Annotated in this window: 206 protein-coding genes and 1 riboswitch (1 of these 207 only partly in view); of the genes, 122 read left to right on the top strand and 84 right to left on the bottom strand. The window is 63.9% G+C overall.

Annotated elements, in window-relative coordinates; translation table 11 throughout:
• The 4 genes in view from AC1DEK_RS22830 to AC1DEK_RS22815 are tightly spaced (each overlapping or abutting the next) and all read left to right on the top strand, a layout consistent with a single transcriptional unit that may run on beyond the window.
• Positions 1–19, top strand: partial view of a KpsF/GutQ family sugar-phosphate isomerase gene (locus tag AC1DEK_RS22830; protein WP_478127575.1) — the 3' end only. Its footprint begins 983 nt before the window's first position; only the last 19 of its 1,002 coding nucleotides appear in the window; the start codon falls outside the window, past its left edge; the stop codon is at positions 17–19.
• Positions 19–567 carry a KdsC family phosphatase gene (locus tag AC1DEK_RS22825; RefSeq protein ID WP_478127574.1) on the top strand — a complete coding sequence of 183 codons (549 nt, stop codon included), beginning with the start codon at positions 19–21 and terminating at the stop codon, positions 565–567. The genes AC1DEK_RS22830 and AC1DEK_RS22825 overlap by 1 nt, the downstream gene beginning before the upstream one ends.
• A complete protein-coding gene (lptC, locus tag AC1DEK_RS22820) occupies positions 564–1,217 on the top strand; it encodes an LPS export ABC transporter periplasmic protein LptC (RefSeq protein ID WP_478127573.1) in 654 nt (217 codons plus the stop codon). The genes AC1DEK_RS22825 and lptC overlap by 4 nt, the downstream gene beginning before the upstream one ends.
• A complete protein-coding gene (locus AC1DEK_RS22815; protein WP_478127572.1) occupies positions 1,214–1,984 on the top strand; it encodes an SDR family oxidoreductase in 771 nt (256 codons plus the stop codon). The genes lptC and AC1DEK_RS22815 overlap by 4 nt, the downstream gene beginning before the upstream one ends.
• 59 nt (positions 1,985–2,043) lie before the next feature.
• Here the strand turns inward: AC1DEK_RS22815 and AC1DEK_RS22810 are convergent, their stop codons facing one another.
• Positions 2,044–2,571: an RNA recognition motif domain-containing protein gene (locus tag AC1DEK_RS22810; protein WP_478127571.1), complete on the bottom strand. Its 528-nt coding sequence runs from the start codon at positions 2,569–2,571 to the stop codon at positions 2,044–2,046.
• A 249-nt stretch (positions 2,572–2,820) separates the two neighbouring features.
• A riboswitch (yybP-ykoY riboswitch) is annotated at positions 2,821–2,993 on the top strand.
• 12 nt (positions 2,994–3,005) lie between these two features.
• On the opposite strand from AC1DEK_RS22810, the gene AC1DEK_RS22805 reads away from it, so the two are divergent.
• From AC1DEK_RS22805 to AC1DEK_RS22785, 5 genes are all read left to right on the top strand, one after another.
• Positions 3,006–3,572, top strand: coding sequence for a TMEM165/GDT1 family protein (locus AC1DEK_RS22805; RefSeq protein WP_478127570.1), 567 nt, complete (start codon positions 3,006–3,008; stop codon positions 3,570–3,572).
• Positions 3,573–3,696: 124 nt separating this feature from the next.
• A complete protein-coding gene (metX, locus tag AC1DEK_RS22800) occupies positions 3,697–4,878 on the top strand; it encodes a homoserine O-succinyltransferase MetX (RefSeq protein WP_478127569.1) in 1,182 nt (393 codons plus the stop codon).
• A complete protein-coding gene (metW, locus tag AC1DEK_RS22795; RefSeq protein ID WP_478127568.1) occupies positions 4,875–5,462 on the top strand; it encodes a methionine biosynthesis protein MetW in 588 nt (195 codons plus the stop codon). Before metX ends, metW begins: the two co-directional genes overlap by 4 nt.
• Before the next feature lie 55 nt (positions 5,463–5,517).
• Positions 5,518–6,105 carry an IMPACT family protein gene (locus AC1DEK_RS22790; protein ID WP_478127567.1) on the top strand — a complete coding sequence of 196 codons (588 nt, stop codon included), beginning with the start codon at positions 5,518–5,520 and terminating at the stop codon, positions 6,103–6,105.
• A gap of 141 nt (positions 6,106–6,246) precedes the next feature.
• The gene (locus AC1DEK_RS22785; RefSeq protein WP_478127566.1) at positions 6,247–6,789 is read left to right on the top strand and encodes a bactofilin family protein; all 543 of its coding nucleotides are present in this window, start codon (positions 6,247–6,249) and stop codon (positions 6,787–6,789) included.
• A gap of 13 nt (positions 6,790–6,802) precedes the next feature.
• Here the strand turns inward: AC1DEK_RS22785 and AC1DEK_RS22780 are convergent, their stop codons facing one another.
• Positions 6,803–7,609 (bottom strand): DUF72 domain-containing protein, encoded by an 807-nt coding sequence (locus AC1DEK_RS22780; protein ID WP_478127565.1) that lies wholly within the window; start codon positions 7,607–7,609, stop codon positions 6,803–6,805.
• Between the two features lie 183 nt (positions 7,610–7,792).
• Between AC1DEK_RS22780 and AC1DEK_RS22775 the strand changes: the two genes are divergently transcribed.
• Positions 7,793–9,286: a M20 family metallopeptidase gene (locus tag AC1DEK_RS22775; RefSeq protein ID WP_478127564.1), complete on the top strand. Its 1,494-nt coding sequence runs from the start codon at positions 7,793–7,795 to the stop codon at positions 9,284–9,286.
• Positions 9,283–10,146 carry a lysophospholipase gene (locus AC1DEK_RS22770; protein ID WP_478127563.1) on the top strand — a complete coding sequence of 288 codons (864 nt, stop codon included), beginning with the start codon at positions 9,283–9,285 and terminating at the stop codon, positions 10,144–10,146. The genes AC1DEK_RS22775 and AC1DEK_RS22770 overlap by 4 nt, the downstream gene beginning before the upstream one ends.
• Here AC1DEK_RS22770 and AC1DEK_RS22765 read toward each other — a convergent pair.
• From AC1DEK_RS22765 to AC1DEK_RS22745, 5 genes are read right to left on the bottom strand one after another with little or no spacing between them, the layout of a single operon-like run.
• Positions 10,143–11,318: an MFS transporter gene (locus AC1DEK_RS22765; RefSeq protein WP_478127562.1), complete on the bottom strand. Its 1,176-nt coding sequence runs from the start codon at positions 11,316–11,318 to the stop codon at positions 10,143–10,145. The genes AC1DEK_RS22770 and AC1DEK_RS22765 overlap by 4 nt on opposite strands.
• A gap of 24 nt (positions 11,319–11,342) precedes the next feature.
• Positions 11,343–11,810, bottom strand: a complete 468-nt coding sequence (locus AC1DEK_RS22760; protein WP_478127561.1) for a YidB family protein — start codon at positions 11,808–11,810, stop codon at positions 11,343–11,345.
• Between the two features lie 39 nt (positions 11,811–11,849).
• Entirely contained in the window at positions 11,850–13,229 is a 1,380-nt protein-coding gene (locus tag AC1DEK_RS22755; protein WP_478127639.1) for a M20/M25/M40 family metallo-hydrolase, read from the bottom strand.
• A gap of 14 nt (positions 13,230–13,243) precedes the next feature.
• Positions 13,244–13,966 carry a 16S rRNA (uracil(1498)-N(3))-methyltransferase gene (locus AC1DEK_RS22750; protein ID WP_478127560.1) on the bottom strand — a complete coding sequence of 241 codons (723 nt, stop codon included), beginning with the start codon at positions 13,964–13,966 and terminating at the stop codon, positions 13,244–13,246.
• Positions 13,963–15,057, bottom strand: a complete 1,095-nt coding sequence (locus AC1DEK_RS22745) for an aminoglycoside phosphotransferase family protein (RefSeq protein WP_478127559.1) — start codon at positions 15,055–15,057, stop codon at positions 13,963–13,965. Before AC1DEK_RS22745 ends, AC1DEK_RS22750 begins: the two co-directional genes overlap by 4 nt.
• A 97-nt stretch (positions 15,058–15,154) precedes the next feature.
• Here AC1DEK_RS22745 and AC1DEK_RS22740 point away from each other — a divergent pair, with 97 nt between their 5' ends.
• Genes AC1DEK_RS22740 through rsmA form a run of 3 tightly spaced genes read left to right on the top strand, consistent with a single transcriptional unit; the run spans position 15,155 to position 19,774 of the window.
• Positions 15,155–17,569, top strand: coding sequence for an LPS-assembly protein LptD (locus tag AC1DEK_RS22740; protein WP_478127558.1), 2,415 nt, complete (start codon positions 15,155–15,157; stop codon positions 17,567–17,569).
• 14 nt (positions 17,570–17,583) lie between these two features.
• Positions 17,584–18,963 carry a peptidylprolyl isomerase gene (locus tag AC1DEK_RS22735; RefSeq protein ID WP_478127557.1) on the top strand — a complete coding sequence of 460 codons (1,380 nt, stop codon included), beginning with the start codon at positions 17,584–17,586 and terminating at the stop codon, positions 18,961–18,963.
• A 31-nt stretch (positions 18,964–18,994) separates the two neighbouring features.
• On the top strand, positions 18,995–19,774 hold the full coding sequence (rsmA, locus tag AC1DEK_RS22730; RefSeq protein WP_478127556.1) for a 16S rRNA (adenine(1518)-N(6)/adenine(1519)-N(6))-dimethyltransferase RsmA: 780 nt from the start codon (positions 18,995–18,997) through the stop codon (positions 19,772–19,774).
• 327 nt (positions 19,775–20,101) lie between these two features.
• Here rsmA and AC1DEK_RS22725 read toward each other — a convergent pair whose 3' ends face one another.
• The 3 genes from AC1DEK_RS22725 to AC1DEK_RS22715 all read right to left on the bottom strand — a co-directional run bounded on the left by AC1DEK_RS22725 (position 20,102) and on the right by AC1DEK_RS22715 (position 23,517).
• The gene (locus tag AC1DEK_RS22725; RefSeq protein WP_478127555.1) at positions 20,102–20,521 is read right to left on the bottom strand and encodes a barstar family protein; all 420 of its coding nucleotides are present in this window, start codon (positions 20,519–20,521) and stop codon (positions 20,102–20,104) included.
• Between the two features lie 59 nt (positions 20,522–20,580).
• Complete coding sequence (locus tag AC1DEK_RS22720; protein WP_478127554.1) at positions 20,581–20,994, bottom strand: guanyl-specific ribonuclease; 414 nt, start codon at positions 20,992–20,994, stop codon at positions 20,581–20,583.
• A 183-nt stretch (positions 20,995–21,177) separates the two neighbouring features.
• Entirely contained in the window at positions 21,178–23,517 is a 2,340-nt protein-coding gene (locus tag AC1DEK_RS22715; RefSeq protein ID WP_478127553.1) for an NADP-dependent malic enzyme, read from the bottom strand.
• Positions 23,518–23,906: 389 nt separating this feature from the next.
• Between AC1DEK_RS22715 and AC1DEK_RS22710 the strand changes: the two genes are divergently transcribed.
• Genes AC1DEK_RS22710 through AC1DEK_RS22690 form a run of 5 tightly spaced genes read left to right on the top strand, consistent with a single transcriptional unit; the run spans position 23,907 to position 29,825 of the window.
• The gene (locus AC1DEK_RS22710; RefSeq protein WP_478127552.1) at positions 23,907–24,962 is read left to right on the top strand and encodes an SPFH domain-containing protein; all 1,056 of its coding nucleotides are present in this window, start codon (positions 23,907–23,909) and stop codon (positions 24,960–24,962) included.
• 10 nt (positions 24,963–24,972) lie between these two features.
• Complete coding sequence (locus AC1DEK_RS22705) at positions 24,973–26,457, top strand: DUF4178 domain-containing protein (protein ID WP_478127551.1); 1,485 nt, start codon at positions 24,973–24,975, stop codon at positions 26,455–26,457.
• Between the two features lie 25 nt (positions 26,458–26,482).
• The gene (locus tag AC1DEK_RS22700) at positions 26,483–26,701 is read left to right on the top strand and encodes a DUF350 domain-containing protein (protein ID WP_478127550.1); all 219 of its coding nucleotides are present in this window, start codon (positions 26,483–26,485) and stop codon (positions 26,699–26,701) included.
• A 17-nt stretch (positions 26,702–26,718) separates the two neighbouring features.
• On the top strand, positions 26,719–28,251 hold the full coding sequence (locus tag AC1DEK_RS22695) for a polyamine aminopropyltransferase (RefSeq protein ID WP_478127638.1): 1,533 nt from the start codon (positions 26,719–26,721) through the stop codon (positions 28,249–28,251).
• Positions 28,236–29,825, top strand: a complete 1,590-nt coding sequence (locus tag AC1DEK_RS22690) for an FAD-dependent oxidoreductase (RefSeq protein ID WP_478127549.1) — start codon at positions 28,236–28,238, stop codon at positions 29,823–29,825. Before AC1DEK_RS22695 ends, AC1DEK_RS22690 begins: the two co-directional genes overlap by 16 nt.
• A gap of 10 nt (positions 29,826–29,835) precedes the next feature.
• On the opposite strand, the gene AC1DEK_RS22685 is transcribed toward AC1DEK_RS22690, so the two are convergent.
• Entirely contained in the window at positions 29,836–31,221 is a 1,386-nt protein-coding gene (locus AC1DEK_RS22685) for an aminopeptidase P N-terminal domain-containing protein (RefSeq protein ID WP_478127548.1), read from the bottom strand.
• Between the two features lie 183 nt (positions 31,222–31,404).
• Here AC1DEK_RS22685 and AC1DEK_RS22680 point away from each other — a divergent pair, with 183 nt between their 5' ends.
• Entirely contained in the window at positions 31,405–33,390 is a 1,986-nt protein-coding gene (locus AC1DEK_RS22680) for a hypothetical protein (protein WP_478127547.1), read from the top strand.
• Positions 33,391–33,426: 36 nt separating this feature from the next.
• Here AC1DEK_RS22680 and AC1DEK_RS22675 read toward each other — a convergent pair whose 3' ends face one another.
• Positions 33,427–34,131 carry a nucleotidyltransferase family protein gene (locus tag AC1DEK_RS22675; protein ID WP_478127637.1) on the bottom strand — a complete coding sequence of 235 codons (705 nt, stop codon included), beginning with the start codon at positions 34,129–34,131 and terminating at the stop codon, positions 33,427–33,429.
• Positions 34,132–34,169: 38 nt separating this feature from the next.
• Positions 34,170–34,559: an S-adenosylmethionine decarboxylase family protein gene (locus AC1DEK_RS22670; protein ID WP_478127546.1), complete on the bottom strand. Its 390-nt coding sequence runs from the start codon at positions 34,557–34,559 to the stop codon at positions 34,170–34,172.
• Positions 34,560–34,658: 99 nt separating this feature from the next.
• On the opposite strand from AC1DEK_RS22670, the gene tkt reads away from it, so the two are divergent.
• Together tkt and gap are read left to right on the top strand one after the other, a co-directional pair.
• Positions 34,659–36,710, top strand: a complete 2,052-nt coding sequence (tkt, locus tag AC1DEK_RS22665; protein WP_478127545.1) for a transketolase — start codon at positions 34,659–34,661, stop codon at positions 36,708–36,710.
• A 43-nt stretch (positions 36,711–36,753) separates the two neighbouring features.
• Positions 36,754–37,755, top strand: coding sequence for a type I glyceraldehyde-3-phosphate dehydrogenase (gap, locus tag AC1DEK_RS22660; RefSeq protein WP_478127544.1), 1,002 nt, complete (start codon positions 36,754–36,756; stop codon positions 37,753–37,755).
• A 46-nt stretch (positions 37,756–37,801) separates the two neighbouring features.
• Here gap and AC1DEK_RS22655 read toward each other — a convergent pair whose 3' ends face one another.
• The 4 genes from AC1DEK_RS22655 to AC1DEK_RS22640 form a co-directional block, all read right to left on the bottom strand.
• On the bottom strand, positions 37,802–39,061 hold the full coding sequence (locus tag AC1DEK_RS22655; protein WP_478127543.1) for a HipA domain-containing protein: 1,260 nt from the start codon (positions 39,059–39,061) through the stop codon (positions 37,802–37,804).
• Positions 39,061–39,336, bottom strand: a complete 276-nt coding sequence (locus tag AC1DEK_RS22650) for a helix-turn-helix domain-containing protein (protein ID WP_478127542.1) — start codon at positions 39,334–39,336, stop codon at positions 39,061–39,063. Before AC1DEK_RS22650 ends, AC1DEK_RS22655 begins: the two co-directional genes overlap by 1 nt.
• Positions 39,337–39,430: 94 nt before the next feature.
• Positions 39,431–39,739: a putative quinol monooxygenase gene (locus AC1DEK_RS22645; protein WP_478127541.1), complete on the bottom strand. Its 309-nt coding sequence runs from the start codon at positions 39,737–39,739 to the stop codon at positions 39,431–39,433.
• Positions 39,740–39,841: 102 nt separating this feature from the next.
• The gene (locus tag AC1DEK_RS22640; RefSeq protein WP_478127540.1) at positions 39,842–40,855 is read right to left on the bottom strand and encodes a ComEC/Rec2 family competence protein; all 1,014 of its coding nucleotides are present in this window, start codon (positions 40,853–40,855) and stop codon (positions 39,842–39,844) included.
• A gap of 107 nt (positions 40,856–40,962) precedes the next feature.
• Here AC1DEK_RS22640 and AC1DEK_RS22635 point away from each other — a divergent pair, with 107 nt between their 5' ends.
• The 3 genes from AC1DEK_RS22635 to AC1DEK_RS22625 are packed head-to-tail and all read left to right on the top strand — an operon-like array spanning position 40,963 to position 46,289.
• A complete protein-coding gene (locus AC1DEK_RS22635) occupies positions 40,963–41,556 on the top strand; it encodes a restriction endonuclease subunit S (protein ID WP_478127539.1) in 594 nt (197 codons plus the stop codon).
• A 19-nt stretch (positions 41,557–41,575) separates the two neighbouring features.
• Positions 41,576–43,090: a type I restriction-modification system subunit M gene (locus AC1DEK_RS22630; RefSeq protein WP_478127538.1), complete on the top strand. Its 1,515-nt coding sequence runs from the start codon at positions 41,576–41,578 to the stop codon at positions 43,088–43,090.
• Positions 43,083–46,289, top strand: a complete 3,207-nt coding sequence (locus AC1DEK_RS22625; protein ID WP_478127537.1) for a type I restriction endonuclease subunit R — start codon at positions 43,083–43,085, stop codon at positions 46,287–46,289. Before AC1DEK_RS22630 ends, AC1DEK_RS22625 begins: the two co-directional genes overlap by 8 nt.
• Before the next feature lie 15 nt (positions 46,290–46,304).
• On the opposite strand, the gene AC1DEK_RS22620 is transcribed toward AC1DEK_RS22625, so the two are convergent.
• Positions 46,305–46,724 carry a VOC family protein gene (locus AC1DEK_RS22620; protein ID WP_478127536.1) on the bottom strand — a complete coding sequence of 140 codons (420 nt, stop codon included), beginning with the start codon at positions 46,722–46,724 and terminating at the stop codon, positions 46,305–46,307.
• A gap of 140 nt (positions 46,725–46,864) precedes the next feature.
• Between AC1DEK_RS22620 and AC1DEK_RS22615 the strand changes: the two genes are divergently transcribed.
• On the top strand, positions 46,865–47,512 hold the full coding sequence (locus tag AC1DEK_RS22615; protein ID WP_478127535.1) for a TetR/AcrR family transcriptional regulator: 648 nt from the start codon (positions 46,865–46,867) through the stop codon (positions 47,510–47,512).
• Positions 47,513–47,575: 63 nt separating this feature from the next.
• On the opposite strand, the gene AC1DEK_RS22610 is transcribed toward AC1DEK_RS22615, so the two are convergent.
• Positions 47,576–48,817 (bottom strand): MFS transporter, encoded by a 1,242-nt coding sequence (locus tag AC1DEK_RS22610; protein WP_478127534.1) that lies wholly within the window; start codon positions 48,815–48,817, stop codon positions 47,576–47,578.
• Positions 48,818–49,113: 296 nt separating this feature from the next.
• Here AC1DEK_RS22610 and AC1DEK_RS22605 point away from each other — a divergent pair, with 296 nt between their 5' ends.
• Positions 49,114–49,461: an FHA domain-containing protein gene (locus tag AC1DEK_RS22605; protein WP_478127533.1), complete on the top strand. Its 348-nt coding sequence runs from the start codon at positions 49,114–49,116 to the stop codon at positions 49,459–49,461.
• A 121-nt stretch (positions 49,462–49,582) separates the two neighbouring features.
• Here the strand turns inward: AC1DEK_RS22605 and AC1DEK_RS22600 are convergent, their stop codons facing one another.
• Positions 49,583–51,385: an NAD(P)/FAD-dependent oxidoreductase gene (locus AC1DEK_RS22600; protein WP_478127532.1), complete on the bottom strand. Its 1,803-nt coding sequence runs from the start codon at positions 51,383–51,385 to the stop codon at positions 49,583–49,585.
• A gap of 175 nt (positions 51,386–51,560) precedes the next feature.
• On the opposite strand from AC1DEK_RS22600, the gene AC1DEK_RS22595 reads away from it, so the two are divergent.
• Positions 51,561–55,919 carry a DEAD/DEAH box helicase gene (locus AC1DEK_RS22595; protein WP_478127531.1) on the top strand — a complete coding sequence of 1,453 codons (4,359 nt, stop codon included), beginning with the start codon at positions 51,561–51,563 and terminating at the stop codon, positions 55,917–55,919.
• A 36-nt stretch (positions 55,920–55,955) separates the two neighbouring features.
• Positions 55,956–56,966, top strand: coding sequence for an aldo/keto reductase (locus AC1DEK_RS22590; RefSeq protein ID WP_478127530.1), 1,011 nt, complete (start codon positions 55,956–55,958; stop codon positions 56,964–56,966).
• 23 nt (positions 56,967–56,989) lie between these two features.
• Here the strand turns inward: AC1DEK_RS22590 and AC1DEK_RS22585 are convergent, their stop codons facing one another.
• Positions 56,990–57,985, bottom strand: a complete 996-nt coding sequence (locus tag AC1DEK_RS22585; RefSeq protein WP_478127529.1) for a bile acid:sodium symporter family protein — start codon at positions 57,983–57,985, stop codon at positions 56,990–56,992.
• A 71-nt stretch (positions 57,986–58,056) separates the two neighbouring features.
• Between AC1DEK_RS22585 and AC1DEK_RS22580 the strand changes: the two genes are divergently transcribed.
• Positions 58,057–58,953: a LysR family transcriptional regulator gene (locus tag AC1DEK_RS22580; protein WP_478127528.1), complete on the top strand. Its 897-nt coding sequence runs from the start codon at positions 58,057–58,059 to the stop codon at positions 58,951–58,953.
• Between the two features lie 15 nt (positions 58,954–58,968).
• On the opposite strand, the gene AC1DEK_RS22575 is transcribed toward AC1DEK_RS22580, so the two are convergent.
• The 4 genes from AC1DEK_RS22575 to AC1DEK_RS22560 form a co-directional block, all read right to left on the bottom strand.
• A complete protein-coding gene (locus tag AC1DEK_RS22575; RefSeq protein WP_478127527.1) occupies positions 58,969–60,030 on the bottom strand; it encodes a pirin family protein in 1,062 nt (353 codons plus the stop codon).
• A 137-nt stretch (positions 60,031–60,167) separates the two neighbouring features.
• On the bottom strand, positions 60,168–60,323 hold the full coding sequence (locus AC1DEK_RS22570; protein WP_478127526.1) for a hypothetical protein: 156 nt from the start codon (positions 60,321–60,323) through the stop codon (positions 60,168–60,170).
• A 41-nt stretch (positions 60,324–60,364) separates the two neighbouring features.
• Positions 60,365–60,844 (bottom strand): FKBP-type peptidyl-prolyl cis-trans isomerase, encoded by a 480-nt coding sequence (locus AC1DEK_RS22565; protein WP_478127525.1) that lies wholly within the window; start codon positions 60,842–60,844, stop codon positions 60,365–60,367.
• A 79-nt stretch (positions 60,845–60,923) separates the two neighbouring features.
• The gene (locus AC1DEK_RS22560; protein ID WP_478127524.1) at positions 60,924–61,931 is read right to left on the bottom strand and encodes an SDR family oxidoreductase; all 1,008 of its coding nucleotides are present in this window, start codon (positions 61,929–61,931) and stop codon (positions 60,924–60,926) included.
• A 187-nt stretch (positions 61,932–62,118) separates the two neighbouring features.
• On the opposite strand from AC1DEK_RS22560, the gene AC1DEK_RS22555 reads away from it, so the two are divergent.
• Positions 62,119–63,414, top strand: coding sequence for an Nramp family divalent metal transporter (locus AC1DEK_RS22555; protein ID WP_478127523.1), 1,296 nt, complete (start codon positions 62,119–62,121; stop codon positions 63,412–63,414).
• 27 nt (positions 63,415–63,441) lie between these two features.
• Here AC1DEK_RS22555 and AC1DEK_RS22550 read toward each other — a convergent pair whose 3' ends face one another.
• The gene (locus tag AC1DEK_RS22550; protein WP_478127522.1) at positions 63,442–63,864 is read right to left on the bottom strand and encodes a hypothetical protein; all 423 of its coding nucleotides are present in this window, start codon (positions 63,862–63,864) and stop codon (positions 63,442–63,444) included.
• Between the two features lie 115 nt (positions 63,865–63,979).
• Here AC1DEK_RS22550 and AC1DEK_RS22545 point away from each other — a divergent pair, with 115 nt between their 5' ends.
• A complete protein-coding gene (locus AC1DEK_RS22545; protein WP_478127521.1) occupies positions 63,980–66,262 on the top strand; it encodes an ATP-dependent DNA helicase in 2,283 nt (760 codons plus the stop codon).
• Between the two features lie 20 nt (positions 66,263–66,282).
• Here AC1DEK_RS22545 and AC1DEK_RS22540 read toward each other — a convergent pair whose 3' ends face one another.
• The gene (locus AC1DEK_RS22540; RefSeq protein ID WP_478127520.1) at positions 66,283–67,053 is read right to left on the bottom strand and encodes an SGNH/GDSL hydrolase family protein; all 771 of its coding nucleotides are present in this window, start codon (positions 67,051–67,053) and stop codon (positions 66,283–66,285) included.
• A 218-nt stretch (positions 67,054–67,271) separates the two neighbouring features.
• Between AC1DEK_RS22540 and AC1DEK_RS22535 the strand changes: the two genes are divergently transcribed.
• On the top strand, positions 67,272–67,583 hold the full coding sequence (locus AC1DEK_RS22535) for a plasmid stabilization protein (protein ID WP_478127519.1): 312 nt from the start codon (positions 67,272–67,274) through the stop codon (positions 67,581–67,583).
• A gap of 30 nt (positions 67,584–67,613) precedes the next feature.
• Here the strand turns inward: AC1DEK_RS22535 and AC1DEK_RS22530 are convergent, their stop codons facing one another.
• Positions 67,614–67,793 (bottom strand): hypothetical protein, encoded by a 180-nt coding sequence (locus AC1DEK_RS22530; RefSeq protein WP_478127518.1) that lies wholly within the window; start codon positions 67,791–67,793, stop codon positions 67,614–67,616.
• 55 nt (positions 67,794–67,848) lie between these two features.
• Complete coding sequence (locus AC1DEK_RS22525; protein WP_478127517.1) at positions 67,849–68,769, bottom strand: c-type cytochrome; 921 nt, start codon at positions 68,767–68,769, stop codon at positions 67,849–67,851.
• Positions 68,770–68,965: 196 nt separating this feature from the next.
• Here AC1DEK_RS22525 and AC1DEK_RS22520 point away from each other — a divergent pair, with 196 nt between their 5' ends.
• Positions 68,966–69,646 carry a TetR/AcrR family transcriptional regulator gene (locus tag AC1DEK_RS22520; RefSeq protein WP_478127516.1) on the top strand — a complete coding sequence of 227 codons (681 nt, stop codon included), beginning with the start codon at positions 68,966–68,968 and terminating at the stop codon, positions 69,644–69,646.
• Between the two features lie 11 nt (positions 69,647–69,657).
• Here the strand turns inward: AC1DEK_RS22520 and AC1DEK_RS22515 are convergent, their stop codons facing one another.
• From AC1DEK_RS22515 to AC1DEK_RS22495, 5 genes are all read right to left on the bottom strand, one after another.
• Positions 69,658–69,987, bottom strand: coding sequence for a hypothetical protein (locus tag AC1DEK_RS22515; protein ID WP_478127515.1), 330 nt, complete (start codon positions 69,985–69,987; stop codon positions 69,658–69,660).
• 103 nt (positions 69,988–70,090) lie between these two features.
• The gene (locus tag AC1DEK_RS22510) at positions 70,091–70,261 is read right to left on the bottom strand and encodes a hypothetical protein (RefSeq protein WP_478127514.1); all 171 of its coding nucleotides are present in this window, start codon (positions 70,259–70,261) and stop codon (positions 70,091–70,093) included.
• A gap of 34 nt (positions 70,262–70,295) precedes the next feature.
• Complete coding sequence (dbpA, locus tag AC1DEK_RS22505; protein WP_478127513.1) at positions 70,296–71,702, bottom strand: ATP-dependent RNA helicase DbpA; 1,407 nt, start codon at positions 71,700–71,702, stop codon at positions 70,296–70,298.
• An 8-nt stretch (positions 71,703–71,710) separates the two neighbouring features.
• Positions 71,711–71,980, bottom strand: a complete 270-nt coding sequence (infA, locus tag AC1DEK_RS22500; protein ID WP_028249914.1) for a translation initiation factor IF-1 — start codon at positions 71,978–71,980, stop codon at positions 71,711–71,713.
• Between the two features lie 57 nt (positions 71,981–72,037).
• Positions 72,038–72,286, bottom strand: a complete 249-nt coding sequence (locus AC1DEK_RS22495) for a hypothetical protein (RefSeq protein WP_478127512.1) — start codon at positions 72,284–72,286, stop codon at positions 72,038–72,040.
• Positions 72,287–72,711: 425 nt separating this feature from the next.
• Between AC1DEK_RS22495 and AC1DEK_RS22490 the strand changes: the two genes are divergently transcribed.
• Positions 72,712–73,719 carry a S1C family serine protease gene (locus tag AC1DEK_RS22490; RefSeq protein WP_478127511.1) on the top strand — a complete coding sequence of 336 codons (1,008 nt, stop codon included), beginning with the start codon at positions 72,712–72,714 and terminating at the stop codon, positions 73,717–73,719.
• A gap of 17 nt (positions 73,720–73,736) precedes the next feature.
• On the opposite strand, the gene AC1DEK_RS22485 is transcribed toward AC1DEK_RS22490, so the two are convergent.
• On the bottom strand, positions 73,737–74,792 hold the full coding sequence (locus AC1DEK_RS22485; protein WP_478127510.1) for a sugar phosphate isomerase/epimerase family protein: 1,056 nt from the start codon (positions 74,790–74,792) through the stop codon (positions 73,737–73,739).
• A 179-nt stretch (positions 74,793–74,971) separates the two neighbouring features.
• Between AC1DEK_RS22485 and AC1DEK_RS22480 the strand changes: the two genes are divergently transcribed.
• Positions 74,972–75,853 carry a gamma-glutamyl-gamma-aminobutyrate hydrolase family protein gene (locus AC1DEK_RS22480; protein WP_478127509.1) on the top strand — a complete coding sequence of 294 codons (882 nt, stop codon included), beginning with the start codon at positions 74,972–74,974 and terminating at the stop codon, positions 75,851–75,853.
• On the opposite strand, the gene AC1DEK_RS22475 is transcribed toward AC1DEK_RS22480, so the two are convergent.
• Both AC1DEK_RS22475 and AC1DEK_RS22470 read right to left on the bottom strand, forming a co-directional pair.
• Positions 75,850–76,014: a hypothetical protein gene (locus AC1DEK_RS22475; protein WP_478127508.1), complete on the bottom strand. Its 165-nt coding sequence runs from the start codon at positions 76,012–76,014 to the stop codon at positions 75,850–75,852. The genes AC1DEK_RS22480 and AC1DEK_RS22475 overlap by 4 nt on opposite strands.
• 14 nt (positions 76,015–76,028) lie before the next feature.
• The gene (locus AC1DEK_RS22470; protein WP_478127507.1) at positions 76,029–78,956 is read right to left on the bottom strand and encodes a DNA topoisomerase III; all 2,928 of its coding nucleotides are present in this window, start codon (positions 78,954–78,956) and stop codon (positions 76,029–76,031) included.
• Between the two features lie 85 nt (positions 78,957–79,041).
• Between AC1DEK_RS22470 and AC1DEK_RS22465 the strand changes: the two genes are divergently transcribed.
• From AC1DEK_RS22465 to AC1DEK_RS22455, 3 genes are read left to right on the top strand one after another with little or no spacing between them, the layout of a single operon-like run.
• Positions 79,042–79,695: an SET domain-containing protein gene (locus tag AC1DEK_RS22465; RefSeq protein WP_478127506.1), complete on the top strand. Its 654-nt coding sequence runs from the start codon at positions 79,042–79,044 to the stop codon at positions 79,693–79,695.
• A 2-nt stretch (positions 79,696–79,697) separates the two neighbouring features.
• Complete coding sequence (locus AC1DEK_RS22460) at positions 79,698–80,495, top strand: biotin--[acetyl-CoA-carboxylase] ligase (protein WP_478127505.1); 798 nt, start codon at positions 79,698–79,700, stop codon at positions 80,493–80,495.
• Positions 80,492–80,683 (top strand): sporulation protein, encoded by a 192-nt coding sequence (locus tag AC1DEK_RS22455; protein WP_478127504.1) that lies wholly within the window; start codon positions 80,492–80,494, stop codon positions 80,681–80,683. The genes AC1DEK_RS22460 and AC1DEK_RS22455 overlap by 4 nt, the downstream gene beginning before the upstream one ends.
• On the opposite strand, the gene AC1DEK_RS22450 is transcribed toward AC1DEK_RS22455, so the two are convergent.
• The 3 genes from AC1DEK_RS22450 to AC1DEK_RS22440 all read right to left on the bottom strand — a co-directional run bounded on the left by AC1DEK_RS22450 (position 80,680) and on the right by AC1DEK_RS22440 (position 83,500).
• Positions 80,680–82,146: a sensor histidine kinase N-terminal domain-containing protein gene (locus AC1DEK_RS22450; RefSeq protein ID WP_478127503.1), complete on the bottom strand. Its 1,467-nt coding sequence runs from the start codon at positions 82,144–82,146 to the stop codon at positions 80,680–80,682. The genes AC1DEK_RS22455 and AC1DEK_RS22450 overlap by 4 nt on opposite strands.
• A gap of 142 nt (positions 82,147–82,288) precedes the next feature.
• Positions 82,289–82,963, bottom strand: a complete 675-nt coding sequence (locus AC1DEK_RS22445) for a response regulator (RefSeq protein WP_093165483.1) — start codon at positions 82,961–82,963, stop codon at positions 82,289–82,291.
• A gap of 51 nt (positions 82,964–83,014) precedes the next feature.
• Entirely contained in the window at positions 83,015–83,500 is a 486-nt protein-coding gene (locus AC1DEK_RS22440) for a MarR family winged helix-turn-helix transcriptional regulator (RefSeq protein ID WP_478127502.1), read from the bottom strand.
• A 145-nt stretch (positions 83,501–83,645) separates the two neighbouring features.
• On the opposite strand from AC1DEK_RS22440, the gene recA reads away from it, so the two are divergent.
• Entirely contained in the window at positions 83,646–84,776 is a 1,131-nt protein-coding gene (recA, locus tag AC1DEK_RS22435) for a recombinase RecA (protein WP_478127501.1), read from the top strand.
• 71 nt (positions 84,777–84,847) lie between these two features.
• Entirely contained in the window at positions 84,848–85,297 is a 450-nt protein-coding gene (gene recX, locus AC1DEK_RS22430) for a recombination regulator RecX (RefSeq protein ID WP_478127500.1), read from the top strand.
• Between the two features lie 36 nt (positions 85,298–85,333).
• On the opposite strand, the gene argC is transcribed toward recX, so the two are convergent.
• A complete protein-coding gene (gene argC, locus AC1DEK_RS22425; RefSeq protein WP_478127499.1) occupies positions 85,334–86,257 on the bottom strand; it encodes an N-acetyl-gamma-glutamyl-phosphate reductase in 924 nt (307 codons plus the stop codon).
• Positions 86,258–86,450: 193 nt separating this feature from the next.
• On the opposite strand from argC, the gene sucC reads away from it, so the two are divergent.
• From sucC to AC1DEK_RS22375, 10 genes are all read left to right on the top strand, one after another.
• Positions 86,451–87,617 (top strand): ADP-forming succinate--CoA ligase subunit beta, encoded by a 1,167-nt coding sequence (sucC, locus tag AC1DEK_RS22420; protein ID WP_478127498.1) that lies wholly within the window; start codon positions 86,451–86,453, stop codon positions 87,615–87,617.
• Between the two features lie 9 nt (positions 87,618–87,626).
• The gene (sucD, locus tag AC1DEK_RS22415; RefSeq protein WP_478127497.1) at positions 87,627–88,520 is read left to right on the top strand and encodes a succinate--CoA ligase subunit alpha; all 894 of its coding nucleotides are present in this window, start codon (positions 87,627–87,629) and stop codon (positions 88,518–88,520) included.
• A 92-nt stretch (positions 88,521–88,612) separates the two neighbouring features.
• Positions 88,613–89,302 carry a TerC family protein gene (locus AC1DEK_RS22410; protein ID WP_478127496.1) on the top strand — a complete coding sequence of 230 codons (690 nt, stop codon included), beginning with the start codon at positions 88,613–88,615 and terminating at the stop codon, positions 89,300–89,302.
• A 16-nt stretch (positions 89,303–89,318) separates the two neighbouring features.
• Positions 89,319–90,128 (top strand): Stp1/IreP family PP2C-type Ser/Thr phosphatase, encoded by an 810-nt coding sequence (locus tag AC1DEK_RS22405; RefSeq protein WP_478127495.1) that lies wholly within the window; start codon positions 89,319–89,321, stop codon positions 90,126–90,128.
• Between the two features lie 67 nt (positions 90,129–90,195).
• A complete protein-coding gene (locus tag AC1DEK_RS22400; protein ID WP_478127494.1) occupies positions 90,196–90,849 on the top strand; it encodes an FHA domain-containing protein in 654 nt (217 codons plus the stop codon).
• A gap of 42 nt (positions 90,850–90,891) precedes the next feature.
• Entirely contained in the window at positions 90,892–93,159 is a 2,268-nt protein-coding gene (locus tag AC1DEK_RS22395) for a CHASE2 domain-containing protein (RefSeq protein WP_478127493.1), read from the top strand.
• Positions 93,160–93,194: 35 nt separating this feature from the next.
• Positions 93,195–94,001: a 3',5'-cyclic-nucleotide phosphodiesterase gene (locus tag AC1DEK_RS22390; RefSeq protein WP_478127492.1), complete on the top strand. Its 807-nt coding sequence runs from the start codon at positions 93,195–93,197 to the stop codon at positions 93,999–94,001.
• A gap of 203 nt (positions 94,002–94,204) precedes the next feature.
• Positions 94,205–94,702 carry a pilin gene (locus AC1DEK_RS22385; protein ID WP_478127491.1) on the top strand — a complete coding sequence of 166 codons (498 nt, stop codon included), beginning with the start codon at positions 94,205–94,207 and terminating at the stop codon, positions 94,700–94,702.
• 59 nt (positions 94,703–94,761) lie between these two features.
• Positions 94,762–94,998: a hypothetical protein gene (locus tag AC1DEK_RS22380; protein ID WP_478127490.1), complete on the top strand. Its 237-nt coding sequence runs from the start codon at positions 94,762–94,764 to the stop codon at positions 94,996–94,998.
• Entirely contained in the window at positions 94,958–95,281 is a 324-nt protein-coding gene (locus AC1DEK_RS22375; RefSeq protein ID WP_478127489.1) for a GNAT family N-acetyltransferase, read from the top strand. Before AC1DEK_RS22380 ends, AC1DEK_RS22375 begins: the two co-directional genes overlap by 41 nt.
• Before the next feature lie 351 nt (positions 95,282–95,632).
• On the opposite strand, the gene AC1DEK_RS22370 is transcribed toward AC1DEK_RS22375, so the two are convergent.
• The 7 genes from AC1DEK_RS22370 to moaC all read right to left on the bottom strand — a co-directional run bounded on the left by AC1DEK_RS22370 (position 95,633) and on the right by moaC (position 103,027).
• Complete coding sequence (locus AC1DEK_RS22370; protein WP_478127488.1) at positions 95,633–96,082, bottom strand: type IV pilin protein; 450 nt, start codon at positions 96,080–96,082, stop codon at positions 95,633–95,635.
• A 2-nt stretch (positions 96,083–96,084) separates the two neighbouring features.
• Positions 96,085–99,954, bottom strand: a complete 3,870-nt coding sequence (locus AC1DEK_RS22365; RefSeq protein WP_478127487.1) for a PilC/PilY family type IV pilus protein — start codon at positions 99,952–99,954, stop codon at positions 96,085–96,087.
• An 11-nt stretch (positions 99,955–99,965) separates the two neighbouring features.
• A complete protein-coding gene (locus tag AC1DEK_RS22360) occupies positions 99,966–100,550 on the bottom strand; it encodes a pilus assembly PilX family protein (protein ID WP_478127486.1) in 585 nt (194 codons plus the stop codon).
• The gene (locus AC1DEK_RS22355) at positions 100,547–101,287 is read right to left on the bottom strand and encodes a PilW family protein (RefSeq protein ID WP_478127485.1); all 741 of its coding nucleotides are present in this window, start codon (positions 101,285–101,287) and stop codon (positions 100,547–100,549) included. Before AC1DEK_RS22355 ends, AC1DEK_RS22360 begins: the two co-directional genes overlap by 4 nt.
• Complete coding sequence (gene pilV / locus AC1DEK_RS22350) at positions 101,284–101,835, bottom strand: type IV pilus modification protein PilV (RefSeq protein ID WP_478127484.1); 552 nt, start codon at positions 101,833–101,835, stop codon at positions 101,284–101,286. The genes AC1DEK_RS22355 and pilV overlap by 4 nt, the downstream gene beginning before the upstream one ends.
• Entirely contained in the window at positions 101,832–102,398 is a 567-nt protein-coding gene (locus AC1DEK_RS22345; protein WP_478127483.1) for a GspH/FimT family pseudopilin, read from the bottom strand. The genes pilV and AC1DEK_RS22345 overlap by 4 nt, the downstream gene beginning before the upstream one ends.
• 146 nt (positions 102,399–102,544) lie before the next feature.
• Complete coding sequence (gene moaC / locus AC1DEK_RS22340; protein WP_478127482.1) at positions 102,545–103,027, bottom strand: cyclic pyranopterin monophosphate synthase MoaC; 483 nt, start codon at positions 103,025–103,027, stop codon at positions 102,545–102,547.
• A gap of 51 nt (positions 103,028–103,078) precedes the next feature.
• Between moaC and AC1DEK_RS22335 the strand changes: the two genes are divergently transcribed.
• Positions 103,079–104,665, top strand: a complete 1,587-nt coding sequence (locus AC1DEK_RS22335; RefSeq protein ID WP_478127481.1) for a M48 family metalloprotease — start codon at positions 103,079–103,081, stop codon at positions 104,663–104,665.
• Positions 104,666–104,680: 15 nt separating this feature from the next.
• On the opposite strand, the gene AC1DEK_RS22330 is transcribed toward AC1DEK_RS22335, so the two are convergent.
• The 3 genes from AC1DEK_RS22330 to AC1DEK_RS22320 are packed head-to-tail and all read right to left on the bottom strand — an operon-like array spanning position 104,681 to position 106,305.
• On the bottom strand, positions 104,681–105,034 hold the full coding sequence (locus AC1DEK_RS22330; protein ID WP_478127480.1) for a phage holin family protein: 354 nt from the start codon (positions 105,032–105,034) through the stop codon (positions 104,681–104,683).
• Between the two features lie 15 nt (positions 105,035–105,049).
• Positions 105,050–105,517, bottom strand: coding sequence for a hypothetical protein (locus tag AC1DEK_RS22325; RefSeq protein WP_478127479.1), 468 nt, complete (start codon positions 105,515–105,517; stop codon positions 105,050–105,052).
• A gap of 50 nt (positions 105,518–105,567) precedes the next feature.
• On the bottom strand, positions 105,568–106,305 hold the full coding sequence (locus AC1DEK_RS22320) for a TerC family protein (protein ID WP_478127478.1): 738 nt from the start codon (positions 106,303–106,305) through the stop codon (positions 105,568–105,570).
• A 409-nt stretch (positions 106,306–106,714) separates the two neighbouring features.
• Here AC1DEK_RS22320 and AC1DEK_RS22315 point away from each other — a divergent pair, with 409 nt between their 5' ends.
• Both AC1DEK_RS22315 and AC1DEK_RS22310 read left to right on the top strand, forming a co-directional pair.
• Positions 106,715–107,146 carry a DUF3717 domain-containing protein gene (locus AC1DEK_RS22315; RefSeq protein WP_478127477.1) on the top strand — a complete coding sequence of 144 codons (432 nt, stop codon included), beginning with the start codon at positions 106,715–106,717 and terminating at the stop codon, positions 107,144–107,146.
• A 14-nt stretch (positions 107,147–107,160) separates the two neighbouring features.
• Positions 107,161–107,463 (top strand): DUF2007 domain-containing protein, encoded by a 303-nt coding sequence (locus tag AC1DEK_RS22310; RefSeq protein WP_478127476.1) that lies wholly within the window; start codon positions 107,161–107,163, stop codon positions 107,461–107,463.
• 27 nt (positions 107,464–107,490) lie between these two features.
• Here AC1DEK_RS22310 and AC1DEK_RS22305 read toward each other — a convergent pair whose 3' ends face one another.
• Together AC1DEK_RS22305 and purB are read right to left on the bottom strand one after the other, a co-directional pair.
• Positions 107,491–108,051, bottom strand: coding sequence for a YaeQ family protein (locus AC1DEK_RS22305; protein ID WP_478127475.1), 561 nt, complete (start codon positions 108,049–108,051; stop codon positions 107,491–107,493).
• 139 nt (positions 108,052–108,190) lie between these two features.
• Positions 108,191–109,570 carry an adenylosuccinate lyase gene (purB, locus tag AC1DEK_RS22300; protein WP_478127474.1) on the bottom strand — a complete coding sequence of 460 codons (1,380 nt, stop codon included), beginning with the start codon at positions 109,568–109,570 and terminating at the stop codon, positions 108,191–108,193.
• 158 nt (positions 109,571–109,728) lie between these two features.
• Between purB and AC1DEK_RS22295 the strand changes: the two genes are divergently transcribed.
• Positions 109,729–110,340, top strand: a complete 612-nt coding sequence (locus tag AC1DEK_RS22295; RefSeq protein WP_478127473.1) for a glutathione S-transferase N-terminal domain-containing protein — start codon at positions 109,729–109,731, stop codon at positions 110,338–110,340.
• 257 nt (positions 110,341–110,597) lie between these two features.
• Here AC1DEK_RS22295 and AC1DEK_RS22290 read toward each other — a convergent pair whose 3' ends face one another.
• Positions 110,598–111,209, bottom strand: a complete 612-nt coding sequence (locus tag AC1DEK_RS22290; RefSeq protein ID WP_478127636.1) for a glutathione peroxidase — start codon at positions 111,207–111,209, stop codon at positions 110,598–110,600.
• A 115-nt stretch (positions 111,210–111,324) separates the two neighbouring features.
• Between AC1DEK_RS22290 and AC1DEK_RS22285 the strand changes: the two genes are divergently transcribed.
• Positions 111,325–112,182, top strand: a complete 858-nt coding sequence (locus tag AC1DEK_RS22285) for a ferritin family protein (protein ID WP_478127472.1) — start codon at positions 111,325–111,327, stop codon at positions 112,180–112,182.
• 116 nt (positions 112,183–112,298) lie between these two features.
• On the opposite strand, the gene AC1DEK_RS22280 is transcribed toward AC1DEK_RS22285, so the two are convergent.
• Together AC1DEK_RS22280 and glnE are read right to left on the bottom strand one after the other, a co-directional pair.
• Entirely contained in the window at positions 112,299–113,363 is a 1,065-nt protein-coding gene (locus tag AC1DEK_RS22280; protein ID WP_478127471.1) for a septal ring lytic transglycosylase RlpA family protein, read from the bottom strand.
• A gap of 31 nt (positions 113,364–113,394) precedes the next feature.
• The gene (gene glnE, locus AC1DEK_RS22275) at positions 113,395–116,178 is read right to left on the bottom strand and encodes a bifunctional [glutamate--ammonia ligase]-adenylyl-L-tyrosine phosphorylase/[glutamate--ammonia-ligase] adenylyltransferase (protein ID WP_478127470.1); all 2,784 of its coding nucleotides are present in this window, start codon (positions 116,176–116,178) and stop codon (positions 113,395–113,397) included.
• Positions 116,179–116,203: 25 nt separating this feature from the next.
• Here glnE and AC1DEK_RS22270 point away from each other — a divergent pair, with 25 nt between their 5' ends.
• From AC1DEK_RS22270 to AC1DEK_RS22255, 4 genes are read left to right on the top strand one after another with little or no spacing between them, the layout of a single operon-like run.
• Positions 116,204–120,301, top strand: a complete 4,098-nt coding sequence (locus tag AC1DEK_RS22270) for a YhdP family protein (protein ID WP_478127469.1) — start codon at positions 116,204–116,206, stop codon at positions 120,299–120,301.
• Positions 120,302–120,327: 26 nt separating this feature from the next.
• Complete coding sequence (locus AC1DEK_RS22265) at positions 120,328–121,143, top strand: carbon-nitrogen hydrolase family protein (RefSeq protein ID WP_478127468.1); 816 nt, start codon at positions 120,328–120,330, stop codon at positions 121,141–121,143.
• On the top strand, positions 121,131–123,221 hold the full coding sequence (locus tag AC1DEK_RS22260) for a two-component system sensor histidine kinase NtrB (protein WP_478127467.1): 2,091 nt from the start codon (positions 121,131–121,133) through the stop codon (positions 123,219–123,221). The genes AC1DEK_RS22265 and AC1DEK_RS22260 overlap by 13 nt, the downstream gene beginning before the upstream one ends.
• Before the next feature lie 20 nt (positions 123,222–123,241).
• On the top strand, positions 123,242–123,868 hold the full coding sequence (locus AC1DEK_RS22255; RefSeq protein WP_478127466.1) for a response regulator transcription factor: 627 nt from the start codon (positions 123,242–123,244) through the stop codon (positions 123,866–123,868).
• Between the two features lie 129 nt (positions 123,869–123,997).
• Here AC1DEK_RS22255 and AC1DEK_RS22250 read toward each other — a convergent pair whose 3' ends face one another.
• Positions 123,998–124,642, bottom strand: coding sequence for a YiaD family glycine zipper/OmpA-like lipoprotein (locus AC1DEK_RS22250; RefSeq protein WP_478127465.1), 645 nt, complete (start codon positions 124,640–124,642; stop codon positions 123,998–124,000).
• Positions 124,643–124,743: 101 nt separating this feature from the next.
• Complete coding sequence (locus tag AC1DEK_RS22245) at positions 124,744–124,899, bottom strand: hypothetical protein (RefSeq protein WP_478127464.1); 156 nt, start codon at positions 124,897–124,899, stop codon at positions 124,744–124,746.
• Between AC1DEK_RS22245 and mltA the strand changes: the two genes are divergently transcribed.
• Complete coding sequence (gene mltA / locus AC1DEK_RS22240) at positions 124,898–126,037, top strand: murein transglycosylase A (protein ID WP_478127463.1); 1,140 nt, start codon at positions 124,898–124,900, stop codon at positions 126,035–126,037. The two genes, AC1DEK_RS22245 and mltA, sit on opposite strands and share 2 nt — an antisense overlap.
• 328 nt (positions 126,038–126,365) lie before the next feature.
• On the opposite strand, the gene AC1DEK_RS22235 is transcribed toward mltA, so the two are convergent.
• Both AC1DEK_RS22235 and AC1DEK_RS22230 read right to left on the bottom strand, forming a co-directional pair.
• A complete protein-coding gene (locus AC1DEK_RS22235; RefSeq protein WP_478127462.1) occupies positions 126,366–128,780 on the bottom strand; it encodes a PhoX family protein in 2,415 nt (804 codons plus the stop codon).
• Between the two features lie 83 nt (positions 128,781–128,863).
• On the bottom strand, positions 128,864–129,325 hold the full coding sequence (locus AC1DEK_RS22230; RefSeq protein WP_478127461.1) for an Lrp/AsnC family transcriptional regulator: 462 nt from the start codon (positions 129,323–129,325) through the stop codon (positions 128,864–128,866).
• Between the two features lie 106 nt (positions 129,326–129,431).
• Here AC1DEK_RS22230 and mdeB point away from each other — a divergent pair, with 106 nt between their 5' ends.
• The 9 genes from mdeB (at position 129,432) to AC1DEK_RS22185 (ending at position 139,318) form a co-directional block, all read left to right on the top strand.
• Positions 129,432–132,095 (top strand): alpha-ketoglutarate dehydrogenase, encoded by a 2,664-nt coding sequence (mdeB, locus tag AC1DEK_RS22225; protein WP_478127460.1) that lies wholly within the window; start codon positions 129,432–129,434, stop codon positions 132,093–132,095.
• Positions 132,096–132,202: 107 nt separating this feature from the next.
• Complete coding sequence (gene ltnD, locus AC1DEK_RS22220; RefSeq protein ID WP_478127635.1) at positions 132,203–133,114, top strand: L-threonate dehydrogenase; 912 nt, start codon at positions 132,203–132,205, stop codon at positions 133,112–133,114.
• The gene (gene otnK / locus AC1DEK_RS22215; RefSeq protein WP_478127459.1) at positions 133,111–134,379 is read left to right on the top strand and encodes a 3-oxo-tetronate kinase; all 1,269 of its coding nucleotides are present in this window, start codon (positions 133,111–133,113) and stop codon (positions 134,377–134,379) included. The genes ltnD and otnK overlap by 4 nt, the downstream gene beginning before the upstream one ends.
• Complete coding sequence (locus AC1DEK_RS22210; protein WP_478127458.1) at positions 134,376–135,050, top strand: class II aldolase/adducin family protein; 675 nt, start codon at positions 134,376–134,378, stop codon at positions 135,048–135,050. The genes otnK and AC1DEK_RS22210 overlap by 4 nt, the downstream gene beginning before the upstream one ends.
• A 137-nt stretch (positions 135,051–135,187) precedes the next feature.
• Complete coding sequence (gene otnI / locus AC1DEK_RS22205) at positions 135,188–136,012, top strand: 2-oxo-tetronate isomerase (RefSeq protein ID WP_478127457.1); 825 nt, start codon at positions 135,188–135,190, stop codon at positions 136,010–136,012.
• The gene (locus AC1DEK_RS22200; RefSeq protein WP_478127456.1) at positions 136,009–137,199 is read left to right on the top strand and encodes an amidohydrolase family protein; all 1,191 of its coding nucleotides are present in this window, start codon (positions 136,009–136,011) and stop codon (positions 137,197–137,199) included. Before otnI ends, AC1DEK_RS22200 begins: the two co-directional genes overlap by 4 nt.
• The gene (locus tag AC1DEK_RS22195; RefSeq protein ID WP_478127455.1) at positions 137,196–137,654 is read left to right on the top strand and encodes a RidA family protein; all 459 of its coding nucleotides are present in this window, start codon (positions 137,196–137,198) and stop codon (positions 137,652–137,654) included. The genes AC1DEK_RS22200 and AC1DEK_RS22195 overlap by 4 nt, the downstream gene beginning before the upstream one ends.
• A 58-nt stretch (positions 137,655–137,712) precedes the next feature.
• Positions 137,713–138,108 (top strand): VOC family protein, encoded by a 396-nt coding sequence (locus tag AC1DEK_RS22190; protein ID WP_478127454.1) that lies wholly within the window; start codon positions 137,713–137,715, stop codon positions 138,106–138,108.
• Positions 138,080–139,318, top strand: a complete 1,239-nt coding sequence (locus tag AC1DEK_RS22185; protein ID WP_478127453.1) for an NAD(P)/FAD-dependent oxidoreductase — start codon at positions 138,080–138,082, stop codon at positions 139,316–139,318. Before AC1DEK_RS22190 ends, AC1DEK_RS22185 begins: the two co-directional genes overlap by 29 nt.
• Before the next feature lie 30 nt (positions 139,319–139,348).
• Here the strand turns inward: AC1DEK_RS22185 and AC1DEK_RS22180 are convergent, their stop codons facing one another.
• Positions 139,349–139,837: an Lrp/AsnC family transcriptional regulator gene (locus AC1DEK_RS22180; protein ID WP_478127452.1), complete on the bottom strand. Its 489-nt coding sequence runs from the start codon at positions 139,835–139,837 to the stop codon at positions 139,349–139,351.
• 178 nt (positions 139,838–140,015) lie between these two features.
• On the opposite strand from AC1DEK_RS22180, the gene AC1DEK_RS22175 reads away from it, so the two are divergent.
• From AC1DEK_RS22175 to AC1DEK_RS22155, 5 genes are all read left to right on the top strand, one after another.
• Positions 140,016–143,633 carry an indolepyruvate ferredoxin oxidoreductase family protein gene (locus AC1DEK_RS22175; RefSeq protein ID WP_478127451.1) on the top strand — a complete coding sequence of 1,206 codons (3,618 nt, stop codon included), beginning with the start codon at positions 140,016–140,018 and terminating at the stop codon, positions 143,631–143,633.
• A 226-nt stretch (positions 143,634–143,859) separates the two neighbouring features.
• A complete protein-coding gene (yajC, locus tag AC1DEK_RS22170) occupies positions 143,860–144,189 on the top strand; it encodes a preprotein translocase subunit YajC (protein ID WP_478127450.1) in 330 nt (109 codons plus the stop codon).
• A gap of 284 nt (positions 144,190–144,473) precedes the next feature.
• Positions 144,474–146,351 carry a protein translocase subunit SecD gene (gene secD / locus AC1DEK_RS22165; RefSeq protein ID WP_478127449.1) on the top strand — a complete coding sequence of 626 codons (1,878 nt, stop codon included), beginning with the start codon at positions 144,474–144,476 and terminating at the stop codon, positions 146,349–146,351.
• A gap of 12 nt (positions 146,352–146,363) precedes the next feature.
• A complete protein-coding gene (gene secF / locus AC1DEK_RS22160; RefSeq protein ID WP_478127448.1) occupies positions 146,364–147,317 on the top strand; it encodes a protein translocase subunit SecF in 954 nt (317 codons plus the stop codon).
• A gap of 129 nt (positions 147,318–147,446) precedes the next feature.
• The gene (locus AC1DEK_RS22155) at positions 147,447–149,867 is read left to right on the top strand and encodes a DUF1631 family protein (protein ID WP_478127447.1); all 2,421 of its coding nucleotides are present in this window, start codon (positions 147,447–147,449) and stop codon (positions 149,865–149,867) included.
• A gap of 168 nt (positions 149,868–150,035) precedes the next feature.
• On the opposite strand, the gene AC1DEK_RS22150 is transcribed toward AC1DEK_RS22155, so the two are convergent.
• The 3 genes from AC1DEK_RS22150 to AC1DEK_RS22140 all read right to left on the bottom strand — a co-directional run bounded on the left by AC1DEK_RS22150 (position 150,036) and on the right by AC1DEK_RS22140 (position 153,025).
• Positions 150,036–150,551: a Smg family protein gene (locus AC1DEK_RS22150; RefSeq protein WP_478127634.1), complete on the bottom strand. Its 516-nt coding sequence runs from the start codon at positions 150,549–150,551 to the stop codon at positions 150,036–150,038.
• A gap of 86 nt (positions 150,552–150,637) precedes the next feature.
• Entirely contained in the window at positions 150,638–151,786 is a 1,149-nt protein-coding gene (gene dprA, locus AC1DEK_RS22145) for a DNA-processing protein DprA (RefSeq protein ID WP_478127446.1), read from the bottom strand.
• 18 nt (positions 151,787–151,804) lie between these two features.
• Positions 151,805–153,025: a LysM peptidoglycan-binding domain-containing protein gene (locus tag AC1DEK_RS22140; RefSeq protein ID WP_478127445.1), complete on the bottom strand. Its 1,221-nt coding sequence runs from the start codon at positions 153,023–153,025 to the stop codon at positions 151,805–151,807.
• Positions 153,026–153,185: 160 nt separating this feature from the next.
• Here AC1DEK_RS22140 and def point away from each other — a divergent pair, with 160 nt between their 5' ends.
• Genes def through AC1DEK_RS22115 form a run of 5 tightly spaced genes read left to right on the top strand, consistent with a single transcriptional unit; the run spans position 153,186 to position 156,255 of the window.
• A complete protein-coding gene (gene def, locus AC1DEK_RS22135; RefSeq protein WP_478127444.1) occupies positions 153,186–153,719 on the top strand; it encodes a peptide deformylase in 534 nt (177 codons plus the stop codon).
• Positions 153,719–154,210 (top strand): hypothetical protein, encoded by a 492-nt coding sequence (locus AC1DEK_RS22130; RefSeq protein ID WP_478127443.1) that lies wholly within the window; start codon positions 153,719–153,721, stop codon positions 154,208–154,210. Before def ends, AC1DEK_RS22130 begins: the two co-directional genes overlap by 1 nt.
• Positions 154,211–154,217: 7 nt before the next feature.
• On the top strand, positions 154,218–155,171 hold the full coding sequence (gene fmt, locus AC1DEK_RS22125) for a methionyl-tRNA formyltransferase (protein WP_478127442.1): 954 nt from the start codon (positions 154,218–154,220) through the stop codon (positions 155,169–155,171).
• Positions 155,171–155,911: an AzlC family ABC transporter permease gene (locus AC1DEK_RS22120; RefSeq protein WP_478127441.1), complete on the top strand. Its 741-nt coding sequence runs from the start codon at positions 155,171–155,173 to the stop codon at positions 155,909–155,911. Before fmt ends, AC1DEK_RS22120 begins: the two co-directional genes overlap by 1 nt.
• Positions 155,908–156,255, top strand: a complete 348-nt coding sequence (locus AC1DEK_RS22115; RefSeq protein ID WP_478127440.1) for an AzlD domain-containing protein — start codon at positions 155,908–155,910, stop codon at positions 156,253–156,255. Before AC1DEK_RS22120 ends, AC1DEK_RS22115 begins: the two co-directional genes overlap by 4 nt.
• Positions 156,256–156,286: 31 nt before the next feature.
• Here AC1DEK_RS22115 and AC1DEK_RS22110 read toward each other — a convergent pair whose 3' ends face one another.
• Genes AC1DEK_RS22110 through AC1DEK_RS22100 form a run of 3 tightly spaced genes read right to left on the bottom strand, consistent with a single transcriptional unit; the run spans position 156,287 to position 159,580 of the window.
• The gene (locus AC1DEK_RS22110; protein WP_478127439.1) at positions 156,287–157,930 is read right to left on the bottom strand and encodes an FAD-dependent oxidoreductase; all 1,644 of its coding nucleotides are present in this window, start codon (positions 157,928–157,930) and stop codon (positions 156,287–156,289) included.
• The gene (locus tag AC1DEK_RS22105; protein WP_478127438.1) at positions 157,912–159,033 is read right to left on the bottom strand and encodes an alpha/beta fold hydrolase; all 1,122 of its coding nucleotides are present in this window, start codon (positions 159,031–159,033) and stop codon (positions 157,912–157,914) included. The genes AC1DEK_RS22110 and AC1DEK_RS22105 overlap by 19 nt, the downstream gene beginning before the upstream one ends.
• A complete protein-coding gene (locus tag AC1DEK_RS22100; RefSeq protein WP_478127437.1) occupies positions 159,026–159,580 on the bottom strand; it encodes a VOC family protein in 555 nt (184 codons plus the stop codon). The genes AC1DEK_RS22105 and AC1DEK_RS22100 overlap by 8 nt, the downstream gene beginning before the upstream one ends.
• A gap of 221 nt (positions 159,581–159,801) precedes the next feature.
• Between AC1DEK_RS22100 and AC1DEK_RS22095 the strand changes: the two genes are divergently transcribed.
• The 5 genes from AC1DEK_RS22095 to AC1DEK_RS22075 all read left to right on the top strand — a co-directional run bounded on the left by AC1DEK_RS22095 (position 159,802) and on the right by AC1DEK_RS22075 (position 165,708).
• The gene (locus tag AC1DEK_RS22095; protein ID WP_478127436.1) at positions 159,802–160,992 is read left to right on the top strand and encodes a phosphoglycerate kinase; all 1,191 of its coding nucleotides are present in this window, start codon (positions 159,802–159,804) and stop codon (positions 160,990–160,992) included.
• A 171-nt stretch (positions 160,993–161,163) separates the two neighbouring features.
• Entirely contained in the window at positions 161,164–162,612 is a 1,449-nt protein-coding gene (pyk, locus tag AC1DEK_RS22090; RefSeq protein WP_478127435.1) for a pyruvate kinase, read from the top strand.
• A 202-nt stretch (positions 162,613–162,814) separates the two neighbouring features.
• Positions 162,815–163,879 (top strand): class II fructose-bisphosphate aldolase, encoded by a 1,065-nt coding sequence (gene fba / locus AC1DEK_RS22085; protein WP_478127434.1) that lies wholly within the window; start codon positions 162,815–162,817, stop codon positions 163,877–163,879.
• Positions 163,880–164,015: 136 nt separating this feature from the next.
• On the top strand, positions 164,016–164,921 hold the full coding sequence (locus AC1DEK_RS22080; RefSeq protein ID WP_478127433.1) for a phosphoribosylaminoimidazolesuccinocarboxamide synthase: 906 nt from the start codon (positions 164,016–164,018) through the stop codon (positions 164,919–164,921).
• 115 nt (positions 164,922–165,036) lie between these two features.
• On the top strand, positions 165,037–165,708 hold the full coding sequence (locus AC1DEK_RS22075) for a helix-turn-helix transcriptional regulator (protein WP_478127432.1): 672 nt from the start codon (positions 165,037–165,039) through the stop codon (positions 165,706–165,708).
• Between the two features lie 24 nt (positions 165,709–165,732).
• Here AC1DEK_RS22075 and AC1DEK_RS22070 read toward each other — a convergent pair whose 3' ends face one another.
• Together AC1DEK_RS22070 and AC1DEK_RS22065 are read right to left on the bottom strand one after the other, a co-directional pair.
• Positions 165,733–166,200 carry an META domain-containing protein gene (locus tag AC1DEK_RS22070; RefSeq protein ID WP_478127431.1) on the bottom strand — a complete coding sequence of 156 codons (468 nt, stop codon included), beginning with the start codon at positions 166,198–166,200 and terminating at the stop codon, positions 165,733–165,735.
• A gap of 59 nt (positions 166,201–166,259) precedes the next feature.
• The gene (locus tag AC1DEK_RS22065; protein WP_478127430.1) at positions 166,260–167,180 is read right to left on the bottom strand and encodes a tetratricopeptide repeat protein; all 921 of its coding nucleotides are present in this window, start codon (positions 167,178–167,180) and stop codon (positions 166,260–166,262) included.
• Positions 167,181–167,216: 36 nt separating this feature from the next.
• Between AC1DEK_RS22065 and purE the strand changes: the two genes are divergently transcribed.
• The 3 genes from purE to AC1DEK_RS22050 are packed head-to-tail and all read left to right on the top strand — an operon-like array spanning position 167,217 to position 169,930.
• A complete protein-coding gene (gene purE, locus AC1DEK_RS22060) occupies positions 167,217–167,759 on the top strand; it encodes a 5-(carboxyamino)imidazole ribonucleotide mutase (RefSeq protein ID WP_478127429.1) in 543 nt (180 codons plus the stop codon).
• Positions 167,756–168,922, top strand: a complete 1,167-nt coding sequence (locus tag AC1DEK_RS22055) for a 5-(carboxyamino)imidazole ribonucleotide synthase (RefSeq protein ID WP_478127428.1) — start codon at positions 167,756–167,758, stop codon at positions 168,920–168,922. Before purE ends, AC1DEK_RS22055 begins: the two co-directional genes overlap by 4 nt.
• A gap of 6 nt (positions 168,923–168,928) precedes the next feature.
• The gene (locus AC1DEK_RS22050; protein ID WP_478127427.1) at positions 168,929–169,930 is read left to right on the top strand and encodes an L-threonylcarbamoyladenylate synthase; all 1,002 of its coding nucleotides are present in this window, start codon (positions 168,929–168,931) and stop codon (positions 169,928–169,930) included.
• Between the two features lie 16 nt (positions 169,931–169,946).
• Here the strand turns inward: AC1DEK_RS22050 and AC1DEK_RS22045 are convergent, their stop codons facing one another.
• Both AC1DEK_RS22045 and dacB read right to left on the bottom strand, forming a co-directional pair.
• Positions 169,947–171,497, bottom strand: a complete 1,551-nt coding sequence (locus AC1DEK_RS22045; RefSeq protein ID WP_478127426.1) for an alpha/beta hydrolase family protein — start codon at positions 171,495–171,497, stop codon at positions 169,947–169,949.
• A gap of 105 nt (positions 171,498–171,602) precedes the next feature.
• Entirely contained in the window at positions 171,603–173,048 is a 1,446-nt protein-coding gene (gene dacB, locus AC1DEK_RS22040) for a D-alanyl-D-alanine carboxypeptidase/D-alanyl-D-alanine endopeptidase (RefSeq protein ID WP_478127425.1), read from the bottom strand.
• Between the two features lie 105 nt (positions 173,049–173,153).
• Here dacB and AC1DEK_RS22035 point away from each other — a divergent pair, with 105 nt between their 5' ends.
• The 9 genes from AC1DEK_RS22035 to AC1DEK_RS21995 all read left to right on the top strand — a co-directional run bounded on the left by AC1DEK_RS22035 (position 173,154) and on the right by AC1DEK_RS21995 (position 181,809).
• Positions 173,154–174,161: a DMT family transporter gene (locus AC1DEK_RS22035; protein WP_478127424.1), complete on the top strand. Its 1,008-nt coding sequence runs from the start codon at positions 173,154–173,156 to the stop codon at positions 174,159–174,161.
• Positions 174,154–174,846, top strand: a complete 693-nt coding sequence (tsaB, locus tag AC1DEK_RS22030; RefSeq protein ID WP_478127423.1) for a tRNA (adenosine(37)-N6)-threonylcarbamoyltransferase complex dimerization subunit type 1 TsaB — start codon at positions 174,154–174,156, stop codon at positions 174,844–174,846. The genes AC1DEK_RS22035 and tsaB overlap by 8 nt, the downstream gene beginning before the upstream one ends.
• A complete protein-coding gene (locus AC1DEK_RS22025) occupies positions 174,843–175,424 on the top strand; it encodes a GNAT family N-acetyltransferase (protein WP_478127422.1) in 582 nt (193 codons plus the stop codon). The genes tsaB and AC1DEK_RS22025 overlap by 4 nt, the downstream gene beginning before the upstream one ends.
• Positions 175,421–176,200, top strand: coding sequence for a uracil-DNA glycosylase family protein (locus tag AC1DEK_RS22020; RefSeq protein WP_478127421.1), 780 nt, complete (start codon positions 175,421–175,423; stop codon positions 176,198–176,200). The genes AC1DEK_RS22025 and AC1DEK_RS22020 overlap by 4 nt, the downstream gene beginning before the upstream one ends.
• A 28-nt stretch (positions 176,201–176,228) precedes the next feature.
• Positions 176,229–177,053 carry an orotidine-5'-phosphate decarboxylase gene (gene pyrF, locus AC1DEK_RS22015; RefSeq protein ID WP_478127420.1) on the top strand — a complete coding sequence of 275 codons (825 nt, stop codon included), beginning with the start codon at positions 176,229–176,231 and terminating at the stop codon, positions 177,051–177,053.
• A gap of 198 nt (positions 177,054–177,251) precedes the next feature.
• A complete protein-coding gene (locus AC1DEK_RS22010; protein WP_478127419.1) occupies positions 177,252–179,111 on the top strand; it encodes a DUF1800 domain-containing protein in 1,860 nt (619 codons plus the stop codon).
• Positions 179,112–179,122: 11 nt separating this feature from the next.
• Positions 179,123–180,592 (top strand): DUF1501 domain-containing protein, encoded by a 1,470-nt coding sequence (locus AC1DEK_RS22005; RefSeq protein ID WP_478127418.1) that lies wholly within the window; start codon positions 179,123–179,125, stop codon positions 180,590–180,592.
• A 46-nt stretch (positions 180,593–180,638) separates the two neighbouring features.
• Entirely contained in the window at positions 180,639–181,280 is a 642-nt protein-coding gene (locus AC1DEK_RS22000; RefSeq protein ID WP_478127417.1) for a LysE family translocator, read from the top strand.
• Between the two features lie 10 nt (positions 181,281–181,290).
• Positions 181,291–181,809 (top strand): GFA family protein, encoded by a 519-nt coding sequence (locus tag AC1DEK_RS21995; protein ID WP_478127416.1) that lies wholly within the window; start codon positions 181,291–181,293, stop codon positions 181,807–181,809.
• Here the strand turns inward: AC1DEK_RS21995 and AC1DEK_RS21990 are convergent.
• Complete coding sequence (locus AC1DEK_RS21990; RefSeq protein ID WP_478127415.1) at positions 181,751–182,584, bottom strand: IclR family transcriptional regulator; 834 nt, start codon at positions 182,582–182,584, stop codon at positions 181,751–181,753. The two genes, AC1DEK_RS21995 and AC1DEK_RS21990, sit on opposite strands and share 59 nt — an antisense overlap.
• Positions 182,585–182,709: 125 nt before the next feature.
• Between AC1DEK_RS21990 and AC1DEK_RS21985 the strand changes: the two genes are divergently transcribed.
• Genes AC1DEK_RS21985 through fahA form a run of 5 tightly spaced genes read left to right on the top strand, consistent with a single transcriptional unit; the run spans position 182,710 to position 188,146 of the window.
• Positions 182,710–183,669 (top strand): MBL fold metallo-hydrolase, encoded by a 960-nt coding sequence (locus AC1DEK_RS21985; protein WP_478127414.1) that lies wholly within the window; start codon positions 182,710–182,712, stop codon positions 183,667–183,669.
• 3 nt (positions 183,670–183,672) lie between these two features.
• The gene (locus tag AC1DEK_RS21980) at positions 183,673–185,331 is read left to right on the top strand and encodes an FAD-dependent oxidoreductase (protein ID WP_478127413.1); all 1,659 of its coding nucleotides are present in this window, start codon (positions 183,673–183,675) and stop codon (positions 185,329–185,331) included.
• Between the two features lie 6 nt (positions 185,332–185,337).
• Positions 185,338–185,556, top strand: coding sequence for a DUF2783 domain-containing protein (locus AC1DEK_RS21975; RefSeq protein WP_478127412.1), 219 nt, complete (start codon positions 185,338–185,340; stop codon positions 185,554–185,556).
• Positions 185,553–186,872, top strand: a complete 1,320-nt coding sequence (gene hmgA, locus AC1DEK_RS21970) for a homogentisate 1,2-dioxygenase (RefSeq protein ID WP_478127411.1) — start codon at positions 185,553–185,555, stop codon at positions 186,870–186,872. The genes AC1DEK_RS21975 and hmgA overlap by 4 nt, the downstream gene beginning before the upstream one ends.
• On the top strand, positions 186,869–188,146 hold the full coding sequence (gene fahA / locus AC1DEK_RS21965; protein ID WP_478127410.1) for a fumarylacetoacetase: 1,278 nt from the start codon (positions 186,869–186,871) through the stop codon (positions 188,144–188,146). Before hmgA ends, fahA begins: the two co-directional genes overlap by 4 nt.
• A gap of 29 nt (positions 188,147–188,175) precedes the next feature.
• Here fahA and AC1DEK_RS21960 read toward each other — a convergent pair whose 3' ends face one another.
• Positions 188,176–188,622, bottom strand: a complete 447-nt coding sequence (locus AC1DEK_RS21960) for an acyl-CoA thioesterase (protein ID WP_478127409.1) — start codon at positions 188,620–188,622, stop codon at positions 188,176–188,178.
• 43 nt (positions 188,623–188,665) lie between these two features.
• Entirely contained in the window at positions 188,666–189,580 is a 915-nt protein-coding gene (locus AC1DEK_RS21955) for a LysR family transcriptional regulator (RefSeq protein WP_478127408.1), read from the bottom strand.
• Positions 189,581–189,720: 140 nt separating this feature from the next.
• On the opposite strand from AC1DEK_RS21955, the gene gtdA reads away from it, so the two are divergent.
• From gtdA to AC1DEK_RS21925, 6 genes are all read left to right on the top strand, one after another.
• On the top strand, positions 189,721–190,791 hold the full coding sequence (gene gtdA, locus AC1DEK_RS21950) for a gentisate 1,2-dioxygenase (protein WP_478127407.1): 1,071 nt from the start codon (positions 189,721–189,723) through the stop codon (positions 190,789–190,791).
• Positions 190,792–190,868: 77 nt separating this feature from the next.
• The gene (locus AC1DEK_RS21945; protein ID WP_478127406.1) at positions 190,869–191,573 is read left to right on the top strand and encodes a fumarylacetoacetate hydrolase family protein; all 705 of its coding nucleotides are present in this window, start codon (positions 190,869–190,871) and stop codon (positions 191,571–191,573) included.
• A gap of 87 nt (positions 191,574–191,660) precedes the next feature.
• Positions 191,661–192,638 carry a Bug family tripartite tricarboxylate transporter substrate binding protein gene (locus tag AC1DEK_RS21940; protein WP_478127405.1) on the top strand — a complete coding sequence of 326 codons (978 nt, stop codon included), beginning with the start codon at positions 191,661–191,663 and terminating at the stop codon, positions 192,636–192,638.
• Positions 192,635–193,984 (top strand): FAD-dependent oxidoreductase, encoded by a 1,350-nt coding sequence (locus AC1DEK_RS21935; protein ID WP_478127404.1) that lies wholly within the window; start codon positions 192,635–192,637, stop codon positions 193,982–193,984. The genes AC1DEK_RS21940 and AC1DEK_RS21935 overlap by 4 nt, the downstream gene beginning before the upstream one ends.
• A 78-nt stretch (positions 193,985–194,062) precedes the next feature.
• Positions 194,063–194,980: an acyl-CoA thioesterase gene (locus AC1DEK_RS21930; RefSeq protein ID WP_478127403.1), complete on the top strand. Its 918-nt coding sequence runs from the start codon at positions 194,063–194,065 to the stop codon at positions 194,978–194,980.
• Positions 194,981–194,988: 8 nt separating this feature from the next.
• Positions 194,989–196,101, top strand: coding sequence for an NADH:flavin oxidoreductase/NADH oxidase (locus AC1DEK_RS21925; protein WP_478127402.1), 1,113 nt, complete (start codon positions 194,989–194,991; stop codon positions 196,099–196,101).
• 27 nt (positions 196,102–196,128) lie between these two features.
• On the opposite strand, the gene atpE is transcribed toward AC1DEK_RS21925, so the two are convergent.
• From atpE to AC1DEK_RS21910, 3 genes are all read right to left on the bottom strand, one after another.
• Entirely contained in the window at positions 196,129–196,371 is a 243-nt protein-coding gene (atpE, locus tag AC1DEK_RS21920) for a F0F1 ATP synthase subunit C (protein ID WP_478127401.1), read from the bottom strand.
• A 152-nt stretch (positions 196,372–196,523) separates the two neighbouring features.
• On the bottom strand, positions 196,524–199,571 hold the full coding sequence (gene uvrA / locus AC1DEK_RS21915; protein ID WP_478127400.1) for an excinuclease ABC subunit UvrA: 3,048 nt from the start codon (positions 199,569–199,571) through the stop codon (positions 196,524–196,526).
• 47 nt (positions 199,572–199,618) lie between these two features.
• Positions 199,619–200,989, bottom strand: a complete 1,371-nt coding sequence (locus AC1DEK_RS21910; protein ID WP_478127399.1) for a chloride channel protein — start codon at positions 200,987–200,989, stop codon at positions 199,619–199,621.
• A gap of 300 nt (positions 200,990–201,289) precedes the next feature.
• On the opposite strand from AC1DEK_RS21910, the gene AC1DEK_RS21905 reads away from it, so the two are divergent.
• A complete protein-coding gene (locus AC1DEK_RS21905; protein ID WP_478127398.1) occupies positions 201,290–201,922 on the top strand; it encodes a response regulator in 633 nt (210 codons plus the stop codon).
• A gap of 16 nt (positions 201,923–201,938) precedes the next feature.
• Here AC1DEK_RS21905 and AC1DEK_RS21900 read toward each other — a convergent pair whose 3' ends face one another.
• On the bottom strand, positions 201,939–204,977 hold the full coding sequence (locus tag AC1DEK_RS21900; protein ID WP_478127397.1) for a PAS domain-containing hybrid sensor histidine kinase/response regulator: 3,039 nt from the start codon (positions 204,975–204,977) through the stop codon (positions 201,939–201,941).
• 233 nt (positions 204,978–205,210) lie between these two features.
• Here AC1DEK_RS21900 and ssb point away from each other — a divergent pair, with 233 nt between their 5' ends.
• Positions 205,211–205,726 carry a single-stranded DNA-binding protein gene (ssb, locus tag AC1DEK_RS21895; protein WP_478127396.1) on the top strand — a complete coding sequence of 172 codons (516 nt, stop codon included), beginning with the start codon at positions 205,211–205,213 and terminating at the stop codon, positions 205,724–205,726.
• Positions 205,727–205,828: 102 nt separating this feature from the next.
• Here ssb and AC1DEK_RS21890 read toward each other — a convergent pair whose 3' ends face one another.
• On the bottom strand, positions 205,829–206,275 hold the full coding sequence (locus AC1DEK_RS21890) for an outer membrane lipoprotein (protein WP_478127395.1): 447 nt from the start codon (positions 206,273–206,275) through the stop codon (positions 205,829–205,831).
• Between the two features lie 260 nt (positions 206,276–206,535).
• On the opposite strand from AC1DEK_RS21890, the gene AC1DEK_RS21885 reads away from it, so the two are divergent.
• The 5 genes from AC1DEK_RS21885 to AC1DEK_RS21865 are packed head-to-tail and all read left to right on the top strand — an operon-like array spanning position 206,536 to position 211,374.
• On the top strand, positions 206,536–207,954 hold the full coding sequence (locus AC1DEK_RS21885) for a basic amino acid/polyamine antiporter (protein WP_478127394.1): 1,419 nt from the start codon (positions 206,536–206,538) through the stop codon (positions 207,952–207,954).
• A 13-nt stretch (positions 207,955–207,967) separates the two neighbouring features.
• The gene (gene arcA, locus AC1DEK_RS21880) at positions 207,968–209,236 is read left to right on the top strand and encodes an arginine deiminase (protein WP_478127393.1); all 1,269 of its coding nucleotides are present in this window, start codon (positions 207,968–207,970) and stop codon (positions 209,234–209,236) included.
• 30 nt (positions 209,237–209,266) lie between these two features.
• Complete coding sequence (locus AC1DEK_RS21875; RefSeq protein WP_478127392.1) at positions 209,267–210,709, top strand: basic amino acid/polyamine antiporter; 1,443 nt, start codon at positions 209,267–209,269, stop codon at positions 210,707–210,709.
• A gap of 27 nt (positions 210,710–210,736) precedes the next feature.
• Entirely contained in the window at positions 210,737–210,964 is a 228-nt protein-coding gene (locus AC1DEK_RS21870; protein WP_478127391.1) for a LapA family protein, read from the top strand.
• Between the two features lie 32 nt (positions 210,965–210,996).
• Positions 210,997–211,374, top strand: a complete 378-nt coding sequence (locus tag AC1DEK_RS21865) for an SHOCT domain-containing protein (protein ID WP_478127390.1) — start codon at positions 210,997–210,999, stop codon at positions 211,372–211,374.
• Between the two features lie 22 nt (positions 211,375–211,396).
• Here the strand turns inward: AC1DEK_RS21865 and AC1DEK_RS21860 are convergent, their stop codons facing one another.
• On the bottom strand, positions 211,397–212,956 hold the full coding sequence (locus AC1DEK_RS21860) for a phospholipase D family protein (RefSeq protein ID WP_478127389.1): 1,560 nt from the start codon (positions 212,954–212,956) through the stop codon (positions 211,397–211,399).
• Between the two features lie 75 nt (positions 212,957–213,031).
• Between AC1DEK_RS21860 and AC1DEK_RS21855 the strand changes: the two genes are divergently transcribed.
• Positions 213,032–214,030 carry an LLM class flavin-dependent oxidoreductase gene (locus AC1DEK_RS21855; protein WP_478127388.1) on the top strand — a complete coding sequence of 333 codons (999 nt, stop codon included), beginning with the start codon at positions 213,032–213,034 and terminating at the stop codon, positions 214,028–214,030.
• Between the two features lie 41 nt (positions 214,031–214,071).
• Here the strand turns inward: AC1DEK_RS21855 and AC1DEK_RS21850 are convergent, their stop codons facing one another.
• The gene (locus AC1DEK_RS21850) at positions 214,072–215,781 is read right to left on the bottom strand and encodes a long-chain-fatty-acid--CoA ligase (RefSeq protein WP_478127387.1); all 1,710 of its coding nucleotides are present in this window, start codon (positions 215,779–215,781) and stop codon (positions 214,072–214,074) included.
• 118 nt (positions 215,782–215,899) lie between these two features.
• Between AC1DEK_RS21850 and mnmA the strand changes: the two genes are divergently transcribed.
• From mnmA to AC1DEK_RS21825, 5 genes are all read left to right on the top strand, one after another.
• A complete protein-coding gene (gene mnmA / locus AC1DEK_RS21845) occupies positions 215,900–217,069 on the top strand; it encodes a tRNA 2-thiouridine(34) synthase MnmA (protein WP_478127386.1) in 1,170 nt (389 codons plus the stop codon).
• An 813-nt stretch (positions 217,070–217,882) separates the two neighbouring features.
• Positions 217,883–219,142 carry an HlyD family secretion protein gene (locus AC1DEK_RS21840; protein WP_478127385.1) on the top strand — a complete coding sequence of 420 codons (1,260 nt, stop codon included), beginning with the start codon at positions 217,883–217,885 and terminating at the stop codon, positions 219,140–219,142.
• Positions 219,143–219,165: 23 nt separating this feature from the next.
• Positions 219,166–220,350, top strand: a complete 1,185-nt coding sequence (locus AC1DEK_RS21835) for a cupin domain-containing protein (RefSeq protein WP_478127384.1) — start codon at positions 219,166–219,168, stop codon at positions 220,348–220,350.
• Positions 220,351–220,446: 96 nt separating this feature from the next.
• Positions 220,447–220,869 carry a hypothetical protein gene (locus AC1DEK_RS21830; RefSeq protein WP_478127383.1) on the top strand — a complete coding sequence of 141 codons (423 nt, stop codon included), beginning with the start codon at positions 220,447–220,449 and terminating at the stop codon, positions 220,867–220,869.
• A 203-nt stretch (positions 220,870–221,072) separates the two neighbouring features.
• A complete protein-coding gene (locus tag AC1DEK_RS21825; RefSeq protein ID WP_478127382.1) occupies positions 221,073–223,226 on the top strand; it encodes a peptidase domain-containing ABC transporter in 2,154 nt (717 codons plus the stop codon).
• An 8-nt stretch (positions 223,227–223,234) separates the two neighbouring features.
• On the opposite strand, the gene AC1DEK_RS21820 is transcribed toward AC1DEK_RS21825, so the two are convergent.
• From AC1DEK_RS21820 to AC1DEK_RS21810, 3 genes are read right to left on the bottom strand one after another with little or no spacing between them, the layout of a single operon-like run.
• On the bottom strand, positions 223,235–223,735 hold the full coding sequence (locus AC1DEK_RS21820) for an NUDIX hydrolase (protein ID WP_478127381.1): 501 nt from the start codon (positions 223,733–223,735) through the stop codon (positions 223,235–223,237).
• 2 nt (positions 223,736–223,737) lie between these two features.
• Complete coding sequence (locus AC1DEK_RS21815) at positions 223,738–226,080, bottom strand: CHASE2 domain-containing protein (protein ID WP_478127380.1); 2,343 nt, start codon at positions 226,078–226,080, stop codon at positions 223,738–223,740.
• Positions 226,081–226,090: 10 nt separating this feature from the next.
• Positions 226,091–226,801: a response regulator transcription factor gene (locus AC1DEK_RS21810; protein WP_478127379.1), complete on the bottom strand. Its 711-nt coding sequence runs from the start codon at positions 226,799–226,801 to the stop codon at positions 226,091–226,093.
• 237 nt (positions 226,802–227,038) lie between these two features.
• Here AC1DEK_RS21810 and AC1DEK_RS21805 point away from each other — a divergent pair.
• Positions 227,039–227,907, top strand: an 869-nt coding sequence (locus tag AC1DEK_RS21805; RefSeq protein ID WP_478127378.1) for an NAD(P) transhydrogenase subunit alpha, incomplete at its 3' end; no start/stop codon positions are given.

Raw genomic sequence — 227,907 nt, 5'->3', positions numbered from 1 at the left:
GCGCGCGAAAGTCATTTGATGGCCATTGAATTCCGGCCGGAAACGCTTTTGGCAGCTCAGGACATTCGCGTCGCGTTTTTTGACGTCGATGGCGTGCTGACCGACGGCGGCGTCTACTTCAGCGAGCACGGCGAAACGCTCAAGCGTTTCAGCATCCTCGACGGATACGGCCTCAAGCTGCTGCGCATGGCGGGCATTACGCCAGCGGTCATCACCGGGCGTGATTCGAAACCGCTCCGCGTGCGTCTCGAGGCGTTGGGAATCCAGCATGTGCGCTACGGCACCGAGGACAAGCTGCCAGCCGCCGAGGCGATGCTCGCGCTCCTCGGAACCGACTGGCAACATGCCGCCGCAATAGGCGACGACTGGCCCGACTTGCCTGTGCTTGCGCGCGCAGCCTTCGCGGCCGCACCCGCGAACGCCCATACGGAGGTGCGAGCGATTGCCCATCACGTGACGAACGCACGCGGCGGCGAAGGCGCGGCTCGAGAGTTCTGCGACTTGCTCCTGACGGCTGGCGGACATTACCGCCGGCTGCTGGACGGTGCGCGGGGCCTGCCCGCATGAAGTCGGCCTGGAGTTTCCTGCGCGACGGATTCGATCGCGTCACGATTTATCTGCCGCTCATCCTGACTGCCACCCTCGCGCTGGGAACCTATTGGCTCGTTCGCAATGCGCCGAGGCTGCTCGAACCCACCGCCAAGGAAGCGCCGGCGCACGACCCCGACTTCTTCATGCGCGACTTCGTGGTCAAGAGCTTTCAACCGAACGGCGATTTGCGCACGGAGCTTTTCGGTAAGGAAGGACGCCACTATCCGGACACTGACACGCTCGAGGTCGACGAGGTGCGCTTTCGTTCCATCTCGGACCAGGGCCTGGTCATGCACGGGTCGGCGAACCGCGGTTTGTCGAATGGCGACGGCACGGAGATCCAGCTTTTCGACAATGCCATCGTGATTCGCGATGCCGCGACGACGCCGAAAGGCGCTCCGCTGCCGCGGCTGGAGTTTCGCGGCGATTTCCTGCATGCCTTCACCGACACCGAGCGCGTCAAATCGGACAAGCCGGTCATCCTGACCCGCGGGGCGGACACGTTCACCGCCGATTCGATGGACTACGACAACCTGACGGGTATTGCCAATCTCAAGGGTCGCGTTCATGGCCTTCTGGTGCCGTCGGCAGCGATGGCTGCGCCGGCTCCGAAGCGAAAGCCATGACCCTTGCTTTCATCACCGGCGCGTCCAGCGGCATCGGACAGGCACTCGCAGCCCGCTTCTATGCGGCGGGCTACGATCTCGCGCTCGTGGCCCGCCGCACGGCGGAGATCGAAGCCTGGGCGGTGGAACGGCAGATGGATCCTGCTCGCTGCCAGATCTACAACGCCGACGTGGCGGACATCGACAGCGTTGTCGCGGCCGGAAACGCATGCCTGGAACGCCAGGGCGTTCCCGACGCGGTGATCGCCAACGCAGGCATCAGCGTGGGCATGGACACTGCCGAGCGCGACGATCTTGACGTGCTCGCCCGAACGTTGGCGATCAACAACATCGGGCTCGCTGCGACTTTTCATCCCTTCCTCCGCGCCATGCAGGCAAGGGGGAGCGGTCGTCTCGTCGGCATCGGCAGCGTCGCCGCGATACGTGGGCTGCCGGGGCATGGGGCCTACTGCGCGAGCAAGGCCGGTGTCGTGGCGTATTGCGAAAGTCTCAGGGGAGAAATGCGGGCCAGTGGCGTCAAGGTAGTGACCGTGTTGCCTGGGTACGTCGACACGCCGCTGACGCAGGGCAATCGCTACGGCATGCCATTCCTGATGCAGCCGAACGACTTCGCCGAGAAGGCATTCCGTGTCATCGAGTCGGGCAGCAGCTATCGGGTGATCCCTTGGCAAATGGGCGTGGTCGCGAAGGTCTTGCGCCTGCTTCCGAATGCGTTGTTCGACCGCGCACTGCAAGGTCGCGGACGCAAGAAGCGCGCTGGCGAATAGCCATCAAAAAAGGCTCCCTGAAAGGAGCCCTTTTGCTGTTCGACGTCGGTCGGAATGAATCAGTAGCCGCTGTTGCCGCCGTTGCCGCCGCCGTAGCCGCCGCGACCACCACCGCCGCCGCCACGAGGGCCAGCACCGTAAGGGCTGCGGAAACCGCCGTCGCCGCCGCCACCGCCGCTGCGGCTGCCACCACCACCGTAGCCGCCACCGCCGCCGCCGTAACCACCACCGCCGCCGCTGCGACCACCGCCGCCGCCACCACCGTAGCCGCCGCCACCGCCGCCATAACCACCACCGCCGCCGCCGTAGCCGCCACCACCGCTGCGAGGCGGACGAGCTTCCATCGGGCGAGCTTCGTTGACCACAACGCTGCGGCCGCCCAAGGGCTGGCCGTTCATGCCGTTGATTGCCGCTTGCGCTTCAGCATCACTGCCCATCTCTACAAAGCCGAAGCCCTTGGAGCGCCCGGTATCGCGCTCCATCATGACTTTGGCGCTGGTGACGGCACCGAATTGGCCGAAAGCCTGCTCGAGATCGCCGTCACGCACCGAGTAAGGCAGATTACCGACGTACAGTTTGTTGCCCATCAAGGGACTCCTAATAAACACGTAAAAAAAGCGATGGAGTCCCGAGAGCACCGCAAGGCGGAATCCGCCAATGTTGCGCGAAACTGACCGATCACCCAATCACCTCCACCTGAAATTCAGAGGGAGGCTCGCGCATTATGTGGGAAATAAAAGTTGCGCAAGTAGGAATTTGCCCGGACCGATGTCGCCCGCAAAATATATTTGATGTTAGTGCAAACTTACATGAAAGAGGTAAGCCACGCTACAATCCCCGCAGTCATCGGGGAGTAGCCGCCTTCCATTGCGAGAAGGGTTTGCGTCAACAGACTTGTCCTACATCGAGTGGGATATGGCGCAAGCAGCGGACAGCCTGGCGAGACCTTTGACCGTGCGACTTCGGGTTCGGCCGAGTTGTCGTGCGGTCAATTGCGTCTTCGGCCGAGGGATCCTTATTCATGGAAGCTTTTTTCGTTGCCACCGGCGTGGTCGCTCTCGCCGAGATGGGCGACAAGACCCAACTCCTCTCGCTCGTGCTTGCCGCGAGATTCCGCAGGCCTTGGCCGATCGTTCTCGGAATCCTCACCGCCACAGTCCTCAACCACGCATTAGCGGGCGCCGTCGGAAATTGGGTGACGCACTTCCTGGGCCCGGTCGTCCTGCGCTGGATCCTCGGTGGCTCGTTCATCGCAATGGCGCTGTGGATACTCGTCCCCGACAAGCTCGAGGACGACGAGGTTCCCAAGTCTTCTCGCTTCGGCGTTTTGGGGACGACCGTCATCGCCTTCTTTCTCGCCGAAATGGGCGACAAGACGCAGATTGCAACGGTGATGCTCGCGGCGCGTTATGTGGATGCCTATGCGTGGGTCGTTCTGGGCACGACGCTCGGGATGATGCTGGCGAATGCGCCGGTCGTGTGGCTTGGGGAGCGCATCGTCAAGCGCGTGCCGATCAAGCTTGTTCATGGCATCTCCGCCGTCATCTTTCTGGCGCTGGGCGTGGTCGCTTTGATCGACTGGGGTTGAAAGACAGAACGTCATATACTTTCGCGACGCGCCGATTTGCTCCAGCTTGCGGGCGCTTAACAAATGCAGCTAAAGACGGATGCCGACCCGGCTCGTTTTTGGCGAGGCCGGGTCTTTTTCATTCATGTCGTTCGTCGTTACTCCGCAATCCATGCAGTTCGCCGGCCCGCTGGCCCTGACCAGCGGCGCTTCGATCTCCGACTACACACTTGCTTTCGAAACCTACGGCGAACTCAACGCCGACCGCAGCAACGCGGTGCTGGTGTGTCATGCGCTCAATGCGTCGCACCATGTCGCCGGCATGTACGCGGGCCAAGCCAAGTCCGAAGGCTGGTGGGACAACATGATCGGGCCCGGAAAGCCGGTCGATACCGACCGGTTTTTCGTCATCGGCATCAACAATCTCGGCTCGTGTTTCGGCTCGACAGGGCCGATGCACATCAATCCGGCAACCGGCCGCGCCTACGGAGCCGACTTTCCGGTGGTCACGGTCGAAGACTGGGTCAATGCGCAGGCCGCGTTGCTCGATGCGCTCGGCATTCACACGCTTGCTGCAGTGATGGGAGGCAGCCTCGGCGGGATGCAGGCGCTCTCATGGGCTCTGCAATTCCCGGAGCGCGTGCGAAATGCCGTGGTGGTGGCGAGCGCTCCGAGTCTCACCGCACAGAACATTGCATTCAATGAAGTGGCGCGCCGGGCGATCGTGACCGATCCCGACTTCAACGGCGGCCACTTCTACGAGCACGGTGTCATCCCCAAACGAGGCCTGCGTATCGCGCGAATGGTCGGCCATATCACCTACCAGAGCGACGACCTCATGAACGAGAAATTCGGTCGGGCCCTGCGCAGTGCGGTCGAAGGGAGCGCCGTCAACACCGACTTCCTCTATTCGACGCAAGAGGTCGAGTTCCAGATCGAAAGCTATCTGCGCTACAACGGCGACAAGTTCAGCGAGTACTTCGACGCCAACACCTATCTGCTGATCACGCGCGCGCTCGACTACTTCGACCCCGCGCGAACCCACGGCGGCGACCTTCGCGCCGCGCTGGCCAAAGCATCGGCCAAGTTTCTGTTGGTCAGCTTCACGACCGACTGGCGCTTCGCTCCGGCGCGCAGCCGGGAGATCGTCAAGGCGCTGCTCGACAACCGCCGCAACGTGAGCTATGCGGAGATCGACGCGCCGCATGGGCACGATGCCTTTCTCCTCGACGACGTGCGCTACATGAGCGTCGTGCGCTCGTACTTCGAGCGCATCGCTGGCGAGCAGACCCTGTCACCCAAGCGCGTGGAAGTCGCACCGGCATGAGTGATCTCGATACGCAACGCCTCATTGCGCGACTCGTGCCGGAGGGCTCTCGCGTGCTCGATCTGGGCTGCGGCGATGGATCGTTGCTCGACCTTCTTCAGCGCGAGCGCGGATGCAGCGGCTACGGCGTCGAGATTGCCGATGGCAACGTGCTGCAATGCGTGCGACGCGGCGTCGACGTGATCCAGCTGAACCTCGACGAAGGCTTGGCCATGTTCGACGACGCGTCTTTCGATGTTGTGCTGCAGATCGACACGCTGCAGCACTTGCGCAACGCCGAGGTGATGCTGCGCGAAACCGCCCGCGTCGGGCGCATCGGCATCGTCGCGTTCCCGAATTTCGCGCATTGGCCCAACCGCATCAGCATCGCGCGTGGCCGCATGCCCGTGACGCGCCGGTTGCCCTACCAGTGGTACGACACGCCCAACATCCGTGTCGGGACATTCAAGGACTTCGGAGTGCTCGCGCGCAAGAACCGCTTGCGGGTGCTCGACTGTTTCGGCCTCGAAGCGGGACACGAAGTGCGCTGGCTTCCGAATGCGCGCGCCAGCACGGCAGTGTTCAAGTTCGAGCGCGGCGAATAGCCAATACCCAATACCAATATACCCGGCGAAGATGGGCGGCGAGCGCCCGACCCCCATGTCCTTCACACTTGCTGCTCCGACGCACAGCGAGCTGATCATCAAGAAAAGCCGATTCATCGGCTGCGTCCAGCCGGTCGCCAATCGCGAAGCGGCGCAAGCCGTGGTGGCCGCGCTTCGCGCCGAACATCCCGGAGCCGCTCATGTCTGCTGGGCATTGATGGCCGGAGGCCAATCGGCGGCGAACGACGACGGCGAGCCAAGCGGCACTGCTGGACGGCCCATGCTCGAAGTGCTCCGCCATCACGATCTCGAAAGCGTGCTGGCCACGGTTGTGCGCTACTTCGGCGGCGTAAAGCTCGGTGCGGGCGGCCTGGTGCGCGCCTACACCGACAGCGTTGCGCAAGCGCTCGTTGGCGCGACGCTCATTCCATTGGTGCGTTTGCGCACTCTGAATTGCGCAGTCGCCTATGCGTTCGAAGGACTGCTGCGCCGCGAGATCGCCGCAATGGGCGCGACGCTCGACGAGGTGCATCACGACAGCCAAGTGCGTTTCTCGTTCACCCTCCCGCAATCGGCCGCGGATGCGTTCATCGCACGACTGGACGACGTGACGCAAGGGCGAGTTGCGTGGCTTAGCGCGTGATTGGCCGAACATGCTCGGCCGCGCGAGCACAAAAGTTCGCAGGCATCACGCTTTGGACTTATTCAGTTACGCCTATTGCGCAATGAAGTGCCGCCTTCGGTGACGGCGTTCTTACGATAGGCGATTTTGAGGAGCTACCCATTGGCCACACAGTCCCCCTTCTTCGGCAAGCGTGATCGCGACGCTGCCGACAATGTCACCTCCCGCCCCGCGCCGCTGATGGGTTCCGGTACCAATCTTTCCGGTACGCCCGTCAGTCCCTCGACGCTCACCACGCAGGCCGCCAACGCAGTTGCCAGCGTCGCCGCCCCCAAGGAGGGCGGCAGCAAGCTGACCGTGGGTCCCAACATCAAACTGAAGGGTGTCGAGATCACCGATTGCGACACGCTCGTCGTCGAAGGCCTTGTTGAAGCCACGATGGATTCGCGCGTGATGCAGATCGCCGAACAAGGAGCGTTCAAAGGCTCGGCGGAAATCGACATCGCCGAAATCCGCGGTCTCTTCGACGGCAATCTGACGGTTCGCGAAAAGCTCGTGATTCACTCCACGGGCAAGGTCACCGGCAAGATCCGCTACGGAAAGATCATCATCGAAGAAGGCGGCCAGCTTTCAGGCGAGATCACCTTCGGCGCCGCGGCGGCCGGCAGCAGCAAGCCCGCGGCGGCTCTTCACGCCGCTGCCTGACGCGCATCACGGGTCAGCTCAGTCGCTCGATCAAGGCACCGGCGGCCGCCGGTGCCTTTTCTTTTGCGCCGTTGATGAAGTAGACAAACACGTCACGCGCTTTCGAGGCGCCTGACTTGTCTTCTTCAACATGGGGCAATGACGAGGGTGTTCCGCCCGCGGCCCAGGTTTTCGCGGCCTCGGCCCATTCGTCCAACGCCTTCGGCGCGTATCCGGACGCAAGCTTCGCGTCGCTGTTCATCAGGCGCGCGTAGACGAAGTCGCCCGTCAGGTCGGCAAACGACGGAAACTTCGGCGAATCCGTGAAGACGGTCGCCACCTTGTGCTTGCGGACGAGCGCAAGGTACTCGGGCGTTCGAAAGCTGTCATGGCGCACGTCCAGCACATGACGCAGCGCACGGCTGCCTTCCTTCTTCGGCAGCAGTTCCAAAAACGCTGCGAGATCTTCCGGGTCGAACTGTTTAGTCGGCATGAATTGCCACACGATCGGCCCCAACTTGCTGCCGAGTTCGCCGATGCCGCTGTCCACGAAACGCTTGATCGATTCACCTGCCGTGGCGAGTTGCTTGCGATTGGTCGAGAAGCGCGAAGCCTTCATCGAAAACACGAAATCGTCCGGCGTCTCGTCGTGCCACTTCTTGAAAGTCGTCGGCTTGAAGGTGCTGTAGTAGGTGCCGTTGACCTCGATGGCGGTGACGTGGCGACTCGCGTAGTTCAGTTCCTGCGCGTGCGGAAGACCCGCCGGATAGAAGTTGTTGCGCCAGGGCTCGAAGGTCCACCCTCCAATGCCGACACGGATTCGCTCAGCAGCGGCGTTCATTTCGGGCCCTTTCCCGCGGTGGCGGGCAGGTGACAAAGGCGAAGCTGGATGCGCGCAGGCATGGCATTCCTCGGAAGCAATGGCGAAGCACGCCTTTTTATCCCATCCAGCGGGTGCTTGCCATCTGCGCACGACCGGCCAAGACCCACTAACATCGTTCTCCTCACCCCGCGGAGTACTTTCATGAACGCCCCTCTCCACCGCGAAATGCCCGCCGGCCTGCTCGACGCCGGGCGCGCACTGTCCGACGTCTCGTCCCAATGGGACAACGACATCGTCAAGCAACTCACCAACTACATCGCGATCCCAGCCAAGTCCCCGGGCTTCGACAAGGAGTGGGCACAGAACGGCTACCTCGAAACCGTGATGCGCAATGCCGCTGCCTGGGTCGAAGCTCAGAAGGTCGATGGCCTGAAGCTGGAGATCGTGCGGCTCGAAGGCCGCACGCCGGTGCTCTTCTTCGAGCTGGCGGCGACCGGTACGGACATGACCGAAACCGTGCTGATGTACGGCCACCTCGACAAGCAGCCTGAATTCACCGGCTGGCGCAACGACCTCGGCCCCTGGACACCCAAATACGAAGACGGCCTGCTGTACGGACGCGGAGGCGCGGACGACGGTTACGCCGTCTATGCGAGCGTGGCAGCAATCCAGGCGCTGAAAGCCCAAGGCGCGGCACATCCGCGCATCGTGGGTCTGATCGAAACGTGCGAGGAATCCGGCTCATACGATCTGCTCCCCTATGTCGACGCATTGCGGCCGAGACTGGGCGACGTGTCGCTCGTCATCTGTCTCGATTCGGGCGCGGGCAACTACGATCAGCTTTGGCTCACCACTTCATTGCGCGGCATGGCGAGCGGTACGCTGAAGGTCGAGATCCTGACCGAAGGCGTGCACTCGGGCGACGCTTCGGGATTGGTGCCGTCGAGCTTCCGCATCGTGCGGCAGGTCCTTGACCGACTCGAAGACAGCAAGACCGGCCGTCTACTGCCCGAGAGTTTTCATTGCGCGGTCCCGGCTGAACGGTTGTCGCAGGCCAAGGCGACGGCCGCGATCCTTGGCGAAGAAGTCTACAAACGCTTTCCGTGGGCGCACTACGATTGCGGCGGCGCATCGGCGTTTGCGCTGCCGACCACGACGGACCCGGTGGAGGCGCTGCTGAATCGCACTTGGAAGCCCACGCTCTCCGTCACCGGCGCCGAAGGGTTCCCGGCGTTGAAGGACGCCGGGAACGTACTGCGCCCCTACACCGCATTCAAGCTGTCACTGCGTCTGCCGCCGCTGGTCGATGCGGGTCAGGCAGTGCAACAGCTCAAGTCTTTGCTCGAGGACAACGCACCCTACCAGGCCAAGGTCACCTTCGAGAGCCATGGCGGCGCGACCGGATGGAACGCCCCCGACACCGCGCCATGGTTCGAGCATGCGCTGAATGCCGCGTCACAGGCGCACTTCGGCGCGAGCTGCGGCTACATCGGGCAAGGCGGCACCATCCCGCTCATGAACATGTTGAGTGTCGGCTTCCCGAAGGCGCAAATGATGGTCTGCGGTGTGCTGGGCCCCAAGAGCAATGCGCACGGGCCCAACGAGTTCCTGCATGTCCCTTATGCCAAGAAACTGACGGCGGCGGTGGCGGAGGTCATCGCGGCCTTGCCGGCGGCGAACGCCGTCGCTGCTTGAGCGCTCGTCCGACGCAAGCGGCGCCGCAGGTGCATCAAGCGCTGCGAACGCCCGACGGCGAAACATTGGCGCTGCACGTCTGGCCACCAGGACGTACCGTTGCAAGAGCCGTCGTCGTCATCGTTCATGGCTTGGGCGAACACGCCGGCCGCCATGCGCATGTCGCACAGCGACTCAATGGGTGGGGCTTCGAAGTGCTCGCCCTCGATCAGTATGGCCATGGCGCTTCCACCGGCGCGCGCGGCGGTTTGCCGACGTCCAACCGCCTTACCGAAGATCTCGCGCTCGTGGTCGACGATGCCAGGCGCCGGCACCCGGGGCTCCCGGTGGTTCTGCTTGGCCACAGCCTGGGTGGGCTGGTGGCTGCAAGCTTCGTCGCGCGCGATGTGCGCACGGTAGATGCACTGGTGCTTTCGTCGCCAGCACTCGATCCCGGTCTCAGCCGATTCCAGAAGCTCCTGATCGCAATGCTGTCGCGGCTCGCGCCCGAATTGCGCGTGAGCAATGGACTCGACCTCAAGTATCTGTCGCACGATCCCGCGGTGGCAGAAGCGTATCGAGCCGACCCGCTGTGTCACGATCGCATCGGCGCGCGGCTGGCGAGCTTTTTGGCGGATGAGGGCACCACGGTGCAGTCGGCTGCTGCCGCTTGGCGCGTGCCGACGCTGCTCATCTACGCCGGGGATGATCGCCTTGTTTCTCCCGCGGGCAGCCGCGCATTCGAAAGTGCGGCGCCGCCTGAGACTGTGAGCACCACGTGCTACACGAGCCACTTCCACGAAATCTTCAATGAACGCGACGCTGAGCCCGTCTTCGACAGGCTCGAGCACTGGTTGGCCGAACGCTTTCCGAATCCCTAGGCGGCTGCCGGGGCGGACGCGGCGCGCCGCCGCGCAAGCCACAAGAGCGCAAGGCCGGTCAGCACCACTGGCACCAACGAGCCGAAGTTAAGCAAGCGCCATCCCTGTGTCGTGACCAGTACGCCTGACGCGAAAGAGCTGATCGCCAGGGTCCCGAAGACACAGAAGTTCAGCGCGCCTTGCGCCCGGTCCCTTTCCTCGGCCGTGTACGCGGTCAGCGACAAGGTCGTGCTGCCGGTGAAGAGAAAGTTCCAGCCCACTCCCAGCATGAACAACGCAATCACGAACCGATGCAAGTCCACGCCAGACAGCGCGACGGCGATGCACCCCAGGTTGAGCAGCAATCCGACACCCATGACCGGCAGCGCGCCGAACCGGCGGATCAGGTGACCGGTGAAGAAGCCCGGCGCAAACATCCCGATCACGTGCCATTCAAGGACGAGCGCTACATCTTCAAATGGAAGACTGCACACCTGCATGGCGATCGGCGTCGCGGCCATCAGCAGATTCATGACACCGAATCCCAGCGCGCCCGAGACAGCGGCAACGATGAATACCGGCTGACGTGCGATCTCGGAAAGCGATCGCCCGCCTGCGGATGCGTTCTTGGCCGGTGGCGCGGGAAAGTCGATGAATTGCATCATCGCCATCGACGCCAGCGCGATCACCGCCAGGGCGAGGTACGCACCAGCGAACGGCACTTCGAACCAATTGCGCGTGACCGCGGCGAGATTCGGCCCCGCGACAGCACCGATCAGACCACCAGCCATCACCAGCGACACCGCCTTCTCGCGCCATTCGGGAGCGGCGAGTTCCGCGGCGGCAAATCGGTAAAGGCTGGCGTTGGCGTTGTAGTAGCCAGCGACCAGCGTCGCAAAGCAGAGGAGCCAGAAGTCCTTCCAGACAGCAGCTTGCGCGCACAGCAGCGCCGAGAACAGCGCCACTGCAATGCCGATCTGGAATGAACGTCGACGACCGAGACGGCGCTGGGTGCGCGCCACCAAGCCGGTCGCGAGCGCGCCGCCCACCACGTAGCCCATCACGGGCAGCGTTGCCATCCAGCCATGCGGCGCGAGTGCCAATCCGACGAGACCATTGATTGCGATGAACGTGACGTTGTTCGTCAGGAACAAGCCTTGGCAAATGGTCAGCAGCCAGAGATTGCGATTCATGGCATGAACGAAGGACTGCGGTCGTCAGCCCTTTTGAAGCAAGCCGCTCAGGGATGACAGCAGATCATCGTGATTGCCGAGGCCTTCGGCAGGCACCTGCCCCTTCGGCGTCAGGTGATCGATCAAGGTGGGCAGCAGCGTTGCGAGCAATGGCAGCAAGGTTGCGCTGTTCATCCCGAGCTTTTGCGCGATGCCGGAGATCGCGTCGCTGCCCAGCACGTCCTGCAACTGGCCTCCAGAGATGGGCGCGTTCTCGCCCTTGCCTATCCACGAGCCGATGACGTCGCCCATCCCGGCCTGATCGAACTTGGACACCAACCCGCCGAGGCCACCAGTTTCACTGTTGTTAGCGAGCAGCCCGCCAAGGGCGCCGGCAATGCCGCCCAGATTGCCGAGCCCCTCGAGGCCGCTGAGCCCGCCGGGACCGCCTTCCTGAGGTTGCGCCTGCGCGCCGCCGAGCACCTGACCGAGTACCGAATCGAGCAATCCCATGATGGGCTCCTGAAGCAATGAAGGATGTGGAACGCGGCGTTACTTGGGGCGCGGTGTCCGCTTGGCCAGCAGCGGCTCGCTCACACCCTGCACGCCGACCAGCCCAAGCACGGTCGCGAGCGCATTCTGCGCGCCCTGCCAACCATCTGTCACGTCGATCCATTCAGACAGCGCATGAAAGCCGCCGGTCTTGCCTCCGCTACCGATGATGATCGCCGGGATCCCCAGCGACATCGGCACGTTGGCATCCGTGCTGGCGCCGGTGAGGAGCGTCTTATGGCCGAAAGCGGCGTTGGAGCGGACCGCCGCCTCGACGACCACAGAATCCGACCCTGTGCGTCCGCCTGGCCGATCGCCGATAAGCTTGGTCGATGCACTGAGGGTCGTGACATTCCAGCGCTTGTTTTCTTCCGCTACGGCCTCGTCGATTGCGGACAGCACCTTCTTTTCAGTGTCCAGCAAGGCGCCCATTTCGTCCGAGCGGATGTCCACCGCCATTCGCGCATCCGGCGCGATGGTGTTGACGGAGGTTCCACCGCCGACGGTGCCGACGGTGAACGTCGTCTTGGGAAAGCTCGGCGTCTTGATGTCGGCGATCTTTGCGATGGCGCGACCCATCCCGTGGATCGCGCTCGGAACCTGACCAAACGCCGCGTAGCTGTGGCCACCCGGGCCCTTGAAGTTCACTTCGTAGCGATGGCTGGCGGTACCGAGCACGAGAACGGTTCCGTCCGGCGCCGGCTCCAGGCCAACCATGCCGTCGATCTCCGGGTGATCGCGAAAAATGGCCTTCATGCCGCGCAAGTTGCCGAGTTCTTCTTCGCCCACATTGCCCACAAACATCAGGTCGCCGACCGTCTGCACCTTGTGATCGTTCAGCACCTTGAGCCAGGAGAGCAACACGGAAAGGCCCCGTGTGTCGTCCGAGATGCCAGGCGCATGGAGCTTTCCATCCCGCTCCTTGACCTTGACGTCCGTGCCTGCGGGAAAGACCGTATCGAGATGCGCCGAGATCAGCAGTGTCGGCCCGTTGCCGGTACCTTTGCGCACGCCGATCACGTTGCCCTCGGCGTCGATCCTGGCGTCCGCAAGGCCGAGTGCCTTGAGTCGCGCAAGAAACGCTTCGGCGCGCTTCTGCTCCTTGAACGGCGGCGCCTCGATCTCGGTGAGCGCCTTCAGATCCTCGACCGAACGCTCATGGTCAGCCTTGACGGCATCAAGCAACTGCTTGACGGCCGGTGCGGCCAGGAGCTGCGTATACGCCTCGTCGACTGCGGGCCGAACCTGCGACGGCGTCGGCGCCACAGCGGAGACTTGTGCGTGCGCGCCGCCGCCGATGCATGCTGCGGCAAGCACGATGGGCGCCATGCGCGACGGCAGCAAAGCCCGCGAGGGCAAGGAAATGAGGCGAGATGACATCATTCTTTGATCTTTCATTGCGAATCGGTGAGCAACACCAGCGCAGCGAGCGCGGCTGTTTCAGCGCGCAAGACACGCGGTCCCAGCGTCAGCGGGGCAAAGCCGCGGACCAGCGCTTCTTTTTCTTCTGAAGCACTGAGGCCGCCTTCCGGGCCGCTCAGGACCCAAACCGAACGCTGAATGCTGGCCGCCGCTTCGTGCGCCGACCAAGCTCCTTCGGTGAGGCTCAAGATGAACCGTTCCGAATCGTCCGCCGATGCCGCGAGCCACCCTGCCAGCGGCCGAACCGGATGAATCACCGGAACACGGTTGCGTCCGCATTGCTCGCAGGCCGAAATTGCGATGGCTTCCCAATGCAGGCGCTTCTTGTCGGCCCTTTCGCCTGACAACCGGAGCACCCCATGTGCCGTCACGAGCGGCTGAATGCTCGCGACGCCGAGTTCGGTCGCTTTCTCGACCAGCCAATCCATCCGTTCGTTGGCCGGCATACCGACGGCCAGGTGCACCGCTCGCGCAGCCTCGCGCTCGATGGGCTTGCGCGCGCCGACTGTGACATCGACGTCGCTCCGCCCCATGCGGTCGACGGTCGCCGCGAATTCGCCGCCGCTGCCATCGAAGAGGGTCAGCGCATCGCCGGGTTGCATCCGAAGCACCTGCACGTGGCGCGCAGCACCGGGCGGCAGCGTGAGCGAGCTGTTCTCGACCAGCGCCACAGCGCAGTGAAATCGCGCCGTCACATGCGTCCGTAGGCGAAGCCGCTCAACGGCTGAGTGCCTTCGACTTCGTCGATCACGCGCAGCAACGGTGTGAGTTCGCGATAGCGACTGGCGGTCGCGCGGATATAGGCGATGAACCGCGGCGTATCGGCCAGGTACTTGGGCTTGCCGTCACGAACCGTGAGCCGCGCGAAGATGCCCGCGACTTTCAGGTGGCGCTGCAGACCCATCCATTCGACGCCCCTATAGAACGCACCGAAATCGTCGTCGACAGGCAGACCAGCCTTGCGGGCCCGCTCCCAATAGCGCACGGTGACGTCGATCACGAACTCTTCGTCCCAACTCAGAAACGCATCGCGCATGAGGCTTGCGATGTCATAGGTGATCGGGCCATGAACCGCGTCCTGGAAGTCCAGCACGCCCAGCGCCTGTCCCTCCTTGACCATCAGGTTGCGAGGCATGAAGTCGCGATGCACGTACACGCACGGCGCGGCGAGATTGTTCTCGACGATCAATGCAAAACTGCGGTCGAGACGCTCCTTGAGCTGCCCCTCCACCGAAATTCCTCGGTGCCTGGCGATGTACCACTGCGGAAACAGCGCAAGCTCGCGCTCCAGCAGCGCGCGATCGTAAGGAGGCAGGACATTCGGCTTCGATGCCAGTTGCCAGCGGATCAGTGCATCGATCGCCTGCTCGTAGAGAGGCCGCGCCGCGCCAGAGTCGGCGGGATCGATCACGTCGAGCATCGTGTGCGCACCCAGGTCATCGAGTAGCAGGAATCCGTCGGTCTGATCCCACTCGAGCACCGTGGGCCCAGTGACGCCTGCGTCGCTCATCAGCTTGGCGATCTGAACGAAAGGGGCGCTGTTCTCCTGGGCGGGCGGTGCATCCATGATGATGCGGGTCTTGGCGCCGTCGCTCGTGTCGACCCGGAAGTAGCGTCTGAAACTGGCGTCTGCCGAGGCGAGCCGCACGGTCTGCGGCTGCAATTGGCGCGCTGGTGCAACGCGATCCATCCAGCGGTTGAACGCCTGGGCACGGGCCGGATCGGTCCACGCTGGGGAATGAAGGGGAGATGCGGCGCGGTCGACCGGGGACGAAGAGGCTGTCATGGATAATTGATTCTACAAATCCGCCTTGCGCGGGCTCTCCCAACTCGACGGCCGTCGGCGCCGCCCTTCCCCTTCAGAAGATATTTGTTCCGTACCGATGCCTGACCTGAACCGAGCTGCCTGGCGCCGGTGCCGCCCGCCCTTGCCGCTGGCGGTGCTGACGCTCGCACTGTTGCATGCGCACGCCGTGCGGGCGCAGGATACGGAACTGGATGCTCCGCTCGTGCTCAAGCGCACACCGCAGCTTGCCGAAGTGATCACGCCCGCGCAGCGCGGCGACCGGCCCAGCTTCGTGGATGGAGATCGCATCTCCGGCAGGCCCGATCTCGAGACGGTGGTCGAAGGCAACGCCACGCTGCGTCGTGGCGACACCTTCATTCGCGCCGACCGGCTGGAGTACTACCAGCCCGAAGATCGCGCCCGCGCGACCGGCAACGTCCATGTGAACCAGGCCGGCAATGTCTACGAAGGCCCCGAACTGGAGCTCAAGCTCGAATCCTTCGAAGGGTTTTTCAACAAGGTCCGCTACTCCTTCCTCGCCAATGGCGGGCGGGGAGACGCGGAGCGAATCGACTTCATCGACAGCAATGTCTCCGTCGCACGCATCGCGACCTACACCACCTGTCGTCCCGAGGACTATCCGGGCTGGATGCCCGCCTGGCTCCTGCGCGCCAAGACCATCACCACCGACTCGGAAGAAAACATCGGGGTGGCGACAAGCGCGCAGGTCACCTTCATGGGCATCAGCACTCCGCCGTTCCCCTCGCTCAGCTTTCCTCTGAGCAACGCGCGCAAGTCCGGTCTGCTGCCGCCGGTGATCGGCATCGACAGTGTCAACGGCATCGAAGTGACCACGCCCTACTACTGGAACATTGCCCCGAATCGCGATGCAACGTTCTATCCGACGCTGATGAGCAAGCGCGGCATCAATCTCGGAAACGAGTTCCGATATCTTGAGAACACGTACCAGGGCGAGATTCGCGCGGACTACATGCCGTACGACCGCCTTCGCGATCAAGACCGCTGGGGCGTCTGGACCCAACACAACCAGACTTTCGACCCCAAACCGCTCGGCCTCGACTATCTGACCGGCTCCCTCAGCATCAATCGCGTGAGCGACGACAACTACTGGCGCGACTTCACGCGGACTCCGTCCCTGACGACGCGGCTGCTTGCCAATGATGGCGCGCTGCGATGGGGTTCAGGGGACTGGAGCGGCATGGCCCGCGCGCTGAGTTATCAGACGCTGCAATACGCGCCTTCGCCGATCATTCCGCCATACGACCGCATGCCGCAGATCACGGCCAACTACAACAAGTACGACGGCCCGGCCGGGTTGGACTTTTCGTTCAACAACGACTACACGCGTTTCCAGGGCGACCCAATCTTGCAGGGGCAGCCCGACGGGGAGCGCGCTTTCACGCAGCTTTCGCTGAGCCGGCCTTTCCTGACCCCGGGCACGTTCGTCATTCCAAAGGTGATGGTGAATGCCCGCGCCTATCAGTTCGACGCGCCGATCAACGGGCTGACTTCAACCAACGTGACGGTGCCGACCTTCAGTCTCGACAGCGGGATGATCTTCGAGCGCGACGCGAACTATTTCGGTCGTGCGTTCCGGCAGACGCTCGAGCCTCGCGCCTTCTACGTCTATACGCCCTTTCGCAACCAGAACGAGTTGCCCAACTACGATTCAGCGGCCAACGACTTCAACTTTGCGACGGTCTACACCGAGAACGCCTTCTCCGGCAATGACCGGATATCCGACAGCAACCTGCTCACGCTGGGCGTGACTTCGAGATTGATCGATCCGGACACGGGCGCCGAGGCTGCCCGCTTCGGTATCGCGCAGCGGCTGCGTTTTGCCGATGAACTCGTCACGCTGCCGGGCGGAGTTCCTGTGACAGACCGTTTCAGCGACCTCTTGCTCGGCGCGCAGATCAACTGGACGCCCAAGTGGACCTTCGACGGCACTGTTCAATACAACCCGGACCAGCACAACTCCGAGCGCACCGCGCTGACCGCCCGCTATAGTCCCGGACCTTATCGCACGATCAGCGCCGCCTATCGCTACCAGGCAAGCAGCTACGCCGCAGCCGCGGACGGGACCAGAGTCTCCAACAATGACGGCAACCAATCGATCGATGTCGGCTGGCAGTGGCCCATCAACGATCTCTGGGGCGACAAAGGCAAGGACCTCGGCTCGGGGCGGGGTCAGGGGGGTGGGCGCTGGTACGCTGTAGGCCGTCTGAATTACAGTCTGCAAGACAGCAAACTCACCGACGGCGTACTCGGCTTTGAATACGACGGCTGCTGCTGGATCGGCCGCGTGGTTGTTGAACGTATCACCACCGGGCAAGTCACAGCCAGTACGCGAATCATGTTCCAGCTCGAGCTGGTCGGCTTCGCCAGCATCGGTACGAGCCCGCTTCGCACGTTGACGCAAAACATCCAGCGCTACACCCCTCTACGCCAACCCGGCGCCGCGCCGAGCCGCTACACCAATTACGACTGAGATAGAGCTTCGCCATGAAACACATTCGCTCCATCCTTACGCTTGCCTGCATGGCGACCCTGGCCACCGCTTCTGGCGCGCAAGGCATCACCGACATCATGCGCTCGGGGCCGCGCATCGCGCCTCCGGTCCCGGCCGACACGAGGGTCGCGCCGCCCAACGTGCAGCGCTCGGCCGAGTACATCGTCGCACTGGTCAACTCCGAACCCGTCACGAACACAGAGGTGCAGGCGCGCGTTCAGCGCATCCTGAGAGAGAACCCCGAAGCCGACCGCATGCCCCGGCCTGAGCTGACGCGTCTGGTGCTGGAGCGGCTCATCAACGAGCACGCCCAGCTGCAGATGGCCCAGGAAAACGGCATCAAGGTGGACGACCTTGCAATCGACCAGGCCGAACAGGCGGTGGCCCGGCAGAACCAGATCAGCCTTGCCGAGCTGCGCCGCCGGGTGGCGGCCGAGGGACTCTCGCAGGAGCAGTTCCGGCGCGAGCTTCGTGATCAGCTCATGCTGACCCGCCTGCGCGATCGCGAGATCGAAGCCAAGGTCAAGATCAGCGACGTCGAAGTCGACCAGTTCATTCGTGAACAGCGTGCCGGCGGCAACGCGGCAATCGCGCCGAACATCAACATCGCGCAGCTGCTGGTCGCCGTGCCCGAGAACGCGAGCGAGACAGACATCGCAAAGCTGCAGCAGCGCGCGCAGAGCCTCGCCCAGCGCGCGCGGGCCGGCGAGGATTTCGCAAAGCTCGTTCAGGAAAATTCCGACGCGGACCGCGCTGCGGGTGGCGCGCTCGGGGTGCGCAGTGCCGAGCGTTATCCGCCACTCTTCGTCGAAGCTACACAGTCGACCCCGGTCAACGGAATCGCCGGCCCGGTTCGGTCGCCAGCAGGCTTTCATGTGCTCAAGCTGCTGTCCAAATCGCAGCCTGGCGCGACCGACGCGGTCGTCACGCAGACGCACGTGCGTCATATCCTGCTGCGCAACGATCCCAAGCGCACCACTGCTCAATCGGTCGCGCAACTCGCCGAGTTCAAGGATCGCGTGCAAAAGGGTTCGGCGGACTTCGCGAGCCTTGCCAAGGACAACTCGGAAGACGCAAGCGCCAAGGAAGGCGGCGACCTCGGCTGGGCGCGCCCGGGCCAGTTCGTGCCCGAGTTCGAAGATGCAATGAACGGCCTCGCTCCCGGTCAGATCAGCGATCCGGTGGTGTCTCGCTTCGGGGTCCACCTGATCTTGGTGGAAGGTCGCCGAGAAGCCAAGCTCACCCAGACCGAGCAGCGTGAGGCAGCGCGCGCGGTGCTGCGCGAGAAAAAGATCCAGCAAGCCACCGAGACTTGGGCCCAGGAAGTGCGCGCGCGGGCCTACGTCGAATACCGCGACCCTCCGCAGACCTGATGCGCCGCCCCAAGGTTTCGCGCGCTTCCTCGTGAGCCGCGTTCATGTCCCTCGCAAGCGCTTCGGGCAGCATTTCCTTGCTGACCAAGGCATCATCGACGCGATTGTTCGTGAGATTGCCCCGAAGCCCGGCGATGCAATGGTCGAAATCGGCCCAGGGCTCGCGGCGCTCACGCAACCACTCGTCGAGCGCCTTGGCCGATTGACCGTAATTGAACTCGATCGCGATCTGGCGCAGCGTCTGCGCAGCCACGGTCAATTGGATGTGGTTGAGTCGGACGTCCTGAAGGTTGATTTCGCCGTGCTTGCCGACAGGCTCGTGGCGCTGCCTTCCACCGGCCTGCGCGTCGTAGGCAACCTGCCCTACAACATCTCCACACCGATCCTCTTTCACTTGCTCGGCTTCGCACCGTTGATCTCCGACCAGCACTTCATGCTGCAGAAAGAGGTGATCGATCGCATGGTTGCGCGACCGGCAACCTCGGACTATGGCCGTCTGAGCGTCATGCTGCAGTGGCGGTACGAGATGGAGAACGTTCTTTTCGTGCCGCCGGAAAGCTTCGATCCCCCTCCCCGTGTCGATAGCGCCGTGGTCCGCATGGTGCCGCTGGCGGAGCCGCCGAAGGTTGACGCGGAACTGCTCGGCGAGATCGTCCAGGTCGCTTTCAGCCAACGCCGCAAACTGCTGCGCCACAGCTTGGGCAAGTGGCTGGATCAAAAGGCTTTCGCCGGCACCTTCGACACCCAGCGCCGCGCCGAAGAAGTCCCGGTCCACGAATACCTAACCCTGGCCCAGCAGTTCCCAAAATGAAAAAAAGCCCGTCACTGACGGGCCTTTGTTAGTGAAACACCGCGGAACCGGCTCTGCCGGGCCGCTGGTGTTGCCCCCGGTAGGGGGTAGGTGGCCACACGAAGTGGGCAAGCCTGGGGGCGAGCAACACCTACGCTGCAGCGAGCCAATATCCCGCGTTGAACGGGCTGCTCATGCGCAACGCCAACGGGGAAACATCGACCAATTTGTCTGTCGGCATTTTTTCTGCCGCTGGGTCGGAATTCTGAACTTCGATATCGGCGGCCGGTGCGGTGCCGATTTGAGCCTCGTTCGCCCGTTCTGCTTGGCTGGTTTGTGCAGAACGGGCTACAGAAAAGAATAGAAGCACCGGAAGGGTATCTTTCGGTCTCCCCAGTAATCGGCAGCGTCACGGAAGATGTCCAGCAGTTGCTCCCGCGCTTCCTTGTCGAACTTGGCGTTCGCAGGGATCTGCTCGAGCACGATCACAAAACCGGGCTGCGGGCCCGATTTGTGCAACGGGTCCGTCATGCAGTCATACAGCGCATCGAAGTTCTTGCCGAAGTGCTGCGGAAAGGTGAATTGCTGAGCGATCAGATCCAGCACATCCTGCTTGGTCTGGGCGTTGCCGAGGTTGGCATATAGAAAGTGCTGACCGGCCGCATGTGCTGCCTCTTGCAGGTCGTTCACGCGAAATGCGCGAATCGACTGCACGATGTTCGGTCGCACGCCACGAAGGGATAGGGTCATCTCCGCTGGTCTTTCCATGGTTGTATTCATCATTTCGTCAGGACGCTCGTTCGCGCCTTTCCAATTCTGTTTGTCGCTCAAGGTTCGATCCGCCGAAAACTCGCATAGTGATCTGCCGTGTACCAGCAGGCCGATGGCGTCGTACGCTCGCCTCCGCAGACGATGCGCCGTGCACCACGATCGCGCGAGCCGGGCGTATCGACCGTGTACTCTCGGTAGTGGCCTCGGCGCTCCTGCGGCAGCAGGCGTTCGCGATTGCCGAACACCACGCCGTCTTTTTCATGCCGGAAAGGGCCACCGTTCAAAATGGCCTCATATGTACGCTGGCCTTGCACAGGCAATTCGGCCAACGCAATCGATTCCTGCACGGGCCGACCGGCTTCAGTACCGAACCATTCACGTGCCTGAACTCCAGTTGCAAAAGCCACCAACAACAAGCTGGTAAGCGCAAACTTGGAAACCGGAGACGTGATCGAGGCGTAAGCCGCCATGGGGCACCAGAAAGAAAAGAGCGAGAGCCGAATTGGGGGGTCAACCGGTTGGGGTTAACCCGCAAATTCAAGGCCGCAAGTGTGCACCAGAGGCGCGCAAATAGCAAGCGCCTGCCCAATCTTTGAGCAGGCGCAAGGGTTTGAGCGCGGGTTTGAAGTTAGCGACCGCTGTCGCCACACTGCCTAGCGCTCTGCGTTGGCGTCCGCGACTGTCAGTGCCGTCATATTCACGATGCGACGAACAGTGGCGCTCGCCGTGAGAATATGGACGGGCTTCGCTGCGCCCAGCAGAACCGGGCCGATCGCGATATTGCCGCCTGCTGCCGTTTTGAGCAGGTTGTACGAAATGTTGGCCGAATCGATGTTGGGAAACACGAGCAAATTGGCATCGCCAGCCAATGCGCTATGGGGCATTACCGCCGCACGCTGCTTGCCGTCCAACGCCACGTCGCCATGCATTTCCCCGTCGACCTCGAGCCACGGCGCTTGGGTGCGGAGCAAATCGAGCGTTTGACGCATCTTGAGGGCCGTTGGCAGATTGCTGCTGCCGAAATTGGAATGCGACAGCAAGGCGGCCTTTGGCTTGAGGCCGAACCGCATCATTTCTTCCGCGGCCATCGTCGTGATCTCGGCGAGTTCCTCAGGCGTCGGATCGTAGTTGACGTGCGTGTCGACCAGGAACACCTGCCGGTCGGGAAGCAGAAGGCCGTTCATGCAGGCATAGATCGGCACGTTCTGACTGGTACTCGCGCAACCGCCCGGGCGCTTTCCGATCACCTGGTCGATGTAATGCAGGTGAATGGTCGTGGTACCCCAGGTACCGCAGATCATTCCGTCGACATCTCCCTTGTGGAGCAACATCGCGCCGATCAGGGTCAGGCGGCGACGCATCTCGATCTTTGCTGTCTGGACGGTCGTGCCCTTGCGTTCGGTCATCCGGTGATAGGTCTGCCAGAAGTCGCGATAGCGATGGTCCTGTTCGACGTTCACGATGTCGTAGTCGAGATCTTCCTTCAGGCGAAGGCCGAATTTTTCGATGCGTTGGGCAATGATTGCGGGACGGCCGATGAGCGTGGGCCGCGCGATTCCTTCGTCGACCACGATCTGCGCAGCGCGCAGCACGCGTTCTTCCTCGCCTTCGCAGTAGGCCACGCGCTTCTTCGGCGCGCGCTTGGCGGCATCGAAGATCGGTTTCATCATCGACCCTGAGGTGTAGACGAAGGTCTGCAGCTTGTCCCGATAGCCATCGAGGTCAGAGATGGGCCGCAGCGCCACCCCGCTCTCGGCAGCCGCCTGGGCGACGGCGGGTGCGATCTTCATCATCAACCGCGGATCGAAAGGCTTCGGAATCAGGTATTCGGGGCCAAAGCTGAGTTTCTCACCCGCGTATGCGGCCGCCACCCGCTCGCTCTGTTCTGCTTGCGCGAGTTCAGCGATGGCATGGACCGCCGCCACTTCCATTTCGTCCGTGATGGTGGTCGCGCCGCAGTCCAGGGCGCCGCGGAAGATGTATGGAAAGCAAAGGACGTTGTTGACCTGGTTCGGGTAGTCGGTCCGGCCGGTGGCCATCACGACGTCGTCGCGAACGGCGTGAGCATCCTCGGGCGTGATTTCCGGATTCGGATTCGCCAGCGCGAAGATCACGGGCTTCGCCGCCATCTTTGCCACCATGGCGGGCTTGAGCACGCCACCGGCGGACAAGCCAAGGAAAACATCCGCGCCTTCGATGACCTCGGTCAACGTCCGCGCCTTTGTCTTCTGCATGTATTGGCGCTTGTCGTCGTCCATCAATTCGGTGCGGCCTTCATAGACGACGCCCGCGAGATCGGTGACATAGACGTTCTCGCGCTTGAGGCCGACTTTCAGCAGCAGGTTCAGGCAGGCCAAGGCTGCAGCGCCTGCGCCCGAGGTCACGAGCTTGACCTGGGAGATGTCCTTGCCGACCACCTTGAGGCCGTTCAGCATGGCTGCCGCAACCGTGATGGCGGTGCCGTGCTGGTCGTCGTGGAAGACCGGAATCTTCATGCGCTTGCGCAGTTCGCGTTCGACGTAGAAGCAATCCGGCGCTTTGATGTCCTCGAGATTGATGGCCCCGAATGTGGGCTCGAGGGCGGCAATGACTTCGACCAGCTTTGCCGGGTCCTTCTCGTCGATTTCGATGTCGAACACGTCGACGCCGGCAAACTTCTTGAACAGAACGCCCTTGCCCTCCATGACGGGCTTGGAAGCCAGAGGGCCGATGTCGCCGAGACCGAGAACGGCCGTTCCATTGGTGATCACCGCAACGAGGTTGCCACGCGCGGTGTACTTGAATGCGTTGACGGGGTCCTTGACGATTTCCTCACACGGGGCCGCAACGCCGGGCGAATAGGCGAGCGCCAAATCGCGCTGATTGACCATCTGCTTGGTCGCGGCGATCGAGATCTTTCCGGGGACGGGATGCTCGTGATATTCGAGGGCTGCGCGGCGCAGTTCGGCACGTTTGTCCTCGGGCGTGGGGATCGGTGAAGTCGGATCGGACATTGGGCCGTGCCTCCAGTGACGCTTCTTGCAAAAGGGCGCCGATTGTAGACCTCGACTTTGGCGCGGCCGACGCGGATCGGGGGCCTCTGCGGCCCGGCGCCGTCTGTTCCTACTTCTTCTACTTATTCTTCCTATTTAGATTAGTAGTAGTAGTAAGGGACCGGCTCCGCTGTGGACAGTGGCACTTTCCCGTTGCGCAGCAAGTACTTGCCGAAGCCGGCCAGCTGTGGGCAGCTGCGCTTTCGTGCTGTCGCGCGAAGGCGAACAACTTTGACGAGAGCCTCTTGCCTGTGGATAACTGATGGGTTGTGCCGGAACTGTCCCCAGGGTTGTTCGACGGGCGCTGTGGCAATATGCCCGGCACAGCAACCCCGTAGCGAGGAACGACCATGGCGCTGATGGATTTCATCAAGAAGCAGTTCATCGACATCATTCAGTGGACCGAGACCAGCGATGGAACGCTGGCCTGGCGCTTTCCGATGCAGGACCTGGAAATCCAGAACGGCGCATCGCTGACGGTGCGGGAGTCGCAGGTGGCGGTGTTCGTGAACGAGGGCCAGGTGGCCGATGTCTTCGGGCCAGGCATGTACAAGCTCACGACGCAGACGCTGCCCGTGCTCACATACCTCCGGAACTGGGACAAGCTGTTCGAGTCGCCCTTCAAGAGCGATGTCTACTTCTTCAGCACGCGACAGCAGGTCGATCAGAAGTGGGGCACGCCGCAGCCGATCACCGTTCGTGACAAGGATTTCGGTGCGGTTCGCTTGCGGGCATTCGGCAACTTCAGCTTTCGCATTGGCGACGCCAAGCTGTTCCACACAGAGATCTCGGGCACCCGCGACCTCTACACGGTGGCGGAGCTCGACGGTCAGTTGCGCGGGCTGGTGCTTCAGAACATCAGCAACGCCATCGCTTCGAGCGGCGTGCCATTTCTCGATCTTGCAGCCAACCAGATCCAGTTCGCCCAAGCGCTCGCGACCCAGCTCGTGCCGGAGTTCGCAAAAATCGGCATCAAGCTCGAGACCATCACGGTGCAGAACGTCTCGTTGCCCGAAGAACTCCAAAAGATACTCGACCAGAAGATCGGCATGGGCATGGTCGGCAACGACATGGGCAAGTTCATGCAGTACCAGACGGCGCAGGCCATTCCGAAGTTTGCCGAAGGGGCCGGCACTGGCGGTGGCATTGCGGGCGATGCCATGGGATTGGGCGCCGGCGTTGCGCTGGGCCAGGTGCTCGCGCAGAACCTTGCGCAGGGGCTGGGTCAGCAAAACCCTGCTGCTCCCGCGGCGGCCGGTCAGCAGCAGTCGCCCGTCGTCGCCGTTGTCAATCCAGCCGACGTGATGGCGACCCTTGAAAAGCTTGGTGAACTCAAGGCCAAGGGAATCCTCACCCAGGAAGAATTCGACGCCAAGAAGGCGGAGCTTCTGAAGAAGCTGGTCTGATCCGCGCGCGTTGGCCACCGATTCGTTTCAGCAGCGGCTCTATCGCGCGCCGTGCCCGGGCTGCGGCGCGCCGGTCGAATTTCGATCGGCGCAGTCGACCCATGCTGTGTGCCCCTACTGCCAGAGCACCGTGGTGCGGCAGGGCGAGACGCTCGCGCGCATCGGCAAGATGGCGGAGCTGTTCGATGACTTCAGCCCACTGCAACTCTTTGCGGCCGGCCGCTTCGCGGATCGACCGTTCACGCTGGTCGGTCGCCTTCAGTACAGTTATGACAGCGCACGTTGGACCGAATGGATTGCCGCGCTCGATGCCGACCGCACCGGCATCCTGAGCGAGGACAACGGCGCTTACGTCTTCACGCTGCCGATCGCCCTGCAACGCCCTGCTCCGCCTGCGGAGGACTTGCGAGTCGGCGCAACGACAGCGTTCAACGGACAGAGCTACACGGTCACGTCGAACGAACAGGTTGCGCTGATCTCCGCGCAGGGCGAGTTGCCGAGGTTGCCCGAACTCGGCCGCCGATTTCCGGCCGTCGAACTGCGCAACGACCAGGGAGAGGTGCTCAGCCTCGACTACGACACGAATCCGCCTGGCGCGTATCTCGGGCGTGCGGTGCGTCTGGAGGACCTCCAGCTCACGGGATTGCGTGATGAATCGGCCAAGGAGGAGAGGGGCCGCAGCTTCAACTGCCCGAACTGCGGCTCGCCGGTCACACTCAACCTGGCCGACAGCAAGAGCGTCACCTGCCCTTCGTGCAACAGCATCATCGATCTGTCGCAAGGCATTGGCGGGGAGTTGCGGCACGCGTCGCAAGACGAACCCATCCAGCCGCTGATTCCGCTGGGTGCCGTCGGGCAATTGCAGGGCGTGAATTGGCAGGTGGTCGGCTTCCAGCATCGCATGGGCGTGGCGCCGGGCGATGACGAGCACTTCGGCTGGAGCGAATACCTGTTGTTCAACCAGAAGCGCGGCTTCAGCTTTCTCGTCGACGCGGAGGATGGCTGGAGCATTGTCAAGCCGACCACCGGCGCACCGACCATGGCGGAAAGCGGGTCGCGGGCCACCTACCTCGGCAAGGTCTACCTGCAGCAATATGCCTACAACGCCGAGACGGGCTACGTCGCCGGCGAGTTCTATTGGCAGGTCCAGCGCGGGCAGAAGACCTTCAACCGCGACTTCGCCGCCGGCACCTCGCTGCTGTCGATGGAGCGTTCCGCCAACGAGCTGACGTGGTCGGCCGGCAGCAGGATTGACAGCGCCATAGTGGCGGCGGCCTTCAAGCTCGACCGCCGCAAGGACATGTTCAAGCGCAACGATGCGTTGCCCGTGAGCGCTGCATCGAGCCTCGGATGCGGCACCATCATTCTGGTCATCGTGGTGATCATCATCCTGCTGATCATCCTGAGCACGTGCAGCGGTTCGGGCGGAACGGGCGGCACGCGCAGCGCAGGCGGCTCGTACGGCGGCTATTCGAGTGGCGGCGGCCACAAGTAATCAAATTTTTTCCGGAGGTCCTCTCATGACACTTGAATGGTTGAAGCCCGACGTCATCCTCGGATCGCTCGTCTATGCGGTGATCGGCATATTGGTCTTCTGGTTTTTCTTTCTGCTCATCGACAAGATGACGCCTTACGACCTCTGGCTCGAGATTGTCGAGAAGCAGAACGTGGCGCTGGGTCTCGTGGTTGCGGCGATGAGCCTCGGGATTTGCATCATCGTCGCAGCGGCGATCCATTGAGACCGAGCGAGGTCGCTGTGCCGGCGCATGCGGCCGCGAAGAGCGGCCCGCAGCCTGTCGAGGTCGCGCTGCTCGCCAGCGTGTTCGTGGTCGCGGCCTGCGGGCTGGTCTATGAACTCAGTGCGGCGGCGTTGAGCTCTTACCTGCTGGGAGATTCCGTGCTGCAGTTCAGCACGGTGATCGGCACCTACCTGTTCGCGATGGGTCTTGGCTCATGGCTCTCGCGCTATTTCGATCGGCAGCTGCCTGCGCATTTCCTGCGCATCGAACTGCTCGTGGCCTTGATCGGCGGCACCTTGCCCGCCGTTCTCTTCGTGGCCAACGCGTACATGCCAGGCGCTTTCCGGCTGCTGTTGTATGGGCTCGTGCTGGCCGTGGGCATGCTCGTTGGGCTCGAGATTCCGCTGGTCATGCGGATCCTGCGGCGCAATATCTTGCTGAAGGAACTGGTCTCGCAGGTCCTGACCTTCGACTACCTTGGCGCGCTTGCGGTGTCGATCGCGTTTCCGCTTTTGCTGGTGCCGCAATTGGGAATGATCCGCACCGGCTTGTTGTTCGGGCTGATGAACGCGGCCGTGGCGGTGTGGGCGCTCTGGCTATTTAGAGGCGAACTGCGACGGGTCAGGGCACATGCAATGGCCTGCCTGCTGGTGCTGCTGGCGCTCATGGCTGCCTTCATCTTCGCAGAGCGCATCACGACGCTCGCGGAGGACAAGTTCTATCAAGACCGGGTGGTGTTCAGCGCGACCTCGCCCTACCAGCACATCGTGGTCACACGGGGTGCTTCGGGGCACCGTCTGTTCCTCAACGGAAACCTGCAGTTCGCGGAGCGAGACGAGTACCGATACCACGAGGCCTTGGTCCATCCGGTGATGGCCGCGCACGGGGCGCCCCGGAAGGTCGCGGTGCTTGGCGGCGGCGACGGAATGGCGGTGCGCGAGATCCTCAAATATCCCTCCGTCGAAGGCGTCACGCTCGTCGAACTCGATCCGAACATGACGCGGCTCTTCACGGAGCACGAGACCCTGGCGGCGCTGAACGGCGGCTCGCTGAAATCGCCGAAAGTACGAATCGTCAATACCGACGCCTTCCAATGGCTCCAGGAGCAGGGCGAGACCTTTGACGTGATCGTGGTCGATTTTCCGGACCCGACGAATTTCGCCATCGGCAAGCTCTACACGAGCTCGTTCTATGCGTTGCTCGACAAGCGCCTGTCGGCCAGCGGCTACGCAGTGATCCAGACCACGTCGCCGTTGATTGCACGCAAGAGTTTCTGGACGGTCGCCACGACCATCGAATCGGTCGGGCTTCATGCGACGCCCTATCACGCGCACGTGCCCAGCTTCGGCGAATGGGGCTACATCATCGCCAGTCGGCGGCCCTATCGCTTCCCCGAAACCTTGCCCGCGGGCTTGCGATTTCTGTCGACGGAAAGCTTGCCGTTGCTGTTCGACTTTCCGCTGGACATGGCGAGCGTGCCAACGCAGGTGAACCGCCTTTCGAACCAAGTCCTGGTCACGACCTACGAGCAGGAATGGGGGAAGCGGTGAGGCGCCGCGGGTTTCTGGGCGCGGTTGCAGGCGCGGCCATGCTGCCGGGGTGCAAGCCGTCAGGCGAAATCCAGGGCGGCTTCGCAGGCATCGAAGTCGCACGAGGGCACGCACTTCGCGATGGTGCATTGAAAAGTGGTGACGCTCCGGACATCGTGCGTCGCACCCGGGTCGTGATCGCGGGCGGCGGTGTCGCAGGCCTGGCCGCCGCGCGTGCGCTGCGGCTCCACGGCATTGATGACTTCGTGCTGCTCGAACTCGAAGACACAGCGGGTGGCAACAGCCGGGGTGGCGCGGTGGATGGCATCGCTTGTCCGCTCGGCGCGCACTATTTGCCCATACCCGGCGAAGGCGCGCACGAGGTTCAGGACTTGCTCCAAGAACTCGGCTTGCGGCGCCGCATGGCGGGCCGCTGGGGTTACGACGAGCGCAATTTGTGCAGCGCGCCTCAGGAGCGACTCTTCTTTCGCGGCGCTTGGCAGGACGGGTTGCTGCCGATGGATGGCGTCGCCGCGAGCACGCTGGCGCAGTACCGCCGTTTTGCCGGTCGGGTCGATGCGTTGCGTCGAGAAGCGCGGTTCGTGATCCCGACCCTGAGGGCAGAAAGCGCGCCCCTGCTGCTCGAGTTGGACGGGCAAACTTTTCAGGCTTGGCTCGACCGCGAAGGCTTCACTGACCCGAACCTCCGCTGGTATCTGGACTACTGCTGTCGAGACGACTACGGCGCAGGCATGGCTTTCGTGTCGGCCTGGGCCGGGATTCATTACTTTGCCAGCCGCCACGGCTTTCACGCGCCGGGCAACGACAGCGCGGAGCCCGATGCTGTGCTGACGTGGCCGGAGGGCAATGGCTGGCTGACGCGGCGACTTGCCAAGCCTTTGGGCGAGCGGCTGAAGACTGGGCATGCGGTGAGCCGCATCGCGGAGCTCCGCGGGAGTGTCGAGGTCGACGCCTTCGATATCACGACCCGATCTCAGGTGCGCTGGCACGCAGAGCGTTGCATCGTTGCGCTCCCCGCATTCATCGCTGTGCGCGTTGTCGAGAACCCGCCCGAGGTACTGCGTCGAGCTGCGTCGGCGCTGGGCTACGCGCCATGGCTGGTTGCCAATGTCCATGTGCGTGAGCCGCTGGCAGACAGGCCGGGCGCGGCACCCAGTTGGGACAACGTGATCTTCGGAACGCGCGGGCTCGGCTACGTGGACGCGCGCCATCAGACTCTGGACCCAACGCCGCGCGCCACGGTGCTGAGCTGGTATCGGCCGCTGGGGCCGAGCGGTTTCGATGGGCCTGACGGTCGGCGCCTGTTGCTGGACCGCGCGTGGTCCGATTGGCGCGACGAACTGCTGGCGGAGCTATCGGTCTCTCATCCCGACCTCGCGGGACTGGCAGCGCGAATCGACATCACCCGATACGGCCACGCCATGGCGATTCCCGCTCCGGGCATGCTGAAGCAACTGGGCGCGCGCGACCGAATCGTGGCGGGACGCCTGGCCTTTGCGCACAGCGATTGGTCCGGCTACTCGATCTTCGAGGAAGCATTCACGCGCGGCCACCTGGCGGCTGCGGCGACCTGAGGTCCGTCCTTCAGCCCCGCATCAGCGCTTCGATCTCGTCGCCATCTACGGGCACGCCGCGAGAGATGAGTTCGCAGCCGGTCTCGGTGACGATCGCGTCGTCCTCGATGCGGATTCCAATGTTGTGGAATTGCTCCGGCACGCCTTCCGCAGGGCGCACGTAGATGCCGGGTTCGATCGTCAGGACCATGCCGGGGTGCAGGATTCGACTCGGCCGGTTCTTGATGATCTCGTTCGACAGCGGATCCCGGCGCTCGCTCACCTCACCGATCTGCGTGGGTTCGACATAGCTGCCGCAATCGTGCACGTCCATGCCAAGCCAGTGGCCTGTGCGATGCATGTAGAAGGGAAAGTAGGCGCGGTTTTCGATCACGTCATCCAGGCTGCCCACCTTGTTGGCGTCGAGCAACCCGAGGTCGAGCATGCCTTGCGAAAGCACCTTGACGGTGGCTTCGTGTGGATCGTTGAACCGTTGGGCCGCGCGGGTTGCCGCAACGGCGGCGTCCTGGCTCGCGAGGACGAGGTCGTACAGCGCGCGCTGCGGGCCGGTGAACTTGCCGTTTGCCGGAAATGTACGCGTGATGTCGCTCGCATAGCCGTCGAGCTCACAGCCCGCGTCGATGAGAACCAGTTCCCCGTCCCGCACCGGCGCGGTGTCGGCCCGGTAGTGCAGGACGCAAGCGTTCGCGCCCGCCGCCACGATCGAGCTGTACGCCGGGTATTGCGATCCGCCCAAGCGGAATTCGTGCAGCAACTCCGCGTCCAGGTGGTATTCGCGGACGTCCTTGCCTTCACGCAGCATTCGCGCCGATAACTGCATCGCACGGACATGCGCCCTGGCGCTGATTTGCGCCGCCCGGCGCATCGTGTCCTGCTCATGCGCGTCCTTGACGAGCCGCATTTCATCCAGCGGGCCACACAGGTCGCGCTGTTCCTCAGGACAGAGCGCGCCGAAGCGCACGCGGGCGCGTACTGCAGAAAGCCATCCGTCGACCCGCGTCTCCAGCCCCTTGTGGGTGGCGAAGGGATACCAGACGACTGATTTGTTCTCCAGCAGCCGCGGCATCCGGGTGTCCAGTTCATCGATGGAGTAAGCCTCGTCGACGCCCAGTGCGGCCGGCGCGGCTTCGGGGCCGAGCCGGTAGCCGTCCCAGATTTCCCGCTCCAGATCCTTCGGTGCGCAGAACAAGGTGGACCGGCCATCACCCGACAGCACCAGCCATGCGTTCGGCTCCGTGAAGCCCGTCAGGTAATAGAAATAGCTGTCGTGCCGAAACAGAAAGTCACTGTCTCGGTTGCGCTGCCGCTCCGGCGCGGTGGGGATGATGGCGATGCTTTCGGCACCTATATAAGCAGAAAGATGTACACGTCGGGGGGCTTGATGAATTGCGGTCATAAGGTCACTATCTGATACGTTTGTAAGCAGTCCCTGGGGTAGGGAAAACACGAAGAAAGCAATTGCAAGAAGAATTGCCGTGTAGGACTACTCCCACTAAAAACCACCACTTCTTATTTCGGAGGTGTTTTTTTGTTCAATGTTTTAAATAAGAGCGCGATTCTGCTCGCGATAGGCGCTGGCGTGCTCACAGGTTGTGGTGGAGGAGGAAGCGGCGGCGGGGGCGGTATTGCCGCGACTGCCGTCAATGCGGCAGTGACACCCGACGCGGCCAATGCGTCGGCCCCCACAGTCTCGCCTGGCGGCACGGCACTCGGCGCCAGCGCGGCTTCGACCACGTTCTGTTCGACCGAAAGTAAAGACATCGTGGACGCATCTTCCAACATCGTGGCTGCGCAGTACACGGCGATGGCCAAGCAACTGAGCAAGGATGCCGGCATCGCGTACCGCTACGGTCCCGACGCGGCGTCTTGCGGAACCGCCAACACCGGTCCCGCCCTGGCCAAGCGCACGGACACCAAGCTTACCGACCCCGCGCAGAACGTCCCGTTCTACTGGTCGGTGGGCGGGCCTGTTTCCGGCGATCCGGGGCTTTTTTCCACCAACCAGGCCAACATGCTCTTTGCGGCCGACGATCCGAGCGAACGCGTCGGCGTGGCCCTGTTCCAGGCTTCGGCGTACGTCTACAACGTCTTCGCCCAACTGCCGCAACTCCCATGGCAGATCTATCAGAAAGGCCAAGGCATCGACACCCCGAACGTCATGAACTACAAGGCGGCGGGCATCACGAGCGGCGATCCGGTGGCAATGGGCCGCTGCTATGGCCGCACGGGCTTCTGCGCGGAAGCCGTGGTCGCCTTCCAGAACGGCGTCATCGGCAGTGTCGGCACCAACACGGCGAGCAACAACGCGACGACCACGCTGGGGCCTAACAAGGTGCCGACGGGTGTCGCGGTGACCAATAACAACGAGTTCGCCCTGATCACGGTGTGGGACACCGTGGCGCTGAAGGGCCAGGTTGCCGTGGTGGCGCTGGCGGGCCTTTGCGATGGCTGCGATGCCATGAATGGAGCGGCGCACACCGTCAACGGCGTCTCATACGCGGCTTGGCATGACTGGTGGGGCGAATGGACGAGTCCCTACCCTGGCTTGCCCAACATGGGCAACACCGCTTTCATGAAGGTGCTGGGCTATGTCGATCTTCCTGGCATGGCGGCGCCTACCGAGATCTCGGTGACCACCGGCATGGACCAGTTCGACACAGTGCTTCCCAACGGCGCCGGCTTCATGGGATCGGCCAATTCGCCCCTGACCAGCAATTGGCAGAAGTTCGCCAAAGGCGGCAGCGACTACCGCAGGTATGCAAAGGGCGGTGTGGCGGTGGTGGTTTCCAAGTCGGAGCAGAAGGCTGCCTTCATCGACCTGAAGCCGCTCTTCAGCTACATCAACGGCGTGTATTTCAGCTCGAACGTCGGGTCCACCAGCAACCTGGGGCAAGGCGCCAACCAGTGGCCCTTCATCTCGGATGCGGCGACCCAGATGCCCAAGGTGGTGAAGACCGTGTCGCTGGGCGGCCGCCCGACGGCCGTGAAGACGACGGTCCTAAGCAGCAATCCGCGCGCATGGATCGCGACTCAGGACGGCACGTTGCACATCTACAGCCTGGACGGCTATGCACCGGGCGGCGCGGACAGCTCGCCGGCAGCCAGCGCCATCGCTGAAGTGGGCACCGTCAGCGGCATCGGCCGCAACCCGACTTCGCTGGCCACCTCCAAGGGCGAGCCGAGCAACTGGAGCGGAGAGCCCCTGAACCAGCAGGTGATTGTGGGATCGCGCGGCGACAACAAGATCTCCTGGGTGCGTTTTGCTGCCGACGGGAACAGCGGTGGCATCGTGCGGACCATCCAGCACAACGAGCTGACGGACCTGATCGCCGTGGAAGATGCCGACAACTTCGCCAACGCGAACAACGTGGTGAGCGTGACCGACTACGCTGGCAAGGCAGTGCGCAACTACCGCTACGGACCGGTGATCTTCTCGGACGGCGGTGCGTGTCCCAAGCCCAATGGCTGCTCGGTCAATTCGACCAATGGCAGCGTCGCTGAATACGGCGGTGCCATGACGGTGCCTGGCAAGCCATTCCAGGTGTCGACCGTCAACGTCCCCTGACGCGGATTCGAGACTTCATGCAGCAAACGGCCCGCCTCATGCGGGCCGTTTTTTTGTGTTCAGTTCAGTAAGCCGTTCGGGCGTGCCGACATCGGCCCAGCGCCCGCTGTAGCGCTCGGCACTGACATGCCCGTCCTTCATGGCATGGCGCAAGAGCGGCGCCAGCGCAGCCTTGATTCCCTCAGGATTGCCCCTTGGGATGTCGCAATAAGGCGGGGCGAACAACTCGGCGCGGTACAACGCAATCGTGGAGAAGGTGTCCTTCTGTGCCGATACGCTCAGGGCGCTCCCGTCCGGCGCGATGCCGAAATCGCCGTTCGGGTTGTGCGCAGGATTGGGCACCAGCCATAGATGCGCCAGCCGGCCGCTGGCCGCAAAACAATCCACCGCCGCTTGCGTGAACTCGAAGTCCGGAGCGAACACATCTCCGGCAACGACCCAGAAAATTTCTCCGAGCAAAGGCAAGGCGCGCACGATGCCTCCCGCGGTTTCGAGCGGGCCGCCGAAATCGTGCCCTTCATGCGAATAGGCAATGGTGGACGTTTCGAATCGCTGGCCAAAACGCACCTGTATCTGATCGCCAAGCCATGCCGTGTTGATCACGAGTCGGCCGAATCCTCCCTTTGCGAGCGCTTCCATGGGCCATTGCATGAGAGGCTTGCCTGCGACCTCCAGCAGAGGCTTCGGCGTGGTGTCGGTCAAGGGCCGCATGCGCTCTCCGCGTCCTGCGGCAAGAATCATCGCGCTGACTGCTGGAGTCGCTGAAGTGGCTGGAGTCGTCATGCGGCCTCCGCCCGGATCGCTCCGCGCTGCAGCGCATGCCGCTCGACGTGCAGTGGCAGGAAGAGTGCCTCCAGCGAACCCATCAGCGCATGCGCCTTGGCCGAATGATCAGCGCCGAAGTTGCAGACGTAGACGTCGAGCGTGACGCTGCCTTCCTCGGGCCATGTGTGCACGCACAGGTGCGACTCCGCGAGCAGCACTGTGGCAGTCACTCCGCCCTCGCCCTTCGGTGTCGCCGGAAACGCATGAAAAAGCCGCCCGACCACCTGCAGCCCCGCGGATTCGGCCGCTTCGGCACAGGCGGTGCCGAGCGCATCGGCGTCGACAAGCCAGCGCGTCTCGCAGCGGCATCGATGGAGATCGGCAGTGAGGTGCAGTCCATGCATGGGCGGCACTCTAGCAGCCGTCCGCGCTTCGTTCGAAGTGCACCGACCTCGGCCGCTAAAATGCCGGGTTCCCCCTAACTTGCTCCCAGGAAGCCACAGATGGCCAACCAAGCCTTGATGGCCAACGCGATTCGCGCGCTGGCAATGGATGCCGTACAACTCGCAAACTCGGGGCATCCGGGCGCACCAATGGGCATGGCCGACATGGCTGTCGCGCTATGGGGCGAGCATCTCAAGCACAACCCCACCAATCCACACTGGTTCGATCGCGACCGCTTCGTGCTGTCGAACGGCCATGCGTCGATGCTCATCTACGCGGTGCTGCACCTCACGGGTTACGACCTGCCGATCGACGAGCTGAAGCACTTCCGCCAGTTGCACAGCAAGACCGCCGGCCACCCTGAAACGGGCATCACCCCCGGCGTCGAGACCACCACCGGGCCGCTGGGCCAGGGCATTACGAATGCCGTGGGTTTTGCGCTTGCCGAAAAGCTGCTTGCGTCGGAATTCAACCGCAAGGACCACACCATCGTCGATCATCACACCTACGCTTTCCTTGGCGACGGGTGCCTGATGGAAGGCATCAGCCACGAAGCCGCTGCCCTCGCCAGTGCATGGAAGCTTGGCAAGCTGATTGCGCTCTACGACGACAACGGCATTTCGATCGACGGTCCGGTCAAGCCCTGGTTCGTCGACAACACCGAAGAGCGTTTCAAAGCCTACGGCTGGCGAGTGATCGGGCCGATCGATGGGCACGACATCAAGGATGTGTCGAAGGCGATCGAAAAGGCGAAGAAGCACGACGATCGGCCCACATTGATCATCTGCGAGACGCAGATCGGCAAGGGAAGCCCCAATCGCGCCAACACGGCCAAGGCGCACGGAGAGCCGCTCGGTGCGGACGAGATCGCACTGACGCGCAGCGCGCTCCAGTGGAGCCACGCGCCCTTCGACCTGCCAGCGGCCGTCTATGAGGAATGGGATGCCAAGGCAGCCGGCGCCAAGGCCGAGGCCGAATGGAATGAAAGATTCGCGGCCTATGCGCAGTCCTTTCCCGATCTCGCGGACGAGTTCACGCGCCGTATGAAGGGAGAGCTGCCGAAGAACTTCCATCAGACCGCCTTCGATACGGTGGTGGCCGCCCACACCAAGGCCGAGACGGTCGCGTCGCGAAAAGCATCGCAACTCGCTCTCGAAGCCTTCACCGCCGCATTGCCCGAGTTGCTCGGCGGCAGCGCCGATCTCACCGGCTCGAACCTCACCAACACCAAGAGCACGCCCAGCCTGCGCTTCGATGCCAATGGCGCCGTGATCCGCAGCGAAGGCAACGAGCAGTTCCCTGACGGTCTGCCGGGCCGCCATATCAATTACGGCGTCCGCGAGTTCGGCATGGCCGCCATCATGAACGGCTTGGCGCTGCATGGGGGCTACATCCCTTACGGCGGCACCTTCCTGACTTTCAGTGATTACAGCCGCAATGCCATTCGCATGGCCGCGCTGATGAAGCAGCGCGTGATTCATGTCTTCACGCACGACTCCATCGGTCTCGGCGAAGACGGCCCGACACACCAGTCGATCGAACACGCTGCCTCGCTTCGCCTGATCCCGAACCTCGATGTCTGGCGCCCCGGCGACACGGCCGAGACTGCCGTCGCCTGGGCCGTGGCGCTGCAAAGCGCAAATCGTCCGACCGCACTGCTGCTGTCGCGCCAGAACCTGCCCTACTCGCCCAAGTCGGATCTGAGCGACATCAGCAAGGGTGCGTATGTGCTGTCTGAGCCGGCGGCAGTCGGGCTCAAGAACAAGAACGTGAAGGCCGTGATCATCGCGACGGGCTCCGAAGTGCAATTGGCCCTCAAGGCGCAAGAGCTGCTGGCCGCAAGGAAAATCGCGGTTCGCGTGGTTTCGATGCCTTCGACCACCACCTTCGATCGCCAGGACGTCGCCTACAAGACCAGCGTGCTGCCGAGCGGCACCCCGCGCATCGCCGTCGAAATGGGCGCCACCGGTGGGTGGTGGAAGTACGGCGTCGCGGCGGTGGTCGGCATCGACACTTACGGCGAATCGGCGCCTGCGGGCGTGCTGTTCAAGCATTTCGGGTTCACGGCAGAGAACGTGGCTGCCACGGTCGAAGCGGCGCTCAAGCGCTGAAATCGATCGCCCTTTCGGTTTTCATCATCCAGGAGCAAATGACATGGCTATCAAACTCGGCATCAATGGCTTCGGTCGCATCGGTCGCAACGTGCTTCGCGCGGCGGTGCAGAACTTCAAGAACGACATCGAGATCGTCGCGATCAACGATCTGCTCGAGCCGGACTACCTGGCATACATGCTGCAGTACGACTCCGTGCATGGCCGCTTCCAGGGTGAAATCAACGTCGAGGGCAACACGCTCATCGTCAATGGCAAGAAGATTCGCCTGACGCAGGAGCGCGACCCGGCACAACTGAAGTGGAACGACGTCGGCGCCGACATCGTGCTCGAGTCCACCGGCCTCTTCCTCACCAAGGAGACGGCGCAGAAGCACATCGACGCCGGCGCGAAGAAGGTTCTTCTCTCGGCGCCGAGCAAGGACGACACACCCATGTTCGTCTACGGCGTGAACGACAAGAAATACGCGGGCGAGGCCATCATCAGCAACGCCAGCTGCACGACAAACTGCCTGGCGCCGCTTGCCAAGGTCGTGAACGACAAGTGGGGCATCAAGCGCGGCCTGATGACCACCGTGCACGCAGCCACCGCCACTCAGAAGACCGTCGACGGCCCGAGCAACAAGGATTGGCGCGGCGGCCGGGGCATTCTCGAGAACATCATTCCGTCGAGCACCGGTGCAGCCAAGGCCGTCGGCGTCGTAATCCCCGAGCTCAACAAGAAGCTCACGGGCATGAGCTTCCGCGTGCCGACTTCCGACGTGTCGGTGGTCGACCTCACTGTTGAGCTGGTCAACGCGGCGACCTACGAGGAAATCTGCGCTGAAATGAAAGCCCAGAGCGAAGGCGCGCTCAAGGGCGTCCTCGGCTACACGGAAGACAAGGTGGTCGCCACCGATTTCCGCGGCGACCCGCGCACCTCGATCTTCGACGCCGACGCTGGCATCGCCCTGGACGGCACCTTCGTCAAGCTCGTGAGCTGGTACGACAACGAGTGGGGCTACTCGAACAAGTGCCTGGAGATGGTTCGCGTGATGGCGAAGTAAGGCGGTTTCGAGCACTCACCGACAACGCGCCCGAGGGCGCGTTTTTTCATGGTGCCTTAAGAAAGCGCTTGGAGAGCTGGCGAGTCGTTGAGACGACGAATCGATGCAGCCGGACGGCCAACGTTTTCGCACCCGCGGATAAATCGGGCTCAAGGGACTCGATGGCTGCTTCCGTTGCGTCAGGCAGCTTGTTGGCGAGTTCTTCGGCAATGGCGAACAGGAACCCCGAGCGCATATTGAATGCTTCGGCGAGCGCCATGATGTTCGCTCGCGACATCGTACCGGGCGTCGTCTCGCCGCCGATGGAGAAAGCGAAGTGCGGTGACAGTCCGGGATAGATGCGGGTGCACATCAAGTCGTAGAACGGCGTGAGCCTCATGCCAGCGCCAGGCACCCGATAGAGCGACAAGTTCTTGGCGTGGCTGTCGTTGTTGCCGACATAGAGGTTGAAGAACAGCCAGGCGACGAAGTTCTTCAAGTCCGACGCAGGTTGCGTGCTGTACCGGCGAATCAGTTCTGCGCAACGTGCTGCACCGGGGCCGCCTTCAATCTCGTATTTTTTCTCCGACACTGTGCCGGCCAATTGGCACAAGTCGTACTGCAACAAGCGACCCAGGGTGCCGTCCGCCCGGTCGAGGCGGTCGAAGCGCTTGACAACGCAAGCCTGGGTGGTCGGCTCATAGAAGACTTGCGCTGTCGGCAGCCCGCACAACGCCGAGGTGCGCATCATCACAGCTTCGTTGGCCGCCGAATGCCAGATCTTGGCAATGCGGCGGATGTCCGGCTTGAGAATGTGCGTGGACGGAGAAGTGCCCTGAGGAAGTCGCGGCAATCCATCGTCGAACAATGCGATGGAAGCCTTGTCTTGGGCGCCGGCCAGCGACACTCGGGCATGGTTGCCTTTGATGTCGATAGCGGCAGCTGACTTGCGCCCCAGCATCAGCGCGAGGGCCTGCCAGCTCGTTGCCTCATAGGAAGGGGGTTCGGGTCGCTCCCCACCCGGGAGAATGACGAACCCGCCGGCGGTGTCGCCCGCGACTTCGTGCAGCAGCGAGAACAACGTGGAAGCCTTCTTCTGCTCTGAGAGATAGGCGCGCAGTTCGCCTTCGGGCAGCAGGTTTTCCAAGAACGCCTGCACGGCCGCCGAGGATTGATGCCCTGGAGAAAGGTCTATGGCGGCGACTTGCAGCCGCTCAGCGCGGGCGAGCCATTCAGGCGTGTACTCGAATTCGATGGGGGAACTGTCGTGGACTACGGCGACGTGCTCTTCGCCGAAGAAGACGTCCAGGCTGTGCGGCCGGGCCATCAAATGCCACCGGAGGTTCGGGGCCGCACCACGACTTCCAGTCCCAGCAGGTCAAGCACATCCAGCGCTTTTTGCAGTTGGACCGTTGGCTTGCCGCCCTCCAGATCCACGATGAAACGGTTGCCTGTATTGCCCAATCCAGCGATGTCCAACTGCTTGAGGTTGAGAGAACGGCGGCGCTGGCGAATCAGTTCGCCGAGATCGGCAGTAGAACGGATGACGCCATCCGTGTCTTGTGAATTACCGATCGGTAACGATGACTTTGCTCCAGGCATTGTTGCTCCCACGAATTACCTGTCGGTAATTCTGCCGCGACGCCGCACTCAAAGTCAATAAAAATTACCGATCGGTAACTGACCTATCGATGCGCTATACCGGCTCAAGCACATGGATCAAGCGGCTCTCCGTCCAGTCTTTCACCTTCGCTCCATAGGCGGCCATGTGTGGCGCTGCCGCGTGCGCCTGCAGGTCCGCGAGCGTTTCCCACTTCTCGATCACCACGAAGGTGTCCGGTCCGAATGAAGCGCGCGAGGTCGGCACGCCGGCGGCGTCCGCGGTCGCGGTGTATTCGATGCAGCCTTTTTCCGCGAGAACCGCGGCCCGATTGGCGCGGTAGGCCTCGAGGATCTGCGCGCGTTGGCCGGGTTTGGCGGTGATGACGGCGACGACGTGAATCATGGGCGAATGCTCCTTGGTTGCCTGGATGATGGACCGTCGAATTTACGAGGAACAGGCGCCTTCCGCCTGTCGCATCGGAGGCCGGCCGACATGAGCCGGCGTTCAAATCTCCAGGAGCGTGTCGGGTTGGGTCCTGTACCAGCCGCGGTCGGGCATCTCGTGCCAATGATGAAGGCTCACCCCCCGCGTTGCGAAGCTGAGGGCGCCGCGCCGGCTCAACGCCTCCGTCAGTATCCGGCTGAGGCGCTGCCGCGCTTCGATGCTGATGGAGACGAAAGCCGACTTGGTGTGTTTGCGCTGCGCCGCAGGCGTGCTCTGCCCGACGATCCGATCGAGCACCTGGGTCGACACATGGTTCAGGTTCCCCGCATTGGGTGCCTGCAGCAGGCAGAGCTGCGACGGAAGATCGACACCCAGCCGCTCGGCAAAGGTCGCTCCCGCGTCGAGCGCCTGAACGCCCGCCCTTCCCGTGAGCAGAACCCCCTGCCCACCGAACTCGCCATAGAGCACCGCGCTTGATTCGTTCTCTGCCGTGGTCGTGGCATGAGCGCGCAGACGTTCGCGCGCGTAGCGTCGGGTCCAGCGGTCCAGCAGGTGAACAAACTCGAGAAGCCGAGCGATCCGCTGCGAAGCGCCCTCGCCGGGGCCATCAAATTTCCCATCGAACTTCGCATTAAAGGCCGGCAGCAATGCATCGACATACCAGTCGTGGCCGGGAGACAGGACGACGAAGGGGCCGACATTGGCGCCGGCAAAAGGTTCGAACACAGGGACACCCCGCGATTTGGCCAGGCTCTCGAGGGCACGCGCCGGTCCCATGGCGCTCCGCAGCCGCCTCGAATAGGCCCAGGGCCGCTGCATCCACAACTCGCCGACTGTCAGTTTGCCGAGAACCACCGGCAAGCCGTCCATGTGATCGCTCGCCGGATGCGAACTCACCAGGTAGTCCACATGAGACGTCATGTACAGGTTCTGGATGTGAGCCACCATCTGCGCGCCTGAGAGCGCCGTGCCGGCGTCGTAGACAAGCACCTTGTAATTGCCCGGTTGGCCCCAGCGGACGCTGATGGCTGCGCCGCCTGACTTCACAGGCAGGAAATCGACCTCATACCCCATCCAACACTCCCTGACCTTGACCATTTGTTCGCATCGCAAGGCGACGCACTGGTTTTGTGCCGAAAGTCTAGCGAGCCGCGGTCATCGAACCTTGTAGGATTTGCATCATGTCGATTGATGCAGTTCGTGTTTCGTTGGGGGAGTTGACTGCCATCAAGGCGGGCTATCCCTTTCGCGGCTCCATCGAGGAGATTCCTGGAGGCCCGGTCCGCGCCGTCCAGATGAAGGACGTGCATCCTGCCGCCGGGGTCCGATGGCAGACGGTGGTGCGGACGCGGCTCACGGGACGCGGCGATGCCGACTGGCTGCTCCCAGGCGATCTGCTCTTTGTGGCGCGGGGCAGCCGCTTCTATGCCGCCTGTCTTGATGAACCGCCTGAGCATGCAGTTTGCGGGCCTCATCTTTTTCATCTGCGCCTCAAGCCTGGGAGCCCCGCGATCGCGGCCTTTCTCGCCTGGCAGATCAACCAGCCGCCTTTTCAGCGAGCGCTGCAGCGCGCGGCCGAGGGTTCGAGCCAACTGAGCGTGCGCCGGCCGATGCTCGAAGCCATGCGCGTCAGCATTCCTTCTCTGCCCGATCAGCAGCGCATCGTCGAACTGGTGCGGCTGGCCCACCGTGAGCGACACCTGCAGGCCCTGCTCATCCGCAATCACGAGCGCCTCTTCGAATCGATCGCCGAGGAACTGGCAGCGACCCCATGACAAAAACCACAGGGAGAACATGAAACAACCCACCATCGAGCAGGATGCGATCAATGGCGCCGTGTGGACCGCTTGCGAAACCCTTCGAGGGATCGTGGACCCGGGCATCTACAAGGACTACGTCCTGACCTTGCTGTTTCTCAAGTACGTGTCGGACGTCTGGCAGGAGCACTACGACGGGTATCTCAAGGAATACGCCGATGCCGAACCGGGGCTCATCGACGAATTGCTCAAGACCGAACGCTTCGTGCTTCCGCCGAACGCCAGCTTCTACGCGCTGCACGCGGCGCGCTATCAGCCCGGCAATGGGGAGCGCATCGATCGTGCGCTGCATGCGATCGAAGACGCCAACCTATCGAAGCTGCGCGACATCTTTCAGGACATCAGCTTCAACGCGGGCAAGCTGGGGGACGAGCAGCAGAAGAACGACATGCTGCGGCAGCTCCTCGAAGCTTTCGCCAGGCCCGAACTCGACCTGAGCCCCAGCAGGGTCGGGACGCTCGGCGTGGTCGGCAACGCGTACGAATTCATCATCAAGCGATTTGCCTCGACCAGCGGTAAGAAGGCCGGCGAGTTCTACACACCGCCGGAAGTTTCGGAGCTCCTCGCGCGCTTGATGGACCCGCGGGACGGCGATGAAGTCTGCGACCCCGCATGTGGATCCGGTTCGCTGCTGCTTCGGTGCGGCCGGCTCATCCGAGAACGCAGCGGCATGCGGCGCTATGCGCTCTATGGGCAGGAGGCCATAGGCAGCACCTGGGCGCTCGCCAAGATGAACATGTTCCTTCATGGCGAGGACAACCATCGCATCGAATGGGGCGACACGCTCCGCAATCCCAAGCTGGTGGTGGGCGACACGCGGCTGCGACGCTTCGATGTCGTCGTCGCCAACCCACCGTTCAGTCTCGACAAGTGGGGCCATGAGAGCGCCGAGAACGATCGCTTCGGCCGCTACCGCCGCGGGCTGCCTCCGCGTGGCAAAGGCGACTTCGCCTTCATCCTGCACATGGTCGAGACCCTGAATCCGCGCACCGGGCGCATGGCGGTGGTCATGCCGCATGGCGTTCTTTTTCGCGGAGGCGCCGAGCGCGCGATCCGTCGAAAGCTGATCGAGGAGAACCTGCTCGACGCGGTCATCGGCATTCCTGAAAAGCTCTTCTATGGCACCGGCATCCCTGCCGCAGTGCTGGTGCTGCGCAAGGACAAGGCCGACGACAAAGTCCTTTTCATCGACGCCAGCCGCGAGTTCCAGCCTGGCAAGAACCAGAACCTGCTGCGCGCGGCCGACATTGAACGGATCCTCGCGACCTATGCCGGGCGTGAGTCTGCTGACAAGTACGCCATCCTCGTCGCTCCCGACGCCATTGCCGAACAGGACTACAACCTCAACGTCGGCCGCTATGTCGACAGCACGCAGGCTCCACTCCACGTTGACCTCGACGCATTGCGGCGCGAGCGGATCGAACTGAAGAAGGAGTGCGCAGGCATTGAAGAGGAGATGGCCGGGTACCTGAAGGAGCTCGGGTATGACTGATGACGCCCGCCTGAGTGCGTTGCGCATGCTGTGCAATCTCGACTGGCGCTACCTGAATCCGGCGGCGTGCCTCGAACTGCGAGGCGGCGCGCGCGAAGTTCTGGTCAAGCGCTGGGTTGTCGAGTTTCTCCAGACGCGCCGGTTTGAATACAAGGGCGCTCACCACTCGCTCTCCGCTGGCGCCATCGATCAGATCCTGCGCGAACTCGCCACGCTCGGGTTGGGAGACGGACTGCTCGCCGCCAACCAGCGGCTCTATTCGAGGCTTGCCTACGGCGTCACGGTCACCGAGTTCATGCCCGACGGCAAGAAGCATCAACCGACCATCGCGATCATCGACTGGGACGACCCCGCCGCCAATCGCTTCGACGTGACAGAGGACCTGAGCGTGCTTTCGCAGGGCAGCGGCAACCACCGCGCGCCCGACGTCGTCGCCTACGTGAACGGCATTCCGCTTGTTGTGATCGAGTGCGGGCGCCCCACGGTGCGTGAAGCCATCGAGCGGCACCTGCGCAATCAGCGCGACGAGGAAGTGCCGCATCTCTTTGCATACGCGCAACTGCAGATCGCCATCGGCCCGACCGATGCCTGCTATGGCACCACTCGCACACCTGCGAAATTCTGGTCGAGATGGAACAAGGAAGAAGAGTTCGACGAAGCGCACGTGCGCTCGCTGAAGAATGCGACGCCGCCGTCCGAGACGCTCGGGCAGCTCTTGCAAGGAAAGTCTTCCGTGCTGAGGACCGGGCTCGAATCGCTATGGGCTTCGCCGCTGTCGCCTGATGCGGCCGACCGCCTGCTGGTCAGCCTGCTCACGCCTTCGAGACTGCTCGAAGTGCTGCGCGGATTCATATTGTTCGACCGCAAGCTGGGCAAGATCGTGGCGCGCCCGCCGCAATTCTTCGCTGCGGGTGCGCTGCTGAAGCGCCTCGCGTCCTTGCGAGCCGATGGTTCGCGCAAGGGCGGCGTGGTCTGGCACACCGCAGGGTCGGGCAAGAGCCTCACCATGGTGTTCTTGGCCAAGGCATTGCTCTTGAACGAAAACTTGAAGGACTGTCGCATCTTCGTCGTCACTGATCGGGTCGATCTGGAGCATCAGCTGGCGCGGAATTTCGTGGCGAGCGATGCCTTCGGTCCATCCTTCGGCGCGCACAAGGAAGGCGAGCGCAGCAAGGCCGTCACGGGCCGGGATCTCGCAAGGCGCATTGGCAGCGGCACCGAGCGGATCACCTTCGCGCTGATTCAGAAGTTCAACATTGCGTCGCGCTTGCCCGAATGCCGAAACGAGTCGGCAAACATCATCGTGCTGGTCGACGAAGGCCATCGCAGTCATGGGGGCGAAACGCACGAACGCATGCGCAGGGCTCTGCCCCGTGCGGCCTTCGTGGCCTTCACCGGCACACCGCTGCTGAAGGACGAGAAGACGACGAAGAAGTTCGGGCCGATCATTCACGCCTACACGATGCGCCGCGCGGTCGAAGATGGCGTCGTCACGCCGCTGCTCTACGAAGAGCGTGTGCCCGAACTCAAAATCGACGCGAAGGCGGTGGACCGCTGGTTCGACAAGATCAGTGCCACCTGCGGCGCGAATCAGCGAATCGATGCGAGCAAGCCATGCGCGGCGCGTGGAGTCATCCACGGCGCGGCCGGGCGCATCGAGCTGATTGCGTGGGACATCGCGACCCATTTCAGCGAAAACTTCAAGAAGTTGGCGCCCGGGCTGAAAGGCCAGGTCGCCACCGCCAGTAAGCGCGATGCAGTTCGCTACAAGAAGGCGCTCGACGCGACCGGGCTCGTCACCAGCGCCATCGTCATCTCGCCGCCCGACGCGCGCGAGGGCGACTTCGATCCCGACGATGATGGGTTGGCAGAGGTGCAGCATTGGTGGCGCCACAACGTGCTCGCAAGTGCGCACAAGCCGGCGGAACACGAGCGACAGGTGCTGCGTGGCTTCGGCACCGACGCCGAACCCGATCTACTCATCGTCGTCGATCGGCTGCTCACAGGGTTCGACGAGCCGCGCAATGCCGTGCTCTACATCGACAAGCCGCTCCAGAGTCATGGCCTCATCCAGGCAGTGGCCCGCGTGAATCGGTTGCACGACGCCAAGCGACACGGTCTGTTGGTCGACTATCGCGGCGTCCTCAAGCAGCTGGATACGGCGATCAGCGGCTACCAGGACCTCGAGGAGCGCACGCAGAGTGGGTTCGACGCCACGGACCTCGTCGGGCTATACACGCCGGTGCATGCCGAATTCAAGCGACTGCCGTCGTTGCACGCGTCGATGTGGTCGTTCTTCGATGAGGTCGCCGATCGCGACGATCCCGAGCAACTGCGGCAGGCGCTGAGCGCGGGAGTTCGCGATGACTTCTCCGCGGCCTTCAATGCCTTCGGACAATGCTTGAGGACGGCGCTGTCCTCGCGCAGCTTCTTCGAAGACCCGCAGTTTTCGGAAGAGCAGGTTGCCCGCTACAAGCAGGACTTGCGCTTGTTGCGAAATGCGCGGCAGACCGCTCAACGCGATGCCATGGAGAGCGTCGTGGACAGCGAATACGACAAGCAGATCCAAAGGCTTGTCGACGCATGCGTCGAAGGCAGCACGGTGCGCGAACCTGATGCCGTCTATGCAGTGAGGCAGTCTTCCCACGGCGATGCGGCTGATGCTTGGCCTGAGCAAAGGGCGCGCCGTGAAGCCGCGTTGATCAGGACGCGCCTTCAGAACACCATTGCGCACGAACTCGTCGAAGATCCGTACGCGCAAAAGGTGTTGTCCGGCTTGCTCAAGAGCGCAATCGAAGATGCAGAAGCGCTCTTCGACAGCCCGCGAAAGCAATACGCCCTGTTTCGCGAGTTCGAGCGAAGCGTCGACCTTCGCGCAGTCCCTGGCATGCCCGACGTGTTGTCAGCCAACCCGCGGGCCAGGGCATTCTTCGGCGCCATCCTGATGGCCTTGGGCGATGAAGCCGCCGCGGGACTCGATGCATCGGCGCGCCGCGGCTATATCGACCACGCGCTCGCCGTCAGCCGCCTCGTGGATGACGCGATGGCTGAACACTCACTCGATCCGCAAGGCTTCGAGTCCGCCGTCCGCAGGGATTTGCTGATGCGCTTCCATGCGTCGCTGGGCGTCAACAGGGCCAACGCCGTGATCTCCCATGTGCTTCAGATCACCCGCGCTGGCAGAAGCCGGAGCGCCTGACGATTGCGGGTCCGCTCAACCTTCTTGCATCACCACCACCATCCAGGAAACGCCGAACTGGTCCGCCACCATGCCGAAGGCCGGGGAGAAAAAGGTCTTGCCAAGTGGCATCTGCACTTGGCCGCCATCCCCCAGTGCGGTGAACAAGCGATTGGCTTGCGCCTCGTCGTCCACGATCAGCGACAGCGAGACCCCTTGAAACACTGGCTTGCCGGTGCTATTGCCGTCTGACGCCATGAGCGTTGTCTTGCCGATCGTGAAGCTTGAGTGCATCACCTTCTCCGCCGAACCGGGCGGGCACATCTCTGCAGCATTGGGTTCCGGCATCTCCTTGAAGCGCATCAGCGAGGTGATCTGCGCGCCAACCGCCTTGCGATAGAACTCGAGCGCTTCTTCGCAGCGGCCATCAAACATCAGATAGGGCTGAACTTGCATGAGGTTCTCCTGTGGGTGAATGCACGGATGGGCGATTGGAGGCGGGGTGCGGATGCACCCGCAGCGACGTGACTTGCTTTGTGTACAACGTCCACAAGACAATAGCAAACACAATGAACGCTGTCCACATGAAACGCTCGATGACCCCATCTGCTGCCCTGGCTCCTGCCGCACGCAGTACCTATCGGCACGGAGATCTTCGGCGTGCGCTTCTCGACGCGGGCATCGAACTCGCGCGAGCCGGCGGCCCGGAAGCGGTGGTATTGCGCGAGGCGACGCGCCGCGCAGGCGTGGCCCCCAATGCGGCGTATCGGCACTTCACAAATCGGCAGGCCCTGCTGCAAGCGGTGCGGGCCGCGGCCCTGTCCGCGGTGGCGCGCGCGATGGAGGCTGAATTTGCGACCCTCCCGCCTGCGCCGGATGCTGCGGAATTCGCCCGCGCGAGCCTCCGCGCGGTCGGCACCGGCTATCTGCGCTTCGCGCAGGCGGAGACCGGCTTGTTCCGAATGGCCTTTGCAACGCCTGTCGATGTGAATGACCAGCCCGCCGAAGCCAAAAGCGGCCAAAGCGGCTTGAATCCATTCGAACTCCTTGGCGCCGCGCTGGACCGCTTGGTCGCCGCCGGCGCCATGGCGCCCGAAAGCCGCCCGGGCGCGGAATTCCTGGCTTGGTCGGCCGTGCACGGATTCGCGCTGCTCGTCATCGATGGACCTCTGAGAGGCATGCCGCCGGCGCAAATCGAGGCGCTGGGCCGGCGGGTTGTGGATATGGTTGAAAAGGGGCTGTAGCGTCGCGCCAACTGACGACCTGTTCACTTCTCCAGTGAGAGTCGCCAAGCGCGCGGAGCGAACTCACTGAGCAGTCTTGGTGAAGCCGGGTGAAAAATTTGCCCTTAGCCGGCACAAAGAAAACCCGAGCAGCAACCAGGCAATTGCCGCTCCAACGACAAAGGGCGCAGATCGGCTCTGAGCATTTATAGGCCACGCCCCGAGGGCTGGCCCACTCACCACAACCAGCATCTGCAAGCTGCGCGCGGATGTGCTAATCCGCCCGAGCATTGGCAAGGGACATGTATTCTGCAAATTAACTCCATTGCCGATCAGGAACAACTCGTAGCCGAGGCCGTTGAGGAGCCAGATCAATACAAAGACAGATATCGTTGCCGAGTCCATGTAAAAGGTCGACACGACAGCAGCGCCAGTTACTGCAATAGTAAACGCCGCGATACCGCTTTGCATCAGCGCCACTGGGGCCGCCCTCGAAAAGACAAAGCGAACCAATATCGCACCGATCACAGCGCCCGCACCTGTGGCAGACACTACGATCGAAAAGGCGCGAGCATCAAAGCCGGAACCGGAAAGAAAACGAGCCAGGTGAGGATCGTAAACTGCCAGTGCCAACGACATGCCAACCCCCAGCGCGATGGTGACAATCAAATTGCGAGGAAGAAAGAAAAACTGACGAAACCCCATTGCATTTCCTTTTGGGCCCCGCTCTTTGGATTCCGGCGAGCTCCAGTCAAGACTCGCGCTGCTCAACAGCTTCGGTAATAGTATTGCGCCGACTATCGTCATGCATGCAGAGAAAATAAAAATCATCTGTGATGCAAAAATCATCGTAAGCACGCCCGCAACGAGCGGCGTAATGATCTTGGCGCCCTGATCGAACACGCTAAGGCCGCTGTAATATTTGACGCGATCGGCGCTTCCTAGAATGCGGTTGGTGACGATAGCCGCTGCCGGCCAGTAGCAAACATTCGCGAAGCCCTTGAGGAAAACCAGAACGGCAAAAGATCCATAATTGGGCGCAAAGGCGATCGCACCCGTCAATATTGATCGCGTCAGGATGCCGACATAGATAACCCTTCGAGCGTCGGCGCGATCTAAAAAGGAGCCCATGATCGGCCCTAAAACCAAAGTCGGGATTCCGAAAAGAGCCGCAAGAAGCGCCATCTCGCCCGGGCTGGATTTCCACAGAAAAGCAGGGACAGAAAAAATAAGGAAAACGTCCATCCATTGGGCGAGGCCTGCAAGAGCCTGTACGGTCAAAAGGCGGCGGGTGCGAGGATTTGACGGGTGCGCCTCCCTTTTCACGAGGGGTCACGCGCGAGGGTTTTCAAAGCCTCGGCGTGCGGAAAGCTCGAAGGTTCTTCAGGATGCATCGAATTAGCTTGATATGGAGAGAAAGCGCCTGATTCTTCTTAAGCGAATGCGCATTCAAAGACCATCTTCAGGCCTGCTCGAGCGCGGAGTGTAGGGGGCGCTTTTCGCCAGCCGCGCACTTCAACGGTCGGCTCATCGGGTCTGACGCACTCCGAGTTGTAACGGCGCAAGCGTTGTACTTCGAATGTCGCAACGCTACTGTGCAAACCTCCCGGGAGCGCGCGCAGATGGCACTGCTGATCCTGATGACACCCAAGGGCGAGACCACGCAGGTCCCCGTTGCCGAGCCCGTTCTGGCCATCGGTCGGGCCGAGCGCAACCATGTCGTGCTCGCATCCATGCGCGTGAGCCGGTTTCATGCGGCGCTGAGGACGGAGGGGCCGCTGATCACCATTCGCGATCTGGGCAGCAAGAACGGCACTTTCGTGAATGGCAGGCGTATCCATGTGCAACTTCTGGCAAACGGCGACAACATCGATATCGCCGGTTACTGGATGCGCTTCCTCGCGGTCGATCAAGAGTCGGTTGCCGACGAGGCCATGCGGCTGATGAGTGAACGGGGACCGTTGATGTGATTCGCCCCCAGGCTTGCGCACTTCGTGTCGCCGCCTTCCCCCTGCCGGGGGCAACACCGGCGGGCCGGCTTAGCCGGTTCCGCGGTGTTTCTGGAACTGGCGCGCCCGTTTTGGGGCGGCTTTATCGGGTGTGGTGGGTGGGGGCCAGCTCGTAGACGCGGGTGGGGAGTCCTTCCATGCGGGCTTTGAGTTGCAGGGCAAGGAACTGGGAATAGTGGCGCGACTGGTGGAGGTTGCCGCCGTGGATCCAGAGTTGCGGGACTTGGGTGGGCTTCCACATGTTGCGGAGTTCGCCTTCCCACGGGCCGGGGTCCTTGGCAGTGTCGGAGCCGAGGCCCCAGACTTTGCCGACCTTGTCGGCGATCTCGGGCGAGATCAGGTCGGCGAGCCAGCTATTCATGGAACCGTAGCCAGTTGCGTAAACGATGAGGTCCGCCGGCAGTTCGGTGCCGTCGCTGAGCGTGACGGAGCGCGGATTGATGCGCTCGATGGTGACGCCGCTTCTGAGCTTGATGCTGCCGTTGGCGACGAGCTCGGATGCGCCGACGTCGATGTAGTAGCCGGAACCGCGCCGCAGGTACTTCATGAAAAGGCCGGAGCCGTCGGGGCCGAAGTCCAGCATGAAGCCGGCCTTTTCAAGGCGCGCGTACAGGTCCGCATCCCGCTTCTTCATCTCTTCGTAGATCGGCACCTGCATCGGCGCCAGGATCTTGTAGGGGATGGACGCGAAGATCAGATCGGCCTTGTCGGTAGTGACACCAGCCTTCAGGGCGGCCTCTGAATACAGGGCGCCGAGCCCCAGTTCCATCAGCGAATCGGATGGCGCGATATGCGTCGAACTGCGCTGGATCATCGTGACGTCGGCGCCGTTTTCCCACAGCGCGGCGCAGATGTCGTGCGCCGAGTTGTTCGACCCGAGCACCACGCACCTCTTGCCGCGCCAGGCTTCAGGGCCCGGATGAGCGCTGGAGTGGTGCTGTTCGCCCTCGAAGGTTTCCGCGCCGGGGATCTTCGGCACGTTGGGATAGCCCGATACGCCGAGCGCGAACACCAGTTGCTTGGGTCGCAACGTGATTTCCTTGCCGTCGCGCTCGACCGTCACTTCCCACTCGTTCTTCTCTTCGTCGAAGCGCGCCTTCCTTGCCGTCGTGGAGCTCCAGTAGTTGAGCTCCATCACCTTGGTGTACATCTCGAGCCAGTCGCCGATCTTGTCCTTCGGCGAGAAGACCGGCCAGTGCTCCGGAAATGGCAGATACGGCAGGTGGTCATACCAGACCGGGTCGTGCAGGCACAGGCTCTTGTAGCGCTTGCGCCAGGAATCGCCGGGCCGCGCGTTCTTCTCGACGATGATGGTCGGCACACCCATGCGCCGCAGGCGCGCGCCGAGCGCGATGCCGCCCTGGCCGCCGCCGATGATCACGACATATGGCTGCTCCGAATAGCCGAGGGTCTTCGATTCTTCGTCGCGCCGCTCCTGCCAGTTTTTGCGCTGCGGATTCGCCCCATGCTCGGCACCCTTGATGCGGCGCTCGCCCTTGGGCTCCTCGAAGCCCTTGAGCTCGGTCATGGTCGTCAGCAGCGTCCAGGCCTTGCCATTGCGCAATCGCAGATGGCCGCGCCCGCGCGCCACAGCGGTCTCGAAGGTGAACCACGCGTCGACCACACCGTCGGCCTCTGTCGCGTCGCCTTCGACGGCGAAGCCCACGGGCTTCGTGTCGGCCAGTCGCGCCTTCAGCATCTGGCGGATGGCCTCGGCGCCTTCTTGCGTGCGAATGTTCCAGGTGAAAGCGACGAGATCGCGCCAGTACGAATCAGGCTCGAACAGCGCCACCGCGGCGTCGATGTCCTGTTTTTCGAGCGCGGAGCTGAAATCGGCCAGCCAGGCGCCGGCGATCTGTGTCGGGTGAGTGGACAGATCCGTCATCGCTTTGTCTCCTTCGATCCGGCCCCCGCGTGCAGGCCGGCGGCAACCGTACCCCCATCGGCGCCTGTCGTCAAACGCCGATCACTCGCCTTGGACTTGCGCCGGTTCGGTGATCGTGCCAGTCTGGAGGCGGTGCCTTGATATCCGCCTCGCAGACCTGATCTGACTCCGTTCGGTGATCCACGACTTCCACCCCGCCGTCGCCAACTGGTTTCGCGCGACATTCCCCGCCCCGACGGACGCCCAGTCCGCTGCATGGCCGGCGATCGCCGCAGGCCGCCACACGCTGATCGCGGCACCCACAGGCTCGGGGAAGACGCTGACGGCTTTTCTCGCGGCACTCGATGCGCTTGTGCGGCAGGGTCTCGATGCCGGGGGGCTGGTCGACGAAACGGTCGTGCTCTATGTTTCGCCGCTCAAGGCACTATCCAACGACATCGGCCTCAACCTGAAAGCGCCACTCGCCGGCATCCGCCGCGAGCTCTCCAACCTCGGGTTGCCGGACGTCGAGATTCGCACCGCGGTCCGTACGGGCGACACGCCTGCTAAGGAGCGTCAGGAGAGCCTCCGCAAGCCCCCGCACATCCTGGTCAGCACGCCCGAGTCGCTGTACGTGCTGCTGGGATCGGCATCGGGCCGCAAGATGCTGTCGACCGTTCGCACGGTGATCGTCGATGAGATCCATGCGGTGGTCTCCAGCAAGCGCGGCAGCCACCTGGCGCTGTCGCTCGAACGGCTGCAGGCGATCTGCGAACGCCCGCTGACGCGCATCGGCGTCTCGGCGACGCAGAAGCCGATCGACGAGATTGCGCGCTTTCTCGTCGGTGCGGGCGCGGTGAAGGACGGCGTGGCAGATTGCGAGATCGTCGACATCGGCTATGCCAAGCAGCGCGATCTGGCGCTGGAACTCCCGCCTACTCCGCTTGCAGCGGTGATGTCGAACGAGCAATGGGAGCAGGTCTATGCGCGGGTCGCGGCGCTGGTCCATGCGCATCGCACGACGCTGGTCTTCGTCAACACGCGCCGCATGGCCGAACGCGCAGCGCGGCACCTCGGGGAGATTCTGGGCAAGGAAGTGGTGGCCGCGCACCATGGCAGCCTGTCGAAGGAAACGCGCCTGGACGCCGAACAGCGCCTGAAGCGCGGCGACCTGAAGGTGCTGGTCGCCACGGCCTCGCTAGAGCTCGGCCTGGACATCGGCGATGTCGATCTCGTCTGCCAACTGGGTTCGCCGCGATCCATCGCCACCTTCCTTCAGCGCGCAGGGCGCTCAGGCCATGCGGTGGGCGGTGTGCCGAAGGCGCGGCTCTTTCCGCAATCGTGCGATGAACTGGTCGAATGCGCGGCGCTGCTGGACTGCGTGCGCCGCGGCGAACTGGACGCGCTGCACGTGCTGCCGGCGCCCCTCGATGTCCTGGCACAGCAAATCGTCGCCGAGACCGCGAGCCGCGAATGGGACGAAGACGAGCTCCTCGCGCTCGTCCGTCGCGCGTGGCCCTATGCACAGTTGACGCGTGAGGCCTATGCGTCGGTGGTCCGCATGCTGGCCGAAGGCTTCACCACACGGCAGGGGCATCGCGCGAGCTATGTGCATCGCGATGCCGTTCATCATCGCCTGCGGGAGCGCAAGGGTGCACGCCTGACTGCGCTGACGTCCGGCGGAACCATTCCGGAGACGGGCGACTACACGGTGATGCTGGAACCGCAGGCGCACAAGATCGGCACGGTCAATGAGGACTTCGCGGTCGAGAGCCTGGCGGGCGACGTCTTCCAGCTTGGCAACGCGAGCTATCGAATCCTGCGCGTCGAACCCGGCCGGATCCGGGTCGAGGATGCACATGGTGCCGCGCCGAATATCCCGTTCTGGCTGGGCGAAGCGCCGGGGCGGACGGATGAGCTCTCATTCGGTGTGTCGCGGCTGCGCGGCGAAATCGCCGAGGTGCTCGCGGCGCGCGGCGTCGATGCGGCCCAGGAGTGGCTCGTTCGCACGACAGGCATCGATGCCGCCTCTGCGCGACAGATCGTCGACTACCTTGCGCGCGCTGAACGGGCGCTGGGCGCATTGCCGACGCAGGAGCGCATCGTGATGGAGCGCTTCTTCGACGAATCCGGTGGCATGCAGCTGGTGATTCACTCGCCTCACGGAAGCCGAATCAACCGCGCCTGGGGGCTTGCGCTGCGCAAGCGCTTCTGCCGCAAGTTCAATTTCGAATTGCAGGCCGCAGCGACCGAGGATGGCATCGTGCTGTCGCTGGCGACCAGCCACAGCTTTCCGCTGGATGAGGTTGCGCGTTATCTGCATTCGGCATCGGCACTCGACGTCCTGGTGCAGGCGCTGCTGGATGCGCCGCTCTTTGGCGCGCGCTGGCGGTGGAATGCCACCACGGCGCTAGCGCTGCCGCGCTTCGTCGGCGGGCGCAAGGTGGCGCCGCAGTTGCAACGCATGAAGTCGGAGGATCTTCTTGCCTCCGTGTTTCCGGACCAAGTGGCCTGCGCCGAAAACCTCGCCGGTGCGCGAGAGATCCCGGACCATCCGCTGGTCGCGCAGACCCTGCAGGACTGCCTCTATGACGCGATGGATGCCGAGGGCTGGCTCCGGTTGCTTCGTCGTATGGAATCGGGCGAAGTCGATGTGGTGGCGCGCGATCTTCCCGCGCCCTCGCCGCTTGCCGCTGAGGCGCTGAATGCGCGGCCCTACGCATTCCTCGATGACGCCCCCATCGAGGAACGCCGCACGCAGGCTGTGCAGAGTCGCCGCTATGTCGATCCCGAAAGCGCGGACGATATGGGTCAGCTCGATCACGACGCCATCGACAGTGTTCGTGAAGAAGCCTGGCCCACTGTGAGTGGCATCGACGAGATGCATGAGGCGTTGAGCGGCCTGGGCATTGCGACAGACGCGGAAGCATCGGCGAACGCCGAGTGGCCGACTTGGCTGCAAGCACTCGCGCAAGTCGGACGCGCCACGCGGTTGGTGCCTGCAGGCGCGCAATCCGGCGCGGGTCTGTGGGTCGTGGCGGAGCGTCTTGCGCAGGTCGGGGTGCTGTACCCCAATGCCGCGCTGCACCCGGCGATCGAGTCGCCCGCCGAGTACGCGCACGCGCACGGCAGTTCCGAAGAGGCGTTGCGCGAGTTGCTGCGTTCGCGCCTGACGGCGCTCGGACCGATGCATGCTGACGATCTGGCAGCGCAGTTGCAATTGCCGCGCGGCGCCATCGATGCAGCCCTGTCTGCCTTGGAGGCCGAAGGCTACGTGCTCCAAGGCCGGTTCACGCCCGGGGCCGAATCGATCGAGTGGTGCGAGCGGCATCTGCTCGCGCGCATCCATCGCTACACCTTGAAGCGTTTGCGGCGCGAGATCGAACCTGTCGAACCGCGGGACTTCGCGCGCTTCCTCTTTGAATGGCAGCACGTCGGTCCCGCCAGCCGCGTCAGCGGGCCCGACGCATTGGCGGGCATCCTGACGCAGCTCGAAGGCTACGAGGCGCCGGCGGCCAGTTGGGAGGCCGAGCTGCTGCCGGCGCGGGTCAAGGACTACGCGGCTGCATGGCTCGACGACCTGTGCACTTCCGGGCGCACGCTGTGGACGCGACTGCGTCCGCCCGCCGCGGATGGCCGGCCCGGTGGCGGCGGCGCGTCGCTGCGGGCAACCCCCGTGCTGTTGCTGCCGCGCAAGACGGCTTCTCTTTGGGCGGGCCTTGCACCGGCGCCAGTCGACGATGCGGCGCTGGGCTCGCGCGCGCAGCGGGTGGCGGCGTTCCTTGCCGAGCACGGCGCGTCCTTCTTCGATGAAATCGTCCAAGGCACGCATCTGCTGGGCACGGAACTCGAAGACGCATTGAGCGAACTGGTCGTACGCGGTCGCGCGCATTGCGACAGCTTTGCGGGGTTGCGCGCGTTGCTCATACCGCCATCCAAGCGCTCGTCGACGCATGCGCGTCATCGCCGCCGCACGTCGCTGTTCGGCATCGAGGACGCAGGTCGATGGTCGCTGGTGCGGCAACGCGCGGCGGACTCTGGTGGCGCGGCCGCCTCCACATCGCCGGACGCCATCGAGCAGGTCGCGCGCATCCTGTTGCGCCGCTACGGGGTGGTGTGCTGGCGCGTGCTGGAGCGCGAAGCGTCTTGGCTTCCGCCGTGGCGTGATCTCGTGCGCTGCTATCGCCGCCTCGAAGCGCGCGGAGAGATTCGTGGAGGCCGCTTCATCGCCGGCGTTGCCGGAGAACAATTCGCGCTGCCTGAGGCCATCGGCCTGATGCGGCAAGTGCGGCGCCAGCCGCTGGACGGGGCACTGGTTTGCCTCGCCGCGATCGATCCTGCCAATCTGCTCGGCACGGTCCTGCCAGGGCCGAAGGTGCCGCGCGTCTCCGGTGCGCGCGTGGCTTTCCGGGACGGAGTTCCCTTGGGCACCAGTGTGGCTGGCCAGGTCGAGCTGCTGATTACGTTGCCATCGTCGGAAGCTCAAGCCGTGACGCGCGCGCTGACGTCCGATCTTTCCGTGCGGTTCCTTGAGATGACAGCGCCGGCTGCTTGACTATGATCCCATCAGCCCAGCGATCGGAGTCTTTTCATGAGCATCCCCACCACCCGCCTTGGCCGCACCGGCCTGACCGTGTCGCGCCTCGCGCTCGGCACCATGACCTTCGGCCTGCAGACCGATGAAGCCGTGTCGCACCGAATCCTCGACCATGCGACGGAAGGCGGCATCAACTTTCTTGACACGGCCGATGTGTACCCGCTCGGCGGCACCGTCGAGACCACCGGGCGCACCGAAGAAATCATCGGCCGCTGGCTGCACGCAAAGGGCGCCGGCGGACGCAGCCAGTTCATCATCGCGACCAAAGCCTGCGGCAAGGTCGGGCCGAACAGTTGGGACCAAGGCGCATCGCGCAAGCACCTGCTCGATGCCATCGATGCATCGCTCAAGCGCCTGCAAACGGATCATGTTGACCTTTACCAATTGCACTCGGACGACCGCGAGACGCCGATCGACGAAAGCCTGGAGGCGCTGGACGTGATCGTGCGCTCGGGCCGAGCACGCTACATCGGGGTTTCCAACTTCCTGGCATACCGGCTTGCCCGAGCCATCGGACGCAGCGAACTGCACAAGCTCACGAAGCTGGTGTCGGTGCAACCGCGCTACAGCTTGCTGTTCCGCGAAATCGAGCGCGAACTGCTCCCGCTGGCGGGCGAGGAAGGCTTGGGCGTGATCCCGTACAACCCATTGGCCGGCGGCCTGCTGACGGGCAAGTACAAGCCCGGCGCCATGCCAGAAGACAACACGCGCTTCACGCTCGGCACCGCCGGCTCGATGTACCAGGATCGCTACTGGAACGAGCGCAGCTTTGCCACGGTTGCGCAATTGCACAAGCTGGCCGATGAAGCCGGCGTGCCGCTCGCGACCCTGGCCGTGTCATGGGTGATGGCCAATCCGCTGATCACTGCGCCGCTGCTGGGTGCCAGCCGGCCGGAACAACTGGATGCGACGCTCGCCGCCGCGGACTACAAGCTGGGTGCGGACCTGAAGAAGCGCCTGGACGAGCTGACAGCGGAGTACCGCAAGGGCGACGCTCCCCGTTGAGCCCCATCCGCGGCTAACGGTATTCAGGCCGTCTTGGCGGGGGCTACCTTGACCGCTTCCTGCCGGCGGGCATAGCGTTGTGCCAGCACAGCGCAGACCATCAGCTGCATCTGGTGGAAAAGCATCAGCGGAAGCACGATGGCGCCGACTGCATGTGAGGCGAAGAGCACCTTCGCCATCGGAATGCCGCTCGCAAGGCTCTTCTTGGAGCCGCAGAACACGATCGTGATTTCGTCGGCCTTGTCGAAGCCGAGGCTGCGGGCCGCCCAAGTGGTGATGCAGAGCGCCAGGGCCAACAACACGGCGCAGACGACCAGCAGTCCCGCCAGTGCGGTCATCGGCACTTGCTTCCACAGGCCCTCGATCACGGCCGCACTGAACGCGGTGTAGACGACCAGAAGGATGGAGCCGCGGTCGACCAGCGTGAGCACCGATGCACGATGCTTGATCCATGCCCCGATCCATGGCCGCAGCAGGTGCCCGGCGACGAAAGGCACCATCAGTTGCAGCAGGATGCGCCCGATGGCGTCTAGCGAAGCGCCGGAGCCGTTGTGCGGCACGACGATCAGGTTGACCAGGATCGGTGTCACGAAGACCCCGAGCAGCGTCGATGCCGATGCGCTGCAAACGGCGGCCGGGATGTTGCCGCGCGCCATCGAGGTAAAGGCGATTGCCGACTGCACGGTGGCGGGCAATACGCAAAGAAAGAGCACGCCCGTATAGAGCTCCGGGGTGACCAGCGGCGTCAGTACCGGCTTGAGAGCCAATCCCAGCAGCGGGAACATGACGAAGGTGGCTGCGAACACCAGCACGTGCAGGCGCCAGTGCGTGATGCCTCCGAGGATCGCTTCGCGCGAGAGCTTGGCGCCGTGCAAAAAGAACAGCAGCCCGATCGCGACGGTAGTGAGCCGTTCGAAGAAATGCGCCGCCCCCCCGCTGGCGGGCCAAAGGCTGGCGAGCGTGACGACGGCGACCAGCGCCAGGGTGAAGTTGTCGGGGAGGTAGCGTGAACGTGCCATGGGGCGAGATTGGACGCTTTCCACATTCAAAAGTGAAATGGATTTATTTGATAGATATATGATTGCACCGCATGAATGTCACGCTTCGACAGCTTCGCGTTTTCCAGGCGGTTGCCGAGGGGCGCAACTTCAGCCGTGCGGGCGATCAGGTCGGGCTCACGCAACCGGCGGTCAGCCGCTCCATCGTTGAGCTCGAGGCGCAGCTCGGCCTGAAGCTGCTCGATCGCACCACGCGCGAGGTCGTGCTGACCGAAGCCGGCCAGTCCTTGGCGCTGCGGCTCGATCGGGTGCTCGATGAGCTCGACCAGACACTGGCGGAAGTGCATGGCATGGCCGGTGCCAGACGCGGAAAGGTCAGGGTCGCGAGCAGTCCGACGTTGTCCGCGAACCTGATGCCGGCTTGCATCGCCGAGTGCGCGCGGCGCGATCCCGACATTGAACTCGTTTTGCTCGACCGAATTCAGCAGGACGTGCTCGACAGCGTGCGCGCCGGCGAGGTCGACTTCGGCGTAGTGGTCGAGCCGACGGCGGCGGACGACCTGCATTGCGAGGCGATTCTCGAAGACCCCTTCTGCCTCGTCATGCCCCCGACCCACCGCCTTTCGGCGAAGACGTCGGTGCGCTGGTCGATGCTCGAAGGCGAGCCGCTTGTGTTGCTCGACCATGCCTCAGGCAGCCGGCGCCTGATCGATCAGGCCCTCGCCTCGCATGGCGTGCGCTGCGATGTCCGGCAGCAGGTGGGTCATCCCACCACGGCTTTCCGGATGGTCGAGCAGGGAATCGGCATCAGCGTGATGCCGGCGCTCGCGATGCCGCCCATGGGGTTGCGGACGCTGGCCGTGCGGCCGCTGCTGCCCAAGGTGAAGCGCGCGATCATGCTCGTGCACCGCCGGAATCGAGCGCCAGCCCCGCTGGCTCAGCGCGTGTGGGCGTTGATCCGTGAGATGGCCTTGCAGCGAGGGAATTGAGGGCGCTGAAGGCGCTCAGCTCTCCGCGCGGTCCAGCGGCCGTTCTTCCCGGCCGCCGGGGTGCCGCGCAAAGCGCGAAGGGTCGCGCCCATGCACCGGCGCGTCGTCAGGCCACGGCCAACCGCCGAACTGCGTGCGGCGATAGTCCGACATCGCCTGCGCGATTTCGGCCTGCGTGTTCATGACGAACGGGCCGTACTGCGCGACAGGCTCGCCGATAGGCCTGCCCTGCAGCACCAGGAATTCGCTCGGCGCGTCGCCGTTGAGCAGATCCACGGCAGCATCAGCGCGCAGTTCGATGGCCGCATGGCTGTCGACGTTCTGACCGGCGATCGACACCGAGCGGCCCTTGAAAAAGTAGAGACTGCGGCGCGTGCCTTCACCCGCCGCTGCCGGCAGTGTCCAGCGCGCGCCGGGCTCCATGCGGATCGTCCAGATGGCGAGATCAGCCTCCGGCTTCGATGCCCACGAGTCCGGCGGAGGCGCGAGCGGGCCGCCCTCGCCGGGTTGCCCGGCGACGGGACCGATCCGCCCCGCGATGCTGGCGATCTCAGTCTTCAGGCCATCGGCGTCAGTTGCCGTGAAGCTGGGAATCTCCTCGGACCAGAACATCGTGAAGTGCGGCTCGGCCATCTTGCTGGCAGCGGGCAGGTTGAGCCAGATCTGGAACAGCTCCAACGGGTTGGGTGCGGTCGTGTCTAGCAGGGGGAACATCTCCGAATGCACGATGCCCTTGCCTGCGGTAAGCCATTGCACGTCGCCGCCGCCGAAGCGGGCCGTTGCGCCGAGCGAATCCGAATGATCGATCAGGCCCTTGCGCACGATCGTCACGGTTTCGAAGCCGCGGTGTGGATGTCCCGGGAAGCCGGGAACCGTCGTGCCGTGATACATGCTCCAGCCGTCCTTGCGGCTGAAGTCCTGCCCCAGGTTGCGGCCGGCCAACACAGTGTCGGGGCCCATCTGCGCATTCGCGCGCGGATAGGCATCGTCGTGATAGACGCAGAAGAGGAACGGGTCGATCGTCTCCCACGGAAACCCGAGGGCTTTGATCTGGACGATGGGGCTGGCAGTGGTCATGGCGCTCGATTCCTTTGAGTTCCCCGGTCGATGCGACTCGGGCGATCAGCGGAATATGAGGCCATTGGGCCGCTGCAGAAGGCCGGCGCGCGCAACGCAGTCGAGCGACGAGCGCAACAGTGGCCCGGTCGGCCCTGTCAGTGAACCATCATCATGTTGATGGAATGCGCCGCGGCAAGCAGTGCCACGGCAACCGCCGCGGAGGCGGCATGCTGCAGGATGAGTGCTGCGGACAACGGCTTTGCGCTCTTGAGGGTCTTCAGACGTTTGCTTCTTCGGGAGGGGAATGGCATGGCGCCGAATGTGCCTCAGCAAGCCTGAATGCCCGCTGACGTCAGTGATGGTGCCCGTGCTCGCCATGCGCATGACGATGCGTGATCTCTTCTTCGGTCGCTGCGCGAACATCGGTCACCGTCAGGCTGAACTTGAGCGACTTGCCTGCGAGCGGGTGATTGCCATCGAGGATCACCTGCGGCCCCTTGATCTTCATCACGCTGAAGACCTGGGGCTCGCCCTTGTCGTTGCGCCCTTCGAGTTGGCCCCCCACCTTCACGCCGGGCGGGAACTCGCTTTTGGGAATGGTTCGCACCAATGATTCATCACGCGCTCCAAAAGCATCGTCGGGCTGCAGGTTGAGCGTGGCCTGGAAGCCGGGCTCTTTGCCTTCCAGCGCAGCTTCGATCTTCGGGAAGGTGTTGTCGTAGCCACCGTGCAAATAGACCATGGGCTCGCGACCTTCGTCCACGAGTTTCTGGGTGGCGGCATCGGAGACTTTGTAGCGAAGGGTGACGACGGTGTTGGCTGTGACTTTCATTGGACGGTCTTGCGGAGTGTGCGGAGTGTGTACGGATGCCCGCAGTCTACGATTTCGTCCCCGTACCTCCGCAGCCGCACTACAACGCGCCGATGCTGCCCGTGATCGGCAGGACGATTCCCGTGATGTAGCTTGCGCACGACGGCGCAGCGAGGAACACATAGGCCGGCGACAGCTCTTCAGGCTGGGCCGGGCGCTTCATGTCGGTGTTCTTGCCGAAATCCTTGACCTGGTCGGCCGAGCTGTCCGCGGGATTCAGCGGCGTCCACACCGGGCCGGGCGCCACTGCGTTGACGCGAATGCCCTTGTCCAGCAGGTTGCTCGCCAACGACTTCGTGAATGCGTGGATGGCGCCCTTGGTCGTCGAGTAGTCGATCAAGTGCGCGCTTCCCTCGAAGCCGGTCACGGATCCGGTGTTGATGATCGAACCCCCTTTGGGCAGGTGCGGAACCGCCGCGCGTGCCATCTGGAAATAGCCGAACACGTTCGTGCGCAGGGTGAGGTCCAGGCGCTCGTCCGTGATGTCTTCGATCGAGGATGCGTGGAGCTGGAACGCCGCATTGTTGACGAGGATGTCGAGCTTGCCGAAGGCCTCCAGCGTTTGCTTGACCGCCAGCTCGCAGAACTGTGGATCGCGGACGTCGCCAGGAATCAACACGCAGTGGCGGCCTTCGGCTTCGACGCAGCGGCGCGTCTCGTCGGCGTCGACCTGCTCGTCCTTCAGGTAGACGATGGCCACGTCAGCGCCCTCCCGCGCATAGAGCAACGCCACCGCGCGGCCAATGCCCGAGTCGCCGCCGGTGACCAGTGCGACCATTCCGTTGAGCTTGCCGCTGCCGAGATAGCCGCTCGCCTTGAATCGCGGCTGAAGGTCCATCTCTGCCTCCAGGCCGGGCTTGTCGAGGTGTTGGGCGGGCATGGGGTTCTCGGGCTCTGGCACATGGCCGGCTTGCACCGGCCCTTTGCCTTCCGAGGCGGATTCGGTCGCACGGTCCTTGGCGTCCTGCTCGCGCTGCACTTTGCGGTGCTGGACGGCGACGTCGCCGTTCTCCGCGTCCGAATTCGAGGGGTCCTGGTTCGAGGTCATGGATGAGTGCTCCTGCAAAGAATGGCCTCAACGTAGGGACGCCTGGAGGCCCGCCTTGTCATCCAAGACCGCGTCCCCTGCGCAGAAGTCGACGACGTCCCACAGCACGCCAGGGCGGGCACCTATTCGCGCCGGGAAGACCTCACGCCAATGTCGGCGGCTGCGACTCTCGGAATCCTCGATCCTCATGAGCACCCCATCCAATCTTGCGACCGCCGACCTGGCGCCGACCGGCAAGCGCTGGTGGTCCAAGCTCGGCCCCGGGCTGATCACGGGCGCAGCGGACGACGATCCCAGCGGCATCGCCACCTTCTCGCAGGCTGGCGCGCAGTTCGGCTACGGCCTCGGCTGGACCTTGCTGATCACGTTTCCGCTGATGATGGGGATCCAGCTTGCAAGCGCGCGCATCGGGCGCGTCACTGGCAAGAACCTGACCGAGACATTCGCGCGCTTCTGTCCGCGCTGGATGGTCGCCTCGCTGGTGTTGCTGCTGCTGACCGCCAATGTGATCAATCTGGGCGCCGACCTGAGCGCCATGGGCACCTCGGCCGCAATGGTCCTGCACGGGCCGGCGGCCTGGTACGCGGGGGGCTTTGCGGTCCTGTCGCTGCTGCTTCAGGTCTTCATGACCTACGACCGCTATGTGCGTGTGCTCAAGTGGCTCACGTTGTCGCTCTTCGCGTATGTGGGCGTCGTGTTCGTGGTCGACGTGGACTGGGGTGCTGCGATGAGAGGCGTTTTCGCACCCTCCTTCCACTGGGGCCGCGAGTACGTGACGACCGTCGTCGCCATTCTCGGGACCAGCATCAGCCCTTACCTCTTCTTCTGGCAAGCCTCGCAGGAAGTGCAGGACATCAAGCGCGTCCCGGCAGATCAGCCGCTGCGCGTTGCCCCGGAGCAGGCGCGGCGTCAATTGCGGCGCCTGCGTATCGACACCGCCGTGGGCATGGGCTTCTCGAACCTCATTGCATTCTTCGTGATCACGGCGGCGGCCGCGACTTTGCATGCGACCGGCCAGACGCAGATCGAATCCACTGCGCAGGCCGCCGCTGCGCTGCGCCCGGTGGCCGGCGATGCCGCGTTCTTGCTGTTCGCCGTCGGCATCATCGGAACCGGAATGCTGGCGCTGCCCGTGCTCGCAGGCTCGGCGGCAGAAGCCGTGGCGAGCTATTTCCACGTGCGCAAAGGCCTGGACCTGACGCTGGCGCAAGGCCGCAGCTTCTACGGCATCCTCGCCGCGGCCATGGCCGTCGGCGTTGCGTTCAGCCTATCCGGCGTCAACCCGATCTCCGCGCTCTACTGGGCCGCGGTAATCAACGCCGTCATCTCCGTGCCTGTGATGGCGGCCGTGATGATCGCGGCTTCGAGTCCCAAGGTGATGAGCGAGATGGTGCTGCCGCGAAAATGGAAGGTGCTCGGGTGGCTCGCCACGGGGGCGATGGCGGCGGCTTCGGTGGCGCTGGCCGTGGTTTCGATCTGGTGACCGGCGCGACCGCCCTTTCGCTCCAGGCTATCGGCCGAAGGCGATGAGACTCCAGACAATCAGCGCGAGCTGGCCGACATTGATCAGGATGGCCGTGATGTGAGTCCGGCGAAAGCCCGGGATGGCATCCATGTAGTTCGACTCGATCTCCGCGCCGAGTGAGTCCATCCTGGGAATGACCTTCTTGCGCAAGACCATGGCAAGCAATGCCAGCGCTGCTGCACCCAAGGCAACGCCGAAGCGGCCCGCGAGCGCATAGCTGACGGCCGTTGCGGCGGCACTCACGAAGGCCGCCACGTAGTAGATATTGAAGAACCCGCGCACGAAACGGGCATCGAGCGGACTGTCGTGCTTCAGGATCAGGAGCGGGATGGAGCCCATGATGAAGTAGGCCGTGGTCACGAGCAGTGCCACGGTGAAGCCCAGGGCGGCAAACATGGCGGCGGACATCTTTGTTTCCTTGGGCTGGTGGAATTCGCTTGGCCTTTCCGAGTTTGTCTTATCTCCGGCGCCGCTAACATGTGTATGTTCATCCAGTGCTTCGTCCGCCCCATTCATCAGCCTCATGGCCGCCGTATTCGATTCACCGCCAGCGTTCACAGTGTCCGTGAAAACGCTCTGCGCGTTCGCGGCGAAGGCTGGCGATCTCGATCTGCGCTTCGTGCCGGCGCCGAGCGCGCAGGAGGGACAGGCCGGCCATCGCTTGGTGCAGGGGCGTCGCGGCCCCAGCTATGAAAGCGAGATTGCGCTCGCATCGCACCACGATCGGCTGCAGGTGCGCGGACGCGCCGATGGCTACGACCCTCATCGCGCACGGGTCGAAGAGATCAAGACTTTCCGCGGAGACTTCGCAGCCGTCAAGGCCAACCATCGCGCGCTGCACTGGGCACAGGCCCGAACCTACGCCTGGATGCTTTGCGAGCGCGATGCGCTGGAGCGAATGGAAGTTGCGCTCGTCTATCTCGACCTCGGCACGGAAGAGGAAGTCGTGCTCGAAGAGACGTGCACGCGCGAAGCCCTGCGCGATCACTTCGAGATGCTCTGCGGCAGTTTCATCACGTGGGCCCAGCAGGAGGCGGATCATCGGGCGCAACTCGACAAGGCGCTGGGCGCGCTGAACTTTCCGCACGGCGAATTTCGTGCCGGACAACGCGATCTGGCACAGGCCGTCTATCGCGCTGCCGCCGGCGGGCGCTGTCTTCTCGCGCAGGCGCCCACGGGCATCGGCAAGACCGTCGCCACCCTCTTCCCATTGCTCAAGGCACGGCCTGCGCAGAAGCTGGACAAGATCTACTTCCTCACCGCAAAGACCTCCGGCCGCTCCGTCGCGCTGAATGCCCTGCGTACGCTGGAGGGCAATCGAGCCGCGCTGCGCGTGCTCGAACTCACAGCGCGCGAGAAGGCCTGCGAGTACCCGGGGCGGGCCTGCAATGGCGAAGCCTGCCCACTGGCGCGCGGCTTCTACGACCGGCTCCCAGCGGCGCGCAGCGAGGCAGCACGCGCCGCGTGGCTCGACCGGCCGACGCTGCGACGCATTGCCCTGGCGCACGAGGTTTGCCCTTATTTCCTGGCGCAGGAACTGGCGCGCTGGAGCGACGTGATCGTCGGCGACTACAACTATTACTTCGACGGTAACGCCTTCCTCTTCGGGCTGATGAAGGAGGAAGACTGGCGCGTCGCTCTGCTGGTCGACGAGGCGCACAACCTGCTGGACCGCGGGCGCGGCATGTATTCCGCGCAGCTTGAAGCAGCGGCAATGGATGCCGTGCGTGGCAAGGCACCGCCATTGATCAAGAAGGCGCTCGGGCAGCTGCACCGCGAATGGCAGTTGCTGCAAAGAGACCAGATCGCAGCCTATGAGCCACGCGACGAGATACCGGAACGATTCACGCGTGCGCTGCAGGATGCGGTCGGCACGATGGCCGAGCATTTCACGGCACGGCCGGATGATGCGCACGGGCCGCTGCAGGAGTGCTTCTTCGACCTCCTCCGCTTCGCTCGCTTGGCCGATTCCTTCGGCAAGCATTCGGTGTTCGAATGCACCGTCGCCGACGACGGTACGCGAAGCCTTGCCATCCGCAACCTCGTGCCGGCGCCTTTCCTGGCGAGTCGCTTCGCGGACTGCGATTCGGCGGTGTGCTTCTCGGGCACCCTGGCGCCGTTCGCCTTCTACCGCGACACGCTCGGCCTTCCCGACGACACGGCGACACTGGACGTGGGTTCGCCTTTTCGCAGCGAACAACTGAAGGTGCGCGTGGCGATGGACGTATCGACACGATTCCGGGATCGCGACCGTTCACTGGCGGCGCTCACCGACGTCATCGCCGGCCAGTTTGCCGAGCAACCGGGCAACTATCTCGCCTTCTTCAGCAGCTTCGACTATCTGGCGGCCGCATCGGCGGCTTTTGGAGAGCGCCACCCCGGAATTTCTGCGTGGGCGCAGTCGCGCGGCATGCGAGAAGCCGACCGCGATGCCTTCTTGGCCCGCTTCGCGGCGGGCGGGCGAGGCGTCGGTTTCGCGGTGCTTGGAGGTGCGTTCGCCGAGGGCATCGACCTGCCGGGCGATCGGCTCGTGGGTGCCTTTGTCGCAAGCCTCGGCCTGCCGCAGCACAACGAACCGAATGAAGTCATGCGCGAGCGGCTGGACACCCTCTTCGGCGATGGCTACGAATACACCTATGTCTACCCCGGCCTGCAAAAGGTCGTGCAGGCGGCGGGCCGGGTCATCCGAACCGAGACCGACGCCGGCGTGCTCTACCTGCTCGACGACCGTTTCGCGCGCCCGGAGATCCGGCAACTGCTGCCGGCATGGTGGCATGTGCAGCCGATGTTCGCTGCCAGGTGTTGAAGCGCGATCGCCTCAGGGCCTCAGAAGCTCTGTCCTCGCACGCTGGCACTGCGCCCTGTCTTTCTCAGCCTGGCAGAAAGCTGCGCCTGGGCTTCGAGCTCGCGCTGCCACAGCTCATAACCCGCATCGCTGGGATGAAGGCCATCCGGCGCGACCAGCCGGGCGGGATGCCGCGCGAAGGGATCGTCCTCCCGCTCCTGGTAGAGCGAAACGTACTGCGCGCCATTGGCTTGCGCGACCTCCGAGACGATGGCATGGAGCTGGCGCGAGCGGAAGCGCATCCACCAGCTCCAGGGCGGAAGAAGAAATCGGGTGTTGCCGACGTTGCCGGGCGGCATGAAGATGACGAGGTCCGAGCGGATGCGAGCTCGCTGGGCGATCTGGCGGACGCTGTCGCGCAGCGCGCCGCCGCTGGTCCCATGAAAGAGGTCGTTGCTGCCGCCGAGCACCAGCACCGCGTCGAAGCGCTCGTCTCCTTCGAGCTGTCGGGCAAAGTCCTCGAAGCGCGCGCCGTGCGCTCCTTTGTTGACGATCGTGAGTGTCGGGTTGGCGCGAGACAGCAGGCCGGCGAGGCTGTATTCAGGGGCGCTCGCGCTGGAGCCCTTGGCAGCGCTGTCGCCGACGATCAACAGGCGGGCACCCTCTGGACGTGCCACGCGCTCGAAGGGATGGCCCCTGCGCGCCTTGCGGCCGGCCTGGCGGATGCGAAGTGCGGCATAGCCGCCCGTGGCCGCGATGAAGCCGGCCAGCACGGACAGGCCCGCCGCGGCTGCAATGTTCTGGCGTTTCACACGGTCTCCTTCTGGGCTTTGTTGGATTGGATCTGAAGCCTAAAGGTAGCCTGATCCGCGAAATGTAGGAAGCGTCCCAACGGCCATGCTGAAGACTTCCAATGGCGCAGCGATCATCAATGAAAGTGACGGCTGACGCACATCGCCCGCGAATTCCTACCCGCGTGCCGCATGCGTCGCGGGAGATATGTGACGTCCCAACGCACTAGGAGCACAGCATGCCAAGGGGTGATAAATCGTCCTACACCGGCAAGCAGAAACGCCAGGCCGAGCACATTGAAAGCGGCTACGAGCATCGCGGCGTGGCCAAGCAGGAAGCGGAGCGCCGCGCCTGGGCGACAGTCAATGCCGAAACCGGCGGCGGCAAGAAGAGCGGCTCGGGCCGCGGCAAGGCGGAGAACCACGCGCCTGCGCACAAGGGCGGCCACAAAGGTGGAGCGGCGTCGGCCTCGCGCTCGGCTGCTGAACGCTCGGCGTCAGCCAAGAAGGCAGCTGCGACCCGCAAGCGCAACGCCGAGCATCGCGGCTGATTGTGCTGCCCGCCTTCGACGGGCGCCCGCTCAGGCGGGATCTGACCGCTTCGACATTTCCGTCAGTTGAAGCTCGATTCTGAAGAGGCGCTCGTTGAGGATCGCGGTCTGCAGCCGTATCGCCTCGATGATTGCCCGCGTCTGCGGGTCGGCAGCGTTGTTCGAAAGCTCTTGCAGCTCGTGCAGTTTGTTGCGCAGCTCGTTGCTCATGTCGGGACTCCGTGGGGCGTTGGCTCCATCGTAGGCAAAGCCGCGCTTCGCGTCATCAGCCGTGCGGCGTCGGCGGCAAAGTCTTGAGGTACAGATGCAACGCTTGCACGTCCATCTCGCTCATCTCGCGCAGTGAGCCGAAGGGCATCACCTTGACCGCCGTGCCATCGGGGCGATTGCCCGTCTTGAAGAGACGCGCAAAAGTCTCTACGTCAGCGTAGCGGGCCATGGCCGAACCTTCGCCGGGCGTCAGGTTGGCTGCTGCGGGCCAGTCGGGCGGGCCGCCCGGGATCTTGCCGCCGTTGAGCTTGGCGCCATGGCAGCCGAGGCACATGTTCGCCACGTAGGCGCCGTGGACGACTGTCACCCCGTCAGGCACCGGCTGCTCGGACGGCCGTGAATGATCGATCTTCGCCGCTGCGTCCTTGACCACGCCGAAGCCGTAGAAGGCACGAACCGGCAAAGGCAGTTCGACCACCGCACCACTGCCCGTGGCGGGCTCGGTGTGCCGGAGGTAGGCGACGAGTGAGGCGAGATCGTCGTCGGTCAGCCGGTTGTAGTCTTCGCTCGGCATCACCATCAGCGCCCTCCCCACCGGATTGACGCCATGCCGGATGGAGCGCTCCCAATCTTCCGGCTTGTAGCCTGCCACGACGCTCCCGGGGCCGGGGCTGATGTTCGGGCCGGCGATTCGCATGCCTTTGCCATCGTCGAGGAACACAGCGCCATTTGCCTTGGCACCGTGGCAGTCGACGCATCCTCGGGATGCGAATAGATAGCGCCCCCGTTCGATAGCGGCTGCATCGTCGCGGAACGCGACGCCCTGCACGACGACGTCGACCTTGCGCTGCATCTTGTAGCGCGCCAGCTGATCGCCGGCGAAGAGCGCCGCTGCAATGAGCGCGACCATGATCGCCAGTGCCAGAGCGATCCGCTTCAGCCACCGTTTGCCGGTCCGGCCCGTCGGGGCCGTCATGCCAGGTCCTTCGGCAGCCGTGGCGGATTCGCGACCTTGCGGGCGCCCGCTCCGGCGCCCAACTTTTTGTGAGACATGGCAAACTCCCGTTCGTTGATGTATGGTTTAAATTTGGATTGCGTGTTCAAAAATGGATGATCGCGTAAATTTCGGCGGAGCGTCAATATCGCTTTTGCCAGATGCACTGGCCGAAAGTGTGTGGCGCGCGCAGCCCGGGCTGCTCAAGCGCGAGCGCACCCGCGTGCAGCTCGTGCAGGCTGCAATCAAGGTTTTCGGCGCGCGCGGCTATGTCGAGGCCACCATTCAGGAGATCGCGGCGGTCGCCGGTATGGCGACCGGCACCGTCTACAACCACTTCAAGACCAAGGATGAGGTGGCCAGCGCAGTGGCGCTGCTTCTCGCGGACACGCTTTGCCGCCGGATCACGGACAGTCAGCAAAGCATTCAGGAAGGCGCCCAGCGCATGGCCATTGGCGTTCGGCGCTACATCTGGCTGGCGGAAGAGAGCCCGCAATGGGCACTGATGATGCTGGAGATCGCGGCCGCGGCGCCGCAGCTTCTCGCCGAGGTGCGTGACTACGCGCTGGCCGACCTGCGCCTCGGCGTCAGGCAGAAGGCTTTCCGCGTGCCCAGCGAGACAGCCGCGATGGACATGATCAACGGCAGCGTCCAGCAGGCGATGCGCACGGTCATCTATGGCGCCGCGCCCGCGAATCACGGACGTGATGTGGCGAACTGTGTGTTGCGGGGATTGGGCATGGAGCTGGCCGAAGCAAAGGAGGTCGCGAGCCGGCCCTTGCCGCCCTTCCCGCCAATGGCCGACAAACCCTCGGTGAAGGCAAAGAGCGCGGCCGGGTCGAAGCGCCGGGCCGCCTGACGGCGCTCAGCTCAGGGCTCGGACGCGTCCCATGCCGGAGAGTGCGGGGAGTGCCACCCAAGCAATTCGGCCAAGCGCCGCACGATCCAAAGAGCTTCGGCCGGTGACACACCCGCGTCGGGCGAACTCAGGCCCGCATGAATCCGCAGCAGGATCTCTTCTTCGGACGGCACTTCGACGTGGTGCAAGATTTGCGCGTGCTGCACCAGATGATTGGCAAGGTCCTCGCACACCTCATAGCGCGAACGAACGATGGCAATCGGTTCGCTGAGCCGCTGCCGATGATCGGTGTAGACGGCGAAGAACGAAGGCGGGATGTCGATCTGGTAGTCGTCAGACATGTCGGAAGGGGTGCGGGAAATCCAATGAAAAACGCGCCCGTAGGCGCGTTTCAGGAGATTGCTGCGCCAGACGGTGCGACTGGCGCAACGGGCCCCCGACCGATCAGCCGCCCTTCTTGGCGCGCTTGCCGGGGTTCTTCTTGCTGCGAGTGGCGGTGCCGCGCTCCAGGCTTACCTTCTGACCGCCACCCATCTTGGGAAGGCTGTAGCCGGGCATCGGAACGGGCTTGGGGGTGGCAATGCGGTCTGCCTCGGTGCGGATTTTGTTGGGCATGGAAAGCTCTGGTGAAAAAAATCGAAGGACGTAATTAAGCCACATCGTCGAGCAGCCGCACTTTGACGGTCTTGCCCTTGACGCGGCCAGTGGAAAGCTTGTGCACGGCTTCGCGGGCAATGCGCCGGTCGACCGCCACGTAAGTGGAGAACTCGTTGACGTTGATCTTGCCGACCTGTTCGCGCGTGAAGCCGGCTTCGCCGGTCAGGGCGCCCAGGACGTCGCCGGCGCGTATTTTTTCCTTGCGCCCACCGATGATCTGCAGCGTGGCCATCGGGGCCCGCAGGGGATCAGCGTCGCCGGACGGGCCGGCAGTGAGCTCGGAAAGGGGATGCCATTCGGATTCGCGGCCTTGCAGCTGCTCGATCTTTCCGACGCTGCCCATCTCGTCCATGCTGGCGAGGCTGAGCGCCAGACCTTCCGCGTCGCCGCGGCCCGTGCGGCCGATGCGGTGGATGTGGATCTCGGGATCGGGGGTCACGTCGACATTGATCACTGCTTCGAGTTGTGCAATGTCGAGACCGCGCGCCGCGACGTCGGTGGCGACCAGAACGGAACAGCTGCGGTTGGCAAACTGCACCAGCACCTGGTCTCGCTCGCGCTGCTCCAGCTCGCCGAACAATGCCAAGGCGCTGAAGCCCTGGCTTTGCAGCACCTGAACCAGATCGCGGCACTGCTGCTTGGTGTTGCAGAAGGCGAGCGTGCTGGAAGGACGAAAGTGGTTGAGCAACAAGCTCACGGCATGCAGCCGCTCGCTATCCTTGACCTGGTACCAGCGCTGGCGGATCTTGGCGCCGTCGTGCTGGGCCTCGACCGTGATCTGCTGCGGCGTCTTCATGAACTGCGCGCTGAGCTTGGCGATACCTTCGGGGTAGGTCGCCGAGAACAGCAGGGTTTGTCGTTCCTTCGGGCAGAGCCGTGCGACCTTGGCGATATCGTCGAAGAAGCCCATGTCGAGCATGCGGTCCGCTTCGTCGAGCACCAGCGTGTTGAGTGCTTCGAGGTCCAGGCTGCCGCGGTCGAGGTGGTCCATGATGCGGCCGGGCGTGCCGACCACGATGTGCGCACCGTGCTCGAGGCTGGCGAGTTGCCCGCGCAGCGCGACGCCGCCGCACAGGGTGATCACCTTGATGTTTTCGGCGGCCCTGGCGAGGCGGCGGATTTCCGTCGTCACCTGGTCTGCCAGTTCGCGCGTCGGGCACAGAACCATCGCCTGGACCGCGAAACGCCTCGGATTGAGATTGGCCAACAGCGCCAGTGCAAAGGCAGCCGTTTTACCGCTACCGGTCTTGGCTTGCGCAATCAGGTCCTTGCCCAGGAGCGCCACCGGCAGGCTGGCCGCCTGGATCGGCGTCATCTGCACGTACCCGAGCTGCGTCAGGTTTGCCAGCGTTTCTGGCGAAAGGGCCAGCGTGGCGAAATCAGTGGCCGGACCGGTCACGGAGAGGATCAGCGACGCTGCGAGTTGTTGCCGGAATTGACCGGCGGCGGACCACGGCGCTCGAGATGGCGGAACGTGATGCGGCCCTTGGTCAGGTCATAGGGCGACAGCTCCAGCGACACCTTGTCGCCGGCCAGGATGCGGATGTGATGCTTGCGCATCTTGCCGCCGCTGTAAGCGATCAGCTGGTGGCCGTTGTCGAGGGTCACGCGGTAGCGCGAGTCAGGCAGCACTTCCGTGACTGCGCCGTTCATTTCGATCAGTTCTTCCTTGGGCATGAATTACCTTTGATTGAATATGTTTGTCGTAATTGGACAGGAAAATGGTCGGCCGGTTCAAGCGGCGCAATGCACAGGTGGGGCGCTGCGTTCGCGCACCCAGCCCAAGCCTTCGTCGACGGCGTAGCGCACCGCTGCGGCGCGGCTGGCAAAACGTGGGGTGAAGCGCATGACCCGGTCATGCATGCCGCTGCCGCGGCCTGAGCGGATCGATACAGACGCCGCAAAGCGGCCGTCGTCCAGATCCTTGATGAGCGGCGAGACTAGGTACTTGCCCACCGCGATGCTGTGTTGAATGATGTCCATCGAAAGCCTTGCGCAACACGACTTCGCGCTACGCTGAAAAATATTTGAAAAAACGAGCGCAGGCCGGGCCGGATGGCGCCCACCGGGGCGGACAGCGCGCTATTCGCTTCAACAAGTACGAAGGCAGTGGTGGCAATCATGGGCGCCCGGTCTGGCGCACCAACACACTGTAAGAGCCGGCTTGCTTTTAAAAGGGCCTGGGGATTCCAGGCCAGCCGGCGAGTTTGACGAAATGCTTCGTCGTGGTATCGAAACGAACCCGGCATTCTATCCGACTGGCACAACAGTTGCTATTTCAATCTTGTGACACGACTTGCGTGTGACGCGCTTGCGACGCACGATGGCAAGTACAACGTCCGAGGAGCGCGGCCATGCAAGTTCAGCGATCAGGCACTCGATCTTCGCTCGTTCGATGGTATGGCTGCATGCTCGCGGTCAGTTTGATCTTCTTCTGCCCGGCAGCGATCGCGGCAACATCAGTCCCCGACAAGGCCGCGACGAACGCGCAGATTCGTGCGCTCAAGCGCGCTGGCGACGCGGTTGTCCTGGTCAACGTCACCGCAACGGAAGGTGCCACTTCGGCCGACAGCCTTGGCCAGCGGCGCTCGGGGTCCGGCGTCGTCATCGGATCCGACGGACTGATCCTCACGATCGGCTATTTGTTGCTCGAAGCTGAAACGATCGAAGTCGTCACGCAGGACGATCACGTCCTGCCGGCGCGACAAGTGGCGTATGACCTCGCGACCGGATTCGGCCTGATCCGGCCGCTGGTGCCACTGCGCGGCATCGAGCCTGTGCCGCTTGCCGGCATCGGAGCGCTCAAGCTGGGGCAGCCGCTCCTGGTCGCCACCGGGGGCAGCAGCGGCACAGAGGTGGGATTCACGCGTCTGACCGGTACACGTCCGTTCTCGGGCTACTGGGAGTACTACATCGACGCCGCGATATTCACCAGTCCACCGGTGCCAAACCACAGCGGAGCGTCGCTCTTCAACAGCAACGGAGAGCTGCTCGGTATCGGAAGTCTGTTCGTCCTGGAAGCCGGCGGGCCGGACGAGGCCTTGCCGGGAAATATGTTCGTCCCGGTGGAGCTGCTGCGGCCTGTGTTGTCGGAGATGAAAGCGACCGGCACCACGCGCGCGAGCACCAGGCCATGGTTGGGCGTGTCCTCGTCGGAGCGCGGGGGGCATGTGCAAATCGTGCGTGTGGATCGCTCCGGCCCCGCGCTCGAGGCAGGCGTGCAGCCCGGCGACGTGGTGCTGGAAATCGACGGCGTTCAGGTCAGTACGCTGGAAGCCTTCTACAAGCAGCTCTGGAAGCGGCCGGGCGCCGAAGGCGATGTCGAGCTCACCGTGCAACAAGGATCGGAAGTACGGAAGATCACGGTGCATGCGGTGGATCGCATGCGGACCCTCCGCAAACCTCAAGGCATATAGCCGGCGCTTTCGTCGGCTCAGTTGATTCCCAGGATTTTCTTGTTGGCGGCCTTGTCGATACCGCCTGCTGCGAAGTCATCGAACGCACGATCGGCCACCCGGATGATGTGCTGAGCGATGAATTCCGCGCCTTCCCGGGCACCGTCTTCGGGATGCTTCAGACAGCATTCCCATTCCAGCACCGCCCATCCCGGAAAGTCGTAGGCAGCCATCTTGGAGAAGATCGAGCCGAAATCCACCTGCCCGTCACCCAGTGAGCGAAAGCGCCCGGCCCTGTTGATCCACGACTGGAAGCCGCCGTAGACACCCTGCTTGCCCGTCGGATTGAACTCCGCATCCTTCACGTGAAAGATCTTGATCCGGTCGTGGTAGTGGTCAATGTACGCGAGGTAGTCCAGTTGTTGGAGGACGAAATGGCTCGGGTCATAGAGCAGGCAGGCGCGGGGATGGTTGTTCACGCGCTCGAGGAACATCTCGTAGGTCACGCCGTCGTGCAGGTCTTCGCCGGGATGGATCTCGTAGCAGACGTCGACCCCCACATCGTCGAAGCGGTCGAGGATCGGTTTCCAGCGCCGGGCGAGTTCGTCGAAGGCTTCCTCGATCAGGCCGGCCGGGCGAGGCGGCCATGAATAAAGATAAGGCCATGCGAGTGCCCCCGAGAAGCTCGCGTGAGCCGTCAAGCCTAGGTTGGCCGATGCCTGGGCGGCATAGTGGAGTTGCTCGACCGCCCATTTCTGGCGCTTGACCGGATCGTTGCGGACCTCCGGCGCGGCGAAACCATCGAACCCGGCGTCGTAGGCCGGATGCACCGCGATCAACTGTCCCTGAAGATGGGTTGAAAGCTCCGTGACCTCGAGCCCGTGGCTTGCCAGCGTGCCCTTCACCTCATCGCAGTAAGTCTTGCTTTCCGCCGCTTTCTTGAGATCGAAGATGCGGGCGTCCCAACTGGGGATCTGGACGCCCTTGTAGCCAAGATTCGCGGCCCAGCCTGCAATAGCTTCGAGCGAATTGAAAGGCGCAGTGTCCCCGGCGAACTGAGCCAGAAAAATCGCCGGCCCCTTGATGGTCTTCATCGGTGGTCTCCTAGGTTCGATCGGTGTAAATGATGCACTCGTTTTGCGTCCACGCAACGCAAGGCACCGTCCGACACGCGCGATAGGGCTTGGCGTGTGCGCTTGGCGGTGGAAGGTTTCACAATGGTTTCTCTGTCCACCTGGGGGCGACGCGGCATACGCGGCGGCCCGAAAGAGCGATGTCACAAACGGTTTCCGGGCGCCTCAAGATCGGCCTGTCCGCCTGCTTCTCCCACGCCGACCCCGAGCGCTCCTTGTTCACGAACAAGACGCTGCAATATGTGGAGCAGTCGATTGCGCACTGGCTGATGTCCGCCGGCGCGATGGTGGTGATGGTTCCATGCCCGACCGGCGAAACGGCGCGGGGTGACACCAAGCTCTCGCACTACGCCGAATGGCTCGATGGCGTCGTCATGCATGGCGGCTCCGACGTCTGGCCCGGAAGCTACGGTGAAGTGCCGCTCAAGGACGCATGGAACGGTGACCGTATCCGGGACCTCTACGATCTGGCGCTGGTGGAGGCTTTCGAGCAAGCTGGCAAGCCGATCTTCGGCGTCTGCCGGGGGCTGCAACTGATCAATGTGGCCTTCGGAGGCACGCTCTACCAGGACATCGAGGCGCAGCACCCCAACGCGCAGCGGCATCGTGATCCGGTGGCCTACGACCAGAATTTTCACGAAATCCGCCTCACGCCCGGATCACGCCTGTCGATGCTTTATCCGGGAATGGAAACCACGCGCGTCAACAGCATCCATCACCAGGGCGTGAAGGACCTCGCCCCTGGATTCGAAGTCGATGCATGGAGCATTCCGGACCACGTGGCCGAAGCGATCCGGCGCCGACCGGACCGCGGACGCAGCTACATTGCGGCCACGCAATGGCATCCCGAGTTCCACAAGTACGGCGCGACCGACACGCTCAACGACACCGCCATCCTGGAGGATTTCCTGTGGGCTTGCGCCACGGCCAAGGTCAGCCCCAAGGGGCCGCTGCGCACTGCCCCCGGCCGCATCCGCAACCGCGCGGCGCGCCTGCTGCGCCAGGCACTGCTGATGCGCTAGCGGCTTTGGTTCTTGTAGCTGCTGACGCCCGCGTCGACGGTACCGAATACCGTCACGCCGCTGCTGGAACTGCCGGCACTGGTGCCGCCGCCCGTCCCTGCGCAGGCAGTGAGCAGGCATACGACGCTGGTTGCAAGCAGCGCGGCAAAAATTCGCTTCATGCGGATCTCCGTTTTCAACTCAGATGCTTGCCGACGATGCCGGCCAGTTCGAACATCGTGACCTGATCCTTGCCGAACACGGGCTTGAGCTTTGCGTCGGCGTTGATCGCGCGCTTGTTCGTCGAATCCTGCAGGCCGTTGGCCTTGATGTAGTCCCATAGCTTCTTGATGACTTCGGTCCGGGCCACGGGTTCCCCACCGATCACCGCGGCCAAAGCGTCGCTCGGCTTGAGTCCCGCGCCGGGCTTGCGCGGCGCCTTGGGGGCGGCGGCTTTCTTGGCTGCAACCTTCTTTGCCGCGGCCTTCGCAGGCGCGGCAGTCTTCTTGGCGGCGGGCGCTGCCTTGGTGAAAGTCTTGCGCGGCGGGAACTTGCTGGTGCGCGGCTCGAACTCGAAAGTCACCTTGCCCTCTTCCTTGTTCCAGGCCAGGAAAGCCTTGAACGCGCGGCGCGTGCGCATCGACACGAACTTGTCGAGCAGGTCGGTCTTGCCGGTGGCGAGCAGCTTCTCAACCTGCGCTCGTTCCACGGGCTGCTGAAGAATGATCTTGCCGGTCTTGAAATCGCACGTCGGCGTGGGTTGTTCGTTGGTCGGCACCGACTTTTCGCAAACGTAGTTGCTGCCGTGTTCAAACACGCGTGCGCCGCATTTCGGGCAGGCGCCCAGTGACTCCTGGCCGCTGAAATCGACGATCTCGCCCGTCTCGGCGTTCTTGTCGTCACCGAAATCGAACTCGAGCTTCCAGTTCTTCGCTTCCTCGTCGAACTTGAGGATGATCTCCGACGTGAAAGGCCAACCCGCCTTCGAGCGGAAGCCTTCCAGCGGGCCGATGTGCTTTTCGCGCAGCAACTGCTCGGCTTCCTGGACCTCGAAGGTTCGTCCGGCAGGCGACTTGCCGAACGAGAAGCCGCAAGGTTCCTGGCCAGGCTTGCCGGTGCATGTGTAGCGGCGGTAGTTTTCTTTCACCACGCCGCCGCAGTTGGGGCAGGGTGTCGAAAGCGTGGCGTAGTCCCCCGGCACGGTGTCCCGGTCGTATTCCTTGGCCTTCTTGACGATGTGCTCCGTCATCTCGGCGATTTCGCGCATGAAGGCTTCCCGGCTGAGCTTGCCGTGCTCCATCTGCGCAAGCTTGTATTCCCACTCGCCGGTGAGCTCTGCCTTGGAGAGTTCCTCGACGCCGAGGCCGCGCAGCAGCGTCATGAGCTGGAACGCCTTGGCGGTCGGAATCAGCTCGCGGCCTTCGCGGTACATGTACTTTTCGGCCAGCAAGCCTTCGATGATGGCCGCGCGAGTCGCTGGCGTGCCAAGGCCTTTTTCCTGCATCGCCTCGCGCAGTTCGTCGTCGTCGATGGTCTTGCCTGCGCCTTCCATGGCGCCGAGCAGCGTGGCTTCCGAATAGCGCGCGGGCGGCCGCGTCTTCAGGCCTTTGGGTTCAGCGGATTGGACCTTGACCATTTCGCCAGGCTTGACCGGCACCAGGCGCTTGCCGTCCTTGTCGTCTTCCTTCTCGTCGTCCTGGGCTTCCTTGCCATAGATCGCGAGCCAACCCGGCTTGACGAGCACCTTGCCGTCCGTGCGAAACGGATACTTCTTGCCCGCATGCTCGACAGTGCTGATGCGTGTCGTCACCTGGTATTCGGCACTCGGGAAGAAGACCGAAAGAAACCGTCGAACGACGAAGTCATAGAGCTTCTGCTCGGCATCCGAGAGGCCGCTAGGCGCTTGCAAGGTCGGGATGATCGCGAAGTGATCGCTGACCTTGGCGTTGTCGAAGATGCGCTTGGAAGGCTTGACGTAGCTGCCGTCGATCGCCTGCTGTGCAAAGGGCGCCAAGTGCCGAATGCCGCTGTTGGCGAGCATGCCCATGGTTTGCTTCACGACAGGCAGGTAGTCCTCGGGCAGCGCGCGCGAATCGGTACGCGGATAGGTCAGCGCCTTGTGACGCTCGTAGAGGCTTTGCGCCAGCGCCAGCGTCGTCTTGGCGCTGAAGCCGAAGCGGCCGTTGGCCTCGCGCTGCAGCGATGTCAGGTCGAACAGCAGCGGCGACGCCTGGGTGGTCGGCTTGCTTTCCTCGGTGACGCTCGCGACCTTGCCGCGTGCGGCTTCGGCAATTTCACGGGCATCGCGCTCGTTCCACACACGGTCGGCACGTTGTTCAGGGTCGGCCACGCCATCAGGGCCGGGCGGCGGTTTCCTCCAGGCAGGATCGAACCACTTGCCGGGGTATTCGCCGGCTTCGGCCAGGAAGCTGCCATGCACTTCCCAATAGTCGCGGCTGACGAACTTGCGGATCTTTTCTTCGCGCTCGACCACCACCGAAAGCGTTGGGGTCTGCACGCGGCCCACGGTGGTGAGAAAGAAACCACCATCGCGCGAATTGAACGCCGTCATGGCACGGGTGCCGTTGATGCCGACCAGCCAATCAGCCTCGGACCGTGAACGCGCGGCGTCGGCCAGGCCCCGCATCTGCTGCTCGGTGCGCAGCTGGTCGAAGCCCTCCCGAATGGCTTGCGGCGTCATCGACTGCAGCCAGAGCCGCTTCACGGGTTTGCCGAGCGTTGCTTTGCCGCCGGCATATTGTTCGATCAGCCGGAAGATCAACTCACCCTCGCGGCCCGCGTCGCAAGCGTTCACAAGCTGGGTCACGTCCTTGCGCTTGGCCTGCTTGACCACCGCATTGAGGCGGGTCTTGGTCTTGTCGACCGGCTTCAGGTCGAACCGTGGCGGAATCACCGGCAGGTTCGCGAAGCTCCATTTGCCGCGCTTGACGTCGAACTCCTCGGGCGCCTGGATTTCGACCAGGTGGCCCACCGCACTCGTCACGACATACTTTTCGTTTTCGAAGTGCTCCTCGTGCTTGTCGAATTTGCCGGCCACGGGCGTGAGCGCGCGCACGATGTCCTGGGCCACCGACGGCTTCTCTGCAATCACCAAAGTCTTCATTGACAAGTCATCCTTACAATCTGGCGCTTCTCGCGTGCGCACGCGCACGCGCATGCGTACATATTCAAACTATCAGACTTCGCCGATGCCTTCCAAGTCCCCTGTTTCCAGCGGCCGTCGCATTCAGACTCGGCGCTCGGCCGTCCATGGCAACGGCGTCTTCGCCGTGCAGGATATCGCGGAGGGCGAGACGCTCATCGAATACAAGGGCGAAGTCATCACGTGGAAGGAAGCGCTGCGCCGCCATCCGCATGACCCGGCCCAGCCCCATCACACGTTCTACTTTCATATCGATGACGGCCATGTGATAGATGGCGGCGTCAAGGGCAATGCGGCGCGCTGGATCAATCACTCCTGCGACCCAAGCTGCGAGGCCGACGAACAGGACGGCCGTGTCTTCATCAAGGCGCTGCGCAATATCGCCGCCGGCGAAGAACTGAGCTACGACTACGGCCTTGTCATCGACGAACCCTATACAGAAAAGCTGAAGGCGGACTTCCCGTGCTGGTGCGGCTCGGAGAATTGCCGAGGCACTCTGCTGGCGCCGAAAGGCGGTGGCAAGGGCAAGAAGAAGGACAAGGGCGCCAAGAAGAACGCGAAGAACGCCAAGAACGCGAAGAACGTCAAGGACGCCAAGACAAAAAGCGCCGCGAAGAAGAAGGACAAACCCGAGAAGCCAGGGAAGGGCAAGGCGCGCAAGGATCCGAAGAAGCAAAAGGCCAAGTCCAACAAGGGCTGAACATGGCTGCACGCTGGTTCGAAGACGAGATCGCGCACGCACTGGCAGAGTCGCTGCCGGGCCTGAAGGTGGAAGTCGTTGCCGAGATCGACTCCACCAGCAGCGAATTGATGCGCCGAGCGCGCGATGGACGCCGGTCTCCCATGCTTCTGGTGGCCGAACGGCAGACTGCCGGCCGGGGGCGTTTGGGCCGCAACTGGCAAAGCGCGCAAAGCACGGGCGAGCCTGCATCACTGACCTTCTCGCTCGGGCTGCCCTTGGCACCGCGAGACTGGTCGGGCCTGTCGCTTGCCGTTGGCGTGAGCGTTGCCGAAAGCCTGGACCCTTCAAATGCGGCGGGGCTCGCGCTGAAATGGCCCAACGACCTATGGGTCGGCGACCGCAAGCTCGGCGGCATCCTCATCGAAACCGCGTTGCTCACTCCCGACGCGGCCGAGCGCTATCTGGTGATCGGCATCGGGATCAACATCGGTCCGCGCGAGGCGGCCGGATTCAGCACCGCACCAGCCTGGCTCCAGGAGTGGCAGCCGCTTGCCAAAGCCGGAGAGGTGCTTCGCGAGATCGTGGTGCCGCTGGTGCACAGCGTCCGCGAATTCGACGAACGAGGCTTCGTGCCTTTTGCGTCGCGGTTCGCAGCGCGCGACATTCTTCGTGGCCGCGATGTGTGCCTGAGCGACGGCACCGAGGGCCAGTGCGAAGGCGTCGGCTGGGGCGGTGAGCTGTTGGTGCGGACAGCCGACGGCATGAAGACCATCACCAGCGCTGAAGTCAGCGTGCGGCCTGCTCGTCCGTCCCGATGAAAGTGCGCCTCTTGGTGGTGGCGTTGCTATTGGCCAACTTGGGCTACTACGCGTGGTCGCACGGTGGGCTTGCTGTCTTCGGTGCCAAGCCGGCGCGCTTCGATGAGCGCGAACCTCAGCGTCTGCAGCAGCAAGTGCGACCGCAATTGCTCGAAATTCGCAAGAACGCCGCGAGCACAGCCCTTTAGCTGCTCAAGCGAACGGCGTGCCGTTCACTTTCGTTTCCGTCGAAACGCAGGCTGACGAGCGTGCCTGGTGGATGCTGTCCCGGATGCGCGTCTTCCAGTCGCACCGTCGCAAAGTGCTGGCGTGCAATCTCCCGCACGATGGGCAGACCAAGTCCTGAGCCGTCCGCCTCGTTGCCGAGCACACGGTAGAAGGGCTCGAACACCAGCTCGCGCTCGCTCTCCGCAATGCCCGGGCCGTTGTCCTCGACTTGCACGACGACGATCCGGCCGAAAGGATCCGCCAGCACTCGCGCAGTGATCACCCCTGGGCGCTCGGGCGCCGAGGGCGTGTAGTTGATGGCGTTGTCGAGCAGGTTTCGGATCAGTTCCTTGAGCAGGGTCGGATTGCCGTCGATCCCCACCCCCGGTGCGCCCGGCTCGGCGCCCTCATAGCCGAGGTCGATGCGCTTGTCGATCGCCCGGGGTACGGCCTCGCGCACGACCTCGATGGTGAGCCGTGCGAGGTCGCAGGGCTGGCGGCCGATGTTGGCGCCGCTGCTTTCCGCGCGCGCGAGCGACAGGAGCTGATTGACCGTGTGCGTCGCACGCACGCTGGCACGGCCGATTTGCTTGAGCGACTGCTTCAGTTCGTCCGCATTGGCGCCTTCGCGCTGTGCAAGATCGGCCTGCATGCGAAGTCCTGCGAGGGGGGTCTTCAGCTGGTGAGCTGCATCGGCAAGAAAGCGCTTTTGCGTGCCGATCGAATCGTTGAGCTTGCTCAGGAGATCGTTCACCGACAGGACCAACGGCACGACTTCGAGCGGCACCGAGGATTCGTCCAACGGACTCAGGTCTCCAGGCCGGCGCTCGCGAATGCGCGCCTCGACCACCGACAGCGGTTTGATGCCGCGCACGAGCGCCAACCAGATCAGAAGCACCGCCAGCGGAAGGATCGCGAACTGCGGCAACAGTACGCCCTTGATGATTTCTGTGGCGAGCACCGACTGCTTCTCGCGCGTCTCGGCCATCTGAAGCAACGCCACCGGTGTGTCGGGGCTGCTGCCGGCTATCCAGAGCGAGGCCACCCGAACCTGTCGCCCATGGATGTCGCTGCTGCTCAGGTACACCGCGCCGGGTGTTGGCGGATCGTCGCTGGACGGAAAGGGCACGTCCGGATCGCCGCTCAGCAGCGTGCCGTGCGCATCGAGCAACTGGTAATAGACGCGGTCGACGTCATCACCACCCAGGATCTCGCGTGCCGGCTGCGGCAGCACGAACTTGACGCGCCCTTGATCGACCTCGACCATGCGCGCCAGCGTCTGGATATTGGATTCGAGTGCGCGGTCGAAGGGCGCGTTGGCAATGCCCTGCGCAACCAGCCAGGTGACCCCGATGCTGACCGGCACCAGCAGCAGGAGCGGCGTGAGCATCCAGTCGAGGATCTCGCCGAAGAGAGAGCGCTGCGCGCGCTGGAAGAGCTTCACGCTCGCCCCCAGGCTTGCCCACTTCGTGTGGCCGCCCACCCCCTACCGGGGGCAACACCAGCGGCCCGGCGGAGCCGGTTCCGCGGTGTTTCACCAATGGGCCTGGCTGCGCAGGCCATTGACGTCAGGGCGCCATGGGGCATCAGGAGGGGATTTTTTCGAGGCAGTAGCCGAGGCCGCGGACGGTGGCGATACGCACCGGGCCCTTCTCGATTTTCTTGCGCAAGCGGTGGATATAGACCTCGATCGCGTTGAGGCTGACTTCCTCGCCCCATTCGCACAGGCGTTCGACCAGTTGATCCTTGCTCACCAGCCGCCCGGCGCGCTGGAGCAGCACTTCGAGAAGGCCCAGTTCGCGCGCCGACAGTTCGATCATCTTGCCGTCGATGGTCGCAACGCGGCCGGCCTGGTCGTAGACCAGCGGACCGTGCTTGATGGCGTTGCTCGTGCCGCCCATGCCGCGGCGCGTGAGCGCGCGCACGCGTGCTTCCAGTTCCTGCAGCGAAAAGGGCTTGGCCATGTAGTCGTCCGCGCCGTAGTCGAGGCCCTTGACTCTTTCCTCGACGCTGTCGGCTGCGGTCAGCACCAGTACCGGCAGTTGCGAGCCGCGTGCGCGAAGTCGCTTGAGAATCTCCAGGCCATGCATATTGGGCAGGCCGAGATCGAGAATGAGTAGATCGAACTCGCTGTTCGTCATCAATGCGGCGTCGGCCTGCGAGCCGGTCGCCACATGATCGACCGCCGAGCCGGAAGTTCGCAGGCTTCGCAGCAGCGCATCGGCCAGCACCTGGTCATCTTCCGCAATCAGTATTCGCATCCCAGCCTCCAGACATCGCAGCTTGCACCGGCCGCCGCCCTGTCGGGAATTCTAGGACGCGGCATAGGCTTCGAGTCCGATGGTTACCACCGTGGCGACGTCATCGCCGACGCTCGCCCGGAACTCTGTTTCGGCCTGTGCGACCGCGTTTCGAAATGCCTGGAGCCATGCCAGCCCATCCGAGGTGAACATCACGCGGCGCGCGCGTGCGTCGAGTGGATCCGCGCTGCGGGTCACGAGGCCCCACGCCTCGCATTGGTCGACCAGCGTGCCCATGGCCTGCTTGGTCATTCCTGCTCGCTCGGCGAGCTCCGTGAGGCGCGAGCCTTCGCGCGCCAGATGCCGCGTGATGTGGATATGGGCCGCGCTCACCTGCGCCCGTGCCGCGAGATTGGAAAGCGCCAGCGGCACGTCCGCGTCGTGGGCCATCAATGCGAGAACGCGTTCATCGAAGCGGCGCATGGCGTGGCCCAGAAGCCGGCCCAGGTGGGTTTGCCGCCAGGCATCGTGGTCGATGGGAAAAGCCATGTCATTCATGCCGGACGATAGTAAACCAAACTGACCAAAAAACACGAGATCGACCGCGAATCAACCTCTACACTACTGTTCAAGCATCCAGCCTGTGATTAAAAGCAGAGTGGATGAATCCAACACAACCCGTTGATATTCAAGGAGTTTTTACATGGACGCAATCGTCAAGGGCACAAGTATTTCGGCCCCCAACAGCGAAAAAGCCAAGGCTCTGCAGGCCGCGCTGGCCCAAATCGAAAAGCAGTTCGGCAAGGGCACGATCATGCGTCTGGGCGAGGGCGAAGCGCTCGAAGACATCCAGGTGGTCTCCACCGGCTCGCTGGGTCTGGACATCGCGCTTGGCGTCGGCGGCCTGCCGCGCGGCCGGGTGATCGAGATCTACGGTCCGGAATCCTCGGGCAAGACCACGCTCACGCTCCAGGTCATCGCCGAAATGCAGCGCCAGGCCGGCACCTGCGCCTTTGTCGATGCCGAGCACGCACTTGACGTGCAATACGCCCAGAAGCTCGGCGTGAACCTGTCCGACCTGCTCATCAGCCAGCCCGACACCGGCGAGCAAGCTCTCGAAATCGTCGATTCACTGGTGCGCTCCGGCGCGGTCGACCTGATCGTGGTCGACTCGGTCGCCGCGCTCACGCCCAAGGCCGAAATCGAAGGTGAAATGGGCGACTCCCTGCCTGGCCTGCAGGCTCGCCTCATGAGCCAGGCGCTGCGCAAGCTCACGGCCACCATCAAGAAGACCAACTGCATGGTCATCTTCATCAACCAGATCCGCATGAAGATCGGCGTGATGTTCGGATCGCCCGAAACCACCACCGGCGGCAACGCCCTGAAGTTCTACGCCTCCGTGCGCCTCGATATCCGCCGCATCGGAACCATCAAGAAGGGCGACGAGGCGATCGGCAACGAAACCAAGGTCAAGGTGGTCAAGAACAAGGTCTCGCCGCCCTTCAAGACCGCGGAGTTCGACATCCTGTTCGGCGAAGGCATCAGCCGCGAAGGCGAGATCATCGACATGGGCGTGACCGCCAAGATCGTCGACAAGTCAGGCGCCTGGTACGCCTACAACGGCGAAAAGATCGGGCAAGGCCGCGACAACGCGCGTGAGTTCCTGCGCGAAAACCGCGAGCTGTCGCGCGAGATCGAGAACAAGGTGCGCGAATCGCTCGGCATTCCGCTGCTTCTGGCCGAGACACCCGACGCGTCGGCGGAAAAGGCTGAGAAGCCCGAAAAAGCAGAGAAGGCCGAGAAAGCCGAGAAAGCCGAGAAGGCAGGGAAGTAGGGCGGCTCCTCCGCAGCAGCGCTCGCCCGACGCGGCGGGCGCGGTTATGAACCGCAGCGATCATTCATGCCATGGCCTTTGCCGCACCATCCCTCAAGGGCCGCGCGCTTCGCCTGTTGAGCCAACGTGAGCATTCACGCGCGGAGCTCGAACGCAAGCTCGCCAAGTACGAAGAGCAGCCGGGCGAGCTGTCACGCGCGCTCGACGAGCTGACCGCCAAGGATTTCATCAGCGAGGCGAGGGTGGTGCAGTCGGTTCTGCATCAGCGTGCCGCAAGGCATGGCGCTGCCCGAGTGCGCCAGGAATTGCTTCACAAGGGCATCGCACCCGAAGCCATCGCGGAGGCTGTCGCGGGCCTGCAGGGCAGCGAGCTGGACCGCGCCCGCGAAGTCTGGCGACGCCGCTTCGATGCGCTCCCGCAGGACGCAACGCAACGCGCGAAGCAGACGCGATTCTTGCTGGCGCGCGGATTCTCCGGCGCCGTGGTCTCCAGGGTGTTGCGCTACGACCCGGACGAGTGAGCCGCCGCGCCGGGAGGCTGCAAAGCCAGGATCGGTTCAGATCCCCAGCATCAGCTTCAGGTTCTGGACCGCCGCACCGCTAGCGCCCTTGCCCAGGTTGTCGAGCCGGGCGATGACGACGGCGTGCCGATGGTCTTCATTCGGGAACACGCGGATCTCGAGCTGATTGGTGTCATTGAGGGCCAGCGGATCGAGCTTGCCATCCGAGGTCGGCGGCAACACCTTCACGAACTGCTCCGGCGTGTTGCTCTTGGCGTAGTGCGAGGCGAGAGCCTCGTGCAGGTCGCTCGCCTTCGGCCGACCGGGCAGGTCATCGAGGTGCAGCGGCAACTGGACCAGCATGCCTTGCTTGAAGTTGCCCACTGCGGGAATGAACACGGGTCGGCGGGTCAGGCCGGTGTATTTCATGATCTCGGGGATGTGCTTGTGCTTGAGTCCGAGCGCATAGGTTTCGAAAGCCGGCGCGGCGCCTGCTTCATACGCTTCGATCATGGTCCGACCGCCGCCGGAATAGCCGCTGACCGAGGGCAGGGCGATCGGGAACCCGGGTGGAAGCAGTCCGGCATCGACCAGCGGGCGAACGATTGCGATGGCGCCCGTCGCGTAGCAGCCCGGATTGGCGACGCGCTCGGCCTTGGCGACGGCGTCCTTCTGGCCGGCCACCAGCTCTGGAAATCCGAACACCCAGCCTTCCGCCGTACGGTGCGCGGTAGAGGCGTCGATGATCTTGGGACGGCGGCCTGCGAGTTGATCGATCAAGGCCACTGATTCACGTGCGGCGTCGTCGTGCAGGCAGAGCACCACGAGATCGACGCCTGCCATCAGCTCACGCTTTGCGGCGACGTCTTTTCGGAGCTCAGGGGCGATGCTCACGAGTTCGATGTGCGGCATCGACTGGAGCCGCTCGCGGATCTGCAGGCCGGTCGTGCCGGCTTCGCCATCAATGAAGACCTTGGGCATGGGAGGGCCTCGAAAAAGCTCTGACGTCTCTGGAGCAACTACGTATTGACCACAGCGCAAGGGGCGGCCCTTGGTGCGGCGCACCATGATACAGTCCTCTGCTGTTCGCCGCCCCCGCCGCCAGGCGCCGTGGCCCGCGGACAACAGCCACAATTTCTCCCGATCTCCAAACCCCGTTCCGAGAGACACCCTCATGAAGATTCACGAGTACCAAGGCAAGGAAATTCTTGCCAAGTTCGGCGTGCCTGTGCCCCGTGGCATTCCGGCGTACACAGTGCAGGAGGCGGTCGAAGCCGCTCAGAAGCTCGGCGGCCCCGTCTGGGTCGTCAAAGCCCAAATCCACGCGGGCGGCCGCGGCAAGGGCGGCGGCGTCAAGGTCGCCAAATCGATCGAAGACGTCAAGAAGCTGGCCGGCGACATCCTCGGCATGCAGCTCAAGACACACCAGACCGGTCCTGAAGGCCAGAAGGTGCGCCGCCTCTACATCGAAGACGGCGCGGACATCCAGAAGGAATACTACGTCTCGGTCGTGACCGATCGCGCGACGCAAAAGGTCGCGATCATCGCTTCCAGCGAGGGCGGCATGGACATCGAGGAAGTGGCCCACTCCACGCCCGAGAAGATCGTCACCGAATTCGTCGACCCGCTCACCGGCCTCGGCGACGCGCAAGCCAAGAAGATCTCGGATGCCATCGGCATGCCGGCAGACTCTACGGCCCAAGCCGTGGACGTCCTCAAGAAGCTCTACACCTGCTACATGGAAACGGACGCCTCGCTGGTCGAGATCAACCCGCTCAACCGTGACAGCAAGGGCAACGTCGTCGCGCTCGACGCCAAGTTCAACTTCGACAGCAACGCGCTGTTCCGCCATCCCGAAATCGTGGCGCTGCGCGACCTCGACGAGGAAGACGCAGCCGAAGTCGAAGCCAGCAAGTTCGATCTCGCCTACATCAGCCTCGACGGCAACATCGGCTGCCTCGTGAACGGCGCCGGCCTTGCCATGGCAACCATGGACACCATCAAGCTCTTCGGTGGCGAACCGGCCAACTTCCTGGACGTCGGCGGCGGCGCCACACCCGAGAAGGTGACCGAAGCCTTCAAGATCATGCTGAAGAACAAGAACGTCGAGGCCATCCTCGTCAACATCTTCGGCGGCATCATGAAGTGCGACACCATCGCAACCGGCGTCATCGCAGCCTGCAAGGCCGTGAACCTGCAGGTGCCGCTGGTGGTGCGCATGAAGGGCACCAACGAAGTCGAAGGCAAGAAGCTGCTGACCGATTCCGGCCTGCCGATCATCAGCGCCGACACCATGGCGGAAGCGGCCCAGAAGGTCGTGGCAGCAGTCAAGAAAGCCTAAGGAAACGTCATGTCGATCTACATCAACAAAGACACCAAAGTCATCACGCAAGGTATCACCGGCAAGACCGGTCAGTTCCACACTGAAAAGTGCCAGGAATACGCGAACGGCAAGAACTGCTTCGTGGCCGGCGTGAATCCGAAGAAGGCCGGCGAGTCGATCTTCAACATCCCGATCTTCGGCTCCGTCAAGGAAGCAGCCACGCAAACCGGCGCGACCGTGTCCGTGATCTACGTGCCGCCGGCTGGCGCTGCCGCCGCGATCTGGGAAGCCGTCGAGGCCGACCTGGACATGGCGATCTGCATCACCGAAGGCATTCCCGTTCGCGACATGCTCGAAGTGCGCAACAAGATGAGGGCCAAGGAAGCCGCCGGCGGCAAGAAGACGCTGCTGCTCGGCCCGAACTGCCCCGGCCTGATCACGCCCGACGAAATCAAGATCGGCATCATGCCCGGCCACATTCATCGGAAGGGCCGTATCGGGGTGGTCAGCCGCTCGGGCACGCTCACCTATGAAGCCGTGGCGCAATTGACCGAAATCGGTCTTGGCCAGTCGAGCGCTGTCGGCATCGGTGGCGACCCGATCAACGGGCTCAAGCACATCGACGTGATGAAGGCCTTCAACGACGATCCCGACACCGACGCCGTCATCATGATCGGCGAAATCGGCGGCCCCGACGAAGCCGACGCGGCACGCTGGTGCAAGGACAACATGAAGAAGCCGATCGTCGGCTTCATTGCCGGCGTGACTGCCCCTCCCGGCAAGCGCATGGGTCATGCAGGCGCGCTGATTTCCGGCGGCGCTGATACAGCGGACGCCAAGCTGGCCATCATGGAAGAATGCGGATTCACCGTGACGCGCAACTTCTCTGAGCTCGCCAAGCGCCTGAAGGCACTTATCTGATAATCGCGCCTAGCGGTGTGAACCACACAAGAAAAAGCGCCCGCAATTCAGGTTGCGGGCGCTTTTTCAATCAATAACACGTGGCTTGAGACATGGAACTTTTGCAAACCGCGGACTTCTGGATCGGTCTTGTCAAGATCGTCTGGATCAACATCATTCTCTCGGGCGACAACGCCGTCGTCATCGCGATGGCGGCGCGTTCGCTTCCACCCCAGCAGCAGCGCACGGCCGTGCTGTTCGGTTCCGGGGCCGCAGTGGTTCTGCGCATTATTCTCACGGTCGTCGCGGCCAAGTTGCTGGCGCTGCCTTATCTGCAGATCGTCGGCGGCGCGTTGCTGTTGTGGATCGGCACCCAGTTGCTCGGCGAAGAGGAAGACGATGGCGGCGAGGACAAGGAATACGGCAGCATGTTTGCGGCGGTAAGAACCATTTTGCTGGCCGACCTCGTCATGAGCCTGGACAACGTCATTGCCGTCGCGGCAGCGGCCCAGGGCAGCATGGTGTTGCTGATCCTCGGACTGGCAATCAGTATTCCGCTGGTGATTTTTGGCAGTACGCTCATGATCAAGCTCATGGAACGTTTTCCCATCATCGTCATGCTCGGCGCAGCGCTGATCGGCTGGGTCGGCGGCGAGACGATCGTCAGCGACACCATCCTCGCCGACGTCCAGGCAAACAACCCGTGGCTGCATTACGCCGCCGCGATCACCGGTGCCATCTTCGTGGTTCTGGTTGGCCGGTGGCTTCAACGCCGCGGACACGCTGAAAAGCTGATCGCCTGATCACCCACTCACGACCATGGCGAACTTGGGCGCACCAGCAACTCCGGACATCGGCACTTTGACCTGGGATTTCGCCGCCCTCACCGACGCCGGGCGGATACGCGCCAACAACGAGGACACCATCGCCTTCGATGCCTCGCTGGGTCTGGTTCTCCTGGCCGACGGAATGGGCGGCTACAACGGCGGTGAAGTCGCCAGCGGCATGGCGATCGCGCTGCTGCAAGCCAGCTTCGGCCGATGGCTGGCGCACGCTGGCCCCCAGGCAAACCCAAAGGCGGTTCGCCGAGCCTTGCAGGCCGGCACCGACGAGGCGAATGCGGCCATTCTCGAAGCCGGCATCGCGAACCTCCAATTGCAAGGCATGGGGACGACCCTGGTGCTGGCCGCTTTCGGGCAGCAGCGAGCCATCGTCGGCCACATCGGCGATTCCCGCTGCTATCGGCTCCGCGGAGAAAAGTTCGAATTGCTGACGCGCGACCACTCCCTTTTGCAGGAGCAACTCGACGCGGGGGCGATCACGCCAGAGCAGGCCATCCAGTCGCCGCACCGCAATCTCGTGACGAGGGCCCTGGGTATCGAGCGCCACGTCGAACTCGAAATGCACGAGCACAGCGTTCGGGCGGGCGACCTCTTTTTGTTCTGCTCCGACGGCTTGAGCGAGATGGTGTCGGACGCGCAGCTTTTCACACTTTTGTTACAGAATATAGAACTGCCCGAAAAGGCAACACTTTTGGTTGCAACTGCGAACGAGAATGGGGGGCGGGATAACATTTCCGTTGTCCTGGCCCGAGCGAGCGGAAGCGGACCGTCCGAGGAACCTGGATAGCCAAGATCAAGGGACCGTCGCCGCAGGGACCTACTGTGAATAGAAAAATGAGATCCAGGAGTCGGCCATGCCGAAATTGATCGTGTCGATCGACGGCGTCGTCATCAAGGAAGTGACGCTTGCCAAGGACCGGACCACGCTGGGCCGCCGGCCCTATAACGACATCGTGGTCGACAATCTCGCCATCAGCGGCGAACATGCCGTGCTGCACTTGATTGGCGGCGATGTCTATCTGGAAGATCTCAACAGCACCAACGGTACCTACGTCAACGGCCGTGCCATCAAGAAGCAGGCGCTCGAGCAGAACGACATCATCGAAGTTGGCAAGTACAAAGTTCGCTACCTCGCGACGGGCGGCTCCGAGAGCGCCGCTGCTGTCCGTGCCACGGTCCCGCCCGTTCCGTCCGGCCCCATCCCCCTCTCGTCTGCGCCGACCGTCCAGTCTCCCCTTGGCGGCGGCACTGCTGGTGTTGCGGTCATCCGCGTCCTTTCCGGCAGTGGCGCCGGTCGCGAACTCTCCCTCCAGAAAGTCGTCACGACCATCGGCAAGCCCGGCGTCGCCGTGGCGGCCGTCACCCGGCGCTTGCACGGCTATGTCGTGGCGCCCATTGATGGCGGAACCGTGCTCAATGGCGAGCCGCTCGGCAGCGAAGCGGTTGCCTTGCAAGACGGCGACGTGCTCGAGCTGGGCGGCACTCGAATGCAGTTCGTCGTCGCCTGACCTTTTTCCGCGGGACACAGCAACCCGCGGGCGCCGCCAGCAATGATTGCGCTGCGCCAGCGCTGGGCGCGGATCGCCGTCACCCTCTTGCCCGTCGCGCTCGCCATAGCGCATGTGGTGGGAGGCTGGCGTCTCCCCTTTGTCGAGGCGCTCGACTACTTCATCTATGACACGCGCCTGCGCGCAACGATGCCGCGCACGCTCGATCCGCGGGTCGTCATCGTCGATGTGGACGATCGCAGCCTGCAGCAACTCGGCCAATGGCCCTGGAGCCGTGACCTGCTGGCGCAACTCACCACCGAGATCATGGATCGGCAGCAAGCCAAGGTGCTGGGCTTCGACGTGCTCTTTGTCGAACCCGACGGCACCTCGGGCGTGGACCCGCTCCGACGTCTGGCGCAGGGGCCTTTGTCTGCCCGCCCCGAAGTCGTCGAGGAAATCAAGCGCTTCGCGTCCGAACTCGACCACGACGCCGCCTTCGCGAACACGCTGGCCGGGCGGCCCGTTTCGCTCGGCTTCTACTTCACGCAGACGCGAGAGCCGCGCACCAGAGGACAGCTGCCCGCACCCGTCTTGCCAGCCGATGCCTTCCCCGAAGGACGCATCTACACGACTCAGTGGAACGGCTTCGTCGGCAGCATCCCCCAGCTTGCGCGCGTGGCGCCCGCAGCCGGCTTTCTCAACGTGGTGTTCGATGCGGATCAGGATGGCATCGTCCGATCGGTGCCGTTGATCGCCCGCTATACGGGCGAAGTCGCGCAACCAGGCTATTACGAATCCATGGCCCTGAGCGTTTACAGGATGGCGGTCGGCTCGGAGGCCATTCGACCCATCTTCGCGCCGACCGGCCACCAAACCGGGCCACCCCCTCTGGAAGCTCTTGCCGTCGCAACCGCATCGGGCACCCAACGCGTTCCGGTGAACGCGACCGCCAGCATGCTCGTCCCGTTTCGCGGACCGGGCGGCGCATCCGGCGGCTCCTTCCGCCATGTCTCTGCCGCCGATGCCATCCACGGTGCGCTTGAACCCGATGAACTGAAAGGCAAGATCGTTCTCGTCGGCTCGACAGCGCCAGGCCTTGAAGATCTGCGATCCACCCCGGGGGGCGCCGCCTTTCCCGGCGTCGAAGTGCACGCCAACATCATCTCCGGGCTGCTCGACGGACGCATGCGCAGCGTTCCGGACTACGCCCCCGGCTATGAATTGGTCGTCGTGCTCATTGCCGGTCTCGCGCTCGCTTTCGGGCTTTCGCTCAGCAGCGCGCCTCGTGCCGTGCTGATTGCCTTGCTTGTCGGCGGCGCGGCGGTGGGCATCAATACATGGCTGTTCCTGTATGCCAGTCTCGTGCTGCCCTTGGGAGCCACCGTCATCATGATCGTGGCGGCGTTCTTGCTGAACATGAGCTGGGGTTACCTGGTCGAATCGCGCGCCAGTCGCAGGCTGGCCAGCTTGTTCGGCACCTACGTGCCACCCGAGCTGGTCGCCGAAATGCGGGCAGACCCCGCGCGCTACAGCATGCGCGCGGAAAGCAAGGAAATGACCGTCATGTTCTGCGACATGCGCGGCTTCACCCAAATGGCCGAACAGATGGCGCCTGTCGAGCTGCAGGATTTCTTGAACACCATCTTCAGCCGCCTGACTGCCGTCATCAGCGCGCATCGCGGAACAGTCGATAAATACATGGGCGATTGCGTCATGGCGTTCTGGGGCGCGCCTGTCGATACGCCCGACCACGCGGAGCTTGCCGTCCGCGCGGCGATGGACATGAGCGCGGCCGTGGGCGAGCTGAACGAAGTGCATCGCAAGACAGGCCGCCCACAGATCAGCATCGGGATTGGTCTCAACTCCGGCGTCATGAGCGTCGGGGACATGGGTTCGGCTGTCCGCCGCAGCTATACGGTCGTCGGAGACGCCGTGAATCTCGCGTCGCGAATCGAAGGCCTGGGCGTGCACTACGGGGTCGAAATTGTCGCCAGCGAGGCGACCCAATCGCTTGCGCCGTCATTCGTGTGGCAAGAGCTCGATCGCGTTCGCGTGCAGGGAAAGATGAAGATCGTCCGGATCTTCACCCCCGTCGGCTTGCGAGGCAGCGTGGCGGAATCCCGCGACGGCGAACTCGAGCGCTGGGATCGCGTTCTTACTGCCTACCGCGCGCAAGAATGGCGGCAAGGTCAAGTTATGCTGGCAACCCTGCACGCCACGGATGCGAAAAAAGTCCTTTACCAGCTCTATGCGCAGCGATTAGCCTCGCTTTCGTTGCAGCCAAAGGACCCAGCCTGGGACGGTGCGACCCGGTTCGAATCGAAATAGCGGCCAAACGGCTGAAAGGGCAAAGGTCTCGCCAAATGCAGGTGCGTGTGTTGGGGTGCTCCGGCGCCATTGCCAAGGACTGCCGCACGACCTCTTTTCTGGTCGATAGCGACCTGCTGGTCGACGCCGGCACGGGCGTCGGCGACCTGACGCTCGACGAGATGGCCGCCATCGACGACGTGGTGCTGACGCACTCGCACCTCGATCACGTCGCCGCACTCCCGTTGATGCTTGACTCCGTTGCAAACAACCGGGCGCGGCCACTGCGGGTGCATGCGCTGCGGGCAACGATCGAAGCCTTGCGGGCGCATGTTTTCAACAACGTCATCTGGCCGGACTTTGCGAGCATCCCCAGTCGTGAGGCGCCGTTCGTGAGCTTTCACGACCTGGTGATCGGGCAGCAGTTGCAGCTTGGGACGGGGGCGCTCAAGCACATCGAAGTGCTGCCTGCGGTGCATACCGTTCCGGCTTGCGGCTACGCCGTGAGATGCGCGCGCGGCGGGCCGAACTGGGTTTTCAGCGGGGATACCGAGCGCAATGCGCCGTTTTGGGATCGGGTGAATCAGCTCGATGTCGCGATGCTGGTGATCGAGACTGCGTTCAGCAATAGAGAGCAGGCGCTGGCCCAGCGGAGCTTGCATCTTTCGCCGTCGACGCTGGCGAGCGAACTGGCGCAGATCGCTGAAGGCAAGAACTATCCGATCTATATCACCCACACCAAGCCAGCCGAGACGGGCGAGATCATGAGCCAGATCGATTTACTGACCCATGCGTCCCAGGGACATGGGAAGCAGGGGTGGGACATTCGGTGGTTGCAGGCGGCTGGTGTTCTGACGGTCTGACGACTCTTGCCAGTGGAGTGACAAAAATTGTCGCAGTGTTTGTTGGCAACAACGAAGATTGTCACTCCTTGTAACGCGAACGTGAACAAATTGGCATCGGGATCGACGTGAACAGGGGTGCGGCAGCATGGCATGGATGCTGCGGTTAAATGAGCGCACCGAGGGCTCGCCTCGGGCCCTCAAAACCAACCTGGAGTAACTGAATGAACCGTCGTTCCATCGCACGCAATGTGCAAAAGGGTTTCACCCTTATTGAATTGATGATCGTTGTGGCGATCATTGGTATCTTGGCTGCTGTGGCTCTGCCGGCTTATCAGGACTACACCGTCCGTGCCAAGATGTCTGAGGTGATCATTGCGCTTGATACTTGCAAGAACGCAGTCACTGAAGCGGCCCAAACTGGCTTGGCGACTGCGCCCACTACCAACAGCTTCGGTTGCGAGAGCACGACGGCCACTTCTCAATACGTCGCCTCGATTACGACCGACGCCGCTGGCGTCATCACGGCAACAGTCCAGGGCATCAGGCCCGCCGATCCAGACGGTCTTCTTGTGACATTGACGCCGTCTTCGACGGTGGGCACTCCCCCGACTGCCATGGTTGCTGCCGACTTCACGGCGGGAACCGCGAAGCCCGTCATGCAGTGGAAATGCACCGGCACAGTCAACCAGAAGTACCTGCCTGCCACCTGCCGCACCTAAGCGTCGATCTGTCCCTAAACGAGCCGCCTTCGGGCGGCTTTTTTGCGTCCGGCGCCCCCATGGCAAGCGTGCGCGCACTGACCTTGGTCCGGCAACTTCGACGAACCGCCGGCGGTGGCCCGCAGCGGCGCGTCGAAGCTAAGGCTGCCTTCCATGCAAAGCATACGGAGCAGTTCCTCGTCAAGGCGCTGCGCAAGGGCGGCAGTTTGACGGTGTCCATGATCGCGGAGGTCGACGAGGAAATAGTCGGCCCACGTGGCCACATCGCCGGTAAGCATTTCGGACGGCGCTCCTGATTGGTGTGGTCTCGGCCCCATTTCAGTGTCGCCGGTCTATCAACGTCAGGGGGTTGGCTCACGCCTCATGCGCGAAGCGCAGCTTCCGGGTGCGCCGTTCTCGGCGAGCCTGGCTTCTACGGTCGCTGGGGCTTTCGGCCCGCCATGGCGTACTTCTGCGGGTGAAAGTTCCGACTTAAGCAAGTCGGGAGAGCGCGACCCATCAGGTGACCTGAAAAGCGACCAGCGACCAGAGAACGAGAAGTCAGCAGAAGTCGAGATAGCAATAAAGGCTGAGAAATAGAAGCGCCGGCGAGGGGCCGAACGTGCGCACCGTGGTTGCATTCCTCCACGCAACAGTCACCATCGACGCAGCGGTTATCGGCCGCCCATGACGCCAAAAGTGCGCATGGCGCGCTTCATCCGCCACGAAATGCCGAGTGCTCGGCCGTCGTTTTATAGCCTTGGTGTATTTCAGCAATGAGACTAGTTGCTTGCCCCATCGCAAAGCGTCGAGCAAAGTCCCCACCATCAATGCTGCAGCATCGCGTTGGAGACCCGCAAGCAAGTCCGTCTGGAATTACCGTGTCGGGAGAACTGTCGCCGCGATCTTCCGCGGCCCCTCGAAATTTGCTAACAGTTCCGGAAACGATGCTCACCAGCACCCGGCTGCGCCAAGCGTTCCGCTGCTGCCCTGGGCACCTAGTTGATCAACGGTGTAGGTACCGCATTTGGTGTCGGCCGTCTGTGCACCCGCAGGCGTGGCGGTGGCGGTGAATGCAGTGGCCGTAGCGGTTGGGACGTTGAGCTGATAGAAGACCGAGCTACCTGACGAAACATCAATCGGAAATACGCCTCCGTATCCCAGGTCGGCCGCGATTTTTGTGTAGGTGTTGTGGGTAGTCATATAGCGCTCCTGCCGGGCCGCGAGGTCCAACAACGCTGCCTTCGCGTCAGTGCGCCGCGATTTGCGAATCTGTTCCAGATATGACGGGTACGCGATGGCTGCCAGGATCGCCACGATAGCCACCGCGATCATGAGTTCGATCAACGTGAAGCCAGCGCTGCGACGCTGACAACCCTTTGAGCATTTGAGGTTCTTCATGATCAGCGCAGTTTGATCCATGTGAGTCGGTTGCCCTTGCCGTTAGCTCCCGGATTGATCTTGGTGGTGACGCCCTGTCCGCCGCTGGTCTGCTGGACCAGATACGGCCATTTGTCGGCCGTCACGATGGACGGCGTGCCGGTCGCGCTCAGCCCAATGCCGCTCACGATGCCGCCGTTGTAAGTGACAAAATTGCCGTTCTGGTCACCGAAGAACGAGCTCTTGGGTGCGCCACCGCTGTCCAGCGACACAGCCATGGTGTAGCCCGACGCGGGCTGTGTGTCACAGCTCAAGGCTTGCGACACTGCGGGAATGGTGGTGTTGATCAGCAACATGCCATAGGCAATTGTCGGGTTGTAGATCACCTGCTCGTTGCCAGTGGCAGGCAAGGGCAGTGTCCAGCCGAAGTGCGTGTTGGCGCTGGCGCCGCCTGTGCAGGCGCTTGACCCTTTCCAGCACACCTTGTTGGTACTGAGCGTGCGGTAGCCCGAAATCGTGCTGCTTCCGGTGGGAGCGGGTGCCGTGGCCGTGATGCTTTGCGTCCTTAACGTGCTGACGGTGACTGTCTGCGTCCCCGTGAGGGCGGCATATTGGGAGGAAGCCCCCGCAACTGTGTTCCAGGCGCTCATGTCCCAATCCCATACGCCGTAGAGCGCCTGGGTGCCGGATGCGTACGTGAGCGCGCTGGTCTGCGTCTGCGGAAACTGTTGGCCAGTGCCAAAACTGATGACGACGCCGGGCTGACCGGCAGGGCCAACGCCAAGCACTGAGGCAACTGTCACACGGGTGGTTATCGGTTGGCCTGTTGCGGTGGTGAAGATGGGCTTTGCGGAAGCAGCCCACTTGGTCGGATCAGAACTGGTCAGGTCAAAGCGCCACACATTGCCGAGTGAGTCGCCGCCGTAGACGTAGTCGGTCACGTGGTCGCCATCCAGGTCGGCAGAGGCGACGTAGGCGATGCCGTTGCGCGCGGTGATGTTGCCTGAAGTGTCTTTGGCCGGGCCTTTTCCGGTGTCGATGAAGCGGAACGTGCGGGTGCCGTCCGTCGGATCGACCAGCATGACGAACAGCCCTGCCGTGCCTGTGCTGCTGTTGAGCCCATTGCCGAAGAGCACGGCCCATTGCCCGTTGTGCATGCGGCGGATGATCGGCGTGCCATAGGTGCTGCCCAGGCTGTTTCCGCATGTCGCGTTGCCCGTGCATGTGATGGCGCCGGCCCCGGTGCCCGACCTCCATTCGCCGAGCACCAGCGACGCTGCCTTGCCCTCGGCGAATTGGGTGGGATCCGTAATGTCCAGGGCGTAGATTGCGCTGTTTGCAACCGAGGTCGTATCGGCAATCGGACCGCTTGCATTGGCGCCAGCACCGACGCCGCTGACCAGCCACGTGTGCCAGGCACCACCGTAATAGAGGTCGCCCGTGCCTGGCGTGGCGTCGGTAAAGAGGTTGTGCGCGTATTGGGTCGAACTGAAATCCAGCAACGGCGTGGTCGAATGGATGGTGTTCAGGACCGTCGAGGGGATATACGCAAGCAATTCCTTGCCGTCGTTCGTGGTGTTGACGAAGTCTCCCTTGGCGTCATAGGTGCCGCTGCGAAAGCCATGCAGGAAACCATCGTTGGCGCCGATGTAGACCACATTCTGCCGGGCGCCCTGGGCAGTCGTAGCTGTCGACCCGGCGAAGTCGGCGTAGCTGCCTGCCGCTTCATTGACGGTGGCGGACGGGTACAGCGCATCCTTCCACGGCCCCTGGTAAGGCAGCGAAGGCGGGCCGACCCAGGTCGGGCTCGAATTGATGATGTCGCCCAGCACGCCGGTTCGGGTGCGCAGCTTGCCGGAGTTGGCAATTTCAGTGCTGCGGTCGCCTCGCAGGTAGCGCAAGCGGGCATCGGTGGATGATGCGTCGCCAGCTGTCAATGCGCTCGCCTGTGCAGTCGTCAGATTGCTCCATTGAAACGGAATGCCGGCCGCGCCGTTCCAACTCAACATGGTTCGACTGCCAGATGCCTGCGCAGTGTTGGTGCCTTTGGTGGCCTGGCACGAGCCGCCTGTCAGAACGCAATTGGCGTCCCAGTTAGCCACTGGGTTGATTGAAACCAGCCCCGTGGTGGTGTCGGTCACGAGATCTTGCGCGGTCAGTTGGCCCCACCAGTTGCTGGGATGGTAGTAGGCCAGGTACACCTGCGTGCCGGCTTCCACCCGTGCAGCCTGCTGTACGTTCGTGCCGGCGGAGCTGCTGGAGAGGTTGAGCGGCGAAGCCTTGAAGCAGGTGATCTCGTGCACGTTGCTACCGCCGCCTGTGCCGGCGGAAAAGCCGAACAGGACGTTGTCCGGAACATTGCCGTTGGACGCAGAGATGGACTGGTTGGAGATCACCGGGACGGCCGATCCGCCGTTGTAGCTGTAGGACATGTTGAGCAGGCCATCCTGCGTGATGCTCAGCGCGTAGGTGATGGGGACGGCGCTGCTGCGAACCGGCGTCGATGGCGTCGACGTGGACGTGGCCTGCTGATTGAAAATGGTCACCGCGTTTGTCCCGGTTTTGGGCAACACGCTGGAAGCCATGAGCGGGTAGTCCGTCACTGGGGTGGTGTAGAACTGCGCGGCCGGCACGGTCGTGCCGTTGACAGTTTGCGACGCGCCCGTGTTGTTATAGGGAAAGCCCGTCGCGCAGGTGGTTTGCACTGCTGTTTGCCGAGTGGCGGCGCTCATCGAAGTCGGGAAGAGCGAGGGATAGGTTGCGTTCAACCATGTCCAGTTGACTTTGCCGGCGCCCCGGACACTGATGGTGCCTGGCAACGCCCCTGGGCCCGTGGCGGTGTTGTCGTTCTTGCTCCAGGAGTACGTCGTCGCAACCGTCGTCGTAAGGGGGCTATTGGCGGCATAGGTGGTGTAGGTGCCTGCCGCGTAGTAGATCTTGCTTGAGCCCGAGCCGCTGCTGTTGACCTTGCCGGTGATGTTTATCGCCGCAGGCACGCTGGTGCTGCCGCTCACAGTGCTGGTGGAAGTGGGATTCGGAGGTGTATTGGTAACCGTGGTCGTGCTCGGACTACTGGTGCTTATCGTGATCGTCGTGGGACTGCCGACGATGCCGCTCGGCGCGGTGCCGTTCCAAGTAGGAGCACCTTGGCTGGTGAGGATTGGGGTTTTGCCGCTACTGTCCGTGCGTATGTTTCCTGTGTAGACGGTAGGGGTCGCTGTTGTCGTAACCGTCGTCGTTGTCGTCGCGGTAGTGACGGCACCATTGGTGAAGTTGCCGTATTCGTCGATGCCGACGCCCAGGTAGCCGCCCAGGAGACCATCGTAGGTGCCATTGGTGTTGGAGCAGCTATAGCCCAGACTGCCCCCGAAACCACCAGCGGTGACTGGAGGGCTCGAGGCATCCGACATAAAAAACGTGATCCCGTCCGCACCAGAAGGCTGTCCGGAGGCGTTCTTGTACGCATTGCCGCCGTAGGTCTTGGTGGTAAAAGTGACCTGCACACCCTGGTTGGCTGGGAACCCTTCCGTCGTGATCACGGCGCCTGTCTGATTGGTGCCGTTCGACCCGTTAGTGAGGTTGTCGCCGTTGGTGAGTCGCAAGGCACCGTTGCCCACTGGATCGGGAAAGGTGCCGTTGTAGCCGCCGATGAGTGTCTTGCCGGCGTAGTAACCCCCGCTTGCCTGCAATGCAGTGCAGCCTGGGATGGTGTTTGTCGCGCTCTTTGCGGCCGTCCCGGCCGTCAGGCAGGCGCCATTCAAACTGTTCCACTTGTTATAGACAGAGGCCGCCCCAGTGAGCGTGTCATTGATGACGACTTGGGCTTGTGCCGACCAATAGGTGCCGGCCAGCATGCAGAACAGCCCGGCCAAAAGTGTGCGCGAAGGATTCATAGTCGCTTTCCTCAGGGTTGGTCGAGAGCTTTGTTTCCGCCGGTGATCTGGTAGGTGCTTTGCACCACAGCGGCAGTGGTAGCTCGGCCGCCGTAGCCGTATGCCGAAACTTGGTACAGCAGTGATCTGCCGTCGGGCGCCAGGCCGAGGTAGCTGATGTACATGCCGGGTTTGGCGCTGTACTTGATGTCGCCGCCACCGGTCACACCTCCACCTCCTGCCGCCGACATGTTTGGAGGCAGGTACTCGGCGCGCGCCGTCCATGGCAGCGTGGCGGGCGTTGCGAGGGCGTTGGAGCAAACCTGCATCTGGGAAAGCGTGTTGGCATTTGTGACCGCGGTGCAGGCACTTCCTGTGCCTCCATTTCCTTGGCCCAGCCACCATTCGCCATACTGCAGGGCGCTTTGAGCTGTCTCTAGTGCGCGCTGCTTTTCCAGCGTGTTGCCCGCAATCTTTTCCTGCAGGTCGAAGCTATGAAACATGCTGATCGACAACACCGTCAGCACGATCAAGAACAGCAGGCTGATGATCATCACGAAGCCATGCTGTCGCGGCTTGACGGCAAAACTTGAAATGGGCTGGCGACGCGTGCTCATGGTTTGTTCATCAGGTTGATGACCTGCGTCCAGCCAATCGTCGTCGACGAAAGGAAGGGATTGATCAGATTGACGGTGACGCGCGCGGTCCGCGCCTGTGGCCACCACGCCTTCGTCGTTATGGTGGCTGCGTCCAGGTACTGCAAAGCCTGTCCGTCACCCAGCGTGTCGACGCCGTAGAGCACCTGCAACGATTTGATGCCGCCCACCAGGGGCGTGTTCGTCGTGCCTCCATCGTTCGAACACAACAGTTCATTGTTCGCGCTGACAGTGAACGTGTTCATGACCAGCTTCTTGACTGCGGGCGTTGCAGCCGGATTGACGTTGCCTAAGCAGTCCATGATCCCGTCGCCGCTCGTCGTCATATAGCGAGAGGTGATCGTGTCGCTGCTGCCACTCGCACCGGTCAATCCAACCACCCCCTGTCCTGCGGCGAATGCACCATAGGCGCTACCCGTCGCCGCGGGCAAGTTCGTTGCGGCGGTGTTCGCCAGAGGGTCGGGAAAGTAGCCCGCCGATTGAATCGTCGTGGTCAGGATCGTCAGAGCGAGGCGCTCGTTGTCCTGCAACTGCGCAAGCTGGTCCTGCGAGGTGAAGGCCTGCTTCATGTTGAGGAACAGAGAAGTCAGACCCAGCAGGATGAATAAGCCGATGGTGACTGCGACGAGAAGTTCGACAAGTCCGAGGCCGGACTGCCGCCCCCGACCATGCTGCAGGGTGGGCGCTTGGCGGTTCATGGCTCGACGTAGAGGCTGAATTGCTGGGTGGCGGTCTGGGTGGCGCCGCCAGCGGTCGTGGTGCTACGGTTGATCGCGATGTACTTCTCGGCCCAATTCACGTTGATGACGCAGCTGATGGGCTGACCGACGACGGTCGTGCATGTGATAGTCGCCGTGTACGAAGGAAAGCGGTCATTCATATTTGCCACCCAGGTTTGCACGTCGTAGGCGGCCATTTGCGCCGGCGTGCAGGTCGCTGTCGCAGTGGGGCTGCAATCCACCGTAGCGTTCAGGATGTTCGAGGCATCCGTGATCGTGGTACCTATGGCGCTCGCAGTGCCTGGGGCAGCCCCCTCAGCCCAGAAGGCTCGATTTCCATGCATGGCGGCTGCAAGGCTGGAAGCCTGAAGTGCGATGAGTGAGCGGGCCCTTGCAATCTGAGTGTTGGCTAGCGCTGCGGCTTGCATTCTTGAGAGGCCGAGCAAACCGAACGCGATGATGACGAGTGAGACCAGCACCTCGATCATCGAGAAGCCCAGAGCTTGGCGTTTGGTGGGAGCCATCATGAACATCCTCCGGTTCCACCCGCCATGACGCTGTGGTGCCCGATTCTGTTGATCGACACGCATCGCGTGGCGTTGGCATTGAGTGGCGCGGTATGCAGTGCCATCAAGATGGCCGTACCTGTGCCGACTGGCAGATTGGCAAAACCGTCCCGGCTGTAGGTGACCGATGTCATGGACGGCGTTGCGGCGAAGGTGTCGTTGCCGCTCCAGGCGGGCCGCTTGCGAAGCACCGTGTCACCCGTGTCGACCGCGCCGGAGCCGTTGAGATCGGCGAACACGATCCAGCCGCTGTGCCAAGTGTTGGCGCCGAGACAGCTGACGCCATTGGAGGATGCACAGATGCTGACCGGCAGGCCTTGCTTGATCGCTTCAGAGCGCGCGAACTGCAGATCGCCTGCGAATGAATTGATCTCGGCGCTCACGCGGTTGCGCTGGATCAGGCCGACGAATGAAGGCGTGGCGAGTGCTGTCAGTATGGCGACGAGCGCGATCACGACCATCAATTCGATGACTGTGAATCCTCGGGCAGAGCTCGCGCTGCGATCAGATCGCCGGTAATTCATTGACGTGGTTTCGCCCAAGGAGGGTTGGGCTTCTGGTTACGATTTTCGGCAATCGTCACAGATTGTGACTTTCGACGAGTGCCATTCGTCGTGCATGCTTCGCCGTCTGTCGGACCTTGCATCCGGTCGGCGAGGGCTCGACCCTTCTATGTGTCCGCCACCCAACTCCCCGACTTCCCCCCATGCTTCTCCAACACATGCACCCCGCTGATCGTCATCCCCCGATCCACCGCCTTGCACATGTCATAGACAGTCAACAGCGCCACCTGCACAGCCGTCAGCGCCTCCATCTCGACACCGGTCGGCCCGACGGTCTCCACGGTTGCGGTGCAACTCACGTGCGGCAGTTCCCCCTCGACAAGCGCAAACGCCACCGCCACGCGCGTGAGCGCCAGGGGATGGCAGAGCGGAATCAAATCGCTGGTCTTCTTGGCTGCCTGGATGCCGGCGATTCGAGCGACGCCCAGCACGTCGCCCTTCTTGGCGGTTCCGGATTCGACCAGGGCCAGCGTGGACGCCAGCATCTCGATACGTCCCGTAGCAACGGCCACTCGATGGGTCGCGGGCTTGGCTGCAACATCGACCATGTGCGCCTGGCCTTGGGCATCAAAATGGGTGAGAGAGCTCATATGAACGTTCCGCGGAGTGCCGCATCATACGAGCCGAGCCGTTGAAGAGGAATGCCGCGCTTGACTACGATTTCTGAATCCTCCTCCAGACCTGCAGTACGCGTCCGCCGCCCGCTGCGTGCCCTTTGCGTCGCCCTGGTGATCGCCTCCCAGCTGGTCTTGCCGGCCCCCGTCCGCGCCCAGCAACTGCCCGGCATGGGCGACGGCGCCGAAATGACGGCCACTGCCGAGCGCCATCTGGGCGATCAGATCGCGCGCGAGTTGTACCGCGACCCGGACTACATCGACGATCCGGTGCTGATCGAATATGTGACCGACATCTGGCAGCGCCTGCTCGCGGCGGCGCGCACCCGTGGCGAGCTCACGCCCGAACTCGACGAACGCTTTGCGTGGACGATTCTCCTGGGCCGCGACCGCGAGGTGAATGCATTTGCATTGCCCGGTGGTTACCTCGGCGTGAACCTGGGGCTGATCGCGATCGTCGGCAGCCGCGACGAGCTGGCCACGGTGCTCGGGCACGAAATGTCGCACGTCACGCAGCGCCATATCGCGCGCATGATGTCCAAGCAGAACAAGCAGTTTCCGTTGATGCTCGCGGGCATGATCCTGGGCGTGCTCGCCGCAAGCAAGAGCCGCAATCCCGATGCCGGCCAGGCAGTGATGATGGGCAGCCAGGCGGCTTTTGCGCAGAGCCAGCTGAGTTTTTCGCGCGACATGGAGCGCGAGGCCGATCGCATCGGATTCGGCGTGATGACGCAGGCCGGCTATGCCCCGCAGGGCGCGGCGTCGATGTTCGAAAAGCTGCAGTACGCGTCGCGACTCAACGACAACGGCTCGTACCCCTATCTGCGCAGCCACCCGCTGACGGGCGAACGCATCGCGGACATGCAGGCGCGCTTCCAGCTTCAGCCCGGCAAGTCGGGCGCCCTGCCGCTGGCGATGGATCACGCAATGATCTCCGCCCGTGCGAGGGTGCTGACGCGGCCAGGCGTGGATGTGCTGCGTCTCTGGGTCGATGCGCCGTCAACCGGCGAGTTCGCGCGCAGCTCGCCAGCGCAACAGGCGGCAATGCTTTACGCAGCGGCGTTGTCGGCGAGCGAATTGCGCGACTTCAAGGCAGCCCGCTCGTTGGCGCAGCGGCTCGTCACTCGAACTGCGGACGACGCACCGTCGGCGCGACTGGCCCGTTTGCTTTCGGCCGAGATCGAGTTGGTCGCGGGCTCCGCACCGGCGGCGCAGGCGCTGCTCAATCCCAAGGCCAAGGATCGTCCTGAAATGCTGCTCGCTGCGCAGGCCGCCATTGCCGTGCACAACCCGGCGCCGATGGTTCAGCCATTGCGGGACTGGGTCGCCACGCATCCTCGCGATGCGACGGCTTGGCGCACGTTGGCCAATTTGTATGGCGCCCAGAACGATCCGGTTCGCGCTGTGCGCGCGGACGCTGAGTCCAACATCGCGGTGCTGGACTATCCGGCCGCGCGGGATCGGCTCAGGGCGGCGCAGGACATGATCCGCAACAACGCGCGCGGAGCTGGGGGTGAGCCGATCGACAACTACGAGGCATCGATCATCGATACCCGAGCGCGCGCGGTGGAGGCTCTCGCGAGAGAACAGGCCGCAGAGCCGCCCCTGAAATAGACGAACAGGCGCGCCTCAAGTCCGGGCGAAGAGCCCACCCAGCGCCGATTCGATGATCAATCCGAGCAGCGAATAGAGCAACGATCCGATGAGGGCGGCCAGGAAGCTGTTGACGTGGAAGCCCGAAAGCAACCCTGAAGCCGCCCAGAAGAGCAGCGCGTTGATCACGAACAGGAAGAGCCCGAGCGTGACGATGGTCACGGGCAGCGTGAGCACCACCAGAACCGGCCGCACGAACATGTTCAGAAGGCCGATCACCGCTGCGGCAAGTAGTGCCGAGCCATAGCTGGTGACCTGGACGCCGCTGTAGATATACGTGACCGCCAGCAGCGCCAGTGCGCTGAGCAGCCATTTGATGACAAGGCGCATTGGCTGGGCGCGTATTCAGTCGGTGAACTCGGCGGCGAGCATCATCAGCGCACCCATGCTCAGCAGGGCACTGGGAAGCGCCCAGCTCGAGCGCCCGGGAGGCGCCACGTCCGCTGCCACGGGCTCCAGGTCGAGCCCGGCCTTTGGACGGCGCGCATCGACGACTTGCGCCACGCCATGCTCCAGTCTCAGTCGCTTGGTCAGGTCGGCGAGCGGCCCCTCGGCGAGAACCCTTGTGACGCGATCGCCTTCCTCGCTTTGCAGGGCAGGCACTAATTGCTCCTGCACCTTGGCGAACCATTTGCTCCGCCAGTTTTCGCGCGCACTGTGGCTGACCCATTTGCTGATGCGACGGGTCATGCGCGGCGCGCAAGCCACCAGCACCCAATGCCGCGGAGCCCGACCGTTCGCTTCCGCTGCCATCTTCGCGAGAAATTCGCGGGCGTAGGCGGCGTCATCAACGTACAGAATGATCTTTTCCATGGGAGCTCCTTCTTGCGATGGTTGTAGTGGCAGAGACATCGAGCGCTACGTCAAACGGTGACCGTGTCGGCAGGTTTCGGGCGGCGCGCGGCCACCCACTTGCCGATGGCCAGTACCAGCAGCGCGCCGGCGACACCGGCCGCATAGCGGACCACGTCGCTTTGGGGCAGCTTGGGCACCCATGTCCACGCGGCGGCGTTCGCCACGGCCGGATCGGAGACAGCCATGGTGCCGGCGATCCAGCCCAGAAGCATCCCTCCGAGCGTGATGATGATCGGGAAGCGGTCCATCAGCTTGATGACCAGCTGACTGCCCCAGACGATGATCGGAATGCTCACGAGCAGCCCGAAAACCACGAGCGACATCTGATGGCCTTCGCCGGCACCTTCGGCCGCACCGGCGATCGCGATGACGTTGTCCACGCTCATGACCAGGTCGGCAACGATGACGGTCTTGACCGCGGCCCAGAGCTTGTCGCTGGCAGCGATGTTTCCGTGGGGGTCGTCGTGCTCGGGTGCGAGAAGCTTGATGCCGATCCAGACCAGCAGGATTGCGCCCGCGAGCTTCAGGAAAGGTATGGCGAGTAGCGTGAGCGCGAAAAAGATCAGGATCACGCGCAGCACGATGGCGCCAGCGGTGCCCCAGAGAATGCCCTTGGTGCGCTGCGCCGGCGGCAGCTTGCGGCATGCCAGCGCAATCACCACCGCGTTGTCGCCGCCGAGCAGGATGTCGATCATGATGATCTGACCGACGGCAACCCAAAACTCGGGCGTCAGAAACTGTTCCATAAAGTCCTCTGTTCGTTTCGATTCATCCCGTAGGGGCCGGATGAAGCGGGCGGGTGAGGACCAACGCCCTCGAGGAACACGCAATCGCTTCGATCAAACCAGCACGGGTTCAAATCGAAGGTCTTGCTCGACAGCGCGTGACTGCCCGAAAGGCCGGAAGTGTGATGCTTCGTATTGACGACCTGACGATGCCCGCTGAAAAGCGAGCGGGAGCTACTCCCCTTCGTGGCGGAATTAGAGCATTGCGCCTGATGTGTGGCAACCGGGCAGGGCTTCGGCCTTGAGCGAAAGCCGCTGGCGGGCCGCATCGGGTAAGAAGTTGTCGCTATGAATATGAGAGCTGATCAATTCCTTCGGGCACGGCGGGATTTGTCGGGACTATGATCGCCGCTCGCTTTTTTTCGTCCCTATGGCCGCCATTCACATCACCGACATCGAGGCCGCCATCAACTTCTGGCGCGGCCGAAAGCCCTCGCCCGACGGCGTGACGCTTGCGCCCGAACTGCGGGCGCTGGCCGAGGTGTACGCGCTCATGGTGTTCCACCACGAAGACGAGGTTGATGAAGTCGGCTTTCCGTCGAAGGCATGGGACGCATGGCTGACCTGGTACCAGACCACGCCCGATACGCCGTGCATCGCCATCTGCTCCACCAGCCAAGGTGATGACGAATGCAAGGGTTGCGGGCGAAGTTTCGACGAGGTCCAGCACTGGCCGGCCATGACGCCGGGCGAGAAGCGCTCGACCTGGCGTCGGATCACCATGCAGGATTCGGCTTGGCGCTTCAATAAATACGCGGAGCGCGCCCGCGAGGTCTCCGATACTGCAGCGAGCACCGAGTAGCCTCGCCTCAATCTATGCGCCGCCTCGTCCAAGCCCCCAATCTGGCCATCGCGACGCTTTGGTTGCATGCATTGCGCGAAGACGGCGTGCAGGCGTCGGTGCAGCGTGAATATCTGGGTGCCGCAGCGGGCCAACTGCCTCCGGACCAGTGCCTGCCCGAAATCTGGATCGAGGACGACGCGCAGTTCGCGCTCGCCGAGCGCCTCTTGCATGAACTGCGCCATCGGCCCCAACGCCGCTGGCAATGCGTGTGCGGCGAACTGGTCGAAGGCGGCTTCGAACAGTGCTGGCAATGTGGCGAAATGATGCCGAGCTAGGCTCGCACCGGGGCAAAGCAGCGATCCCTACTTGAGCTTCACGGGTTCGATATCGATGTTGTGCGTGCCGTCGCCCAGCATCAACGCGCCTTCCTGAATCGTCGCCTGCAGCTGCATCGACCGCTGCGCCAGAGCGGCAAGCGCCTGCGAAGCTGCGGTGGGTATCCGGAACACGCTCAGGTTCTGCGGCCGCGTCAGCTTGTTCTCGATGCCGCGCCACCAGATCTCGGCCGCGTGGTTGAAGCAATAGACGATGACCTCGTCCGCCTTGCCGCACGCCTTGATGATGGGCTTTTCTTCCGGCTGGCCGACCTCGATCCACATCTTTACTTCGCCGGTGAAGTCGCGCAGCCAGACGTCCGGCTCGTCCGGGTTCGAGAGGCCGGCGCCGAAGGCGAGCGTTCCGTCGCCATTGCAGACGTCCTGCAACTTGTGGGCGTTGAGCGCCAGCGCCACCAGCCGGATCATCATCCGCTCGTCGGTTTCGCTCGGATGACGCGCCAGCGTCAGCGTGTGATCGGCGTAGTAGCCATGATCGATGTCCGCGACAGCGAGACTGGCCTTGAAGATCGTTGACTTGAGTGCCATCAGATTCGCCGCTCCGTCAGGGGGCAGCGAGGACACGAAGTGCTGAGAGTGGGGGCCATGATGCCCCGCCGGGCCGCCCCAAGGGGAATCAGCCCCCTCGGGGGGCAGCGAGGACACGAAGTGCCGAGAGTGGGGGCCATCATGCCCGCCGGGCCAATTCGGCAGCCTTGCCGATGTAGCTGGCCGGCGTCATGGCCAGCAGCCGATCTTTTTCGGCGTCAGGGATCGCAAGCGAGCGGATCAGCCCATGCAGCGCCTCGGCCGTGACCGTCTTGCCGCGAGTCACTTCCTTCAACTGCTCGTACGCACCCTGCACGCCGAAGCGCCGCATCACCGTCTGGATGGGTTCTGCGAGCACTTCCCATGAAGCGTCCAGATCCGCTGCCAACGCTTCTTCGTTGAGTTCGAGCTTGCCCAAGCCGGCCGCCAAGCTCGCATAAGCGAGCGTGGCATAGCCGAGCGCGACGCCGATGTTGCGCAGCACGGTGCTGTCGGTCAGGTCGCGCTGCCAGCGGCTGATGGGCAGCTTTTCGCTCAGGTGGCGAAGAACCGCATTCGCAAGGCCGAGATTTCCTTCAGCATTCTCGAAGTCGATCGGGTTGACCTTGTGCGGCATCGTCGAGGAGCCGATTTCACCTTTCTTCAGCCGCTGCTTGAAGTACCCCAGGCTCACGTAACCCCAGATGTCGCGCGAGAAGTCGATGAGGATCGTGTTGGCCCGAGCGATCGCGTCGAAGAGTTCGGCCATGTAGTCATGTGGCTCGATCTGGATGCTGTATGGCTGAAAAGTCAGACCCAGACCCAGCGGCGCGGGCGTCTCGACCACTTTTCGGCTGAAGGCCTCCCAGTCGAAATCTGGCCACGCCGCCAGATGCGCGTTGTAGTTGCCGACCGCTCCGTTCATCTTGCCGAGCAACTGCACGCCCGCGATCTGCTCGCGCGCCTTCGACAGGCGCACGGCGACGTTGGCGATTTCCTTGCCCACGGTGGTCGGGCTGGCGGTCTGTCCGTGCGTGCGCGAAAGCATCGCTACGTCAGCGAACTTCGTCGCCATCTCGCGCAAGGTCGAGATCAGGCCGTCGATGGCGGGCAGCATCACCTTCTCGCGGGCCGCCTGGATCTGCAGCGCATGGCTCGTGTTGTTGATGTCTTCGCTGGTGCAGGCGAAGTGCACGAACTCCGAAGCGGCAAGCAGCTCGGGCCGCGCCTCGAACTTCGACTTGATCCAGTACTCGACGGCCTTCACGTCATGGTTGGTGGTCTTCTCGATCTGCTTGATCGCTATCGCGTCGGCCTCCGAGAAGTTGGAGACCAGCCCGAGCAAATACTTGCGGGCGCCTCCGGTGAGTGGCTTGAATTCAGCGAAGCCGCAGTCCGAAAGGGCGATGAACCACGCCACTTCGACCTGCACCCGCCGGTGCATGTAGCCCTGTTCGCTCATCAGCGGGCGCAGTGCCGCGAGCTTTGGCGCGTAGCGGCCATCAAGGGGGGAAAGCGCGGAAACGGTGGAGAAACTCATCGGCGAATTTTAGGTCTCGCCCGGCTCGAAGCAATTGCGGCTCCGGCTCGCCGCCGCACGCCAAGAACGGGTCGGGAGGGCAACGTCGATTCCGCAGTGGTCCCGTTCCCATAGAATCAAAGCGCTACAACGATGACCCTGATGGGGGGAAAGCCCGAATGAAACTGATCGGATCCGCTGCCAGTCCTTACGTGCGCAAAGTGCGAGTGGTCATGGCCGAGAAGCGGCTCGACTACCAGTTCGTGATCGAAGACGTCTGGTCTGCCGATACCACCATTTCCAGTGCCAATCCACTCGGCAAGGTGCCCTGCCTGATCATGGACGGCAGCGAAGCCATGTTCGATTCGCGCGTGATCGTCGAGTATCTCGACACGCTCTCGCCGGTCGGCAAGCTGATTCCACAGCAAAGCCGCGAGCGAGCGGAAGTCAAGACCTGGGAAGCGCTGGCTGATGGCGTCATGGACGCGGGCGTGCTGTGGCGGCTCGAAGCAACGTGGGCACATCGTGCCGACGGCGAACGCAGCCAGGCCTGGATGGACCGCCAGCGCGCGAAGGTCCTCAACGGGATCGCGGCCATGGCCAAGGGGCTCGCCGACAAGCCATTCTGCAGCGGGATCCACCTGAGTCTTTCGGACATCGCTGTGGGCTGTGCCCTCGGCTGGATCGCCTATCGCTTTCCCGATATTGACTGGCGCGGCGATCACCCGAATCTTGCCAAGCTCTACGACAAGTTGATGTTGCGGCCCAGCTTCGCCGACACCTGCCCTTGAGCCGGCCCAGACAAAAAAATGCCCCGCAATGCGGGGCATTTTTTTGGTGGAGATAAAAACGTTGCGAGGCGCCCCGAGACGAAGGAGGGAGGGAGGGAGGAGGAGAAGAATCGCCTCGGGATTTCAACCAAGCGACACGCACCTGGAAGACCTCGCAACATGAAACCGATCGGGTGATCCACACCCGAAACCGTTATGAGCGTGGCCCCGGCGACCGGTTCCCGCGCGAGAGGTAAGCGTTTGTGACGGTAAATCGATCAGTGGGTCGATCGATCGGGACCGAGTTGCTTTTCGACATCGCGGATAAAGGATCGATCCTCAGGCGTCGTGAGGCTTGAGTAAGACTCGACCACCGTTCCGTCTCGCGCGATCAGGTATTTGTAGAAATTCCATTTCGGCGTTGTTCCCGAAGCGCGCGCCAACTCCTTGAACAATGGGTTGGCGTCTGTTCCGCGGACAGAGCTTTTCGCAAACATCGGAAATTTGACACCAAAGGTGCTTTCGCAGAAGTCGGCGATTTCCTTGTTCGAACCTGCCTCTTGCGCGAAATCGTTGGACGGGAAACCAAGCACGACCAAGCCCCGAGCGCGGTATTTGCTGTGCAGGGATTCGAGACCTTTGTACTGGGGTGTAAATCCACAGAAGCTCGCGGTATTTACGACCAGCAGCACCTTGCCCGTGTACTGGCACAGATTCTGGGGTTTCTCATCTTGAAGCCGCGCAAAGGTGTGCTGCAGGATGGCTGGGCAGGCGGATGCCGCGGTCGAGGCGGCTTTGGCGTCGTCAGCCTTGGCGCTGCGGGGGAGAAAGCTGGCCACGGCGGCAATGGCCAAAAGAATCGTCAACGGCAGCCGGACGTGAATTCGCATGGCGGATTTCCTCAGTTTTGCGCATGGGAAGCGTACGCGTATTTGTATGTTCTTGCGCGTGTCATGGACGCGCCAAGACCGCCGTCTAAAATCCAGCGGCTTCAGAAAGACACCAATGCTGTACCCGGAACTCTTCAGACAACTCGAATCCGTCCGCTGGGACATGGACAAGGATATTCCGTGGCAGTCATTCGACGGGACCCTGCTGTCCGAAGAGCAGGCCCAGACCATCAAGATGAATGCCATCACGGAATGGGCCGCATTGCCGGCCACCGAGATGTTCCTGCGCGACAACCGGCATGACAGCGACTTCTCGGCCTTCATGTCGATCTGGTTCTTCGAAGAGCAAAAGCATTCACTGGTGCTGATGGAATATCTCAAGCGCTTCAGCCCCCAGCACGCGCCGACCGAACAGGAACTGCACGATGTGCGCTTCGATTTCGATCCCGCGCCGCCGCTCGAAACCCTCATGCTGCATTTCTGCGGCGAAATCCGCCTCAACCACTGGTATCGCCGCGCGGCGGAGTGGCACACCGAGCCCGTCATCAAGCACATCTACACCACGCTCAGCCAGGACGAGGCGCGCCATGGCGGCGCCTATCTCCGCTACATGAAGCGTGCGCTCGAAAAGTTCGGCGACGAGGCGCGTTCGGCATTCACCAAGGTGGGCGTGCTCATGGCTAGCGCCCGCCGGACCGCGCAGGCGCTGCACCCGACCAACCTGCACGTCAACAAGGCGCTTTTCCCCAACGACACGATCCAGAGCCGTGTGCCGGACCCCGACTGGCTCGAGCACTGGCTCGACAAGCAGATCAAGTTCGACACGGTCTGGGAAAACAAGGTCGGCGACCGCATCCTTCACAACTTGAGCTTGCTGATGAACAGGAGCTTCAAGACCGTGCAGGAACTGAATCGCTATCGCAAAGAGCTGGCGGCTTCGCTCGGGCCGAAGCCCGAGTACCAGGGAGCCTAGCCAAGCTCGCCCCCAGGCTGCGCGCACTTCGTGTCGCTTCGCCAACCCCCTGCCGGGGGCGGCCGGCCGCTTCGGGCGGCCGGGCGCGGCGGCCCTCCTCTGAAGACGCATCGCCGTCAGTGGCGCTCTACGATCACGGGGGTTAGTTGGAGGCCGTTGCGGACTTGCTCTGCGGTGTCGCGGGCTGATTCGCGTGAGGCGTAGGGGCCGGCTTGCAGGCGGTGGGTGCCGCGTTCGCTGAAGACGTTGAGGGATGGCGCGAGGCTGGGCAGATCGCGTGCGACCTGTTGCTGAAAGCGCGTGGCACCATCTCGCTGGCTGAATGCGCCGAGTTGTACCCAGAAGCCTTGCACACCTTGCACTCTTTGCGTTGGCGCCGAAGCTGCGCCTTCGGACGGCAGCATGGGCGAAGCGATCGGGGGCGATGCGGCAGCGGTTGAAAGCGGAGCCATCGGTGCCAGAGGCGAGACTTCCATTGCCTCGAAGCGCGGCGTGGCCGCGACTGGCGCCGTCAATGCTGCTGGCACGGCGACGCTGTCCGCCGCCGGGGCAAGTTCGGCAGGTGTGGGCGGCGGCGTACGGCTTGCCAACTGCGTGGCATCGGCATTGCCGCGACGCCAAGCACCTGTGCGGATGTCGTCGTTGGTGATGCGTTCGATCTCGACAGGCGCAACGCCGCGCAGCAAGTCCAGCTTGAGCGCGGCGGTATAGCTCAGATCGATGACGCGGTCGTCGTGAAAAGGCCCACGGTCGTTGACTCGCACGATCACTTCGCGACCGTTTGCCGGATTGCGAACGCGCACATAGCTCGGCAACGGCAGTGTCTTGTGGGCCGCGGTCATCGCGTACATGTCGTAGGGCTCGCCGCTGGCGGTCGATTGGCTGTGGAATTTGCGGCCATACCAGGACGCCAAGCCGCTCTCGCGGAATGGGCGGTCATCGACGATGGGAACATACGAGCGGCCCAGCACGACATAGGGCTTGCTGGTTCCACCGCTGCTGCGGATGGGTTCGACGCGGGGTTCCGCATCGGGGACCTGGCTCAGGTTCGGGGGCGGGCTGGCATCGGCGCCGTCGCGCCCGAAGCCGCCACTCTTGGGGCCGCTCGCGCAACCGGCGAGCAACAGAAGGACCAGCGAAATGACGCGCGTTGCTCCCTGAGAGCGGATGGGCGGCCACACGAGGTGGGCACGCCTGGGGGCGAGCGTCGTCCTATCCAAAGACCGCCTTCCAAAGTGCCAACATGGCCTCACGCTCGTGGACGAGAGAGCTCATCGGCACCTGCGTCGGTTCTTCGTTGAGCCGCGCCCGGTGCTGCACACGACGCAGTTCACGGTATGCCGCCGCGGCGTTCTGGCCGATGCCTTGGGGCAGCAAACCGGCGTTTTCCGCGCGCACGAGCAGGGCGATGTTGCCGACGTTGGGGACCAGTTCAGGGTGGGCTTTGGCTGCGGAGAGGATGAGAAATTGCACCGCGAATTCGGCGTCGACCATGCCGCCCGCACTGTGCTTAACGTCGAAGTGATCGGGCTTCACCGGCCGCGCTGCTCGCACCTTCTCGCGCATGGCAACGATCTCGGCCTTGAGGGCATCGTGATCGCGCGGCGCGGTGATCACGGCTTCACGGACGCGGTCGAACCGCTCCCCCAGCGACGCATCGCCGAGTACGAAGCGCGCACGCGTCATGGCCTGGTGTTCCCAGGTCCAGGCCGTGTTGCTGCCGCGGCCAAGCTGATACTTCTCGTAGGCCTCGAAGCTGGTGGTGAGCAAACCCGAATTGCCGTTCGGCCGCAGCGCCGTGTCAATCTCGAACAGATCGCCTTCGCGCGTCTTCACCGTCAGCCAGTTGATGAGCTTGCGAACATAAGCCGCATACACCTCGCCCGCGCGCTCGTCGTCGTCGTCATAGACAAAGACGATGTCCAGGTCGCTCCCGTAGCCGAGTTCCTTGCCGCCGAGTTTTCCGTATCCGATGATCGCGAACTGTGGCTGTTCGCGGTGCGGATTGCGCACGTGCGGCCAGCACCAGCGCGCCGTGGCGCGCAGCACCGCGTCGGCCAGGGCGCTGAGATCATCGGCCACCTGCTCGACGGTGATGCGCCCGTCGACGTCACGAGCGAGCGTGCGAAACAGCTCCGCGTGGTGGGCGTGGCGCAAGAGATTGAGCAAGCGCTCCTCGTCGGCTTCGCCGGTTCGGGTGAGCGACTGGTGCCGCGCTTCGAGTTCGCGCTCGAACTCCGTCGCGACAAAGCGGCCCGAGAGCATCTCGTCGCTCGCGAGCTCGTCGATCACACCCGGGTGCTGCATCAAATAGCGCGCCGGCCACTTGGCGGAGCCGAGCAGTCGCAGCAAGCGCTCCTGCACGGCGGGCCGCTCGACAAGCAAGGCGATGTAGTTCTCGCGCCGCAGGAGTGGTTCGATCCAGTCCGCCCAGCGCAGCGCCGCGTCGATGTGATGGCCGATCTTGCCGGGCGCCTCGCTGTCGGGTTCGCGCAGCCATTGCCCCGTGCGGTGCACGAGCTGGCGCAGGCGGGCACGCGTTTCGTCGCGCAAGGCCCGGATGCGGGGGTTCTCGCGCCATGCTTCGATGCGTTCGGCGAAAGGTGCGGGAAGGCCGTCGATCAGGTCGGCCAGGTCCGTCGGCGCCGCGCTCGCGCCGCCGTTGCATCGCTTGCAGGGCGCCTTGCCGCCGAGCAGCTTGTCGAATTCCTGGGCGACGAACTCACGGTGTGTATCGAGTTGGGCGAGGAAGCTGCAGCAATCGGCAAAGCCGAGCGTCTGTGCGATCCATCGGACGTCGTCGTCGCTGACCGGCAGCACGTGTGTTTGCTGGTCATCCAGGTACTGGATTCGATGCTCGACGCGCCGCAGGAACACGTATGCCGCGGCCAACTCGTCGGCGGCTTCCTGCGGCATCAGGTTGGCGCGCGCCAGTCGCTGCAGCGCATCGAGCGTCGGGCGGGTGCGAAGCTCCGGGAATTGCCCGCCGCGCACCACCTGAAGCAACTGGACCGTGAATTCGATCTCGCGGATGCCGCCACGCGACAGCTTCACGTCGTTCGCGCGCTCCGGCCTTCCAGCGCTGCGGCGCGATGCCTGTTCGCGAATCTGCCGGTGCAGCGTACGCAACGAGTCGAACACGCTGTAGTCGAGATAGCGGCGGAAGACAAAGGGCAGAACCACGCCCCGAAGCGCTTGGGCCGAGCCGCTGGTCACCACCGATCGCGGCGCGACCACGCGGCTCTTGAGCCAGGCAAAACGCTCCCACTCGCGCCCTTGCACCTGGAAATACTCTTCGAGCGCGTCGAGCGAAACCACGCTCGGGCCTGAATTGCCGTTCGGTCGCAGCGCCAGGTCGACGCGGAACACGAACCCGTGCTCAGTGGTGTCGCCCACCAGTGCATAAATGCGCTTCACCGCCCGCGCGAAGTATTCCTGGTTGGACAGCTTGCCCCGGCCGTCGATGTCGCCGAGCGTGTCGCCATCCTGGTCGTACAGGTAGATGAGGTCGATGTCGCTCGACACGTTGAGTTCGCGCGCACCGAGCTTGCCCATTCCGACGATCCAGATCTGCGCGCGCTGGCCGTCGGCTCCGATGGGCGCGCCATGGGCCGCGTCGAGTTCAGTGCAGGCCTCATGGCAGGCGACGTCGAGTGCAAATTCAGCGAGTTCGGTGACCGCGGTCGTCACGACGGCGAGCGGCGCCTGCTGGTCGCAATCGAGGGTAATCAGCCGTTCCATCACGAGCTGGCGCACGATGCGCAGCGCGTCGGCGGCATTGTCCCCGCGGCGGCGAAGGGATTCATATGCCTGGGCCATGTGCGCGAGAACCGGCGCACCGGGCGGCAGCAGCGACAGTTCGCCGGCATAGCGGCGCCTCAGGCGTTGAACGAAGCGCGAGTAGCCCGCCAACGGCGTTGTGGGCGCGGATGCCTGTGGCGCGCCATGCGGCGCGGAGCCGGGGCCGTTGGAACCGGGTTGGGAGCTGGCAGTCATAATTCTCGACACAGCGCGATCCTCAATGAACGACACGACGTCTTCCCCTTCACGTCTGCTCAAGATCACCGCTGTAACGGCGCGCTGGTTGCTGGCATTGCTTTTCGGTGCATGGCTCCTGCTCGTGCTGTCCGTCGTTGTCCTACACGTCTGGATTGTGCCGCGAATCGGCGACTACCGTGGTGCCCTCGAAGCCCAAGCCAGCCGGGCCATCGGTGTACCTGTACGCATCGGTTCGGTTGCTGCTGAGTCCGGCGGATTGTTCCCCACGATCGAGTTGCGCGACGTCGTGCTCCAGGATTCGAACGAGCAGGAGGCGCTGCGCCTGATGCGCGTGGTGGCGAGCGTTTCGCCGCGATCGCTCTGGAATCTCAGTTTCGAGCAGCTCTACATCGAAGAGCCGCAGGTCGACGTGCGGCGCGACGCCGCCGGCAAGCTCCACATCGCGGGCATCGACATGTCGGCCGAGACCAGCGGCGAGCGCGACGGCGCCGACTGGTTCTTTGCGCAGCGCGAGCTCGTCGTGCGGGGCGGCACGGTCGTCTGGATCGACGAAGGCCGCAGGATGGAGCCGCTGCGGCTGACCGATGTTCAGTTCGTTGCGCGCAACGGCGGGCGGCGTCACGCCATGCGCCTGGACGCGACACCGCCGGCAGGTTGGGGCGAGCGGTTCACCCTCGTCGGCGATTTCCGCCAACCCCTTTTGTCGGTGCACAGGGGCAACTGGAAGACCTGGGACGGCAAGATCTTCGCGAATCTCCCGTATGTCGATGTCACGCGCCTCGGCGGCTACGTGGACCTGGACGCTCGTATTCGCGAAGGCAGTGGAGGAATGCGGCTCTGGGCGGACATCACGGACGGCAAGCTCACGGGGGCCGTCGCCGATCTGGCGCTGCAAAGGGTCGACGTCTCGCTGGCCAAGGGCCTTCAGCCGCTGGTTCTTCGTGACGTGACGGGGCGTCTCGCGGGCCGTCTCGACAATGAAACCTTCGAATTCTCGACCACCAATCTGCAGTTCGATACGGCCGGTGGAAAGCGTTGGCCTGGCGGCAACATCTGGCTGCAGCACACACCCGCCAAAGACCGCGCGGCGGAGCGCGGCGCCTTCCGTGCCGATCGGCTGGACCTCGCCGCGCTGGCGCTCATCGCGGACCGCTTGCCGTTCGGCGAAGCCACGCGCAAGCTCGTCGGTGAATTCGGTTTGAGCGGCCTGGTCGAGCGCGTCGATGCGAACTGGCAGGGTCAGGCGTCCAAGCCCGACAAATACCAGGTGCGCGGCCGCCTGAGCGCCTTCGGCATCGCGTCACAGCCCGGCGCGCCGGTCGAGGCGGTGGCAACAGCCACGGCCGAACCGCCGCCGGTGCCGGTGGGCACGCCCGGCGTGCGCGGCGCCACGGTGGAGTTCGACGCCAACCAGACGGGCGGCAGCGCCACGGCGTCCATTGCAAAAGGCGCGCTCGATTTCCCCGGTGTTTTCGAGGAACCAGTGATCCCCATCGACCGGATGTCGATGCAGGCGCAGTGGAAGGTCGACGGAGAGGCCGTCCAGTTACAGGTTTCGAACCTGCGCTTTGCCAATGTCGACGCCGAAGGCGAGGCGCAGGCCAGTTGGCGAACCAGCGATCCGGCGGTGTCCGGGGGCGGCGCGCGCTATCCAGGCATTCTCGATTTGCAAGGAAAGCTCACGCGAGCCGATGGAACGCGGGTCTATCGCTACCTGCCGCTGCATATACCCAAGGGCACCCGCGACTACGTGCGAGACGCAGTGACAAAGGGAACGGCCAGTTCTGTCGATTTCAAGGTGCGGGGCGATCTGTACGACATGCCGTTCATGGACCCGAAGCAAGGCGACTTCCGCATCGCCGCGCGGGTGGCCGACGTCACCTATGCCTACGTTCCCTCCATGCCGAACGCGTCCAAGTCGTGGCCCCCGCTGACGGGGCTTTCCGGCGAGCTCGTCTTCGAACGGGCCGGCATGCTGGTGCGCAACGCACGCGGGCGTATCGTCGGCGCGCCCGGCGTGGAACTGACGAAGGCCGAGGCGCAGATCGCCGACATGTCGCACCATGCCGCGCTGCTGAAGGTCGATGCGCAGGCCAAGGGCGCCCTTGCCGAAGTGCTGCGCGTCGGCGCACCGCTGGCAGGCGACGCCGAGAAGACGCTGGCCGACATGCGCGCAACCGGCAACGCCGACTACAGGCTGCGCCTCGAGCTGCCGCTTTCAGCCATGGACAAGTCGAAGGTGCAGGCAGGTATCGTGCTCGCCGACAACGACCTGCAACTCGCTCCTTCCGCGCCTGCGTTGACGCAGGTGCGCGGCACGGTCAACATCACCGAGACCGGCTTTTCGCTGGCGGCGATTCAGGCGCGCGCGTTGGGTGGCGCAGTGCGCATCGAGGGCAGCGGGCGCTTCGGCAATGCGGTCCAGGACCTGAACCTTCGGGTGCAAGGCAATGCCACCGCAGAGGGGCTGCGCGCCGCGCGCGAAGTCGACTGGCTGACGCGCCTTGCCAGGAGCGCAAGCGGCGGTACAGCCTATGCGGCCACCTTCTCCGTGCGTGACGGCGTTCCAGAATTTCTGCTCACCAGCAGTCTTCAAGGATTGGGGCTGCAAATGCCGCCGCCGCTGACCAAGGCGGTCGAAGAGTCGATGCCGTTGCGCATCGAAAAGAAGGTCGTCCTGCGCGGCTCTCGTTCGACGGGCGGCGCCACGCAGCCCATCAACGACCAGATCTCGATCGATCTCGGACGCGCGGTATCGGCGGCCTACGTGCGCGACCTTTCCGGCAGCGAACCGAAGGTGCTGCGAGGCGGAATCGGCGTCGGCCTCTCGGCGGGGGAATCGGCGGCGCCGCCCGATCGCGGCATCTTCGCGAACTTGCGCTTCGATCGCCTCGACATCGCTGCCTGGCAGGCACTCTTTGCAGACGCAACCGGCAGGGCGCCGGAAGCCGCCGGCGCCAATGAAAGCGCGGACGACGCGCTCTCCTATCTGCCCACTCTCATCGCCCTGCGGGCGCGGGAACTCGCCGTCGGTGGCAGGACGTTGCACGACGTTGTGCTTGGCGGAACGCGCGAGGGGTCGCTCTGGCGCGCCAATATCGACGCGGCGGAGCTCAGCGGCTATGCCGAATACCGGCATACGCAGTCTGGTCGCCTGTATGCGCGGCTGGCACGGCTGAAGATCGCACGCAGCGAGGCCACGGCCGTCGAAACGCTGCTCGACGAGCAACCCAGTACGCTGCCTGCCCTCGACATCGTGGTGGACGACTTCGAGCTCTTCGGACACCGGCTCGGGCGTGCGGAGATCGACGCGGTCAATCGTGGCGGCGCCGCGCGTGAATGGCGGCTCAATCGGCTGGCGCTGTCCAATCCGGATGCCACTTTTACCGCGCAGGGCACGTGGGGTGCGCTTCCGGGTGGTGGTGCCTCAGGCGGGCGCGAGCAGCGCCGCACCAGCATGGACTTCAAGCTCGAGATTGCGGATGCCGGCAACCTTCTCACGCGGTTTGGCATGAAGGACGTCGTGCGGCGCGGCCGGGGCCGGCTGGAAGGCGCGGTGCAGTGGACCGGCTCGCCGTTCGCAATCGACTACCCAAGCCTTGGCGGGCAACTGCAGATCAACGTCGAAACGGGACAGTTCCTCAAGGCCGAGCCCGGCATTGCCAAGCTGCTGGGCGTGCTCAGCCTGCAGGCCTTGCCGCGACGGCTGACACTCGACTTCCGCGATGTCTTCAGCGAAGGCTTCGCATTCGACTTTCTGCGCGGCGACGTCAAGTTCGACCAGGGCGTCGCGTCGACGAACAACCTGCAGATGAAGGGCGTGAACGCCGCCGTACTGATGGACGGTTCCGCCGACCTGGCGCGGGAAACGCAGAGCATTCGCGTGGTGGTCGTGCCGGAGATCAATGCCGGGACCGCGGCGCTGGTGGCCACGGCGATCAATCCCGCAATCGGCTTGGGCACCTTCCTCGCGCAGATGGTGCTGAGCAGGCCGCTGATCGCGGCTGCCACGCAGGAGTTCAAGATCGACGCCACCTGGACCGACCCAAAAATCACCAAGGTGCCCCGCCGTCTGCTGCCGGAAGCCCAGAGCGCGCCGGTGGGGCCCGCTCCGCGCTAGACGCAAAACCGAAGGAGACAGTCGCCATGAAAGTCGCTGCAATCCAGATGGTGTCGGCCATCACCCGCGAAGCCAACCTGGCGAGCGCCCGCGCGCTGCTGGCCGAAGCTGCGGAAGGGGGCGCGGAACTCGCCGTCCTGCCGGAATATTTCTGCATGATGGGCGCGCGGGATACGGACAAGCTGGGGCTGCGCGAGGCGACGGGCTCGGGTCCGGTACAGAGCTTTCTCTCGGACGCCGCGCGCGAATTCGGCTTGTGGATCGTCGGCGGCACTCTGCCGCTCGAGACGGGCGATGACACCCACGTCTACAACAGCTCGCTGGTCTATGCACCGGACGGCGCCTGCGTCGCGCGCTACGACAAGATCCATCTCTTTTTCTTCGACAACGGCCGCGAGCGCTACGACGAACGGCGCGTGATCGCGCCCGGCAGTCAGCCTGTGACATTCGATCTGCCCTCGCGGGACGGTCATCTCTGGCGCGTCGGAATGAGCGTGTGCTACGACCTTCGCTTTCCCGAGCTTTATCGGGCGCTGGCCCGCGAGGGTGCCGAACTCCTGCTGGTACCCAGCGCGTTCACTCACACCACGGGGGCTGCGCATTGGGAGGTGCTGCTGCGCGCCCGCGCGATCGAGAACCTCGCTTGGGTGGTTGCGCCCGCACAAGGCGGCAAGCACGAGAACGGACGCCAAACCTGGGGCCAGTCGATGGTGGTCGACCCCTGGGGATCCGTGGTTGCGCAGCAGGCCGCTGAAGAGGCGGTGGTGCTGTTCGACGTCGATGCGCAGCAGGTCGAACGCGCGCGCACGCAACTGCCGGCGCTGTCTCATTGCGTGCTCTGAAGACGGTGTCCTCGCCCACGCTGCCCGTCGCCCGCGTCCTTCGCCCCGCATTCGCGCGGCTGCGCTTCCTGCGCTCGGTATGGAGGCGCTGGTTCCTGTGGGTGCTGCTGGCCATCCTCGTGCTTGCGTTGCTCGTCACTGTCGTGTGGCTGGCCGGGCGGCATGAGGTCGAGCAGGCACAGACGGTGCTGGACCGTGACACGGCCGATGCCGTGGCGGACTTGCGTGGAGGCCTGCAGCGCAACGTGCAGACCTTGCGCGCTTCGCTCGCTGGCGGCGTGAATCGCGAGCAGTGGGATCTTCGCGCCGGCAGTCTCCTGCGCGAGCACCGCGAATGGCTGCGGCTCGAATGGCGAGATGCCGGCTTGCAGACGCAGGCGGCGGTCGACACACCCTACCGCCGGCGCATCTTCGACGAGTCCGATCGCGGCGGGCAGGAGCCTTCGGATGTGGCGCTCGCCTGCGCCACTGCGCGCAAGCTCGGCGGCGCCGCCTATTCGCCAAGCCACTATGTTCCGGTCACTCAGGGCAACGGCCTGGAAGTCATGGAAATGTGCCTGCCAGTCGAGGGCGGCGGCTATCTCATCGCCTCCTATTCGCTGCGGGACATGTTGACTGAACTGGTCGCCCCCACGCTGAGTCGTGGACAGGAGGTCGCTTTCACCGAGGCGGATGGCACGCGGCTGGTGGCGATTGGTGTTCAGCGTCGCGTCGGCACCCGTGTCTTCACGTCGCAGCAGCTCATCGATCTTCCCGGCGCGCCGCTGATGCTGCGGGTCGACGGCTGGCGTGCCGTGCCGGATCTCTTCCCGAACATGCTGACGGCGCTCGTCACGGCGATCTCGATCGCGCTCGTGTCCGTGCTGGTGTTGCTGGCGCGCGATACGCGTCGACGCCAGCGCGCCGAGCACGACCTCGCCGATGCGCTCGCGTTTCGCAAGGCCATGGAGGACTCGGTCATCACCGGCCTGCGGGCGCGCGATCTTCAGGGCCGCATCACCTATGTGAACCCCGCCTTCTGCGAAATGGTGGGCTTCAGCGTGGAGGAACTCACCGCCAGCGGCGGCAACGAGGCGCCCTATTGGCCGACCGAACTCGCCCACGAATACCAAAGCCGCCAGGCGGTGCGGATGGCCGGTGGCGTGCCACCACGCGAAGGCTTCGAATCGGTGTTCATGCGCAAGGACGGTAGCCGCTTTCCGGTGCTGATCTTCGAGGCGCCGCTGATCAACGCGCACGGCTCGCAAACGGGATGGATGAGCGCCTTCATCGACATCAGCGAGCAGCGCCGCATCGAGGAGCTTTCGCGCGCGAGCCAGGAGCGGCTTCAGGCCAGCGCGCGCCTCGCGACGGTGGGTGAGATGGCGTCGCTCCTGAGTCATGAGTTGACGCAGCCGCTGGCGGCCATTGCCAGCTACGCGAGCGGCTCGCTCAATCTGCTGCAGGCGCCCGACGAGAGTTCGCTGCAGAGCCATCGCGACGATGTCGCCATGGCCGTGCGCCGTATCGCCGAACAGGCCGACCGTGCCGGGCGGGTGATTCGCAGCGTCCACGATTTCGTTCGGCGGCGCGATCGTACCCGCGAGACTGTCGCGCCGCATGCCCTGATCGATGCGGTGCTTCCGCTCGTGCGCCTGCAGGCACGCAAGCTGGGCGTGCAGATCGACGTCTTCGTGGAAGACTCACTGCCTTCCGTGTACTGCGACCGCACGCTGGTCGAGCAGGTGCTGCTGAATCTGGCGCGCAATGGCATGCAAGCCATGGACATGCCCGGCTTGAGCAATCGCGTGCTGCGCCTGAGGGTCGCTCGCGCGCGGAACACAGGGCGCAACCGCGAAGCCGCCTCGGGTGCGGACGCACGCCGCTGGCTCGAATTCTCAGTGGCCGACGTCGGCTCAGGCATCAGCGACGAGGTGGCCGCTCGCCTGTTCACGCCTTTCTTCACGACGCGATCCGATGGCATGGGCCTCGGCCTCAGCCTGTGCCGCACGGTCGTCGAGCAGCACGGCGGGGTGCTGATGTTCGAGCCGCAGCGGCCTCGCGGCACCCTATTTCGCTTCACACTGCCGGCGGCCTGAGAGTCCGTCGGCCCATATTTATGCAACCCCTGATCGATGCCCTGATTTTTATCGTCGACGACGATGCGAGCGTCCGCGATGCCCTGGCATGGCTGCTTCGTTCTCGACGACTTTCGAGCGAGAGCTTCGCGAGCGCCGAAGCTTTCGAGGCCAGGCTGGCCTCCGAACCGCTGAGCGACCGGCCGCATTGCCTCTTGCTCGACGTGCGCATGCCCGGCACCAGCGGATTGGTGCTGTTCGACCGGCTGGCCGAGCGCGGCCTGGTGGATGCGATGCCGGTGATCTTCCTGACCGGCCATGCCGACGTGCCCACGGCAGTCGATGCCGTCAAGCGCGGCGCCTTCGATTTTTGCGAGAAGCCTTTTTCGGACAACGCACTGGTCGACCGCATCGAGCAGGCGCTCGGCGCGTCACTGCGCGCGGTCGAGGCGGAGCGCGCACGTCAGGTATTGAAGCGGCGCATCGGCGAATTGACCGACCGCGAGCGCGACGTCATGCGTTGCGTCGTCGAAGGCTTGCCCAACAAGCTGATCGCCGATCAACTGTCGATCAGCGTCCGCACCGTCGAAGTCCACCGCGCCCGCGTCTTCGAGAAGATGGAAGTCAAGTCAGCCGTCGAACTCGCCAATCTCCTTCGCGGAATGTGAACGTTGCTCGCCCCCAGGCTGCGCGCACTTCGTGTCGCTTCGCCTACCCCCTACCGGGGGCAACACCGGCGGCCCGGCGAAGCCGGTTCCGCGGTGTTTCACTAAGGAGCCGGGGCCTCCGCGCGGGGGCTATCCTTGCGCTCGTTCGCCTACGTAGATTTCGACGCGGCGGTTCTGGGCGCGTCCTGCGGGGGTGTTGTTGTCCGCGACGGGTTCGCGTGAGCCGCGGCCGTCGATCTTGAACGCGCTTTGCGACACGCCGCGTGCGATCAGGTAGTCGCGCGTTGCGGCGGCGCGCTGGATCGACAACGGATCGTTGATCGCGTCAGTGCCGGTGCTGTCGGTGTGGCCGATGATCCGGACTTCGGCGTTCGGGTTGTTGCGAAGGCCGGAGGCAAATTGGTCGAGGATCGGCGAGAAGTTGGGCTTGATGACCGAGCGGCCCACGTCGAACGACACGTCGCTCGGGATTGCGAGCTTCAGTTCATTGTTCGGGGTCTGGGTCACGGCGACGCCGGTGCCTTTGGTCGCGGCTTCCATCTGACGCTTCTGGTTCTCCATGCGCTGCGACCACAGGTAGCCGCCCGCTGCGCCCGCCAATGCGCCGATGGCCGCACCAGCGCCTGCGTTGCGGCCGGTCGCCGAGCCAATCGCTGCACCAGCGACCGCGCCAACGCCTGCACCGATGCCCGTGTTCTTCTGCGTCGTGCTCATGTCCGCGCATCCGGAGAGCACGTAGGCGGCGGCGCAGCTTGCGAGTACGAGTTTTTTCATTGGACCCTTTCGATGGTGAGAATTGACCGGGCGATTATCCAGAGCGAGGGGTCGGCTCCAGGGGCGTCGGCAGTTTCAGCATGTAACGCATGCGGCGCATTTCAGTCGCGTCGTGCGTTGTCGCCGGGCGCGGGTTTCTCGTCGGTGTCCGCATCGTCGTGCAACTCGCCGCGTTTGCGTCCCGAGAACATGGTCCACCAGATGATGAGGATGAACACGATTCCGGCGCCCAGGGCTTCAAGCAAAATCAGACCCATGAAAAAAGGACTCCAGTGGCTGGTTGGGCTCGCGATCGTAGCAACGCTCGCCGGCTGTTCCACCAGCATCAGGCAGCCCGAAGTGCCGATTGCAACGCCGAGCGTGGGCACGCCGCCTCGCGACCTGGGTCCGCTCACCGGTTCGCTCGCGCATCCGAAGAGCCGTTGGGTGCCCGTCGCGTGGTCCGAGCTGCCGGGCTTCAACGATGACGCCTTGCATGAAGGCTGGGTGGCGATGATTTCGAACTGCGCGCGCCCCAACGCCGCATTTGCGCCGCTGTGTCGGGAGGTCCGGCAGTTGTCGCTCGCCGAGACCGGCGAGCAGCGCGAATGGATGATGCAGCGGCTGCAGCCCTACCGGGTCGAATCGCCGACCGGCCCGACCGATGGCAAGCTCACCAGCTACTACGAACCGGTGTACGACGCCACCCGCCGTCCCGATGCCACGCACACGGTGCCCATCTATCAGGCGCCAGCCGGACTAGTTCCGAAGCGGCCCTGGTACACGCGTCAGGAGATCGACACGCTGCCGCAGGCGCAGGCCGCGCTGAGGGGTCGTGAGATCGCGTGGCTCGCGGATCCAATCGACGCGCTCATGCTCCACATCCAGGGTTCGGGGCGATTGCGCATGACTGAAGCCGATGGGACACAGCATGTGATCCGTGTCGCCTTTTCGGCCACCAACGAGCAGCCGTACCGGAGCGTGCAGCAATGGCTCATCAGCCAAGGCGTGCCCAAGGTCAGCTTGTGGCCTGACGACGTCAAGCTGTGGGTGGCTCAGAACCCGCAGCGTCTGTCGCAGTTGCTGTGGAGCAATCCGCGCTACGTGTTCTTCCGCGAGGAATCCATGTCTGAAGTCGACGCTTCTTCGGGTCCGGTGGGGGCGCAGGGTGTGCCGCTTACTGCCGGGCGCTCGATCGCTGTGGACCGAGACAGCATTCCGTACGGCACGCCGGTCTGGCTTGCGTCGCCGGGGCCTGCCATGCCTTTGGCGAAGCTGGTGGTGGCGCAGGACACAGGCAGCGCGATCGTGGGGGCGGTGCGGGCGGACTACTTCGCCGGCACTGGCGCGGATGCGGGGCGAATCGCAGCGAGGATGAATCAGCCGCTGCGGCTTTGGGCGCTCTGGCCTAAATAGGGCTCGCCCCCAGTCTTCGCGCACTTCGTGTCGCTTCGCCTTCCCCCTGACCGGGGGCAACACCGGCGGCCCGGCGGAGCCGGTTCCGCGGTGTTCCTGGTGCTCGCCCCCAGGCTTTGCGCACTTCGTGTCGCTGCGCCTTGCCCCTGACCGGGGGCAACACCGGCGGCCCGGCGGAGCCGGTTCCGCGGTGTTCTTGTTGCTCGCCCCCAGTCTTCGCGCACTTCGTGTCGCTTCGCCTTCCCCCTGACCGGGGGCAACACCGGCGGCCCGGCGGAGCCGGTTCCGCAGTGTTTCTGGAAGGCGTTGCGGAGGCGGGTGGGTGTGGTTAGAGGCCGATGATGCCGCCGTCGTCCTTGGTGATCATTACGGTGGCGGAGCGGGGGCGGGCTGTGGGGCCGCCGGGGCCGTAGGCTGCGACGCCGGCGCCGTTGCCGGGCCAGTGGCTTTCGTATTTGCTGGGGTCGGCGATGCTGGCGGCGGAGGTGTTTTCGCCGGGGTGCTGGATGTTGATGAATAGCGCCTTGCCGTCGGGGGATTCGGCCAGGCCGGTGACTTCGGCGCCCAAGGGGGCGGTGAGGAAGCGCTTGAAGATGGTGTCGTTCATCTTCTTGCCGGCGTAGGTGGTCACGGTGACTGGGGCGGTGGCGGCTGCGCCGGGTTTGCCGTTGGGCTGGTTGACGACTTCGATCTTGGTGCCGTCGCCGTATTCGCCAGGGATCGCCGCGAGCAGCATGCAGTTGCTGACGTCGGTGTAGGCGTTGTCGTCAGTCTCGATCCACAGGATGCCGCTCGCGCGCGAGAACCAGCAGCCGTCGGGCTTGGAGAGGTCATTGAAGTCCGAGAGACCCGACAGGTTCACGTTCTTCTGATAGTTGACGTCATCGAGTGCGGCATCGGCCTTGGCTTGGCTGCCGAACAGGAAGATGTCCCAGTTGAAGGTAGCGGAGGACGCGTCGTTGCCGCTCTCGCGGATGCGCATGACCTGACCGTTGACATTGCCCTTGGACGTGGAGGCCGTGGCGTTCTGCGTCGAGACTCCCTTGTTGTCGAGCCAATAGCGCGGAAAGGCGGGGTCGACATCCGGGTTCGGCACGTTGTTGCTGCTCGTGGTGCCGACTGCGCCCCGATCGGGGTTCTCTGTCATCGTGATGTAGATCTCGCCGTTCTTGGGGTTCACGGCTGTCCATTCGGGTCGGTCGCATTTGGTGGCGCCAGCCGCATCGGCGGCGAGGCGCGCGTTGACCAGCACATCGGCGAGGTCGGCGAAGGCATATGCCGCATTGCCTGATAGGGCGGAATTGCTCAGGTCGAGCTTGAGCCATGTGCCGGTGCCGTCAGCGTTGAACTTGGCTGCATAGAGCGTGCCGTCATCGAGGTACTTGCTGCCGGTGGCGAGGCGGTCGGCCGGGTTGGCATCGGCCGCGCTCCACAACGCTTTCGAGACGTACTTGTAGACGTACTCGCTGCGCGAATCGTCACCCATGTAGAAGGCCAGCGGCTTGCCGACGACGGGGTTGCTGGGCCATGCGCCTTCATGCGCGAAGCGACCGAGGGCGGTGTGCTTGACCGGTTTTGAAGTCGGATCGTACGGATCGATCTCGACCACCCAGCCAAAGGTATTGGCCGTGTTGCGGAAGTCATCGCTGCCGTCCGCGGAGGCGCCGATGCTGCTTGCATCCCATCGCGCGTATTCGGTGCTCGTGCCGTCCGCCGGCACGACGGTGGCCCAGCGCTGACCGCCGCCTGCGCCCTGCGCAAGGCCAATTCGCTTGAAAGCAACGAGTTCCTTGGCGGTGCGCTTCGCATCGTCGGCTGCGCCGCGCCTGAAGAAGCCGGCGAAGTTTTCTTCACAGGTCAGGTAGGTGCCCCACGGGGTGTAGCCGGACGCGCAGTTGCCGATCATGCCGCGCGTGTCGGTACCGGCGGGCGAGTAGGCCGTCTTCAGCAGGGCCGAGCCGCGCGCCGGACCGCCGAACGCCATCGGCGTGCGCGGCGTGATGCGGCGGTTGAAAGGCGAGCCCTTGACCACTGCGAACTTGCCGTTCGACCGGGCGATCTCGACGACGGACGCGCCGTGCGCTTCCACTTCCTTGAGCGCCTCTGCTTCGGGGCGCGGACCGGCGCTGGAGCCGGCATTGGTCTGCCCGCTCGGGTGCATGAAGACCACGGTGCCGTTGATGGCCTCGTGATTGATCGCCATCAGCGCGCGTTCGTTGGCGCCGGGAGACGGCTTGCCGTCAGCGCCCAGGCCGAAGTAGTGCATGCCGTCGTGTTGGTCGCCGCTGCGGCGGCCAAAGGTGTCGTCGGTGCCGTTGTTCTTGTAGTCGCCGACGGCGGGGTCGATCGAATCGCCCGTCGCGTAGATCACCGTGGCGGTGTAGCCGGCCGGTACGGTGATGCGGTCCGCAAGGTCTTTGCCGACAGCCGAGAAGCCGAGCTTCGGCTCTGCGGGGCCCGGTGCGGGCGCGGGTGTCGGCGCCGGTGCCGGCGAGGGCGTCGTGGCAGGCGCGGGCGCGAAGATGCCGCCGTTGCTGCCTCCGCCACAGGCGCTCAGCGCCAAAGGGCCCAGCGTGGCCGCTGTCAGCGCGCCGACGCCGCCGCGCAGCAAGTGACGGCGATGCATGCGCGCGGCGATGACGTCGTGAAGACTGGCGTTGGAACTTGCGTTGTTGTCGAGGTCGTCCGGATCGATGGAGTCGATGGCGTTGACGGATGCAGGGGGTGCGGAAGGATGCTTCATCTTGTGGTCTGGCTGACGAGAGCCTGACCATAGCCACGCAATATGAAACTTCTGTGTCGCTGCGGCCCAGCGCGAACATCCTCTCAGGGAAGCGGCAACGCCGTCTTGTAGCGGACCTGCTTGAGCGCAAAGCTCGAGCGGATTTTCTCGATGCCGCTGATGGGCGTGAGTTGTTCGAGGATGAATTTCTCAAGGGCGGCGATGTCGGCGACGGCAACGCGGATCAGGTAGTCGCTGTCGCCGGTCATCAGGTAGCACTCCATGACCTCCTCGTGCTCCGCGATGCGCTGCTCGAACTCCGCCAGCGATTGCTTGCTTTGCGTCTTCAAACTGATGGAAATGAACACGTTCAGGCCGAGGCCGAGCGCGCTAGCGTCGACGAGCGCCACATAGTGCCGGATCACGCCGGCGTTCTCGAGCGCCTTGACGCGCGCCAGGCAGGGAGACGGCGAAAGATGCACCCGGCGCGCGAGTTCGACGTTCGAAAGCGCGCCGTCGCGCTGCAATTCATCGAGGATGCGAAGGTCAAGAGCGTCGAGTTGCATGAAGTGCTTCGGTTGAAAGATGTTGCGGCAGTTTATGCGGTGCTCTTGCCGATATGGATGTAGAAACAGCATCCAATGTCAGCGAACGCAGCCTAAAGTGCGGCCTATGAACGCCCCGATCTCTCCCGACCCATTGCGCGCCGTGCCCGATGCAGCCCTGCGCGACGCGGACCCTGCCGAAACAGCCGAATGGCGCGAAGCCTTCATCTCGCTGGCCGAGACGCAGGGCCCTGAACGCGCGCGCTGGATGCTCGACGAACTGGCGCGCATGGCGCGGGCCCAGCGCATCGCCTGGCAGCCGGAGTTGTCGACGCCATACGTCAACACCATCGCGGTCGACTCGCAGCCGTCCTTTCCCGGCGATCTCGCGATCGAAGAGCGGCTTGCCTCGCTGATGCGCTGGAATGCGCTCGCCATGGTCGTGCGCGCCAATCAGGCCTACGGCGAACTCGGCGGACACATCGCGAGCTACGCCAGTGCAGCGGATCTGTTCGAGACGGGCTTCAATCATTTTTTCCATGCCCGCACGGCGGCGCATCGCGGTGATCTCGTGTTCTTCCAGCCGCACAGTGCGCCCGGTGTCTATGCGCGTGCGTACCTCGAGGGCCGCCTGGGCGAAGAAGACCTGATGCATTACCGCCAGGAGCTGACGGCGCCGGCGTTCGTCGACGGGAAGGGCGCTCGCGGACTGAGTAGCTATCCGCATCCGTACCTGATGCCGGACTTCTGGCAGTTCCCGACCGGCTCGATGGGCATCGGCCCCATCAGCTCGATCTATCACGCGCGCTTCATGCGCTATCTCACGAATCGCAATCTGCTCGATTGCGGAGGCCGCAAGGTGTGGGGCGTGTTCGGGGACGGAGAGATGGACGAGCCCGAGTCCATGAGCGCGCTGACACTCGCCGCGCGCGAGAAGCTCGACAACCTCGTCTGGGTCGTCAACTGCAATCTGCAGCGCCTCGACGGGCCGGTGCGCGGCAACGGCCGAATCATCGATGAGCTCGAAAAGCTCTTCGCCGGTGCAGGCTGGAATGTGATCAAGCTCGTGTGGGGCAGTGATTGGGACGGCCTCTTCGCGCGCGACGTGAACGGCGCATTGGTGCGCGCGTTTGCCAACACGGTCGACGGGCAGATGCAGACTTTCGCGGCCAAGGATGGCCGATACAACCGCGACACCTTCTTCGGGCAGGACGACGAACTCGCGCGCCTCGCGCAAGGCATGACCGACGAGCAGATCGATCGCCTGAAGCGCGGCGGCCATGATCTCGTGAAGATCCATGCTGCTTACGCCGCGGCCGCTGCACACCAGGGGCAGCCCACGGTGATCCTTGCGCACACCAAGAAGGGTTACGGCATGGGTACGGCGGGTCAGGGCAAGATGACCACGCACTCACAGAAGAAGTTGGACGACACCGACCTAATCGAGTTTCGCAACCGCTTCAACCTGCCCCTCACGGACGAACAGGCGACCACCGCCGCGTTCTATAAGCCGGCCGATGACAGCGCCGAGATGCACTACCTGCTCGGCCGTCGCGCCGCGCTCGGCGGCAGCATGCCGCGCCGCGAGACCGTTTGCGACGTCGTGCCCAAGCCCGACATCGCCGCGTACGCGCAATTCGCCGTCGCCGCCGCGGGCAAGGAGATGAGCACCACGATGGCCTTCGTGCGCCTGCTGGGAAACCTCATGAAGGACAAGGCGCTCGGCCCGCGCGTGGTGCCCATCGTCGCTGACGAGGCGCGCACCTTCGGCATGGCGAATCTCTTCAAGCAGGTGGGCATCTATTCGAGCGTGGGCCAGCGCTATGCGCCGGAAGACATCGGCTCCGTGCTTTCATACCGCGAAGCCACCGACGGACAGATTCTGGAAGAAGGCATCAGCGAAGCCGGCGCCATCGCAAGCTGGACGGCGGCGGCCACGAGCTACAGCGTGCATGGCCTGGCGATGCTGCCTTTTTATATCTATTACTCGATGTTCGGCTTCCAGCGCGTGGGCGACCAGATCTGGGCCGCGGCTGACCAGCGTGCGCGCGGTTTTCTGCTGGGCGCCACGTCGGGGCGCACCACATTGGGCGGCGAAGGGTTGCAGCACCAGGATGGATCGAGCCACCTGATCGCGGCAACCATTCCGAACTGCAAGGCGTACGACCCGGCCTTTGCCGGCGAGATGGCGGTCATCGTGGATGCGGGCATCCGCGAGATGATGGTCGAGCAGAAGGACGCGTTCTATTACGTCACGCTGATGAACGAGAACTACGCGCAGCCCGATCTGCCGCCGGGTGTCGAAGCCGACGTGCTGCGTGGTTGCTATCGATTCAAGACATGGACCGGCGGGCAGCCGGCATCGAAAAAAGGCAACCGCGCACTGACCTTGCTCGGCTCCGGCGCGATCCTGACGGAAGTCATCAGGGCCGCTGAACAGTTGGCGGCCGAAGGCATCGCCGTGGATGTGTTCAGTGTCACGAGCTGGAGCGAGCTTGCGCGCGACGGTCGCATCCGGGAAGAGCGCGCGCTGTCTGGCGACCCGGATACTGGCGCGCCCTTCATCGCGCAACTCCTCGCCGGCGGAAGCGGCCCGATCATTGCGGCGACCGACTACGTCCGTGCTGTGCCCGAAAGCATTCGCGCCTTTCTCCCTCAAGGTCGGCGCTTCCTCACGCTCGGCACCGACGGCTTTGGCCGCAGCGACACGCGGGCAGCCTTGCGCCGCTTCTTCGGTGTCGATGCGCAAAGCATCGTGCGCGCCGCGCGGCATTCGCTCGCACCGCGCTGACGAGCCAAGCGGGGTTATTCCCGTTGTGAAGCGCGGCCATGGATTCCTAAGATCGCGTTTCGCGCCGCGCTCCCTTGAGCGCCGGCCATCGTTCGAACGCCTCGGGAATCTCCATGAAAAAAGCAGGACTCATTGGCCTCGGCGCCATGGGCGCGGGCATCGCGGCCACACTGCGGGCCAAGGGCTATGAAATGCACGTGTGCGACGTCCGGCCTGGCGCGGCGTTGCGCTTTGCGGAGGAAGGCGGCGTCGCCTGGGGAACGCCCGCTCAAGTCGCTGCCACATGCGAGGTTGTGGTGTCGGTCGTGGTCAACGCCGTCCAGACCGAAGCCGTGCTCTTTGGCGACCACGGAGCGGCTGCGGCGATGAAACCGGGCAGCGTGTTCGTGATGTGCTCGACAGTCGACCCGAACTGGTCGGTGGCGCTCGAAGCACGCCTTCAAGCGATGGGCATCCACTACATCGACGCGCCGATTTCCGGCGGCGCCGCCAAGGCGGCCAGCGGACAGATGACGGTGATGAGTTCGGCGCGACCGGAAGCCTATGCGCGGGCCGATGCGGTGCTCGACGCGATGGCCGGCAAGGTCTATCGCCTGGGTGACCGTGCCGGCGCGGGCAGCAAGGTCAAGATCATCAATCAGCTGCTGGCCGGCGTACACATCGCCGCGGCGGCCGAGGCGATGGCACTCGGGCTGCGCGAAGGCGTGGCGCCCGATGCGCTCTACGACGTCATCACGCACAGCGCGGGCAACAGCTGGATGTTCGAGAACCGCATGGCCCACGTGCTGGCTGGCGACTACACGCCGCTATCGGCCGTCGACATCTTCGTGAAGGATCTGGGACTGGTGCTCGATACGGCGCGCGCGAGCAAGTTTCCGTTGCCACTGGCATCCACGGCGCACCAGATGTTCATGCAGGCCTCTACTGCAGGTTATGCGAAGGAAGACGACAGTGCGGTGATCAAGATCTTTCCCGGCATCGAACTTCCAGCCAACCCGAAGACGCCGACCAAGCCATGAGCATTCTCCTGGGCTGCATCGCCGACGATTTCACGGGCGCGACCGATCTCGCGAACAACCTCGTACGCGCGGGCATGCGCGCCGTGCAGACGATCGGCGTGCCGGCATCGCCATTGGCTGCGGAAGTCGATGCGGTGGTGGTGGCGCTCAAGTCGCGCACGATCCCGCCGGCCGATGCGGTCGCGCAATCGCTGGAAGCGCTGCGCTGGCTTCAGACGCAGGGTGCAGGGCAGATCTACTTCAAGTACTGCTCCACATTCGACAGCACGCCAGAGGGCAACATTGGCCCCGTGACCGAGGCGCTGATGGATGCATTGGGCTGCGACTTCACGATCGCGACGCCGGCCTTTCCGGACAACAAGCGCACCGTGTTCAAGGGCTACCTTTTTGCGGGCGACGTGCTGCTCAATGAAAGCGGTATGCAGAACCATCCGCTGACGCCCATGACCGACCCCAACCTGGTGCGCGTCCTGCAGGCCCAGACAAAGCGCAAGGTCGGCCTGATCGACCATGCGGTGGTCGCCGGCGGGCCGGAGTCCATTCGCGAGCGCATGGCTCAGTTGCGCGCGGAAGGTGTGGGCATCGCCATTGTCGATGCGGTCTCCAACGCCGATCTCCTGCGACTCGGCCCTGCCCTGGCCGACATGCCGCTGGTGACGGCCGGCTCGGGCGTAGCGATCGGGTTGCCCGCGAACTTCGGCATCGCGCCGTCATCCACCGCGGGAGCGTTGCCGCCGTCGAGTGGGTTGCGGGCCGTGGTGTCGGGCAGCTGCTCGCTCGCAACCAATCGGCAGGTGGCGGATTTCATCGGGTCGGGGCGTCCGGCCCTGGCGATCGATCCGCTGCAGATTGCGGCGGGTGCCGATGTGTCTGCGCAAGCGCTCGAGTGGGCGGCTCCGCTGTTGCAGGACGGACCGGTTCTGATCTATTCGACTGCCGACCCGGCGGCCGTCAAATCGGTGCAGGGCCGGCTCGGCGTCGAAGAGGCGGGCGCCATGGTCGAGCGCGTTATCGCGGCCATCGCGCGCGGGCTGGTGGAGCGCGGCGTGCGGCAGCTCGTCGTCGCGGGCGGCGAGACTTCGGGAGCCTGCATCCAGACCCTCGGGATTGCGCAATTGCAGATCGGCGCGCAGATCGATCCCGGGGTGCCGTGGTGCCATGCCCAGAGCGACGCGGCAGGCGGGGTCGGCCTGCACGTCGCCCTCAAGTCCGGCAACTTCGGGACCGACGATTTCTTCAGCAAAGCCTTTACATTGCTTGGATGAATGAAGCCCAGATCCGCGAGGAAATCTGCCGCGTCGGCCGCAGCCTGTTCGAGAGAGGCTATGTGCATGGCACCGCCGGCAACATCAGCGTGCGGCTCGATGACGGCTTCCTGATCACGCCTACCGAGGCCAGCCTCGGCCATCTTGATCCCTCGCGGCTCGCGAGGCTGGACGGCAACTTGCGGCAGACGCACGGCGATCTCGCGAGCAAGACCATCGCTCTGCATACGCGCATCTACGGAGCAGCGCGCCGCTTTGACCCGGGCACGCGCTGCGTCATTCACACGCACAGCACGCACTGCGTGGCGCTTACGCTCAACGCACCGGGCGCCGAGCTTCTGCCGGCGCTCACGCCCTATTTCGTGATGAAGGTAGGACACGTGCCGGTGATTCCGTATCACCGGCCGGGCGCGCCGGAGGCCGCGGTGCTCGTTGCGCAAACCATTGAGCACTACGGAACGCGGCGCATGCCCATTCGCGCCGTGGTGCTCGAACGGCTCGGGCCCAACGTATGGCACGACTCCCCTGCCGCGGCGATGGCTGCGCTCGAGGAGTTGGAAGAAACGGCAAGGCTCTGGTTCGTCTGCCGCCAATCGCCGCAGCGCGCGCCCGCGCCGCTGGACGAAACACAGATCAATGACCTGCGCCGGAACTTCGGTGCCCGTTGGTGACGACACTATGCTCACCCCCAGCCTCGCCCACTTCGTGTGGCTCGGGCACCCCCTCCCGGGGGGCGACACCTGCGGGCCGACAAAGCCGGTTCCGCGGTGTCTCCCGACGGGGCCGCACGTGACCATTGGAGCCTTTGATGCCTCGATTTGCCGCCAATCTTTCGATGCTCTATCCGGAGCTCGATTTTCTCGATCGCTTCGAAGCCGCTGCCAAGGATGGATTCCGCGCTGTCGAATATCTGTTTCCCTATGCCTACAAGCCGCATGAACTCGCGGCCCGGCTGTCGGCGAACGGGCTCGAACAGGTGCTGTTCAACGGGCCGCCAGGCGATTGGGATCGCGGCGATCGCGGCGTGGCCTGCCTGCCCGGGCGCGAGGCCGAGTTCCGCGAGGGCATCCTGAAGGCAATCGATTACGCGGATGCGCTCAACTGCCCGCGCATCCATGTGATGGCGGGTCTCGTGCCCGACGGTGTGGAGCGCGAGACAGTGCAGCCCGTCTATCTGGACAACCTGCGCTGGGCGGCGGTCCAAGCGGCCAAGGCAGGACGTGACGTGCTCATCGAGCCCATCAACACTCGCGACATCCCGCGCTTCTTCCTGAATCGCCAGGACCATGCGCATGAGATCGTCGACCTGGTCGGCGCGCTCAACGTGCAGGTGCAGATGGATCTCTATCACTGTCAGATTGTCGAAGGCGATGTGGCGATGAAGATCCGCAAGTACTTGCCGGGCGGCCGCGTCGGGCACTTCCAGATCGCCGGCGTGCCCGCGCGGCACGAGCCCGACATGGGCGAGCTGAACTACGGCTATCTCTTCGACGTGATCGACGAAGTCTCGGCGCAATGCGGCTGGAACGGCTGGGTGGGCTGCGAATATCGTCCGCAGCGCGGCGCAGTGGCGGACAGCACTTCCGCAGGCCTCTCGTGGTTGCGTTCCCTGCAAGGCACGTCCCGCGAATGAAGCTCCAGGCGGTACGCATTCCTCCGCGCCTGCGGGCTTTCGAGGCCGGTGAAGACCAGGTGTTCGACGTCGTGCTGGCGGGCGGGCGCGTGACATCGATTGCGCCGACGCAACAAGCCGCGCGCGGCACGCTGCTCAGCGGTCTGGTCGACGCGCACGCGCACATCGACAAGAACTACACCGTGCGAGAGGTGGGCGCGGCCGAGGGCAACCTCTTCGCGGCCATCGGCCGCATGGTCGCGCACCGTGCAAGCTGGACCGCTGAAGGGTTGCGCGCCCGCATGCAGCGGGCGTTGGATGAAGCATGGCGCGGCGGAACGCGCGCGCTGCGCACGCATCTCGACTGGAGCGATGCGGAGGCGCCGACCTCGCTCGCGGTGTTCGAGCGCTTGCGCGACGAGTGGCGCGGCCGCATCGAGCTCCAGTTTGTCTCGCTCACGCCGCTCGACGTGTTCGCCGACGCAAAGACGGGCGACAGCATCGCGCGAAAGGTGAAGCGCGCGGGTGGCGTGCTCGGCGCATTCGTCTATCGCAACGACGGCATCGTGCACAAGCTGGGACGCGTGTTCGATCTTGCGCAGGAGCACGGTCTCGCGCTGGACTTCCATGTCGACGAAGGACTCGATCCCGAGGCGACCGGCCTGCGCACCATCGCGCAGATCGCGATCGCTCATGGCATGCAAGGACGGGTGATGTGCGGCCATGCATGTTCGCTGTCGGTGCAGGACGAGGCGTTTGCCAACCACACGTTGGCCCTCTGTGCGCAGGCGGGCATTCATCTGGTCGCCCTGCCCACCACCAATCTCTATTTGCAAGGCGCCTGGGACCGCACACCCTTGCAGCGCGGCATCACGCGTGTCCGCGAGGCCGCGAGCCGCGGAATTCGCGCCAGTCTTGCCACCGACAACGTGCAGGACGCCTTCTACCCCTATGGCAGCTATGACTTGGTCGAGACCTTCGGCCTCGGCGTGCAGATGGCACATCTCTCGCCCGCGACCGACTGGCTCGACGCAATCACCGTCAGCCCCGCCAAGGCACTCCGGCTTGATTGGGATGGCCGCATCGCGCCGGGCTGCCCGGCAGACCTGGTGTTGCTGGCCGCATCGGACGAATATGAACTTCTGGACCCGCGCGGACGTCGACGCACCGTCATCCGCGCCGGCCGCACTTTGGAGAGCATCGCATGAGCATGGGCAAGCCGATGGCGAACTACGCCGCCGCCAAACGGGTCGGTGACTTCGTCTTGATGAGTGGCGTCGTCGCCGTCGACCCCACGACGCGCCGCGCGGTCGCAAGCTATGAAGACATCCCAGAGGCGGCCCGCACGGCGCTGCGCACGCTGGGCTACGCCACCGGACAAATGTCCGTGGACGTCTTCGAGGCGCCGATCGTCGCGCAAAGCTGGTTCGTGCTCGAACGCATTCGCCAGATCGCGGCGGAACATGGCGGCACGATGGATGACGTCGTCAAGCTGGTGCAGTACTTCACCCATCTGCCGAACTACGCGCCGTACAACCGCGTGCGTGGACTGTTCTACCCCGGAGAGCCGCCGGTCAGCACGGTGGTTGAAGTGTCGCGATTCCTGCCGGGGAGCGAGGTCTTGGTGGAGGTGGAGGCGACGATGTATTTGCCGGCGCATTGAGGGTTGGCACCGCAGGCACGGCAACCGTAAGATTTGCGTTCTTGCCCGGAGAAGCATCGTGCCCATCCATCTGAATCATACGATTGTCAAGGCGCGCGATCCGCGTGCGTCGGCGGAATTGCTGGCTGAATTGCTCGGACGCGACGCGCCGGTCCGCTTCGGACCCTTCATCGGCGTGGAAGTGGACAACGGCGTCACGCTGGATTTCATGCAGGTCGAGGGTGAGGTCGACTGGCAGCACTACGCGTTTCTCGTGAGCGAGGGTGAGTTCGACGAGATATTCGGCCGCATTCGCGCGCGCGGCATCCGCTATTGGGCAGATCCCGGCCACCATCGAGCCGGCCAAATCAATCACGGCGACGGCGGTCGAGGCTTCTACTGGGACGATCCGGACGGCCATAGTCTCGAGATCCTCACCCGTCCGTATGGCAGCAGCAGCGCCAGCAGCGGCTGACCAGACCGCGGCTGCTTCGGATTCGTGGTCCTGCGACGTCCTCGTGATCGGCGCCGGACCGGCTGGCAGCGCCTGCGCCCAGGTGCTCGCAAATGCGGGCTTCGATGTCGTGCTCGCCGACCAGCATGAGTTTCCGCGGGACAAGGTCTGCGGTGACGGCCTGATCCCCGACGCGCATCGCGCCCTCGCGCGGCTTGGTGTTCTCGACGAAGTGCTGGCGCATGCCAGAAGCGCGCAGCATGTCGCGTGCTTCGGGCCTCGGGGAGGCAGGGTGGACGTACCGGCGCGGCTGGCCGTTTTGCCGCGCCGCCAACTGGACGAAATACTTCGCCAGGCGGCGGTCGGGGCCGGTGCGCGCTGGCTACCGTCCGCTCAGTTCGAGGAGCCCTTTCTCGACCCCGAAGCACAAGTTGCTGGCGCGATCTTTTCGATGTCCGGAGGTCTCTCGCGGACAGTGCGTGCGCGCTGGACTGTGCTGGCCACTGGCGCCGGTTCCGGGCCATTGGCGGCGGCCGGCATCTGCGAACGGCGCGCGCCGAGCGGGATTGCGCTTCGGGGCTATATCAAGAACGACGCCATGCTCAACCGTGTGACCGAGTTGCAAGTCGTATGGCATCGCGCGCTTCGGCGAGGCTACGGGTGGATTTTTCCGTGCGCCGGCGGCGTGTTCAATGTGGGTGTCGGCGTGATCGGAAAGACTGACGTCAACCTGCGCCACCTGTTCGACGCCTTCGTGCGGGTCCATCCGCCAGCACGCGATTTGTTGGAAAGCGGGCTGTCGCTCGGACCTCTCAAGGGCGCGCCGCTGCGCTGCTCACTCGATGGCGCGCGCTGGTCTCGGCCCGGGATGCTCGTGGTGGGCGAAGCGGCGGGCAGCACCTATCTCTTTACGGGGGAGGGCATTGGCAAGGCGATGGAGACCGGCATGCTCGCTGCCGATGAGATCGAGGCGCATCGCGACGAACGACTGGGCGATGACGAAGCGCGCAGGCGCTATGAAGCCGCGCTGGGCGCACTGAAGCCGCGCTTCGCCGCTTACGAGCAGGCCAATCGCATCAACAACCATCCGTGGCTGGCCGATCTCTTGATCTGGCGAGCGCGTCATAGCGAAGGAATCAAGACCCACCTGAGTGGTGTGCTGCAGGAAACCCATGACCCAGCCAGCCTCGTGAGCACCATGGGCATCCTGCAACTTCTGCTGCCCCGCTGACGCAGTGACACCGGCGACGACAGGGCGCTCTCACCGCGCGCTCTTGGGGCTCAAATGGCCGAGAGGCAAGGCGTGGCTTGCCTTGACCTCGCCGAGCGAGAAGCTGGTGTGCAGATCCTTGACGTTCGGCAGGTTGATCAGATGCCGCAAGGCGAAGCGCGAGAAGCTGTCCAGGTCCTGCGAAACCACCTGCAGCTCGAAGGTGCCTGTGCCGCTGATGTAGTGGCACGCGATGACTTCCGGCAGCTTGCGAATCGCATCCTCCAGCTTGCGGGTGAGGTCGCCAGTCGTGCGCTCGGTGTCGACGCGCACGAAGGCGAGCACCCCGAGGCCGATCTTGTGCCGGTCGATCTCCGCGTGATACCCCTTGATGAAGCCGGCCTCTTCGAGCGAACGGACCCGGCGCCAGCACGGCGCAGCCGACAGCCCCACGCGCTGCGCAAGCTCGGCGTTGGTGAGTCGTCCATCGGTCTGCAGTTCTTGCAGGATCGCGAGGTCAAACTTGTCAAGACTTTCCATTCTGGCGCATTTTAAGCAAGATCCTTTCAAGATCGGGCCTTGAGCGGGCAAAGAACGCAAACACCTGTCGTCACAGCAGGCATACACTTTGCGTGATGATGGCCGAGAGGCACCCGACCCGGATGCTTCGCAAGCCACGCCCACAAGGCACAGCCAACTGGTCACTTGGAGACAACCGATGAATGCCCCGCTGCCCGAGCACATCCGCAAAGCCCTGGAAACGGTCACGCTCGACGACAAATATTCACTCGACTATGGCCGCGCGTTCATGAGCGGCGTGCAAGCGCTGGTCAAGCTGCCGATGCTCCAGCGATTGCGCGACCAGCAGCAGGGCAAGAACACGGCCGGCTTCATCAGCGGCTATCGCGGCTCGCCGCTCGGCGGCTACGACCAGGCGCTATGGAAGGCCAGCAAGTTCCTCAAGGAACAGAACATCGTCTTCCAGCCAGGCGTCAACGAAGAACTGGCGGCCACCGCGCTGTGGGGTACACAGCAACTCGGCTTCTCGCCCGCGGGCACGAATAAGTTCGATGGCGTCTTCGGGATCTGGTACGGCAAGGGCCCCGGCGTGGACCGTTGCTCCGACGTCTTCAAGCACGCCAACATGGCCGGCACCACGCCCTGGGGCGGCGTCATCGCCGTGGCTGGCGACGATCACATCTCCAAGAGCTCGACTGCGGCGCACCAGAGCGATCACATCTTCAAGGCGTGCGGCACGCCGGTGTTCTTTCCCGCGAACGTTCAGGACATTCTCGACCTCGGCATTCATGCATTTGCCATGAGCCGCTTCGCCGGCATCTGGTCGGGCATGAAGACGATCCAGGAAATCGTCGAATCCAGCGCCACGGCAATGATCGACCCCGAGCGCGTCGAGATCGTGACGCCCACCGACTTCCAAATGCCGCCCGGTGGTTTGCACATCCGGTGGCCCGACCATGCGCTGGAGCAGGAAGCGCGGCTGATGCACTACAAGTGGTACGCCGCGCTGGCGTACATCCGCGCGAATCGGCTCAATCACAACGTGATCGAAGGTCCTCACGATCGCTTCGGCATCATGGCCAGCGGCAAGGCGTTCAACGACACGCGCCAGGCCTTGATCGACCTCGGCCTGGACGATGCGGCCTGCCGGCAGCTTGGAATCCGGCTGCACAAGGTGGCCGTGGTGTGGCCGCTCGAAGCGCAGCTCACGCGCGCATTTGCGACGGGTCTGCAGGAAATCCTGGTGGTCGAGGAAAAGCGCCAGGTCATCGAATACCAGCTCAAGGAAGAGCTCTACAACTGGCGGGCCGACGTGCGGCCCAACGTGGTCGGCAAGTTCGACGAAGGCGAAGTGCACCATGCGGAGGGCTACTCCGGCGGCGAATGGTCGATGCCCAATCCGACTGCGCACACGCTGTTGCGCTCGAACGCGGACCTGAACCCGGCGATGATCGCCAAGGCCATTGCCCAGCGTCTGAAGAAGACCGGCATCCTCGCCGCCGCGGGTGCGGACATGGGTGCGCGCATCGACGCGCAGCTGGCCATCCTCGAAGCCAAGGAACGCGCCATGGCCGCGCCGCAGACGATCGCCATGGCCGACGCGACGCGCCAGCCGTGGTTCTGCTCGGGCTGTCCGCACAACACCAGCACCGTGGTCCCGGAAGGCTCCCGTGCCATGGCCGGCATCGGTTGCCATTTCATGGCCACGTGGATGGACCGCTCGACCATCGGCTTCACACAGATGGGCGGCGAGGGCGTGCCTTGGGTGGGCCAGCAGCCCTTCACGACGGACCAGCACATCTTCGCCAACCTGGGCGACGGCACGTACTTCCACAGCGGGCTCCTGGCCATTCGCCAGAGCATCGCGGCCGGCGTGAACATCACCTACAAGATCCTCTACAACGACGCGGTCGCCATGACCGGCGGGCAGCAGGTCGGCGAGCGGCCCGAGGGGCACTCGGTGCTGCAGATCGCGGAGAGCCTGCATGCCGAGGGCGCCGTGAAGGTCGTCGTGGTCACGGACGAGCCGGAGAAGTACGAGGGCGTGACAGTGCCCGGCGAGAACGTCAAGGTGCGCCATCGCGACGAGCTGGATGCGATTCAGCGCGAGTTCCGCGAGATCAAGGGCACGACGGCGATCATCTATGACCAGACCTGCGCGACCGAGAAGCGTCGCCGCCGCAAGCGGGGCACTGCTGTCGATCCGGCCAAGCGCGTCGTCATCAACGAACTCGTCTGCGAGGGTTGCGGCGACTGCAGCGTGCAGAGCAATTGCCTGTCGGTCGAGCCGCTCGAAACCGAATTCGGCCGCAAGCGCGCGATCAACCAGAGCACCTGCAACAAGGACATGAGCTGCCTCAAGGGCTTTTGCCCGAGCTTCGTCACCGTCGAAGGCAGCCAGCTCAAGAAGAAGTCGAAGAGCAAGGGAGCGGCGCCGATCGAACTTGGTGCGCTGGCGGAGCCTTCGGTTCCCGCGCTCGGCGGCGGACAGGTGTGGGGCATCGTGGTCGCCGGCGTGGGCGGCACTGGCGTGATCACCATCGGGCAGTTGCTCGGGATGGCGGCCCACATCGAGGGCAAGGGCATCGTCACGCAGGATGCTGCCGGACTCGCCCAGAAGGGCGGCGCCACCTGGAGCCACGTGCTGATCGGCAATACACAGGACGACATCCGCACGACACGCGTCGGCACGGCGGCTGCCGACCTGATCCTGGCCTGCGATCCATTGGTGAGCGTGAACGCCGAGACGATGGCGCGCATGCGCGAAGGGCGCACGCACGTGGCGCTCAATAGCCACAGCAGTCCGACGGCCGCTTTCGTGCGCAACGCCAACTGGCAGAACCCGCAGGACACCTGCGCCGCGGAGATCGCGCGCGCCGTCGGCGCCGATGCCGTGGGCGCATTCGATGCCGACGCCGCGGCCACTTCGCTGATGGGCGACAGCATCTACGTGAACCCGATGATCCTGGGCTACGCGTGGCAGAAGGGCTGGGTTCCGCTCGAGCACGCGTCGCTGATGCGCGCGATCGAACTCAACGCCGTGGCTGTCGACAACAACAAGGCTGCCTTCGAATGGGGCCGCCAGGCCGCACAGCGGCCTGCCGAACTGCAAAAGCGTGTCCAGCCAGGCCACGTCATCGAGTTCAAGAAGCGCGATTCGGTCGACACGCTCGTCGCGCGGCGAGTGGAATTCTTGACGGACTACCAAAACGCCGCTTACGCCGAACAGTACAAGGCCTACGTTGCCAAGGTGCAGAAGGCAGAAGCCGCGTTGGGCAAGACCAGCCTGAGTGAAGCTGTCGCGCGCTATCTGTTCAAGCTGATGGCCTACAAGGACGAATACGAAGTCGCCCGCCTGCACACCGACCGCAGTTTCCTCGAGCGCATCGAGGGCATGTTCGAGGGTGAGATGGGCAAGGATTACAAGCTCAACTACCACCTCGCGCCGCCCATCATCGCCAAGAAAAACGCCAAGGGCGAACTGCAAAAGCAGAAGTTCGGCCCTGCCATGCTGCCCGGCTTCAGAGTCCTCGCGAAGCTGAAGGGCTTGCGCGGAACGGCGCTGGACATCTTCGGCCGCACCGAGGAACGCAAGACCGAGCGCGCCCTGATTGGCGAATACCGCGCGAGCATCGACGAAGTGCTCGCCGGGCTGGACGCGGCCAATCACGCAGCCGCGGTCGAGCTTGCCAGTTTGCCGGAGCAAATCCGCGGCTACGGGCACGTCAAGGATCGCAACCTGGCTGCCGCGCGCGTCCGCTGGGCCGACCTGATGGCCAAGTGGCGCAATCCGCAGGCTGCGAAGGTCGCTGCTTAGCGTCTCGCGCTGGGGAGGGCGAAGCCAGCCCTCTGATTGAAAGACCCGGAATCGGCTTTGCCGGGCTGCCGGTGTGGGCGCGGGCAACCCCTACAATCCCCGGTGCTGTGCGCGGCCAGGCCCCGCGCTGCGCGGCCTGTTTGACTGGGCCGCGGACCCGCGGGCCCTCCTGTATTCATGTACGGGAGGCCGGCGCTCTTATTTCTTCCCTCTGCTGGAGACTCCCTTGTTCATTTCCTCTGCTTTCGCCCAGACCGCACCTGCCGCCGGAGGCAGCGACATGATGTCCTCGCTCGGCAGCATGTTGCCGCTGGTCCTGATGTTCGTGGTGCTGTATTTCGTCATGATCCGTCCGCAGATGAAGCGCCAGAAAGAAGCGCGCGCCATGATCGAGGCGCTGGCCAAGGGCGACGAAGTCGCAACGTCCGGCGGCATCCTCGGCAAGATCACCCAGATCGGCGAGCAATACCTGACCATCGAAGTTGCCAAGGGCGTCGAAGTGCAGATCCAGCGCAGCGCCGTCGTGCAGGTCCTTCCCAAGGGCGCAATAAAGTAATGGCTCCCCCCCAGGCTGCGCGCACTTCGTGTCGCTTCGCCTACCCCCTACCGGGGGCAACACCGGCGGCCCGGCGGAGCCGGTTCCGCGGTGTTTCACCAACGGGCCTGGCTTCGCCGGCCTATTCCAATGAGCAGTGACTTTTTTTCCCATCGGCTGCGCTCAGCGCGCCCCACATTCGTGGGCTGCCGTGGAACCGGCTTCGCCGGGCCACTGGCAGCGCCCCCGGTAGGGGGTAGGCGCAGCGACACGAAGTGCGCGAAGCCTGGGGGCGAGTAATAGAGATGAACCGATATCCGGTCTGGAAGTACGCGGTCATCGTGATCGTGTTGCTCGTGGGGCTGATCTATGCCCTGCCCAATTTCTTCGGCGAGGCACCTGCGGTGCAGGTGTCGGCGGCCAAGTCGACCAGCAAGGTCGACGCCAGCACCCAGGCCCGAGTCGCGGAGGCGCTCAAGGTGGCCGGACTGGCGCCGGACTTGTTGACGCTTGATGCCACTTCGGTGCGGGCGCGGTTCACCAACACCGACGATCAACTCAAGGCACGCGATGTGCTCCAGCATGCACTGGTGCCCGATCCAAGCGATCCGCCCTATGTGGTTGCGCTCAACCTGCTGTCGCGTTCGCCGTCCTGGCTGACGGCGCTGCACGCCTTTCCGATGTACCTGGGCCTCGACCTTCGCGGCGGGGTCGACTTCCTGCTGCAAGTCGACATGAAGGGCGCCATGGACAAGCGGGCGGAGTCGTTCGCGAGCGACATCCGCACGGGGCTGCGCGACAAGAATGTGCGCGGCACTTCGGTCACGCGCGTCGACCAGACCGTCGAAATGCGATTCCGCGACGCCGCAGGCCTGCAAGCGGCCAAGGCCTTGTTGCAGGACCAATTCCCCGACCTCACGGCGGTCGAGAGCCAGGACGGCACCGACTTCAAGCTGACCGCGACCATCAAGCCTGAAGCCGCACGGCGACTGCAGGACGCGGCGCTCAAGCAGAACATCACCACGCTGCACAACCGGATCAATGAACTCGGCGTAGCCGAACCGGTGATCCAGCAGCAGGGGCTGGACCGCATCGTGGTGCAGTTGCCCGGTGTCCAGGACACGGCCAAGGCCAAGGACATCCTGGGCCGCACCGCCACGCTCGAGATGCGACTTGTCGACGAAAGCGCGGAAGGCCGCGCGGCTGAAATGGGCACAGGGCCGGTGCCCTTCGGCTCCGAAAAATTCCTCGATCGCCAGGGCCGGCCCGTGATCGTCAAGAAGCAAGTGCTGGTGACGGGAGAGAACCTCACCGACGCGCAACCCGGCTTCGATTCGCAAACCCAGCAGCCGAAGGTCGACCTGACGATGGACGCCAAGGGCGGCCGCATCATGCGCGACGTCAGCCGCGAGAACTATCGCAAGCGCATGGCGATGCTGATCTTCGAAAAGGGCAGGGGCGAAGTGCTCACGGCGCCTTCGATCAACGGCGAACTCGGCAATCGGTTCCAGATCTCGGGATCGATGAGCGTCGTCGAAGCCAACGATCTCGCGCTGCTGCTGCGCGCCGGTTCGCTGGCCGCGCCGATGGAAATCATCCAGGAGCGCACCATTGGCCCGAGCCTGGGCGCCGACAACATCAAGAAGGGTTTCGACAGCGTCATGTATGGCTTCATCGCCATCATGGTGTTCATGTGCATCTACTACGCGCTCTTCGGCGTGTTCTCGTCGATTGCACTTGCGGTCAACCTGTTGCTGCTGGTGGCGGTCCTCTCGATGCTCCAGGCAACGCTGACTTTGCCCGGCATCGCGGCCATGGCGCTCGCCATCGGCGTTGCAATCGACTCCAACGTGTTGATCAATGAACGCATCCGCGAGGAATTGCGCAGCGGAGCCTCGCCGCAGGCGGCCATCCATGCTGGCTATGACCGCGCATGGGGCACGATTCTCGATTCGAACGTGACCACGCTCATTGCCGGCATTGCGCTGCTGGCTTTCGGATCAGGTCCGATCCGCGGCTTCGCCGTGGTGCACTGCATCGGAATCGTCACATCGATGTTCTCGGCCGTGTTCTTCTCACGCGGACTCGTCAACTTCTGGTACGGCAGCAAGAAGAAGCTCAAGACCCTGTCGATCGGCACCGTCTGGAAGCCGGCCAACCAGGTCGCTGCGGACGCGAAATAAGGGGCACCAAAAATGGAGTTCTTCCGAATCCACAAGACGATCCCGTTCATGCGCCACGCGCTGGTGCTGAACGCGATCTCTCTCATCACGTTCCTGCTGGCGGTGTTCTTCCTGTTGCATCGCGGGCTCCACCTGTCGGTCGAATTCACGGGCGGCACGGTGATGGAAGTCGCCTACCAGCAGTCCGTCGACGTCGGCAAGGTGCGCGAAACGATTTCGACGCTCGGCTATCACGACGTGCAGGTGCAGAACTTCGGCACTTCGCGGGACGTACAGATTCGATTGCCAGTGCAAAAGGGCCAGACCTCGGCCCAGCAGAGCACGCAGGTCATGGACGCCCTCAAGGCCGCCGACGCTTCGGCGACGCTGCGCGGCACCGAGTTCGTCGGCCCGCAAGTTGGCGAAGAGCTCACCACCAACGGCCTCAAGGCGCTTGGGATGGTGGTGGTCGGCATCATGATTTATCTGGCGTTCCGCTTCGAATGGAAGTTCGCCCTCGCGACCGTACTGGCGAACCTGCACGACGTGGTGATCATCCTGGGGTTCTTCGCCTTCTTCCAATGGGAGTTCTCATTGGCGGTGCTCGCGGCCGTGCTGGCTGTGCTGGGCTATTCGGTGAACGAGTCAGTAGTCATCTTCGACCGGGTCCGCGAGAACTTTCGCCGCTATCGCAAGATGAACACGCGCGAAGTCATCGACAACGCCATCACGTCCACGATCAGCCGCACCATCATCACCCACGGGTCCACGCAGCTCGTGGTGCTATCGATGTTCTTTTTCGGCGGTCCCACGCTGCACTACTTTGCGCTGGCCCTGACGATCGGCATTCTTTTCGGCATTTATTCGTCGGCCTTCGTGGCGGCCGCCATCGCCATGTGGCTGGGCGTGAAGCGCGAGGACCTCGTGAAAGGTCCGATCAAGCGGGAAGGGGATCCGGACGATCCGAATGCCGGCGCAACAGTTTGAGCGTTCAAGTTTTGGCCCGGCACGTGTGTTGCGTTGGGGTTGCCGAGCATTGCCGGCTCTTGTGCGCTTACGTTTCCCGATGCAAGCTCGCGCGATAGCTCAATTGAATCCATAGCATCCTGTTCATCCATGCCCACGCGGTCCCACGCATCCTCCCTCCAACTTTCCCGCGAGACGCGCGAGCGTTTCGTCGCCGCCACCGAGGGAGTGATTGGGCCGGTGGCCCATGCAGTTCAGGAGCGGCTGGTCGCGCTGGCCGCACAGGTCGGCAATGCACGTGAAATGCAGGAGAACCGGGACGGCTTCCTGGCGTTCCAGGCACACGGTGCGGGTTGGGTGACGGAATCACGCGCTGCATGGCGAAAGGCGCTGGCAAGCGGTGCTTCGGGCGTCTCGATCTCCAATTCGCTGTCGCGCCTCGAGTTGATCGGCGATGAAGTCGTCGAAACCGGCATCCTTTCATCGCGGCTTGCGCAGTCCATCCAGGACAAAGCCAGCTTCGAACTGAACGACCTGCGCTTGCGCATCCAGCATCTCGAAGGGACTCACGAGCTCGATCCCAAGGACGTCCTGAAGCCCGAGACCCTGGCGAAGGTGCTGGTCGGCCAATGGCTGGCGGCCGGCTTGAGTCGCGAGCTCTGGAACAGGGTGCAGGAGCAGGTGCAGGCGCACATGGTCGACGCCGTCGTCAAGGCTTACAAGGAGGCCAACGCCTTCCTGGTGGCAAGTGACGTGATGCCGGAGATCGACCTCAAGAGCTTCGTCCGGCGGACGGGCTCGGTCACCTCGGGTGCCGCTGCGCTCGGGGGCAGTTTTTCGGGTTCGCATGCCGGCAGCGCATCAATGGGGATCGCCCAGCAAGCGCAGCCCGGTCGCGGCGGCTTTGGCGTCCCACCCGGCAGCTTCGCTCCGGCGGCCATTGGTGTAGGCATGGGCCGTGGAGCAAGCGCGCAGGGTGCTGCCGGAGGCGACACGATGCTTGTGACGGGCGGCTCGCCGCTGCTGCTGGCACGTCAGCGCGCCCAGGGCGTGTTGCTTAATCTGAAGCGGTTCGTGACGGCGCGTATCGGTGGCGACATCACCCAGCAGAGGACGCCCGGCAGTGGCGGCGAATTGATGGGCGGCGGTGCCGGTGGTCTTGGCGGCGGGGCAGGTGGCGGCATGGGCGGACCCGCCTTCGCGGCCGCTATCGCCGATGCGGAGGCAGCCTATCAAGTCGCGGCATCGCAGTATGTCGTGGGCGATCACGCTGCTGCCGTTCACAACGCATCGAGCGAACTGAGAAGGCGCAGCACCGAGCTGAAGAAGAAGGCTCCGACGACCGCAGACAAGGCAACCGTGGAGATCGTCGCGCTGATGTTCCAGGCGATTCTGGCCGAGGAGCGCATCCCGTTTTCGGCGCGCGTCTGGTTTGCGAGGCTCCAGATGCCGGTCCTGCGAGTGGCCATTGCCGAGCCTGAGTTCTTCGGCACGCTGCAGCATCCGGCGCGGATGCTGATCGACCGCATGGGCTCGTGCGTGATGGGCTTCGATGCCGCCGCCATTTCCGGCAGTGCACTGGAGGGCGAGATCCGCCGTGTCGTGCAGGTGATCGAGCAATATCCTGAAACCGGCCAGCGCGTGTTCAAGCTGGTGTTCGACGAATTCGTCGCCTTCCTCAACAAGTACCTCACCCAAAGCGACACCACCCAGAAGGTGATGAGCGTGGCGCAGCAGGTCGAGCAGAAGGAGACGATGGCGATCCAGTACACCATCGAGTTGCGCAAGATGCTCAACGACATGCCGGTGCGCGAGGAGATCCGCGAGTTCCTGTTCAAGGTCTGGGCCGAGGTGCTGGCCATTGCCGCGCTGCGCTATGGGCCGCAAGACGAGCAGACGGTCACGCTCAAGCGTTCCGCATCCGATCTCGTGTGGGCAGCGAGCGCGAAGCCGAACCGCAACGACCGCACGCGCGTCATCCAGGATCTCCCGAAGCTCCTTCAGCGCCTGCGCCAGGGCATGACGCTGCTGGGCATCGTCGGCGAACCCCAGGAAGCGCACATCAAGACCATCGGTGCGACCCTGTCCGATGCCTTCATGTCGAAGACCGAGGCGATCCCGCAGGCAAAGATCGAAGCCATGGCCAAGCGCCTGGCCAACCTCGAGGATTTCGTGTCCGACGAAGGCGCGACCGACCTTCCGCTCGACGCCGCAAGCATCGAGCTCCTGCTCGGCGTCGATGCCGCTTCCATCGAGATAGTGCCCGACACCGGCACCAAGGTCAGCGAAGACATGCTTGCCTGGGCCCACGAACTTCAGGTCGGCAACTGGTTCATGCTCGACCACAACGACCGAGTGAGCCAAGTCCAATTCGTCTGGCGCAGCGACCGCAAGCAACTGCACCTCTTCGCCTCCAGCGACGGCCGCAGCTTCCTCATCCAGGTCGGAAGGCTAGCCTCCTACCTCCAAGCCGGCCTCCTCGTCCCCGCCGAAGAAGAAACCCTCACCGTACGCGCCACCCGCGAAGCCCTCGCCAAGCTAGACGCCAACCCCGAACGCCTGCTGAACTAACGCCGGCTCAAGCTCCGGCAGCGGAAAGGCGAAACGACACGAACGCGCGAGCCCTGGGGGACGAGCAACAGGAATACCGCGGAACCGGCTTAGCCGGGCCGCTGGTATTGCCCCCGGTCAGGGGGTGGAGAGCGACACGAAGTGCGCGAGCCTGGGGGCGAGCAACAGCTAATGCGCGACGCGCGCCCTGCTGTCATCGCAGAGCTCGTCGAGCACTAGCGCATCGGGCTCGACCCCGGTGCTCCAATGCACCATCAACACGATGATCTTGAGTTCATCGATCGAAAGCGGTTCGCTGGGTGTCGCCATCGCGCGTTCGATCACGATTTCTCGCATGCCCGCCGGCAGGACCCCGGAAGATTCCAGAAAGCTGATGAAGCCGAGGCATTCAGCGCCGATGTGGTCCTGCTCGATGATCGAATAGACGCGGATCGAATCCGGAGATGGAGCCATCACGTCATCGCTGCGGGTTCGAACCGTGACAGTGGCGGTGGTCTTGTCTGCGTGCCTGCTGAGCTGGATGCCCTGCGTCGCCAGGCTGAGGCCGTCGAGCCATTGCAACGCGTCGCGGATCTCTTCGGCGTCGAAACCTTGCGCACTGAGCTTTCGACCCAACTGCTCGGGCTCGGGGCACGCGTCGCCGCGCCAGTAGTTTTCGTAGACAAACACGAGCACTTCGAACATGGGTTCAATATAGCCCAGGCACGCGCTCAAAAGTTGCGCGGACACGACGATATCCAAGCCGCTCGGCCGCGCGGCCGCGAGATCGGTCAGCCAGCCGCAATGCGCTGGAACAATCCTCCAGGCAAGCGCGCGATGCGGCCGTCCAGTTCGAGTTCGAGCAGACGGGCCTGAAGCTCTGCCGCGCTGTAGCCGGTGCGCGCACAGAGCGCATCGAGACTCACCGGATCGAAGCCCATCTCGCCCAGCAAACCAGGCTCGTTCGCGCCTTCAGATTCCGATGGAGACGATGGCTGAGCCAACGCCGACGCCGCCGTGGATGCGTCGAAGTGCAGTTCCTCGAGCACGTCGGCGACGGATTCGACGAGCTTTGCGCCTTGGCGGATCAACGCATGGCAACCGTGCGATTGGGGCGAGTGGATCGAGCCGGGTATCGCGAATACCTCCCTGCCCTGCTCCGCCGCGAGCCGCGCGGTGATCAGCGAACCCGACCGAAGCGCCGCCTCCACGACCAGCGTCCCGCGAGACAGCCCCGCGATGATTCGATTGCGCTTGGGGAAGTTCTGATTGAGCGGCGGAGTGCCGAGCGAATATTCGCTCACGATCAGGCCTCGCGCCGCGATGCGGTGGGCGAGTTCGCGATGCCGGGCGGGGTAGACGCGGTCCAGTCCCGTGCCCACCACCGCGACCGTTGCCAGTCGATCGGGTCCGCCGCCCGCCTCCAGTGCGCCGGCGTGCGCTGCGCCGTCGACGCCGAGAGCGAGGCCGGACACGACGGGGATGCCTGCTTCTCCGAATGCTCGCGCAAAGGCGCGCGCAGTCTCCGCACCCTGCGCGGTCGGGTTGCGGCTGCCCACCATCGCAATGCTGTGGCCCAACTGCGTCAGGTCGAACGCAGGCGCGCCCAGCATATAGAGCATCAGCGGGGGATCGGCTGTTTCGAGCAGCGGCTTCGGATAGCCCGCGTCGGCAAGCGTCACGATCCGCCGCACGGCGCCTTGCTCTTCAGAGCCTTGAAGCCAGTCCCAAGTCTGGTCGAGTGCGCTGGGGAATGTGGGCGCCTGCTGAAGCAGCGCATCGGCCTGGGCCGGCGTGACGACTTGCTGCAGTGCTTCGCGGGACTGCGCGAAAACGCCTGAAGGCAAGCCGAACGCCGCGAGCAACTTGCGACCGGCAACGTTGCCGATGCCGGGTGTCAGTGCAAGACGCAGCCAGCCTGCGAGTTCCTCACGTTCCACGCGATGTCGAGCGCGGCGTCACGGGTTGACCAGCAGGTCGCCGGGCTTCGGCGCATCGCTGATTTCGAGCACCAGCGCATAGGAGGCTTTTTCGAACGGCCGGAACACCATCAGCAAGCCAATGCGCTCATTGGGCAGCTTGACCACTTGCTTGCCTGAATAGTCGGGGTTCGACGCACGGTCGACGACGGTGTCGCCGTTCTTGAGGATGGCAAGCACATGGCCCGCTTCGATGCCGTCGCGCGTTCCCTTGTTGATCACGACCACCTGGTTCTGAGCCACGTATTGCACCGCGTTGCCGTAAACGGAAACGATGCGTCCGTTGATCAGTTGTTCAGGCGCACGAGGCGCGTAGCTCAGCAACTGTCGCTGGGGTTCTGGCAAGAGACGATCGCCGGCGCGCATTTCCTCGCGTGCCGCAGTGATGTCGATGGTGGCCGGGACGATGTTCGTCACTTCCTTGCCGTCGACCAACTGGCTTTCGACCGACTGGCTGCGCATGAGCTGTGCCCTGCCCAAATAAGCTGCTTCGTAGCCGAGCAGTTCGCCGGTGGCGGGGTCGGTCAGCGGCGTGGCGTTGCGGAAGACTCTGAAGGTCTGGATCGGGCCAGCAGTCTCGATCAGTGCCGAATTGATGTCGCCCAGCGCATAGGCACGATCGCCACGGGCCAGGAGCACGCGGCTGTCATTGCCCGCGACGACGTGCGGTGCACTGTTGAGCGTGTTCTGGTCGATGATGATCGGCTCGCTGAGATACGGCTCGATCAGGCTCGGATTGAGTGTCGGCAGCGCCATGCCCGAGAGCGACTCGTAGCGCGTGCGCGGCGACAGCTTGACCGTGCCGTCGGCGGCGCCGCCACGACGGGTGGTCAGGCGAGCGCGGCCGTTGGTCTTGTCCAGATAGAGCACTTGGCCCGGATAGATGCGGTGTGGGTTCGAGATCTCGCTGATGTTCATGCCCCAGAGCTCGGGCCAGCGCCAGGGGCTGCGCAGATAGAGACGCGAAATCGCCCAGAGCGTGTCGCCCGGCTTGACGGTGTATTCGTCCGGCGCGTTGGGAGCCAGTTCGCTCACTGGGATGCCGGCTTGTGCCGTTTGTTGGGCTGTGGCGCGCTGTTGCGGCGTGATCGGATAGTTTTGCGCGGAAGCCGTGGTGGCTCCCATGCCCAAGGCAGCGAGGGCTGTCAGCGTGGCGAAAAGGCTGGGACGCAGGTGTTCTTTGATTCGGAATTTATTCATGTTTAATGGTGTGCACACACTGCGCCACGCAGAACGTACGAATCCTCACAATTTGCTACGAATTTTGCGCTGAAGCCCTAGATTGGGCAATGTATATCCCCCGCCTCACATTCACGCGTCGCGGAAATGGCGAAAATAGCGACAACTTTTCCTCGCTTTCATGGCAAAACGAACCATTTTGAGTTACCCCGATGCGCGACTGCATACGGTGGCGAAACCAGTGCAAGGCGTCGACGCACGCATCAAGGCCCTCGTTGCCGACATGCTCGAGACCATGTACGACGCCAACGGCATCGGTCTCGCGGCCACCCAGATCGACGTGCATGAGCGCCTCGTCGTGATCGATGTTTCGGAAGAGCGAGACAAGCCGCTCGTGCTGATCAATCCGGAAATCGTCTGGGCGAGTGACGACAAAGTCCTCAACGAAGAGGGTTGCCTGTCCGTACCCGGCATCTACGACGGCGTCGAGCGCTCGACGGCCGTCCGCGTGACCGCACTGGATGCCCAGGGCGAGCTGCAGAAAATCGAGGCCGAGGGTTTGCTGGCGGTATGCATTCAGCATGAACTCGATCACCTCTTGGGTAAGGTTTTCGTCGAATACCTGTCGCCCCTGAAGCGCAACCGCATCAAGAGCAAGCTGCTCAAGCAACAACGCGAGGACCAGAAGGTCGAGCAGCGCGAAGGACGGCGTTGATGAGGAATCGCCGCTGGATCTTGCCGCTGGCACTAGTCGTGGCCCTGGCCGGCTGCGCAAGCGATCCGACACGGACCCCGCTGGGCGCATCGCGGGCGCAGGTTCTGCAGCAAGTGGGAACACCCACTGCGACCTATCCTTTGCCAGGCGGCGGAGAACGGCTTCAGTACTCGCGGGCGCCGATGGGTTTCGAAGTCTCCAACATCGACATCGATGCCAGCGGGCAAGTGGTTTCCGTGCGGCAGGAGCTGTTCGAAGGTTTGTTCGGCAGCACGATCAAGCCTGGCGAATGGCGCGTGCCTGACGTGCTGCGCACCTACGGACGTCCCTTCGACATCACGCGCGTGACCTCGTTCGACGGAGACGTCTGGAGCTGGCGCTACAAGCACCTGAACCAGCGGCGTTTTCTGTACATCTACGTCTCTCCAGATGGTGTGGTCGACCACTACAACACCGGCGACGACCTGACCCAAGAGCTGATCAACCGGTGAGCGCCACATGAAGGTTGCGTTCGCGGGGACACCCGAGTTTGCGCGCGTCGCGCTGGAAGCGATCGCGGCTGAGCCTAGGTTCGAGATCGTCCTGACACTGACCCAGCCTGACCGCCCGGCCGGCCGCGGCATGAAGCTGCATGCATCGCCGGTCAAGCAGTTCGCAATCAGCCGCGGCTGGCGGGTGGCACAGCCACGCAGCTTGCGGCGGGACGGCAAGTACCCGGACGATGCCGCTGCCGCGCGCGACGCCATCGCCGAAGCGAAGCCTGACGTGATGGTCGTTGCCGCCTACGGGCTCATCCTGCCGCAATGGGTGCTCGATGCGCCGCGGCTCGGCTGCCTCAACATTCATGCGAGCCTCTTGCCGCGCTGGCGCGGCGCGGCACCGATCCACCGCGCGATCGAGGCGGGAGATGAAGAGACTGGCGTCACCATCATGCAGATGGACGCGGGCCTCGACACCGGCGACATGCTGTTGCGCGAGTCGATCGCGATCGGCAACGACACGACCTCGCGGCTGCACGACCGACTCGCAGCGATGGGCGGTCGCCTGATCGTGCAAGCATTGAAGCAAGCCGAAGCGGGAACGCTCCGCGCCGAGCGGCAACCCGCCGAAGGCGTGACCTACGCGCACAAGGTCGAGAAGAGCGAGGCGCAGGTTGAGTGGTCACTCGATGCGGCCACCATCGTGCGCCGTATCCGGGCCTTCGATCCCTTCCCGGGTGCGACCAGCACGCTGGACGGCGAAAGCGTCAAGCTCTGGGCCGCCCGGAGCAGGGCCGAAGCCCCCGGTGAAGCGCCGGGGACGGTCCTCGCTGTCACGCCAGACGGCATCGCCGTCGCCGCCAGGGATTCCGTGGTCGTGATTTCCGAACTGCAGCGCGCCGGCGGCAAGCGCCTGCCGGTCGCCGATTTCCTGCGTGGCTTCGATGTGAAGCCCGGCCAGGTTTTCGGCTGATGTTTCTCTCGACGTCCATTCGGAGCCGGCCGGAGTTTCGCGAAGGCTTGCGCGACATGTTGCCCGTCGCTCTCGGCATCGGCGCCTGGGGCCTCATGACCGGCGTGTCGATGCTCCAGTCGGGCATGAGCCTCTTCGAGTCGATCGCTATGACGGTGCTCGTCTATGCGGGCAGCTCGCAACTGGCCGCCATTCCGCTCCTGATCGCGGGCGCTCCGGCGTGGGTGATCCTGGCCACGAGCTTCTGCGTCAATCTGCGCTTCGTGGTCTTCAGCCTTCACCTGCGGCCCTATCTCATGCACATGCCGCGCTGGCGTCGCATGACCCATGGCTATCTCACGGCCGACATGAGCTATGCGCTTTTCACCCGGAAGTACCCGCGCCCGCCGGAATCGGCCGCCGAGCAGCGCGGGCAGGAGGCCTATCTCACAGGCAACTATTGCGTGACTTGGGTGGCGTGGATGGTGCTGAGCCTCGTCGGCATCTTGCTCGCGAACATGATCCCGCAAAGCTGGGGGCTGGGCTTCGCCGGCGTGCTGAGCCTGGTGGCGATCGTTTGCTCGATGGCGAGCACGCGTCTGCGCGTGCTGGCCGTGCTGATTGCGGGGGTCACCGCCGTGGCGGCATATGCATTGCCGCTCAAGCTCAACATCGTCGCCGGCATCGGGGTCGCGGTGCTGCTGTGTTTCTGGCTCGAGAAGCAGTTTGGACTCGATCCGGACGCGGAGGATGACAAGTGAACGTGGGGACAGGCCAGACCGATTGGTGGACGCTTGCGGTGATCCTCGGCATGGCCGGCGTCACGGTCTTGACGCGCTGCTTCTTCTTCATCCTCGATCGGCCCTGGGGTCTGCCGGAGTGGGCCCACCGCGCTTTGCACTACGCCCCCGCCGCCGCGCTTGCCGCAGTGATCATTCCCGAAATCGTGATGACGCAAGGCCACCTGACCTCTACGTTGCACGACGCGAGGCTCTATGGCGCCGTGGCCGGCACTGCCTACTTCTTTTGGCGGCGCGGCGTGCTGGGGACGATGCTCGCCGGGATGGCGGTCTATCTGCCGCTGCACCTCGGCTTGGGCTGGTAACCGGCCACAGGATTCGTGCGGATGAGCGACCTCATTCAGCGTACACGAGTGCGGCGCGGATGGCGGCTGCAATGCTTGCTGGCGTAGGTTCAGTCAGCAGCGCGGCGCGGTAGGCGTCCGGACGCACGAGGCACAGGCTGCCCGGCGTTGCATTCCCAAGGTGCCGCGCCAGCATCTCATCCGGCTGCAGCGTCGGAAGCCCGCTGTTGCCGCCGATTGCCACGAGCCGCACAGGCAATGAAGTGACGGCGTCGGCCGCTGCGTCCGCTTCCGCGCGCGTGGGCGCGAACCAGAGGCCGAGGCAATGCGAGCCCTCGTCCAGCAACTCCATCAACGTGGTCGACGTACCATCATGGCGGCGCAGCGGCAGGTTCTGCACGGTCCTTCCACCCTCCGGCAGATGAGGCGCCACCGGATATTCGTTGGCTACTGACATTCGGCCCGTGTTGACGAGTGTGCGAGCGAATGCATGGCGCGACGCCAGTGCCATCACCGCGCGGCGCAGCATGTGCTCGGCCGGCGACCGCGGTGCGAGAAAGCGCGCCGAGCGGCTCGTGACGCGCAGGTTCTCCGCAGCGGCGTGCCTTCGCTCGGCATCGTAGGTGTCGAGCAGGGCGTCGCCAGCCAAGCCGTTGGCGACCAGTGCCAGCTTCCAGCCGAGGTTGGCCGCATCCTGGATGCCGCTGTTGCCGCCGCGGGCGCCGAAGGGGCTCACCACGTGCGCCGAATCGCCGATGAAGAAAATGCGGCCGTGTCTGAAGTTGTCGAGCAAATGGTCACGGTAGCCATACGGCCCGATCCATACGAACTCGAATTCCACGTCAGTCCCGAGCTGGTTGTGCAGCCGCGCACCGGCCACTTCGGGCTTGCTGATGTGCGCCGCGTCGCAGTCTTCCGGCATCTGGTAGTCGATGCGCCAGACGCCGTCGCCCATCAGGTGCTGCCACACCGCGCGACCTTCGTTGAAGGGGGCATCGACCCAGGTCCACCGCTCGGTCGGCAGCGGCTTCTTGAAGCGCACATCGCTGATGCACCAGCGGTCGGTGCTGCGCGACGGGTGCGCATCGATGCCGAGCTGAGTGCGAATCGCGCTATTGGCGCCGGTGGCGTCGATGAGGTGCTCGGCTTCGATCGTGTAGTGGCCAGACGGTGTTTCGACGTCCACGCAAACGCAGTCGGCGAGCGGGGTCACTTGCGCTACGCGATTTTTCCAGCGCAGGTCGGTCAGACCGAGGTCGACGATGCGATCGACAAGAAACCACTCGATGTAGAACTGCTGCAGGTTGATGAAGGGCGGCTGCACCGAGACACTGTCGGTCTTCAGATTGAAGTTGTAGACCTCTTGCTCACCCGAGAAGGTGCGGCCGAAAGACCATGTGATGCCCTTCCCGGCAACCCGCTCGTAGATGCCCAGCCGTGCGAAGATTTCCAGCGACTTCTGCGCATAGCAGATGCCGCGCGACGAAGCGCCGCGCACGCCGACCGTATCGTCCTCATCGAGCAGCACGGTGCGCACGCCGCGCCGGGCAAGGTCGCAGGCCAGCGTCAATCCCGCGAGGCCTCCGCCGGCGATCACGATGGGGTGGCGTACGACTGCGCCACCGTCCAGTTCAGGCGGCGGAACGAAGGGCCATCGCGGCAGTTCGTATCCGGTGTTCAAAGCGCGTGAGCCCATTCGGCAATCGCATCCGCAGCCTGCTGCACGAGTCCCGGCTGGCCTGCAAGATAGTGGGTGCCCCCAACGATGTCGACGTTGCGAATGCGCCGGTCCCCTGCGGCCATCCACGCGTCGCGCGTGCTCGGGAAGGTCGACTGGTCACCGGTATAGGTGAGCAGCAACTGAGGCACCGTCGTGCGCGCGAGGTTCGATGGCCCGTCGGCTTGTGAGCGCGATGACCATTGCGACAGGAATGCGGTCAACGACGTCACGCGGCCCATCGCGTTGGCCGAATAGTTCACCTGTCGCGCATTGCCCCAGACGCTGCCTGGCGCCCGATCGTTAGGGTCGATCGACAAGTCGACGCAGCGCGGATCGGCGTGCGTGCGGTAGACGATGAATGCCTGGTCGCGCGGCGCGCCGGGCGTGCCGCGCAATTGCTGTAGGCGCTCCAGCACCCAATGCTCGATACGGTCGAGCCGCTGCTTCTGGGCTGCGCTGAATCGCGCCAGGAACTCGGCGCTGTAGGGCAGCGCGTGGCGAGCGTCGTACATATCGAGCTCGGGATTCACCGACAGCGGGTCGTGCTCGTCGGTGACGGAAGGGTCGATCCAGTCGCGCATCAGCTTGGAACGGCCCTGGTGCGCTGCGCAAAGCGCGATGCCGTCCACTGGCGGCAAATCGTCGGGATGGAGATGCGTCGGGTCACCGTCCGGAAAATGATGTGCGGTGAGGTTCTCCGCTTGTGCCTGGTAGAAGCTGGACAACGCGGCGCCACCCGAATTGCCGATCAGCACGACCTTGTCGTAGCCCGCGGCCCGGAGGAACTGCACGCCCGCACCCAGGTCCTGGATGGCGCGTTCCATGCGCAGCATGGTGTCGTTGCCCATATAGCGAGAGTTCAGGCCCATGCAGCAGATGCCGCGCTCTGCGAGCGGCTCGATCAGGTAGTGCCCCATGAAGTTGCTCGTGGGATGCATGACGATGGCCGCGACCGTTTTTGCGCCGCTCGGCGCGCGATACGCGCCGTAGATGCGCGGGCGCAGCATCTGCAAACCCGATTGACTCTCCAGCGCTGCCCCTGGCTTGACGTCGATGACCGCGAGCTGCAACTCAGCCATGCTGGGCTGCCTTCCGCAGGTCTGCCTTGCGCTGCGTCCAGGCATCGAGTTCGGCGCGGGCGCGCCGGGCGTGCTCGTCCATTTCTGCCTTCGGCACTGTGGGCGTGGTGAGTTCGAGACGGATGCCGTTGGGGTCGAAGAAATAGATCGACTTGATGATGTGGTGGTCGGTCGGCCCCAGTACTTCGACGCCTGCGGCTTGGAGCCGCGACTTGGCGGCCAGCAGTTCTTCCAGAGAGTCGACACGCAAGGCGAGATGGTTGACCCAGGCCGGCGTATTGGGCGAAGGCAGTGCCGCGACATCGTCACCGAGATCGAAGAAGGCGATCGATGAACCATCGCGCATCTGAAAGAAGATGTGGACGTAGGGGCAATTCTCGCCAGTGCTCGGGACGTGATCGCTCTTGATCACGTGCGTCAGCGGGAGACCCAGCAGGTCCTCGTAGAAGCGGCGGGTTTCCTCGCTGTCCCGGCAGCGCCACGCGAAGTGGTGAAGTCCCTGGACGGGCACAGGAGGCGAGGAAAGAGGCGGGTTCTCGGCGGGCATGGATGTCTCCAACAGGGCTCTCAAGACGTAGAGGGTGTGATCGGCGATGGTTTTTCTTCCCATTCAATCAAAATAATTCGATAGATGGAAATCAGCGGAATTTGACGCTGCGCCACGTGCAAGCCTGACATTCGCCGGAGGGACCCGATCCCTACAATGTCCGTTGCTGCCCGTCGAGGCATTTCCAACCTCCACCCGCATTTATCCGCCTACATCCGCCTATGAACGTTCTTCGATTCACTGACCTCTGTGCGCAAGGCAAGGTTGCCGGCCAGCGCGTGTTCATCCGAGCCGACCTCAACGTGCCGCAAGACGACACCGGCCGCATCACCGAAGACACACGCATTCGCGCATCGGTGCCCTGCATCCAGCAGGCGCTCGACGCGGGTGCAGCCGTGATGGTGACCTCCCACCTCGGCCGGCCCACCGAGGGCCAGTTCAGGCCTGAAGACTCGCTGGCACCAGTCGCAAAACGCCTGGGCGAACTGCTCGGGCGCGAAGTGCCGCTGATCTCCAATTGGGTCGATGGTGTCCAGGTGGCGCCCGGCCAGGTCGTGCTGCTGGAAAACTGCCGCTTGAACAAGGGCGAGAAAAAGAACGACGAGGCGCTTTCTCGAAAGCTGGCAGCGCTGACGGACATCTACGTCAACGATGCCTTTGGCACCGCGCATCGCGCCGAGGCGACGACCTACGGCATCGCGCAATTCGCAAAGATCGCTTGTGCCGGTCCGTTGCTCGCAGCCGAGATCGACGCCATCACGAAGGCGCTGGCCCAACCGAAGCGGCCGCTGGTTGCCATCGTCGCCGGTTCGAAGGTCAGCACCAAGCTCACCATTCTCAAGAGCCTGGCCGACAAGGTCGATCAACTGATCGTCGGGGGCGGCATCGCCAACACCTTCATGCTGGCCTCCGGCCTCAGGATCGGCAAGTCGCTGGCAGAACCCGATCTGCTGAACGAGGCCAAGGCCGTGATCGAGGCCATGCGGGCTCGCGGCGCCGCAGTTCCGATCCCCGTCGACGTCGTCACGGCCAAAAGCTTTGCTGCCGATGCGGCGGCGACGGTAAAGGATGCGAGCGACGTGGCCGAAGACGACCTGATCCTCGACATCGGACCGAAGACGGCGGATCTTCTGGCGGCGCAACTGCGTGAGGCCGGCACCATCGTCTGGAACGGCCCCGTGGGCGTGTTCGAGTTCGACGCTTTTGCCAACGGCACGAAGACGATCGCCCATGCCATCGCTGAAAGCGGCGCCTTCTCGATTGCGGGCGGCGGCGACACGCTGGCGGCCATCGCCAAATACGGCATCGAAAACAAGGTCGGGTACATCTCGACCGGCGGGGGCGCTTTCCTGGAAGTGCTGGAGGGCAAGACGCTCCCGGCCTTCGAGATTCTTTCCAAGCGCGCTGGATGAGCTCGCCCCCAGGCTGCGCGCACTTCGTGTCGCTTCGCCTTCCCCCTGACCGGGGGCAACACCAGCGGCCTGGCTAAGCCAGTTCCGCGGTGTTTCTGGCTTGTGGCGGGGGAGCGCTGGCGGGGGGTTGATAAAGTGTATACAGTGCGGAATACAACACGGAGACATTGAATGAGCACGCCACGCCTTCCCCGTCACGCCACCAAGATCGTCGCCACACTCGGGCCGGCGTCGAGTTCGCCCGACCTGCTGGTGCAGATGATCACTCACAAGGTCAGCGTGGTCCGGCTGAACTTCAGCCATGGAAGCGCGCAGGATCACATCAACCGTGCCGCAATGGTGCGCGAAGCGGCCCGCCGCACCGGGCGCGAAGTGGCGATCATGGCGGACCTCCAGGGGCCGAAGATCCGTGTCGGCAAGTTCGCCGAAGGAAAGATCTGGCTGGAGCCGGGCGCGAAGTTCGTGCTCGACGCATCGCGGACGGAGCCGGGAGACATCGATTCGGTCGGGCTGGACTACAAGGATCTTCCGCGCGACGTGAAACCCGGTGACCGCCTTCTGTTGAACGACGGGCTCATCGTGCTGACGGTCGACGCGGTCAAGGGCGATGCCGTCTACACCACCGTCCACCTCGGCGGCGAGCTCTCGAACAACAAGGGCATCAACAAGCAGGGCGGCGGCCTCACGGCGCCGGCGCTGACGGCCAAGGACATGGAAGACATCAAGACGGCGATGAGCTTCCAGGCCGACTACGTGGCCGTGAGCTTTCCGAAGAACGCGACCGACATGGAGATGGCACGCCAGCTCTGCAACGTCGCCGCGGCCGAGTACGGCCACAAGCCCGGGATGATCGCGAAGATCGAACGTGCCGAGGCGATCCCGAAGTTGGAAGAAATCCTGCGAGCGAGCGACGGGATCATGGTTGCGCGAGGCGACTTGGCCGTGGAGGTCGGCAACGCGGCCGTGCCGGCGCTGCAGAAGAAGATGATCCGCATGGCGCGCGAGATGGACAAGGTCGTGATCACCGCCACGCAGATGATGGAATCGATGATCACCAACCCGGTGCCGACCCGCGCGGAGGTCAGCGACGTGGCCAATGCGGTGCTCGACGGCACGGACGCGGTGATGCTTTCGGCGGAAACTGCCTCGGGCCGCTATCCGCTGGAGACGGTTCAGGAAATGAGCCGGATCTGCGAAGCCGCCGAGGCCGCGGAAGATCCGCACCTGGACGCCGATTTCAGCGGCCAGGCCTACAGCCGCATCGACCAATCGATCGCCATGGGTGCACTTTTTACCGCGCATCACCTGGGCGCCAAGGCGATCGTCGCGCTGACCGAATCAGGCTCTACGCCGCTGTGGATGAGCCGGCACCGGGCGCACATTCCGATGTATGCACTGACGACCCGTCTTTCCACGCAGCGCAAGATGGCGCTCTATCGCAATGTGCGGCCGCTGCTGATGGATTCGGAAAGCGATCGCGACACGGCGCTCGAGCAAGCCGAGGCGCACCTGAAGAAGCGCGGCATCGTGCAGACGGGCGATGTCTATGCAATCACCTGCGGCGAGCCGATGGGGGCTCCGGGCGGCACGAACATGCTGAAGATCTGTAGGGTGAGCTAGGCTCGCCCCCAGGCTACGCGCACTTCGTGTCGCTTCGCCTACCCCCTACCGGGGGCAACACCAGCGGCCCGGCGAAGCCGGTTCCGCGGTGTTTCTGGAATTGGGCGGTGCGTCGAAGGTCGATGAGCCGCGGTTGTCGGGGGCGATTAGTAGAATCGTTGCAGTTTTTTTGATTCAACCTTAGATCCTGCGAGGTATTTCCATGGCACTCGTTTCGATGCGCGAACTGCTCGACCACGCCGCCGCCAACGGCTACGGTATTCCGGCTTTCAACGTCAACAATCTGGAACAGGTGCAGGCCGTGATGGAGGCCGCCAAGGAGGTCGGTGCTCCAGTCATCCTGCAAGCGAGCGCGGGAGCTCGCAAGTACGCCGGCGAAGCGTTCATCAAGCATCTCATTCAAGCCGCGATTGAGGCGTATCCGACGATTCCGCTGGTGATGCACCAGGACCACGGGCAGAGCCCCGACGTGTGCCGCGGCGCCATCGATCTCGGCTTCAGCTCGGTGATGATGGACGGCTCGCTCGAAGCGGACGGCAAGACCATCGCAAGCTACGACTACAACGTCGACGTCACCAAGAAGGTGGCCGACATGGCACATCGGGTCGGCGTCACGGTCGAGGGCGAGCTCGGCTGCTTGGGTTCGCTCGAAACGATGAAGGGCGACAAGGAAGACGGCCACGGCACTGACGCCACGATGACGCGCGAGCAACTGCTCACCGACCCGGAGCAGGCCGCCGACTTCGTCAAGAAGACGCAAATCGACGCGCTCGCGATTGCGATCGGCACCAGCCACGGGGCCTACAAGTTCACCCGCAAGCCCACTGGCGATATCCTGGCGATCGACCGCATCAAGGAAATCCATCGCCGCATTCCCAACACCCATCTGGTGATGCACGGTTCATCCAGCGTGCCGCAGGACCTGCTGGCGATCATCCGGCAGTACGGCGGCAACATGAAGGAAACCTACGGCGTGCCCGTCGAGGAAATCCAGGAAGCCATCAAGCATGGCGTGCGCAAGATCAACATCGACACCGATATTCGCCTCGCGATGACCGGCGCGGTGCGCAAGTTCCTGGCCGAGAATCCCGAGAAATTCGACGCCCGCGAATGGCTGAAGCCAGCGCGCGAGGCCGCCAAGCAGATTTGCAAGCAGCGCTATCTGGAGTTCGGCTGCGAAGGCCAGGGCCTCAAGATCAAGGGCGACAACCTGCAAGTCGTCGCGGCCAAATATGCCAAGGGCGATCTGGCACAAGAGGTCGTCTAAGTCTTTTTGCTACGGGCGGCCGGGCACGGCGGCGTTCCGCATCAGTTTTCGCCGGCCACCGTTCGCGGTGGCTTTTTTCTGCGCGCACAATCTCCGTCGTCTCCGCACATCGATACAGCTACCCCGCTACCCAGCCATGACCACCGTCCACACCTCCTCCATCAAGAGCCTCCCGCTGCTCGCGCGCGGCAAGGTACGCGACAACTATGCCGTTGGCAACGACCGCATCCTGATGGTCGCGAGCGATCGCCTTTCGGCCTTCGACGTGATCATGGGCGAGCCCATCCCCGGCAAGGGCGTGATCCTCACCCAGATGGCGCTCTGGTGGTTCGACCGGCTCGGCCACCTGTGCCCGAACCACCTGACCGGCGAAGCGCCCGAGAGCGTCGTGACGCCGGACGAGGTGCCGCAGGTCAAGGACCGCTCGATGCTGGTCAAGCGGCTCAAGCCGATCCCTGTCGAGGCGGTCGTGCGCGGCTATCTCGCGGGCAGCGGCTGGAAGGAATACCAGGAGAACCGGGCGGTCTGCGGCGTACCGCTGCCTGAAGGGCTGTCCAACGCGAGCAAGCTGCCCCGGCCAATCTTCACGCCGGCTGCCAAGGCGGCGGCTGGCGCGCATGACGAAAACATCAGCTACGACAAGGTGGTCGAAGTGGTCGGCCCGCGGCTTGCGCAGCAGATTCGCGAGACCAGCATCGCCATCTACGAGGCGGCGGCCGAGATCGCGCTGGCCAAGGGGATGATCATTGCCGACACCAAGTTCGAATTCGGCCTGGATGATGCGGGCACGCTGGTACTGATGGACGAAGTGCTCACGCCCGACAGTTCCCGGTATTGGCCGATCGAGGGCTACGAAGCCGCGCTGGCTGCTGGAACAAATCCGCCGAGCTACGACAAGCAGTTCGTGCGCGATTGGCTGGAGTCCGCGCGCATCAACGGCAAGCCATGGGACAAGACACCCCCGGCGCCGCGCCTGCCGGCCGAAGTCGTCGAAAAGACCGCGGCAAAGTATCGCGAAGCACTGCAAAGGCTCACGGGCTGATCAATCGGCCGCCGCCAATGTGAATAAGTCACAAGGCTGGCGGCAATAGTCACGCCCTGAAAACGGCCCTGTCTTCCAAACTCTTCGCATCCCCCCGATAGATGAGGAGTGCGAGATGGAAACGGCAGTGGACTTTCAGATTCGATACCTTAGGGACGAGGCTCCGGTTTCCGCGCCGCCGCCTGACGCGCTTCATCCCGGCGTGATGGCGCGCGTGCTCGACGAGATCGACCATGGTCTGCTGCTGCTGGATCTGACCGGGCGCATCCTGCACGCGAACTTCCCTGCCCGGCGTGAGCTGGCCGGAGCGCGTGCCGTGCGAAGCGTCGACGGCATGCTGTGCGCGGGGCAGCCGGAGTCGCAGTTGAAGATTCGCCACGCCCTCAAGGATGCGGAGCGCGACTGCCGCAGCATCGTCGAGCTCGACCACGCGGGTGAGTCGCTGTCCCTGGCCTTCATACCGCTCGCGGCGCTGCATGGCGAGGACAGGATCGACACGGTACTGGTCATGTGCAGCCGGCGATCGGGCTGCGAAAGTCTGACGATGCAGATGTTCGCGCGATCCAAGCATCTGACGCGTGCGGAACAGAATGTGCTGGCGCGTCTGTGCGCCGGGCACGATGCCGAGGAAATCGCCTGCCTCGAAGGCATCCGGATGTCGACCGTGCGCACGCACATCAAGAACGTGCGGCAGAAAACCGGCAGCAACAGCATCCGCGAGGTCGTCCACAGGGTGTCTCGCATGCCGCAGATCGTCTCTGCGCTCAGGCTGACCGGGGAAGACTGATCCAGGCCCGCTCGCGAGCTGCCTTCAGCGCGCTTGCGCCGTACCTAGAACGGCCACGGTGCGGCCGCTGGAGTCCAGAAGAGACATGCGTGACGATCCTTGGAGGCGATAGCTGGCGGTCGATTGAAGCGCGGCAAAAAATTGCGACTCGCTGGCGCTGCGCGCAGGATCGGCGCAGGCCATTCGCGTGGAGGCAAGCTGGCTCAGCCTGAGCGAGTTTCCGCTGCGTTCGAAGGTGCCGGACACGCGGTTGCAGCCGCCGGAGCCGCTCACTCGGCCGTTGCGGCGATCGAACTGGAGTTGCGGATCGCGCTGAGGGTCGCCAGTGGATGCGACGGGTTCACCGCCGAGTTGCTCAAGGCGCCAGACCGGACCTTCGATCGGCTCATCCAGGCTGATGCCGCTGCCGCAGCCGACTAGCAAACCAGCGACGAGCATTGCGGGGGCGACAAAGAGAGCGGCGTTCGAGCGGGCGGCGAGACGAAAACGCATGGCCAGTCTTTCCTTCTGCGACATATTGAAACACCGCGCCATCGTATTCGAGTCAGGGCTCAGCTCAAGACCACGCTGCTGAGCCGGCGGCGATAGCTCGCCACCGTCGGGTCGTCCGGCGGAATCTGCCCGTCGGCGACCTTCGCTTTCGGTGGCTCGATGATGTCGAGGATCGCGATGTAGGTCTTGCGCGCAAGATCGCTGTTCCAGGTCTTATCGCGCATCAGGATGTCGAGCAGCTCGTCCATGGCTTCGGTCCACCGCTGCGCCGCCATGAGGAGCCTGGCCCGGTCGAAGCGAGCGTCGAAGTCACGCTTGTTGGTGGCGATGCGCGCATCGAGCCCGGCCAGGTCGGGTGCTGTGCCGGTCGCAGGCTGCGCGAAATCGATGGCGTCCATGCACCGCTGGAGTGAATCGAGGCGGCGCACCAGTGACGTCTTGGCAATCACCGGCGCAAACGCCACCTTGGCGTCGTCGATACGACCCTCCTGCAGCAGCAGTTTGACGTAGTCGAATCGAAGGTCATCATTGGCCGGATCGGTCGCGACCGCATGCTGGAGCTTTTCCAGCGCGCCTTGGGTATCGCCATCGGCGAGCGTCGCCTGGGCCGACTCCTCCTGTTCCTGCGCCTCGACCTCGTCCGCGCCCGGCACGTGCTTGTCGAGGAACTCGCGGATCTGCTCCGCGGGAATCGCGCCGACAAAGCCGTCGACCGGCTGCCCGTCCTTGAACATCACGCAGAACGGAATGCTCCGGACGCCGAACATCTGGCTCAACTGCTGCGAAATCTGGGGCACTTTATCGGCGTCGAGCTTGGCGAGGGCGAACCGCCCCGCGTATTCGACTTCGAGCTTTTCGAGCACCGGCCCCAGCTGTTTGCAAGGTCCGCACCATTCGGCCCAGATGTCCAGCAGCACCGGGGTGGTCATCGAGCCGTCGATCAGCTCGGTCTGGAAGTTTTCGAGGGTGATGTCGATCATCGCGGGAAGTTGAGGGTGAAACGTAAAATTCGAACCATGAAGCAAGCAATTCAGGTCGGCGTGGTGATGGGATCGAACTCCGATTGGGAGACGATGCGCAATGCCGTCGAGATTCTCCAGCAATTCGGCGTCTCCCACGAAGCGCGGGTGGTCTCGGCCCACCGGATGCCCGACGAATTGTTCGCCTACGCCGAAAGCGCCGCTCCGCGCGGGCTCGCCGCGATCATCGCCGGTGCAGGGGGCGCCGCCCACCTGCCGGGCATGCTCGCAGCGAAGACCACCGTCCCGGTGCTCGGCGTGCCCGTCGCCAGCCGGCACCTTCAGGGTGTGGATTCGCTCTACAGCATTGTCCAGATGCCCAAGGGCGTACCCGTGGCAACCTTTGCCATCGGCAATGCCGGCGCGGCGAACGCGGCGTTGTTTGCCATCGCGATGCTTGCGGTCGCCGACCCGGCGTTGCGAGCCCAACTCGACGCCTTCAGGGAAAATCAGACGCAGGCCGCGCAGTCCATGACGCTGCCGCCGATCGAGTCCCAGGCCGTCTCGCCTTTCTCGCCGCAAGGCGGGGGCGCCCTGTGATCCCGATACTTCCCGGCGCCACCCTGGGTGTCGTCGGGGGCGGCCAATTGGGCCGGATGTTCGTCCATGCGGCCCAGCAGTTGGGCTATTTCACGGCGGTGCTCGATCCGGACCCCGATAGTCCGGCCGGGCGCGTGAGCCATCACCACATCCACACCGACTACACCGATGTCGACGGCCTCGCGAGACTCGCGGGCTTGGCCGATGCGGTCACCACCGAGTTCGAGAACGTGCCCGCACCCTCACTCGAGCACCTCGCGGTGGCGCGGCCGGTCTCTCCGGGCGCGGACGCCGTCGCCATCGCGCAGGACCGCATCCGCGAGAAGGGCCACTTCGTGCGCTGCGGGGTCGACTGCGCCCCCTTTGCCGTCATTGAGACGGCGCAGCACTTGGCCGCGGTCCAGGCGGACCTTCTTCCCGGCATTCTCAAGACGGCACGGCTCGGCTATGACGGTAAGGGCCAACGGCGTGTGGCGACGCGCGCCGAACTGGCATCCGCCTGGGAGGACGCCGGCGGCGTGCCCTGCGTGCTCGAAAAACTCCTCCCGCTCGACTTCGAGTGCTCGGTGATCATCGCCCGTGCCGAAGACGGGCAGATGGTGCACTTCCCGGTGCAGCGCAATCTGCATCGCGACGGCATCCTCGCCGTGACAGAGGTCCATCCGCACAACATGCCTGAATCGACGGCCAAGCGCGCAGTGGCTGCCGCCCGGTCGATCGCGGAGGGCCTCTCGTACGTCGGCGTGCTGTGCGTCGAGTTCTTCGTGCTGGGCAATGGCGCACTGGTGGTCAACGAGATGGCGCCACGTCCGCACAACAGCGGCCACTGGACGCTGGACGCGGCCGACGTCTCGCAATTCGAACTGCAGGTTCGCACGCTGGCGAGCCTGCCGTTGAATCCGCCGAGGCAGCACAGCGCCGCGATCATGCTCAATCTGCTGGGCGATCTGTGGTTCGTCGATGGCGATGTCGAGGCAGAGCCGCGCTGGGCCGACGTGCTCGCGTTGCCCGGCACGCATTTGCACCTCTATGGCAAGACCGAGGCGCGGCGCGGACGCAAGATGGGGCACTTGAACATCACCGGCGAAAGCATCGAAGCGGTTCGCAGCACGGCTGATTTTGCGGCCGCGTTGTTGGGCCTGCCGATTCCGCTTTCCGAGTAACGCCTGATGATCCGCGACGGCAACACGCCTGAAGCCATCGAAGAAGCCGCCAGCGTATTGCAGGCAGGCGGCCTGGTCGCTTTCCCGACCGAAACGGTCTACGGCTTGGGCGCCGATGCGGGCAGCGACGCCGCGGTGGCTGGCATCTTTTCAGCGAAGGGCCGGCCCGCGGACCATCCCTTGATCGTGCATGTCGCGGCCGGCCCCAAGGGCACGGAGGCCTTGTCCCACTTCGCCCAGCCATTGCCGGTCTTTGCCCAGAAGCTGGTGCGCGCCTTCTGGCCGGGTCCGCTGACCCTGATCGTCGAGCGCCGGCCCGGCATTGCGGCCGCTGCTGCAGGCGGGCAGGACACCATCGGCCTGCGTTGCCCCTCGCACCCTGTGGCACAGGCGCTGCTCATGGCGTGCGCGGCGCATGGCGTCCATGGGGTTGCCGGACCGAGCGCTAACCGCTTTGGCCGCGTGAGCCCGACGACCGCTCAGCACGTGCGAGAGGAATTCGGCGATGAGCTTCTCGTGATCGACGGCGGTCCGTGCGAAGTCGGCATCGAATCGACGATCGTGGATTGCAGCCGCGGGGTGCCCGTGCTGCTCCGCCCCGGCGCGATCACGCGCGCGCAGGTCGAAGCGGCTTGCGGCGAGGCGCTGCGCGACAAGGAAGATCTCGCCGCTCCCGATCCGCGTGCCTCGGGCACTCTCGAAGCGCATTACGCGCCGAACGCCAAGGTGCGGCTGATGGATGCAAAAGCCCTGCAGGCGGGGCTCGAAGTGCTCGGTGTCAACGCAGCGCACATTGCCGTGTGGTCGCGCACCCCGCTCAAGAGCCGTTCCCAGCGGATCGTGCAGCGCCGCATGCCTGACGACGCGGCGACGACCGCGCATCAGCTTTTTGCCGTCCTGCGCGCCTTCGACGCCGATGGCGCCAAGCTCATCTGGATCGAGACCCCACCCGACACGCCCGAGTGGGAAGGCGTGCGCGACAGACTGCGGCGCGCCGCCGCAGCCTGACCCAGCCAGGCTCAGGTTAGAGCCCTGCGGCCATCACACCCTGGAAGAAGCCTCGCGCCGTCGCCATGCAGAAGGGCGGCACCAGGGTGCCGTGGTAGGCCTGAGTGACAGCCGACGCCTGGTCGGCCGGCGTGCCGGGCGTGCTGGCGGCCAGGCGCGCCTTGGCTGTCGCGAATCCTGCGCGAGCGGCTGAGAAAGCATCGGTCGCGGTCGAGTCTTCCAGATCCACCACAGTCAGCGCGCTCGCGGACATGCCGCTGGCGCCGAAGTAGCCCGCTGTCGCGCGAGTGCTCACGAAATTCACTGTCGGATCATTGGCGCCACCACACATCAGCACCGGCCGCAGCGGCAGCCAGTTGCGCAGATCGTTCGCTACTGCGGCCTTCCGGAAGCCCACCAATGGCCTGCAGTTCAGCGGCGCAGTGGTGTTGAGTGAAGTAGCTGTGGCAGGCAGCGCATTGCCGGGGCATGGATTGGCCTGGATGTCGTTCGCGACTTGCGTCAGATAGCTTTGGCGGATCAGGTTGCTCGGTCCGTAGAAGATCGACAACGCGGGAGTCACAGGTCCCGGCACCGCATTGGCCGGATAGAGCGCAAGAGGTGGCAGCTTGCCCGTCGCGAAGAGCGTGTTGACCGGGGTGAGGCTGGGCAGAAGCGTGTCGATGCCGTTGGCGTACTGGGCTTCATAAACGTCGGTGGTCGCCGCGTAGACGTTGCCGAACTGCTTCTGCCAACTGGTCGAAAGCAGCGGGGTGAACAGCGTCGAGCCCAGCGCAGGCCAGCCGCTGAAGCTGTAGTCGGTCAGCAGGCTGATGGCCGAAGGTGCCGACAGCGGCGCCGAGGCGGTCACCGTCTTGCCGGTCGCCTGCATCTCGCGATGTGCAGCCATCGCGACGTAGCCGCCTTGCGAATAGCCCGTGATGAAAAGCGAGCCACTCTCGTTCGCACCGATCAACTTGAAGGTCTTGCGGGCAGCAGTCAGGGCATCGACCATGTCCTTGCCTTGCTGGTCGCCGTTGAGGTAGGGGTGGTAAGTGAGCGTGGACTTGTCGTAGCCGGCATAGTTTGGCGCGACGACGATGAAACCCTGGGCGGCGAACATCGCGGCGACCGACAGCCCTTCGCCCGCGGCGGGTTGCGTGGCGTCGGTCCACTGGGCGAGGTTGTAGTTCTTCGCCGCCGTGGTGCCGTGCGCATACAGCACGACGGGTCGCGGGCCCGTGCATGCGGGATCGCCCCCGTTCGGCACCATGATGGCGGCTGTCGCATTGGTCGCTTCGCCCTGGCCGCCGACGGTGCGGTATTCGAGATAGCGAAGCACCAAGCCGCACTTGGGCGCACCCGCCACCTGCAGCAATGCCTGGCCCGAGGCGTTGGCGTTCAGCAGGGATGAGAAGTCGGCGACCGAGAGCTGGGCCGTCTGCTGCGGCGGCACAGTCACGACCGAGCCGCGGCCCGAGTCCACCACCGGCGGCACGTTCACCGCAAACCCGCCGCCACCGCCGCCTCCGCAGCCGGAAAGCGTCAGGACGGCGCCCGCGAGGGCAATGGCTGTAAGGCGAATCATCGGGTGTCTCCTGCTCGGTTCTTGAATTTGCGTCCGGGCGATTCTGGGCAGGGGCCGCAATATGCGCAAGCGCGGGTTTCTGCTGGCGCGTGTGTCAGTTGCTGGTCAGTCCTGCGAAGCCCAGTCCACCAGCGCGTCGAAGGCCGGCCGCGCCGCCACGGCATTGGCATGGTTGGCGATCGCCACCACCACATAGCGCCGCCCGCTCGCGGTGTGCACGAATCCGGCGACTCCCGCCGCATCACGAAGCGTGCCGGTCTTCAAGTGCGCCGCACCGCCTGATCGCAAGGCACGTTTGCGCAGCGTGCCGTCGACGCCCGAAGCCGGCAGCGAGGACACCAGCTCGGGCATCAGCGGTGATCGCCACGCCACCTGGAGCATCTTCGCGAGCTCGGCGGCGGTAATGCGCTCGTCGCGAGAGAGCCCCGAGCCGTTGTCGAACAGAGGCTGCCCCTCGCCCGTGCCGATGCGGTTGTTCCACCACTGTTGCACCGTGGCGCGCGACGCTTCGAGGTTGCCGCGCTTCTTCTGCTGCAGGCCGAGCGTGAGGAAGAGCTGCTGCGCCATCACGTTGTTGCTGTACTTGTTGATGTCCCGGATGACCTCGGCGAGCGGGGGCGACGCGATCTCGAATGCGGGCTTGAGTTCGGCGGGCACGCGGCCTTCGCGCACCACGCCCTTGATGCGGCCGCCCATCTCGACCCACAAGCCGCCCACGGCTCTCGCCGCAAAGCTGCGCGGATCGGCATAGGCGACAGGCCACACCTTTTCGCCGCAAGCGGCCGGGTAGCTGCCGGTAAAGCCGATGCGCGCCGGATCGGCGAATTCAGCTGCGAGCGTCGCGTGCCAGTCGCCGCATTCGCCTGCGGAAAGCGGCACCGTGGCCTGTGTCGCGACGCCAGCGAGCGGCGGCTCGAAGCTCACTTGCGCCATCTGCGTTGCGCGGTTCGGCACGAAGGTCATCACGACCGACTTGAAGTTGATCAGAAGGGCATCCGGCGCAGCGTTGTAGGGACGGAGCCCCTCGCCATCGAAGGCGGAGGGATCGGTGTCCGCGACTTCGAAAGCGCTGCGGTCGAGCACGATGTCCCCCCTGATGGTCTGGATGCCAAGTCCCTGCACGCGGCGCAGCAGCAGCCAGAGCCGTTCGAGTACGAGCTTGGGATCGCCCTGGCCCTTGATGTAGAGGTTGCCTTCGAGCACTCCGTCGCGGACCGGCCCGTCCACGTACACCGGCGTGGTCCATGTGAAAGCCGGTCCCAGCAAGTCGAGCGCCGCGTAGGTAGTGACCAGCTTCATGATCGATGCCGGGTTGACCTGGGCCTGGGTGCGCCATGCGAGCCGGGGCCGACCCACACCTTCTGCATCGACGACAAGCATCGTCACGGCGTCCCGCGGCACCTTCGCGCGGGCGAGCGCGGCGTCCACTTCGATGGGCAGGCTCTGCGCCGCAGCGGTCACGGGCAGCAGCGCCGCCGAAGCGAGAACAGATGCGCAAGTGATGGCGAGGCGAAGGAGGCGATGTCGTGCGGAAGCGGTGTCGAGAGGCATGCGGCGGATTATCCCGGCCCGCCCCAGGGAGGGGCGACGGGGAGCGAAAAAGGGCGACATGAGCCTTCCAAGACGCGATTTCCGACGCCCCTCGATAATCGCCGGATGCCCGCCGCTCCCCGATTTTCTCCGCGCACCATCGGCCTCGGCGCGGCCATCGTCACCGTCCTGGTCTGGACCGCATTCATCGTCATCGCGCGTGCTTCGGCGGCGCGGTCGCTGACGCCTTTCGACATCGCATTCGCGCGCATCAGCGGCGCTGGCCTGGTGCTCCTGCCTTGGGGCGCCTGGCTGGTCATGCGCGCGCGGCAGCGCGATCCGGCGGCAGAGAGCTCGCTTTTCGGGCTGTCGCCGCTTTCGCTGCGGCTGACCATCCTCGCCGGCGTGGTGGGCGGTTTGGGCTACCCGCTGCTGGCCTACAGCGGATTTTTCTTTGCACCCGCCATTCATGCTTCAGTGCTGATGCCGGGCAGCCTTCCGCTGTGGACGGCGCTGCTCGCCGCTGTCGTCCTGCGCGATCGGATCACGCCCGGCCGCGCCGTGGGCTTGGCACTGATCGTGGTGGGCGATCTCTTCGTCGGCGGGGCGAGCCTGCTTCACGCGCTGCAGGGCGGCGCCATCTGGAAGGGCGATCTGCTCTTCATGACGGCCGCCTTCTGCTGGGCGAGCTACAGCGTGCTGGCGCGCAGACACGCCCTCGAGGCGGTGCGGGCGACCATCGCCATCACGGTGTTCGCCTTCATCACCTATGTGCCGGTCTACGCTCTGCTGGCGGCGTCCGGAGTGATCGCGAGCCGGCTCGGCAGCGCGCCCATCGGCGAAGTCCTGTTCCAGATGTTGTTCCAGGGCGTCGGCTCGGTCGTCATCTCGGGCATCACCTTCACGCGGATGATCCAGCACTTCGGTCCGGTGCGTTCCACCATGATCACTGCGCTGGTGCCCGGCCTCTCCGCGCTCGGAGCGGTGGCCTTCCTGGACGAGCCGCTGTATTGGAATCTTGTCGCGGGGCTTCTGTTGGTGACTGCCGGCATCCTTTTCGGGGTTCAGCGCAGCCGGGTGGCGAATCCTCCGCCGAAAGGCGCCGTGCCCGTGGGAGGATGCGCCGATGCATAAGCTGCTCGCCTTCGACACCAGCACCGAATCGCTCTCGATCGCGGTGCGCCATGGCGATGTGTTGCTCGAGCACAGCGGCATCGGCGGCGCACAGTCGTCCTCGACTTTGATCCCGCTGATTCAGCGACTGCTCGCCGATGCCGGGCTGTCTTTGCGCGAACTCGACGCCATCGCGTTCGGTCGAGGGCCCGGTTCCTTCACCGGACTGCGCACCGCTTGCTCGGTCGCGCAGGGCCTGGGCTATGGCGCCGGTGTGCGACTGTTGCCTATCGACACGTTGCACGCCGTCGCCGAAGAGGCGCGCCATTGTTTCGGCGCGACGCGCGTGGTCGTGGTTCTGGACGCGCGCATGGAGCAGGTCTACACGGCCAGCTACGACCTCGGCGTCGAAGTGATTGCCAGCGAGGCTGAATTGCTGGCGCCGGAAACCGTCGTCGTGCCGGAGGGCTGGGTCTTGGCCGGCAATGCCTTCGCTGCCTATGGCGACCGTTTGCCGCATGCTGGACCGAGACACAACGTGCTCCCGACGGCGGCCGCGATGCTGCGCCTCGCACCCGCGCTGCTTGCGCAAGGCCGTACCGTCGCGCCGGCCGAGGCATGGCCTCTCTACGTTCGCGATAAAGTGGCGCAGACTACCGAAGAGCGTGCCGCCATCAAGGCGGCAACCACCACCGTTCAGCCATGAGTGCCGTCCTTCTTGAACCGCGCGAAGCCCGCCTTGAGCCGATCACAAGCGAGCGGGTGTCTGCCATCTGCGCCATCGAGCAGGCGGCCTACACCCATCCCTGGACGGCTGCCAACTTCACCGATTCGATGGCCGCTGGCTACCACTGCCAGTGCCTTGTAGGCCCTGGCGCCGAAGAAGGCTCCACGCCGACGCCAGGCGGCATGCGCGCGTTATGGAGTCGCGTCGCTTCGCGCACCGTCGATGAAACCATCATTGGCTATTTCGTGGCGATGAAGGGTGTCGACGAGGTCCACTTGCTCAACATCACCGTCGCGCCCGCGTTTCAGCGCCAGGGATGGGCGCCTTTGATGCTGGAGGCACTCGCCGGCTGGGCTCGCGGCCTGAGTGCGCAATGGCTCTGGCTCGAAGTACGCGCGAGCAACCTGCGCGCATTGGCCGTCTACGAACGCAACGGTTTTCGCCGTGTCGGGCTGCGCAAGGGCTACTACCCCGCGCATGCCGGCGCCCGCGAAGATGCCGTGGTGATGAGCCTGCGCCTCAACGAATCCAACAGCGCCTGGGGAGGGCTGAAATGACGCCACGCCAACGCGCGATGCTGGACGAGATGGGCATCAAGCTCTTCTGGTGGCCCAGGACGGATGCCAATGGGGCTGGCGTGGCCGGCGGGGCTGGCGAACTTGCCAAGGTCGAGCCGCCGGTCGCCGTCGATGCCGATGCGCCACCGCGGCCGGCTCCCGAGCTCGCGCCGTCGCCTGTCCAAAGGGCCTCGGTGCCGGCCGCCGCGCCGGCGGTGGAAGCTCGAGCGCCGATTGCGGCAAGGCAAGGGGCTGCCGCCGTGCTCTCGGACACACCGCGGCGCCTCTTCGGCAGCGAAGCCGCTTCAGAAGGCGGCTGGCTGATCATCGCCGACATGCCTCCCGAACTCGACGGCCGCCACGGCGAACCGTTCGCTGGCGATGCAGGCCGTCTGCTGCACAACATGCTGCGTGCACTGCAACTGCAAGACGGGGAAGCGCCGGTCCACCTGATGCGGACCCATCGAGGCGTCGTTTCGGGTCAACCCACCAGTCCGCGGCCTCTGGACGAAGCACTGGCGGATTGCGTCCCGGTGTTGGCGCCTCGCCTGGTGCTCGCCCTTGGCCCATTAGCGGCCCAAACCCTCATGCAAAGCGGAGATCCACTCGGCAAGCTGCGCGGGCGTGTGGTCCCCGTCGCGCTGGTTCCGGGCGCGGAAATGGTGCCCGTCGTTGCAACTTATCACCCTGCCTACCTGCTGCGCAACCCGCTGGACAAGGCCCGCGCGTGGGCCGATCTCTGTCTCGCGGCGGAGCAACTGGCGCCGTCGGGCTGAGGTCCGGCGGCGCCTAAAATTCCGCCCCATGACCTTCCTGGACAAGCTGCGCGCTGCCGAGCGCCAAAACGGCTCGCTGCTGTGCGTCGGCCTCGACCCCGAACCGACGAAATTCCCCGCCCATCTGAAGGGCGACGCCAGCAAGATCTACGACTTCTGCGCGCGCATCGTCGATGCCACAGCCGATCTCGTCATTGCCTTCAAGCCGCAGATCGCATATTTCGCAGCCCACCGGGCCGAAGTGCAGCTTGAACGGCTCATGGAGCACATGCGCCGCAATGCGCCCCACGTGCCCACGATCCTCGACGCCAAGCGCGGCGATATCGGCTCGACGGCCGAGCAGTACGCGCGGGAGGCCTTCGAACGCTATGGCGCCGATGCCGTCACGCTGTCGCCCTTCATGGGCTTCGATTCCGTCGAGCCCTATTTGCGGCATCAGGGCAAGGGGGCCTTCCTGCTGTGCCGCACCAGCAATCCCGGCGGTGCCGACCTGCAGGGCCAGCGTCTGGCGGGAATCACGGGCGAGCCGTTCCTGTACGAGCATGTTGCGCGTCTGGCGCAGGGTCCGTGGAACCTGAACGGGCAGCTCGGCTTGGTGGTCGGGGCGACCTATCCGGCGGAAATCGAGCGCGTACGGGTACTTGCGCCGACGGTGCCGTTGCTGATTCCAGGCGTCGGAGCCCAGGGTGGGGATGCGGTCGCGACGGTTCGGGCCGGGTGGCGAGCCGATGCGCCGATCGTCGTCAATTCGTCTCGCGCTATCTGCTACGCCTCGGCTGGCGACGACTTCGCCGAAGCGGCCCGAAGGGAAGCGAACCGGACGCGTGACGGGCTCGAAGCTGCCAAAGCCTGAGCGACATTCCGCGTCACCCTGCAGGCATCGATGACGCGAATCTGACGAAAAAGTCACAATTCTTCACATTCGCGCGGGTTTGATGCGGGACTGATTAGTCCTTAACGACTCACTTTCCGTGCTTTGAGTCGGCCCAGTTACCGGCACGGCATTTGCCTCACGAGATCGGCGCCGGAGCGCCGAGGAGTGAGGAATCCCATGGTGGAAGACATTGCAAGCGGTCGCGCCGTGCCGACCGACGAATCGACGTGCGCGCGCGAAACGCCCGTACACGCACAACCATCGCGCGCCTTCCGACCGGAAGTGCCAGAGCGCCCTGTACCGCTTGTCGCCGCACTCTCTGCGGCTGCGGCACTCGCGGCTTGCGGAGGCGGCGGGGGAGGCGGCGGCGGGGCCGGCGCCTTTTCGGTGCAAGGTGGCAGCGGCAGCGCGACCGTGCAGGCAGGCTCGCTGACAGGCCTGGGCGCCACACCCACCGCGCAAAGCTATGTCTATACGCAAGCCAGGAGCGACGAAGAGGCCGCTCGCTTTCTCCTGCAATCGCAGTTCTCGGCCTCGGATGCGGATATCGCGGCCGTGCGGAACAGGGGTTACCTGCCGTGGCTCGGCGAACAGGTCGACCGGGCGCCGACGCAGACCGGCTGGGACTGGCTGTCGAGCAAGACCTACGGCACCGTCAACGCCGACGACATGATCTGGAACCAGCTCATCACCGCGCCTGATGGTTTTCGCAAGCGAATGGCGCTGGCGTTCACGGAAATTTTCGTCGTGTCGCTATTGGATATTGGTTCCAACTGGACCGATCACATGATGGCGCAGTACTGGGACACGCTCGTGAAGGGCGTGACCGGCAACTTCCGGCAACTGCTCGAAGACGTGACGCTCAACCCGGCGATGGGCTACTACCTCAATACCAAGGGCAACCAGAAGGAAAACGCCCAGGGACGCCAGCCGGACGAGAACTACGCCCGCGAGGTCATGCAGCTGATGACCATCGGCCTCTACCAACTCAACGCCGACGGCACCGTCAAGACCGGTGCCGATGGCGCGCCCCTCGACACCTACACACTCGACGACGTCACGAACCTGGCGCGTGTCTTCACGGGCTATGACGTCGACGTCCGCACGGAGGAGAAAAACGGATCCGCAGGTGCCGTCGTCCGGACGAGCGGCAGCGTCGAGAGCAATGCGTGGACGAAGCGGCCGATGGCGCTGACAGCCTCGAAGCATTCCACGCTCGAAGCCAAGTTCCTCGGCGCCACGGTGCCGGCCGGAACGGATGGCAAGGCCGCGCTCAAGATCGCGCTCGACACGCTGTTCAATCACCCGAACGTCGGCCCATTCATCGGCAAGCAGTTGATCCAGCGGCTCGTCACCAGCAACCCGAGCTCGGCTTACGTCAAGCGCATTGCGGATGTCTTTGCAGACAACGGAAGTGGCGTGCGCGGGGACATGAAGAGCGTGTGTGCCGCGGTGGTGCTCGACAACGAAGCGCGCAGCCCGGCCGGCTTGACCGACCCGAACTTTGGACGCTTGCGCGAGCCCATGCTGCGCTTCGTGCAATGGGCGCGGACCTTCGGCGCCGACTCGGCGACCGGCAACTGGAAGATCGGTGACCTCTCGCGGTCGGACACGCAGCTCGGGCAGAGCCCGTTGCGTTCGCCTTCGGTCTTCAACTACTTCAGACCTGGCTACGTGCCGCCTTCGACCGCGATCGCGAGCGCGAAGATGGTCGCGCCGGAATTCCAGTTGGTCAACGAGACAAGCGTCGGCGGCTACATCAACTACATGCAGGGCGCGCTCCAGAGGACGGCCAAGGACGTCAACGCCACCTATGCGAATGAACTCGCGCTGGTGCTCGATCCGGCCGCGCTGGTGAAGCGACTGAACCTGCTGCTCACGGGCAACCAGCTTTCAGCGGCGACGGTCGCGCTGATCGTCGGGGCCCTCGCCACACCGGCCGTGACGGCATCCAGCGCTGACGGCGTCAAGCTCAATCGCGTGTATGCCGCCGTGCTCCTGGTGCTGGCAGCGCCTTCGTACCTCATCCAGAAATAAGGGACTGCGCGATGTACCTGATCGATCCTGCCGCCCATACCCGGCGCGCGTTTCTTCGCCGCTCCGGCCAGCTTGCCATGGCGGGCACTGCGTTGCCCTTTGCGCTCAATCTCGCGGCAATGGGCGAAGCCGCCGCGCAGGCCGCTTCCTCCGACGACTACAAGGCGCTGGTGTGCGTCTTCCTCTTTGGCGGCAACGACTATGCGAACACCGTCGTCACCTACGACGACCCCAGCTACAACGCCTACAGCACCATTCGTGTGCCGCAGGCCGCCAATGGGATCGCCATTGCGAAGGCCGCTCTCGACCCGACGCTGCTCACGCCGACGACTGCGTTGGCCGACGGACGCCAATACGCGCTGCATCCGTCGATGGGGCAACTGGCCGGCCTCTTCAACAACGAGGGCAAAGTGGCGGTGCAACTCAACGTCGGTCCGCTCGTGGTCCCGCTCACGCGCGCCCAGTACAACAACAGCAACAAGAAGCTCTATCCGCAGCCGCCCAAACTCTTCTCGCACAACGACCAGCAGTCGATCTGGCAGTCCTCTTCACCCGAAGGCTCGACGGTAGGCTGGGGCGGCAATCTCGGTGACCTCGCGCTGTCGCAGAACACGACCTCGTTGTTCACCTGCATGTCCGTCGCGGGCAATGCGGTGTTTCTCTCGGGCGACACCGCCCTGCAATACCAGGTCAGCACGAACGGCGCCGTCGGCATCGGCAGCGTGAAGAGCAACACGGTCTTCGGATCGGCCTCGGTCAAGTCCGCCATGGCGCAACTCGTGCAGGAGGCGCGCACCCACGCGCTGGAGAACGAATACAACCGCGTGACCCGGCGCGCGGTGGAAGCCGAAACGGCTGTGACGGCGGCCATTGCCCCGGCCACCTTCACGAACGACACCTTCGCGGGACTGACCACCGGGCTCGCGAACCAGCTCAAGATGGTCTCGCGTGTCATTCGCGGGCGTGCCGCGCTCGGCGTGAAGCGGCAGGTTTTCTTCGTGTCCATGGGTGGGTTCGATCTGCACGACAACCTGATCGCCAACCAGCCAGGCCTGATGAAGCAGCTCAGCGATGCGCTGGTTGCGTTCTATCGCCAGATGGAAGCGCTGGGCGTCGGGGACAAGGTCACGGCTTTCACGGCGTCGGATTTCGGCCGCACGCTGGCGAGCAATGGCGATGGCTCCGATCACGGCTGGGGTAGCCATCACTTCGTCGTCGGCGGCGCGGTCAAGGGCAAGCAGTTCTATGGCATGCCGCAGGTGGTGAGCATCAACAACGACCCGAAGCTCGCCGGCTACGAAGGGCACGTGGGGCAGGGGCGGCTGATTCCCACGACCTCGGTCGATCAGTACGGTGCAACGTTGGCCAGGTGGTTCGGCGTGCCGGACATCGATCTGCCAGGCATCCTGCCGAACCTGAAGAACTTCGGCGGCAACTTCAACGGCCTCGAGTATCCGAAGAACCTGGGCTTCATGGGCTGAGACGACTGGAGTAATCTCCTGGCCCGATGAAGGCAAGGAGCCACGATTGACTCAGTTACTTCCACTTCTTGGCATCGCCGGCGCTTTGGCGGTCGGCGTGGTGAGCCCGGGGCCCAGCTTCGTGATGGTCGCGCGCACGGCCGTGTCGCTTTCGCGCTCGCAAGGCGTGGCGGCGGCATTCGGAATGGGGCTGGGCGGGGCCTGCTTTGCGCTTGCTGCATTGGCCGGGCTGCAGGCGTTGCTGCTGGCCGTGCCGACGCTCTATGTCGTCCTCAAGGCCGCGGGCGGACTTTATCTTGCTTATCTCGGCGTGCGGATCTGGCTCGGCGCGAGCCAACCTTTGTCGATGGGTTCATCAGTGCGGGGTGCGGGTGGAGCGAAGCGTCAGGCGGGCCGCGCGTTTCTGCTTGGATTGGCGACGCAGCTGAGCAATCCGAAGACGGCGATCGTCTACGCGAGCGTCTTCGCCGCATTTCTTCCGCCGACGCCTTCGCTCGGTTTCGGAGTGGGCATCGTGGCGGTGGTCTTCGCGCTTGAAACGAGCTGGTATGCGCTGGTGGCGCTGGCCCTCTCCGCGAGTGGGCCCCAGAAAACCTATCTCCGGTACAAAGCCTGGGCGGACAGGTTCGCCGGCACGGTGATGGTCTGCCTGGGCCTGCGGCTTCTGGCTACAGCCCAACGCGCCTGAAAGGACATCGATGAGCACCGATCCGTTCCCGATAGAAGGCGGCTGCACCTGCCGCGCAGTCCGCTACCGCATGGCGACTCGGCCGCTCTTCGTGAACTGCTGCCATTGCCGCTGGTGCCAGCGCGAGAGCGGCAGTGCGTTTGCAATCAACGCGCTGATCGAACGCGACCGCTTGCAGTTGCTGCAAGGCGACCTCGAAATGGTCGACACCCCTTCGCTGAGCGGCAAAGGCCAGAAGATCGCGCGCTGTTCGCAATGCCGGGTCGCCCTGTGGAGCCACTATGCAGGCGCGGGCGAGGCGATCGCTTTCGTTCGCGTCGGCACGCTCGATTCGCCCGACGCCCTGCCGCCAGACATCCACATCTACACGGCTTCGAAGCAGCCTTGGGTCGTGCTGCCGGCGGGCGTACCGGCGACTGCGGAGTACTACAGCGGCTCGCAGTACTGGCCGGCGGAGAGCCTGGAACGGGTCAAGGCCTTGAAGCCGAAGCGCCCAGCCGCTGCGACACCTGATCCGCGCACGCCTTGAGGGCGAGCGCGATCTCGCCGTCCCAATCCGTGTCGAAGATGGCGGACGGCCCAATGGCCGTGAGCGCCAGCGAGATGGCTCCGGTGTGATCGAAGACCGGCGCTGACATCGCGCTCACACCGGGCAGGATTTCGCCGTCCGAGCGGCTGACGCCGTGGCTGCGGACTTCGCGCAATTGCGACTCGAAATCCTGCCAGCTCGGCAGAGGTCGCGCTGGCGGCATGCCTCGCCGGGGAGCGTGCGCCGTGGCCGCGCCCTTGCGCTCGCGCCGGCGTTCGTCCTCGAGCAGTTGCTTGACGACCGCTGGATCCAGGTAGGCGCCAAACAGACGGCCCGACGCCGTGTTGGTGAGCGAGAACACCGTGCCGTGCCGCATGTTCACGTGCAGCGGCGCTGGCGATTCCGCGATCCGCACAATGGTGGCGCCCCGGTCGCCCCAGACGGCGATGGCCACAGTCTGCCCGATCTGCTGCGCCAGTTCGGCGATCAGCGGCGTGGCGACGTGAACCGGGTTCGCCTGCTGAAGGCTGATCAACCCCAGTTGCAACGCGAGCGGTCCGAGCAGATAGTGGCCGCTGACGCGATCCTGCTCGATGAGCCCCAGCCGGCCGAAACTGACCATGTAGGGATGCGCCTTGGCGGGAGACATCTCCGCTTCGCGCGCGAGGTCCTTCAGCGCCATGGGTCGTCCGTTGTGGACCAGGGCGCGAAGCAGTTGCCCGCCGACTTCGATGCTCTGGATGCCGCGTTGGCTGCGCTCGTTGTCTGTGCTCATCGCCAGTCCCTTTTGTTCGTTTCTGCGGAAGGCATTAGACATTAACTGATTGGCGATCTAAACTGCGTGCATTCGTTTACGCCGAATCAATTTACGTTAGACAAATTTTTACAAGGAGACCCGTGATGACCGAGGTCAAGAAATTCGCCAGCCAAGCCGATCTGGAAGAAAAGAAGATCACCTTCAGCCAGATCTCCGAGCACGCCTGGGCCTATACGGCCGAGGGCGATCCCAACACCGGGATCATCATCGGCGACGACTGCGTGCTGGTGGCCGATACGCAGGCCACGCCCGCCATGGCGGCCGATGTGGTCCGGCGCATCCGCGAGGTGACCGACAAGCCGATCAAGTACGTCGTGCTGACGCACTATCACGCCGTTCGTGTGCTCGGCGCCGCCGCCTACAAGCCCGAGCACATCATTGCCAGCCAGGACACGCGCGACCTCATCGTGGAGCGCGGCGAGCAAGACAAGGCGAGCGAGATCGGTCGCTTCCCCCGGCTGTTCCAGAACGTCGAAACCGTGCCGCCGGGGATGACTTGGCCGACCATCACGTTCACCGGCAAGATGACCTTGTGGCTGGGCAAGCTCGAAGTGCAGCTCATCCAGCTGGGCCGCGGCCACACGAAGGGCGACACGGTCGTCTGGCTTCCGGAGGAGCGGGCGTTGCTCAGCGGCGACCTGGTCGAGTTCGACGCCACGCCCTACGCCGGCGATGCCTACTTCCAGGACTGGCCGCAGACGCTGGACAACATCGCCGCGTTGAAGCCGAAGGCGCTCGTTCCGGGGCGCGGTGCCGCGCTGACGACCGCCGATCAAGTGGCGAAGGGCCTCGCAGGCACCCGCAGCTTCATCGCCGACGTCTACAGCAGCGTCCAGGAAGGCGTCAAAGCCGGCCGCGACCTCAACGCGGTCTACAGGGACACCTATGCCAAGCTCAAGCCCAAGTACAGCCAGTGGGTCATCTTCGACCATTGCATGCCCTTCGACGTGAGCCGTGCCTACGACGAAGCGTCGGGCCATGTCGATCCGCGCATCTGGACCGCCGAGCGCGACATCGAAATGTGGAAGGCGCTGGAAGGCTGAGCGATGCAGGGCGTCGACTATCAGTCGCTGCACTTCGACTACAGGCGCCACGCGGACCAGGACGCCGCGCCGCCCGCGCGGCATCCGGTCGTGGTGGTCGGCGCCGGCCCCGTGGGGCTCGCATTGGCAATCGATCTTGCGCAACGGCAGGTGCCGGTGGTGCTGCTCGACAACGACCACACGCTGTCCACCGGCTCGCGCGCCATCTGCTTCGCAAAGCGCACGCTCGAAATATTCGATCGGCTGGGTTGCGCCGATCGCATGGTGGCCAAAGGGGTGTCGTGGAAGGTCGGCAGGGTGTTCTTCAAGGACGAGCAGGTCTACAACTTCGACCTGCTGCCCGAAGAGGGACATGAGCGACCGGCATTCATCAACCTGCAGCAGTACTACGTCGAAGGCTATCTGTCGGAGCGCGCCGCCGAGCTGCCGCTGATCGACATCCGCTGGAGCAACAAGGTGGTCGGCGTTGCGCAGCATGCGGGCCACGCGCTGCTCACCATCGAGACGCCCGAGGGCAACTACCAGCTCGGTGCCGACTATGTGGCGGCTTGCGATGGCTCGCGATCCAGCCTGCGGCAACTGCTTGGACAGGAGGCCAAGGGCCGCGTCTTCCGGGACCGCTTCCTGATCGCCGATGTGAACATGGACGCGGGGCTTCCGACCGAGCGGCGCTTCTGGTTCGATCCGCCTTTTCATCCCGGCCAAAGCGTGCTGCTTCACAAGCAGGCCGACAACATGTGGCGTGTCGACTTCCAGCTTGGCTGGGACGCCGATCCGGTGGAAGAGCGCAAGCACGAAAACATCATCCCGCGCGTGCGCGCATTGCTCGACAGCATCGGCCATGAGCGCGTGCAGTTCAGCATCGGATGGGCCAGCGTCTACACCTTCGCCTGCCAACGCATGGAGCGCTTTCGCCATGGCCGCGTGCTGTTCGCTGGCGACTCGGCGCATGGCGTGTCGCCCTTCGGCGCGCGCGGTGCGAACTCGGGCGTGCAGGACGCGGACAACCTCGCGTGGAAGCTGGCTGCCGTCATCAGGCGCGAAGCACCCGACGCGCTGCTCGACAGCTATGCGAGCGAGCGCGAATACGCGGCCGACGAGAACATCCGCCACTCGACACGCGCCACCGACTTCATCACGCCGAAGAGCGAAGTCAGCAGGCTGTTTCGCGACGCCGTGCTCGAACTTTCCAAGCGCCATGCCTTCGCACGGGCGCTGGTCAACAGCGGGCGTCTCTCGGTCCCGAGCACGCTGAGCGAGTCGCCGTTGAACACGCCCGACGAGGATGCTTTCGACGGCCGGATGGCGCCTGGTGCGCCCGCCGCCGATGCGCCGATCGTTCGGCCCGATGGCTCCAGCGGATGGTTGCTGCGCGAGCTGTGTCCCGCTTCATCCGCGGGCGCTGCGTGCTTCACCGCGGTGGTTTTCGGCCAAGGCGAGGAGGCCGAACGCAGTCTGCAAGCAGTGGCAGAGGCCGACGTGCCGCTGCACGTGGTGCGGGTCAGCGCGACGGGCGAAGGCGAAGTCGCGGCCCGCCGCTATGACGCGCGTTCCGGCACTGTTTACCTGCTGCGTCCCGACCAGCACGTGTGCGCGCGCTGGCGCCATCCCACATCCCACGTCGTGCGTTCCGCGCGCGATCGTGCCCTGGCAAAGGCATAGAAGACGATGGAACTCATCACCACCCCAAACCTCGACGCGCCCGACGATTTCTACGAGGCGCTGATCGAAGCACACCAAGGCTTGTCGACCGAAGAAAGCCACGCTCTGAATGCCCGGCTCGTGCTTGTGCTCGCCAATCACATCGGCTCGATGCCGGTGCTTCGCCAAGCCCTTGAGGCCGCTTCGAGCGCCGCTGAGACTCCCAAAGGAGAAAGGACACCATGACCGACGCATCCGCCGGCGAGCGCCGCTATCAAAGCGGCTTCGGCAACGAATACGCGACCGAAGCCGTCGCAGGCGCCTTGCCCCAAGGCCGCAACAGCCCGCAGCGCGCGCCCTTCGACCTGTATCCCGAGCTGATTTCCGGCACGGCCTTCACCGCGCCGCGCCACGAAAACAGGCGCACGTGGATGTACCGGCGCCAGCCCTCCGTGGTGTCCGGACGCTACAAGCCCTACGCGCAGGCGCAATGGAAGACCGGTGCCGATCGTGAGATGCTCCTGCCGCCCGAGCCGCTGCGCTGGGCGCCGATCCCGATGGACAACGCCAACGTCGACTTCGTCGATGGCGTCCATACGATCGCCGCCAACGGCGATGCCGAAGCGCAGACCGGCGTCGCCGCGCACGTGTACATCGCGAACCGCTCCATGGAGCGCCGCGCCTTCGTCAACGCCGACGGTGAAATGCTTTTCGTGCCGCAGCAGGGTCGTCTTGAAATCACCACCGAGATGGGCGTGCTCGACGTCAAGGCCGGCGAGATTGCGCTGGTGCCGCGAGGCGTGGTCTTCAAGGTCGGCCTGCCCGATTCGGAATCTGGCGCAGGACCTTCCCGCGGCTACGTTTGCGAGAACTACGGCGCGCAATTCCGCTTGCCCGAGCTGGGCCCGATCGGTTCGAACGGCCTTGCCAATGCGCGCGACTTCCAGGCGCCCGTCGCCGCCTTCGAGGAAGCGAGCACGGGCTACGAGCTCGTCAAGAAGGCGGGCGGCCGCTTCTGGTCGGCGCCGACAAGGCAATCGCCCTTCAACGTCGTCGCCTGGCACGGCAACCTTTCGCCCGTGAAATACGACACGGCGCATTTCATGACGATCGGCTCGATCAGCTTCGACCATCCGGATCCTTCGATCTTCACAGTGTTGACTTCGCCGAGCGACACGCCCGGGACCGCCAACTGCGACTTCGTGATCTTTCCGCCGCGCTGGCTCGTCATGGAAGACACCTTCCGTCCACCCTGGTACCACCGCAATCTCATGAGTGAATTCATGGGGCTGGTCTATGGGCAGTACGACGCCAAGCCGGGCGGCTTCAAGCCTGGTGGTGCGAGCCTGCACAACTGCATGGTTCCGCACGGCCCCGACGAAGAAGCTTTCGAGAAGGCGAGCCGCAGCGAGCTCAAGCCGCAGAAGCTCGACAACACGCTCGCCTTCATGTTCGAGAGCCGCTATCGCTTCATCCCCACCGAATTCGCGATGAAGAGCCCGGCGCTCGACAACGACTACGCCGACTGCTGGGCCGGCCTCAAGGATCAATTCACCCCATGACCTACGCCATCAACACCACACACGATCCGAAGCTGCGCAGTTGGGTGTCATCGGCCAACGAAGCCGGCTGCGACTTTCCGATCCAGAACCTGCCCTTCGGACGCTTTCGGCCTGATGGCAGCAGCGAGGGATTTCGCATCGGGATCGCCATCGGCGACCAGGTGCTTGATCTCAAGGCCGCCGGACTCATCGATACGGATGACATGAACGTGCTGCTGGGGCAAGGCGCAGCGGAACGCCAGGCGCTGCGCAGCGCCATCTCCGAAGGGCTGCGCGAAGGCAGCCCGAAGCAGGCCGCCTGGAGTAAGGCCCTATCGGCGCAATCGTCCGTCGAGATGACCGTGCCCTGCCGCATTGGCGACTACACCGATTTCTACACGGGCATTCATCACGCAACCACCGTCGGCAAGCTGTTCCGCCCCGACCAGCCTCTGATGCCCAACTACAAGTGGGTGCCGATCGGCTACCACGGCCGGGCCTCGTCCATTGGCGTGAGCGGCCAGCGGTTCAAGCGCCCGCAGGGGCAGACCAAGGCGCCCGATGCCCAGGCGCCGAGCTTCGGCCCATCGAAGCGGCTCGACTACGAGTTGGAGCTCGGGTTCGTCGTTGGCCGCGGCAATGCCTTGGGCGAGCCCATCGCCATCGCTGATGCCGAGCAGCATCTCTTCGGGGTGACGCTGCTCAACGACTGGTCAGCGCGCGATCTGCAGGCTTGGGAATATCAGCCGCTCGGCCCTTTCCTGGCAAAGAATTTTGCGACGACCGTATCGCCGTGGATCGTCAGCATGGAGGCGCTCGCGCCTTTCCGTGCGAAGTTTGCGCGCCCTGAAGGAGATCCGCAGCCGTTGGCCTATCTCGATGCACCTGCCAATCGCGAAAGCGGCGCGCTCGACATCACGCTCGAGGTGTGGCTGCAGACCGCGAGGATGCGCGACGCGGGCGAATCGGCTGTGCGGCTCACGCGTGGCAACACCACGGAAGCTGCCTATTGGACCGCTGCGCAACTCGTCACGCACCACACGGTGAACGGCTGCAATCTGCAGCCTGGTGATCTGCTTGGATCAGGCACGTTGTCGGGGCCGAATCCGGATGAGGCGGGCTCTCTGTTGGAACTCACCCTGGGTGGCAAGCAGCCGATCACCCTGCCCAATGGCGAACGCCGCGCCTTCCTCGAGGATGGCGACACGCTGAGCCTGCGCGGCTATTGCGAGCGCGCAGGCGCGGTGCGCATCGGGCTGGGTGAGGTGAGTGGGACGGTGGTCGCTATAGGCTGATTGCGACAAGATCAAGCGGTCAGCGGCGCCTAAGTACCGGCAGCCGCCCGCGACGCTTCAAGATGCGCCCGCGCCCGCTCGGCCAGCGCCATTTCGCCCGGCGTGCCTGGCGCGAACGCATCGACCGGCAGCGGACGGCCGTGCGAATCGACCGAAACGAAGACGATCAGGCACTCGGTGGTCTTCTGCATCTCGCCGCCCTTCATGTCGCCGCTGCGCACTTCGACCGAGATGTTCATGCTGCTGTTGCCGGTGTAGGCCAGGCGGGCCTCTACCTCCACCAGGTCGCCAATCATGATCGGGCGGTGGAAGCGAATGCTGCCGAGGAACACGGTCACGCAATAGCGCTTGGACCAGCTCGTCGCGCACGCATACCCGGCTTCGTCGATCCACTTCATGACAGTGCCGCCGTGAACCTTGCCACCGAAGTTGACGGCGCTGGGCTCGGCCAGAAATCGCAGGGTGATGGACGACATGTATTCCTGGGCGATGAGTTGATCGATGAAACGCCCTCGCGGATTATGCGAGCGCCGGGGCGGAGTCGGCACCAAAGAGTTGCGCCAGCGTGCGGCGCAGCCAGGCATTGCCGGCGTCGGCGTGAAATCGTTCGTGCCAGTGCTGTTTGACGGCGTAGGTCGAAAGTGCAAAGGGCGGATCCATCATCTTCACAGGCTCCTGGGTCACGAGGACTTCGCCCAGGATGCGCGGCACGATCACGATCAGCTCGGTGTGCGCCACGATGCGCGCCACGCTCAGGAAGCTCGACAAGCGCACCACGACGTTGCGCGTGAGGCCCAGTCGCGCAATGGTCTTGTCGATGATGGCGTGGCCGGTGCCCGAGGACGAGATCACCGCGTGGGCCTCACCCTCGAAGCGCTTGAGCGTGAGTCGCGCGCCGATGCGAGGATGGTCCCGCGCCACCAGGCAGACGAAGTTCTGCGCAAAGAGCGTCTGCTGATAAAAGCCCGCGTCGAGTTGCGGCATGAAGCCCACCGCGAGATCGACTTCGCCGTCTTCCAGGCGGCGCCCGCTGTCGGTCGAGATGATTTCGGTTTCGATGTGCACGCCAGGGGCTGAGCGCCGCAGATGGTCCAGAAGCCGGGGCAGCAACACCACCTCGCTGATGTCCGTCATGCAGATGCGAAAGGTGCGCTGCGCCTCGCCCGGATCGAAGCCGCCGCGGCTGCCGCGCGCCTGGTCGAGTTGGGAGAGCACTTCGCGCACATGAATGCACAGCCGCTGTGCATAGGGCGTGGGTTGCATGCCCTGCGCAGTGCGCGCGAACAACCGGTCATCGAAGTGCGCGCGCAGCTTGTTCAGCATGGTGCTGGCTGCGGCCTGCGCCATGCCCAGGCGGTCCGCGGCCTTGGAGACGCTGCCGGTCTTGTAGATCTCGTCGAACACGGCGAGCCATTCGAGATCGAGTTTGGACATGAGGGCCTCCGGAATGCTCAGAACTTCAGAACGGCCATTATCTGAAAACGCAATTGTGGGTATCGAGTTGTCCATCTTGAACAAATAGTAGGTGCGACCAACAATCGCATTCGGGCTTCGATCGCCAGGAGACAAATCCCATGAACACCGCTACGCAAGCCGCGCACACGGACGCCGCCGAACGCCGTGCCTACTACGAGCGCATCCGACCGCTGAACCTCACGCCGCTTTGGGAATCGCTGCACGCTCTGGTGCCGCGTGAACCGCAGACTCCCTGCGTGCCCGCGCTCTGGCGCTACGACGAGATTCGCCCGCTGCTGATGGAATCGGCCGAACTCATCACTGCCGAAGAAGCCGTGCGCCGTGTGCTGGTGCTTGAGAATCCGGCGATTCCAGGTCGTTCATCGATCACGCAATCGCTCTACGCGGGCTTGCAGCTCATCATGCCGGGCGAGGTCGCGCCATCTCACCGCCACGTGCAATCGGCGCTGCGTTTCATCGTCGACGGCAAGGGGGCCTACACCACGGTGGGTGGCGAGCGCACCACCATGTACCCGGGCGACTTCATCATCACGCCTTCGTGGGCCTGGCACGACCATGGCAACGAAGGCATCGAAGGCGTGACCGAGCCGGTGGTCTGGCTCGATGGGCTCGATATCCCGATGCTCCGCTTCTTCGATGCCGGCTTTGCAGAGAACGCCGATGCAAAGGTGCAGCACGTCGCCCGTCCCGAGGGCAACAGCCTCGCGCGATTCGGCCACAACATGGTGCCTGTGCGGCATGACCACAGCTCGCCGACCTCGCCGATCTTCAACTATCCCTACGCCCGCAGCCGCGACGCACTCGCGCAGTTGCAAAGGCAGGAGGCGCCTGACGCATGGCTGGGCCACAAGCTGCGTTACATCAATCCGCTGACGGGCGGCTCGCCGATGCCCACCATCGCGACCAACCTGCAGCTTCTTCCGGCCGGGTTTGCCGGCAAGACGCATCGCGCGACCGATGGCGCCGTCTACAGCGTGGTCGAAGGCCATGGCACGGCCGAGATCGGCGGGCAGCGATTCGCCTTCGGTCCGCGCGACACCTTTGTCGTGCCTTCCTGGGCGCCGCTGCGCCTCTCGGCAGCCGACGATGCCGTGCTGTTCAGCTTTTCGGATCGTCCTGTGCAACAGGCCATGGGCATCTTGCGCGAAGCGTTCCTCCAGGACTCCTGACGCCGGATTCCTGATCGTTCGCTGCGCTCGTCAGCGATTTTTTCGACCCACGTGCCGCACAGGCGGCAGGAGCCCACATGTCTTTCGTCGTTTCTCCTCCGGCCGTCGTCGGCCTTCCCATCGCCGGTTCGTCCGACCTGTTTCCGGTGCGCCGCGTCTATTGCGTCGGCCGCAACTACGCAGCGCATGCGCGCGAGATGGGTTTCGATCCCGATCGCGAGCCGCCTTTCTTCTTTTGCAAGCCGAACGACGACGCATCGATCGTTCCGGTGGCCGCTGGAAAGACCGCGAACATTCCCTACCCACCGCAGACCGCCAATTACCACTACGAGGCTGAGTTGGTCGTCCTGATCGGCAAAGCCGGAAGAAACATTGCCGTGGCCGACGCCGCCAGCCACATCTACGGTTACGCCGTCGGCCTGGACATGACGCGCCGCGACCTGCAGATGAAGATGCGTGAACAGGGCCGCCCATGGGAAATCGGCAAGGCTTTCGATTTTTCGGCGCCCGTGGGTGCGGTGCGCAAGCTCGCTGACTCGGGAGAGATCGCGCAAGGTGCGATCACACTCGAGGTCGATGGCGAGGTCCGCCAGAAGAGCGACCTGCGCAACCTGATCTGGTCGGTCAACGAAGTCATTGCCAACCTATCGACGCTATTTGCACTTCAGCCTGGCGATCTCATCTTCACCGGCACGCCCGAAGGCGTGGGGGCGGTGAAGCCGGCCCAGACCATGAAGGTGCACATCGAGGGGCTGGAGCCGATCGTCGTTCGCGTCGACTGAAGCGCATGCTCCGGCAGACCTCCTCGTAACGTCTGGACACAGCGGGGCGTATCCTTGGGCCCTTTGCTTTTTCAACCCTTTCACTTTATGCACGCATCGAAGAGAGCTCTCCTTGTCGCTGCCTGCGGCCTGGCCGCCGGCATTCTGCCGCTGGCTTCCATGGCACAGGGCGCCGCATGGCCTACCAAGCCGGTCCGCTTGATCGTTGGCTTTCCGGGCGGTTCGACCCCCGACATCGCGGCACGGACCATCGCCGAGCCTCTGGCGAAGGCGCTCGGGCAGCCGGTCATCGTCGACAACAGGCCCGGCGCGTCGGGCAACATCGCGGCCGACCTGGTAGCGAAGGCGACCGACGATCACACCCTCGGCATCGTGATCAACGGCAATCTGACCTCGTCGAAGATGCTGTACCCCAAGCTGCCCTACGACCCGGCCAAGGACTTCACCTACTTGTCGCTGATCGCCACCGCGCCGCTGATGCTGGTCGCGCCGAACAACCTGCCCGGCGGCGCTGCCTTCTTCGATGCGGCGCGCAAGGGCGGCGACAAGTGGAGCTACGGTTCGGTGGGCGTCGGTTCGGTCGGCCACCTGGGCATGGAGCTCCTCAAGAGCCGCGTCCCTGGGCTGAAGGCCGAGCACGTGCCCTATCAAGGCAATCCACAGGTCGTGACCGGATTGCTGGGCGACCAGGTGCAGATGGCCCTTATCCCACCGGGCGTCGCATGGCCGCAGGTGCGGGCCGGCAAGCTCAAGGCGATCGGCCTCACGAGCGGGCGCAGCACGCTGGCACCTGAAGTGCCCTCACTCTCCGAAGCCGGTGTTCGTGATTTCAATCTCGAAGTCTGGACCGCCCTGCTCGGCCCCGCCAATCTGTCGAAGACCGCGCAGGACCGGATCAGCAAGGAACTCGCCGTCATCATGAAATCGCCCGAAGTGCGCCAGCGGTTGTTCGATCAGGGCTGGCAGGCAGTCGGCACGTCGCCTGACGGCATGCGGGCACGCGTCAAGGAAGAGTCCGCGATCATGACCCGCATCATCTCGACGAACGGCATCAAACTGCAATGAACGTGTCCACCGTCATCGAACCGCAACGCAGCCTGCCGGTCTTCGGCGAGTACGACGTGGTCGTGGTCGGCGGCGGCCCTGCCGGCATCGCTGCCAGCGTGAGCGCCGCCCGCCACGGCGCGCGCACGCTGCTGGTGGAGCGCTATGGCTTCCTCGGGGGCATGGGCACCGCCGGCGGCGTGACCAACTTCGCGGGCCTCTACGGCAAGCGCGACGGCGAAATGACGCTGCTCGTGCATGGCGTGGCGGACGACCTGCTCGCGCGCATCGACGCCATGGGCGGCCTCAACAAGCCGCAGGACGGCATGCAGGGCCGTATTCGCGTGCGTTCGTACGACACCTCCGTCTACAAGTGCGCGGCCGATCAGCTATTGCTCGACGCCGGCGTGCAGCTGCTGTTCCACGCGTTGGCCGCGGCGGTGGTCATGGACGGCAATCGCATTGCCGCGCTGGTAGTCGAAACGAAATCCGGCCGCCAGGCAATTCGTGCGAATGCCTTCATCGACGGCAGCGGCGATGCGGACGTGGCGGCCTTTGCCGGTGTGCCCTTCGAAGTGGGCGACGGCCACGGCAGCGGATTGTTCCCATCCACCATGTTTCGCATCGGCCACGTCGACGCGCAGCGCGCGCTGGCCGCCGTGGGCGAATTCAAGGCCATCAACGACCTGATGACAAAAGCGCGTGAGCGCGATCCGCAGGCCTACAGCTTTCCGAGAGAGGGCGCGATCCTGCGTCCGCAGATCGACCCGCGAGAATGGCGCGCCAACGTGACGCAGATCCGCAATGCCGAAGGCGGTGCGATGAACGGCGTGGACGCCCGGCAACTCAGCGACGGCGAAACCGAAGGCCGCCGGCAGATCGGCGAATACTTCCGATTCCTCAAGGCCGAAGTGCCCGGCTTCGAACAATCGTCCATCGTGGAGATCGCGCCCCAGGTGGGCATTCGCGAGACGCGGCGCATCCAAGGGCTTTATGCGCTGACGGGTGAGGACATCCTGTCGTCGGCACGCTTCGACGACAGCATCGGCATCAACGCCTGGCCGATGGAGATGCATGCGGCCGGCAAGATCGAGTGGGCCTTCCCGCGCGATGGCAACCGCACCTACAACCAACTGCCGTGGCGCATGCTCGTGCCCCGCGGGGTGGACAACCTTCTGGTCGCGGGCCGCTGCGCCTCGATGACGCACGAAGGCCAATCGGCGGCGCGGGCCAGCGGCGGCTGCTTCGTGATGGGGCAAGCGGCCGGAACCGCAGCGGCATCGCTGGGGGGCGGTAGCTTCGCGACGGTCGACGTGACCGCGCTCCAGAGCCAACTGGCCGCTGACGGGGTCGACCTGGATCGCTGACCGGCGCGGGACACCACGGCGGGGCGCTCTTTGCTATCGTTGCAGGCTTGTCTTTCCGGCGCTGCCTGCGTTCTCCCGATGACCGATCCCGCCACCGCTTCCCGACTCGTCGACAGCCTCGTCGACTTGATGAGCCTCCAACCGCTGGGCAACGACCGCTTCCTGGCTCAGAGCGAAGACATCGGCACGCCGGCCGTCTTCGGCGGCCAGGTGCTGGGGCAAGCGCTGATGGCCGCCTGCCAGACCGTGGGTGCTGAGCGCCCGGTCCATTCGATGCACGCCTACTTCCTGTTGCCCGGCGAGCATGCGCCCATTGAATACGCGGTCGAACGCATGCGCGATGGCCGCAGCTTCACGATGCGGCACGTGGTCGCGCGCCAGCGGGAGCGCATCATCTTCGAGATGTCGGCTTCGTTCCAGACCGTGGACGAGGGCATCGAGCATCAACTTCCGATGCCCGAAGCCGCAGGTCCGGACGGGCTGCCGAGCGAACTCGATCAACGCATGGCGCTCGGCGACCGGCTGCCTGCCATGTGGCGTCCCAAGGCACTGATGCCGCACGGGATCGAGTACCGCCGCATCGAGCCCGACGACCTGCTCGCGCCGGCGCCTCGCTCGTCCGAGAGCAGCGTCTGGATGCGCGCGATCGCGCCGCTGCCGGACGACCCGCTCGTGCATCGCGCCTTGCTGGCTTACGCTTCAGACCACGGTCTGCTGCGCGCCGCCATGCTGCCGCACGGCCTGAGCTTCATGAGCGGCCAGGTACGGCCCGCCAGCCTCGACCATGCGATGTGGTTCCATCGCGATTTCCGAATGGATGAGTGGCTGCTCTACTGTGTCGATTCGCCGAGCGCGAACGGTGCACGGGGACTGTGCCGCGGCAGCATCTTCACGCGCGACGGGCGGCTCGTCGCCTCGACCGCTCAAGAGGGCATGCTGCGGGTGCGGCCCACGGGAAGCCCTTTGTCGAGCGCGGGGCGAGCGGCGCCGATATAACGGGCGCCATGAGCGCCCTCTTCTCCCCCTTCGCGCTGGGTCCGTTGACCCTGCGCAACCGCATCGTGATTGCCCCGATGTGCCAGTACTCCGCCGAGCACGGCAACGCTGCCGACTGGCACATGATCCATCTCGGGCAGCTTGCGTTGTCGGGCGCGGGCTTGCTCATCATCGAGGCGACCGCGGTCGAGGAGATCGGGCGCATCACGCCGGGTGACCTCGGGCTCTATTCGGACGATAACCAGGCGGCGCTCGGACGCGTGCTGGCTGCAATCCGCCGCTATTCGCGCGTACCGGTCGCCATTCAACTCGCTCATGCGGGACGCAAGGCATCGAGCCACGTGCCATGGGAAGGCGGCCAGTGCCTGACGCCGGACGAAGGCGCCTGGCAGACCGTGGCGCCCTCCGCGATCCCGCATGCGGCGGGCGAACCTCCGCCTGCCGCCCTCGATGCCGGTGGGCTCGCGCGCGTGAAGGCGGCCTTCGTGCGTGCGGCACAGCGTGCCGATGCTCTCGGTCTCGACGCGATCGAACTGCACGCGGCGCATGGCTATCTGCTGCATCAGTTTCTTTCGCCCATTGCCAACCAGCGCGCCGATGCCTACGGCGGCTCGCTTGAAAACCGCATGCGCTTCCCGCTGGAAGTGTTCTCCGCAGTGCGGGCCGCCGTGCCGGACCGGATGGCCGTCGGCGTGCGACTCTCGGCGACCGATTGGGTCGACGGCGGCTGGGATGTCGAGCAGAGCATCGCCTTTGCCAAGGCGCTTTCGTCGCTGGGATGCAGCTTCGTCCACGTTTCTTCGGGAGGCGTGTCGCCGCAACAGAAGATCCCGCTCTCGCCCGGTTACCAGGTCCCGCTGGCCGAGCGCATCAGGAAAGCGGTCGATCTTCCGATCATCGCTGTCGGCCTCGTCACTGAACCATCGCAGGCCGATGCCATCGTCGCAGCGGGCCAGGCCGATCTGGTGGCGCTGGCCCGCGCGATGCTGTTCGAGCCGCACTGGCCGTGGCGCGCGGCCGCCGAACTCGGTGCCCAGGTCGAGGCGCCGCCGCAGTATTGGCGTTCACAGCCTCGCGAACTGAAGGCGCTGTTCGGCGACGCCCGCATCGGTCAGCGATAGGCCATGCCGCCACTGTGGGCGGCGTTCCTAGCCGCGGAACGGGTTGGCGGTCGCGAACCAAAGCCCGATGCCGGTGGCGATGATGAATGCGCCGTCGGTCACGCCCGCGATCAGGAAGAACAGGGTCTGCAAGGTGTCCTTGAGTTCTGGCTGCCGTGCGGTGCCTTCGAGGAGCTTCGACCCGACGATGCCGATGCCGATGCAGGAGCCCACCGCGGCAATGCCGATGAGTAGGGCCACAGCGAGGGGAAGGATGTCGAAGCCGTTCATGATGCTCTTTCGTTGGCCCTGAGATGTTGGCCTGTTGCTGCCGGCACCACCTCGGTTCCGGCTTGCATCCAATGTCGCCGAGGCTGCGCGCAGCGTCGATGACCTCGCAGGTCATGGAGCGAGGTGGTCGGAGATCAGCCGGGTCAGCCGGATCAGCCAGGCAGGAGGCGCTTCAGGTATCGGCCCGTATGGCTGGCTTCGTTCGCGGCGATCGCCTCCGGCGTGCCGACGCCCACCACCGTGCCGCCGCCGGCGCCGCCTTCGGGGCCCATGTCGATGAGCCAGTCGGCGGTCTTGATCACGTCCAGGTTGTGTTCGATCACGACGATCGTGTTGCCCGCGTCGCGCAGCTGGTGCAGCACCTTCAGCAATAGCTCAATGTCAGCGAAGTGCAGCCCGGTGGTCGGCTCGTCGAGGATGTAGAGCGTGCGGCCCGTGTCGCGCTTGCTGAGTTCGAGCGCGAGCTTCACGCGTTGCGCCTCCCCACCGGAGAGCGTCGTCGCGGCCTGCCCGAGCTTGATGTAGCTCAGGCCGACATCGAGCAGCGTGCGCAGCTTGCGCTCGATGGTCGGCACGGCCTTCAGGAATTCGTGCGCCGTCTCCACCGTCATGTCGAGGATTTGCGCGATGTTGCGGCCCTTGTATTGCACTTCGAGCGTTTCGCGGTTGTAGCGCTGCCCGTGGCACACCTCGCAGGGCACGTACACGTCGGGCAGGAAGTGCATTTCGACCTTCACGACGCCATCGCCCTGACACGCTTCGCAGCGGCCGCCCGCGACGTTGAAGCTGAAGCGGCCCGGACCGTAGCCGCGCTCGCGGGCCGTGTTGGTCTCCGCCATCAGCTCGCGGATGGGTGTGAAGAGGCCGGTATAGGTGGCCGGATTGCTGCGCGGCGTGCGGCCGATCGGCGACTGGTCGACGTTGATGACCTTGTCGAAATACTCGATGCCCTCAATGGCCTCGTGTTCGGCCGGCTCTTCGTGTGCGCGATAGAGCGTGCGCGCGACGGCTGCATAGAGCGTGTCGTTGACCAGCGTCGATTTGCCCGAGCCGGAGACGCCCGTCACGCACGTCAACAGGCCGACCGGGAACGCCACGTTGACGTTCTTGAGGTTGTTGCCCGTCGCGCCGACGACCCGGATTTCCTGCACGTCGGACTGTGTCGCCAGGTGCGCTGCCTCGCGGGCCGCGCGCCTTTCGGCGGCACCGCTCTGCGGAAAGCGCGATGCTTTCTTGCTTTCTTCTGCGACGGGCTTGTTCATGACCGGCAACCATGGCGTTCGGCGCGCGGGCACCGCAATCTTCTTCACGCCAGACAGGTACTGCCCCGTCAGTGAGTCCGGGTCTGCCGCAACCTGCGCGTAGGTGCCCTGCGCCATCACGCGCCCGCCATGAACGCCGGCGCCCGGGCCCATGTCGATCACGTGATCCGCGGCGTGGATCATGTCCTCGTCGTGCTCGACGACGATCACGCTGTTGCCGATGTCGCGCAGGTGCTTCAGCGTGCCGATGAGCCGGTCGTTGTCGCGCTGGTGCAGACCGATGCTGGGCTCGTCGAGCACATACATCACGCCGGTCAGCCCCGAGCCGATCTGTGAGGCGAGCCGGATGCGTTGCGCCTCGCCGCCGGACAGCGTCTCCGCGCTGCGATCCAGGCTCAGGTAGTTGAGCCCGACGTCGTTGAGAAACTTCAGGCGAAGCCCGATCTCGCGCACCACCTTGTCGGCAATTTCCGCCTTGGCGCCACGCAGATGCAGGTCCTGAAAGTACGCGAAGCTCTCGCGCAGCGTGGCATGGCTGATCTCGTAGATCGCCATGCGGCGGGGCTCCGCGCCGGTTTGATCGACCAGGAACACATGGCGCGCCTCGCGGCGCAGACGGGTGCCGTGACACTCGGGGCAAGGCTGCAAGTTGCGAAAGCGCGAGAGATCTTCGCGCACCATCGCCGAATCGGTCTCTCGATAGCGCCGCTCCATGTTCGGGATGATCCCTTCGAAGGGATGCTTGCGCACCAGCTTCTTGCCGGATTGCTGGCCGCTCTCCATCACGTAGGTGAACTTGATCTCTTCTTGCGCCGAGCCGTTCAGCACGGTCTGCTGCACCGAAGCGGGAAGCGACTCGAAAGGCGTGTCCAGATCGAACTTGTAGTGCTTGGCCACGCTTTCGAGCATGCTGAAGTAATAGCCGTTGCGCCGATCCCAGCCCTTCACCGCGCCGCTGGCGAGGCTCAGCGTCGGAAACGCGACGACCCGCGCGGGGTCGAAGAATTCTCGATGTCCCAAGCCGTCGCAACTCGGACACGCGCCCACGGGCGAATTGAAGGAAAACAGGCGCGGTTCGAGTTCGGCCAGCGAGTAGTGGCAGATCGGGCACGCGAACTTGGCATTGAAGAGGTGTTCGCGTGCCGCGGGCGACTGGGCCCCGTTTTCGGGTGCAGGCGCGTCCATCTCCAGCGCGATCGCACGTCCATCGGCCAGCCGCAGCGCGGCCTCGAAGCTCTCCGCGAGCCGCTGCTGCATGTCGGGGCGTGCGCGCAAGCGGTCGATCACCACGTCGATGTCGTGCTTCTCGGTTTTCTTGAGCTTGGGCAGGTCGTTGTATTCGTAGGTCTGCCCGTCGACACGAAAGCGGATGTAGCCCTGCGCCTGCATCTCTGTGAAGAGTTCGACGAACTCGCCCTTCTTTTCGCGGGCCACCGGGGCCAGGATCATCAGCCGGGGTTCGTCGGGAATCGCAAGCACCGCATCCACCATCTGCGAGACCGTCTGCGCCTGGAGCGGGAGATCGTGGTCGGGGCAGTAGGGTGTTCCGGCCCGGGCGTACAGCAGCCGCAGGTAGTCGTGAATTTCGGTGACCGTCCCGACCGTCGAGCGCGGGTTGTGGCTCGTCGCCTTCTGCTCGATGCTGATCGCCGGAGAGAGGCCTTCGATCACATCGACGTCGGGCTTGTCCATCAGTTGCAGGAATTGCCGCGCATAGGCGGACAGGCTCTCCACGTACCGGCGCTGGCCTTCGGCGTAGAGCGTATCGAACGCCAGGCTCGACTTGCCCGAGCCGGACAGGCCAGTGATCACCACCAGCTTGTTGCGCGGGATGTCGAGATCGACGTTCTTGAGGTTGTGCGTGCGCGCGCCGCGGATGCTGATGCGCTGTTGCGCAAGCGCGGCGCCGAGGTAGACGTCATCGGAGGGGGAATTCACAGGGCGGTCGGTTTTGGGCAACCGGACATGATAAATCCCCGCCTGTTTCAAGGTGCGTCGGGGGATTGCCCGGTCGCGAGCGGGTCGTCCGGATCCGGCGGCAGTGGCGCGCCCATCGCCATCGTCAGCATGTGTTCGGCCAAGGATTCATAGAGCGGCCTGCTGATCATTCGTGAAACCAGGCTGGCCAGCAGCGAGCAAGCCATGAGGCTGAGCACCATCGAGTGCCCGTCGACCATCTCCATCACGATGATGAAGGCGGTGAGCGGCGCCTGCGTCACCGCCGCCAGGAAGCCCGCCATGCCCATGGCGATGAGTGCGGGGCCGAGTCCAGGCCCTGCAAATCGGGCGATCCCCTCGCCGATGCCGGCGCCGATCGAAAGCGCAGGTGCAAAGATTCCGCCCGGAACGCCGCACCACGCCGTGAGCCAGGTCGCAATGAACTTGAGCAGCGTGTAGAGCGGCGTGAGCTCGTCGTGGCCCGCAAGCATGTGCTTGACCGACTCCGACCCGGAGCCGAAGGTCGTGCCGTTGGTCGCGAGGCCGATCGCCGCCACCGCAAGTCCGCCGACGGCCGCAAAGCGAATGGGCCAGCGCGCCCGAAGATTGTTCAACCGCTGCGGTGCTCCCGTGAGCGAAGTGGCGAGAAGCCTCGAAAAGAGACCGCCGGCGAGCCCCGTCGTCAAGGCCACCATGAGGCCGGGTCCCATCACCTCCCAGCCGAAACGCGGCACCTTGATGATGCCGAAATAGCTCAGATTGCCGAATACGGACACCGCGACCAGACCCGCGAGCACGATGGCCGTGATGATCAACCCGCTCGCACGCGCTTCGATGCGGCCTGACAGTTCCTCGATCGCGAACACCACGCCGGCGAGCGGCGCGTTGAAGGCTGCGGCGATTCCGGCGGCGCCGCCTGCCAGGAGCAAACCGCGCGCATCGATCGTCGTGCGTGGTGAAAGCCACCGGCGCGCGTGCTGCATGACCCCGGCGGCGACCTGCACGGCGGGGCCTTCGCGCCCGATGGAGAGTCCGGCCGCAAAGCCCAGCACGGCCAGCCCGATCTTGGCAACCGTGAGCCTGAGCGAGACGAACAGACCGCGTTTCTCCGGCGGCAGCGCAGGATGCAGCGCTGCCTTGACCTGCGGGATGCCCGAACCCCGCGCACCGGGCGCCCAGCGGCGCGTTGCCCAGACGATGGCGGCCGTGACGGCAGGCGTCCAGAGTAGAACCGCCCACGGATGGGAGCGGTACAGCCCCAGGAACAGCCCGAAAGCGCGGTCGCTGGCGATCGTGAAGACCACCACGAACAGGCCCGCCGCGATGGCGTAGCCAAGGACGATGGCGCGGTCGAGCCATAGACGGCCGCTCGACAGTTCGGCGCGCAGGTTTTCGAAGAAGTCCGGTTCGCGGTTCATGGAATAGCGTCATTGTCTCCGCGGCAGGCGCAGGCGCAGGCGCCCGGATCTGTCGGCGATGCGTCTTCCTGTGCGGAGCCTAGGAAATGTCTGAAAAGTACCCGGGAAAGCGGTGTAGTACTACCGATTGCAGTTTGCGCCGCTATGCTTCGCGTTTTTTCAAACCGACAGCTCTTTCTCAGGGCCACGGAAAGCCTCTTCGCTCTGTCACCAGACCCGCCGAGACGATCACGAATCGGATCGACAGGTCTTCTGCGAAGGGGCCGAACCAGGATCGGTGTCAACAAAAGGGAGTAAGTTATGCAATCAGTAGTCGTCGTGGATGACCACCCGGCCATTCGACTGGCCGTTCGATCCGCTTTGGAGTCCACCGGTGAGTTCGAAATCGTCGGCGAGGCGAGTGACGGCCCTTCGGCATTGACGGTCATCCGCGAGCTTCAGCCGAAGCTGGTGATCCTTGATCTCGATCTGCCGAGATTGAACGGTCTTGACGTCATCGAACGCGTAAGAAAGCTGCACGGCGACACGAAGCTTCTCGTGCTCTCCGGTCAACAGGAATCGATCTTCGGCGCGCGCGCGGTCAAGGCCGGCGCCAACGCATTCATCAGTAAGACGGAGGATCTGAAGCGGTTGGTCCAGGCTGCCCATACGGTCCTCGCCGGCTACAGCATGTTCGCGACTTCGATCCTGGCGTCGCACGCGGCGCTCGCAGACGGTGCGCGGCCGGGTGCCTTGATCAAGAGCCTTTCCGATCGCGAACTGACAGTGCTGCAATATCTTGCCCGCGGCCTGAGCAACAAGGAAATTGCCGAAACACTCCTCATCAGCAACAAGACCATCAGTGGCTACAAGGCGCGAATCTTCCAGAAGCTGAGCATCTCCAGCCTCGTGGAACTGGTGGATTTCTCGCGAGCCAACCAGCTGGTGGCCTGACACTCCAGCACATGGGTCAGGCAGTTCGCCGATACGAGCGGGCGAAGTCGCCGGCTCGAACAAGCACCGATTCGAGCTCGGCCCTTGCCGCGCCATAGGCTTCGCGCGTGGCCTCGATCAGCTTTCTCTCATCGTCCGCGCTCGTCAACTCGACGGTCCGGAACGCATCGACAGCGTTGCGCTCATCGAGTTGCTGACATGCCGAGCACAGTCGATGCGCCAGTTTTCTAAGCCCGATGTAGTCATCGGCCCCAGCGGCCCGGTCCATCTTTTCCAGGTCTTCCTCGCTCGCTGTGACGAAGATGCCGACCAGTTCGGCGACGTTGCCGAGGTCGCCACCACATAGCGCCGTCAGGCTCGGATATCGCGCTGCTTCCGCAGGTTTCGCGACGTCGACGGGGCCGGCTGGCGCCGCCAGCGCATCTTCTTGCGGCTCCCGCGACATGACCTTCACCAGCGCATCGCGCAGATCGCCCAGTTGCAGAGGCTTGGAGAGATAGACATCCATCCCCAACGCCAGGCAGCGCTCGGCCTCGCCCTGCAGCGCACTGGCTGTCAACGCGATGATCGGCAGTCTCGGCAGACCCTCTGCAGATTCTCTTTCACGCAATCGCGTGGTCAGCGCATAGCCGTCGAGCCGCGGCATGTGGCAATCCGTCAGCAGCAGTGCGTAATCCGCTTCCGGAGCCATCAGCATTTCCCAGGCTTCCTGGCCGTCGACCGCGCATTCGCACGTGCAGCCGAGCCTCACGAGTTGCCGCGTGATCACCTCCCGATTGATTGGATGATCCTCCGCCAGCAGCACCTTCAAGCCGAGAGCGCCACCGACGGCGTCATGTTCGACTCTGGCCGCATCGATGACGGGATGAGGCGCCGGGCTGTGCCCTGGCGCGGAGCCTGTGCCGGGTGTCCATGCGCGCAAAGGCAAGGTCACGATGAAGCGACTGCCGACACCGGGCGTGCTTTCGCAGCGGACGTTGCCGCGCATCAACTCCACCAATTGTTTCACGATTGACAAGCCCAGCCCGGTGCCGCCATAGCGGCGGGTGGTGGCTACTTCGGCCTGCTTGAAGGGCTCGAAGAGCGAACTCGTGAAGAGCGGGTCAATGCCGATGCCGGTGTCTTCCACCGTCATTTCCAGTCGGCCGTTTCGCGTGAGTCGCGCCTGGACGCTCACATTGCCTTGGTGCGTGAACTTCACGGCATTGCCGATCAGGTTGGTCAGCACCTGTCGCAGCCGGACCGAATCGCCCATCACGTACTGCGGAATTCCAGCATCGAGGTGGAATTTCAGGGCGATCGACTTGCGTGTGGTGTCCGCGGTAAAGCTCGTGCATACGTCTTCGATGAGGCGCGTCAGCGAAAGCGGCCGGCTCTCCAACCCCAGCATGCGCGCCTCGATCTTCGAGACATCCAGGATGTCGTTGATGATCCTCAGCAGTGCGACTGACGACTTGCGGCATCCCGTCAGCATGCTTCGCTGGTCGTCCGTGAGCGGCGTCTCCATGACCAGGTCGATCATTCCCAGCACGCCATTGAGCGGCGTGCGCACTTCGTGACTCATCATGGCGAGGAAATGGGTCTTCGCATCCACGGCCGCTCGCGCTTCTTCGGCCTTGGTGATGAGGTTGGCCTTGAGCTCCTCTTCTTCAGTGATGTCTTTTGCGATGCCGGTGAAGTCCATGACGACCGTATCCGACTCGTATCGAAGCGCCAAGCTGCCTCGCACCTCCATCACGCGGATCGTCCCGTTCGGTCTGCAGATGCGGTATTGGTCGCTGTAGACCTCCTGCCCCTTGTCGAACGTGCGCCTCAGTTTGCCGACGACGCTTCGGAGGTCATCAGGATGAACCAGCGCGCCGAGCTTCAGGTATGTGAGCGGGTCATCGTCGGCATGGTCGTCGATCCCCAGGATCTCGCGAATCTTCTGGTCCGCCGTGATGACGGTGGCTCCGAATGCGGGATCGGTCAGATCCGCGTTCTTGGGCAGCGTGGTGAGGGAGCGCCACACACCCAGGCCGCCGATGGTCAACGCCAGTTCGAGGTCGATCCGTGATTGCTCGAGCTCGGCCAGCACGCGCTCCGCCTGCAACTTCGCTGCGTTGAGCTCGAGCTCGCCTCGGCGACGTTCGGTGATGTCGCGGTTGACGCCGATCAGATAATCGAGGCCGCCGCGCCCTTCATCGAGCGAGCCAAAGCCCTCCACCCAGCGCACGTCGCCTGAGTCATCGATGACCCGGAACTCAAAGGTGGCAACCTCCTTGCGCGTGCGCGCAAGGTCGATGCGGGCCCTGGTCTCCTTCGCGTCCTCCGGATGAAGCCGGGCAAAAACGGAAGCGGCGTCGTGATCGCTCTCCTTCATGCCCAGGATCAACCGGGTGCGCGCGTCGGCGCGCACCTCTCCGGTGGCCATGTTCCATTCCCAAGACCCCATGCTGGCCGCTTCGAGGGCCATGCCGAGGCGCATGTTGGCGTCCTCGAGCTGGCGCTGTATCTGCTTCTCGATCGTGACATCCAGCGAGACGCCGACCAGCCCTCGCAGGGTGCCGTGGCGGTCATACACCGGCTGCTTGCGTGACTGGATGCTGTGCACCGTTCCCTGGATGACGATCTCTTCGTCATAGTTGCGGGCCACGCCGGCAGCCATCAGTTCGCGGTCCTGCGCCATGTAGCGTTCCCAGTGCTCTGGGCCGAAGAAATCCCGGTCGGTCTTGCCGATTCCGGCGTTCGAGTCGATGTCGAATGTCCGCTTGAATTCGGTGTTGAACAATTGGTAGCGCAACCGGGTGTCCTTGAAGAACAGCATGTGCGGCACGGCGTCCACGATGGCGCTGAGCTCGTCGTCCCGATCCTGCAGGGAGCGCAGGCGCGCGATCTGCACAGCTGACACGCCGATGATGCACAGCGCAATCAACGCGACCCAGAACCAGTGCAGTTCGATGGCGCTGGATTGTCCGAACAGATAACTTGCCGCGCCGAGAAGGATGGTCAAAACCATCGTGATGGCGCCGCCACGGTCGATCTTTTGGGTAAGGGAAGTGATTGGGGTCGCCATGAGGCCTCCGCGCCGAATGAACGGCATTGACGAGCCGGGAGGGCAGATTCAGGGCGGAAACGCCGTCGTCCGCCAGCTCACCGGGGGGGCATTCTTACCGATGCGCCATCAGCTGGCACCTGATTCGGGTGCCAAAGGAGCCGGTCGTCAGGTTGCTCGCGGCGAGGTAGACTCGATCGCTTTCGCGAACCCGCGACTCACAGAATTACTGGCATCTCCCAGGGGCAGTACATATGGCATCGGTCAACAAAGTCATCCTCGTCGGCAATCTCGGACGAGATCCGGAAACGCGTACCTTCCCGAGCGGCGACCAAGTGTGCAACGCGACCTTGGCCACCACTGACAAGTGGAAGGACAAGCAAAGCGGCGAAATGCGCGAAGCCACCGAGTGGCACCGTCTGGTGTTCAACGGCCGGCTGGCCGAAATCGCGGCCCAGTATTTGCGCAAGGGCTCGCAGATCTACGTCGAAGGGCAGATCCGCACCCGCAAATACACCGACAAGGACGGTGTGGAAAAGTACGCCACTGACATCCGCGTCGATCAAATGCAGATGCTCGGCAGCCGCCAGGGACAGGGCGCCCCGTCCGGCGACGACGACGGGGGGGGATATTCGCAAGGGGGGGGGCAAGGCGGCGGCTATTCGCGTCCGCCCGCATCCGCTCCGCGCGCTCCGGCGCCAGCACCGCGCCAGGCGCCCTCGAAGTCATCTTCGGGCTTCGACGACATGGACGACGACATCCCGTTCTGATCGGGCTCGTTCACCTCACCTCACCTCGCATTGAAAAGGGCCGGTTCGCAGTGAACCGGCCCTTTGTCTTTGTGCTTGTCGGCTCGTTGTAGCCGGACGAACTCAACCTTGCGGGATCACGCGTGCACCATCGCCGCTGCCCTGGATGTACACGCGCTGCCCGACGCGCAGTCCGGGCGTGACCGGCTGCGTGACCTCGACCAGCACGCCGCTGGCGGTGCGAACGAAGATCTGCTGGCCCTCCAGCGGCCGGTCGTACCTGCGTGCCACTTCGGAGCCCGCCATCGTGCCGCCGATGGCACCGACCACCATCGCGACGTCGCGCCCGGTGCCGCCGCCGATCAAGCTGCCGACGCCGACGCCCGCGAGGCCACCGAGCACCGCGCCGACACCGGTGTGATGCGAGCTCGGGATCTGCGTGGGCATGATCTGCTCGATCACACCCTGCCGGATCGCCATCGTGTCGGTTTGAGAGCCTGGCGCCGCGCAAGCGGCGAGGACAAGGGTGATCGCAATTGCTGCGAGCCGAGAGAGAAGTCGCGATGTCATTGGAATATCTCCTTCCACAAGAATGAAAAAAGATGATCGCATCAGGTGCGCAATGGGCAATTGAACCAATGTGCATTGGCGCTTGCCCCTTGGGGCAATGAACGCCGATGCCTCACCGTCTCGCGCATCCTTTGTCGACTTGACAAAGATTTGAGGCGCACTGATGCTGAGCCCGCCCTATAGAGCAAGGGGCAAGCACCCAAAGGTGCGCGCACTTCCCACAACAACCAGCAGGTCGCTCGCGACCATCGAGGAGACCCATGGCTGCTGAACAGAAGATGTCCCGCATGCAGCTCACCGCGATGGTGGTCGGTGGGATGGTCGGCGCAGGGATCTTCTCCTTGCCGCGGACTTTTGCGAACGCCACGGGTCCACTCGGTGCCGTCATTGCCTGGCTGATTGCAGGCACGGGCATGTACATGCTGGCGCGCGTGTTCCAGGCATTGGCCGAGCGCAAGCCGGACCTGGACGCTGGTGTCTTTGCCTATGCCAAGGCGGGCTTCGGAGACTACCCGGGCTTTCTGTCCGCCTTCGGCTACTGGATCGGCAGTTGCATCGGCAATGTCTCTTACTGGGTGCTCATCAAGTCCACGCTGGGCGCCTTCTTCCCTGTCTTCGGCGACGGCAACACGGTCGTGGCCATCGTTGTCGCGTCGCTGGGCATCTGGCTCTTTCACTTCATGATCCTGAAGGGCGTGCAGCAGGCCGCCTTCATCAACAGCGTTGTCACCGTCGCCAAGATCATCCCCATCGTGGTCTTCATCGTCATCCTGATCTTCTCGTTCAAGATGGACCTCTTCAGCGGCAACCTGTATGGCGGCGATCTCACCGGGAGCATCTTCGAGCAGGTGAGAGCGACGATGCTCGTCACGGTCTTCGTCTTCCTGGGTATCGAAGGCGCGAGCGTCTATTCGCGCTACGCCAAGGAGCGCTCCGACGTCGGCAAGGCCACGATCATCGGTTTCATCGGCGTCACCGGGCTCATGGTGCTGGTCACGATGCTGCCTTACGCCGTGCTGCAGCGCGCGGACATTGCCGGGATGCGACAGCCCTCGATGGCTGCCGTGCTCGAGGCGGTCGTCGGTCCCTGGGGTGCGGTGTTCGTCAGTGTCGGGCTCATCGTCTCGGTGCTCGGCGCCTATCTTGCGTGGTCGCTGATCTGTGCCGAAGTGATGTTCACTGCTGCGAAGACAAAAGACATGCCGGCCGTCTTCGCCCGCGAGAACGCCAACAAGGTGCCGGCCAATGCGCTCTGGCTGACCAACATCATCGTGCAGCTTTTCGTCATCAGCACCTACTTCTCGCGCGATGCGTTCGCGCTCATGCTGAACCTCACGAGCGCGATGGCGCTGATTCCGTATCTCTTCGTGGCGGCCTATGGCTTCATGATCTCCAAGCGCGGCGAGAGCTACCAGGTGCGGCCGCAGGAGCGCCGGCGCGATCTCATCATGGCTGGCGTGGCCGTCATCTACACGGTCTTCATGATCTACGCCGGGGGGCTCAAGTTCATCGTGCTCTCGGCCGTTCTCTATGCCCCGGGGACCATCCTCTACATCTGGGCGCGCCGCGAACAGGGCAAGCAAGTCTTTACCCCCGTGGACTGGATCATTTTCGTCGTCGCCGTGCTGGGTGCCGTCTACGGCATCTACGGATTGGCGACGGGACTCTTCACCATCTGATTGGAGACACATCATGGCCAAGACAAGTGCGGGCAATTCGAATGCGGCTGAATTCGGCGTTCACTCCGAGGTCGGCCAGCTTCGCAAGGTCATGGTTTGCGCGCCCGGTCTCGCGCACTCGCGCCTGACGCCGAGCAACTGCGACGAGCTCCTCTTCGACGATGTCCTGTGGGTGGAGAACGCCAAGCGCGATCACTTCGATTTCGTGACGAAGATGCGGGACCGCGGCATCGAAGTGGTCGAGATGCACAACCTCCTGGCCGAGACCGTGGCAGTGCCAGAGGGCAAGAAATGGATCCTCGACAACCAGGTGGTGCCCAATCAGGTGGGCCTGGGTTTCGTCGACGAACTGCGCAGCTATCTCGAAGGCCTGGACAACCGCGCATTGGCCGAGACCCTCATCGGAGGCCTCTCCACCCACGACTTTCCCGAAGCCCACGGCGGCGCCGCGCTCAAGGTCGCCAAGGAAGCCGCGGGCGGCACCGAATACCTCCTGCCGCCGCTGCCCAACACGCTCTACACACGCGACACTACTTGCTGGATCTATGGCGGCGTGACGCTCAATCCGCTGTTCTGGCCCGCGCGGCACGAGGAAACCATCCTCACCACCTCCGTCTACAAGTTTCATCCCGACTTTGCAGGCAAGGTCAATGTGTGGTGGGGCGACCCGACGCAGGACCATGGCCTCGCGACGCTCGAGGGCGGCGACGTCATGCCCATCGGCAAGGGTGTCGTGCTCATCGGCATGAGTGAGCGGACATCGCGCCAGGCCATCAGCCAGCTTGCGGCCACGCTGTTCAAGAAGGGCGCGGCGCAGCGCGTCATCGTCGCGGCCATGCCGAAGATCCGCGCGGCGATGCACCTGGACACCGTCTTCACCTTTGCCGACCGCGACTGCGTGCTGCTGGCGCCGGACTTCATGAACAAGACCAGCACCTTCTCCTACCATCCCAGCAGTCATCCGAGCGGCGTCGAGCTGCGCAAGGAAAGCAAGTCCTTCGTCGATGTCGTCGCGCAGGCACTGGGGCTGAAGAAGCTGCGGGTGGTGGAGGCCGGCGGCAGCGACTATCAGCGCGAGCGGACCCAGTGGGACAGCGGCGCGAATCTGGTGTGCGCATCTCCCGGCGTGGTCTATGCCTACGACCGCAACACCTACACCAACACGCTGCTGCGCAAGGAGGGCATCGAGGTGATCACCATCGTAGGCGCCGAACTTGGTCGGGGCCGCGGCGGCGGTCACTGCATGACTTGCCCGATCAGCCGCGATCCCGTGGACTACTGACCACGAATCAGGAAGTCGCGCTCGACCGGCATGACCACTTCGAAGGACCAGCAGCTTTCGCTCGGCGCACTGATCGCCCTCGTCGTCGGCTCGATGATCGGCTCGGGCATCTTCGCCCTTCCGTCAGCGTTCGGGAGGTCGACAGGTGTCGCCGGCGCGCTGATCGCGTGGACGATCGCCGGTGCCGGGATGCTCATGCTGGCCTTCGTCTTCCAGACCTTGTCTCGTCGGCGGCCCGACCTCGATGCCGGCATCTACGCCTATGCCAAGGCCGGTTTCGGAAATTACCTGGGCTTCGCTTCCGCAGTGGGCTATTGGATCGGGTGCTGCCTTGCCGACACGGCCTGCCTGATCCTCATCAAGGCAACGCTCGGACAGTTCTTTCCGGCCTTTGGCGATGGAACCACCGTCCTCGCGATCGTCTCCGCCACGGTCGTGCTGTGGGGTGTTCACTTCCTCGTGCTGCGAGGCGTGAAATCGGCGGCGGCGCTGAACACGATTGCGACGGTCGCCAAGATCGTGCCGATCGTCGTCTTCATCGTGGTCGCGATCGTCGGCTTCAGGGCGGACATCTTTGCCTGGAACTTCTTTGGCGGCGAAGAGCGCAGCCTGACGAGCGTCGCCAACCAGGCGCGCAGCACGATGCTGGTCACGGTGTTCGTGTTCGTCGGCATCGAAGGCGCGAGCGTCTATTCACGCTACGCCAAACGGCGCCAGGACGTGGGCCTCGCCACCGTGCTGGGATTCCTGGGCGTGCTGTGCCTGCTGATCCTCGTCACGATCCTTTCATATGGCGTGCTCTTGCGCCCGGACCTTGCCGCGCTGCCCACGCCAGCGATGGCGGGAGTCATGGAAGCATTGGTCGGCTCCTGGGGCCTGATCTTCATCAGCGTAGGCCTGCTGATCTCGATCCTCGGCAACTATCTTGCCTGGTCGCTGCTCGCCGCGGAAGTGCTCCATTCCGCGGCCAAGAACCAGACGATGCCCGCCTTTCTCGCGCGAGAAAACAAGAACCGTGTGCCCGCAGCTGCGCTTTGGCTGTCCAACACAGTCATCCAGGTCTTCCTGCTTGTGACGTGGTTCGCCGAATACGCGTTCACGCTCGCCCTGAAGATGACGAGTTCGATGACGCTGATTCCGTATCTGCTCGTCGCTGCCTATGGATTGAAGCTCGCCTGGACCGGAGAGACCTACGTCGTCGATGGCCGTGGTCATGATCGTGGCCGCACTGGCGATTGGGTGCGCGGCGCGATCGCGACCGTGTACGCCGCCGGAATGATCTACGCCGGCGGATTGAAATTCCTTTTGCTCTCGGCAGTGCTCTATGCGCCGGGGACTCTTCTTTACTTGGTCGCACGGCGCGAACAGAAGGAGCGAATCTTCACGCGGCCCGAGCTGGGCGTTTTTGTGGTCGTGGTCGTTGCCGCCGTCGCGGCGGTCGTCGCGCTTGCTTCGGGCGCGATCGCTGTCTGAGCAGCCCTTTTACTTGGAGAAAGTCACATGACCCGCTACCTCTACATCGCGTTGATCGTGATCTTTGTCGGCATCGTCGTGCTCTTCAAGATCCAGAACATGGAGTCGGTGACGGTGTCGCTGTTCTCGATGAGTGTCACGTTGCCGACCTCGGTCATGGTCTTGCTGGTCTACGTCCTCGGCATGTTCACCGGGGGCTTCGTCCTCGGCCTGCTGCGGACGTGGACAAACAAGGCGACTTCGCGTACTTACTAGTCTTTCAATCTCAACAACATAGAGGAAGTTAAATGAGCAATTTCTGGGACCTGATTCAACTGCTGCTGTCGACCTTTGTCCTCATCGTCTACCTCCTCATTCTTTTTCAGATCATCGGCGACTTGTTTCGCGACTCTGAACTGGGCGGCGGATTCAAGGTGCTGTGGATCATCGGGCTCATCTTCATCCCCGGGCTGACGGCGATCATCTACATCATTGCGCGCGGCAGAGGCATGGCCGAAAGACAACGCGCCAGCCTGCAACGGGCCAAGTCCGACACCGATGCATACATCCGCCAAGTGGCCGGAAAGTCGCCTGCGGAGCAGATCGCCGATGCCAAGGCGCTGCTCGACGCCGGCACCATCACTCAGGAAGAGTTCGCGCGACTCAAGGCCAAGGCGCTGTCCTGATCCTGGCCCCGGCCGTCGCCCTTCAGAGATAGTCTTCCGGGACCAGCGGCTGCAGGAGCAGTCGCTGCAGACTATTCAGCAGCGAGATGCCGGGCTCATGGTCGACGGCCTGGTCGTCGTCCTCGTCGGGCGGCACCCACGCCAGCATGCCTCCCTCCGACTCCCGGCGGATGTGGTAGGCCTCGGCCTTCATGGCGTCCACAATGCGCAGCGCCTGCTTCGCGAGTGCGGGGCTGTCGATGGCGACGCCCAGCTCGGTGTTCTTGCGCGCCGATCGGGGATCGAAGTTCAACGAACCCAGCAGCACCATTTGTTCGTCGACGACCGCCAACTTCGCGTGAAGGCGTCCTTTCGATGAGCCACCAAAACCGAAGATCGGCTTGCTCTCGGCGGTGGTGGTCGCGCTGACCTCATAGAGCTCTATACCGGCCTTGACGATCCGCGGCCGATAGCGCGAATAGCCGAAATACACCAGTGTCGAGTCGGTGGCGGGAAGTGAATTGGTGACGAGCGTCATGTGGACCCCCTTGCTTTCGAGGCTGCCCAGCACCTCCATGCCGCGCTTGCCCGGCACCAGATAGGGCGAGATCAGCACCAGCTCCGTGCGTGCGCCGAGCATCTGGCTCAGCGCTCCGGACATGAGGCTGGTGTTCTCGACGTCGTCGGCGCCCTGCAGTCTCTTCGACGGGAGATCCGCCACCGCATAGGCGAGTCCCGGGACCAGCGTGAGCCGCTGCGCCCGCAGTTCGGTGCTGAGGGGCTCGAGCTCGAGAAGATCCCGGGTCGGAAGATCGATCTCGATGTGCGCCGCACTGGCAGGCAAGAGCTCGCGCAGCAGTGCGTCCCGCGCGCCGGCCGGCGGTTGATAGCTTGAAAGATACGCCGCGGGAAAAGACTCTTCGCTGTTCCAGTAGCGATCGAAGAGTATCCCCAACTGCGGCACGACGCGCCCCGCGGCGACGGCGTCCAGGTCAATGAAGTTGGCCACCAGATTGCGGGCAAAGTATTCGTCCGCAATGTTGCGGCCGCCGACCACCGCGAGCGCACCGTCGGCGATCAGCAGCTTGTTGTGCATCCGGTGGTCCAGCCGCCGCAAATCCCCCAGCGAAGTCACGACCCGGCCCGAGAGGTTCGATCGGGCGCAGCAAAAGGGATTGAACAGGCGGATTTCAAGATTCGGAACGTCCGTGAGCGCCTCGATGAGCTCTTCGGCCTTCGTGGTGTTCAGGTCATCCAGCAACAGCCGCACACGCACGCCTCGGGCTGCCGCATCGCGCAAGGCGCCGAACACTGCCCGGCCCGAGGCGTCGTTCTCCATGATGTAGTACTGAATGTCCAGTGTCCGTGTCGCGCGTTCGATGAGCGCCAATCTGGCGTCCAGCGCATACGAGCCCAATGGCAACAGGCGGAAGCCCGACTGGGCGTCGGCCGGAAGTTGCGAGGCGGCGAGCTGGGCGAGCGGGCTTTCGGCGGAAGAGACCTGGAGACTGTACGACTCGTGCCGCTCTACGGCGACGGGAAGCGAGCCGCAGGCAGCAAGTGCCAGACCGAGGAAACCCGTCCATATGAAGCGCAGTGACATCCCGCGAGCCTACCCGCTGCCGGGCCAATATCCCTTCGGCATCCGAAACCGGGCAATCCGAGCCAAGATAGCGGCATGGTTCCCTTTTCCATCCTCGATCTTTCCCCCATCACCGAAGGCAGCGACGCCGCCCAGTCCTTTCGCAATTCGCTGAGCCTCGCCCAGCATGGCGAAAAGCTCGGCTACCGCCGCTACTGGCTGGCAGAGCACCATGGCATGCCGGGCATCGCCAGTGCGGCGACGGCGGTGCTGCTCGCCTTCGTCGGCGCCGGCACTTCGACCATCCGGATCGGCGCCGGCGGTGTGATGCTGCCCAACCACTCGCCGCTCGTCATTGCCGAGCAGTTCGGAACGCTGGAGTCGCTTTACCCCGGCCGCGTCGACCTCGGGCTTGGCCGCGCACCCGGTTCGGACCAGCGCACAGCGCAAGCCCTTCGCCGCGATCTCCAGTCCGATGCGGACCGGTTTCCGCAGGACGTCATCGAGCTGATGGACTTCATGTCCAAGGAGCCTCGCCAGTCGGTTCGCGCCGTACCAGGCATGGGGCTGGAGGTGCCGATCTGGATTCTGGGATCGAGCACCTTCGGAGCGCAGCTCGCCGCTCACCTGGGACTTCCTTATGCCTTCGCCTCCCACTTCGCGCCGCAGCAACTGATGCAGGCGATCCAGATCTATCGCGAGACTTTCAAGCCGTCCGCACAACTGGCCAAGCCTTATGTGATGCTGGGCTTCAATGTCTTCGCAGCGGAGACGGACGAGGAGGCCGCGTTCCGCGCGACGTCATGGCAGCAGGCTTTCGTGAACCTGCGCAGCGGCCGGCCCGGGCGCTTGCCGCCGCCGGTCGCGGGCTATCGTGAGCGTGTCGGTCCGGCGGAAAATGCGCTGCTCGATTCGGTTCTGTCGTGTTCCGCCGTGGGTTCGCGCGACACGGTACGGGCGCGGCTGCAGGAATTCATCGACCAGACCGGCGCGGATGAACTCATGATCACCTCGCAGGTGTTCGAGCATGAAGCGCGGCTGCGGTCGTACGAGATCACTGCCGGACTTCGCGACGAACTTGCCGCGGCTCGCTGAGCCCGCCGCCAAGGTGCGGGTGTGGCCCCGGCGGACGCCGCCTATCGGCGCTTGCGCTCTTCCTCGTCGACAAGATCCTTCTTGGACAGCTTGCCCACTGCCGTCTTGGGCAGCTCGCTTCGAATCTCCATCGCGCCGACCATCTCGTGCTTGCCGAGACGATCCTTGAGGAAGAGCTTGAGTTCGTCCAGCGTGAAGCCTGCCGCGCCTTCCTTCAGCTTAATGAAAGCCTTGGGCGACTGGCCTCGGTATTCGTCAGGAATGCCGATCACGCACGCTTCGGCAACGTCGGGGTGCTCGTACAGCGCTTCCTCGATCACGCGCGGATACACGTTGTAGCCGCCGCACAGCAGCATGTCCTTGGTGCGATCGACGATGTAGAAGAAGCCGTCAGCGTCCATCTTGGCGACATCGCCGCTCTTGAAGTAACCGTCCGGTGTCATCGACGCCGCGGTGGCTGACTCGTTGTTCCAGTAGCCCTTCATCACATTCGGGCCCTTGATGCACAACTCGCCGGGCTGGCCGAGGTCGGCTTCCTTCGATGGATCGTCCAGGCTCATGAGCTTGAGGTGAATCCCCGGCAGCGGCATGCCGCACGAACCCGCCTTGCGCATGCCGCGCGCTGGCGTGAAGGTGCCGGTCGGTGACGTCTCCGTCATGCCCCAGCCCTCGTTGAGATGACAGCCTGTGAGTTCGAAGAAGCGGTGCTCCACTTCGACCGGCAATGGCGCTCCGCCGGAGCCGCAGAACTTCAACGAACGCAGGTCGGTTTCGCGCGCTTTCGGGTGATTGATGATGGCCGTGAACATCGTCGGCACGCCGGGAAACATCGTGATCTTCTTGGCGGCGAGGTCGTGCATCACCGCATCGAGGTCGAAGCGCGTGTGAAGCACCAGCAGTGCGCCCAGGCGGATGCCGAGCATCATGTTCACACTGAGCGCATAGATGTGAAACAGCGGGAGCACGGCCAGTATGCGTTCGACGCCCTGATCCAGGATCGGCGGATCGCCGCCTGTCGATTCGAGGTATTGCGCGCAGGCCGCCGACAGGTTGGCGTGCGTGAGCATCGCGCCTTTCGGCAGCCCGGTGGTGCCGCCGGTGTACTGCAACACCACGATCTCGTCGTCGACCGAGCGCACCACGTGCGGAACGAAGCGGCCATCGTTGCCCAGGAGTTGCGTGAAAGACATGTGCCGCTCGTCCGTTGGCACTTCGGCCAGTTGGCCGGCACCCTGAAGGTGCGCCCGAACTGCATCGCGGGCGGCGCCGTAGTCCGTGAGGCTGCCGACGATCAGCTTCTTGAGACGCGAATTGCCGATCAGGCGCGCCATGTGCGGGTAGAGCGATGCGAGGTCGAGCGTCACGAGAAAGTCCGTGCGGCTGTCCTCGACCTTGTGGGCCAGCACGCGCTCGGCATCCAGTGGTGAATAGTTCACCACCGTGCCGCCTGCCTTCAGGATGGCGAAGAACGCAATGGGATAGTGCGGCGTGTTCGGCAGGTAGAGACCGACGTGCACCCCCGGCCCGACGCCAAGCGCTTGCAGGCCCTTGGCCGCGTGATTCACGGCATCTCCGAATTCCCGATAGCTCATGACCTGGCCCATGAAGTCGATGGCTGGCCGGTCTGCCCATCGTGCAACGGTGTCATCGAGGATCTGTTGCACGGGGCAGGTGGGAAGCTTGGCATCCCAGCGCATGCCGGTCGGGTAGCACTTTGTCCAAGGCGTAGCGCTGGAGGCGGAAGGAACCATGTTTTTCTCCGGTTGACCTGTCGATTGTGGAAGCCGACCAGCCGCCGGCACGCTTGGGCCTCTCGGTGATTTCCCGGATACGGGCGACGGTTTGCGGGTGCTGGGACAATCCGCACCCATGAAAAAGCAGCGCATCGTGGTGGGCCTGAGCGGCGGAGTCGATTCCGCGGTCACGGCGCACCTGCTGAAAGAGCAGGGCCACGAGGTGGTCGGCATCTTCATGAAGAATTGGGAAGACGACGACGACAGCGAGTACTGTTCGTCGAATGTCGACTTCATCGACGCCGCGAGCGTGGCCGACGTGCTGGGCATCGAGATCGAGCACGTCAACTTTGCCGCCGATTACAAGGACCGCGTCTTCGCTGAATTCCTGCGCGAATACCAGGCCGGCCGCACGCCGAACCCTGACGTGCTGTGCAACGCCGAAATCAAGTTCAAGGCCTTCCTGGACCATGCAATGCGCCTGGGCGCGGAGAAAATCGCCACCGGTCACTACGCGCGTGTGCGGCTCAATGAGGTGACCGGCCGGCATGAGCTGCTCAAGGGGCTCGACCCGGCCAAGGACCAGAGCTACTTCTTGCACCGCCTGAACCAGCAGCAGTTGTCGAAGACGCTCTTCCCGGTGGGCGAACTGCGCAAGACCGAAGTGCGGCGCATTGCCGACGAGATCGGCCTGCCCAACGCGAAGAAGAAGGATTCGACCGGCATCTGCTTCATCGGCGAGCGGCCGTTTCGCGAGTTCCTCAACCGGTACATCTCCAAGGAGCCGGGGCCGATCAAGGACGAACGCGGTCGCCGCATTGGAGAGCACCAGGGCTTGAGCTTCTACACGCTCGGCCAGCGGCAGGGCCTAGGTATCGGCGGCGTCAAGCAAAAAGGCGCGCAGCGTGGCGCGGGTGAGCATGCACCTTGGTTTGTGGCTCGGAAGGATGTGGAGAGCAACACGCTTTGGGTGGTCCAGGGACATGAGCATCCTTGGCTGTTGTCACCGGCACTTGAAGCGGACGATGCAAGCTGGGTCGCGGGCGATGCGCCTTCGAACGGGGCTTATGCGGCGAAGGCGCGTTATCGGCAGGCCGATGCTGCGTGCCGGTTGGGCGACGGAGCCGATGGTGCGTTTCGGCTGGAATTCGCCGACCCGCAGTGGGCGGTGACGCCGGGGCAGTCGGCGGTGCTGTATGACGGCGAGGTCTGTTTGGGAGGGGGCGTGATCGCGCGAGCGGGCGGCACTGACCACGCATCGGATCAGGCAGCTCAGATGGCAGCGAAGCTCCAGACAACTCTGTAGGCGCGCGTGTTTCCACGGGCGAGCTGGTGCAACATGCTTCGCGAGCCTGCCGAGCCGCCTCAATGTCCGTTGGGCGCGAGCGAGTTCCAGCAAGCCATCGAGCGTAGTGCCTTCATGCAGGAAAGAGCCCACGTCCGGTCGGCTCGCGAGCTTCTCCAGCGTAGCGCAAGGTCAGAGCCCGTCACGGCCCCGGTGAGCCGGGCCTGACCGAAGCCGGGAAGTGGCACAAAGCTGCAAGACCACCCCTCGGTCCTCTCGCCCGAGGAACCTGTAGTGAGGCCGCTTGAGGACGGCCGCCATCCACTCGCATCTCGCAGCCGCGTCTGTGGCCGGCGAACCTTCCAGGGGGTGCGGGTTCTTGAGCACTGATCGTATGTGCGCAACAGTCCGGATGCTCAATTCGTCCAGCTGAATGACCATCGGTTGATGACCAGCCCCCGCAGTTGTCCGCCGTCTACCGAGGAATGAATCCGGCAGCACCGGGCTCGTCGTCAGTTTGAACGCCTCTTAACGACCGCCTCAGGCTCTCTTGCCGTTGGATAAGGTCGACAACGCTGGCAGGCTTCACGCACTTTGAGATTTGTCTCATTTGCCACCAGATCGACGATTCGTAGACTGATTTTCAAGCTGGGGTGTCTGACCGAGGAACAGTCCAGTTTTAAAGCCTGTACCTGTGAACTCGACTCCCTTCCCTTGGGCCGTAGTTCGAACCATGATGAACTGGAGTGGTCATGAAATCAGAAACAAACGGGCTGAACCATAGGCCAAGTTCACCCGGATGAATCAACTCCTCCGCGACTCTGGATTGCAGCCGTGAGCGTGTTCCGCGAAGAAGCTTTGAGACGTGGCGCTGAATCGCCGTACGGACCGATCGTGCTGGCACGGTCATGGCCGAGCTGGGTCTCGGTGCTCGCTGCAGTCCTGATCGGGTCACCAATCTGTGGCTACTTGATTCTCGGCAGCTACACCAAGCGCTCGACTGCAGTCGGTCTGATCGTGCCCACGCGAGGCACGATCCGCATCTTTCCTGCTGCGCCTGGGATGGTCACGCAAAGGCATGTTGAAGAAGGTCAACGAGTACGACGTGGGGAACTGCTTTTCGTCCTGTCAGATGATCGACGCGTGGCAGATGCGTTTGAGAACCAGCGGCTATCCGACAGCCAAGCCACTTCACTCGCACAACGCCGTGAAAGCATTCTGCGAAACATTCGTACGGTGCGACTTCTGCGAGATCAAATTCAAGAGGGATTGCGCACGCGACTACTGACGTTGCAAGACCAGCAGCGGCGCGTTCAACAAGAAATTGAACTGCATGACCGCCGCGTTTCAACAGCAACACGGATTCTGGAACGTCACCGCACTCTTGCAAAGGAGCGTTTTATCTCGGAAGTAGCACTTCAGGACAAAGAAGATCAAGTTGAGACAGTGCGCGTTCAAGTCATTGGCGCTGAGCGACAAAAGGCCGAGCTGGCGAGCACGATCGTCGCTGTCAAAAATGAGCTAAGTCAGTCTGGCGCGCACACGGAAATACAGATTGCAGAACTCGAACGAGATCTGGCGACTCTTGACCAAGAAGCCGCGGAAGCCCACACGCGCGATCGTTTGGCAGTTACCGCTCCGATCGACGGTGTCATCACGGCGATAACCGCGCAGCTCGGCCAGCCATCGGGCAACCAGGCGCTCGCGACACTTCTCCCGGATGGCTTCGAACTCGAGGTTCATCTTTTTGCGCCCTCGCGTGCCATCGGGTTTGTCGAGCCAAATCAGCGGGTAAGGATTCGCTACCAGGCCTACCCCTATCAGAAGTTTGGGCACTACGGTGGCGTCGTGACGGAAGTATCGCGAAGCCCTCTCCAGCCAAGCGAACTGAGTGCTACGGCGCCGCTGGCACTAGTCAGCCAAGAGGGTCTCTACCGCGTCGTCGTGAAGCCTGATTCACAGACGGTGAATGTTTACGGCAAGTCACTGGCACTTACCCCGGGAATGGCTCTTGACGCAGACATTGAACAAGAACGCAGACAGTTGATCGAGTGGATCTTTGAACCATTGTCTGGCTTACAAAAATTGTTTTAACGCACCAGGGAAGGGCTTTACCAATGGTCGATTTTGGGATCTCCGCAGAGGAGTTTATTGCCGACTACTATGAACGAAAACTGTGGATCCGCAGGGGTGCGTTCACTGGTTATCCAGTCAGTTGGAAAGACATCAATACGGCACTTTTCTCATGGGATCCAAGCGACGGCTTGCTTCAGCTCTTCAAGAATGGTCCCGTGCCTGCGGAGCGATACGTGGAGCGGTTCGCCGATCTCTCGCTGCATCGGACAAAGATAGTGAAAGAGGCGTTCTATCTTTACATGCGAGAGGGCGCCACCCTCGTTCTGAATCGTCTGGAGACGAAATTGGAGCCCGTGCACGACCTTGCAATGGAGATTGCGCGTTTCGTGGGCGAAAAAGCCGTTGCGAATGGCTATGCCGCATTCGGAGGCGAGGGTACCTTCGCACGGCACTGGGATACACACGACGTCTTTGCAGTTCAATTGATTGGGCGTAAGCATTGGCGCGTGTTTCCGCCCACATTCGAATTGCCACTGGCTCAACAAAAGAGCAAGCTGCACAAGCAGGAGTGTCCAAGCAGACCCGTATTCGATGGAATTCTGGAGGCAGGAGACATCCTCTACATTCCGCGCGGATGGTGGCATGAGGCCATCCCGCTGCCCGAGGAAGAGACCTTTCACATTGCAGTTGGCGTCCACCCAATGTTTCTCAGGGACTACATTGCTTGGTCATGCTTCAATACACTCCCGACCGCACTCGCGCTTCGACAATCAATAAAAGCTGAGAGCGCGGAAATGCCGGGCATTGTCGCGGCCGCGAAAATCGCAGGCGAACTGATATGCGACGAGGAGAACGTTGCCGCCTACAAGCGAGAGCTTTTTTTCAAGGAACGAGTGGTGTCTCGCTTCTCGCTCGAGACGCTGGGGAGACGTGGGAACTCCGTCGAAAAGATGGGCCAGTTTAGGCTCAACTCTGCCTACAAGACCAAGATGCCTTCAGCCGCTCAACCGGTGGTGAACGGTCAGGTCATTTCAGTTGACAGGAGTAGCGGAGAACATCTCGCCAAACTGTTTTCTCAGCCCGAAACTGCAGTCGAGTCGATATCAGTTTCCGCAGAGCAACAGTCGAAGATCGAGGCGCTCTTTCAGCATCTGACTGCGCACGACATTGTCTCGCCTGTCTTCGACGGCTCTTCATCAACTCCTCGCTCTTCAAAAGAGAAATAGTTTTGTGCTGGTTTTAATCCTTGGTCAAAGCAGCGCCGCCTGTGGAGAGAAATTCGTGTCGAAATATGGATCAATCCAACCTGGAAAATACTGCCAATGAAAATTAGAAATTCAACTTTACTGATCGCGTGCGCGGCGTTTTTGCCTTTTGCGTCTGCCGCAACAGTAGACGAGGAGCAGCAAACGAGTATTGAGGTTTTGATGGATGCAAAAGTTTATACGCGCGGACTCGCAGGATTTGCGGGACATCAGTTTGTGGCAGATATCGAATTTGAACGTATTTTGGCCAAACAAGGCGCGGAAAATGTATTTTTGAACGTCATAAGGTCAAAAAAATCGACTCCCGCCGCTCTGGCTTATGCTTTCTGCGGGTTGAAGAAATTGGAGAGCGACAAGTTGGATCAAATAAAGAAGACGCTCTCTGCAAGCGAGGCAGAGGTTGCGCAAATGCATGGAGACGTCATGAGAAAGGAGGCGCTATCGCGGTTAACGGAATCGATTTACGACAATGGTTGCTAGTTTTTAATTGAGAAGATCTAAATGAGAACTCTGAAAATTGAAGAGATGGAGCTCGTGGGTGGCGGAATGGGATGGTCCGGTAGCGAGACCTCAGATAACGTGATTGATTGTCGAGGGGACGTCTGTGCGCCGTACACGCCACCGGAGATCTGTTACGACGACAGAGATGGCGACGAATGAGCCAATAAACGCTCGATAATTTAATGATCATGGTGACTCTGCGAGAGCAGAGTCATTTTTTTTGTCTTGCGCCGCATAACGGCCTCAACAATTATTTGACGGAGAATATGCCCTCCTACTTACAGTCCACCAGCACTGAATGCGGCCTCGCGTGCCTTGGGTACATTGCTGCTCACCATGGCAGCTCTTACGAAATGTCCGAGCTGCGCGCGAAGTTCGGCATATCGATCCGTGGCACCAGTCTCGGCGAACTTGCCAAGACCGCGGGTGCTCTCGGTTTAGGTGCGCGGCCGCTAAGTCTGGAGCTTGAAGAAATTACCCAGCTGACCGTGCCTTGCATTCTGCATTGGGACTTGAGTCACTTTGTGGTATTGGTTGGTTGCAGGCGTGGAAAGCTTGTCCTACATGATCCTGCGCGGGGCACACGTCGTATCGCACTCGAGCAAGCCAGTTCTCACTTTACTGGGGTGGCGCTTGAACTCACACCCGCGCCTGAATTCAAGCGCATCACGCCTCGCCCAGCCGTTGAGTGGTTTCAACTGGTCGGAAAACTGAAGGGGATGAAGCGGAGCCTTGGACAACTCTTTGTCTTGGCTGCGATTTTACAGACTGTGCTATTAATAACGCCATTGTTCGCGCAATGGATCATCGACGGCGCGATCGTGTCCGGTGACATCGACCTGCTTGGGCTTTTATTAATCGGGCTGACACTCGCCACTCTCATCAAAGTTGGTCTTGAAGCTGCTCGTGGATGGCTGGGCATCGTGGCCTCGGTTCAGTTCGGCTTGCAGTGGTCTGCGCGAGTCATGGGGCATTTGTTGCATCTTCCGACCCAATGGTTCGAGCTCCGCCACACTGGCGACGTAATGTCTCGATTCCAATCGATGCAAAGCATCCAGCAGACGGTGACGGGGCGCTTGGTTGAGATAGTGCTAGATGGATTGTTCGCTGCAGTGACACTGGTTGTCATGCTGCTCTACAGTGCCAAGCTTGCTGCAGTTGCGGTGGCCGGGGTGCTCATCTATGCTGCGATCCGCATATTGCCCCACGACGCTTTTCACCGCGCCAACGATGAAGTGCTAACGCATGAAGCGAAGGCGCAGTCCCATTTTCTTGAAAGCTTGCGCGGTATCCAGACCATCAAGATTGCAGGTCTGCAGGAGCAGCGTGCGGCGCGTTGGCTGAACTTCGTCGTTCAAGCTACAAACCGTCGCACAAGCACGCAGAAGATGACCCTGGCCTTCGGTGCGGGTTACGGCCTTGTTTTTGGCATGAGTAGCATGGCCGTGCTCGGGTTGGGCGCGTCGCTCGCCATCAGCGGCACGCTCACGGTAGGGATGCTGATGGCGTTCATCGCCTACAAGGATGAATTTTCAGCGCGCTCGCAGCGGCTCATCGACAACCTGATGGCGCTGCGGATGCTCAGGCTGCACGCGGAGCGCTTGTCCGACATCGTGTTGACTGAGCGTGAAGCGTTGGGGCACTACGCGCCCACAGCGGCTACCGAATCGGACACCAAACCCGAGCCACCGACCGTCGCCCTTGACGATGTCAGCTTTCGCTATGGCAGCGGCGCACCGTGGGTGCTCCGCCATGTCAGCTTGGAAATCAAGTCTGGCGAGCACGTAGCTATTGTCGGCGCAACAGGATGTGGGAAGACTACCCTGGCCAAGATTGTGCTTGGCTTGCTAGAGCCGACCGAGGGAGTGGTACGAGTGAATGGCACGCCGCTCAACCACATAGGGCTCGGCAACTGGCGCCGACAGGTTGCTGCAGTGATGCAGGACGATCAGTTGTTCTCCGCCACTCTTCAGGAAAATATTGCCGCCTTCGACGACTCTATCGATTTGCAAAGAGTGAGCGGGGCGGCCGGGCTGGCCGCGATACATGCGGAGATTCTCGCGATGCCGATGGGATACTTCACTCTCAACGGCGATATGGGCAGCAGTCTTTCGGGTGGTCAGAAACAACGCATCCTACTGGCCCGCGCCTTGTATCGACAGCCCAGCGTCTTGATTCTTGACGAAGCGACCAGCCACCTTGATGTGACCAAGGAAAGGGAAGTGAACGAGGCTATCCGTAGCCTGCCAATGACGCGTCTTGCGATCGCTCATAGGCCCGAGACGATAGCCATGGCGGATCGAGTCATTGAGTTGAGGGTCTCCGGGTCGATTTGAGCCTGCGATCAATTGCAAGTCGTACGGCCTTTGCCGAAGCGAGATGATTGAACCGATTCGTCGACGTGGATCAGCTCGACCGGATATCGCCTCCCCGCCAGATAATCCTCCACGCACTGCAAGAGCAAGGGGCTCCGATGGCGCTCCTTGCTGGCCCGGATTTCATCCGCCGTCATCCACAGCGTACGCACGATTCCCTCGTCAAGCGCGCGCTCCGGCTCGAACGCGCCCAGCGTGCCGGCGAAGGCGAAGCGCATGTAGGTGATGTCCTCCTTGCGCACCGTCCGGGCCATGTAGATCCCGATCAGCGCCGTCGGTGTGAAGTGATGCGCGGTCTCTTCCAGCGTTTCGCGCGCGCATCCCTCGGCGGGTGATTCGCCAGGATCCAAATGGCCGGCCGGCGTGTTGAGCATGAGTCCGTCGGAGGTCTCTTCCTCGACCAGCAGAAAGCGTCCGTCCTGCTCGATCACTGCCGCAACCGTGACGTTGGGCTTCCAGCGAATTGCCATGTTCATTGCTCCTGAGTAGCCGCGGGTGCCAGCGCCTCCACCTCGGCCATCGTCGGCTTCGGCAGCACCAGGGTGACGGTGCAGCCCGTACCGGCGGCGCTGTCGATCTCCACGGTTCCGCCGTGGCGGTGCACGACGGTGCGCACCAGCAGCAGCCCGAGCCCGACGCCATGCACTTCCGGATGGCCTTCGTGGTGCAAGCGGTGGAAGGGCTGAAACAGCTGCGACTGTAGCTCGACGGCGATGCCGGGGCCCTCGTCTTGAAACGCAATGCGCCAGTGCCGTTCGTCCTCGCGGATGCTGCATTCAAGAGCGGCGCCTTGTGGAGAAAACTTGAGGGCGTTGCTCAGCACATTGGCAAATGCGCGGTTGAGCAGGTTGCGATCCGCAATGCAAAGCGCTTCTTCGGACCGGGTGACCAGCAGCACATCGACCTGCTGACGCTGCGCGCGCGCCCAGGCGTTGTCGATCGCCTGCCGCAGCAAGTCGATCAGGTCGAGCACCTCGGTGTGAAACGGTTCGGCTTCCGCGCGCGCGAGGTTGACGAATCCGTCGGCCAGTTCGAGTCCTGTCTGCGCGTGGCGCTCGATGCTCTCCAGCAGCGATGCTTGGGTGAACGCTTCGGGCCGCTCACGCGCCAGTTCGACGATGGTGAGGATCGCCGCGCTGGGTTCGCGCGCGTCATGCGAGATGAAGCGCAACGCCTCGTCGCGCTGGCTCTGCGCGCTCCTCATCTCCGAGATGTCGACCAGCGCAATCATCCAACCGGCATGCGCGCCGGCCGCGTTGAAGAATGGCACGCAGCGAAGCAGAAGCACGCGGCCCTGCGGATCCACGCTCTCGCCCACGATGGGATGCAGCTCGCGGCTGAGAGCGCCAAGCGGCATCATCGGCGCGCCCGTGGTGCGTCTGCGAATCTCGGCCAACAGGACGTGCACATCCTGCCCGATCATTTCTGCCAGGCTGCGCTGCCAGTAGCCCAACGCCGCGCCATTGGCGAGGACGACTCGGCCTGCGGTGTCCAGCGTCATGGTTGCATCGGGCAAGTGATCGAGGCCGTCGCGCACGAAGCGATGCATGTCGCGCATGTGATCGATCGCCGTTTGTGTCGCGACCATCTGGCGATCGAGAAAATCGCCCGCAGGTCGCCGCGCTGGCTCCAGGGCCCTTTGGCCGAGTTCGCGCGTCAATTCCTCAGTGCCCTTACGCAGGTAGCTGAAGGCCGCCGAAAGCCGCATCAGGCTCCACAGCGGATACAGCAGCAGCAAGCCGGTCACGCCAGCCGCCGGAGCGAACAGCACGCCCACCGATGGACGAGCGAGGTGAATGGCAAGCTGGAACAGCAGCATGGCGCCGACCAGCGCGATGACGCCAGCCGGCCTCAGCCACAGGACGCCGAGGAGCGCCACCGCCAGCGGCACGAGGTTGAAGAGCAAGTTCTGCCAAGGCTCGGCGACCGTGACATGCCGCCCGGAGATCAGGGTCTGCAGAACGTTCGCATAGATCTCGATCCCGGACATGAGGCCGGGCACGTCAGGCGCGACGTTGGCATGCAGATCTCCCAGCCCCGGTGCGGTCGGGCCGACGAGCACGTAGCGGTCGCGGAACACGTCGGGCGGCACGTTGCCGTTCAGGACTTCGATGTAGGAGACGGTCTTGAAGCGGTCCGCGCCACGCGAGAAGACGATTCTCTCCGGATTGGTGCGCAGCCAACTTCGTGGGTAGGCGTCGGCCCCAACCGGCGTGGGCTCCGTCGGCAGCGTGATTCGACCTTCCGCCGCATCGCGCAGCGCCAATGCGAAGTGCGGCCGCAGGCTTCCCGCGAAGCCCTCGTGCAGATAGACACTCCGCGCGATGCCGTCCCTGTCGAAGGCAAGCCGGCTATGGCCGATAGCGTCGGCGGCATCGGCCAGTTCGGGTGCCGGCAGGAGTTCCTGCACATCCCGGGCGCCCAGCGTACGGATCCGCATCGGCAGCACGATACAGCCGCTGTCGCTCATTGCTCGCGCCAATGCTGCGTCATCTTCCGGATGGCTCAGATCGCGCTCTACGAGCGGCAGGTTCAGCCCGACGCATCGCGGCGAATGAACGGCGATTTGCCGCAGCAGTTCAGCGTGCACCGATCGTCGCCAGGGCCAATGGCCGATTGCGGCGAGGCTCTCTTCGTCGATGGCCACCATGACGATGTCTTGCGATGGTGGTGAAGCCAACGCGGCGCGCGCGCTGTCTTGCAAGACCCGGTCGATGCGCGGCATGGGCCGGGTCATGCTGAGCAAAGTGACCAGCGAGAGCAGTCCCGCAGCGAGCAACAACCAGGATCCTCTGCGCCGGATCCAGTGCCTCATGTCCGGTGCTTCATGAATAGAGCGGCCGAAGCGCCTGGTCCTCGATGGCTTCGAGCCGGTAGCCCAGCCTGTACACCGCCGACAGCAGGAAGCCGTTGGACGGGACAAGGTTGAGCTTCATGCGCAGGCGCGAGATGTGCGTGTCGAGCGAACGGGAGGGCGTGTCGATGCCTTCTCCCCAGACGGCCTCGCGCAGATGTTCGCGCGACAGCAAGCGGCCCATGTTCTGGAACAGAAAGACGGCAAGCTCGTATTCGCGGTAGCTGAGTTCGATGGGCTGTCCACGGACGCGGAGCGCGCGCGTTGCGAGCGTGAACTGGTAGTCGCCGAAGACGAGGTCTGCTTCAAATCGGGCGGGGTATGAGCGGCGCAGCAGAGCGCGAACGCGCGCTTGCAGTTCTGCGAGCCGGATCGGCTTGACCATGAAGTCATCGGCGCCGGCAGCCAGTCCTTCGACCATGTCCTGCTCTTCGCGCCGATTTGTCACGAAAAGAATGGGAAGCCGGCTGTTGAGTTCGCCGCGGATCCTGTGGACGATGCTGGGGCCCTGCACGTCCGGAAGGCTCCAGTCGAGGATCAACAAGTCGTAGGTCTGCTGGCGGAGATCCCGCAGCAACGCCTTGCCTTCGCTGAAGGTGTGGCATTCGTGGCCGATGTTTTCCATCGTGTGCCGGATGAGTTCGAGCTGGCTCGCCTCGTCATCAAGCGCTGCAATTCGCATGGTCCATTCCCTGTATCTCGTTATGTCCCGCGCCAAGAATCTCTGTCTCGGTCGTGGGCGGCCCAAGTGTACCTATCGAGGTCGCTGCGTATGCTGAATCTGCTATTGAATTGGTAGCGCGACGCATAGAGCCGGCGTGTCATGGGTCCTTTCCGGTGGCGCGCAGCGGACACCGCGCGGGCCGGTTCTTCATGTAAGCTCTGGCGCCAATTCCCAAGCTACCCCGAGGAGACCTCCATGCTGATAGGCGTGCCGGCCGAAACTGTGCCAGGCGAGACCAGAGTGGCCGTGACTGCGGAGACCGCCAAGAAGCTGGTTGCGCAGGGCCACACCGTGCGAGTGCAATCGGGTGCGGGGGTGGCGGCGAGCCTGACCGACAGCGCCTATGAGGCCGCGGGTGCCGAGATCACCGATGCTGCCGGGGCCCTCGGCTGCGAGATCGTGCTGAAGGTGCGCTCGCCTTCTGACAACGAGATCGCGCTGATGAAGCCGGGCGCCGTGCTCGTGGGGATGCTCAACCCCTTCGATGCGCCCGGGCTGCAGCGCCTGGCATCGGCGGGGCTCACGGCCTTTGCSCTGGARGCSGCTCCGCGCACCACGCGTGCGCAGAGCATGGACGTGCTCAGCTCCCAGGCCAACATCGCCGGCTACAAGGCCGTGATGATGGCCGCGGACAAGTACCAGCGCTTCTTCCCGATGCTGATGACCGCYGCAGGYACTGTCAAAGCCGCTCGCGTGGTGATCYTGGGCGTGGGCGTTGCCGGCTTGCAGGCCATCGCCACTGCCAAGCGCCTGGGCGCCGTGATCGAAGCCTCGGACGTGCGCCCTTCGGTCAAGGAGCAGGTSGAGTCCCTGGGCGGCAAGTTCATCGAAGTGCCCTACGAGACCGCCGAAGAAAAAGAAGCCGCCGAAGGCGTGGGCGGCTAYGCCCGCCCCATGCCCCCGAGCTGGCTCGATCGCCAGAAGATCGAAGTGGCCAAGCGCGTTGCACAGGCTGACGTGGTCATCAGCACCGCGCTGATCCCGGGGCGCGCCGCTCCGACGCTCATCACCGAGGAGATGGTCAAGTCGATGAAGCCGGGTTCGGTCATCGTGGACATCGCCGC

This window comes from Variovorax sp. 10N420, from assembly GCF_056394705.1.
Note: the sequence above shows the minus strand (reverse complement) of the source record. Positions and strands in the feature narration are given on the sequence as shown.

Coding starts and splice junctions, on each gene's coding strand:
- AC1DEK_RS22580 (WP_478127528.1), top strand. CDS start 58,057: ATGAATGTCACGCTTCGACAGCTTCGCGTTTTCCAGGCGGTTGCCGAG.
- AC1DEK_RS22515 (WP_478127515.1), bottom strand. CDS start 69,987: ATGTCTGACGACTACCAGATCGACATCCCGCCTTCGTTCTTCGCCGTC.
- atpE (WP_478127401.1), bottom strand. CDS start 196,371: ATGAACGGCTTCGACATCCTTCCCCTCGCTGTGGCCCTACTCATCGGC.
- AC1DEK_RS21975 (WP_478127412.1), top strand. CDS start 185,338: ATGGAACTCATCACCACCCCAAACCTCGACGCGCCCGACGATTTCTAC.
- AC1DEK_RS22465 (WP_478127506.1), top strand. CDS start 79,042: ATGCCTTCCAAGTCCCCTGTTTCCAGCGGCCGTCGCATTCAGACTCGG.
- AC1DEK_RS21945 (WP_478127406.1), top strand. CDS start 190,869: ATGTCTTTCGTCGTTTCTCCTCCGGCCGTCGTCGGCCTTCCCATCGCC.
- pyk (WP_478127435.1), top strand. CDS start 161,164: ATGAGCACGCCACGCCTTCCCCGTCACGCCACCAAGATCGTCGCCACA.
- AC1DEK_RS22575 (WP_478127527.1), bottom strand. CDS start 60,030: ATGACCACTGCCAGCCCCATCGTCCAGATCAAAGCCCTCGGGTTTCCG.
- AC1DEK_RS22405 (WP_478127495.1), top strand. CDS start 89,319: ATGGCGAACTTGGGCGCACCAGCAACTCCGGACATCGGCACTTTGACC.
- AC1DEK_RS22470 (WP_478127507.1), bottom strand. CDS start 78,956: ATGAAGACTTTGGTGATTGCAGAGAAGCCGTCGGTGGCCCAGGACATC.
- AC1DEK_RS22460 (WP_478127505.1), top strand. CDS start 79,698: ATGGCTGCACGCTGGTTCGAAGACGAGATCGCGCACGCACTGGCAGAG.
- AC1DEK_RS22045 (WP_478127426.1), bottom strand. CDS start 171,497: ATGATTCGCCTTACAGCCATTGCCCTCGCGGGCGCCGTCCTGACGCTT.
- AC1DEK_RS22740 (WP_478127558.1), top strand. CDS start 15,155: ATGCCTGACCTGAACCGAGCTGCCTGGCGCCGGTGCCGCCCGCCCTTG.
- sucC (WP_478127498.1), top strand. CDS start 86,451: ATGAAGATTCACGAGTACCAAGGCAAGGAAATTCTTGCCAAGTTCGGC.
- AC1DEK_RS22625 (WP_478127537.1), top strand. CDS start 43,083: ATGACTGATGACGCCCGCCTGAGTGCGTTGCGCATGCTGTGCAATCTC.
- secF (WP_478127448.1), top strand. CDS start 146,364: ATGGAGTTCTTCCGAATCCACAAGACGATCCCGTTCATGCGCCACGCG.
- AC1DEK_RS21855 (WP_478127388.1), top strand. CDS start 213,032: ATGGTTCCCTTTTCCATCCTCGATCTTTCCCCCATCACCGAAGGCAGC.
- arcA (WP_478127393.1), top strand. CDS start 207,968: ATGGCCAAGACAAGTGCGGGCAATTCGAATGCGGCTGAATTCGGCGTT.
- AC1DEK_RS22295 (WP_478127473.1), top strand. CDS start 109,729: ATGAAACTGATCGGATCCGCTGCCAGTCCTTACGTGCGCAAAGTGCGA.
- AC1DEK_RS22335 (WP_478127481.1), top strand. CDS start 103,079: ATGCCGCGCTTGACTACGATTTCTGAATCCTCCTCCAGACCTGCAGTA.
- AC1DEK_RS22140 (WP_478127445.1), bottom strand. CDS start 153,025: ATGAATAAATTCCGAATCAAAGAACACCTGCGTCCCAGCCTTTTCGCC.
- AC1DEK_RS22360 (WP_478127486.1), bottom strand. CDS start 100,550: ATGAGCACGCGTCGCCAGCCCATTTCAAGTTTTGCCGTCAAGCCGCGA.
- AC1DEK_RS22615 (WP_478127535.1), top strand. CDS start 46,865: ATGACCCCATCTGCTGCCCTGGCTCCTGCCGCACGCAGTACCTATCGG.
- AC1DEK_RS22790 (WP_478127567.1), top strand. CDS start 5,518: ATGTCCTTCACACTTGCTGCTCCGACGCACAGCGAGCTGATCATCAAG.
- lptC (WP_478127573.1), top strand. CDS start 564: ATGAAGTCGGCCTGGAGTTTCCTGCGCGACGGATTCGATCGCGTCACG.
- AC1DEK_RS22270 (WP_478127469.1), top strand. CDS start 116,204: ATGAACGACACGACGTCTTCCCCTTCACGTCTGCTCAAGATCACCGCT.
- fmt (WP_478127442.1), top strand. CDS start 154,218: ATGAAGGTTGCGTTCGCGGGGACACCCGAGTTTGCGCGCGTCGCGCTG.
- AC1DEK_RS22490 (WP_478127511.1), top strand. CDS start 72,712: ATGCTCGCGGTCAGTTTGATCTTCTTCTGCCCGGCAGCGATCGCGGCA.
- mnmA (WP_478127386.1), top strand. CDS start 215,900: ATGAAAAAGCAGCGCATCGTGGTGGGCCTGAGCGGCGGAGTCGATTCC.
- AC1DEK_RS21905 (WP_478127398.1), top strand. CDS start 201,290: ATGCAATCAGTAGTCGTCGTGGATGACCACCCGGCCATTCGACTGGCC.
- AC1DEK_RS22675 (WP_478127637.1), bottom strand. CDS start 34,131: ATGATTCTTGCCGCAGGACGCGGAGAGCGCATGCGGCCCTTGACCGAC.
- gtdA (WP_478127407.1), top strand. CDS start 189,721: ATGAACACCGCTACGCAAGCCGCGCACACGGACGCCGCCGAACGCCGT.
- AC1DEK_RS22265 (WP_478127468.1), top strand. CDS start 120,328: ATGAAAGTCGCTGCAATCCAGATGGTGTCGGCCATCACCCGCGAAGCC.
- hmgA (WP_478127411.1), top strand. CDS start 185,553: ATGACCGACGCATCCGCCGGCGAGCGCCGCTATCAAAGCGGCTTCGGC.
- tkt (WP_478127545.1), top strand. CDS start 34,659: ATGGCCAACCAAGCCTTGATGGCCAACGCGATTCGCGCGCTGGCAATG.
- AC1DEK_RS22600 (WP_478127532.1), bottom strand. CDS start 51,385: ATGACGGATCTGTCCACTCACCCGACACAGATCGCCGGCGCCTGGCTG.
- AC1DEK_RS22545 (WP_478127521.1), top strand. CDS start 63,980: ATGGCCGCCGTATTCGATTCACCGCCAGCGTTCACAGTGTCCGTGAAA.
- AC1DEK_RS21940 (WP_478127405.1), top strand. CDS start 191,661: ATGCACGCATCGAAGAGAGCTCTCCTTGTCGCTGCCTGCGGCCTGGCC.
- AC1DEK_RS22400 (WP_478127494.1), top strand. CDS start 90,196: ATGCCGAAATTGATCGTGTCGATCGACGGCGTCGTCATCAAGGAAGTG.
- AC1DEK_RS22630 (WP_478127538.1), top strand. CDS start 41,576: ATGAAACAACCCACCATCGAGCAGGATGCGATCAATGGCGCCGTGTGG.
- AC1DEK_RS22710 (WP_478127552.1), top strand. CDS start 23,907: ATGGCGCTGATGGATTTCATCAAGAAGCAGTTCATCGACATCATTCAG.
- AC1DEK_RS22620 (WP_478127536.1), bottom strand. CDS start 46,724: ATGCAAGTTCAGCCCTATCTGATGTTTGATGGCCGCTGCGAAGAAGCG.
- AC1DEK_RS21810 (WP_478127379.1), bottom strand. CDS start 226,801: ATGCGAATTGCAGCGCTTGATGACGAGGCGAGCCAGCTCGAACTCATC.
- fba (WP_478127434.1), top strand. CDS start 162,815: ATGGCACTCGTTTCGATGCGCGAACTGCTCGACCACGCCGCCGCCAAC.
- AC1DEK_RS21960 (WP_478127409.1), bottom strand. CDS start 188,622: ATGTCGTCCATCACCCTGCGATTTCTGGCCGAGCCCAGCGCCGTCAAC.
- AC1DEK_RS22230 (WP_478127461.1), bottom strand. CDS start 129,325: ATGCAACTCGACGCTCTTGACCTTCGCATCCTCGATGAATTGCAGCGC.
- otnK (WP_478127459.1), top strand. CDS start 133,111: ATGAGCATTCTCCTGGGCTGCATCGCCGACGATTTCACGGGCGCGACC.
- AC1DEK_RS22780 (WP_478127565.1), bottom strand. CDS start 7,609: ATGAACGCCGCTGCTGAGCGAATCCGTGTCGGCATTGGAGGGTGGACC.
- AC1DEK_RS21830 (WP_478127383.1), top strand. CDS start 220,447: ATGAAAATTAGAAATTCAACTTTACTGATCGCGTGCGCGGCGTTTTTG.
- AC1DEK_RS22715 (WP_478127553.1), bottom strand. CDS start 23,517: ATGTCCGATCCGACTTCACCGATCCCCACGCCCGAGGACAAACGTGCC.
- pyrF (WP_478127420.1), top strand. CDS start 176,229: ATGACCTTCCTGGACAAGCTGCGCGCTGCCGAGCGCCAAAACGGCTCG.
- AC1DEK_RS22050 (WP_478127427.1), top strand. CDS start 168,929: ATGATCCGCGACGGCAACACGCCTGAAGCCATCGAAGAAGCCGCCAGC.
- AC1DEK_RS22445 (WP_093165483.1), bottom strand. CDS start 82,963: ATGCGAATACTGATTGCGGAAGATGACCAGGTGCTGGCCGATGCGCTG.
- AC1DEK_RS22330 (WP_478127480.1), bottom strand. CDS start 105,034: ATGCGCCTTGTCATCAAATGGCTGCTCAGCGCACTGGCGCTGCTGGCG.
- AC1DEK_RS22345 (WP_478127483.1), bottom strand. CDS start 102,398: ATGAATTACCGGCGATCTGATCGCAGCGCGAGCTCTGCCCGAGGATTC.
- AC1DEK_RS22570 (WP_478127526.1), bottom strand. CDS start 60,323: ATGCCATTCCCCTCCCGAAGAAGCAAACGTCTGAAGACCCTCAAGAGC.
- purB (WP_478127474.1), bottom strand. CDS start 109,570: ATGAGTTTCTCCACCGTTTCCGCGCTTTCCCCCCTTGATGGCCGCTAC.
- AC1DEK_RS21885 (WP_478127394.1), top strand. CDS start 206,536: ATGGCTGCTGAACAGAAGATGTCCCGCATGCAGCTCACCGCGATGGTG.
- AC1DEK_RS21865 (WP_478127390.1), top strand. CDS start 210,997: ATGAGCAATTTCTGGGACCTGATTCAACTGCTGCTGTCGACCTTTGTC.
- AC1DEK_RS22655 (WP_478127543.1), bottom strand. CDS start 39,061: ATGGCCCGGCCGCACAGCCTGGACGTCTTCTTCGGCGAAGAGCACGTC.
- AC1DEK_RS22005 (WP_478127418.1), top strand. CDS start 179,123: ATGTACCTGATCGATCCTGCCGCCCATACCCGGCGCGCGTTTCTTCGC.
- AC1DEK_RS22130 (WP_478127443.1), top strand. CDS start 153,719: ATGAGGAATCGCCGCTGGATCTTGCCGCTGGCACTAGTCGTGGCCCTG.
- gap (WP_478127544.1), top strand. CDS start 36,754: ATGGCTATCAAACTCGGCATCAATGGCTTCGGTCGCATCGGTCGCAAC.
- AC1DEK_RS22310 (WP_478127476.1), top strand. CDS start 107,161: ATGCGCCGCCTCGTCCAAGCCCCCAATCTGGCCATCGCGACGCTTTGG.
- AC1DEK_RS21875 (WP_478127392.1), top strand. CDS start 209,267: ATGACCACTTCGAAGGACCAGCAGCTTTCGCTCGGCGCACTGATCGCC.
- AC1DEK_RS22605 (WP_478127533.1), top strand. CDS start 49,114: ATGGCACTGCTGATCCTGATGACACCCAAGGGCGAGACCACGCAGGTC.
- AC1DEK_RS22810 (WP_478127571.1), bottom strand. CDS start 2,571: ATGGGCAACAAACTGTACGTCGGTAATCTGCCTTACTCGGTGCGTGAC.
- sucD (WP_478127497.1), top strand. CDS start 87,627: ATGTCGATCTACATCAACAAAGACACCAAAGTCATCACGCAAGGTATC.
- AC1DEK_RS22200 (WP_478127456.1), top strand. CDS start 136,009: ATGAAGCTCCAGGCGGTACGCATTCCTCCGCGCCTGCGGGCTTTCGAG.
- AC1DEK_RS21935 (WP_478127404.1), top strand. CDS start 192,635: ATGAACGTGTCCACCGTCATCGAACCGCAACGCAGCCTGCCGGTCTTC.
- AC1DEK_RS21825 (WP_478127382.1), top strand. CDS start 221,073: ATGATCATGGTGACTCTGCGAGAGCAGAGTCATTTTTTTTGTCTTGCG.
- AC1DEK_RS21910 (WP_478127399.1), bottom strand. CDS start 200,989: ATGAACCGCGAACCGGACTTCTTCGAAAACCTGCGCGCCGAACTGTCG.
- AC1DEK_RS21985 (WP_478127414.1), top strand. CDS start 182,710: ATGACCGAGGTCAAGAAATTCGCCAGCCAAGCCGATCTGGAAGAAAAG.
- AC1DEK_RS22210 (WP_478127458.1), top strand. CDS start 134,376: ATGAATGAAGCCCAGATCCGCGAGGAAATCTGCCGCGTCGGCCGCAGC.
- AC1DEK_RS21860 (WP_478127389.1), bottom strand. CDS start 212,956: ATGTCACTGCGCTTCATATGGACGGGTTTCCTCGGTCTGGCACTTGCT.
- AC1DEK_RS21870 (WP_478127391.1), top strand. CDS start 210,737: ATGACCCGCTACCTCTACATCGCGTTGATCGTGATCTTTGTCGGCATC.
- fahA (WP_478127410.1), top strand. CDS start 186,869: ATGACCTACGCCATCAACACCACACACGATCCGAAGCTGCGCAGTTGG.
- AC1DEK_RS22495 (WP_478127512.1), bottom strand. CDS start 72,286: ATGGACATCATTCAACACAGCATCGCGGTGGGCAAGTACCTAGTCTCG.
- AC1DEK_RS22455 (WP_478127504.1), top strand. CDS start 80,492: ATGAAAGTGCGCCTCTTGGTGGTGGCGTTGCTATTGGCCAACTTGGGC.
- AC1DEK_RS22065 (WP_478127430.1), bottom strand. CDS start 167,180: ATGATCGACATCACCCTCGAAAACTTCCAGACCGAGCTGATCGACGGC.
- AC1DEK_RS22700 (WP_478127550.1), top strand. CDS start 26,483: ATGACACTTGAATGGTTGAAGCCCGACGTCATCCTCGGATCGCTCGTC.
- AC1DEK_RS22410 (WP_478127496.1), top strand. CDS start 88,613: ATGGAACTTTTGCAAACCGCGGACTTCTGGATCGGTCTTGTCAAGATC.
- AC1DEK_RS22635 (WP_478127539.1), top strand. CDS start 40,963: ATGTCGATTGATGCAGTTCGTGTTTCGTTGGGGGAGTTGACTGCCATC.
- AC1DEK_RS22185 (WP_478127453.1), top strand. CDS start 138,080: ATGGCAGCAGCAGCGCCAGCAGCGGCTGACCAGACCGCGGCTGCTTCG.
- AC1DEK_RS22150 (WP_478127634.1), bottom strand. CDS start 150,551: ATGTTCGAAGTGCTCGTGTTTGTCTACGAAAACTACTGGCGCGGCGAC.
- AC1DEK_RS22735 (WP_478127557.1), top strand. CDS start 17,584: ATGAAACACATTCGCTCCATCCTTACGCTTGCCTGCATGGCGACCCTG.
- AC1DEK_RS21995 (WP_478127416.1), top strand. CDS start 181,291: ATGAGCACCGATCCGTTCCCGATAGAAGGCGGCTGCACCTGCCGCGCA.
- AC1DEK_RS22650 (WP_478127542.1), bottom strand. CDS start 39,336: ATGCCTGGAGCAAAGTCATCGTTACCGATCGGTAATTCACAAGACACG.
- AC1DEK_RS22175 (WP_478127451.1), top strand. CDS start 140,016: ATGAATGCCCCGCTGCCCGAGCACATCCGCAAAGCCCTGGAAACGGTC.
- AC1DEK_RS22315 (WP_478127477.1), top strand. CDS start 106,715: ATGGCCGCCATTCACATCACCGACATCGAGGCCGCCATCAACTTCTGG.
- AC1DEK_RS22290 (WP_478127636.1), bottom strand. CDS start 111,209: ATGCGAATTCACGTCCGGCTGCCGTTGACGATTCTTTTGGCCATTGCC.
- dacB (WP_478127425.1), bottom strand. CDS start 173,048: ATGCCTCTCGACACCGCTTCCGCACGACATCGCCTCCTTCGCCTCGCC.
- argC (WP_478127499.1), bottom strand. CDS start 86,257: ATGCCCAAGGTCTTCATTGATGGCGAAGCCGGCACGACCGGCCTGCAG.
- AC1DEK_RS22480 (WP_478127509.1), top strand. CDS start 74,972: ATGTCACAAACGGTTTCCGGGCGCCTCAAGATCGGCCTGTCCGCCTGC.
- AC1DEK_RS22370 (WP_478127488.1), bottom strand. CDS start 96,082: ATGAAGAACCTCAAATGCTCAAAGGGTTGTCAGCGTCGCAGCGCTGGC.
- infA (WP_028249914.1), bottom strand. CDS start 71,980: ATGCCCAAGGAAGAACTGATCGAAATGAACGGCGCAGTCACGGAAGTG.
- AC1DEK_RS22180 (WP_478127452.1), bottom strand. CDS start 139,837: ATGGAAAGTCTTGACAAGTTTGACCTCGCGATCCTGCAAGAACTGCAG.
- AC1DEK_RS22100 (WP_478127437.1), bottom strand. CDS start 159,580: ATGCCCGCCGAGAACCCGCCTCTTTCCTCGCCTCCTGTGCCCGTCCAG.
- AC1DEK_RS22365 (WP_478127487.1), bottom strand. CDS start 99,954: ATGAATCCTTCGCGCACACTTTTGGCCGGGCTGTTCTGCATGCTGGCC.
- AC1DEK_RS22285 (WP_478127472.1), top strand. CDS start 111,325: ATGCTGTACCCGGAACTCTTCAGACAACTCGAATCCGTCCGCTGGGAC.
- AC1DEK_RS22380 (WP_478127490.1), top strand. CDS start 94,762: ATGGCAAGCGTGCGCGCACTGACCTTGGTCCGGCAACTTCGACGAACC.
- AC1DEK_RS22025 (WP_478127422.1), top strand. CDS start 174,843: ATGAGTGCCGTCCTTCTTGAACCGCGCGAAGCCCGCCTTGAGCCGATC.
- AC1DEK_RS22585 (WP_478127529.1), bottom strand. CDS start 57,985: ATGGCACGTTCACGCTACCTCCCCGACAACTTCACCCTGGCGCTGGTC.
- mltA (WP_478127463.1), top strand. CDS start 124,898: ATGAAAAAAGGACTCCAGTGGCTGGTTGGGCTCGCGATCGTAGCAACG.
- AC1DEK_RS22645 (WP_478127541.1), bottom strand. CDS start 39,739: ATGATTCACGTCGTCGCCGTCATCACCGCCAAACCCGGCCAACGCGCG.
- pilV (WP_478127484.1), bottom strand. CDS start 101,835: ATGATGGCTCCCACCAAACGCCAAGCTCTGGGCTTCTCGATGATCGAG.
- AC1DEK_RS22720 (WP_478127554.1), bottom strand. CDS start 20,994: ATGGCGGCTTACGCCTCGATCACGTCTCCGGTTTCCAAGTTTGCGCTT.
- ssb (WP_478127396.1), top strand. CDS start 205,211: ATGGCATCGGTCAACAAAGTCATCCTCGTCGGCAATCTCGGACGAGAT.
- mdeB (WP_478127460.1), top strand. CDS start 129,432: ATGAACGCCCCGATCTCTCCCGACCCATTGCGCGCCGTGCCCGATGCA.
- AC1DEK_RS21955 (WP_478127408.1), bottom strand. CDS start 189,580: ATGTCCAAACTCGATCTCGAATGGCTCGCCGTGTTCGACGAGATCTAC.
- AC1DEK_RS22075 (WP_478127432.1), top strand. CDS start 165,037: ATGGAAACGGCAGTGGACTTTCAGATTCGATACCTTAGGGACGAGGCT.
- AC1DEK_RS22530 (WP_478127518.1), bottom strand. CDS start 67,793: ATGAGCAACGAGCTGCGCAACAAACTGCACGAGCTGCAAGAGCTTTCG.
- AC1DEK_RS22250 (WP_478127465.1), bottom strand. CDS start 124,642: ATGAAAAAACTCGTACTCGCAAGCTGCGCCGCCGCCTACGTGCTCTCC.
- metX (WP_478127569.1), top strand. CDS start 3,697: ATGTCGTTCGTCGTTACTCCGCAATCCATGCAGTTCGCCGGCCCGCTG.
- AC1DEK_RS21890 (WP_478127395.1), bottom strand. CDS start 206,275: ATGACATCGCGACTTCTCTCTCGGCTCGCAGCAATTGCGATCACCCTT.
- glnE (WP_478127470.1), bottom strand. CDS start 116,178: ATGACTGCCAGCTCCCAACCCGGTTCCAACGGCCCCGGCTCCGCGCCG.
- AC1DEK_RS21850 (WP_478127387.1), bottom strand. CDS start 215,781: ATGGTTCCTTCCGCCTCCAGCGCTACGCCTTGGACAAAGTGCTACCCG.
- AC1DEK_RS22355 (WP_478127485.1), bottom strand. CDS start 101,287: ATGAACCGCCAAGCGCCCACCCTGCAGCATGGTCGGGGGCGGCAGTCC.
- AC1DEK_RS22825 (WP_478127574.1), top strand. CDS start 19: ATGGCCATTGAATTCCGGCCGGAAACGCTTTTGGCAGCTCAGGACATT.
- AC1DEK_RS22760 (WP_478127561.1), bottom strand. CDS start 11,810: ATGGGATTGCTCGATTCGGTACTCGGTCAGGTGCTCGGCGGCGCGCAG.
- AC1DEK_RS22245 (WP_478127464.1), bottom strand. CDS start 124,899: ATGGGTCTGATTTTGCTTGAAGCCCTGGGCGCCGGAATCGTGTTCATC.
- AC1DEK_RS21835 (WP_478127384.1), top strand. CDS start 219,166: ATGGTCGATTTTGGGATCTCCGCAGAGGAGTTTATTGCCGACTACTAT.
- AC1DEK_RS22255 (WP_478127466.1), top strand. CDS start 123,242: ATGCAACCCCTGATCGATGCCCTGATTTTTATCGTCGACGACGATGCG.
- recA (WP_478127501.1), top strand. CDS start 83,646: ATGGACGCAATCGTCAAGGGCACAAGTATTTCGGCCCCCAACAGCGAA.
- AC1DEK_RS22565 (WP_478127525.1), bottom strand. CDS start 60,844: ATGAAAGTCACAGCCAACACCGTCGTCACCCTTCGCTACAAAGTCTCC.
- AC1DEK_RS22395 (WP_478127493.1), top strand. CDS start 90,892: ATGATTGCGCTGCGCCAGCGCTGGGCGCGGATCGCCGTCACCCTCTTG.
- AC1DEK_RS22080 (WP_478127433.1), top strand. CDS start 164,016: ATGACCACCGTCCACACCTCCTCCATCAAGAGCCTCCCGCTGCTCGCG.
- AC1DEK_RS22485 (WP_478127510.1), bottom strand. CDS start 74,792: ATGAAGACCATCAAGGGGCCGGCGATTTTTCTGGCTCAGTTCGCCGGG.
- AC1DEK_RS21815 (WP_478127380.1), bottom strand. CDS start 226,080: ATGAGGCACTGGATCCGGCGCAGAGGATCCTGGTTGTTGCTCGCTGCG.
- AC1DEK_RS22535 (WP_478127519.1), top strand. CDS start 67,272: ATGCCAAGGGGTGATAAATCGTCCTACACCGGCAAGCAGAAACGCCAG.
- AC1DEK_RS21990 (WP_478127415.1), bottom strand. CDS start 182,584: ATGAGCACAGACAACGAGCGCAGCCAACGCGGCATCCAGAGCATCGAA.
- AC1DEK_RS22385 (WP_478127491.1), top strand. CDS start 94,205: ATGAACCGTCGTTCCATCGCACGCAATGTGCAAAAGGGTTTCACCCTT.
- AC1DEK_RS22725 (WP_478127555.1), bottom strand. CDS start 20,521: ATGGAAAGACCAGCGGAGATGACCCTATCCCTTCGTGGCGTGCGACCG.
- otnI (WP_478127457.1), top strand. CDS start 135,188: ATGCCTCGATTTGCCGCCAATCTTTCGATGCTCTATCCGGAGCTCGAT.
- AC1DEK_RS22195 (WP_478127455.1), top strand. CDS start 137,196: ATGAGCATGGGCAAGCCGATGGCGAACTACGCCGCCGCCAAACGGGTC.
- AC1DEK_RS22765 (WP_478127562.1), bottom strand. CDS start 11,318: ATGAATCGCAATCTCTGGCTGCTGACCATTTGCCAAGGCTTGTTCCTG.
- AC1DEK_RS22440 (WP_478127502.1), bottom strand. CDS start 83,500: ATGAATGACATGGCTTTTCCCATCGACCACGATGCCTGGCGGCAAACC.
- AC1DEK_RS22095 (WP_478127436.1), top strand. CDS start 159,802: ATGAACGTTCTTCGATTCACTGACCTCTGTGCGCAAGGCAAGGTTGCC.
- AC1DEK_RS22105 (WP_478127438.1), bottom strand. CDS start 159,033: ATGGCTGAGTTGCAGCTCGCGGTCATCGACGTCAAGCCAGGGGCAGCG.
- AC1DEK_RS21980 (WP_478127413.1), top strand. CDS start 183,673: ATGCAGGGCGTCGACTATCAGTCGCTGCACTTCGACTACAGGCGCCAC.
- moaC (WP_478127482.1), bottom strand. CDS start 103,027: ATGAGCTCTCTCACCCATTTTGATGCCCAAGGCCAGGCGCACATGGTC.
- AC1DEK_RS22035 (WP_478127424.1), top strand. CDS start 173,154: ATGCCCGCCGCTCCCCGATTTTCTCCGCGCACCATCGGCCTCGGCGCG.
- AC1DEK_RS22805 (WP_478127570.1), top strand. CDS start 3,006: ATGGAAGCTTTTTTCGTTGCCACCGGCGTGGTCGCTCTCGCCGAGATG.
- AC1DEK_RS22020 (WP_478127421.1), top strand. CDS start 175,421: ATGACGCCACGCCAACGCGCGATGCTGGACGAGATGGGCATCAAGCTC.
- AC1DEK_RS22590 (WP_478127530.1), top strand. CDS start 55,956: ATGAGCATCCCCACCACCCGCCTTGGCCGCACCGGCCTGACCGTGTCG.
- recX (WP_478127500.1), top strand. CDS start 84,848: ATGGCCTTTGCCGCACCATCCCTCAAGGGCCGCGCGCTTCGCCTGTTG.
- AC1DEK_RS21930 (WP_478127403.1), top strand. CDS start 194,063: ATGACCGATCCCGCCACCGCTTCCCGACTCGTCGACAGCCTCGTCGAC.
- AC1DEK_RS22155 (WP_478127447.1), top strand. CDS start 147,447: ATGCCCACGCGGTCCCACGCATCCTCCCTCCAACTTTCCCGCGAGACG.
- def (WP_478127444.1), top strand. CDS start 153,186: ATGGCAAAACGAACCATTTTGAGTTACCCCGATGCGCGACTGCATACG.
- tsaB (WP_478127423.1), top strand. CDS start 174,154: ATGCATAAGCTGCTCGCCTTCGACACCAGCACCGAATCGCTCTCGATC.
- AC1DEK_RS22690 (WP_478127549.1), top strand. CDS start 28,236: ATGGGGGAAGCGGTGAGGCGCCGCGGGTTTCTGGGCGCGGTTGCAGGC.
- AC1DEK_RS22560 (WP_478127524.1), bottom strand. CDS start 61,931: ATGACCTCGAACCAGGACCCCTCGAATTCGGACGCGGAGAACGGCGAC.
- AC1DEK_RS22305 (WP_478127475.1), bottom strand. CDS start 108,051: ATGGCACTCAAGTCAACGATCTTCAAGGCCAGTCTCGCTGTCGCGGAC.
- AC1DEK_RS22775 (WP_478127564.1), top strand. CDS start 7,793: ATGAACGCCCCTCTCCACCGCGAAATGCCCGCCGGCCTGCTCGACGCC.
- AC1DEK_RS21820 (WP_478127381.1), bottom strand. CDS start 223,735: ATGGCAATTCGCTGGAAGCCCAACGTCACGGTTGCGGCAGTGATCGAG.
- AC1DEK_RS22070 (WP_478127431.1), bottom strand. CDS start 166,200: ATGCGTTTTCGTCTCGCCGCCCGCTCGAACGCCGCTCTCTTTGTCGCC.
- secD (WP_478127449.1), top strand. CDS start 144,474: ATGAACCGATATCCGGTCTGGAAGTACGCGGTCATCGTGATCGTGTTG.
- AC1DEK_RS22120 (WP_478127441.1), top strand. CDS start 155,171: ATGTTTCTCTCGACGTCCATTCGGAGCCGGCCGGAGTTTCGCGAAGGC.
- AC1DEK_RS22235 (WP_478127462.1), bottom strand. CDS start 128,780: ATGAAGCATCCTTCCGCACCCCCTGCATCCGTCAACGCCATCGACTCC.
- AC1DEK_RS22555 (WP_478127523.1), top strand. CDS start 62,119: ATGAGCACCCCATCCAATCTTGCGACCGCCGACCTGGCGCCGACCGGC.
- AC1DEK_RS22745 (WP_478127559.1), bottom strand. CDS start 15,057: ATGACAGCCTCTTCGTCCCCGGTCGACCGCGCCGCATCTCCCCTTCAT.
- AC1DEK_RS21900 (WP_478127397.1), bottom strand. CDS start 204,977: ATGGCGACCCCAATCACTTCCCTTACCCAAAAGATCGACCGTGGCGGC.
- AC1DEK_RS22670 (WP_478127546.1), bottom strand. CDS start 34,559: ATGCATGGACTGCACCTCACTGCCGATCTCCATCGATGCCGCTGCGAG.
- AC1DEK_RS22110 (WP_478127439.1), bottom strand. CDS start 157,930: ATGGGCTCACGCGCTTTGAACACCGGATACGAACTGCCGCGATGGCCC.
- AC1DEK_RS22320 (WP_478127478.1), bottom strand. CDS start 106,305: ATGGAACAGTTTCTGACGCCCGAGTTTTGGGTTGCCGTCGGTCAGATC.
- AC1DEK_RS22475 (WP_478127508.1), bottom strand. CDS start 76,014: ATGAAGCGAATTTTTGCCGCGCTGCTTGCAACCAGCGTCGTATGCCTG.
- AC1DEK_RS22325 (WP_478127479.1), bottom strand. CDS start 105,517: ATGGAAAAGATCATTCTGTACGTTGATGACGCCGCCTACGCCCGCGAA.
- AC1DEK_RS22815 (WP_478127572.1), top strand. CDS start 1,214: ATGACCCTTGCTTTCATCACCGGCGCGTCCAGCGGCATCGGACAGGCA.
- AC1DEK_RS22525 (WP_478127517.1), bottom strand. CDS start 68,769: ATGACGGCCCCGACGGGCCGGACCGGCAAACGGTGGCTGAAGCGGATC.
- AC1DEK_RS22510 (WP_478127514.1), bottom strand. CDS start 70,261: ATGCCCAACAAAATCCGCACCGAGGCAGACCGCATTGCCACCCCCAAG.
- AC1DEK_RS21925 (WP_478127402.1), top strand. CDS start 194,989: ATGAGCGCCCTCTTCTCCCCCTTCGCGCTGGGTCCGTTGACCCTGCGC.
- AC1DEK_RS22755 (WP_478127639.1), bottom strand. CDS start 13,229: ATGTCATCTCGCCTCATTTCCTTGCCCTCGCGGGCTTTGCTGCCGTCG.
- AC1DEK_RS22550 (WP_478127522.1), bottom strand. CDS start 63,864: ATGTCCGCCGCCATGTTTGCCGCCCTGGGCTTCACCGTGGCACTGCTC.
- metW (WP_478127568.1), top strand. CDS start 4,875: ATGAGTGATCTCGATACGCAACGCCTCATTGCGCGACTCGTGCCGGAG.
- AC1DEK_RS22010 (WP_478127419.1), top strand. CDS start 177,252: ATGGTGGAAGACATTGCAAGCGGTCGCGCCGTGCCGACCGACGAATCG.
- AC1DEK_RS22390 (WP_478127492.1), top strand. CDS start 93,195: ATGCAGGTGCGTGTGTTGGGGTGCTCCGGCGCCATTGCCAAGGACTGC.
- AC1DEK_RS22685 (WP_478127548.1), bottom strand. CDS start 31,221: ATGACCGCAATTCATCAAGCCCCCCGACGTGTACATCTTTCTGCTTAT.
- AC1DEK_RS22640 (WP_478127540.1), bottom strand. CDS start 40,855: ATGGGGTATGAGGTCGATTTCCTGCCTGTGAAGTCAGGCGGCGCAGCC.
- purE (WP_478127429.1), top strand. CDS start 167,217: ATGAAGCAAGCAATTCAGGTCGGCGTGGTGATGGGATCGAACTCCGAT.